The sequence below is a fragment of the Cupriavidus sp. PET2-C1 genome, assembly GCF_054515855.1.
On the sequence record NZ_CM137259.1, the window covers coordinates 4,024,548 to 4,253,181 of the forward strand.

Annotated in this window: 194 protein-coding genes, 8 tRNA genes, 3 rRNA genes, 3 pseudogenes and 2 riboswitches (1 of these 210 running past the window's edge); of the genes and pseudogenes, 76 read left to right on the plus strand and 132 right to left on the minus strand. The window is 65.7% G+C overall.

The genetic code is table 11. The annotated features are described in order from the left end of the window. The 19 genes from recQ to ACX12D_RS18355 form a co-directional block, all read right to left on the minus strand. Positions 1–978, minus strand: the 5' portion of a protein-coding gene (gene recQ, locus ACX12D_RS18265; protein WP_459372192.1) for a DNA helicase RecQ. 888 nt of this gene lie to the left of the window's left edge; only the first 978 of its 1,866 coding nucleotides appear in the window; its start codon is at positions 976–978; its stop codon lies off the left edge, out of view. A gap of 284 nt (positions 979–1,262) precedes the next feature. Beyond that, complete coding sequence (gene rpoC / locus ACX12D_RS18270; RefSeq protein ID WP_043350381.1) at positions 1,263–5,507, minus strand: DNA-directed RNA polymerase subunit beta'; 4,245 nt, start codon at positions 5,505–5,507, stop codon at positions 1,263–1,265. Positions 5,508–5,640: 133 nt separating this feature from the next. Continuing rightward, on the minus strand, positions 5,641–9,747 hold the full coding sequence (gene rpoB, locus ACX12D_RS18275; RefSeq protein ID WP_441641429.1) for a DNA-directed RNA polymerase subunit beta: 4,107 nt from the start codon (positions 9,745–9,747) through the stop codon (positions 5,641–5,643). A 411-nt stretch (positions 9,748–10,158) separates the two neighbouring features. Beyond that, a complete protein-coding gene (gene rplL, locus ACX12D_RS18280; RefSeq protein ID WP_006162333.1) occupies positions 10,159–10,530 on the minus strand; it encodes a 50S ribosomal protein L7/L12 in 372 nt (123 codons plus the stop codon). 76 nt (positions 10,531–10,606) lie between these two features. After that, the gene (gene rplJ, locus ACX12D_RS18285; RefSeq protein WP_017224513.1) at positions 10,607–11,155 is read right to left on the minus strand and encodes a 50S ribosomal protein L10; all 549 of its coding nucleotides are present in this window, start codon (positions 11,153–11,155) and stop codon (positions 10,607–10,609) included. Between the two features lie 431 nt (positions 11,156–11,586). Beyond that, complete coding sequence (gene rplA, locus ACX12D_RS18290; RefSeq protein ID WP_006162337.1) at positions 11,587–12,282, minus strand: 50S ribosomal protein L1; 696 nt, start codon at positions 12,280–12,282, stop codon at positions 11,587–11,589. Further along, on the minus strand, positions 12,283–12,714 hold the full coding sequence (rplK, locus tag ACX12D_RS18295; RefSeq protein WP_006162338.1) for a 50S ribosomal protein L11: 432 nt from the start codon (positions 12,712–12,714) through the stop codon (positions 12,283–12,285). It lies immediately after the preceding gene. Positions 12,715–12,930: 216 nt separating this feature from the next. Continuing rightward, positions 12,931–13,512: a transcription termination/antitermination protein NusG gene (gene nusG / locus ACX12D_RS18300; protein WP_006162340.1), complete on the minus strand. Its 582-nt coding sequence runs from the start codon at positions 13,510–13,512 to the stop codon at positions 12,931–12,933. 10 nt (positions 13,513–13,522) lie between these two features. Continuing rightward, a complete protein-coding gene (gene secE / locus ACX12D_RS18305; RefSeq protein ID WP_006162342.1) occupies positions 13,523–13,903 on the minus strand; it encodes a preprotein translocase subunit SecE in 381 nt (126 codons plus the stop codon). 61 nt (positions 13,904–13,964) lie between these two features. Further along, positions 13,965–14,040 (minus strand) — tRNA-Trp (locus tag ACX12D_RS18310). A gap of 84 nt (positions 14,041–14,124) precedes the next feature. Then, entirely contained in the window at positions 14,125–15,315 is a 1,191-nt protein-coding gene (gene tuf / locus ACX12D_RS18315) for an elongation factor Tu (protein WP_006164373.1), read from the minus strand. Between the two features lie 43 nt (positions 15,316–15,358). Further along, a tRNA-Thr gene (locus ACX12D_RS18320) sits at positions 15,359–15,433 on the minus strand. Positions 15,434–15,478: 45 nt separating this feature from the next. Beyond that, a tRNA-Gly gene (locus ACX12D_RS18325) sits at positions 15,479–15,552 on the minus strand. A 63-nt stretch (positions 15,553–15,615) separates the two neighbouring features. Continuing rightward, positions 15,616–15,701: transfer RNA gene (locus ACX12D_RS18330), tRNA-Tyr, on the minus strand. 339 nt (positions 15,702–16,040) lie between these two features. Further along, positions 16,041–16,153: ribosomal RNA gene (rrf, locus tag ACX12D_RS18335) — 5S ribosomal RNA — on the minus strand. 128 nt (positions 16,154–16,281) lie between these two features. Further along, positions 16,282–19,160: ribosomal RNA gene (locus ACX12D_RS18340) — 23S ribosomal RNA — on the minus strand. Positions 19,161–19,462: 302 nt separating this feature from the next. After that, a tRNA-Ala gene (locus ACX12D_RS18345) sits at positions 19,463–19,538 on the minus strand. A gap of 48 nt (positions 19,539–19,586) precedes the next feature. Next, positions 19,587–19,663, minus strand: a tRNA-Ile gene (locus ACX12D_RS18350). A gap of 61 nt (positions 19,664–19,724) precedes the next feature. Continuing rightward, positions 19,725–21,256: ribosomal RNA gene (locus ACX12D_RS18355) — 16S ribosomal RNA — on the minus strand. The 16S, 23S and 5S rRNA genes sit together here with 5 tRNA genes alongside, the layout of an rRNA operon. A 622-nt stretch (positions 21,257–21,878) precedes the next feature. On the opposite strand from ACX12D_RS18355, the gene ACX12D_RS18360 reads away from it, so the two are divergent. Beyond that, on the plus strand, positions 21,879–22,274 hold the full coding sequence (locus ACX12D_RS18360; RefSeq protein ID WP_459372193.1) for a DUF488 domain-containing protein: 396 nt from the start codon (positions 21,879–21,881) through the stop codon (positions 22,272–22,274). Between the two features lie 9 nt (positions 22,275–22,283). On the opposite strand, the gene ACX12D_RS18365 is transcribed toward ACX12D_RS18360, so the two are convergent. Further along, entirely contained in the window at positions 22,284–22,454 is a 171-nt protein-coding gene (locus ACX12D_RS18365) for a hypothetical protein (RefSeq protein WP_459372195.1), read from the minus strand. Between the two features lie 221 nt (positions 22,455–22,675). Further along, complete coding sequence (locus ACX12D_RS18370; protein WP_441637533.1) at positions 22,676–23,392, minus strand: GntR family transcriptional regulator; 717 nt, start codon at positions 23,390–23,392, stop codon at positions 22,676–22,678. A gap of 304 nt (positions 23,393–23,696) precedes the next feature. Between ACX12D_RS18370 and ACX12D_RS18375 the strand changes: the two genes are divergently transcribed. The 3 genes from ACX12D_RS18375 to ACX12D_RS18385 all read left to right on the plus strand — a co-directional run bounded on the left by ACX12D_RS18375 (position 23,697) and on the right by ACX12D_RS18385 (position 27,966). Next, complete coding sequence (locus ACX12D_RS18375; protein WP_459372196.1) at positions 23,697–24,944, plus strand: nucleoside recognition domain-containing protein; 1,248 nt, start codon at positions 23,697–23,699, stop codon at positions 24,942–24,944. A gap of 552 nt (positions 24,945–25,496) precedes the next feature. After that, positions 25,497–27,596: an FUSC family protein gene (locus tag ACX12D_RS18380; protein ID WP_459372197.1), complete on the plus strand. Its 2,100-nt coding sequence runs from the start codon at positions 25,497–25,499 to the stop codon at positions 27,594–27,596. A gap of 91 nt (positions 27,597–27,687) precedes the next feature. Continuing rightward, a complete protein-coding gene (locus tag ACX12D_RS18385; protein WP_459372198.1) occupies positions 27,688–27,966 on the plus strand; it encodes a DUF1488 family protein in 279 nt (92 codons plus the stop codon). A gap of 4 nt (positions 27,967–27,970) precedes the next feature. On the opposite strand, the gene ACX12D_RS18390 is transcribed toward ACX12D_RS18385, so the two are convergent. Both ACX12D_RS18390 and ACX12D_RS18395 read right to left on the minus strand, forming a co-directional pair. Next, on the minus strand, positions 27,971–28,441 hold the full coding sequence (locus tag ACX12D_RS18390) for a universal stress protein (protein ID WP_459374057.1): 471 nt from the start codon (positions 28,439–28,441) through the stop codon (positions 27,971–27,973). 66 nt (positions 28,442–28,507) lie between these two features. After that, positions 28,508–29,212, minus strand: coding sequence for a L,D-transpeptidase (locus ACX12D_RS18395; protein ID WP_459372199.1), 705 nt, complete (start codon positions 29,210–29,212; stop codon positions 28,508–28,510). Positions 29,213–29,639: 427 nt separating this feature from the next. Between ACX12D_RS18395 and ACX12D_RS18400 the strand changes: the two genes are divergently transcribed. Both ACX12D_RS18400 and ACX12D_RS18405 read left to right on the plus strand, forming a co-directional pair. Further along, positions 29,640–30,434: a DUF1835 domain-containing protein gene (locus tag ACX12D_RS18400; RefSeq protein ID WP_459372200.1), complete on the plus strand. Its 795-nt coding sequence runs from the start codon at positions 29,640–29,642 to the stop codon at positions 30,432–30,434. Between the two features lie 23 nt (positions 30,435–30,457). Further along, on the plus strand, positions 30,458–31,096 hold the full coding sequence (locus ACX12D_RS18405) for a TetR family transcriptional regulator (RefSeq protein WP_459372201.1): 639 nt from the start codon (positions 30,458–30,460) through the stop codon (positions 31,094–31,096). Positions 31,097–31,144: 48 nt separating this feature from the next. Here the strand turns inward: ACX12D_RS18405 and kefC are convergent, their stop codons facing one another. Further along, positions 31,145–32,959: a glutathione-regulated potassium-efflux system protein KefC gene (gene kefC / locus ACX12D_RS18410; protein ID WP_459372202.1), complete on the minus strand. Its 1,815-nt coding sequence runs from the start codon at positions 32,957–32,959 to the stop codon at positions 31,145–31,147. A 10-nt stretch (positions 32,960–32,969) separates the two neighbouring features. Then, positions 32,970–33,551 (minus strand): glutathione-regulated potassium-efflux system oxidoreductase KefF, encoded by a 582-nt coding sequence (gene kefF / locus ACX12D_RS18415; protein WP_459372203.1) that lies wholly within the window; start codon positions 33,549–33,551, stop codon positions 32,970–32,972. Positions 33,552–33,968: 417 nt separating this feature from the next. Here kefF and ACX12D_RS18420 point away from each other — a divergent pair, with 417 nt between their 5' ends. Further along, positions 33,969–34,667, plus strand: a complete 699-nt coding sequence (locus ACX12D_RS18420; protein WP_150991152.1) for a GNAT family N-acetyltransferase — start codon at positions 33,969–33,971, stop codon at positions 34,665–34,667. 81 nt (positions 34,668–34,748) lie between these two features. Here ACX12D_RS18420 and ACX12D_RS18425 read toward each other — a convergent pair whose 3' ends face one another. The 3 genes from ACX12D_RS18425 to ACX12D_RS18435 all read right to left on the minus strand — a co-directional run bounded on the left by ACX12D_RS18425 (position 34,749) and on the right by ACX12D_RS18435 (position 36,983). Continuing rightward, positions 34,749–35,240, minus strand: a complete 492-nt coding sequence (locus ACX12D_RS18425; RefSeq protein ID WP_043352404.1) for an Lrp/AsnC family transcriptional regulator — start codon at positions 35,238–35,240, stop codon at positions 34,749–34,751. 411 nt (positions 35,241–35,651) lie between these two features. Continuing rightward, entirely contained in the window at positions 35,652–36,209 is a 558-nt protein-coding gene (locus ACX12D_RS18430) for an EF-hand domain-containing protein (RefSeq protein WP_441637514.1), read from the minus strand. A gap of 162 nt (positions 36,210–36,371) precedes the next feature. Continuing rightward, entirely contained in the window at positions 36,372–36,983 is a 612-nt protein-coding gene (locus tag ACX12D_RS18435; RefSeq protein ID WP_459372204.1) for a hypothetical protein, read from the minus strand. Positions 36,984–37,256: 273 nt separating this feature from the next. On the opposite strand from ACX12D_RS18435, the gene gspG reads away from it, so the two are divergent. The 11 genes from gspG (at position 37,257) to gspF (ending at position 48,971) form a co-directional block, all read left to right on the plus strand. Further along, entirely contained in the window at positions 37,257–37,724 is a 468-nt protein-coding gene (gspG, locus tag ACX12D_RS18440) for a type II secretion system major pseudopilin GspG (RefSeq protein WP_441637549.1), read from the plus strand. 36 nt (positions 37,725–37,760) lie between these two features. Continuing rightward, positions 37,761–38,255 carry a GspH/FimT family pseudopilin gene (locus ACX12D_RS18445; protein WP_459372205.1) on the plus strand — a complete coding sequence of 165 codons (495 nt, stop codon included), beginning with the start codon at positions 37,761–37,763 and terminating at the stop codon, positions 38,253–38,255. Beyond that, a complete protein-coding gene (gene gspI / locus ACX12D_RS18450; RefSeq protein WP_459372206.1) occupies positions 38,252–38,680 on the plus strand; it encodes a type II secretion system minor pseudopilin GspI in 429 nt (142 codons plus the stop codon). The genes ACX12D_RS18445 and gspI overlap by 4 nt, the downstream gene beginning before the upstream one ends. A gap of 67 nt (positions 38,681–38,747) precedes the next feature. Next, positions 38,748–39,419, plus strand: a complete 672-nt coding sequence (locus tag ACX12D_RS18455; protein ID WP_459372207.1) for a PulJ/GspJ family protein — start codon at positions 38,748–38,750, stop codon at positions 39,417–39,419. Continuing rightward, the gene (gspK, locus tag ACX12D_RS18460; RefSeq protein ID WP_459372208.1) at positions 39,416–40,447 is read left to right on the plus strand and encodes a type II secretion system minor pseudopilin GspK; all 1,032 of its coding nucleotides are present in this window, start codon (positions 39,416–39,418) and stop codon (positions 40,445–40,447) included. Before ACX12D_RS18455 ends, gspK begins: the two co-directional genes overlap by 4 nt. A 391-nt stretch (positions 40,448–40,838) precedes the next feature. Next, on the plus strand, positions 40,839–42,242 hold the full coding sequence (gene gspL / locus ACX12D_RS18465) for a type II secretion system protein GspL (RefSeq protein ID WP_459372209.1): 1,404 nt from the start codon (positions 40,839–40,841) through the stop codon (positions 42,240–42,242). 23 nt (positions 42,243–42,265) lie between these two features. Then, a complete protein-coding gene (locus tag ACX12D_RS18470) occupies positions 42,266–42,883 on the plus strand; it encodes a type II secretion system protein M (protein ID WP_459374058.1) in 618 nt (205 codons plus the stop codon). Continuing rightward, positions 42,883–43,722 (plus strand): type II secretion system protein N, encoded by an 840-nt coding sequence (locus tag ACX12D_RS18475; RefSeq protein WP_459372210.1) that lies wholly within the window; start codon positions 42,883–42,885, stop codon positions 43,720–43,722. Before ACX12D_RS18470 ends, ACX12D_RS18475 begins: the two co-directional genes overlap by 1 nt. A gap of 53 nt (positions 43,723–43,775) precedes the next feature. Then, complete coding sequence (gene gspD / locus ACX12D_RS18480; protein ID WP_459372211.1) at positions 43,776–46,190, plus strand: type II secretion system secretin GspD; 2,415 nt, start codon at positions 43,776–43,778, stop codon at positions 46,188–46,190. Between the two features lie 8 nt (positions 46,191–46,198). After that, the gene (gene gspE, locus ACX12D_RS18485) at positions 46,199–47,737 is read left to right on the plus strand and encodes a type II secretion system ATPase GspE (protein ID WP_459372212.1); all 1,539 of its coding nucleotides are present in this window, start codon (positions 46,199–46,201) and stop codon (positions 47,735–47,737) included. 16 nt (positions 47,738–47,753) lie between these two features. Further along, positions 47,754–48,971: a type II secretion system inner membrane protein GspF gene (gspF, locus tag ACX12D_RS18490; protein ID WP_043350441.1), complete on the plus strand. Its 1,218-nt coding sequence runs from the start codon at positions 47,754–47,756 to the stop codon at positions 48,969–48,971. A 1,200-nt stretch (positions 48,972–50,171) separates the two neighbouring features. On the opposite strand, the pseudogene ACX12D_RS18495 reads toward gspF, so the two are convergent. Continuing rightward, positions 50,172–50,948 (minus strand): annotated as a pseudogene (locus ACX12D_RS18495) (NYN domain-containing protein); the annotation flags it as partial. A gap of 327 nt (positions 50,949–51,275) precedes the next feature. Between ACX12D_RS18495 and ACX12D_RS18500 the strand changes: the two are divergent. Then, entirely contained in the window at positions 51,276–54,869 is a 3,594-nt protein-coding gene (locus ACX12D_RS18500; RefSeq protein WP_459372213.1) for an indolepyruvate ferredoxin oxidoreductase family protein, read from the plus strand. Between the two features lie 745 nt (positions 54,870–55,614). Here ACX12D_RS18500 and ACX12D_RS18505 read toward each other — a convergent pair. The 8 genes from ACX12D_RS18505 to ACX12D_RS18540 form a co-directional block, all read right to left on the minus strand. After that, a complete protein-coding gene (locus tag ACX12D_RS18505; protein ID WP_459372214.1) occupies positions 55,615–56,094 on the minus strand; it encodes a hypothetical protein in 480 nt (159 codons plus the stop codon). Then, complete coding sequence (locus ACX12D_RS18510) at positions 56,091–57,104, minus strand: M35 family metallo-endopeptidase (RefSeq protein ID WP_459372215.1); 1,014 nt, start codon at positions 57,102–57,104, stop codon at positions 56,091–56,093. Before ACX12D_RS18510 ends, ACX12D_RS18505 begins: the two co-directional genes overlap by 4 nt. Before the next feature lie 63 nt (positions 57,105–57,167). Continuing rightward, positions 57,168–57,866, minus strand: a complete 699-nt coding sequence (locus tag ACX12D_RS18515) for a hypothetical protein (RefSeq protein WP_459372216.1) — start codon at positions 57,864–57,866, stop codon at positions 57,168–57,170. Between the two features lie 172 nt (positions 57,867–58,038). Further along, positions 58,039–58,473, minus strand: coding sequence for a hypothetical protein (locus ACX12D_RS18520; RefSeq protein WP_459372217.1), 435 nt, complete (start codon positions 58,471–58,473; stop codon positions 58,039–58,041). Then, positions 58,470–59,093 (minus strand): DUF4166 domain-containing protein, encoded by a 624-nt coding sequence (locus tag ACX12D_RS18525; RefSeq protein WP_459372218.1) that lies wholly within the window; start codon positions 59,091–59,093, stop codon positions 58,470–58,472. The genes ACX12D_RS18520 and ACX12D_RS18525 overlap by 4 nt, the downstream gene beginning before the upstream one ends. Further along, a complete protein-coding gene (locus ACX12D_RS18530; protein WP_459372219.1) occupies positions 59,090–60,601 on the minus strand; it encodes a TIGR01777 family oxidoreductase in 1,512 nt (503 codons plus the stop codon). The genes ACX12D_RS18525 and ACX12D_RS18530 overlap by 4 nt, the downstream gene beginning before the upstream one ends. 93 nt (positions 60,602–60,694) lie before the next feature. Continuing rightward, complete coding sequence (locus ACX12D_RS18535; RefSeq protein WP_150991189.1) at positions 60,695–61,243, minus strand: GbsR/MarR family transcriptional regulator; 549 nt, start codon at positions 61,241–61,243, stop codon at positions 60,695–60,697. A 64-nt stretch (positions 61,244–61,307) separates the two neighbouring features. After that, positions 61,308–61,922, minus strand: a complete 615-nt coding sequence (locus ACX12D_RS18540) for an HD domain-containing protein (protein WP_459372220.1) — start codon at positions 61,920–61,922, stop codon at positions 61,308–61,310. Between the two features lie 150 nt (positions 61,923–62,072). Between ACX12D_RS18540 and ACX12D_RS18545 the strand changes: the two genes are divergently transcribed. From ACX12D_RS18545 to ACX12D_RS18560, 4 genes are all read left to right on the plus strand, one after another. Continuing rightward, positions 62,073–62,492, plus strand: coding sequence for a GNAT family acetyltransferase (locus ACX12D_RS18545; protein WP_459372221.1), 420 nt, complete (start codon positions 62,073–62,075; stop codon positions 62,490–62,492). Between the two features lie 27 nt (positions 62,493–62,519). Then, the gene (locus tag ACX12D_RS18550; protein ID WP_459372222.1) at positions 62,520–62,933 is read left to right on the plus strand and encodes a VOC family protein; all 414 of its coding nucleotides are present in this window, start codon (positions 62,520–62,522) and stop codon (positions 62,931–62,933) included. Positions 62,934–62,968: 35 nt separating this feature from the next. Further along, positions 62,969–64,327 (plus strand): MFS transporter, encoded by a 1,359-nt coding sequence (locus tag ACX12D_RS18555; protein ID WP_459374059.1) that lies wholly within the window; start codon positions 62,969–62,971, stop codon positions 64,325–64,327. Positions 64,328–64,581: 254 nt separating this feature from the next. Continuing rightward, a complete protein-coding gene (locus ACX12D_RS18560; protein ID WP_459374060.1) occupies positions 64,582–65,703 on the plus strand; it encodes an MFS transporter in 1,122 nt (373 codons plus the stop codon). A gap of 17 nt (positions 65,704–65,720) precedes the next feature. On the opposite strand, the gene ACX12D_RS18565 is transcribed toward ACX12D_RS18560, so the two are convergent. Next, entirely contained in the window at positions 65,721–66,623 is a 903-nt protein-coding gene (locus tag ACX12D_RS18565) for a DODA-type extradiol aromatic ring-opening family dioxygenase (protein ID WP_459372223.1), read from the minus strand. Between the two features lie 311 nt (positions 66,624–66,934). Here ACX12D_RS18565 and ACX12D_RS18570 point away from each other — a divergent pair, with 311 nt between their 5' ends. Continuing rightward, entirely contained in the window at positions 66,935–67,288 is a 354-nt protein-coding gene (locus ACX12D_RS18570) for a hypothetical protein (protein ID WP_459372224.1), read from the plus strand. 218 nt (positions 67,289–67,506) lie between these two features. Further along, complete coding sequence (locus tag ACX12D_RS18575; protein ID WP_459372225.1) at positions 67,507–68,823, plus strand: MFS transporter; 1,317 nt, start codon at positions 67,507–67,509, stop codon at positions 68,821–68,823. Positions 68,824–68,886: 63 nt separating this feature from the next. On the opposite strand, the gene ACX12D_RS18580 is transcribed toward ACX12D_RS18575, so the two are convergent. From ACX12D_RS18580 to ACX12D_RS18590, 3 genes are all read right to left on the minus strand, one after another. Continuing rightward, on the minus strand, positions 68,887–70,251 hold the full coding sequence (locus ACX12D_RS18580; protein ID WP_459372226.1) for a DUF3999 domain-containing protein: 1,365 nt from the start codon (positions 70,249–70,251) through the stop codon (positions 68,887–68,889). After that, positions 70,251–73,097, minus strand: a complete 2,847-nt coding sequence (locus ACX12D_RS18585; RefSeq protein ID WP_459372227.1) for a DUF2339 domain-containing protein — start codon at positions 73,095–73,097, stop codon at positions 70,251–70,253. Before ACX12D_RS18585 ends, ACX12D_RS18580 begins: the two co-directional genes overlap by 1 nt. Positions 73,098–73,257: 160 nt before the next feature. After that, positions 73,258–73,611: a DUF2314 domain-containing protein gene (locus tag ACX12D_RS18590; RefSeq protein WP_150991201.1), complete on the minus strand. Its 354-nt coding sequence runs from the start codon at positions 73,609–73,611 to the stop codon at positions 73,258–73,260. Positions 73,612–73,734: 123 nt separating this feature from the next. Here ACX12D_RS18590 and ACX12D_RS18595 point away from each other — a divergent pair, with 123 nt between their 5' ends. Both ACX12D_RS18595 and ACX12D_RS18600 read left to right on the plus strand, forming a co-directional pair. After that, complete coding sequence (locus ACX12D_RS18595) at positions 73,735–74,460, plus strand: DNA-3-methyladenine glycosylase I (RefSeq protein ID WP_459372228.1); 726 nt, start codon at positions 73,735–73,737, stop codon at positions 74,458–74,460. A 674-nt stretch (positions 74,461–75,134) separates the two neighbouring features. After that, a complete protein-coding gene (locus tag ACX12D_RS18600) occupies positions 75,135–75,512 on the plus strand; it encodes a hypothetical protein (RefSeq protein WP_459372229.1) in 378 nt (125 codons plus the stop codon). Positions 75,513–75,662: 150 nt separating this feature from the next. On the opposite strand, the gene ACX12D_RS18605 is transcribed toward ACX12D_RS18600, so the two are convergent. From ACX12D_RS18605 to ACX12D_RS18685, 17 genes are all read right to left on the minus strand, one after another. Beyond that, a tRNA-Ala gene (locus ACX12D_RS18605) sits at positions 75,663–75,738 on the minus strand. A gap of 40 nt (positions 75,739–75,778) precedes the next feature. Continuing rightward, entirely contained in the window at positions 75,779–77,500 is a 1,722-nt protein-coding gene (gene soxB / locus ACX12D_RS18610; RefSeq protein WP_441637464.1) for a thiosulfohydrolase SoxB, read from the minus strand. An 87-nt stretch (positions 77,501–77,587) separates the two neighbouring features. After that, positions 77,588–78,094 carry a TlpA family protein disulfide reductase gene (locus tag ACX12D_RS18615; protein ID WP_459372230.1) on the minus strand — a complete coding sequence of 169 codons (507 nt, stop codon included), beginning with the start codon at positions 78,092–78,094 and terminating at the stop codon, positions 77,588–77,590. Between the two features lie 24 nt (positions 78,095–78,118). Further along, entirely contained in the window at positions 78,119–78,811 is a 693-nt protein-coding gene (gene soxX / locus ACX12D_RS18620; RefSeq protein ID WP_459372231.1) for a sulfur oxidation c-type cytochrome SoxX, read from the minus strand. A gap of 17 nt (positions 78,812–78,828) precedes the next feature. Continuing rightward, complete coding sequence (gene soxA, locus ACX12D_RS18625) at positions 78,829–79,653, minus strand: sulfur oxidation c-type cytochrome SoxA (protein WP_183034016.1); 825 nt, start codon at positions 79,651–79,653, stop codon at positions 78,829–78,831. Positions 79,654–79,819: 166 nt separating this feature from the next. Further along, positions 79,820–80,275, minus strand: a complete 456-nt coding sequence (locus ACX12D_RS18630; protein ID WP_459372232.1) for a DsrE family protein — start codon at positions 80,273–80,275, stop codon at positions 79,820–79,822. A gap of 141 nt (positions 80,276–80,416) precedes the next feature. After that, a complete protein-coding gene (gene soxZ, locus ACX12D_RS18635) occupies positions 80,417–80,728 on the minus strand; it encodes a thiosulfate oxidation carrier complex protein SoxZ (RefSeq protein WP_441637457.1) in 312 nt (103 codons plus the stop codon). Positions 80,729–80,791: 63 nt separating this feature from the next. Next, positions 80,792–81,247: a thiosulfate oxidation carrier protein SoxY gene (gene soxY / locus ACX12D_RS18640; protein WP_043350495.1), complete on the minus strand. Its 456-nt coding sequence runs from the start codon at positions 81,245–81,247 to the stop codon at positions 80,792–80,794. Positions 81,248–81,416: 169 nt separating this feature from the next. Next, complete coding sequence (locus ACX12D_RS18645) at positions 81,417–81,746, minus strand: c-type cytochrome (RefSeq protein WP_150991213.1); 330 nt, start codon at positions 81,744–81,746, stop codon at positions 81,417–81,419. 120 nt (positions 81,747–81,866) lie between these two features. Further along, a complete protein-coding gene (locus ACX12D_RS18650) occupies positions 81,867–82,910 on the minus strand; it encodes a c-type cytochrome (protein WP_459372233.1) in 1,044 nt (347 codons plus the stop codon). Continuing rightward, entirely contained in the window at positions 82,894–84,258 is a 1,365-nt protein-coding gene (gene soxC, locus ACX12D_RS18655) for a sulfite dehydrogenase (protein WP_459372234.1), read from the minus strand. Before soxC ends, ACX12D_RS18650 begins: the two co-directional genes overlap by 17 nt. A gap of 134 nt (positions 84,259–84,392) precedes the next feature. After that, positions 84,393–84,800, minus strand: a complete 408-nt coding sequence (locus tag ACX12D_RS18660; protein ID WP_043350505.1) for an ArsR/SmtB family transcription factor — start codon at positions 84,798–84,800, stop codon at positions 84,393–84,395. Positions 84,801–84,922: 122 nt separating this feature from the next. Next, positions 84,923–86,185 carry an FCSD flavin-binding domain-containing protein gene (locus ACX12D_RS18665; protein ID WP_459372235.1) on the minus strand — a complete coding sequence of 421 codons (1,263 nt, stop codon included), beginning with the start codon at positions 86,183–86,185 and terminating at the stop codon, positions 84,923–84,925. Positions 86,186–86,213: 28 nt separating this feature from the next. Then, positions 86,214–86,558 (minus strand): c-type cytochrome, encoded by a 345-nt coding sequence (locus ACX12D_RS18670; protein WP_459372236.1) that lies wholly within the window; start codon positions 86,556–86,558, stop codon positions 86,214–86,216. 209 nt (positions 86,559–86,767) lie between these two features. After that, entirely contained in the window at positions 86,768–87,607 is an 840-nt protein-coding gene (locus tag ACX12D_RS18675) for a BON domain-containing protein (RefSeq protein WP_459372237.1), read from the minus strand. Between the two features lie 91 nt (positions 87,608–87,698). Further along, positions 87,699–88,286, minus strand: a complete 588-nt coding sequence (locus ACX12D_RS18680) for a phosphoheptose isomerase (protein ID WP_043350515.1) — start codon at positions 88,284–88,286, stop codon at positions 87,699–87,701. A gap of 98 nt (positions 88,287–88,384) precedes the next feature. Then, entirely contained in the window at positions 88,385–88,753 is a 369-nt protein-coding gene (locus ACX12D_RS18685; RefSeq protein ID WP_459374061.1) for a YraN family protein, read from the minus strand. Positions 88,754–88,792: 39 nt separating this feature from the next. On the opposite strand from ACX12D_RS18685, the gene rsmI reads away from it, so the two are divergent. Then, complete coding sequence (gene rsmI / locus ACX12D_RS18690; RefSeq protein WP_459372238.1) at positions 88,793–89,734, plus strand: 16S rRNA (cytidine(1402)-2'-O)-methyltransferase; 942 nt, start codon at positions 88,793–88,795, stop codon at positions 89,732–89,734. A 72-nt stretch (positions 89,735–89,806) separates the two neighbouring features. On the opposite strand, the gene ACX12D_RS18695 is transcribed toward rsmI, so the two are convergent. After that, entirely contained in the window at positions 89,807–90,631 is an 825-nt protein-coding gene (locus tag ACX12D_RS18695) for a septal ring lytic transglycosylase RlpA family protein (protein ID WP_459372239.1), read from the minus strand. A gap of 327 nt (positions 90,632–90,958) precedes the next feature. Between ACX12D_RS18695 and ACX12D_RS18700 the strand changes: the two genes are divergently transcribed. From ACX12D_RS18700 to ACX12D_RS18710, 3 genes are all read left to right on the plus strand, one after another. Continuing rightward, entirely contained in the window at positions 90,959–91,609 is a 651-nt protein-coding gene (locus ACX12D_RS18700; RefSeq protein ID WP_459372240.1) for an MBL fold metallo-hydrolase, read from the plus strand. Between the two features lie 68 nt (positions 91,610–91,677). Further along, positions 91,678–92,325 (plus strand): 3'-5' exonuclease family protein, encoded by a 648-nt coding sequence (locus ACX12D_RS18705; RefSeq protein WP_459372241.1) that lies wholly within the window; start codon positions 91,678–91,680, stop codon positions 92,323–92,325. Between the two features lie 172 nt (positions 92,326–92,497). After that, positions 92,498–92,725, plus strand: coding sequence for a hypothetical protein (locus tag ACX12D_RS18710; RefSeq protein WP_459372242.1), 228 nt, complete (start codon positions 92,498–92,500; stop codon positions 92,723–92,725). Between the two features lie 97 nt (positions 92,726–92,822). On the opposite strand, the gene arsC is transcribed toward ACX12D_RS18710, so the two are convergent. Together arsC and ACX12D_RS18720 are read right to left on the minus strand one after the other, a co-directional pair. Then, complete coding sequence (arsC, locus tag ACX12D_RS18715) at positions 92,823–93,182, minus strand: arsenate reductase (glutaredoxin) (protein WP_150993568.1); 360 nt, start codon at positions 93,180–93,182, stop codon at positions 92,823–92,825. Positions 93,183–93,285: 103 nt separating this feature from the next. After that, entirely contained in the window at positions 93,286–94,191 is a 906-nt protein-coding gene (locus tag ACX12D_RS18720; protein ID WP_459372243.1) for a LysR family transcriptional regulator, read from the minus strand. A 247-nt stretch (positions 94,192–94,438) separates the two neighbouring features. Between ACX12D_RS18720 and ACX12D_RS18725 the strand changes: the two genes are divergently transcribed. Continuing rightward, a complete protein-coding gene (locus tag ACX12D_RS18725) occupies positions 94,439–95,029 on the plus strand; it encodes a GNAT family N-acetyltransferase (RefSeq protein WP_441637539.1) in 591 nt (196 codons plus the stop codon). 195 nt (positions 95,030–95,224) lie between these two features. Here the strand turns inward: ACX12D_RS18725 and ACX12D_RS18730 are convergent, their stop codons facing one another. Continuing rightward, on the minus strand, positions 95,225–96,493 hold the full coding sequence (locus ACX12D_RS18730; protein ID WP_459372244.1) for a M20/M25/M40 family metallo-hydrolase: 1,269 nt from the start codon (positions 96,491–96,493) through the stop codon (positions 95,225–95,227). Between the two features lie 43 nt (positions 96,494–96,536). Continuing rightward, a complete protein-coding gene (locus ACX12D_RS18735) occupies positions 96,537–97,802 on the minus strand; it encodes an allantoate amidohydrolase (RefSeq protein ID WP_459372245.1) in 1,266 nt (421 codons plus the stop codon). 425 nt (positions 97,803–98,227) lie between these two features. On the opposite strand from ACX12D_RS18735, the gene ACX12D_RS18740 reads away from it, so the two are divergent. The 7 genes from ACX12D_RS18740 (at position 98,228) to ACX12D_RS18770 (ending at position 105,199) form a co-directional block, all read left to right on the plus strand. Beyond that, entirely contained in the window at positions 98,228–99,649 is a 1,422-nt protein-coding gene (locus tag ACX12D_RS18740; protein WP_459372246.1) for a C4-dicarboxylate transporter DctA, read from the plus strand. Between the two features lie 45 nt (positions 99,650–99,694). Continuing rightward, positions 99,695–100,384, plus strand: coding sequence for a GntR family transcriptional regulator (locus ACX12D_RS18745; protein WP_043350559.1), 690 nt, complete (start codon positions 99,695–99,697; stop codon positions 100,382–100,384). Positions 100,385–100,678: 294 nt separating this feature from the next. Then, positions 100,679–100,804, plus strand: coding sequence for a hypothetical protein (locus tag ACX12D_RS18750; protein WP_459372247.1), 126 nt, complete (start codon positions 100,679–100,681; stop codon positions 100,802–100,804). Positions 100,805–100,873: 69 nt separating this feature from the next. Continuing rightward, positions 100,874–101,695 (plus strand): SDR family oxidoreductase, encoded by an 822-nt coding sequence (locus ACX12D_RS18755; RefSeq protein ID WP_459372248.1) that lies wholly within the window; start codon positions 100,874–100,876, stop codon positions 101,693–101,695. A 64-nt stretch (positions 101,696–101,759) separates the two neighbouring features. Next, positions 101,760–102,536, plus strand: a complete 777-nt coding sequence (locus tag ACX12D_RS18760) for an enoyl-CoA hydratase-related protein (RefSeq protein WP_459372249.1) — start codon at positions 101,760–101,762, stop codon at positions 102,534–102,536. Between the two features lie 141 nt (positions 102,537–102,677). Beyond that, entirely contained in the window at positions 102,678–104,384 is a 1,707-nt protein-coding gene (locus ACX12D_RS18765) for a long-chain-fatty-acid--CoA ligase (RefSeq protein WP_459372250.1), read from the plus strand. Next, the gene (locus tag ACX12D_RS18770) at positions 104,381–105,199 is read left to right on the plus strand and encodes a crotonase/enoyl-CoA hydratase family protein (RefSeq protein ID WP_459372251.1); all 819 of its coding nucleotides are present in this window, start codon (positions 104,381–104,383) and stop codon (positions 105,197–105,199) included. Before ACX12D_RS18765 ends, ACX12D_RS18770 begins: the two co-directional genes overlap by 4 nt. Positions 105,200–105,261: 62 nt before the next feature. Here ACX12D_RS18770 and ACX12D_RS18775 read toward each other — a convergent pair whose 3' ends face one another. The 3 genes from ACX12D_RS18775 to ACX12D_RS18785 form a co-directional block, all read right to left on the minus strand. Continuing rightward, positions 105,262–105,645, minus strand: coding sequence for a DUF2784 domain-containing protein (locus tag ACX12D_RS18775; protein ID WP_441637412.1), 384 nt, complete (start codon positions 105,643–105,645; stop codon positions 105,262–105,264). Next, positions 105,642–106,559, minus strand: a complete 918-nt coding sequence (locus ACX12D_RS18780) for a LysR family transcriptional regulator (protein WP_441637410.1) — start codon at positions 106,557–106,559, stop codon at positions 105,642–105,644. Before ACX12D_RS18780 ends, ACX12D_RS18775 begins: the two co-directional genes overlap by 4 nt. Positions 106,560–106,754: 195 nt before the next feature. Continuing rightward, on the minus strand, positions 106,755–107,693 hold the full coding sequence (locus tag ACX12D_RS18785; RefSeq protein ID WP_441637408.1) for a LysR family transcriptional regulator: 939 nt from the start codon (positions 107,691–107,693) through the stop codon (positions 106,755–106,757). A 337-nt stretch (positions 107,694–108,030) separates the two neighbouring features. Between ACX12D_RS18785 and ACX12D_RS18790 the strand changes: the two genes are divergently transcribed. Both ACX12D_RS18790 and ACX12D_RS18795 read left to right on the plus strand, forming a co-directional pair. Further along, positions 108,031–109,344 (plus strand): MFS transporter, encoded by a 1,314-nt coding sequence (locus ACX12D_RS18790; RefSeq protein WP_459372252.1) that lies wholly within the window; start codon positions 108,031–108,033, stop codon positions 109,342–109,344. A gap of 54 nt (positions 109,345–109,398) precedes the next feature. Continuing rightward, positions 109,399–110,610, plus strand: coding sequence for a M20 aminoacylase family protein (locus ACX12D_RS18795; RefSeq protein ID WP_459372253.1), 1,212 nt, complete (start codon positions 109,399–109,401; stop codon positions 110,608–110,610). Here the strand turns inward: ACX12D_RS18795 and ACX12D_RS18800 are convergent. Beyond that, a complete protein-coding gene (locus ACX12D_RS18800; RefSeq protein WP_459372254.1) occupies positions 110,595–111,515 on the minus strand; it encodes a hypothetical protein in 921 nt (306 codons plus the stop codon). The two genes, ACX12D_RS18795 and ACX12D_RS18800, sit on opposite strands and share 16 nt — an antisense overlap. A gap of 371 nt (positions 111,516–111,886) precedes the next feature. On the opposite strand from ACX12D_RS18800, the gene gcl reads away from it, so the two are divergent. From gcl to ACX12D_RS18840, 8 genes are all read left to right on the plus strand, one after another. After that, positions 111,887–113,662: a glyoxylate carboligase gene (gene gcl, locus ACX12D_RS18805; RefSeq protein WP_459372255.1), complete on the plus strand. Its 1,776-nt coding sequence runs from the start codon at positions 111,887–111,889 to the stop codon at positions 113,660–113,662. A gap of 131 nt (positions 113,663–113,793) precedes the next feature. Continuing rightward, the gene (gene hyi / locus ACX12D_RS18810) at positions 113,794–114,576 is read left to right on the plus strand and encodes a hydroxypyruvate isomerase (protein ID WP_459372256.1); all 783 of its coding nucleotides are present in this window, start codon (positions 113,794–113,796) and stop codon (positions 114,574–114,576) included. Positions 114,577–114,877: 301 nt separating this feature from the next. Further along, positions 114,878–115,825: a 2-hydroxy-3-oxopropionate reductase gene (gene glxR / locus ACX12D_RS18815; RefSeq protein WP_459374062.1), complete on the plus strand. Its 948-nt coding sequence runs from the start codon at positions 114,878–114,880 to the stop codon at positions 115,823–115,825. Between the two features lie 88 nt (positions 115,826–115,913). Then, a complete protein-coding gene (locus tag ACX12D_RS18820; RefSeq protein ID WP_459372257.1) occupies positions 115,914–117,227 on the plus strand; it encodes a glycerate kinase type-2 family protein in 1,314 nt (437 codons plus the stop codon). Between the two features lie 81 nt (positions 117,228–117,308). Further along, a complete protein-coding gene (gene pyk / locus ACX12D_RS18825; protein ID WP_459372258.1) occupies positions 117,309–118,787 on the plus strand; it encodes a pyruvate kinase in 1,479 nt (492 codons plus the stop codon). A 101-nt stretch (positions 118,788–118,888) separates the two neighbouring features. Continuing rightward, positions 118,889–119,782: a KPN_02809 family neutral zinc metallopeptidase gene (gene ypfJ, locus ACX12D_RS18830; RefSeq protein ID WP_459372259.1), complete on the plus strand. Its 894-nt coding sequence runs from the start codon at positions 118,889–118,891 to the stop codon at positions 119,780–119,782. Between the two features lie 264 nt (positions 119,783–120,046). Next, positions 120,047–120,646 (plus strand): TetR/AcrR family transcriptional regulator, encoded by a 600-nt coding sequence (locus ACX12D_RS18835; protein ID WP_459372260.1) that lies wholly within the window; start codon positions 120,047–120,049, stop codon positions 120,644–120,646. Positions 120,647–120,800: 154 nt separating this feature from the next. Beyond that, positions 120,801–123,899, plus strand: coding sequence for an efflux RND transporter permease subunit (locus tag ACX12D_RS18840; RefSeq protein ID WP_459372261.1), 3,099 nt, complete (start codon positions 120,801–120,803; stop codon positions 123,897–123,899). Between the two features lie 248 nt (positions 123,900–124,147). Here the strand turns inward: ACX12D_RS18840 and ACX12D_RS18845 are convergent, their stop codons facing one another. From ACX12D_RS18845 to ACX12D_RS18880, 8 genes are all read right to left on the minus strand, one after another. Further along, a complete protein-coding gene (locus ACX12D_RS18845; protein WP_174425811.1) occupies positions 124,148–124,501 on the minus strand; it encodes a hypothetical protein in 354 nt (117 codons plus the stop codon). A 445-nt stretch (positions 124,502–124,946) separates the two neighbouring features. Beyond that, positions 124,947–125,366, minus strand: a complete 420-nt coding sequence (rnk, locus tag ACX12D_RS18850) for a nucleoside diphosphate kinase regulator (protein WP_043350617.1) — start codon at positions 125,364–125,366, stop codon at positions 124,947–124,949. Positions 125,367–125,906: 540 nt separating this feature from the next. After that, entirely contained in the window at positions 125,907–126,347 is a 441-nt protein-coding gene (locus ACX12D_RS18855) for a Cd(II)/Pb(II)-responsive transcriptional regulator (protein WP_459372262.1), read from the minus strand. A 100-nt stretch (positions 126,348–126,447) separates the two neighbouring features. Further along, on the minus strand, positions 126,448–126,825 hold the full coding sequence (speD, locus tag ACX12D_RS18860; RefSeq protein WP_459372264.1) for an adenosylmethionine decarboxylase: 378 nt from the start codon (positions 126,823–126,825) through the stop codon (positions 126,448–126,450). Positions 126,826–126,835: 10 nt separating this feature from the next. Next, positions 126,836–127,003: a hypothetical protein gene (locus ACX12D_RS18865; protein WP_459372265.1), complete on the minus strand. Its 168-nt coding sequence runs from the start codon at positions 127,001–127,003 to the stop codon at positions 126,836–126,838. 6 nt (positions 127,004–127,009) lie between these two features. Further along, on the minus strand, positions 127,010–128,530 hold the full coding sequence (locus tag ACX12D_RS18870; protein ID WP_459372266.1) for a DUF4178 domain-containing protein: 1,521 nt from the start codon (positions 128,528–128,530) through the stop codon (positions 127,010–127,012). 21 nt (positions 128,531–128,551) lie between these two features. Then, positions 128,552–129,592: an SPFH domain-containing protein gene (locus tag ACX12D_RS18875; protein WP_459372267.1), complete on the minus strand. Its 1,041-nt coding sequence runs from the start codon at positions 129,590–129,592 to the stop codon at positions 128,552–128,554. A gap of 44 nt (positions 129,593–129,636) precedes the next feature. Further along, complete coding sequence (locus tag ACX12D_RS18880; protein ID WP_043350632.1) at positions 129,637–130,023, minus strand: DUF350 domain-containing protein; 387 nt, start codon at positions 130,021–130,023, stop codon at positions 129,637–129,639. Positions 130,024–130,293: 270 nt separating this feature from the next. Here ACX12D_RS18880 and ACX12D_RS18885 point away from each other — a divergent pair, with 270 nt between their 5' ends. The 4 genes from ACX12D_RS18885 (at position 130,294) to htpX (ending at position 135,108) form a co-directional block, all read left to right on the plus strand. Then, positions 130,294–131,805: a polyamine aminopropyltransferase gene (locus ACX12D_RS18885; RefSeq protein ID WP_459372268.1), complete on the plus strand. Its 1,512-nt coding sequence runs from the start codon at positions 130,294–130,296 to the stop codon at positions 131,803–131,805. Between the two features lie 27 nt (positions 131,806–131,832). After that, the gene (locus ACX12D_RS18890; protein WP_459372269.1) at positions 131,833–133,551 is read left to right on the plus strand and encodes an FAD-dependent oxidoreductase; all 1,719 of its coding nucleotides are present in this window, start codon (positions 131,833–131,835) and stop codon (positions 133,549–133,551) included. 112 nt (positions 133,552–133,663) lie between these two features. Then, positions 133,664–134,053: a hypothetical protein gene (locus tag ACX12D_RS18895; RefSeq protein WP_459372270.1), complete on the plus strand. Its 390-nt coding sequence runs from the start codon at positions 133,664–133,666 to the stop codon at positions 134,051–134,053. Positions 134,054–134,229: 176 nt separating this feature from the next. Further along, positions 134,230–135,108 carry a protease HtpX gene (htpX, locus tag ACX12D_RS18900; protein ID WP_459372271.1) on the plus strand — a complete coding sequence of 293 codons (879 nt, stop codon included), beginning with the start codon at positions 134,230–134,232 and terminating at the stop codon, positions 135,106–135,108. On the opposite strand, the gene ACX12D_RS18905 is transcribed toward htpX, so the two are convergent. The 3 genes from ACX12D_RS18905 to ACX12D_RS18915 all read right to left on the minus strand — a co-directional run bounded on the left by ACX12D_RS18905 (position 135,098) and on the right by ACX12D_RS18915 (position 140,854). Then, positions 135,098–136,138, minus strand: a complete 1,041-nt coding sequence (locus tag ACX12D_RS18905; RefSeq protein WP_459372272.1) for a GlxA family transcriptional regulator — start codon at positions 136,136–136,138, stop codon at positions 135,098–135,100. The genes htpX and ACX12D_RS18905 overlap by 11 nt on opposite strands. Before the next feature lie 69 nt (positions 136,139–136,207). Then, positions 136,208–137,422, minus strand: a complete 1,215-nt coding sequence (locus ACX12D_RS18910) for an MFS transporter (RefSeq protein WP_459372273.1) — start codon at positions 137,420–137,422, stop codon at positions 136,208–136,210. A gap of 108 nt (positions 137,423–137,530) precedes the next feature. Next, complete coding sequence (locus ACX12D_RS18915; RefSeq protein WP_459372275.1) at positions 137,531–140,854, minus strand: bifunctional cytochrome P450/NADPH--P450 reductase; 3,324 nt, start codon at positions 140,852–140,854, stop codon at positions 137,531–137,533. A 283-nt stretch (positions 140,855–141,137) separates the two neighbouring features. Here ACX12D_RS18915 and ACX12D_RS18920 point away from each other — a divergent pair, with 283 nt between their 5' ends. Both ACX12D_RS18920 and ACX12D_RS18925 read left to right on the plus strand, forming a co-directional pair. Beyond that, positions 141,138–141,809, plus strand: coding sequence for a TetR family transcriptional regulator (locus ACX12D_RS18920; RefSeq protein WP_441641446.1), 672 nt, complete (start codon positions 141,138–141,140; stop codon positions 141,807–141,809). Between the two features lie 229 nt (positions 141,810–142,038). Continuing rightward, the gene (locus ACX12D_RS18925) at positions 142,039–143,169 is read left to right on the plus strand and encodes a porin (RefSeq protein WP_459372276.1); all 1,131 of its coding nucleotides are present in this window, start codon (positions 142,039–142,041) and stop codon (positions 143,167–143,169) included. Between the two features lie 504 nt (positions 143,170–143,673). On the opposite strand, the gene ACX12D_RS18930 is transcribed toward ACX12D_RS18925, so the two are convergent. Genes ACX12D_RS18930 through ACX12D_RS18940 form a run of 3 tightly spaced genes read right to left on the minus strand, consistent with a single transcriptional unit; the run spans position 143,674 to position 146,454 of the window. Beyond that, complete coding sequence (locus ACX12D_RS18930) at positions 143,674–144,537, minus strand: ABC transporter permease (RefSeq protein WP_174425798.1); 864 nt, start codon at positions 144,535–144,537, stop codon at positions 143,674–143,676. 35 nt (positions 144,538–144,572) lie between these two features. Beyond that, a complete protein-coding gene (locus ACX12D_RS18935; RefSeq protein WP_459372277.1) occupies positions 144,573–145,370 on the minus strand; it encodes an ABC transporter ATP-binding protein in 798 nt (265 codons plus the stop codon). Positions 145,371–145,428: 58 nt separating this feature from the next. Then, positions 145,429–146,454 carry an ABC transporter substrate-binding protein gene (locus tag ACX12D_RS18940; RefSeq protein ID WP_459372278.1) on the minus strand — a complete coding sequence of 342 codons (1,026 nt, stop codon included), beginning with the start codon at positions 146,452–146,454 and terminating at the stop codon, positions 145,429–145,431. Positions 146,455–146,699: 245 nt separating this feature from the next. On the opposite strand from ACX12D_RS18940, the gene ACX12D_RS18945 reads away from it, so the two are divergent. Then, entirely contained in the window at positions 146,700–147,368 is a 669-nt protein-coding gene (locus tag ACX12D_RS18945) for a response regulator (protein ID WP_459372279.1), read from the plus strand. Then, the gene (locus tag ACX12D_RS18950; RefSeq protein ID WP_441635703.1) at positions 147,365–148,741 is read left to right on the plus strand and encodes a sensor histidine kinase N-terminal domain-containing protein; all 1,377 of its coding nucleotides are present in this window, start codon (positions 147,365–147,367) and stop codon (positions 148,739–148,741) included. Before ACX12D_RS18945 ends, ACX12D_RS18950 begins: the two co-directional genes overlap by 4 nt. Positions 148,742–148,799: 58 nt before the next feature. Here ACX12D_RS18950 and arfB read toward each other — a convergent pair whose 3' ends face one another. The 6 genes from arfB to ACX12D_RS18980 form a co-directional block, all read right to left on the minus strand. Next, positions 148,800–149,213, minus strand: a complete 414-nt coding sequence (gene arfB / locus ACX12D_RS18955; RefSeq protein ID WP_441635705.1) for an alternative ribosome rescue aminoacyl-tRNA hydrolase ArfB — start codon at positions 149,211–149,213, stop codon at positions 148,800–148,802. Between the two features lie 66 nt (positions 149,214–149,279). Continuing rightward, entirely contained in the window at positions 149,280–149,720 is a 441-nt protein-coding gene (locus ACX12D_RS18960) for a lytic transglycosylase domain-containing protein (protein ID WP_459374063.1), read from the minus strand. A 55-nt stretch (positions 149,721–149,775) separates the two neighbouring features. Then, positions 149,776–150,183 carry a hypothetical protein gene (locus ACX12D_RS18965; protein WP_459372280.1) on the minus strand — a complete coding sequence of 136 codons (408 nt, stop codon included), beginning with the start codon at positions 150,181–150,183 and terminating at the stop codon, positions 149,776–149,778. Positions 150,184–150,207: 24 nt separating this feature from the next. Continuing rightward, positions 150,208–150,567: a hypothetical protein gene (locus ACX12D_RS18970; protein WP_459372281.1), complete on the minus strand. Its 360-nt coding sequence runs from the start codon at positions 150,565–150,567 to the stop codon at positions 150,208–150,210. 429 nt (positions 150,568–150,996) lie between these two features. Continuing rightward, positions 150,997–151,905, minus strand: coding sequence for a DMT family transporter (locus ACX12D_RS18975; RefSeq protein ID WP_459372282.1), 909 nt, complete (start codon positions 151,903–151,905; stop codon positions 150,997–150,999). Positions 151,906–151,976: 71 nt separating this feature from the next. After that, on the minus strand, positions 151,977–152,765 hold the full coding sequence (locus tag ACX12D_RS18980) for an AraC family transcriptional regulator (protein WP_459372283.1): 789 nt from the start codon (positions 152,763–152,765) through the stop codon (positions 151,977–151,979). A gap of 96 nt (positions 152,766–152,861) precedes the next feature. Between ACX12D_RS18980 and ACX12D_RS18985 the strand changes: the two genes are divergently transcribed. Together ACX12D_RS18985 and ACX12D_RS18990 are read left to right on the plus strand one after the other, a co-directional pair. Beyond that, complete coding sequence (locus tag ACX12D_RS18985; protein ID WP_459372284.1) at positions 152,862–153,320, plus strand: GNAT family N-acetyltransferase; 459 nt, start codon at positions 152,862–152,864, stop codon at positions 153,318–153,320. Positions 153,321–153,733: 413 nt separating this feature from the next. Then, a complete protein-coding gene (locus tag ACX12D_RS18990; RefSeq protein WP_459372285.1) occupies positions 153,734–154,564 on the plus strand; it encodes a hypothetical protein in 831 nt (276 codons plus the stop codon). A gap of 508 nt (positions 154,565–155,072) precedes the next feature. On the opposite strand, the gene ACX12D_RS18995 is transcribed toward ACX12D_RS18990, so the two are convergent. Then, positions 155,073–156,170, minus strand: coding sequence for a helix-turn-helix domain-containing protein (locus tag ACX12D_RS18995; RefSeq protein WP_459372286.1), 1,098 nt, complete (start codon positions 156,168–156,170; stop codon positions 155,073–155,075). A gap of 10 nt (positions 156,171–156,180) precedes the next feature. Next, complete coding sequence (locus ACX12D_RS19000) at positions 156,181–156,954, minus strand: hypothetical protein (protein ID WP_459372287.1); 774 nt, start codon at positions 156,952–156,954, stop codon at positions 156,181–156,183. 1,071 nt (positions 156,955–158,025) lie between these two features. Here ACX12D_RS19000 and ACX12D_RS19005 point away from each other — a divergent pair. Beyond that, positions 158,026–159,084, plus strand: a complete 1,059-nt coding sequence (locus ACX12D_RS19005) for a ParA family protein (RefSeq protein ID WP_459372288.1) — start codon at positions 158,026–158,028, stop codon at positions 159,082–159,084. Between the two features lie 83 nt (positions 159,085–159,167). On the opposite strand, the gene ACX12D_RS19010 is transcribed toward ACX12D_RS19005, so the two are convergent. Both ACX12D_RS19010 and ACX12D_RS19015 read right to left on the minus strand, forming a co-directional pair. Next, positions 159,168–160,220 (minus strand): phage portal protein, encoded by a 1,053-nt coding sequence (locus ACX12D_RS19010; protein ID WP_459372289.1) that lies wholly within the window; start codon positions 160,218–160,220, stop codon positions 159,168–159,170. Next, positions 160,217–161,518, minus strand: a pseudogene (locus ACX12D_RS19015) (terminase large subunit domain-containing protein); the annotation flags it as partial. The pseudogene ACX12D_RS19015 and the gene ACX12D_RS19010, both read right to left, overlap by 4 nt. Here ACX12D_RS19015 and ACX12D_RS19020 point away from each other — a divergent pair. After that, a pseudogene (locus tag ACX12D_RS19020) lies at positions 161,519–161,842 on the plus strand (tyrosine-type recombinase/integrase); the annotation flags it as partial. Between the two features lie 54 nt (positions 161,843–161,896). Here ACX12D_RS19020 and ACX12D_RS19025 read toward each other — a convergent pair. Then, a tRNA-Arg gene (locus ACX12D_RS19025) sits at positions 161,897–161,972 on the minus strand. Positions 161,973–162,360: 388 nt separating this feature from the next. On the opposite strand from ACX12D_RS19025, the gene ACX12D_RS19030 reads away from it, so the two are divergent. Continuing rightward, positions 162,361–163,242, plus strand: a complete 882-nt coding sequence (locus ACX12D_RS19030; protein WP_459372290.1) for a c-type cytochrome — start codon at positions 162,361–162,363, stop codon at positions 163,240–163,242. A gap of 64 nt (positions 163,243–163,306) precedes the next feature. Here ACX12D_RS19030 and hemN read toward each other — a convergent pair whose 3' ends face one another. After that, positions 163,307–164,908, minus strand: coding sequence for an oxygen-independent coproporphyrinogen III oxidase (gene hemN, locus ACX12D_RS19035; RefSeq protein ID WP_459372291.1), 1,602 nt, complete (start codon positions 164,906–164,908; stop codon positions 163,307–163,309). A gap of 245 nt (positions 164,909–165,153) precedes the next feature. On the opposite strand from hemN, the gene ACX12D_RS19040 reads away from it, so the two are divergent. Continuing rightward, positions 165,154–166,296: an ABC transporter substrate-binding protein gene (locus ACX12D_RS19040; protein WP_459372292.1), complete on the plus strand. Its 1,143-nt coding sequence runs from the start codon at positions 165,154–165,156 to the stop codon at positions 166,294–166,296. Positions 166,297–166,327: 31 nt separating this feature from the next. Here the strand turns inward: ACX12D_RS19040 and ACX12D_RS19045 are convergent, their stop codons facing one another. Continuing rightward, complete coding sequence (locus ACX12D_RS19045; RefSeq protein WP_459372293.1) at positions 166,328–167,509, minus strand: ATP-binding protein; 1,182 nt, start codon at positions 167,507–167,509, stop codon at positions 166,328–166,330. Beyond that, complete coding sequence (locus ACX12D_RS19050; protein ID WP_459372295.1) at positions 167,481–168,212, minus strand: response regulator; 732 nt, start codon at positions 168,210–168,212, stop codon at positions 167,481–167,483. Before ACX12D_RS19050 ends, ACX12D_RS19045 begins: the two co-directional genes overlap by 29 nt. Positions 168,213–168,644: 432 nt before the next feature. Here ACX12D_RS19050 and ACX12D_RS19055 point away from each other — a divergent pair, with 432 nt between their 5' ends. Continuing rightward, on the plus strand, positions 168,645–169,277 hold the full coding sequence (locus ACX12D_RS19055) for a hypothetical protein (protein WP_459372296.1): 633 nt from the start codon (positions 168,645–168,647) through the stop codon (positions 169,275–169,277). Then, a complete protein-coding gene (locus ACX12D_RS19060; RefSeq protein WP_459372297.1) occupies positions 169,267–170,034 on the plus strand; it encodes an intradiol ring-cleavage dioxygenase in 768 nt (255 codons plus the stop codon). Before ACX12D_RS19055 ends, ACX12D_RS19060 begins: the two co-directional genes overlap by 11 nt. Positions 170,035–170,311: 277 nt before the next feature. On the opposite strand, the gene ACX12D_RS19065 is transcribed toward ACX12D_RS19060, so the two are convergent. After that, the gene (locus ACX12D_RS19065) at positions 170,312–172,408 is read right to left on the minus strand and encodes a UvrD-helicase domain-containing protein (RefSeq protein ID WP_441635730.1); all 2,097 of its coding nucleotides are present in this window, start codon (positions 172,406–172,408) and stop codon (positions 170,312–170,314) included. A gap of 228 nt (positions 172,409–172,636) precedes the next feature. Between ACX12D_RS19065 and ACX12D_RS19070 the strand changes: the two genes are divergently transcribed. The 9 genes from ACX12D_RS19070 (at position 172,637) to ACX12D_RS19110 (ending at position 181,796) form a co-directional block, all read left to right on the plus strand. Further along, positions 172,637–172,867, plus strand: a complete 231-nt coding sequence (locus ACX12D_RS19070) for a glycine zipper 2TM domain-containing protein (protein WP_459372298.1) — start codon at positions 172,637–172,639, stop codon at positions 172,865–172,867. Positions 172,868–172,955: 88 nt separating this feature from the next. Further along, positions 172,956–173,043, plus strand: a riboswitch (glycine riboswitch). A 21-nt stretch (positions 173,044–173,064) separates the two neighbouring features. Beyond that, positions 173,065–173,215: riboswitch (glycine riboswitch) on the plus strand. 98 nt (positions 173,216–173,313) lie between these two features. Further along, entirely contained in the window at positions 173,314–174,441 is a 1,128-nt protein-coding gene (gene gcvT, locus ACX12D_RS19075) for a glycine cleavage system aminomethyltransferase GcvT (protein WP_459372299.1), read from the plus strand. 100 nt (positions 174,442–174,541) lie between these two features. Continuing rightward, positions 174,542–174,922: a glycine cleavage system protein GcvH gene (gene gcvH, locus ACX12D_RS19080; RefSeq protein WP_150987481.1), complete on the plus strand. Its 381-nt coding sequence runs from the start codon at positions 174,542–174,544 to the stop codon at positions 174,920–174,922. Between the two features lie 100 nt (positions 174,923–175,022). After that, positions 175,023–177,944 carry an aminomethyl-transferring glycine dehydrogenase gene (gcvP, locus tag ACX12D_RS19085; protein WP_459372300.1) on the plus strand — a complete coding sequence of 974 codons (2,922 nt, stop codon included), beginning with the start codon at positions 175,023–175,025 and terminating at the stop codon, positions 177,942–177,944. Positions 177,945–178,057: 113 nt separating this feature from the next. After that, a complete protein-coding gene (locus ACX12D_RS19090) occupies positions 178,058–178,600 on the plus strand; it encodes a DUF421 domain-containing protein (protein WP_459372301.1) in 543 nt (180 codons plus the stop codon). A gap of 31 nt (positions 178,601–178,631) precedes the next feature. After that, positions 178,632–180,008, plus strand: coding sequence for an L-serine ammonia-lyase (locus ACX12D_RS19095; protein WP_459372302.1), 1,377 nt, complete (start codon positions 178,632–178,634; stop codon positions 180,006–180,008). An 85-nt stretch (positions 180,009–180,093) separates the two neighbouring features. Then, the gene (locus tag ACX12D_RS19100) at positions 180,094–180,417 is read left to right on the plus strand and encodes an EthD family reductase (RefSeq protein WP_459372303.1); all 324 of its coding nucleotides are present in this window, start codon (positions 180,094–180,096) and stop codon (positions 180,415–180,417) included. Between the two features lie 54 nt (positions 180,418–180,471). After that, on the plus strand, positions 180,472–181,209 hold the full coding sequence (locus ACX12D_RS19105; protein WP_441635744.1) for an MBL fold metallo-hydrolase: 738 nt from the start codon (positions 180,472–180,474) through the stop codon (positions 181,207–181,209). Between the two features lie 107 nt (positions 181,210–181,316). Continuing rightward, positions 181,317–181,796: an OsmC family protein gene (locus ACX12D_RS19110; protein WP_459372304.1), complete on the plus strand. Its 480-nt coding sequence runs from the start codon at positions 181,317–181,319 to the stop codon at positions 181,794–181,796. On the opposite strand, the gene ACX12D_RS19115 is transcribed toward ACX12D_RS19110, so the two are convergent. The 3 genes from ACX12D_RS19115 to ACX12D_RS19125 form a co-directional block, all read right to left on the minus strand. Next, a complete protein-coding gene (locus ACX12D_RS19115; protein ID WP_459372305.1) occupies positions 181,797–182,912 on the minus strand; it encodes a YbdK family carboxylate-amine ligase in 1,116 nt (371 codons plus the stop codon). Continuing rightward, entirely contained in the window at positions 182,912–184,126 is a 1,215-nt protein-coding gene (locus ACX12D_RS19120) for a cation:proton antiporter (RefSeq protein WP_459372306.1), read from the minus strand. Before ACX12D_RS19120 ends, ACX12D_RS19115 begins: the two co-directional genes overlap by 1 nt. A 165-nt stretch (positions 184,127–184,291) precedes the next feature. Further along, positions 184,292–186,205 (minus strand): tetratricopeptide repeat protein, encoded by a 1,914-nt coding sequence (locus ACX12D_RS19125; protein WP_459372307.1) that lies wholly within the window; start codon positions 186,203–186,205, stop codon positions 184,292–184,294. 458 nt (positions 186,206–186,663) lie between these two features. Between ACX12D_RS19125 and ACX12D_RS19130 the strand changes: the two genes are divergently transcribed. Then, positions 186,664–187,680: a hypothetical protein gene (locus tag ACX12D_RS19130; protein WP_459372308.1), complete on the plus strand. Its 1,017-nt coding sequence runs from the start codon at positions 186,664–186,666 to the stop codon at positions 187,678–187,680. A gap of 24 nt (positions 187,681–187,704) precedes the next feature. Here the strand turns inward: ACX12D_RS19130 and ACX12D_RS19135 are convergent, their stop codons facing one another. From ACX12D_RS19135 to ACX12D_RS19240, 22 genes are all read right to left on the minus strand, one after another. Next, entirely contained in the window at positions 187,705–188,856 is a 1,152-nt protein-coding gene (locus tag ACX12D_RS19135) for a branched-chain amino acid ABC transporter substrate-binding protein (protein ID WP_174426839.1), read from the minus strand. 145 nt (positions 188,857–189,001) lie between these two features. Next, positions 189,002–193,003 (minus strand): trifunctional transcriptional regulator/proline dehydrogenase/L-glutamate gamma-semialdehyde dehydrogenase, encoded by a 4,002-nt coding sequence (gene putA / locus ACX12D_RS19140; RefSeq protein WP_459372309.1) that lies wholly within the window; start codon positions 193,001–193,003, stop codon positions 189,002–189,004. Between the two features lie 181 nt (positions 193,004–193,184). Beyond that, entirely contained in the window at positions 193,185–195,476 is a 2,292-nt protein-coding gene (locus ACX12D_RS19145) for a primosomal protein N' (protein WP_459374064.1), read from the minus strand. 586 nt (positions 195,477–196,062) lie between these two features. Continuing rightward, positions 196,063–197,160 (minus strand): uroporphyrinogen decarboxylase, encoded by a 1,098-nt coding sequence (hemE, locus tag ACX12D_RS19150; RefSeq protein WP_459372310.1) that lies wholly within the window; start codon positions 197,158–197,160, stop codon positions 196,063–196,065. A 47-nt stretch (positions 197,161–197,207) separates the two neighbouring features. Next, positions 197,208–198,164 (minus strand): alpha/beta hydrolase, encoded by a 957-nt coding sequence (locus tag ACX12D_RS19155; RefSeq protein WP_459372311.1) that lies wholly within the window; start codon positions 198,162–198,164, stop codon positions 197,208–197,210. A gap of 71 nt (positions 198,165–198,235) precedes the next feature. Next, the gene (locus tag ACX12D_RS19160; RefSeq protein ID WP_459372312.1) at positions 198,236–198,658 is read right to left on the minus strand and encodes a CoA-binding protein; all 423 of its coding nucleotides are present in this window, start codon (positions 198,656–198,658) and stop codon (positions 198,236–198,238) included. 5 nt (positions 198,659–198,663) lie between these two features. Next, a complete protein-coding gene (locus ACX12D_RS19165) occupies positions 198,664–199,779 on the minus strand; it encodes an RsiV family protein (protein WP_459372313.1) in 1,116 nt (371 codons plus the stop codon). 665 nt (positions 199,780–200,444) lie between these two features. Further along, positions 200,445–200,861 (minus strand): F0F1 ATP synthase subunit epsilon, encoded by a 417-nt coding sequence (locus ACX12D_RS19170; protein WP_043350759.1) that lies wholly within the window; start codon positions 200,859–200,861, stop codon positions 200,445–200,447. A gap of 141 nt (positions 200,862–201,002) precedes the next feature. Further along, entirely contained in the window at positions 201,003–202,406 is a 1,404-nt protein-coding gene (gene atpD, locus ACX12D_RS19175) for a F0F1 ATP synthase subunit beta (protein WP_150987508.1), read from the minus strand. A gap of 33 nt (positions 202,407–202,439) precedes the next feature. Beyond that, the gene (gene atpG, locus ACX12D_RS19180; RefSeq protein ID WP_416049966.1) at positions 202,440–203,315 is read right to left on the minus strand and encodes a F0F1 ATP synthase subunit gamma; all 876 of its coding nucleotides are present in this window, start codon (positions 203,313–203,315) and stop codon (positions 202,440–202,442) included. 74 nt (positions 203,316–203,389) lie between these two features. Further along, positions 203,390–204,931: a F0F1 ATP synthase subunit alpha gene (gene atpA, locus ACX12D_RS19185; RefSeq protein WP_150987510.1), complete on the minus strand. Its 1,542-nt coding sequence runs from the start codon at positions 204,929–204,931 to the stop codon at positions 203,390–203,392. Positions 204,932–204,980: 49 nt separating this feature from the next. Further along, positions 204,981–205,520 carry a F0F1 ATP synthase subunit delta gene (locus ACX12D_RS19190; RefSeq protein ID WP_441635762.1) on the minus strand — a complete coding sequence of 180 codons (540 nt, stop codon included), beginning with the start codon at positions 205,518–205,520 and terminating at the stop codon, positions 204,981–204,983. Between the two features lie 2 nt (positions 205,521–205,522). Then, a complete protein-coding gene (locus ACX12D_RS19195; protein ID WP_043350775.1) occupies positions 205,523–205,993 on the minus strand; it encodes a F0F1 ATP synthase subunit B in 471 nt (156 codons plus the stop codon). A 99-nt stretch (positions 205,994–206,092) separates the two neighbouring features. Further along, positions 206,093–206,359, minus strand: coding sequence for a F0F1 ATP synthase subunit C (atpE, locus tag ACX12D_RS19200; RefSeq protein WP_006157246.1), 267 nt, complete (start codon positions 206,357–206,359; stop codon positions 206,093–206,095). A gap of 62 nt (positions 206,360–206,421) precedes the next feature. Beyond that, on the minus strand, positions 206,422–207,285 hold the full coding sequence (gene atpB / locus ACX12D_RS19205; protein ID WP_174426833.1) for a F0F1 ATP synthase subunit A: 864 nt from the start codon (positions 207,283–207,285) through the stop codon (positions 206,422–206,424). 245 nt (positions 207,286–207,530) lie between these two features. Continuing rightward, positions 207,531–208,031: an ATP synthase subunit I gene (locus ACX12D_RS19210; protein ID WP_459372314.1), complete on the minus strand. Its 501-nt coding sequence runs from the start codon at positions 208,029–208,031 to the stop codon at positions 207,531–207,533. A gap of 377 nt (positions 208,032–208,408) precedes the next feature. After that, positions 208,409–209,311, minus strand: a complete 903-nt coding sequence (locus ACX12D_RS19215) for a ParB/RepB/Spo0J family partition protein (RefSeq protein ID WP_043350783.1) — start codon at positions 209,309–209,311, stop codon at positions 208,409–208,411. A 52-nt stretch (positions 209,312–209,363) separates the two neighbouring features. Further along, positions 209,364–210,137 carry a ParA family protein gene (locus ACX12D_RS19220; protein WP_043350788.1) on the minus strand — a complete coding sequence of 258 codons (774 nt, stop codon included), beginning with the start codon at positions 210,135–210,137 and terminating at the stop codon, positions 209,364–209,366. A gap of 68 nt (positions 210,138–210,205) precedes the next feature. Next, complete coding sequence (rsmG, locus tag ACX12D_RS19225; protein ID WP_459372315.1) at positions 210,206–210,913, minus strand: 16S rRNA (guanine(527)-N(7))-methyltransferase RsmG; 708 nt, start codon at positions 210,911–210,913, stop codon at positions 210,206–210,208. After that, positions 210,914–212,854 (minus strand): tRNA uridine-5-carboxymethylaminomethyl(34) synthesis enzyme MnmG, encoded by a 1,941-nt coding sequence (mnmG, locus tag ACX12D_RS19230; RefSeq protein WP_459372316.1) that lies wholly within the window; start codon positions 212,852–212,854, stop codon positions 210,914–210,916. A 196-nt stretch (positions 212,855–213,050) separates the two neighbouring features. Further along, a complete protein-coding gene (locus ACX12D_RS19235; RefSeq protein WP_441635772.1) occupies positions 213,051–213,911 on the minus strand; it encodes an N-formylglutamate amidohydrolase in 861 nt (286 codons plus the stop codon). Between the two features lie 5 nt (positions 213,912–213,916). After that, a complete protein-coding gene (locus ACX12D_RS19240) occupies positions 213,917–214,912 on the minus strand; it encodes a Bug family tripartite tricarboxylate transporter substrate binding protein (RefSeq protein WP_441635774.1) in 996 nt (331 codons plus the stop codon). Positions 214,913–215,039: 127 nt separating this feature from the next. On the opposite strand from ACX12D_RS19240, the gene ACX12D_RS19245 reads away from it, so the two are divergent. Next, positions 215,040–215,984 carry a LysR substrate-binding domain-containing protein gene (locus ACX12D_RS19245; protein WP_459372317.1) on the plus strand — a complete coding sequence of 315 codons (945 nt, stop codon included), beginning with the start codon at positions 215,040–215,042 and terminating at the stop codon, positions 215,982–215,984. A 264-nt stretch (positions 215,985–216,248) separates the two neighbouring features. Here ACX12D_RS19245 and ACX12D_RS19250 read toward each other — a convergent pair whose 3' ends face one another. The 11 genes from ACX12D_RS19250 to ACX12D_RS19300 all read right to left on the minus strand — a co-directional run bounded on the left by ACX12D_RS19250 (position 216,249) and on the right by ACX12D_RS19300 (position 228,391). After that, positions 216,249–216,992: an ABC transporter ATP-binding protein gene (locus tag ACX12D_RS19250; RefSeq protein WP_459372318.1), complete on the minus strand. Its 744-nt coding sequence runs from the start codon at positions 216,990–216,992 to the stop codon at positions 216,249–216,251. A 10-nt stretch (positions 216,993–217,002) separates the two neighbouring features. Next, positions 217,003–218,790 carry a branched-chain amino acid ABC transporter ATP-binding protein/permease gene (locus tag ACX12D_RS19255; RefSeq protein ID WP_459372319.1) on the minus strand — a complete coding sequence of 596 codons (1,788 nt, stop codon included), beginning with the start codon at positions 218,788–218,790 and terminating at the stop codon, positions 217,003–217,005. A 10-nt stretch (positions 218,791–218,800) separates the two neighbouring features. Then, complete coding sequence (locus tag ACX12D_RS19260; protein ID WP_459372320.1) at positions 218,801–219,853, minus strand: branched-chain amino acid ABC transporter permease; 1,053 nt, start codon at positions 219,851–219,853, stop codon at positions 218,801–218,803. Positions 219,854–220,255: 402 nt separating this feature from the next. Beyond that, positions 220,256–221,407: an ABC transporter substrate-binding protein gene (locus ACX12D_RS19265; RefSeq protein ID WP_183034091.1), complete on the minus strand. Its 1,152-nt coding sequence runs from the start codon at positions 221,405–221,407 to the stop codon at positions 220,256–220,258. A gap of 408 nt (positions 221,408–221,815) precedes the next feature. Beyond that, positions 221,816–222,574, minus strand: a complete 759-nt coding sequence (locus ACX12D_RS19270) for a sulfite exporter TauE/SafE family protein (RefSeq protein ID WP_459372321.1) — start codon at positions 222,572–222,574, stop codon at positions 221,816–221,818. A gap of 81 nt (positions 222,575–222,655) precedes the next feature. Continuing rightward, on the minus strand, positions 222,656–223,048 hold the full coding sequence (locus ACX12D_RS19275) for a hypothetical protein (RefSeq protein WP_459372322.1): 393 nt from the start codon (positions 223,046–223,048) through the stop codon (positions 222,656–222,658). 435 nt (positions 223,049–223,483) lie between these two features. Further along, on the minus strand, positions 223,484–224,512 hold the full coding sequence (locus ACX12D_RS19280) for a branched-chain amino acid ABC transporter permease (protein WP_459372323.1): 1,029 nt from the start codon (positions 224,510–224,512) through the stop codon (positions 223,484–223,486). Then, a complete protein-coding gene (locus ACX12D_RS19285; RefSeq protein ID WP_043350832.1) occupies positions 224,512–225,396 on the minus strand; it encodes a branched-chain amino acid ABC transporter permease in 885 nt (294 codons plus the stop codon). The genes ACX12D_RS19280 and ACX12D_RS19285 overlap by 1 nt, the downstream gene beginning before the upstream one ends. A 179-nt stretch (positions 225,397–225,575) precedes the next feature. Further along, entirely contained in the window at positions 225,576–226,784 is a 1,209-nt protein-coding gene (locus ACX12D_RS19290; protein WP_459372324.1) for an ABC transporter substrate-binding protein, read from the minus strand. 95 nt (positions 226,785–226,879) lie between these two features. Then, positions 226,880–227,605, minus strand: a complete 726-nt coding sequence (locus ACX12D_RS19295; RefSeq protein WP_043350837.1) for an ABC transporter ATP-binding protein — start codon at positions 227,603–227,605, stop codon at positions 226,880–226,882. A 9-nt stretch (positions 227,606–227,614) separates the two neighbouring features. Continuing rightward, on the minus strand, positions 227,615–228,391 hold the full coding sequence (locus tag ACX12D_RS19300; protein WP_441635796.1) for an ABC transporter ATP-binding protein: 777 nt from the start codon (positions 228,389–228,391) through the stop codon (positions 227,615–227,617). Positions 228,392–228,634: the final 243 nt, after the last annotated feature.

Here is a 228,634-nt window from a genome sequence, read left to right on the forward strand (position 1 = left end):
GCCGGTTTCCTGATAGTAGCCCTCCATGCTCTTGGGCAAGTCCAGGTGCGCCACAAAGCGCACGTCCGGCTTGTCGATGCCCATGCCAAAAGCGATGGTGGCCACCATGATCACGCCCTCTTCCTCGCGGAAACGCGCCTGGTGGTGCTGGCGCACGCCCGCATCCATGCCGGCGTGGTACGCCAGCGCGTTGAGGCCCTGGGCACTGAGGTAGCTGGCGGTGTCCTCCACCTTCTTGCGCGACAGGCAATAGACGATACCGCTGTCGTGCGTGCCGTCGGTGGCCAGGTGCTCGGCCTTGATAAAGGCCAACAGCTGCTGGCGCGCATTGTCCTTCTCGACGATGCGATAGCGGATATTGGGGCGGTCGAAGCTGGAGACGAAGACGCGGGCGTCGTGCAGCGCGAGGCGCTCGACGATTTCCTCGCGCGTGACGGAATCCGCCGTGGCCGTCAGGGCAATGCGCGGCACTTCCGGGAAGCGCTCGTGCAGCACCGAAAGCTGGATGTACTCGGGTCGGAAGTCATGGCCCCACTGCGATACACAGTGCGCCTCGTCGATGGCGAACACGCCGATACGGGTACGCTGGAGCAGGTCTTGGAAGCGTGGCGTCATCAGCCGCTCGGGCGCCACATAGAGGATTTCCAGCCGGCCGGCGAGCAGATCGCGCTCCACCGCAGAAGCCTCGGCCCCGCTGAGCGTCGAGTTCAGCACTGCCGCGCGCACGCCCGCCTCGGACAGCGCCGCGACCTGGTCCTGCATCAGCGCGATCAGCGGCGACACCACGATGCCGGTGCCCTGCCCGGCCCGCTGCCGCAGCAGCGCGGGGATCTGGTAGCACAGCGACTTGCCGCCGCCGGTCGGCATCAGGACCAGGCAATCTCCGCCATCGGCCACATGGTCGATGATTTCCCCCTGCCGGCCGCGGAAGGCGTGGTAGCCAAAAACATCCTTGAGAATCGCCAGGGCGCGCGACATAGCAACAGCTTAAAAAAGGGGTGGGACCGCGAAAGGCGTAACCATACCACCAAGGGCGCGGCTAACTACTTCGGCCTGTGACGAATGTTCCCGGATTTCTTTCGCCTGGCGGCGCATGGTGCACCGGTCCGTGCGCCTGCGGCAAAACATAAGCATGACGAATAAAAGTGGCCGACAAAGATCAAAATAAATAAAACCAGCGGTATAGCTACAGGCGAAAAAAAACCCGGCCACCAGGGCCGGGCTTTCTCATGCAGCTTGCTTGCAGGTTCAGGCAGGCAGTCTTAGACCGCGTCGCCCTCGCCTTCGGTCGTCGCCGGCACCACCGGCGGCTCGATGAAGAGCGATTGCTCTTCATCGGAGATCGCCTGGGCACGTTCGCGCTCGGCCGCCTCGCGCGCCTTGCGGGCACGGTGGTAGGCCAGACCCGTACCAGCGGGGATCAGTCGACCAACGATCACGTTTTCCTTCAGACCACGCAGGTCGTCGGTCTTGCCCATGATCGCGGCTTCCGTCAGCACGCGGGTGGTTTCCTGGAACGATGCCGCCGAGATGAAGCTGTCGGTAGACAGCGACGCCTTGGTGATACCGAGCAGCAGGTTTTCGTACGTGGCCGGACGCTTGCCTTCGGCGATCACGCGATCGTTCTCGTCGAGCAGTTCCGAACGCTCCACCTGTTCACCCGGGATGAACTTGGTGTCGCCCACATCCGCGATCTGCACGCGGCGCAGCATCTGGCGCACGATCACTTCGATGTGCTTGTCGTTGATCTTCACGCCCTGCAGACGGTACACGTCCTGCACTTCGTCGACGATGTAGTGCGCCAGCTCCTCGATGCCCTTCAGGCGCAGGATGTCGTGCGGGTCCGCCGGACCTTCCACGATCATTTCGCCCTTGTTCACCACCTGGCCATCGTGCACCAGGACTTGCTTTTCCTTGGTGATCAGGAACTCGTGGGCGTTGCCGTCCAGGTCCGTAATCACCAGGCGTTGCTTGCCCTTGGTGTCCTTGCCGAACGACGTGGTGCCGGTGACTTCCGCCAGCACGGCGGCATCCTTCGGCGAACGCGCTTCGAACAGCTCGGCCACACGCGGCAGACCCCCGGTAATGTCGCGGGTCTTTTGCGATTCGGTCGGGATACGTGCAAGCACTTCGCCCACGTGCACCTGCTGGCCGTCCTTCACGGTGATCAGCGCGCCGACCTGGAAGCCGATGGTCACGGAGTGGTCCGTGCCCGGGATCTTCACTTCCTGGCCGTTGGCGTCGAGCAGCTTCACCTGCGGGCGCAGGCCCTTGGTGGCAGCCGTACGGCGCTTGGCATCAATCACCACGAGGGTCGACAGGCCGGTGACCTCGTCCATCTGCTTGGCGACAGTCACGCCTTCTTCGACGTTCTCGAACTTGGTCGTGCCGGTGTACTCCGACACGATCGGGCGCGTCAGTGCGTCCCACGTGGCCAGTTGCGTGCCAGCCTTGATGGCCTGGCCGTCCTGCACCAGCAGCGTGGCGCCGTACGGGATCTTGTGGCGCTCGCGCTCGCGGCCGTGGTCGTCGGTGATCAGCGCTTCGCCCGAACGCGAGATGACGATCAGCTCGCCCTTCGCATTGGTGACGTAACGCATGGTCGCCGTGAAACGCACGGTACCGGTTGCCTTCGCTTCCACGCTGGATGCCACGGCCGAACGCGATGCCGCGCCGCCGATGTGGAACGTACGCATGGTCAGCTGGGTGCCCGGCTCGCCAATCGACTGGGCGGCGATCACGCCAACCGCTTCGCCGGAGTTCACCAGCACGCCGCGGCCGAGGTCGCGGCCATAGCACATGCCGCACAGGCCGTAGCGCGTGTCGCACGACAGCGGCGTGCGCACCTTCACTTCGTCCACGCCGATGGCGTCGATCATGTCGACCAGGTCTTCGTCCAGCAGGGTGCCGGCCTCGATCGCGGTTTCCTGGGTTTCAGGGTTCACCACGTCGGACACCGTCACACGGCCGAGAATCCGGTCGCGCAGGGCTTCGATCACTTCACCGCCTTCGACCAGGGCCTTCATGGCCACGCCGTTGGTCGTGCCGCAATCGTCTTCCACCACCACCAGATCCTGCGTCACGTCGACCAGACGACGGGTCAGGTAACCCGAGTTCGCGGTCTTCAGTGCCGTATCCGCCAGGCCCTTACGCGCGCCGTGGGTGGAGATGAAGTACTGCAGAACGTTCAGGCCTTCACGGAAGTTCGCCGTAATCGGCGTTTCAATGATCGAGCCATCCGGCTTGGCCATCAGGCCACGCATGCCAGCCAGCTGACGGATCTGCGCTGCGGAACCGCGCGCGCCCGAGTCGGCCATCATGTAAATCGAGTTGAAGGAGTCTTGCTTCACGGTGTTGCCGTGACGGTCGACCACGTCTTCGTGCTGGAGCTGCTCCATCATCGCCTTGCCCACCTGGTCGCCGGCGGCGCCCCAGATGTCCACGACGTTGTTGTAGCGTTCCTGATCGGTCACCAGACCCGACATGTACTGCTTGTCGTATTCCTTCACCTTGGCAGCCGCGTCGGAAATGATCTTTTCCTTTTGCGGCGGCACCAGCATGTCGTCGATGGCGATCGAGATGCCAGCGCGCGTTGCCAGGCGGAAGCCCGACTGCAGCAGCTTGTCAGCGAAGATCACGGTTTCGCGCAGGCCGCACTTGCGGAACGCGGTGTTGATCAGGCGCGAGATTTCCTTCTTCTTCAGCGGCTTGTTCAGCACCGAGAAAGGCAGGCCCTTCGGCAGGATCTCGGACATGATCGCGCGGCCGACCGTGGTGGCCTGCAGCGTGATCTTGGGCGCAAAGCGGGCGTCGCCCACTGCGTCCTTGTCGACCAGTTCATACTCGGTGATACGCACGTTCACGCGCGAAGCCAGTTCGACTTCCTTGTTCTCGTAGGCGCGGATCACTTCGCTGATGTCGGCGAACGTCAGGCCTTCGCCCTTGCCGTTGATCTTGTCGCGGGTCGTGTAGTACAGACCCAGCACCACGTCTTGCGACGGGACGATCGACGGATCGCCGTTGGCCGGGAACAGCACGTTGTTGGAGGCCAGCATCAGCGTGCGGGCTTCCATCTGCGCTTCCAGCGACAGCGGGACGTGAACAGCCATCTGGTCACCGTCGAAGTCGGCGTTGAACGCCGCGCAGACCAGCGGGTGCAGCTGGATGGCCTTGCCTTCGATCAGCACCGGCTCGAACGCCTGGATGCCCAGGCGGTGCAGCGTCGGCGCGCGGTTCAGCATGACCGGATGCTCGCGGATCACCTCTTCGAGGATGTCCCACACCACCGCGGTCTGGCTTTCCACTTCCTTCTTCGCCGCCTTGATGGTGGTGGCGATGCCCATCGTTTCCAGCTTGTGGAAAATGAAGGGCTTGAACAGCTCGAGCGCCATCAGCTTGGGCAGGCCGCACTGGTGCAGCTTGAGGGTCGGGCCCACCACAATGACCGAACGGCCGGAGTAGTCGACGCGCTTGCCCAGCAAGTTCTGACGGAAACGGCCGCCCTTGCCCTTGATCATTTCGGCCAGCGACTTCAGCGGACGCTTGTTGGCGCCCGTCATGGCCTTGCCGCGACGACCGTTGTCCAGCAGCGAGTCAACCGCTTCCTGCAGCATGCGCTTTTCGTTGCGCACGATGATTTCAGGCGCCTTCAGTTCGAGCAGGCGCTTCAGGCGGTTGTTACGGTTGATGACGCGGCGATACAGGTCGTTCAGGTCCGAGGTGGCGAAACGGCCACCATCCAGCGGGACCAGCGGACGCAGTTCGGGCGGCAGCACCGGCAGCACTTCCAGGATCATCCATTCCGGCTTGATGCCCGAACGCTGGAACGCCTCGAGCACCTTCAGGCGCTTGGCGAACTTCTTGATCTTGGCTTCGGAGCCGGTGGTCTGCAGCTCGGCGCGGATCGTTTCGATCTGCTTTTCGATGTCGATGCCGCGCAGCAATTCACGGATGCCTTCGGCACCCATCATGGCCACGAACTCGCCTTCGCCATACTCTTCGCACTTGGCGATGTAGTCGTCCTCGGACATGATCTGGCTCTTCTTGAGCGGGGTCATGCCGGGTTCGAGCACCACAAATGCTTCGAAGTACAGGACGCGTTCGATATCGCGCAGCGTCATGTCGAGCACCATGCCCAGACGCGACGGCAGCGACTTCAGGAACCAGATGTGCGCGGTCGGCGCAGCCAGTTCGATGTGGCCCATGCGCTCGCGGCGCACCTTGGCCAGCGTCACTTCAACGCCGCACTTCTCGCAGATCACGCCGCGATGCTTCAGGCGCTTGTACTTGCCGCACAGGCACTCGTAGTCCTTGATCGGGCCAAAGATCTTGGCGCAGAACAGACCATCGCGCTCGGGCTTGAACGTCCGATAGTTGATGGTTTCCGGCTTCTTCACTTCACCGTACGACCACGAACGGATCTTCTCTGGCGATGCCAGGCCGATCTTGATCGCGTCGAACTGCTCTTCCTGCTGAACCTGCTTAAAGAGATCGAGCAATGCTTTCATTGCAACTCCTTGTTTCGCCGCCAGCCCGACAGCATGTCGGGCCCGCGGCATTCATCCTGTGGGAAAACCGTAGCGGGCATTCGGCGGCAGGCGGGCCATTTACGGCCGGCCTGCCGCGCACTCTCGATCCGAATCAATAGCGATCGAGGTCGATGTCGATACCCAGCGAACGGATTTCCTTCACCAGCACGTTGAACGATTCCGGCATGCCGGCATCGATCGAGTGCTCGCCCTTGACGATGTTCTCGTAGACCTTGGTCCGGCCGTTCACGTCATCGGACTTGACCGTCAGCATTTCCTGCAGCACGTAGGAGGCGCCATATGCTTCCAGCGCCCACACTTCCATTTCACCGAAACGCTGGCCACCGAACTGCGCCTTACCACCCAGCGGCTGCTGGGTCACCAGCGAGTACGGGCCGGTCGAACGCGCGTGCATCTTGTCGTCGACCAAGTGGTGCAGCTTCAGCATGTGCATCACGCCCAGCGTCACCGGACGCTCGAACGCTTCGCCGGTACGGCCATCGTGCAGCGTGACCTGTTGCTTGGAAGCGGTCAGGCCCATGTCCTTGGCGATCTCTTCCGGGTACGCCAGGTCCAGCATGCGGCGGATTTCGTCTTCGTGCGCACCGTCGAACACCGGCGTGGCGAACGGGACACCCTTCTTCAGGTTGGTCGCCAGTTCCAGCACTTCAGCGTCCGACAGGCTGTCGAGGTCTTCCGGCTTGCCGCTCTCGTTGTAGATCTGGGCGAGCAACGGACGCAGTTCCTGCGCCTTCGCCTGTGCCTTGAGCATGGAGCCGATACGCTGGCCCAGGCCGCGTGCGGCCCAGCCCAGGTGGGTTTCCAGAATCTGGCCCACGTTCATCCGCGACGGCACGCCGAGCGGGTTCAGCACGATGTCGGCGGGCGTGCCGTCGGCCATGTAGGGCATGTCTTCGATCGGAACGATCTTGGACACAACGCCCTTGTTGCCGTGACGGCCTGCCATCTTGTCGCCAGGCTGCAGGCGGCGCTTGACGGCCAGGTACACCTTGACCATCTTGATCACGCCCGGCGGCAGTTCGTCGCCTTGCGTGAGCTTCTTGCGCTTTTCTTCAAAGGCCAGATCGAACTCGTGACGCTTCTGCTCGATGGCTTCCTTGACGGCTTCCAGCTGGGCAGCCACTTCTTCGTCGGCCGGGCGGATGTCGAACCAGTGGTACTTGTCCAGATCGGCCAGGTACTCGCGGGTCAGCTTGGCGCCCTTGGACAGCTTCTTCGGACCGCCATTGACGGTCTTGTCGAGCAGCAGGCGTTCCAGACGCTGGAAGGCATCGCCTTCCACGATACGCAGCTGGTCGTTCAGGTCCAGGCGGTAGCGCTTGAGTTCATCGTCGATGATGGACTGGGCACGCTTGTCGCGGGTCACGCCTTCGCGGGTAAAGACCTGGACGTCGATCACGATACCGCTCATCCCCGAGGGGACGCGCAGCGAGGTGTCCTTCACGTCCGAAGCCTTCTCGCCGAAGATCGCGCGCAGCAGCTTTTCTTCCGGGGTCAGCTGGGTCTCGCCCTTGGGCGTGACCTTGCCGACCAGCACGTCGCCGGCTTCCACTTCGGCACCGATGTAGGTGATGCCGGACTCGTCCAGACGCGCGAGTTGCGCCTCGGCGAGGTTGGAGATGTCGCGGGTGATTTCTTCCGGTCCCAGCTTGGTGTCACGGGCGACGACCGACAGTTCCTCGATGTGGATCGAGGTGTAGCGGTCTTCGGCCACCACGCGTTCGGAGATCAGGATCGAATCTTCGAAGTTGTAGCCGTTCCACGGCATGAACGCCACCAGCATGTTCTGGCCGAGCGCGAGCTCGCCCAGGTCGGTCGATGCGCCGTCGGCGATCACGTCGCCACGGGCGACGAAATCCCCAACCTTGACCATCGGACGCTGGTTGATGTTGGTGTTCTGGTTCGAGCGGGTGTACTTGATCAGGTTGTAGATGTCGACGCCGACTTCACCGGCGACAGCTTCCTCATCGTTCACGCGAATCACGATACGCATGGCGTCGACGTAGTCCACCACGCCGCCACGGGTCGCCTGGACGGCAGTACCCGAGTCGACCGCAACGGTACGCTCGATGCCGGTACCCACCAGCGGCTTGTCCGGACGCAGGCAAGGCACGGCCTGACGCTGCATGTTGGCGCCCATCAGTGCACGGTTCGCATCATCGTGCTCGAGGAACGGCACCAGCGATGCCGCGGCCGAGACGATCTGCGAAGGCGCCACGTCGATGTACTGGACGCGGTCCGGCGTGACCATACGGGTTTCCCGCTCGCTACCTTCACGCGACGACACCAGTTCGTCGATCAGGGTACCGTCGGTGTCAACCGTCGCGTTGGCCTGCGCCACCACGTACTTGCCTTCTTCGATGGCGGACAGGTAGTCGACCTGGTCGGTCAGCTTGCTGTCGACCACCTTGCGGTACGGCGTTTCCAGGAAGCCGTACTCGTTCAGGCGTGCATACAGTGCCAGCGAGTTGATCAGGCCAATGTTCGGGCCTTCCGGCGTTTCGATCGGGCACACGCGGCCGTAGTGGGTCGGGTGCACGTCACGCACTTCAAAGCCTGCGCGTTCACGGGTCAAACCGCCCGGGCCCAGTGCGGAGACGCGACGCTTGTGCGTGATCTCGGACAGCGGGTTGGTCTGGTCCATGAACTGCGACAGCTGCGACGAACCGAAGAACTCGCGGATGGCCGACGAAATCGGCTTCGAGTTGATCAGGTCGTGCGGCATCAGGTTTTCAGTCTCGGCCTGGCCCAGACGTTCCTTGACGGCGCGCTCGACGCGCGACAAGCCGGCACGGAACTGGTTTTCGGCCAGCTCGCCAACGCAGCGGACGCGACGATTGCCCAGGTGATCGATGTCATCGACCTCACCCTTGCCGTTGCGCAGGTTGACCAGGATCTTGATGGTCTCGAGGATGTCCTCGTCCTGCAGCACCATGCTGCCTTCACCGCTCGGGCGGCCCAGGCGGCTGTTGACCTTCATGCGGCCAACGCGCGACAGGTCGTACGACTCTTCGCTGTAGAACAGGCGCTGGAACAGGGCTTCCACCGCGTCTTCGGTCGGCGGCTCGCCGGGACGCATCATGCGGTAGATCGCGATACGCGCAGCGGTCTGGTCCGCGGTGTCGTCCACGCGCAGCGTCTGCGACATGTACGGACCTTGGTCCAGATCGTTGGTGTACAGGGTCTGGATCTGCTTGACACCGGCTTCGCGCAGGTTTTCCAGCACGGTTTCGGTCAGCTCGTCGTTGGCGTTGGCAATCACCTCACCGGTATCCGGGTCGATGATGTTCTTCGCCAGCACGCGGCCGAGCAGGTAGTCTTCCGGCACGCTGATCAGCTTGGTACCGGCGGAATCCAGGTCGCGGATATGCTTTGCGTTGATCCGCTTGTCCTTCTCCACGACGACACGGCCGTCCTTGTCGGCGATGTCGAAGCGCGCGACTTCACCGCGCAGACGTTCGGGCACGAATTCCATCTGCGCGCCTTCCGACTGCAGGGTGAAATTGTCGAACACGAAGAAGTGCGCGAGGATTTGCTCGGGCGTCAGGCCGATCGACTTCAGCAGGATCGTGACCGGCATCTTGCGGCGACGGTCAACGCGGAAGTACAGGATGTCCTTCGGGTCGAACTCGAAATCGAGCCACGAGCCGCGGTAAGGAATAATCCGTGCCGAGAACAGCAGCTTGCCCGAGCTGTGGGTCTTGCCCTTGTCGTGTTCGAAGAACACGCCAGGCGAACGGTGGAGCTGCGAAACGATCACACGCTCGGTACCGTTGATGACGAAGGAGCCGGTCGACGTCATGAGCGGAATTTCGCCCATGTAGACTTCCTGTTCCTTGACTTCCTTGACCTTGCCCGGATTTTCCCGATCGTTGATGATCAGGCGTACCTTGGCGCGCAGCGCCGAATGGAAGGTCAGGCCACGCTGTTGACATTCCTTGACGTCGAACGGCGGGTTGGAGAGGTGGTAGGAGACGAACTCCATACGGGCGAGCCCGTTGTGCGACACAATCGGGAAGATTGCACTGAAAGCCGCTTGCAGGCCCTCGGTTTTGCGACGCGAGGGTGGCGCACCCTCTTGCAGAAACTGAGCGTAGGATTCAATCTGGGTGGCAAGCAGGAAAGGAACCTGATGAACCGTCGCGCGCTTCGCAAAACTTTTGCGAATGCGCTTCTTTTCGGTGAAGCTGTACGCCATGGGATCTCCGAATCATCGCAGGGCTGGCTGGACCTGGCGCAGCACCTGAGGTGTTCAGCGACTGGGAGGGGATTTGGCGGTTGGCCGCTACCAACCTCTGGCTGACGGTGTCCGCACGCTGCGAGCCGGCAGAAACGACGCAATGCGTCATACCGGCCCGGGGGACACCCGACCAAACTTGTCTTCTGCAGTCGGTTCAGAAGACAAACATCAGCAACCACCTAGTGTGCCACTGATGTTTGGCCTCTGCTCAAGCTTAGGCATACACCCAGCTCGCAAGCATCGTTTGCGCCATTTATTCACGCTTCCGAGTGCACAGTAAAACACACATCGCAGAAGCGCAAAAAGGCTGGCGCCGGGAATCTCCCTTTGCCAGCCCCATTCGCGTGCCAAAAGGCACGCGAGTACAGCTTACTTGACTTCGACCTTTGCGCCGGCGTCTTCCAGCTTCTTCTTGGCGTCGGCTGCAGCAGCCTTGTCCACGCCTTCCTTGACAGCCTTCGGTGCGCCGTCAACCAGATCCTTGGCTTCCTTCAGGCCCAGGCCGGTGATTTCGCGAACAGCCTTAATCACGCCAACCTTGTTTGCGCCGATTTCCGACAGGATAACGTTGAACTCGGTTTGCTCTTCAGCGGCAGCAGCGCCTGCGCCCGGGGCAGCAGCCACGGCCATCGAAGCGGCGGACACGCCAAACTTTTCTTCGAACGCCTTGACCAGGTCGTTCAGTTCCATCACGGACATCGAGCCTACGGCTTCGAGGATGTCGTCTTTGCTGATTGCCATTTGGAATACTCCTGCTAAATGTGATTCGGTATCGGTAATGCGATCTTGATGAGCCAGGCTACGAAAGGCTTACGCCTTAAGCAGCTGCGCCTTCGCTCTCGGCGGCGGCAGCAGCGCCTTCGCCTTCGGCAGGGGCGCCTTCGCTCTTCTTGGCGGCCAGTGCAGCCAGCAGACGGGCGAAGCCCGACACCGGTGCCTGCATCACGCCAAGCAGCTGAGCAATCAGTTCGTCACGGCTCGGGATCGAGGCCAGTGCCTTGACGGCAGCAGCATCGAGCACATTGCCGTCGTACGACGCTGCGCGCAGAACCAACTTGTCGTTGGTCTTGGCAAAGTCGTTCAGAACCTTGGCCGACGACACTGCATCTTCGGAAATACCGTAGATCAGCGGACCGGTCATTTGCTCTGCGAGGCCGGCAAACGGCGTGCCTTCCACGGCGCGGCGGGCCAGCGTGTTCTTCAGAACACGCAGGTACACGCCTTGCTCGCGGGCCTTGGCGCGCAGCTTGGTCAGATCGCCAACCGCAATGCCGCGATATTCGGCTACGACGATGGTCTGGGCTTTAGCGACTTGCGCCGAAACCTCAGCAACGACGGCCTTCTTATCTTCAATATTAAGTGGCACGGTTAAGCTCCAAAACGATGCTTGTTCCCCGGATCGTCCGGGGCACGCACATCAGTCCAAACGAACGGCGTCCGATTTGGCCCGAATCACCCGGGTCATTGCCCGGATTCTTCAATCCCTCGGGTGCGCCATCTGCGCTGGTGGGCCGGGAGGCGTCGCGGCAGGCCAAAGCCACGCTGCGTACGTTCCGTCCGATTAAGGCGAGGCAGCCAACCTACGGCCGCGCCCGCCACCAGCGGTCTTTGATAACCAGCGGTGCCTGCTCCGCGCTTGCGCGCCGGCGGGCACCACTGCCCAAAGCCTTGCTCCTTCATCCTGCGGTGTCCTATCGGGCAGCGCCTGACTCGGGAGACGATCCCGGCCTGGGCCGGGATCCTCAATTCTTTACGCCGGGCGACGTTATCGGGTCCGCCCTGCGATTGCCGCCAGCCTTAGGCCGACAGCGAAGCCTGTTCCACGCGAACGCCAACGCCCATGGTGGACGAAACAGCGATCTTGCGCAGGTACACGCCCTTGCTGGTAGCCGGCTTCGACTTCACCAGGGCTTCGATCAGCGCGCTCAGGTTGCGCTTCAGATCGGCGTCCTGGAACGAACGGCGGCCAATGGTGGCGTGGATGATACCGGCCTTGTCGACACGGTATTGCACCTGACCGGCCTTGGCGTTCTTCACGGCCTGGGCGACGTCGGGGGTAACCGTACCGACCTTCGGGTTCGGCATCAGGCCGCGCGGGCCCAGGATCTGGCCCAGCGTACCAACGATACGCATCGTGTCCGGCGAGGCGATCACGACGTCGAAGTTCAGGTTGCCGGCCTTGACTTGTTCAGCCAGGTCTTCCATACCGACGATTTCGGCGCCAGCTGCCTTGGCGGCTTCAGCCTTTTCACCTTGGGCGAACACAGCCACGCGAACCGACTTGCCGGTACCGGCAGGCAGCACGACGGAGCCACGAACCACCTGGTCCGACTTCTTCGCATCGATGCCGAGTTGCACGGCCACGTCGATGGACTCGTCGAACTTGGCCGATGCGCAGCCCTTCACCAGGCCCAGGGCCTCGTCGATCGGGTAGAACTTGGTGCGCTCGATCTTCGCCTTGTTCGCGGCGGTGCGCTTGGAAACCTTAGCCATTTACAGACCCTCCACGGTGATGCCCATCGAGCGAGCCGAACCGGCGATCGTACGGACAGCAGCGTCCAGATCGGCTGCGGTCAGGTCAGCGTTCTTTGCCTTGGCGATTTCTTCAGCCTGGGCACGCGTGATCTTGCCAACCTTGTCGGTGTGCGGCTTGGCCGAACCCTTGGTCAGGCCAGCTGCCTTCTTGATCAGAACGGTCGCCGGGGGCGACTTCATCACGAAGGTGAAGCTCTTGTCGGCGAAGGCGGTAATCACCACCGGCACCGGCAGGCCGGGTTCCATGCCTTGGGTCTGCGCGTTGAACGCCTTGCAGAACTCCATGATGTTCAGACCGCGTTGACCCAGTGCGGGGCCCACGGGCGGGGAGGGATTTGCCTTACCAGCCGGAATTTGCAGCTTGATAAAGCCAATGATCTTCTTGGCCATATTTACTCCAATCCGGACCGCTTCCTGGCGGAATGCGATCCTGTTGAGTCGTAGCGCGCTATCGCTGCAGGAATGGTTCATCCACCCCAGCCAGCCTCACGCTCCTCTTGTGGCCAGCCCCTTTCGAGACTGGCCGCTGCATTTTTCGCTGACCTTGCAGCCAGCATAAAACGCGAAAACCTGAACCGCTAAAACTGCTTAAACCACTCAGACCACTTAGACTTTCTCGACCTGGCCGAACTCGAGCTCGACCGGGGTGGCACGCCCGAAGATGGTGACCGAGACGCGCAAGCGCGATTTCTCGTAGTTCACTTCCTCGACGTTGCCGTTGAAGTCGGTGAAAGGGCCGTCCTTGACGCGAACCATTTCGCCCACTTCGAAGAGCGTCTTGGGACGCGGCTTCTCGACCCCTTCCTGCATCTGGGTCATGATCTTGTCGACTTCCTTCTGGGAAATCGGGCTCGGGCGATTGCGCGCACCGCCGACGAAGCCAGTGACCTTGCTGGTGTTCTTCACCAGGTGCCAGGTCTCGTCGGTCATTTCCATCTCGACCAGCACGTACCCCGGGAAGAAGCGACGCTCGGTGACAGACTTCTGCCCACCCTTGATTTCAACGACTTCTTCGGACGGGACCAGGATGCGGCCAAACTTGTCCTGCATTTCGGCGCGCTCAATGCGTTCCTGCAGCGCGCGCTGCACACTCTTTTCCATGCCGGAATAGGCGTGCACCACATACCAGCGCTTCTTCGACGAAGGCGATTCAGCTGCGGGGACTTCCTGTTGTGCGTTATCCGTCATGTTCTATCCTTCATTTCCAGCCCAGCACGAGCGAAAAGATGACCCACTCGATGAGCTTGTCCGCAGACCACAGGAACACGGCCATGATCACGACAAAGACAAACACCAGGCCCGTCATCTGCCCGGCTTCCTTGCGGGTGGGCCAAACGACCTTGCGGACTTCGCGATACGATTCCTTGGAGAAACCGATGAAATCCTTGCCTGGCGCCGATACCAGCGCGACCACCACGCCCAGCGCAATGCCGCCGAACAGCGCAGCGCCACGCACGTAGGACGGTTGCTGTGCCAGAGCATAGAAACCGATGACGCCGGCAACCACCAGTAGCACCGCGGCGCCAAGCAACCACTTACCACTGGCGGCGTTGACGGTTTCGACGTTGGGATTGGCCATGTTTCGCAAACGAGACTAAGCCGCGTCACGATACTCTCTATCGCGACGCGGCTGATTGAATTGGCAGGGGCAGAGGGAATCGAACCCCCAACCTTCGGTTTTGGAGACCGACGCTCTGCCAGTTGAGCTATACCCCTAAAACAACTGTGGGGTCGGCGATTAGGCCAACCCCTCTGGCAACGAATACGGCCGGTTGGTGCCGTATCCGCTGTTCGACTTTATCAGTCGAGGATCTTTGCCACGACGCCGGCGCCGACGGTACGACCGCCTTCACGGATGGCGAAACGCAGGCCTTCTTCCATGGCGATCGGGGCAATCAGCTTGACCGTGATCGACACGTTGTCACCCGGCATGACCATTTCCTTGTCCTTCGGCAGCTCGATCGAGCCAGTCACGTCGGTCGTACGGAAGTAGAACTGCGGGCGGTAGTTGTTGAAGAACGGGGTGTGACGGCCGCCTTCGTCCTTCGACAAGATGTAGACCTCGCCGGTGAAGTGCGTGTGCGGCTTGATCGAACCCGGCTTGCACAGCACTTGGCCGCGCTCGACGTCTTCGCGCTTCGTGCCGCGCAGCAGCAGACCCACGTTGTCGCCAGCTTGACCTTGGTCCAGCAGCTTGCGGAACATTTCCACGCCAGTGCAGATGGTCTTGACCGTCGGCTTGATACCAACGATTTCGATTTCTTCACCAACCTTGATGATGCCGCGCTCGATACGACCGGTCACAACCGTGCCACGGCCCGAGATCGAGAACACGTCTTCCACCGGCATCAGGAAGGTACCGTCGATGGCACGTTCCGGCGTCGGGATGTAGCTGTCCAGCTGCTCGGCCAGGGCCAGAATGGCTTGCTCGCCCAGTTCGCCCTTGTCGCCTTCCAGTGCCAGCTTGGCCGAACCCTTGATGATCGGGGTGTCGTCGCCGGGGAATTCGTACTTGGACAAGAGCTCGCGCACTTCCATTTCGACCAGCTCGAGCAGCTCGGCGTCGTCGACCATGTCGCACTTGTTCAGGAACACGATGATGTAAGGCACGCCAACCTGGCGGGCCAGCAGGATGTGTTCGCGGGTCTGGGGCATGGGGCCGTCAGCGGCCGAGCACACCAGGATCGCGCCGTCCATCTGCGCAGCGCCCGTGATCATGTTCTTCACATAGTCAGCGTGGCCCGGGCAGTCAACGTGGGCGTAGTGGCGGTTAGCCGTTTCGTACTCGACGTGTGCGGTGTTGATGGTAATACCGCGTGCCTTTTCTTCCGGCGCTGCATCGATTTCGTCGTACTTCTTGGCCGAACCGCCAAACTTGGCTGCCAGCACCGTAGCAATTGCTGCCGTCAGGGTGGTCTTACCATGGTCAACGTGACCGATCGTACCAACGTTCACGTGCGGTTTAGTCCGCGAGAACTTTTCCTTTGCCATTTCGCGACTCCTGTGTCGGTAGCGATATTGCTAGTGCGGTATTTGGTGCCCATGGGCAGGATCGAACTGCCGACCTCTCCCTTACCAAGGGAGTGCTCTACCACTGAGCCACATGGGCGAAACTTGAATGCTGCTTTTTAGAACTGCAAGAACCCGGGCAATCTGGAGCGGGTGAAGGGAATCGAACCCTCGTCGTAAGCTTGGAAGGCTTCTGCTCTACCATTGAGCTACACCCGCCGGGTTACCACGCTTTCTGCTTCACCGACACCTGCCGGGTACTCACTACTGCTTTGCAATTCTTGGTGGAGAGGGTTGGATTCGAACCAACGTAGGCGTAAGCCAACAGATTTACAGTCTGCCCCCTTTAGCCACTCGGGCACCTCTCCGCAGTGAACTTCTGATTATGGTGTAACTCTCCTTGGCTGTCAAGCACTTTCCGTACTATGCAAAGTAGGGAAGGACAGACTTCGGAGCGTTGACCTGGCACCAGCTAGGCTGCCCGATCGCACCATCATCGTCGGCATTCAATAAAGAACACCTTCACCCTATAGGGGCTCGCCAGAGGCTCTAAAACAACTTCTGGCGGCCTCTCGGGCCTTGCTTGAGCGAGGAGCTGGCTCGCCAGGCTGACGAGCCAGCGCGCTGTCGGCAGCGCTGATCGCGCAAACCGCAGCCACAAAAGCAAAACCCCCCAGTACTTTCGTACTGAGGGGTTTCAAGGGAGAGCCTGGCGATTACCTACTTTCACACGGGTATCCGCACTATCATCGGCGTGGAGTCGTTTCACGGTCCTGTTCGGGATGGGAAGGGGTGGTTCCAACTCGCTATGGTCACCAGGCATAAACGGTGGCCGCGCTGAGGGATGCTCAACGCAGCGAATAGGGATGTAGTAGGGGTTGTGCGTATCGGCCTAGCTGCTGGGCAGCGGCACGCGACACTCACACCAGGTAGAAACACACTGGTTATAGGATCAAGCCTTACGGGCAATTAGTACTGGTTAGCTTAACGCATTACTGCGCTTCCACACCCAGCCTATCAACGTCCTGGTCTCGAACGACCCTTCAAGGAGCTCAAGGCTCCAGGGAATCCTCATCTTCAGGCGAGTTTCCCGCTTAGATGCTTTCAGCGGTTATCTCTTCCGTACATAGCTACCCTGCGATGCCTCTGGCGAGACAACAGGTACACCAGCGGTACGTCCACTCCGGTCCTCTCGTACTAGGAGCAGCCCCCGTCAAGATTCCAACGCCCACGGCAGATAGGGACCAAACTGTCTCACGACGTTTTAAACCCAGCTCACGTACCTCTTTAAATGGCGAACAGCCATACCCTTGGGACCGGCTACAGCCCCAGGATGAGATGAGCCGACATCGAGGTGCCAAACACCGCCGTCGATATGAACTCTTGGGCGGTATCAGCCTGTTATCCCCAGAGTACCTTTTATCCGTTGAGCGATGGCCCTTCCATTCAGAACCACCGGATCACTATGTCCTGCTTTCGCACCTGCTCGACTTGTCGGTCTCGCAGTTAAGCACGCTTTTGCCATTGCACTTTAGGTACGATGTCCGACCGTACCAAGCGTACCTTCGAACTCCTCCGTTACACTTTGGGAGGAGACCGCCCCAGTCAAACTGCCTACCATGCACTGTCCCCGATCCGGATTCACGGACCAAGGTTAGAACCTCAAACAAACCAGGGTGGTATTTCAAGGACGGCTCCACGCAGACTAGCGTCCACGCTTCAAAGCCTCCCACCTATCCTACACAGATCGGTTCAAAGTCCAATGCAAAGCTACAGTAAAGGTTCATGGGGTCTTTCCGTCTAGCCGCGGGGAGATTGCATCATCACAAACACTTCAACTTCGCTGAGTCTCGGGAGGAGACAGTGTGGCCATCGTTACGCCATTCGTGCAGGTCGGAACTTACCCGACAAGGAATTTCGCTACCTTAGGACCGTTATAGTTACGGCCGCCGTTTACCGGGACTTCAATCAAGAGCTTGCACCCCATCATTTAATCTTCCGGCACCGGGCAGGCGTCACACCCTATACGTCCACTTTCGTGTTTGCAGAGTGCTGTGTTTTTATTAAACAGTCGCAGCCACCATTTTATTGCAACCCCTTCACCCTCCTGGCGCAGGCCAGTCAAGCTACAAGGGCGTACCTTATCCCGAAGTTACGGTACCAATTTGCCGAGTTCCTTCTCCCGAGTTCTCTCAAGCGCCTTAGAATACTCATCTCGCCCACCTGTGTCGGTTTGCGGTACGGTCTCGTATGACTGAAGCTTAGAGGCTTTTCTTGGAACCACTTCCAATTGCTTCGCAGCACTAGGCCGCTCGCCCCACATCCTTGAATTCCGCGCCCGGATTTGCCTAAGCGCCTTCTCCAATGCAGGGACCGGGACTTCCAACACCCGGACAACCTTCCGCGATCCGTCCCCCCATCGCATCATACGACGGTGCAGGAATATTAACCTGCTTCCCATCAGCTACGCATCTCTGCCTCGCCTTAGGGGCCGACTCACCCTACGCCGATGAACGTTGCGTAGGAAACCTTGGGCTTACGGCGAGGGGGCTTTTCACCCCCTTTATCGCTACTCATGTCAGCATTCGCACTTCTGATACCTCCAGCATCCTTTACAAGACACCTTCACAGGCTTACAGAACGCTCTCCTACCATGCACTTACGTGCATCCGCAGCTTCGGTGACTGGCTTAGCCCCGTTACATCTTCCGCGCAGGACGACTCGATCAGTGAGCTATTACGCTTTCTTTAAAGGATGGCTGCTTCTAAGCCAACCTCCTGACTGTTTTAGCCTTCCCACTTCGTTTCCCACTTAGCCAATCTTAGGGACCTTAGCTGGCGGTCTGGGTTGTTTCCCTCTTGACACCGGACGTTAGCACCCGATGTCTGTCTCCCGTGATTGCACTCTTCGGTATTCGGAGTTTGCTATGGCGGGGTAATCAGCAATAGACCCCCCAACCATGACAGTGCTCTACCCCCGAAGGTGAGACACGAGGCACTACCTAAATAGTTTTCGGAGAGAACCAGCTATTTCCAGACTTGTTTAGCCTTTCACCCCTATCCACAGCTCATCCCCTAACTTTTCAACGTTAGTGGGTTCGGTCCTCCAGTACGTGTTACCGCACCTTCAACCTGGCCATGGATAGATCGTCTGGTTTCGGGTCTACACCCAGCGACTGAACGCCCTATTCGGACTCGCTTTCGCTACGCCTTCCCTAATCGGTTAAGCTTGCCACTGAATGTAAGTCGCTGACCCATTATACAAAAGGTACGCCGTCACCCGTTTCCAGGCTCCGACTGTTTGTATGCATGCGGTTTCAGGATCTATTTCACTCCCCTCCCGGGGTTCTTTTCGCCTTTCCCTCACGGTACTGGTTCACTATCGGTCGATCACGAGTATTTAGCCTTGGAGGATGGTCCCCCCATCTTCAGACAGGATTTCACGTGTCCCGCCCTACTTGTCGTACACCTAGTTCCACAACGCTGTTTTCGCATACAGGGCTATCACCTGCTAGGGCCGGGCTTTCCATCCCGTTCTGCTAACAATGCTGCTAAAGAGTACAAGGCTCTTCCCATTTCGTTCGCCACTACTCTGGGAATCTCGGTTGATTTCTGTTCCTGCAGCTACTTAGATGTTTCAGTTCGCCGCGTTCGCTTCCCTGACCTATGTATTCAGTCAGGGATGACCCATTCGGGCCGGGTTTCCCCATTCGGACATCTCCGGATCAAAGCTTGTTTGCCAGCTCCCCGAAGCTTTTCGCAGGCTACCGCGTCCTTCATCGCCTGTGATCGCCAAGGCATCCACCACATGCACTTGTTCGCTTGACCCTATAACGAGTGTGTCTCAAACTTGCGTTCAAGCCGTGCTCGCTACAGGATGAGTTCTCGCATTTGTGCCGTATTCCAAGTCATCTTTCGATCACTTAAATACATTTCGGTTGATACAATCACAACCCGGTATCGTGTTTTACTGCAGCGTCTCATCAACGCTCACGACACCTTTACTACATCCCATATTGTTAAAGAACAGCCGTGCGAGACTTGGTCTCGCAACGTCTTGGCCAAGGCCAAAGGCAAACGCTCAATCCTAAGCGCTTGCCTTTGACGACCAATCCAAGGTACCAGGTAATTGGTGGAGGATGACGGGATCGAACCGACGACCCCCTGCTTGCAAAGCAGGTGCTCTCCCAGCTGAGCTAATCCCCCAAATACTACTGACGCCGGAAGCTCAACATCGAACCACCGTCTATAACTTGGTGGGTCTGGTAGGACTTGAACCTACGACCCCCGCCTTATCAAGACGGTGCTCTAACCACCTGAGCTACAGACCCTTGGCTGTAACAGCAAACAAACCGATAAGTGTGAACGCTCGACTTAAGATGCACGCTCTTGAAAGGAGGTGATCCAGCCGCACCTTCCGATACGGCTACCTTGTTACGACTTCACCCCAGTCATGAACCCTGCCGTGGTAATCGCCCTCCTTGCGGTTAGGCTAACTACTTCTGGCAAAACCCACTCCCATGGTGTGACGGGCGGTGTGTACAAGACCCGGGAACGTATTCACCGCGGCATGCTGATCCGCGATTACTAGCGATTCCAGCTTCACGTAGTCGAGTTGCAGACTACGATCCGGACTACGATGCGTTTTCTGGGATTAGCTCCCCCTCGCGGGTTGGCAACCCTCTGTACGCACCATTGTATGACGTGTGAAGCCCTACCCATAAGGGCCATGAGGACTTGACGTCATCCCCACCTTCCTCCGGTTTGTCACCGGCAGTCTCTCTAGAGTGCTCTTGCGTAGCAACTAAAGACAAGGGTTGCGCTCGTTGCGGGACTTAACCCAACATCTCACGACACGAGCTGACGACAGCCATGCAGCACCTGTGTCCACTTTCTCTTTCGAGCACCTAATGCATCTCTGCTTCGTTAGTGGCATGTCAAGGGTAGGTAAGGTTTTTCGCGTTGCATCGAATTAATCCACATCATCCACCGCTTGTGCGGGTCCCCGTCAATTCCTTTGAGTTTTAATCTTGCGACCGTACTCCCCAGGCGGTCAACTTCACGCGTTAGCTACGTTACTGAAGAAATGAATCCCCAACAACTAGTTGACATCGTTTAGGGCGTGGACTACCAGGGTATCTAATCCTGTTTGCTCCCCACGCTTTCGTGCATGAGCGTCAGTGACGTCCCAGGGGGCTGCCTTCGCCATCGGTATTCCTCCACATCTCTACGCATTTCACTGCTACACGTGGAATTCTACCCCCCTCTGACATACTCTAGCCTTGCAGTCACAAGCGCCATTCCCAAGTTGAGCTCGGGGATTTCACGCCTGTCTTACAAAACCGCCTGCGCACGCTTTACGCCCAGTAATTCCGATTAACGCTCGCACCCTACGTATTACCGCGGCTGCTGGCACGTAGTTAGCCGGTGCTTATTCTTCCGGTACCGTCATCCCCCCGCCGTATTAGGGCAAGGGATTTCTTTCCGGACAAAAGTGCTTTACAACCCGAAGGCCTTCTTCACACACGCGGCATTGCTGGATCAGGGTTGCCCCCATTGTCCAAAATTCCCCACTGCTGCCTCCCGTAGGAGTCTGGGCCGTGTCTCAGTCCCAGTGTGGCTGATCGTCCTCTCAGACCAGCTACTGATCGTCGCCTTGGTGGGCCTTTACCCCACCAACTAGCTAATCAGACATCGGCCGCTCCTATCGCGCGAGGCCTTGCGGTCCCCCGCTTTCACCCTCAGGTCGTATGCGGTATTAGCTAATCTTTCGACTAGTTATCCCCCACGACAGGGCACGTTCCGATGTATTACTCACCCGTTCGCCACTCGCCACCAGGATTGCTCCCGTGCTGCCGTTCGACTTGCATGTGTAAGGCATGCCGCCAGCGTTCAATCTGAGCCAGGATCAAACTCTTCAGTTTAATACCTGTGTGGTTCCGAAGAACCTCGCTCCTTCGAGCGGTCGCTCACTCTCAGAAAACTGACTGGTTACGTCCGAAGACATAACCAACATGTTTTACTGTGCGAGCACTTTATAACTTGTAAGCTAAAAGACCGAAGTCTTCCGCATCCGCTATCAAGCGCCCACACTTATCGGTTGTTTGTTTGTTAAAGAACTGGCCGCGGTTCGCTTTGCTTACCGCGTCGCTGCGTTTGCTGCAGCAGAGAAACGAGATTATGAAGCGTGATCATCGTTTCGTCAACAGGTTTTTTTCTTCAGCTCGCTGCGCCATCCGCGCCGCCAACCACCCCTGCTGACCCCGCAACCCTTGTCCCGTCTGCTTTGCAGCGGTGTTTCGTGTTGCGAGGGGGCGAATCATAGGCGCCGCCCTCGGCCTTGGCAAGCGTTTTCTGAAATGATTCTGGCATCAACAGAAAAGCGCCGCAAAAGGCTTGTGGAGGCTGACCGGCACCACCAAGCCGCGGCGCTAGCCGGCAGCCATCTGATTACGGCAAACTATGGCCGCCGGCCTAGCCTGGGTGGCACACGATGAAGTCCGCCGCCGCGCCCGCGGGTCACTCTATTTAGAAGGAGGAACTTGCATGACCATCCGCATCGTGAAGCTGGGTTCGCCCCGAGAGCCTGACGAGGGAATCCGCATCGGCACCGTACGCCGGCCGCCCCGGGGCGTGCCGAAAACCGAGTTTGCTAAGCGGGACTACTACGATGTGTGGTTTCCGAACCTCTCGCCCTCCGCCGAACTGGTTGCACAGGCCTTGGACATACAGGCCGGAGGGGACGAAAAGGCATGGCGGGCATTCGAGCGGCACTTTCGTGCGGAAATGGCACGCCCGGAAGCCAGCAGGACACTGGATCTGCTGGCCGCGATGTCACAGCAAACGAATTTCTCGATTGGCTGTTACTGCGAGCACGAGGAAAGATGCCACCGCTCTATATTGCGCGCCCTGCTGGCGGCGCGCGGCGCCGCCTTATCCTAGGCCGTGCGCTCAAACCGCCTTTTGGCCGCGCACGCACTGGCGGCGGACCAAGGAGCGCAGGCTAGGCCAGCGGATAGGCAGGAGCGGGGTGCAATGGCGCACAGCGTCGCGCTCGGCATAGTGGGCCAGCAGTTGCTCGCCAACCGACTGCCGGAAATAGGCGGGCGTCGGGTAGTCCATGGTCAATCCCTATTGTGGTTCATCAGGATTGACAGTATACCGAATTTTGGTGCACCGCGTCATTCCGAGGCTCGCAAACGCCCCATTCCCGGGCATTGGGTAGCTGCGAGAGCGGCCAAAATGCCAATGGAATCAACGAAAAGCAGCGCTACGGCGGCGACAGGTGCTGACTTGACCCGGTGCGGAATCGCTTTCGTATATCGAATACTATCTACCAGCGCTCAAGAACCCGCAGCGCCGGCCTCGGCCACATCTTCGGCTGCCTTGGCAGCGCTGTAGACGTGCCGCGTCGCCAACAGCGCCGCCAGATCCGCATCGCCGGCGATGACGGCCTGCAGGATCTGCGCGTGCTCTTCCCAGTTCTGCCGGGCACGCGTCACGTTGGCCGGCGCGAACAGCAGGCCCGTGCGCTCCCGGAGCGTACGCACCATATCCTGCAGCACGCTATTGGCCGCGATATTGCCCAGCACCTCATGGAAGCGGGTGTTCAATTCGATGAAGCGCTCCGAGCGTCCGCTCGCGGCGGCCTCGGTGCCCTGGCGCAGCACTTCGCTGAGCTCGGCGATCAGGGCAGGATCACGGCGCTGGGCAGCCAGCTTGGCGTTTAGCCCCTCCAGGGTTGCCCGCACTTCGACCATTTCCTTGGCGATGTTCGGCGACAGCGTCGCCACCGAGGCGCCCCGCCGGGGCTCGATGCGCACCAGGCCTTCGGCGGCAAGCGCGCGCAGCGCTTCCCGCACGGGGATGCGCGACACGCCGAGTTCAGTGGAAAGCTTGTTTTCGACCAGGCGCTCGCCTTGGTTGTATTGCCCGCCGAGGATGCGCTCACGCAACGTATCGGTCACCAGGGCAAACAATGGGGAGTGCTGGGCGCCAAGGCTGGCGCCGGCGGAATCCGAACCAGGAAGTGCGTGTTCGGTACCATGGGCGTCGGACATAGGTTCTGGCTTGGTCAGCGAGACACTGTCCTCGGGTGTGGCGCGCGGGCGAGCCATCGCGGACAGGTGTCATAGGGATCAGGGACCGCGGCGCTGGCCCGGAAGGCTGAGGGGCAATGCGACCGCGGCGGTATTGTCCGCATTGTATACCGGCGCACTACGGTTTTTGCGCAACACATTGCCAGTGCCAAGGCTCACGCCGGGGCGCGCCGGCCCTGGCAGCACGCGCCACCCATGTGCCGGGGGCACGGGTCCGGCAGGCTATGATGCGTAGCCTCTCCCAAACCCCGCCTGCGATTCGCCGATGGCTCTTAACCTGGTCTGGCTCTCCTTCTTCCTGCTCGCCTTCGTCGTCGCCTGCATTCGTGTGGCGACAGGCGATACCGCAGTGTTTCCGGCGATGCTCGCAAGCCTGTTCGACAACGCACGCACCGCGTTCGAGATTTCGCTTGGCCTGGCGGGCGTCATGAGCTTGTGGCTGGGCATCATGCGCATTGGCGAACGCGCCGGCGTCGTCGACGTCTTCGCGCGCGCGGTCAATCCGCTTTTGCGCCACTTCTTCCCTGGCGTTCCCCAGGGCCACCCGGCCCAGGGCGCGATGATGATGAATGTATCGGCCAATATGCTGGGGCTCGACAACGCGGCGACGCCGCTCGGCCTCAATGCCATGCGGGAGCTGCAGTCGCTCAATCCGCACGCTGACACGGCCAGCAACGCGCAGATCATGTTCATCGTGCTGAACACGGCTGGCTTGACGTTGATCCCGACTTCGGTGATCGCCATGCGGCAGGCGATCGCGGTCAAGCAAGGCCTGGTCGGGTTCAATGCCGCGGATATCTTCCTTCCAACCCTGCTCGCCACCTGCGCGTCCTGCGTTGCCGGCTTGCTGGCGGTGGCCTGGGCGCAGCGGCTCAACCTGCTCAAGCCTGCCGTGCTGGCCGCCTTCGGGCTGCTGGCGGCGGCTGTCGGCGGACTCTTCCTCTGGCTGCGGCACGCGCCCCCGGAACAGGTGAGCACCGCCACCGCCCTGGCTGGCAGCGGCTTCATCCTCACATTGATCGTGGTCTTCCTGATTTGCGGTGCCGTGCGCGGCATCAATGTCTACGAGGCCTTCGTCGACGGCGCCAAGGAAGGCTTTGGCGTGGCTGTACAGATCATTCCCTATCTGGTGGCAATCCTGGTGGCGATCGGGCTGTTTCGGGTGACCGGCTGCATGGATGTCTTGATGCAGGGCCTGAGCACCGCTTTTGCCTGGCTGGGCCTGGACACCGCCTTCGTCCCCGCGTTGCCGGTCGGGTTGATGAAAATCCTGTCTGGCGCGGGCGCACGCGGGCTGATGATCGACGTCATGAGCACCTATGGCGTCGACTCGTTCCAAGGCAAGCTCGCCGCGATCATCCAGGGCTCGACCGAAACCACCTTCTATGTGCTCGCCGTGTACTTCGGCAGCGTCAACGTCCGCAACACACGGCACGCGCTTGCCTGTGCCTTGTTCGCCGATCTTGTGGGATTGTGCGCCGCGGTCGGCATCGCCTACCTGTTCTTCCGCTGAAACGGGCACGCCGTGCCGCGATAAACCAGACGAATTGCTGACAAACACTCGACGAAAAAAGGGCAAAAGATGAGAAAAAACGAGCTTCCGATGTATTAGGTCGCCACTTTGTTGCTCATATACAACATGTTTGTGAAGCCAGACACGCTTGGCCTATATGCCGCTTGGTGCGACGCAGCAAATCATATATAGTGGAGTCTGTCTCCTCCACCACCTCGGTGGATTCCAGCCCGCGCACGAAACTGCGCGGGTTTTTTTTGCCCGCGTTTTGCCAATCGCCATGGTTTGCCCTTGCTGTGGCGGCTCACGGCACCGGCCGCAGCCGATCCTGCCCAGCGCACCAAAGAAGCTCAGCCGCTGCACCAAGAGAAGGCCAGGCCGCACCGCTCCGGGGTGAAACCTCGAATTTCGCGCAGAATGTTGCGACGCAACATTCGATCCCGTAGAGTCAACCTATCTCTTGCGCCTGGCAGGGCGAATCTCCGCCTCGCAGCGCCCACCCTTCTTGCCGACATGATTTCCGCGCTGCGCCTGCCCCGCCCCGATGCTTCGATGTTGCAAAGAGGCCTGGTCTACGCCTTCTCGTTCCTGGTCCTGGCCGGCACGGGATGGCTTACCGGGGAAGCTGGCTATCTGTGGGCGGCAACGGCTTCTATCTGGACCTGCCTGGCCGATCGCCGCGGCACCGCCGCCGAACGGCTGGCCGCACTGGGCTCCGTCGGCATTGGCGGTGCGGCCGCATGTGCCCTGGGCACCGCTGCAGCGGTGACGCCGTGGACAGCGCTGGCCGTGGTGCTTTTCGCTGGGCTGGCCGCCGGGCTGGCCGAGACCCGCGGCCCCGTGCCCGCGCTGTCGGCCAAGCTGCTCTACGTGGTGCTGATCGCCTCCTGCCTGCAACCGGCGGGCGAGGCCGAGCTGGCTGTGCGTGTGCTGGCCCGCAGCCAGGAATTCCTGCTCGGCGGCATCTTCGCCTGCGTCGTCAGCCTAGCCCTCATCCGATCCGCTCGCGACACGCGGCCGCGCGCCGAGATACTGGCGGTGTTCGATGCGTTGCTGCGTTTTGCTTCCGATCTGGCGGCCGATGCGCCCGTGGGCGATGCGACGGCCATCAAGCGCGACATCCGCGAACGTATCGAGGCTGCGCATCAGGCGATCAACATGCGGCGCAGCCTGAGGGACCCGCTTGGGCTGATGCACTATGCCTATGTGGTGAGCTTGGCCGATGCCATGTTCGCCCTGTTGATCGTTGCCGCCGAATTGCGCAGCCGGGCCGATGACGCAGGCCCCAAAGCCGGTGACACGGGCAGTGCGGAGCACCTGCCGCTGCGCCACTTGCTGCGCTGCGTCACCGATGTCCGGGAGCAGGCCTGCGAAAGTCTGGCCCATCACGCGCCTGACCTGCCGTCGTTATGCGCGGCGCTGGCCGGCGAACTGCGCCGCCTGCATGCACCGCTGGCCAATGCCGGGGCGCCGCCGTTGTACCAGGCTGCGTTGAGCGCACTGGCCCGGTATCCGGCCTTCAGCGACTGGCGCCGCGAGTACCGTTGGCCACGGCGCACCATGCGCCGGACATGGCAACGCTGGCGCGCCGTGGTTGCGGAGCACACCGCCCGCGATGCCCGCGTGGCCCGCCATGCGGTGCGGCTGGCACTGGCTGGCAGCCTGAGCCTGATGCCAGCGCAGTTCTGGAGAGTCGATCACGGATACTGGGTGGCGGTCACCGTCATCATGGTGCTTAGCCCCCAGTTGCAAACCACGCGCAGGATCTCGTTCCTGCGCTTCGCGGGATCCCTGGCCGGCGCGCTGCTCGCCTGTGCCATCGGCCTGGCTCACCCGCCGGCGCCGCTGGCCCTGGCAATCAGCGCGGCCTGCCTGGCGGCCGCCTACACGTGCCGGCTCGCCGGCAGTCCCGGTGCCTTCGCGATGTGCCTGACACCCGCGGTAATCCTGTTCTCGTGGGTCGGGGCCCCAGCGGCGGACAGCAGCCACTTTGCCGCGCTGCGGGGCATCGACACGGCGCTGGGCTGCCTGATCGCCCTGGCCAGCTACTACGTGCTGGCGCCGCGGGCCGAGCTGTCGCGGGTGTATCGCCATAGCCTCGACGCCCTGGTGGCAAACGCAGCGTACCTGCGGGCAGCATTTGCCGGCGCCAGCGCGTTCACTGCCTCGCCCACGCGCTCGCCCGCACCGACGCAGACACGGCTGGAAACCTTGCGCATGGCGGCCGGACGTACTTCCAGCCGGGCGGATCAAACCTTGCAGCAGGGCGCGGCAGAGCTCGCTCCAGAGCTGGCCCGCGAGTACGCCCAGCTGCACCTGGCCTTGCGGCGCATGGCAGCGCTGGCTGGCTTGGTGCGCGCCGGGCTAGAGGGCCAAGCGGGCAAAAGCCAGCCGGAACCGGCCACGCAGGCAGTCCTGCAAGGCCTCGCCGCGCAGCTGTCGGACCTGGCAGCCAACCCCGGCGCAGGCGTGACTTCGCTTGCAAGCGGGTTCCTGCCTGATTCCGCGGCGCCGCTGGACCGGTTTCTGGTTGAACAGGCCGGCTTCGCCTCGGCCCAGCTCAACGCCGCCCACGCAGCCGTGGCCGCCGTGCACCGGCTGGCTGGCAGCCAGCCCAAACCCAACGGCCCGCGTTTGCCATATCCGGGTTGATGACGGTCAAAGCCCAGCACTCCACGTTCATCGCGGATCGGAACGATCTCCTAGAATGGTTCCATCCCTCAGTGACCGGTGTGAGCACGCCATGCCCGAAATATCCTTTCCCCGCAGCGTTCCCACCTACTGTGCGGCTAGCCTGACCCTCTCCTGCCCCGCCACTGTCAACGGGCAACCCACCTTGTATTCGATCACGGCCGAGGCGCTCGAGACCCATTTCGGCGCCCGCTCCCCGCGCGAGGAGGACCTGGTGCGGGCGTTCACCAGCCATCGGCAGCGCATCGAACGCATTGCCGAAGGCCTGTTCGAACTCACCCAGGCCCGGGAAATCCTGTTACGCAGCGGGCACGTCCGATTCGCGGGCTGAAGGCTCAGCCTTCCGCCGCCTGGCCGCGCACCAGGAGCACCGGCACGCTGGCCTGCCGGATCACGGACTCGGCCACGCTGCCCAGGACCAGCCTGCGCACGCCACGCCGGCCGTGGGTGCCGATCACGATAAGGTCTGCACCCCACTCGGCGGCGGCATCGTTTACCGCACTGGCAATGTCCCCCCCCACGGCCTGCTGGGTGACCAGCCGCGTTTCGTGGCGCACGCCCTGCGCGCCGAGGCGTTGCGCGGCAGCCGCCAGCGCGCGTTCGCCGCTGTCAGCCAGCGCTTGCAGCACAGGCGTTGGGTCGTAATACGCAACATCGAACATAAGCTGGCCGTTGTCCACGACATACAAGGCGAGGACTTGCGCGCCCCCGGTGCCCGCGATCCGGATTGCCTCGGCAAGTGCCAGGTCGGAAGTTGCACTGCCGTCCACTGCCACCACAATCTTCTTATAAGCCGCATTCGTCATTGCCATTTTCTCCAGAAAAACAACGGATAGTGGCGGAAGCGGCATCGCATTCCGCCGGATTCGATACTACTCACCCCCGTGCGACGCGGGCGTTGCGTGCGCGCCCGAGTCCACGATCACGAGGTAGCGCCCGGGCCGGGCTACCGGCGCCCGGCCCGGCGCCAGGACCCAAAGCGAGTCACCGCGCTGCGCGGCGGCCAGGTAGTCGGCATCCAGCAGCCCATAGTGGTCAAGGAGGCGATTCAGGGTGGCGGGGATCCGCACGCATCCCTTGGACGCCGGGTGGCCCAGCCGAGATTCAAGCCGGTCCGGATCGGTGGCATGCATCTGCAAGCGCATCTGGCTCTCCCCGCCCTTGCCCCAGCCACGTTGGGCATCGACCCAGCCGAAGTCATAGATGCGCATCCCGCTGACGCCGTAGCCGCGGATGCCTTTTTCGTTGTAGGTACCCTCGGCGCGGAAATCCATGTTGTCCATGCTGTGGCTGAATACACCGGTCGGGGTGATGAAATGATCGAAAGTGCCTGGCTTGCCTGTCGAGACGGGCGCGGCGCCCACCCACTGCCAGGGCGCATCGTCGGCGGGCCGCGCGAACAGCATGGCGGCCTGGACGCGCGGGTTGCGATCGACCAGCACAGCCCAGTCACCCGCATCGGCCTCCCGCCCGTCTGCCTGCAGCGCGGACGCCAGCAAGCCGGCATACCGCACGGCGACGGCCGCCGGGAGGCTGAGATGGCGGGACACCTGTTGCGCAAATGCTTGCCGGACCATGCTGAGCTCATTGGCGGCGGCGAGTGGTGGCTGGAACGCCACCAGCGCGGCTAGCGCCAATGGCGCCAGACGTCTGAAGCGAGCGAGCCAGCGCCGAAACCCTTTGACGCGGGCCCGCCCAAGGCGAGCGCACGGCATGATTGCCTCCTTAAGACAGGCGTTGCGGCTAAACGCCATGGTTGACGTTTAGCCGGCGCGGCGCCTTGCGCAGGATCAAGCTCCACGCATGGAATCGCTCCGACGGCGCCGCCGCCGTCCCGAAACGGTGGACGGTCTACTTATATAGACCGCGAAGGCAACGACTATTTCCGTTGTGTATGCCAGACGCCGCTTCCCGGGGACGAAGGATCGCCAGCGCACCGGGCGTTGCGGCTCAGCCGCCGCGTTTCGTGCCTTACGCAGGTCGCATCCATATACAATCACGCCCATGCAATACATCCATGTCGTCAACGGCGACGTAGCGGGCAACACGCTACGGCAAGCCCTCGCCCAGGCCGCCAGGCCCGACCCGGTCGTCGTGCTTCGCGACGACCTCGCCGTCGGGCCGCTGGCCGACGTCGATAGCAGCGGGCTGATCCGCTCCGGTTTCTGGCAGCGCGTGGCGCCGCACAGCGACATCGACTTCGCCGCCGAAATGCATCAGGCGCTGGACCAGCTGCATGGCCTGCGCAAGGATGAGCTGGAAGTTGCCATCTGGCATGGCCAGAGCGCTTCCGACCAGCTGATGCTGCGCCGGGTGGTGTTTCACCTCTACCAGTCGCCCCAGCGCATCAATGAAGTGGCCATGGACCTGCGCGAGCTGGAAGTGCCCGCGCGCGGCAACCTGGCCGCTATCGGCATGTATCCCGCGGCCCGGCTGGCGCGGCGCTTCTCCACCATCGCCCCGGTCTCGGTCCTGCGCCTGGGCCGCCTGGGCTATGAGTGGCAGCAGAACGTCAAGGAAAACGCCGACGTGCGCCTGTGGAAGGGCAATACGCTGGTGCCAGCGGCCTACCACACGGTCGACGAAGTGATCCTGGAGCGCGCCCCGCTGGAATGGGCACCGGCCGCGCAATTGGTGGGCGGCGTGATGGGCGCCATCGAAGGCCTGCTGGCCAGCGACTGGTTTGTGTTCTGGCGCTGCCGCGAGCTGATCGGCGCCGGCCAGCTGGTGCTGCGCGGCAATGCCGAATCCCTGCAGACCTGCGAGCTGCGCCGCAACCTGTCCGCCGGCGGCGAGTAAAAAGAAAAAAGGCGAAGGTCTCCATGGCCCGTACCAAGGCACCCGATTTCGAGGCGCAGCGCGAGCAGATCCTGGACCTGGCTGCCGCCGCCTTTGCCGCCAGCAGCTACCCCAGCACCTCGATGGCCGACCTGGCTGCCGCCTGCGGCACCTCCAAGGCCCGGCTGTACCACTATTACGAGAGCAAGGAGGCGATCCTGTTCGATCTGCTCGACCGCTACACGCGCCGGCTGATGCTGATCGTGACCGAGGTCGAGGCGGAGGCGGAACGCCAGGGACACAGCGAGCTGGATAGCTTCTCCAACCTGATCCGGGCCTTCCTGGCCGAGTACGAGACCTCGCAGACCCGGCATGTCGCCCTGATCAACGACGTCAAGTTCCTCGCCGAGGAGCAGCGCGACCAGATCCTCAAGCGCGAGCGCGACGTGGTGGCCGCCTTCTCCCGCCAGCTGCGCCGGGCCTATCCCGAGCGCGTCAACCGCGACAACCAGGCCGCGCTGACGATGACGGTGTTCGGCATGATCAACTGGACCTTCACCTGGCTCAAGCCGGGCGGCAAGCTGTCGTACGCGGAGTTCGCCGAGATGGTGATCGACCTGCTGGCGGGCGGATTGCCTGGCGCCCGCGCAGAGCCCGCGGCGCGGCTGCGCGGTGTCGAGTAACACATATTCATAGGCAATGCCGGCGCCATTGCAGCGCCGGCGCGGCACTCAGGACCAGTCTTCCTCTTCCCGCTGGCGGCGCTGATCGCGGTCCTGACGGAACATTTCCTCCAGTTCGTCACGCGCCTGGCGCGCCAGCGAGACCAGCTTCTTCTGGTCCGTGTAATGCGGGTAGAAGCGCTCGATCGCCGCGATGTTATGCCGGCGAAAGCGCAGCGCGACCGAGCGGGCCTGCACGGGATCGTAGCCCAGCCCCTCCAGCACGCGACGGCCCAGCAACAGCGAGCCCTCGAACACTTCGCGCTCGAACAGATGCACGCCGCGGTCCTTGAGCTGGTAGACGTGCGACACATGGCGCGCCCGCGCGTAGATCTGCAGGTGCGGGAAACGCGCTCGCACGCTGTCGATCAGCGCAAGGCTGTCCTCCATGCCATCGATCGCCACCACCAGGATGCGGGCCCGCTCCGCGCCCGCGGATTCAAGCAGGTCCATGCGCGTGGCGTCCCCGTAGAACACCTTGAAATCGTACTGGCGCAGAAACTCGATCTGGTCGGGATCGTGGTCCAGCACGGTCACGCCGATCCCTTGCGCATAGAGCAGGCGGCCGATGATCTGGCCAAAGCGGCCAAAGCCGGCGATCAGCACGGGGTTGTCCTGCGGCGCGATCACGTCGTCCGGGCGCCGCGCCAGGCGGGCCAGCCGGGGCGCCACCAGCCGGTCGAAGGCCAACAGGAGCAGCGGCGTGGCCACCATCGACAGCGCCACCACCAGCACCAGCAGCGCCTCGATGCGCGCCGGCAGCAAGCCGGCGCCGCCCGCCACGCCAAACACCACGAAGGCGAACTCGCCGCCCTGTGAAATCAGCAGCGCAAACAATAACCACTGGCCGCGCGCGATGCCAAAGCGCGGCGCCAGCAGGGCAAGCACCACCGTCTTGAGCAGCACGAAGCCAACCACCAAGGCCGCCACCTGCACTGGCGCCTGCATCAGCACGCCGAAGTCGATCGACATGCCTACCGCCATGAAGAACAAGCCCAGCAACAGGCCCTTGAAGGGCTCAAGGTCGGCTTCCAGCGCATGACGGTACTCCGAGTCCGCCAGCAGCACACCGGCCAAGAAGGTGCCCAGCGCCATCGACAATCCCACCGCGTCCATCATCAGCGCGATGCCCACCACGAGCAGCAGCGCGAAGGCGGTAAACATCTCGCGCATGTCGGTGCGCGCGATAAAGCGCAGCGCGGGGCGGACCAGATAGCGCCCGCCCACCACCACGGCGCCGATCACCCCGACCGCCTTTGCCGCCCCAAGCCAGCCCGCCGCGCCGGACGCGCCGGCGTCGGCGCCACCGGCAGCCAGCAGCGGCAACAGCGCGATCATCGGGATCGCGGCGATGTCCTGGAACAGCAGGATGCCGAAGCTGGCGGCGCCCGCCGGCGTGCCAAAGAGATTGCGTTCGGTCAGCGTGGCCAGCGCGATTGCGGTGGACGACAGCGCCAACCCCAGGCCCGCCACCAGTGCGACCTGCCACGAGGCCCCGACCAGCGCAGCGACGCCGCCGAGCAGGATCGCGCAGGCCGCCATCTGGGCGCCGCCATAGCCGAAGATCACGCGGCGCAGCGCCCACAGCTTCTTGGGCTCGAGTTCCAGGCCGATCACGAACATCATCAGCACCACGCCAAACTCGGAAAAATGCAGGATGGATTCGACGTTGGTCACCAGCCGCAGGGCCCACGGGCCGATCGCCACGCCGGCCAGCAGGTAGCCGAGCACCGCGCCCAGGCCAAAGCGGCGCGCCACCGGCACCGCCACTACCGCGGCCACCAGGAAAACCACCAGGGCCACCAGGAAATCATGTTGTTCCATGGCGCGCTCCTCAGCTTGCGGCGGCGTTGAAGGCAACGCCACGGGCGCCGTCCGCAATGCCGCCCAGCACACCGGTGACCCGGCCGATATGGTCGGCCAGCGCCTGGGCATCAGCCTGGTTGGCATCGTGCAGCACCAGCGGCGAGAGCCAACTCATGCCGCACAGCACGGCGGTCTGCTCCAGCGGCAGCATGTATTCCTCGATGCTGTGGCCGTGCGTGCCGTCGGGCCCGTAGGAGTCGGCGTGGCCACCGGTGCTGGCCACCACGAGCATGGACTTGCCACGCAGCGCCGTACCGCCGGGGCCGTAAGCCCAACCACTCTCCAGCACTTCGTCCACCCACAGCTTGAGCAGCGCCGGCATGCTGTACCACTGCACCGGGAACTGCAGCACCAGCGTGCCGGCCCGCGCGAGGGCGCGCTGCTCAGCGACCACGTCGATGTCGTAGTCGGTATAGCTGGTGTAGAGATCGTGCACGGTCACGCCGGGCAGGCTTTCCAGTGCCGCCGCCAGCGGACGATTGACGCGCGACAGTTGCGGCCTGGGGTGGGCGTAGATAACGAGAATCGGGGGCTCGGCCTTGGGGTCCACGAAAAATCCTGAGAAATCGGCTGCGCAATGGTAGCCGTGAGGCACAAAAAGATGTGCATAAAGCACTTATATCTGTGAATAACTGGGACTGCATCACCGCGAGGCAGGGCCAATCCCGTGCCCCGGCCTGGCGAAAGCTGATATGCGGCGTTGCAGCAAACCCACATCATCGGGCAGAAAGCGCCCTTCAAGCATCACACAACTCATTGATTTATATAGATTTAGTTGGAATTTACAAAATCGAACAAGGTTGATGCGATGCTCACCTTACGTGGAACTGACAAATCCACTACAATACTTTTTGCATTGCAGCAAGATAGTGTTTGCCCTTGTAGCCCGACCCATTTGTCGAAAGTGCATGGCTGAACACCCGCTGAGTGCTATTTTTATACCTGATTACGTCGCAAGGAAAACAAAGTGAATCCGCTCGAACTGAGCAAGGCCGTCGGGGCCGTATCCGACGAAGATCTCCGCCGTGCAGCCGCAGCAGCGCAAGCCTCGCATCGCCCCACCACCTTGGTGCGCGAGCTGGCTGCGCATCATCGCTCGCGCCTGCTGAAGCATTTCCTCGCCCTGGGCGAGGAGGATCGCCTGCTCCGTTTCGGCCAGTCGGTTGGCGATCATGTGATCGAAGCCTACGTCGACAGCATCGATTTCGACCACGACACCGTGTTCGGCGTGTACGACGAGCACCTGGAACTGATCGGCGTGGGCCACTTTGCCAACCTGCGCGACAACACGCAGGGCCGCGTTGCCGAGTTCGGCGTCTCCGTGTCGCAGAGCGCACGTGGCCGCGGCATTGGCAGCTCGCTATTCGAGCGTGCGGCCATGCACGGCCGCAACAGCAATGTGCGCACCCTGTACATGCACTGCCTGTCGCGCAATGCCGCCATGATGCACATTGCCAAGAAGGCCGGCATGAAGGTGCAGTATGCGTACGGCGAGGCCGATGCCTACCTTGAGCTGCCGCCTGCCGATACCGTCAGCCGCCTGACCGAGGCGCTCGACGAGCAGGTTGCCGACCTCGACTACATGCTGCGCCGCAACCTGCGCGATGCGCGCCGTTTCGGCCTGCGCTTCTGGCGCTCGATGGTGCCGCAAAAGCACACCGCCTGAGCGAAGCCTGCCGGCATCGTACCGATGGCGCGCCCGCCCGGCGCGCCATTTTCTTTGGCGCCGGCGATGGCCGCGAGGCCCTCAGCCTCCTGGCACCGGCAAGGCCGTGGTGTCCTTGATGCATTCGAGGGCAAAGCTCGATCGTACGTCGATGACCGCCGGATGGGCCAGCAAGTGGTCCTTCATGAAGCGTGCGAAATGCTCCATGTCTTCCACGTAGACCTTGAGCAGCAGGTCCATCTCCCCGGTCATGGCGTGACAGGCGGCCACTTCCGGCCAGATCTCGATGGCAGCTCGGAACAAGTCCAGCGGCGCCTTGCCTTTGGGCGCGCCCCCGTGCTTCTCGAGCCGTACGTTGATATAGGCCAGCAGCCCCAGCCCGATCCGGCCGGGTTCCAGCAGCGCCGCGTACTGGCGAATCACGCCAACCTCCTCCAGCCGGCGGATGCGCCGCAGGCACGGGCTGGGCGACAGGTTCACGCGCTCGGCCACTTCCAGGTTGGTCAGCCTCCCGTTGGTCTGCAGCACCTCCAGGATCTTCCTGTCGATCTTGTCCAGCTCCACCTTGCTCACGATATTGTTGCTCCGCAATATGTTTGTCGGCAATTTTTTTGCGCAAATTTAGCAAACCGTGCACAAGTACGCAATTTTTTATGGTGACCTGTCTCCTGCGGCGTCCTTTCGCCCTGCGCGATCGCCTTCCGGGTGCAAGATGCCGCCGCGACGTACAGCCATGCACAGGAACGGGGCGTCGGAGACTGCCATGGCAAATGCGACCCGATCGCCCCGGACGTGCCGGCCTTCAGGGGCGTGGACTATCCGCTGACCCGGCAGGTCGAGGGTTCCGAAGGCAAGGATGGTGCCAACGCTGGCCGGTGCCGCCAGCCACGGCGCAAAAAAAAAGCGCGGCCGGCAACGGTCGCGCTTTTTTCATCTGCCCACGGCGCGGCGCGCCGTGGATCCTGCCTCAATCAGTCACCGCGATCAGCCACCGCTGCTCGACGGCGCTGCCGGGTTGGACTGGCTACCGCGGGGCATCCGCTGCATCCGCTGCTCGTGCATCTTCTGCATGCCAGCGTGGATCTCGTCCAGCGTCAGCTTGCCATCGTGGTTGGTGTCGAACTGGTCGAAGTACCTGGCCAGGTGAGGCATCCCGGCTTGCACCTCTGCCTTGGTCAGCGCACCGTCGCCATTCTTGTCGGCCGCCTTGAAGCGGGCATCGAGCTCGGCCCGCATCTCGGCACGGCGCTGCTCCATCATCGTCTTGCGATAAGCAGCCAGCTCGCTCTTGTCGAGCTTGCCGTCGTGATTGGTGTCGATCTTGTTGAACAGCGCGTCGGCCTCCGCCTTGGAGATCGTGCCATCGCCGTCGGTATCGACCGATTTGAACCACATGCCGCCGCCATGCTCCATATGGTGGCGTTCCGGGGCCGGCGCGGCGGGGGCAGTGGTCTGGGCGAAAGCTGCGCCGCCCATCGCCAGGAACACGGCCGAAGCGGCCATGAAATTCCGGATCGAACGTGCCTTGAGATTGCCTTGCATGTCTTTGCTCCTTTTTCGTCTCGGTGGACTGGTAGGGATTAGAGCGCACGCCAGGCTGGAAAGTTGGTCCACCTAATACGTTGTTACGCGGCTCACAGTTAAGCACCGCCGGCGTAAACCACTGAAAGTAAAGTAAACAAGTTGGCGCAGCGCTGTTACAAGTCAGTCTTTGGCAGAGATAGGTTCGCTGCCGCCCTGGGACTGCTGCTGCGGCAAGGACTGCGGCGGGGGTGCGGGGATGGGCGTGGCGGGCACCGGCATCGGCGTGGATAGCGGCGCCGCCGCGCCTGCCGGCAAAGCCGGCTGCGCGGCCGCCGCGGGACCGCGCGTGACGATGGCCGGGACCGGCAGCGCAATTTCCTGGCGCACGCCATTGCGCTCGATCACGACCCCGCGATCGCGGATTTCCGTCAGCCGGAGCTGCGGCGACAGCGCGGTGCCCGCGCGCACCGCCTTGGGCGGGCCGCCATCCAGCGAGACAATGGCCGCCCCGGCACCGCTGCCAATGTCGGCAACCACACCGATCAACTGCACATCGCGCACGCCGGACTGCGCGTTGCCGCCAAACAGCGTGCCGGCCGCGCCGGTCTCCACCGCCTCGGTCTGCGCCACGCGGGCCGCGTTCGGCACGGCAATGGTCTGCATCGCGCTGAAGGTCAGCGCCCAGCGGGTGGCCAGGGCGCATAGCGCGACGAACAGCACGAGCGCGGCCAGTCGCGGCAGCCAGAGGCTGGAGGGGTTGAAGCGAAGGGCGGGCCGCAAGGAGAGTTGCACGGAAGTGGGCTGGTAGACATCAAAACGCCAAGCCTACCAGAGCCGCATGACAGCTGTCTGCCTCCGTCAGGCCCGCGACGCATCGGCACGCCAAGGCAAAACGATGCGTTGCGCGCATCCCGCGCCGTTTCGCCGCGGGTGAACATGCAAGCACTCGCTCGCAAAGTCGTCATGAAGTGGCGGTTATACTGTTTGACCACTGGATCGCCACCACGCGGATGCAACGCGGATGTAAGCAGGCGCTCCGCCAGATATTCCATAAGGCTAACCATGATGCGCAGGAACGTTGCCACCCTTCCCGACTCTTCCCCCCGCCTCGGCCGCCGCCGTGTCCGCGGCTTTACCCTGATCGAAATCATGGTCGTGATCGTGATCCTCGGCGTGCTGGCCGCGCTGGTGGTCCCGAAGATCATGAGCCGCCCGGACGAAGCCCGTATCGTCGCTGCGCGCCAGGACATCTCCTCGATCATGCAGGCGCTCAAGCTGTACCGCCTGGACAACAGCCGCTATCCCACCACGGAGCAAGGCCTCGCGGCACTGGTGGCCAAGCCCACCACCGAGCCCGTGCCCAACAACTGGAAAGGTGGCGGCTACCTGGAAAAGCTGCCCAAGGACCCCTGGGGCCATCCGTACCAGTACCTGAACCCGGGCGTGCGCGGCGAGATCGACGTGTTCAGCTTCGGCGCCGACGGCCAGGCGGGCGGCAGTGGCAACGACGCCGATATCGGCAACTGGGAATAAGGAACCACTGCCATGATCCGGGCCAGGCGCGCAGCCATGAGCACCTGGCCACAGGCAGGGCAAGCTCACGGCCATCGCGGCCGCGGCTTCACCTTGCTGGAACTGCTGGTGGTGATGGTGATTGCCGGCATCGTGATCTCGCTGGTAGCCGTCAATGCCGCGCCCAATGAGCGCGGCCGCGTGCTCGACGACGGACAGCGCATTGCGCGGCTGTTCGAGCTCGCCCAGGAAGAAGCCCAGCTGCGCGCCCGGCCGATCGCCTGGGAGGCCGATACGGTCGGCTGGCGTTTCCTGCAAGCCACGCCGGCCGGCTGGGCCCCGCTCGCCGGGGACGTGTTCGCGCCGACCAAATGGCGCCTGCAGCTCGACAGCGTGGCCGTCACCGAAGGCGGGCGCGGCAACGGCGGCGCGCGCCTGGTGTTCGGGCGCGAGCTGATCGAAGGTCCCCAGCATGTCGTGCTGGTGCGCGGCGGCATCCGTATCGACGTGGCCAGCGACGGTGCCGGCCGCTACTTTGCCAGCACGCCATGACGCGCCACCCAAAATCGCCGCCCTGTGCGCGCAGCGCCCGGTGCATGCCGGTGCGCGGCTTCACCCTGATCGAAGTGCTGGTCGCCCTGACCATCCTGGCCGTGGCGCTGACCGCCGCCATGCGCGCGATGGGATCGATGATCGAGGCGGGCTCGGCCTTGCAGTCCCGCATGCTGGCCGAGTGGAGCGCCGAGAACCACCTCGCCACCCTGCGCCTGTCCAAGACCTGGCCCGAGCCTGGCACGCGCGGCTACGCCTGCCCGCAAGGCGGCGTGGAGCTGTACTGCGAAGAAACCATCTCGGGCACGCCCAACCCCTCTTTCCGCCGCGTCGAGATCGCGGTCTACCCGTCCGGCGCCGACAAATCCGTGCGCCTGGCCTGGCTGGTCACCATCGTTCCCAATGAAACGCGCAACCTGCTTTAAACGCGTTAAGCGCCCTAAGGGCCTCCAGGGCCTTCAGTGCCTTGGGCGGCCACGCCAGGCCGTGGCCATGCGCGGCTTCACGCTGCTGGAAATGCTGGTGGCGATCACCTTGCTGGCGGTGATCGCCGTGATCGCGTGGCGCGGCCTGGACGCGATGACGCGCGGCCGCGAGCGCCTGACCGACCACGACAACCGCCTCAATTCGCTCAAGCTGCTGTACGGCCAGTTCCAGTCCGACTGCGAGCACCTGACCAGCCCGACCCTGCTCCAGGGCAGCCCGGTAGAGCTCGGCAACGGCCAGCTGTTGATGGTGCGCGACCGCCGCGAGGAGGGTCGCCCCAGCCAGTGGCAAGTCGTCGTCTATCGCCTTAACGGCAACACGGTGGTGCGCGCGGCCAGCCCGCCGGCGGACAACCGCAGCGCCGTGCAGGCGGCGATGATCACGCTGCGCCAGGCGGGCGGCGGCGGCAACCTGGCACGGCCGCTGGTTGGCGATGCCGACAGCCTGTCGGCGCGCGTCTGGGTCGAACCCGGCGGCTGGCAGGCCGAGAACGGCCGCGTCGCCGCCGCGCTGCTCAGCGGCAACGCTAGCGCCAGCGCGGTAGCCGCCTCCGGCGTGAGCGCCAGCCTGGGCGTCGCCACCACGGCGGTGCGCGCGATCGAGCTCAACCTCACGGCGCGCATGGGCGACGGCGACACGCCGCGGCGCTTCCAGAAAATCTGCATGACCGGCCTATGAGCAAACGCCCCGCTCCCCTTGTGCCGGCCGGCCGCCGCCAGCGCGGCGCCGCCGTGGTCACGGCCCTGCTGGTGGTCACGCTGGCGGTTGTGGTGGTATCCGGCATGCTCTGGCGCCAGCAGGTGCAGATCCGCTCCATCGAGAACCAGCGCCTGCTGGCCCAGGCCAGCTGGATCGAGCGCGCGGCCGTCGACTGGGCCCGCCTGATCCTGCGCGACGACCAGCGCCGCACCAGCGTGGACCAGCTCGGCGAGCCCTGGGCAGTGCCGATCGCCGAGACCCGTCTGTCGGACTTCCTCGGCGCCGGCCTGCGCACCGACCAGGAAGGCGAAACCTCCTTCCTGTCGGGCCGGATCCTCGACGCCCAGGCCCGCTTCAACCTCTCCAACCTCGTGCTGTGGACAGCCAGCGAGTCCCAAGGCCAGATCGCCACCATCGACGCCCCCAGCCTGGCGATCTATCGCCGCCTGCTGCAGACGCTGGGCCTGAACGCCTCGCTCGCCGAGCCGACTGCCCGCTACCTGGTCAGCGCCGCGGGCGCCAGCAACGCCGGCAGCAGCGACAGGCAGCGCGGGCTGCGCCCGCCCGACGACGTCAACGACCTGCTCGCCATTCCGGGCTACACGCCGGAGATCGTGGCAGTGCTGGCGCCCTTCGTCGACGTGCTGCCCGAGCGCACGCTCGTCAATGCCAATACCGCCGAGGCCGAAGTGCTGGCCGCCGTGATCGACAAGCTGCCGCTGGACCGCGCCCGCGAAGTGGTGCGCCAGCGCGACCGCGCCTATTTCAACAACATTGGCGACCTGCAGACGCAATTGCGCACGCTGGCGCCGCAGGCCGACCCCAATGCGGCCACCAGCACGCTCGACGTACGCACCCACTATTTCCTGATCTACGGGCTGATCCGCCACGAGCGCGCCAGCCGCATGCAGGTCTCGCTGGTCTACCGCGGCGAAGCGCTGGGCAATGCCAACACCACCCGGGTGGTCTGGGTGCGCGATATCGACCGGATGCCGGAGCAGCGCTGATGCGTGCAACCCCTCGTCCGTGTGGCCGTCGTGGCTGGCGGATTTTGGGATCATGCTGTCGGATCGCCCGGGGCGAAGAGGGTTACCGCAGGTGGCCACAAGGGGCAGGCCCGGGCCTCCCAGGCGCCCCGCGAAACGCCTGCCGGCGCCCTTCCCGGACCTTCGGCCAGCAGCATCAGACAGATACGTATTGACGCCAATTCGTCACACAGGCAAGGTATGCTCCGGCCCGGCGGAAGCGGTAGTCCATGGCTCCGGTCGCCCGCCTGTCCTGTGCCGCCGGCAGTATCGCAGCCGGCATCAGCCATGCAAGCAGCGCCGTCCGCTGCATGGGCCGCATGCCCCCGCTATCGTTCATTGACGCCACGATCGGCGCTGTAGCAAGGAAATCTTGAGCACCACCCTGTACGTCCGCCTGCCGCATCGGCCGCACGACCAGCCGCAACCCTGGCACTTCGGTGCCGTGCCGTTTGCCCTGGTCCGCACGGCCGTGGCCGACCGTAGCCACCGGCAAGGCCCCCAGGCGGCAGGGCAGCTGTTGCGCGAAGGCCACGCCACCATCGCCGAACTGCCGCCCGCCGAGCGCCTGGTCCTGATCATGGCCGCCAGCGATGTGCTGCTTACCGGAGCCACGGTGCCGCCGCTCGCGCCGGCGCGGCTCAAGCTGGCGCTGCCGAACCTGGTCGAGGAAGTGCTGGCCACCGATGCCCAGCCTTGCCATATCGCCGTGGGCCCGGCCCTCGACGCGCTGCAGGGCAAGGCGGCTAGCGGCTCGCGCCGGCGCTTGCTGATGGTGACGGACCGCGCCTGGCTGCGCGCCGTGCTGGACGCCTTTGCCGAGCATCGCCACCGCCGCCGCCACGTGTTGCCGGCGCAGTTGTGCCTGCCCCAGCAGCCCGTGGCGCAGCCCGCCGAGCCCGGCGCGGATTCCGCCGCCCCCCCCTTAGCGGCCAGCGCGGCCCTGGCCACGCTGGCGCTCGAAGCCGCGTCGCTGACCAGCGCATCGCCCTTGTTTGAAACGGAAGGCGTACCTGCGCCAGCCGAGCTTTCGCGCTATTGGCAACTGACCGTGCGCAGCAGTGAGTACGCCGGCTACGGCCTGCTGCTAGGCTCCGAGGCGCTCGCCGCCTGGCAGGGACTCGCCCCCGCCGGTGACTGGTACGCATCAAAGGACGCCTTGGCGCAGGTGGCGCCGCCGGGCGCGCACCCGCTGGACTGGCGGGTATGGATCGAAGGGGCGCAGGCCAGCCTGCGCGAGCCCGCGCTCGACCTGGCCCAGTTCGAATTCGCCCAGGGCCGTGCCGACCGCTGGAACCTCAAGGCCTGGCGCCTGCCGCTGGCGCTGGCTGCCGGCCTGGTGCTGGTCCAGTTGATCGGCATGAACGTGCATTGGCTGCTGCTGCGCCAGGAGGCGCAGCGCCTCGCGGCCGGCCAGGAACAGACGTTGCGCAGCGCCTTTCCGCAGATCCCCGTGGTCATCGATCCGCCGCTGCAGATGCGCCGCCAGGTCGAGCAGCTGCGCCTGGCGAGCGGGCGCAGCACGCCAGACGATTTCCTGCCGCTGGCCGACCGCTTCGGCCAGGCCGCGCGCCAGCTTGCGCCGGACGCGCTGCTGGCGCTCGAATACCGCGGGCATACCTTGTTCGCCACGCTCAAGCCTGGCACCGACACCAACGCGCTGCGCAGCGCGGCGCGCCAGTCCGGGCTGGCCATGGAAGCCGACAATAGCCCGCCCGACGCCGCGCGCGCCAACGCACCGGCCGGCACGCGCTGGTCGATCAAGCCCAGCCTGTGAGCGCGGAGCGCCAAGTGAAACCGATGAAAGACACCGCATCCAAGCCCGGCCCCCGCGCCACCCAGCGCAGCCCGGCTGGCCGCGCGCGCGCCGCGGACCGGCTGGCACGCCTGCGCCCGCGCGTGCCGCAGCGCTGGCAGGAACGATTCGACGCCTTCTGGTCGGCGCGCAACCCGCGTGAGCAAGCCATCCTGGCCGGCGGCAGCGCCGTGCTGGCGCTGGTGATCGGCTACACCGTCCTCTGGGAACCCGCCGCCGATGGCCGCGACAAGCTGCTGCGCAGCCTGCCGCAACTGCGCAGCGACTCGGCGGAGATGGAAACGCTGGCGCAGGAAGCGCGCGGCCTGGCGGCCAGCCCGGCCCCGTCGCTGCGCGGCGAGGCGCTCAACCAGGCCTTGCAGGAGAGCCTTGCCCAGCACGGCCTGAAGGCCACCCGCCTCAATGGCACCGGCGACAACAGCGTGCAGGTGCAGCTCGACAAGGTGCCGTTCGGCTCCGTGGCAAGCTGGCTGCAGGACGTGCGCCAGCAACAGCGCCTCAAGGTGATCGATACCCGCATCGTCTACGTGGGCGCCACCGCCATGGTGAACGTCACCGCCACCCTGCAAGGCCCCGCGGCAAATCCGGGCGGGCGCGGCTGATGGCGCGCCTGGAAGCCCTGAGGCTCGCCCGCCGCCGCGTTGCCAGCCCCCGTGGCTGGCAACGCGCGGGCTGGCTGGCGCTTGGCTGCGTCACCGTGGCGCTGACCGTGCTGGCGGCATTTCCCGCGGCATGGATCGCCGATGGCATCGCCAGCCAGAGCCAGCGCCGCGTGCTGCTGGCCGATGCCGATGGCTCGCTGTGGAACGGCAGCGCCACCCTGGCCCTGTCGGCCGGCGCTGGCAGCGAAACCGCCACGGTACTGCCCGGGCGGCTGCAATGGTCGGTGGCCTTCTGGCCGTTGCTGACCGGCACGCTGCGCATGGTGGTCAGCCACACCGAGGCCATGAGCGGCCCGGTCGCCGTGACGGTGACCCCGTTCGGCTGGACCGCCCAGGCCGGCGCGGTCCGCATGCCGGCAGCGCTGCTCGAGGGTGTCGGCGCTCCGTTCAATACCCTGCGCCCCGACGGGCTGATGCGCATTGACTGGTCCGGCCTGCAAGGCCGGTTCTTTGCCCATACCGGCGAGCCGGGCGAACCGGGCAGCGTGGGCGGCATGACCGGCCACCTGACCGTGCGCCTTGACCAAGTATCATCGGCCGTCAGCCGGGTGCGCCCGCTTGGCAGCTACCGCGCCGAGATCGACTGGTCGGGCGCCGACGGCAAGCTGCAACTGACTACCCTCGCCGGGCCACTGCACCTGCAGGGCAGCGGCACCCTAGGCCGCCAGGCGCGCTTCGAGGGCACGGCCGACGCCGACCCCGACGCCGCTACGCAATTGGTAGGCCTGTTGAGCCTGCTGGGACGACGTGAGGACAATGTGACACGGCTGCGCTTCTGATCCCGGCATCGGCGCGAAACCTTCGCGCCGATGCCCGCAGCCCGGAACCGAATATGAAAACCCAAGCCCTTCGACCTTCGCTCAAGACCCGCTGCGCCCGCGCCACCGCGCTGCTTTGCGGCCTCTCCCTGCTGGCACCCGCGCCGCTGTGGGCCCAGCAACCGAGCCAGCCGGCGGCCCAGCCAGGCCAGCCGCCCGACCTGACCCCGCGCAACCGCGACCAGGTCGTGCTCAACTTCGTCAATGCCGACCTGGAATCGGTGGTGAAAGCGGTGGGGCAGGCGACCGGCAAGAACTTCGTCATCGACCCGCGCGTGAAGGGCTCGGTAAACCTGGTGACCGAGCAGCCGGTGTCGCGCTCGCAGGCGCTGGAAACGCTGGGCTCGGTGCTGCGCATGCAAGGCTATGCGATGGTCGAGAGCAACGGCTTCACCAAGGTGGTGCCGGAAGCCGACGCCAAGCTGCAGGGCTCGCCCATCGTGGTCGGCAGCGGCAGGTCCCGCGGCGACCAGGTGGTGACCCAGGTGTTCCGCCTCAACTATGAGTCGGCCAACAACCTGGTGCCGGTGCTGCGCCCGATGATCGCGCCGAACAACACCATCACCGCCTACCCGGCCAACAATACGCTGGTCATTACCGACTACGCCGAGAACCTGCAGCGCCTGGGCCGCATCATCGCCGCCATCGACGCGCCGGCCTCGGGCGAGGTCGAGCTCGTGCCGCTCAAGAATGCCATCGCCAGCGACACCGCGCTGGTGCTGCAAAAGCTGCTGGACCCGGGTTCCGCCGGCGCTGCTGGCGGGGCCGTGGCAGGCGCCGACGCCAGCCTGCGCACCTCGGTGGTGGCGGAGCCGCGCAGCAATTCGCTGATGATCCGTGCCTCCAGCCGGGCACGGCTGCAGCAGGCGCGCCAGTTGATCGAGAAGCTCGACCAGCCCTATGCGCGCCCCGGCAATATCTGGGTGGTGCCCCTGAAGAACGCGGAAGCTACCAAGCTGGCGCAGACGTTGCGCGCCATCGTCGCGGCCGACAGCTCCTTTAACACCAACCAGTCCGGCACGCAGGGCGCAACCGGCGCGGTGGGCGTCGCCGGCGGCACCGGCCTGCTCAACACCTCGACGCCCAACACCGGCCAGTACACGGGCGGCAGCACCGGCAGCACGCGCAGCGGCTCGGGATCCGGCGGCGGCAGTTCGGCCTTCGCGAACTCCTTCGCCACCAACACGCTGCCGACCACCGGGGGCATCATCCAGGCCGACCCGGCCACCAACTCGCTGATCATCACGGCCAGCGAGCCCGTCTACCGCAACCTGCGCGCGGTGATCGAAGACCTCGACATGCGCCGCGCGCAGGTCTATATCGAGTCGATGATCGTGGAAGTGTCTTCCACCCAGACCGGCCAGCTGGGCATCCAGTGGCAGGGCCTGCTCAACTCGCGCAACAGCAACACCAACGCCTTTGCCGGCACCAACTTCGGCACGGGCGGCCAGAACATCATCAACCTGACGGGTGCCGCCGCCGCGATCAACGCGAACGGCGCCGCCGCCATTCCGAGCGTCTCGGGCCTGGTGCCCGACCTGGCCGGTCTGAACCTCGGCATCGTCAACCGGGCGATGGGCCTGGGCGCGCTGCTGCATGCGCTTGGCGCCGACGGCAGCGTCAACCTGCTGTCCACGCCCAACCTGATCACGCTGGAGAACGAGGAAGCCAAGATCCTGATCGGGCAGAACATCCCGGTCACCACCGGCTCCTACGCGCAGACCGGCAGTTCGGCGTCTGTCACGCCATTCCAGACCTTCGACCGCAAGGACGTCGGCATCACGTTGCGGGTCAAGCCGCAGATCACCGATGGCGGCCTGGTGAAGATGCAGATCTACCAGGAATCGTCGTCCGTGGTGCAGGGCACTGCCGCCCTCACCCAGGGCCCGACCACCAATGTGCGCTCGATCGAAACCAACGTGCTGGTGGACGACGGCCAGATCATCGTGCTGGGCGGCCTGATCGAGGACACCTACGGCGACGGCGTGCAGAAGGTGCCGGGACTGGGTGACCTGCCATGGATCGGCGGGCTGTTCCGCTACGAAAACAAGAACCGCGGCAAGACCAACCTGCTGGTGTTCCTGCGCCCGTACGTGATGCGCACCGCCGGCGCCACCGACCGCCTGACGCAGGACCGCTACGACTATATGCGCGGCCTGCAGCAAGGCTTCGCCTCGCCGAACATCATGGTGCGCGACGGCAATACGCCGATCCTGCCGCCGGCGGACGCGCCCATGGCACCGTTCGTCGATCCGCGCTCGCGCGGGCCGGTGCCGGGTCCGCTGCCGCTGGAGCAGACGCTGCCGCAATCGCAGCAGCAACAGCAAAGACAGCCGCAAGCCCAGGCGCCCGCGGCCAACGGCACGCCGCTGCCGCCGGGCGTCAATCTTGGCAACGCCACGGTGGGCGCCGTCCGCCCGGTGAACTGAGACTCGCCATGGCCACAAGCATCGCCCCCGCCGCCGTGCCCGACGAGCCGCTGGAGCCGCCGTCGACCATCGCCGCGCGCCTCGTCACGTACGGCTTCGCGCGCGAGGCCCGCCTGCTGATCGCGCACCAGCGCACCGACGGCCTGGAGGTGTGGGTCAGCCGCGCCACCTCGCCCGCAGCGCTGGCCGAAGTGGCGCGCGTGCACGGGCCGCTGCGCCTGCGCGTGCTGGAGCCCGATGCGCTGGAGCTCGCCATGTCCGAGGCCTACAACCGCCAGGACAGCGGCAGCGCCGCGCAGGTGGTTGGCGAGGTGGAGGGCGAAGTCGATCTGTCGCGGCTGATGCAGGACATTCCCGCCGTGGAAGACCTGCTGGAGTCCGAGGACGACGCCCCCATCATCCGCATGATCAACGCGCTGCTCACCCAGGCCGCGCGCGAAGGCGCCTCCGATATCCACATCGAGCCGTTCGAGTCATCCTCGGTGGTGCGCTTTCGCGTGGACGGCACGCTGCGCGACGTGGTGCGCCCGAAGAAGGCGTTGCACGGCGCGCTGATCTCGCGCATCAAGATCATGGCGCAGCTCGACATCGCGGAAAAACGCCTGCCGCAGGATGGCCGCATCACGCTGCGCGTGGGCGGGCGTCCCGTGGACGTGCGCGTCTCCACGCTGCCCACCGGCCACGGCGAGCGCGCGGTGCTGCGTCTGCTCGACAAGGAGGCCGGCCGACTGGATCTCGCCAAGCTCGGCATGGCGCCGGGCACTCTGGGCGGCTTCGATCACCTGATCCGCCAGCCGCACGGCATCGTGCTGGTGACCGGGCCGACCGGCTCGGGCAAGACCACCACGCTGTACGCCGCGCTGTCGCGGCTCGATTCGCGCACCACCAACATCATGACGGTGGAAGACCCGATCGAGTACGACCTCGACGGCATCGGCCAGACCCAGGTCAACCCGCGCATCGACATGACCTTCGGCAAGGCGCTGCGGGCCATTCTGCGCCAGGATCCGGACGTGGTGATGATCGGCGAAATCCGCGACCTGGAAACCGCGCAGATCGCGGTGCAAGCCTCGCTGACGGGCCACCTTGTGCTGGCCACGCTGCACACCAACGACTCGGCTTCGGCGGTGACGCGGCTGGTCGACATGGGCATCGAGCCCTTCCTGCTGTCGTCGTCGCTGCTCGGCGTGCTGGCGCAGCGGCTGGTACGCCGGCTGTGCCAGCACTGCAAGCGCGAGGAAGTGATCGAAGTCACACCTGACGAAGCCGACGTGCTGCTGGCGCAAGGCAAACCGTTGCAACGCGTGTGGCATGCGGTGGGCTGCGACAAATGCGGCCACTCGGGCTACCAGGGGCGCATGGGCGTGTATGAGCTGCTCAGCGTGGATGACGAGATCCGCACCATGATCCACCGCCAGTCGGCCGAATCCGAGATCAAGAAGCTGGCCCTGGAGCGCGGCATGCACACCATGCGCCGCGATGCGCAGCGCTGGATCGACTCGGGCGCGACCGCGCTGGAAGAAGTCTTGCGCGTCACGCGCGACTAAGGGCGAGCCCAGAGACATGCCAGCCTATCGTTACGAGGCCGTCGACGCCGCCGGCAAGACCGATCGCGGCGTCATCGAAGCCGACAGCCCCAAGCAGGCCCGCGGCCAGTTGCGCGCGCGCGGCCTGACACCGCTCAATGTGGATCCGCTGGCAGGCGTCGGCGGCGTGCAGAAAAGCAGCACCGCTGCCTTCGTGCGCCGGCTCTCCACGCAAGAGCAAGCGCTGTTCACGCGCCAGCTCGCCAGCCTGATCGTGGCTGGCCTGCCGCTGGACGAAGCACTGGCGGCGCTGGCCGATCAGGCCGAGCGCAGCTATGTGCACGAGCTGCTGGCCGGCATCCGCGCGGACGTGGTCGGCGGCAGCTCGCTCTCGGTGGCGCTGTTGCACCATCCGCGCGATTTTCCGGATATCTACCGCGCGCTGGTTTCCGCCGGCGAGCACTCTGGCCACCTCGGCCTGGTGCTGGAAAAGCTGGCGGACTATATCGAGACGCGCAACTCGCTCACCGCCAAGATCCGGCTGGCCTTTACCTACCCCGCCATCGTCACCGTGGTGGCGTTCGCCATCGTGATCTTCCTGCTGTCCTATGTGGTGCCGCAGGTGGTGAGCGTCTTCGCCAACACCAAGCAGAAGCTGCCGACGCTGACCATCATCATGCTGGCGCTGTCGGATTTCGTGCGCAACTGGTGGTGGGCCGCGCTGGCGTTCATCGTGGCGGTGAGCCTGGGAATACGCAGCCTGCTGCGCCAGCCCGGCGTGCGCCTGGAGTGGCACCGCTGGCTGCTGACCGCGCCGCTGGTCGGCAAGCTGATCCGCGGCTATAACACCGCGCGCTTCGCCAGCACGCTCGCCATCCTGGTATCCGCCGGCGTGCCCATCCTGCGCAGCCTGCAGGCAGCCGGGGAAACGCTGACCAACGAGGCGCTCAAAGCCAATGTGGATGACGCCACCACGCGGGTGCGCGAAGGCGCCTCGCTGGCGCGCGCGCTGGCGGCGCAGAACCAGTTTCCTTCCGTGCTGGTGCATTTGATCCGCTCCGGCGAAGCCACCGGCAACCTGCCGATCATGCTGGAGCGCGCGGCGCAGGGCGAAGGCGCGGAGCTGGAGCGCCGCACGCTGTTCCTCACCAGCCTGCTGGAGCCGCTGCTGATCCTCAGCATGGGCGTGGTGGTGCTGCTGATCGTGCTGGCGGTGCTGATGCCAATCATCGAAATCAACCAGTTGGTACGGTAGTCCCGTAGACGCGGTAGTCATGCGGCTGGCGGCCCAAGCCGGCTGGAATGCAAAACGGCGCCTTGCGGCGCCGTTTTGCGTTCTGGCGAGTGCGGCTTATTCGGCAGCCTTCGCCGTCTTCTTCGGTGCGCGCTTGGCCGGTGCGGCGGCGGCTGCCTTCTTGGCTGCGGGCGCAGCCTTTTTGGCGGGAGCGGCAGCCTTCTTGGCCGGCGCAGCAGCCTTCTTGGCGGCTACAGCGGTCTTTTTGGCCGGTGCTTCCGCTTTCTTGGCGGATGCGTCTGCCTTTTTGGCCGGTGCGGCAACCTTCTTGGCGGGTGCGGCGGTCTTCTTCGCACGGGCCGGGGCCTTGGCTTTAGCCTTGACGTCAACCACAGGCTCGACCGGCTCGGCAACCTCGACCACCTCGGCGATTTCCACAACCGGAGCGACTTCGACGACTTCAACGACCTCGGCAACCTCGACCGCTTCCACAACCGGCGCCACCTCGGCAATCTCGATGACTTCAGCGGCTTCGACAACCGCCGCCACCACGGTGGACGACGGCGCCACGAAGATCGAGCTGTCGATCGGCCACGGGATCTCGCTCAGCGTGACCTCAGGCTTGGGCGGCTTGCGGCGGCGGCCACCGTTCGATTCGCCGTTTTCGCCAGCATCGGCGTCGTCCTGCTCGTCCTCGGACTCGGCGCCGTTGTAAGCCTGCTCCACGCGCTCCAGCACGTCCATCGGATCGACCACGAACGTCGGGGCGGTTTCGCTAGCGGGAGCCGGGGCGGCAAATTCGGGGACCGGCGCGGGCTGCACAGGCAGTGCGGCCTGCTGCGCACGCTCCGGCCGTGAGCCTTGTTGCTGCGGGAAAGGCTGGCGATCACCACCACGCCGCTTGTTGCGGCGATTCTCGCGCCGCTCGCGGTTGTCACGGTTCTCGCGGTTCTCAGCCTGAGGGCTTTCTGCCTGGGCGTTCTCGCCCTGACGGTTCTCGGGCTGGCGGTTCTCGCCTTGGCGGATCTCGCTCTGGCGGTTCTCGCCCTGGCGGTTCTCACCTTGGCGGCTCTCGCCCTGACGGTTCTCGCCCTGACGGTTCTCGCCCTGGCGGTTCTCGCCCTGGCGGTTCTCGCCCTGACGGTTCTCGCCCTGACGGTTCTCGGGCTGGCGGCTCTCGGCCTGGCGCTCGTCGCCCTGGCGGGGCTCGGCTTCGCCGGACTTCGAACGGCGCTTCAGGCGCACCCACAGCGTCTTGTTGTTGTTGCCGTTGCGGGTCTCGACTTCGAACAGGCCCGTCGCGGCTACCAGCTCGGAGAGCTTGCCGTAGCCGTAGTTGCGCGAGTCGAACTCGGGTGCCTGCTTGGCGATGTGGTTACCCATGCCGCCGAGCGTGGCCCAGCCTTCTTCGTCGGAGACCGCTTGTGAGGCGCTTTGCAGCAAGCGCACCAGGCGCGAATCCTGGCGCAGCTCACCGCTGTTGCGCTTGCGCGCGGGCGCGGCGGCGCCGTCGCCGTCGGCTTCCGTATCGGTGTCGGTATCGGCATCGCTGCGCAGCACGTCGGCAAAGATGAACTTGTCGCAGGCCGTGACGAAGGGCTTGGGCGTCTTGCGTTCGCCAAAGCCGTACACGGTCAGGCCCTGCTCGCGGATGCGCGAGGCCAGACGGGTGAAGTCGCTATCGCTGGAGACGATGCAGAAGCCGTCGAAGCGGCCCGTGTACAGCAGGTCCATCGCGTCGATGATCATCGCGCTGTCGGTGGCGTTCTTGCCGACCGTGTAGCGGAACTGCTGGATCGGCTGGATGGAGTGCGACAGGAGGCGCTCCTTCCAGCCGGCCAGGTTGGGCTTGGTCCAGTCGCCGTAGATCCGCTTGACGGCGGCTACGCCGTACTTGGCGACTTCGGCCAGCAGGCCTTCGACGATGGCGGGCGCCGCATTGTCGGCGTCGATCAGCACGGCCAGGGTCGCAGTGCCCTGGCGGGAGGAAATAGTCATGTTGGGTCCTGGAGGCCGGTCGGCCTCGGATGGGGCGGGTTGCACCGGGGCACAATCCCTGGAGATATGGCGCACGGTCCGCATCTGCCCGTTTGTTGCGTAAACCTGTTTGCAACGCAGTGTACACGCGAAGCGTGTCCATTCGGGAAAGCACGCCTGTGGCGGGCGCGCTTTTTGCTGCGTCGCAAGGTGCCGCCCCCTTGGGGGCGGTGCTACCATGCTGCAACGAGACACGGCCGTTTTCCGCCTTCACAAGAGGCGGCGTACGGTCGCCCACAACTGAAGTGAGTCGGCGATCCCGACTGCATGCCCCATAGAGGAGCACCTATGAATGCCCCCCTGACCCCTCCGGTCAGCGACGCCATCCGCCGCGCGCTCGCAAACGTTTCCCTGGAAGACAAATACACGCTGGAGCGTGGCCGCGTTTATATCAGCGGCACGCAGGCGCTGGTACGCCTGCCGATGCTGCAGCGCGAGCGCGACCGCGCCGCCGGCCTGAACACGGCCGGCTTTATCTCTGGTTACCGCGGCTCGCCGCTAGGCGCGCTGGACCAGGCGCTATGGAAGGCCAAGCAGCACCTGGCCACGCACGACATCGCGTTCCAGGCGGGATTGAATGAAGACCTGGCTGCCACCTCGGTATGGGGCTCGCAGCAGGTGAATATGTATCCGGACGCCAAGTTCGAGGGCGTGTTCGGCATGTGGTACGGCAAGGGCCCGGGCGTGGACCGCACGAGCGACGTCTTCAAGCACGCCAACTCGGCCGGCTCCTCGAAGCACGGCGGCGTGCTGGTGCTGGCGGGCGACGACCACGCCGCCAAATCGTCCACGCTGGCGCACCAGTCCGAGCATATCTTCAAGGCCTGCGGCCTGCCGGTGCTCTATCCCTCGAACGTGCAGGAGTACCTCGACTACGGCCTGCATGCCTGGGCCATGAGCCGCTACTCCGGCCTGTGGGTGTCGATGAAATGCGTGACCGATGTGGTGGAGTCGTCGGCATCGGTGGAGCTGGATCCGCATCGCGTGGAAATCGTGCTGCCGCAGGATTTCATCCTGCCGCCGGGCGGCCTGAATATCCGCTGGCCCGATCCGCCCCTGGAACAGGAAGCGCGCCTGCTCGACTACAAGTGGTACGCCGGCCTGGCCTATGTGCGCGCCAACAAGATCGACCGCATCGAGATCGATTCGCCGCATGCGCGCTTCGGCATCATGACCGGCGGCAAGGCCTATCTCGACACGCGCCAGGCGCTGGCCAACCTGGGCCTGGACGATGAGACCTGCGCGCGCATCGGCATCCGCCTGTACAAGGTGGGCTGCGTGTGGCCGCTGGAAGCGCATGGCGCGCGCGCCTTTGCCGAAGGCCTGCAGGAGATCCTGGTGGTCGAGGAGAAGCGCCAGATCATGGAGTACGCGCTCAAGGAAGAGCTCTACAACTGGCGCGACGATGTGCGCCCCAAGGTCTACGGCAAGTTCGACGAAAAAGACAACGCAGGCGGCGAATGGTCGATCCCGCAGAGCAACTGGCTGCTGCCGGCGCACTATGAGCTGTCGCCGGCCATCATCGCCCGCGCCATCGCCACGCGGCTCGACAAGTTCGAGCTGCCCGCCGACGTACGCGCGCGCATTGCCGCGCGCATCGCGGTGATCGAGGCCAAGGAAAAAGCCATGGCCGTGCCGCGCGTGGCGGCAGAGCGCAAGCCCTGGTTCTGTTCGGGCTGCCCGCACAACACCTCCACCAACGTGCCCGAAGGCTCGCGCGCGCTGGCCGGCATCGGCTGCCACTACATGACGGTGTGGATGGACCGCAGCACCAGCACCTTCAGCCAGATGGGCGGCGAAGGCGTGGCATGGATCGGGCAAGCGCCTTTCGCCGGTGACAAGCATGTGTTCGCCAACCTGGGCGACGGCACCTACTTCCACTCCGGCCTGCTGGCGATTCGCGCATCGATCGCGGCAGGCGTCAACATCACCTACAAGATCCTTTACAACGACGCAGTCGCCATGACCGGCGGCCAGCCGATCGACGGCAAGCTGTCGGTACAGGACGTGGCCAACCAGGTTGCGGCCGAGGGCGCCAGGAAAATCGTCGTCGTCACAGACGAGCCGGAAAAATACAGCGCCGCCATCAGGCTGCCGCAAGGCGTGGAAGTACACCACCGCGACGAGCTCGACAAGATCCAGCGCGAGCTGCGCGAGGTGCCCGGCGCCACCATCCTGATCTACGACCAGACCTGCGCCACCGAAAAGCGCCGGCGCCGCAAGCGCGGCACCTACCCCGATCCGGCCAAGCGCGCCTTCATCAACGACGCGGTCTGCGAAGGCTGCGGCGACTGCTCGGTGAAGTCGAACTGCCTGTCGGTGGAGCCGCTGGAAACGGAGCTTGGCACCAAGCGGCAGATCAACCAGTCGTCCTGCAACAAGGACTTCTCGTGCGTCAACGGCTTCTGCCCGAGCTTCGTCACGGCCGAAGGCGCGCAGGTGAAGAAGCCCGAGCGCCACGGCGTGTCGATGGACAACCTGCCGGCCTTGCCGCAACCGGCGCTGCCCGGCCTTGAACATCCCTACGGCGTGCTGGTCACGGGCGTGGGCGGCACCGGCGTGGTCACCATCGGCGGCCTGCTCGGCATGGCCGCGCACCTGGAAAACAAGGGCGTGACCGTGCTCGACATGGCCGGCCTGGCGCAAAAGGGCGGCGCGGTGCTCTCGCACGTGCAGATTGCCGCGCACCCGGACCAGCTCCACGCCACCCGCATCGCCATGGGCGAAGCGGATCTGGTGATTGGCTGCGACGCCATCGTCAGCGCCACCGACGATGTCATCTCCAAGACCCAGGTAGGACGCACGCGCGCCATCGTCAACACGGCACAGACGCCCACCGCCGAGTTCATCAAGAATCCCAAGTGGCAATTCCCCGGCCTGTCGGCGGAACAGGATGTGCGCAATGCAGTGGGCGAAGCCTGCGACTTCATCAACGCCAGCGGCCTGGCCGTGGCGCTGATCGGCGACGCCATCTTCACCAACCCGCTGGTGCTGGGCTACGCCTGGCAAAAGGGCTGGCTGCCGCTATCGCTGGACGCGCTGGTGCGCGCCATCGAGCTCAACGGCACGGCGGTGGAAAAGAACAAGGCCGCCTTCGACTGGGGCCGCCACATGGCGCACGACCCCGAGCACGTGCTGTCGCTCACCGGCAAGCTGCGCAACACCGCCGAAGGCGCGGAAGTGGTCAAGCTGCCCACCTCCTCCGGCGCCCTGCTGGAAAAGCTGATCGCGCACCGCGCCGAGCACCTGACTGCCTATCAGGATGCCGCCTACGCGCAGGCCTTCCGCGACGCGGTGAGCCGTGTGCGCGCCGCGGAAAGCGCACTGGTCGGCAGTGGCAAGCCGCTGCCGCTGACCGAAGCGGCGGTGCGCAACTTGTCCAAGCTGATGGCCTACAAGGACGAGTACGAAGTCGCGCGCCTTTATACCGATCCGGTCTTCCTCGACAAGCTGCGCAACCAGTTCGAAGGCGAGCCCGGCCGCGACTACCAGCTCAATTTCTGGCTGGCGCCGCCGCTGATGGCCAAGCGCGACGAAAAGGGCCATCTGGTGAAGCGCCGCTTCGGCCCGTCCACCATGAAGCTCTTCGGCGTGCTGGCCAAGCTCAAAGGCCTGCGCGGCGGCGTGTTCGATGTGTTCGGCAAGACCGCCGAGCGCCGCACCGAGCGCGCGCTGATCGGCGAGTATCGTGCGTTGCTGGAGGAGCTGACGCGTGGTTTGAGCGCAGCCAATCACGCGACTGCGGTCACGCTGGCCAGCCTGCCCGACGACATTCGCGGCTTCGGGCACGTCAAGGACGACAACCTGGCGAAGGTGCGTACGCGCTGGACGGCGTTGCTTGAGCAGTTCCGGCATCCGGAGACGGCGCAGCGGGTGGCTTGAGTTTTAGTTTTAGCTTGAACGGAGCGCCGCCGCGAAGGGGCGCTCCGGTTACTGTCGGACCCCACATTTTTTGGAAATGTGGGGTCCTTTTGTTTCTGGCGTGGTTGCTGTTGTAGCCGCTACCTGCTTCGCACGGCAACATGGCACTACGCATCTCGTTATACGGAACTCAGTGACTCGCATCCCGCAGCGCCTGAATCGCATCGGACGACTTCTTCGTCCGCTGACTGTCAAACTTGGCCCTTATTGGTGGGCGATGCCACCATCCTCTGGCATCGGCAGCCCGGTGAACTTCACCCTATGCGTAGGCATGTCGCAACAGACATGTGGGCACGCAGGAAGAAAATCTACCCCTACCGCGCGACCTGACTCCCCCATTGCGGGATCATCCAGGAACGTTGCCCGTACGCTGGTATGAATCCTTGTGGGATTGAATCCCCGGCTGACAAGAAAGTGACGAACTGTCTCGGCGCGCGCGCTGACAAGTCGCCTCCCACCGGTATCGCCACCGACCAGATATGCCGCAATGAAGAAATAGTCGTAGTTCGGGTAGTGAACCCGCAGGTCCGCGAGCCAAGTCCCAAGCTTGAGTGCCGCACTGGCATTCAGCGTGTGTACATTCTTCGGGAACTGAAGGTCTACTCCCTTCACGCGTGGACTGCAAGCGAAGGCCACGCTATTCGACAGGCACATCGCCAGCATGGCGCATCCGACCCACCGCCGATACGAACTCGCCGATCCTGGTCTATTTCCGTTGGTCATGACTCCCCCGATCAGCTTGTTTCGCATCAATTGGTTGTGGTCCAGGACAGCACGGATGGGGGCAGCGCGGGTTGATGGATATATACGCCGTACTTGCCAGCCTCCGTGCTTCGGCGCTTGGTGGCGCATCGTATCCATAGTTCTTTATTTCTGTATCAAATATATCCGAATCCTCAACACCAAAATTCAATAGCAGAGTCTTCAAATTGCGCAACCGAATCTTCGCCAGATGCACCGATACCCCAACTCGTGGATTCTCCTGAACAGAAATGTAGTATTGACCGCTATTTGGGAACGCCAGTCGAGTCTTGCTCCTCCAATCCGCCATCCGATGTATCTCGCTGGCGGAAAGATTGGTGCGACCAGGCTCATAAATTGGCTCGTACTCAATATATGGAGGATGGCAAGCGAGGACAGGCGAAACAAAGGCAATCAAAGCGAAGCCGAAGATAATTCTCATCATGGTCTCCACACAGGATATTTCCCAGACCAATTCGGGATATTTGACACGTAGTACGCAATGTTATCCGCATTTACGATACAAAATTCATCCCTTGCCGCCGCCCTTTCTTTTGACATCTTCAAGCTAGACCAGTCGTCCACGCTATTCATTGCCAGCGGAAAGTGCGACACTTCATGCATCAGAATGCTGAGTTTTGATTCCTTGTCGAACGGAACACCATGAATACTGTTCGCCTCAGCATCGGTTCGGCAGAATATGTCCCCAATAAAGATTGTATAGGTTCCATCAGGCTTGCAGACGGCTGCAGCCGGGGGCAACTCCCCATCCTTCGCCCGCGGCACGCACCCAGCCCGCGCAAGCCCCTCTACCGTATAACGCTCATAGTTCCTGTCAGTCAGCCCACGCATGATCTCCCGCATCCGAGCCAACCCATCACGCAATGTCTCGCGCGTATCCTCCCTCGCATTGCCGAACCAAAGCCTGACCTTGTCCTGATCCGCCCGATTCCACCGCTCCAGTTCGACCAGTCGGTCACCTAGCAGCCGCACAGCCTTGTCGCGCAACCGGCTCATCGTGGCGTAGAACTCCGCGTTGCTCATGTTCTGGCAGATCAGCGTGGGATCGTTTTCAGACGTTTCCCTGGGCACCCCCGCCACCAGCTTGTTCGATGCCTCCACCGGCGCGCCAGCAGCGCTATCCGCCCGCAAATGCGTGTGACCGCCACGGGTCACCTGAATCGTGAAGGTGTTCTGCGAGGCGATGACGAACGGCCTGGCGGCACACTTGCAGTTGACGCGTGCGCCTTCCACCAGGATCTGCTTGTCCATCAGGTCAAAGGCCGGATAGCAATCGTTGGTGACAACGCCACCGCTCTTGCACACCGGGCAGGTGGCAAAGTCCCCCTCGACGCCGAGCTGCACGCCGTCTTGCGTCATCTCACCGGTGCCGATCAGCACGCCGTTGTTACTGGTGCGGTCTCCATTGCGAAGCGCACATCGAATATCCATCATAGGAAGTCTCCACGTATCGTGTGTTCTTGCGGTGGCTACGGTAATCAACCTGAAGCCGACCGTTCAGGCATTCACCTTTTGGACCGGTTCTCCGAAGAAAACCTCGATGGGCACGAAGTGCCATTGCGCGGCTTCGGGGTCGTAAAGGGCAACCTGGTTGATCTGCGCCCCCACGCAGACCGTTCCCGGCATGCGCTGTATGGCCAGCGCCACGGCCTGATGCCGTTGCTGTTCCGTCCAGGTTTCCAGCAGGCAATGCGAATCCGCGTGCGCGAACAGCCCGGCGTGTTCGCGCAGGCGTTCGTACCTGGCAATGCCTTGCTGGTCGATCTCGAGCTCGATGGCATCGTGCCGCGCTGGCGGGATCTCGTCGGTCTGCATCATGCAAACGCTGGCGAGCGCCCCTTTGCGCCGGACCACGATCCGGCCGTCGCTCGCAGCCCAGCCGCAGTGCAGGTTGATATGGAGCTTTCCGCCGCTATCCCGGATCAACGTGCGGGGATCGAAGGCCGCCGCATGCGCGACGTGATACGGCTTGCCCGGGCTAGACACGAACGCCGCGTTCAGCAGTGCGTCAAAGGGCGAGATATGGACGGCCAGTGCCGAGCCGGCATGGGCATTGCCCTCCTCCACGAATTCGCAAGAGGCGTTGCACCAGTCCGGCTGGCCGTCCCCTGGTGCGTAGTTGATCAGCACGAACAGGGCTGGCCGGGTATGCAGAACAGGCCCGCATGGGCGAAAGGGCGTGTTGGGCAGCGCCATAAAAGTGCACCTCCTATAGGTTACATTCGGGGTGCCTCAACCTATACCCAACACGGTGCGATGAAAGAATAGGAAATTTCTGCTTTTGCCTGGGAATTGCGCGAAGGCAGAACAATGCCGAGCGATGGAAAGGGTTAAGGCATTGCTGACGCAGCTAACTCACACAGCTAACTCAGCGGTCCCGATGCTTCAACGCGAACAGGGTCATCCCCCAGAACGGCACCCACCAGATCAGGTCGCTGCACAGCACGAACAAGCCACTGCGCCATGCGAACACGCCGGTCAGCGCGCCATGCAAGAACCCCAGCGGCCCCAGCGTCTTGCCCACCAGGCCCACCACCACCAGCGGCCAGTAGCGCAGCATGTCCTGCGCCGCGATCCAGTAGCCCAGCGCGTAGACGCCCACCATCATGCCGATGCAGCGGATCATGGCGTCGGGCGTGGCCGGCATGCCCAGCCAGTCGAAGATCTGCGACGGCCACAGGCTCAGCGCAATCGCATAGAGCAGGTTATAGAGCGCTGCCAGCCGCAGTACGGCGGGCATCCACGCCGGTACGCGGGGCAGGCTGACGGACGCATTGCGCCCGATGGTTGGATTGGACTTCATGCCACATTCTCCAGGTTAGGTTCAGACTCAAGTTCAGGTTCAGATTCAGGTTCAAGTTCAGGCTCGCGGATGGTCAGCACGCCGTCATAGCGCAGCAGGTAGCCCAGGCGTGGCGCCCATATGCGTACGTCGCAGCGATAGCTGTGCGCATCCCGTGCGCGTTCACTGGCCAGCACGTGCAGCCACGGCACGGTCAGGCCGAACAGGCTGACGCCGCGGCTGGCCTGCCACAGCCGGCCGGTGCCATCGACACGCGTTGCCAGCACGATTGCCAGCGGCCCCATGCGCTCCGTCACCTGCCCTGCCCGCGCGAGCCGCATGCGGCTCGCCATGATGTGCCCGCCGATGCTGCGGTGCCAGCGCTCGCCGGCGGGCTCCGGCGAGATACTCACAAGGGCCGCCGCCGCCGCCGCGGGCCGGGGCAGCGCCGACAGCCGCATCAGCGCGCGCAGCCAGCGCCGCGCGCTCCAGCGCACTCTTAGCGTGCCGCGCAGGTGCACGCCCTCGGCACGATGCACGCGCTGCAGCACCGGCGGCAGGCTGGCAAGGGCGGCACCCAGCATGGTCCCGTACAGGCTTTGCGGACCAGCATCCGTGCCATACGCGGCTGATGTGTTCATCGACGTGCCCGCCCGTTGCCGAGCAGGTCCTCCAGCGCCAGTTGCAGGGTCGGGAAACGGAAGGCATAGCCCTCCTGCTGCAAGCGCGCGGGCGCCACGCGCAGCCCGTCGAGCAGCAGCGTGGCCTGCTCGCCCAACGCCAGTCGCATCGGCCATGCGGGCGTCGGCATGAAGGCGGGCCGGCGCAGCAGTGCAGCCGCCGCGCGCACAAACCCGGCCTGGCTCGGGGTATCCGGCGCAACCAGGTTATAGATGGCGGCAGCCGCCGGGGCGGCTTGCGCGGCGTCGCCCCGGCAGAGCCAGGCGATCACGCCGAGCACGTCGTGGATGTGTACCCAGCTCTGCGCTTGCCGGCCGCTGCCCATCGGGCCGCCGAAGCCGAGCCACACCGGCATCAGCATGGCGGGCAGCGCGCCTTGATGGCCATAGACCACGCCGAGGCGCAGGATGGCTAGCGGGATGCCGAGCGGCGTCACGGCGCGGGCCGCGTCCTCCCACTGCTGGCACAACTGCGAGGCAAAGATGTCCTGCGGCGCGCTGGCCTCCGTACGCTGGCTCAGGTCGTCGTCACCCTGGATGCCGTAGAAGCCCACCGCCGAGCCGTTGATCATCAGGCGCGGCCGGTGCGCCGCAGCGGCCAGCCACGCCGCCAGCGCGCGCGTGGTGGCCACGCGGCTTTGCACCAGGCTGTGCTTGCGTGCGGCACTCCAGCGCGGGCCGAGGATGGGCGCGCCGGCAAGGTTGATCACCACATCGAAGCGCACAGCCGGATCGATCTGCGCCAGCGAGCCGACGCATGCGGCGCGGCCGTCGAACAACTGCGCCGCCACGCGCGGGTTGCGCGCCCAGATCGTCACGCGATGGCCATCGGCCAGCAGCGAGCGCACCAGCGCCTGCCCGATAAAGCCGGTGCCGCCGGTCAGCAGGAACGATTGCGCGCGCCGGGAGGGATCGGCACCGGCGAAATCGAACGACGGCGTAGCACCGGCGCGGGCCGCCAGCGAGCGGCTGGCGAACGCATCGCGCACGCCCGAGGCGGCCACGCCGAGCGCGAACACGCTCAGCACCCAGCTTTGCCAGCCTTGCGGATTGAGGTGCAGGCCCGATGGCAGGTCCCACCAGGCTTGCGAATGCCAGGCCAGCAGGCCAAAGATCACGCCGCCGTTGATGGCCAGCACGGTATGCGTCACCCGCTCGCTCGGCGGCAGGCTGCGGGTCTGGTCTTCCACCACGAAGTCGCGCAGCGTGAGCAGGATCTCGATGGCGACGATGGCCCATAGCGGCACCAGCCAGGCGCCGCCCCAGGCAAACCACGCCAGGCCGCCAAACAGCACCCCATACAGCACCGCCCGGATCGCGTGCAGGCGCAGCTCCGGCGCGGCGTTGTGCTGCTGCGGCAAGGCGCAGCGCAGTTCGTGATGCCAGACGGTATCGAAGGCACCCATCAATCCCTGCACGATCAGCAGGTTGAGGATGACGGTGTAGAGCGTGCCGCTGGTGGGGTCCATCTCAAGCATCCTTATTTACATTAATTTCTGTCTTAAGAGAAATATCTGGTCAAAAAAAGCGGCCACCACGGCGGCCTGCTTTTCATGCCTGTGCTACTTGCCGGCTTCGCGGGCGCGCTGGTCGCCACGCACCAGCTTCTGGATACGCGCGCCGAGCTTCATCACCTTGACCAGGGTATCGGGCGAGAGGCGCAGCATTTCATCGCCCCAGCTGCCCAGCGTTTCCATCAGCTGCAAGGTGGCGATGATGCGCTTTTGCACTTCCTTGCTCTCCTTGGCGAACGCGGGATTGTTCACGCATTCGTGCAAGGCGTCGATGGTGGGATCGAACTCGCGTTGCTTGCGCTCGCGCACCACGGTGCGGAACAGGTCCCACACATCGGTGATGGTCTCGAAGTGATCGCGCCGGTCGCCCATCATGTGCACGGTGCGGATCAGCTTCCAGTTCTGCAACTCCTTGAGGCTGTTGCTGACGTTGGAGCGTGCGACGTTGAGCGTGTCGGCGATTTCCTCGGCCGGCAGCGGGTGCTCGGCAAGGAACAGCAGGGCGTGAATCTGCGCGACGGTGCGATTGACGCCCCACTTAGAGCCCATTTCGCCCCAGTGCAGGACAAAGCGTTGTGCGACCGGTTGAAGTTCCATGCCTGACAGTTTATCTGTTCGGAAATTTCCGTCAAGACAGAAATTCAACTTCCTGCGGCCGGGTTCAGGCCGGCTGCGCCAGCGTGCTCTCGTTTTCCTTCACGTACATGGAGTTGCGCGGGCGGGCGAACACGCGCCGCACCATCGGCTCGAAGAACGACAGCGGCAAGGTGTCGTAGTCCTGCATGAAGGCCGCGCCGTCGTACTTGGCGCAGAATTCCGCGGTGCGCTCGAACAGCGCGGGCTGGTCGCGGAATTGCTCGCGCAGGTTGCGATCCAGGCCCAGGTGATGAAAGAAGTAGTAGCCCTGGAACACGCCGTGCTTCTCCACCATCCACAGATTCTCCGGGCTGACGAAGGGCTTGAGGATGGCGGCGGCGATGTCGGGATGGTTGAAGCTGCCAAGCGTGTCACCGATATCGTGCAGCAGCGCGCATACCACGTACTCCTCGTCGCGCCCGTCGCGGTGGGCCAGCGTGGCGGTCTGCAGGCAGTGGGTCAGGCGGTCGATGGGAAAGCCGCCGCAGTCGCCGTCGAGCAGCCGGAGGTGATCGAGCACGCGGTCGGCCAGCGCCTGCGCGAAGGGCATGAACTCGGCGGATATCGCCGCCCAGTCATCGCGCGTGCCTTGTTCCATGTGGCTGAAGGTGGCGCGGGCGGGCGTGGTCGTTTCGCTCATTGCGGGGTCTCCGTGCAGGGTGATCCTGCTTGTTTTGTTTGTGATGAACAACGATTGAACAAACATCGAGCAACGATTCTGGCACAGGTTTGGCGGCTACACTGTCAAGGACTTAACATTGCCGCCGCCTGCCGCGGCGCATCGATCCGCATGCAGATCCGCCCTTACCTGGCCGCCGACGAAGCCGCCATCATCGACCTCTGGCAAGCCTGCGGCCTGACCCGGCCATGGAATGACCCGAAGAAAGACATTGCCCGCAAGCTGACCGAGCAGCCCGAGCTGTTCCTGGTGGGCGAAGTGGAGGGCCGCCCGGTGGCATCGGCCATGGTCGGCTTCGACGGCCATCGCGGCTGGGTCTACTACCTGGCGGTGCACCCGGATCACCAGCGCCGCGACCACGGCCGCCGCCTGATGGCGCACGCCGAGCAGTTGCTGATCGAGCGGGGCTGCCCCAAGATCAACCTGCTGGTGCGCAGCGGCAACAGCAAGGTCATCGACTTTTACCGCAGCCTCGGGTACGCGCAGGACGAGGCGGTCAGCCTGGGCAAGCGGCTGATTCCGGATATCTGAGCGCTGGGAGCGCTGGGAGTTTTGGCCATGTTCCGCATCCTCGGCATCGATCACCTCGTCCTGCGTACCGGCAACGTGACAGCGCTCATGCGTTTCTATGTGGACGTGCTTGGCTGCAACGTCGAACGCGTGCAGGCGGAATTCGGCCTGATCCAGTTACGTGCGGGCAGCGGGCTGATCGACCTGGTAGCGCTGGACGGCCCGCTGGGCCGTGCCGGCGGCGCCGGGCCGGGCAGGGAAGGCCGCAATCTCGACCACTTCTGCCTGCGCCTCGATCCGTTCGATGCCGATGCGATCGGCGCCCACTTGCGCGCGCACGGCGTGGAACCGGGTCCTGTGGAGATGCGCTTCGGCGCCGAAGGCAAAGGCCCGTCGATCTACGTGCACGACCCGGACGGCAATATGGTTGAGCTCAAAGGGCCGCCCACGGGTGAGCAATAGCCGCCAGCCCATGTGACTCAAGGTGGGCATTCCGCCTGGATGCCCGCTACAATTCCCGCTCACCCCCTCGCCGCCAAGCGCGCCATCCGCCTCCTCGCGGCGGCCATTGCGCGGCGGTACATACCGCGTCCAGGCGCGCCATGACACGACAAGACGCCCCACCCGGCCCACGCGCCATCTCGCCACGCCAGCTGGTCTGGACCCTTGGCATCACCGAAACGATTTCCTGGGGCACGCTGTATTTCGCCTTCACCGTGTTCATCGGGCCGATGAGCGCGACGCTGGGCTACTCCAAGCCCTTCCTTGCCGGCGGCTATTCGCTCGGGCTGCTGGTCTGGGCGATGTGCTCGTTCGCGGTGGGCCGCCTGCTCGACCGCGTGCCGGCGCGCGCCGTGATGTGCACGGGTTCCGTGCTGGCCGGCTCCGGCCTGCTGCTGTGGGCGTGGAGTCCGAACCAGGCGGCCTTCCTGCTGATGTGGATACCCATCGGGCTGGCCATGGCGACCACGCTGTACGAACCCGCCTTCGTCGTGCTGCGCCAGGCCTTTGGCGATGGCTACCAGAAGTCCATCGTCACCGTGACGCTGATGGCGGGCTTTGCCAGCACCATCTTCGTGCCGCTGGCGCAATGGCTGGTGCTGCACCTGGGCTGGCGCGAGACGCTGCTGTGCTTCGCCGGGCTCAACCTCTTCGTTTGCGCGCCCTTGCACGCCCGCCTGCGCTATGCGGCGCATGCCACCTACGCGGCCGCGCCGGCGCCGGCGCCGGCGCCGCTGGCGGATGCCGCGCAACCGGGCATCGCCGGGATCGCGCTGCGCCAGCCGGTGTTCTGGGCGGTGGTGCTGGCCTTCACCGCGCTGGCGGTGATTGCCTCGCTGCTGGGCGCCCACCTGATCCCGATGCTGACCGAAAAGGGCTTGCCGCTGGGCGAGCAACTGGTGGTGGCGGCGCTGATCGGCCCGGCGCAAGTGGTCGGCCGCCTGGTGATGATGCGTTTTCCCGTGCGCCACCCGCTGCGGCTGTCGCTGCCGGTCTATCTGGTGATGAGCCTGGGCCTGCTGTGCTTTGCGCTCGGCTATGGCAATTGGCTGATGCTGGCGGCGGTGCTGTACGGCTGCGCCAACGGCATCAACACCATGCTGCGCGCCATGGCCATGCCGGAACTGATCTCGCGCCACCATTACGCCACCCTCAACGGCCTGATGATGACGCCGGTGCTGCTGATGCAGGCCGCCGCGCCCTGGCTGGGCGCCTTGCTGTGGCGCGCCGCGGGCGGTTACTGGCTGATGCTGTGGGTGATGGTGGCGCTGGCGCTGACGGCGCTGGCGGCTTTCGGCTTTGCCCTGCACCAGCGCGGGCTGCTGCGCGCGTCCAGCCACGCGGCGGCGGCGTAGCCGGCCACGCTGGCTGGCCGGCTGCGCTGCCGGTCATGCGCCCGACGCACCGATATGCGACGATGCAGGGCTCGATTACCCTGCAGCGCCCGCCAGGGCACCTCCCGCGCCGCCCGGCGCGGCTGGCCGTGCCCGCCGCCAATATGCCTGATTCTGCTTCCCCCGACCTGACCCAGCCGCCCTCCCCCTCCTGCGCAACGCCCGCCGCCGCGCCAGTCAGCGCGCGGCGCGTGGAGCACGCCGCGCGCGCCACCATGGCGCTGTTTTTTGTCAACGGCGCTACCTTTGCCACCTGGGGCGTGCACATCCCGACCATCAAGGCGCGCTTCGGCTTGTCGGATGCGGTGCTGTCGCTGGCCATGCTGGCCGTGGCCGGGGGCGCCATCGCGGCGATGGGTCCGGTAGGGCGCTGGGTGGGGCGCGTGGGCAGCGCGGCCGCTTGCCGGCGCAGCGGGCTGGTCTACGCCCTGGCTACCGTGGCCATCCTGGCCATGCCGGAGTTTGCCTTGCTGATCCTGGCGCTGATCGCCTTCGGCATGGCCAACGCGGCCTTCGACGTGGGCATGAACGCGCAGGCCGCCACCGTTGAGGCCAGCCGCGCGCGGCCCATCATGTCCGCGCTGCACGGCATGTTCAGCCTGGGCGGCATGGCAGGCGCGGCGGTTGGCGGCTTGCTGCTGGGCCTGGGCGTGCCGCCGCTGGCGCACGCACTCGGCATGGCGGTGCTGACCGCTGCGGTCACGGCGGGCGTGGCGCCCTGGCTGCTGGACGACCATCCCGTGGCGGCACCTTCCGCGCATCACCGCGCGCATGCGGTGCGCGCGCTCTGGCTGCTGGGCCTGATGGCGTTCCTGGGCCTGGTTGGCGAGGGTGCGATGTATGACTGGTCCAGCGTCTACATGCGCGAGGTGGCGCTGGCGCCGGACGCCTGGATCAGCGCCGGCTATGCCGCCTTCTCCGGTGGGATGGCCTGCGGCCGCTTTGGCGGCGACCGCCTGCGCGCGCGCTGGTCGGATGCGCGCACGCTCGGCGCCAGCGCCTGGGTAGCGTTCGCGGGGATCCTGCTGGCGCTGTTGTGGCCAGCGCCGGCGGCGTCCCTGGTCGGCTTCGCGCTGATGGGCCTGGGCGCGGCAAACATGGTGCCGATCTTCTTCGTGGCGGCTTCGCGCCTGCCGGGTGTGGCGCCGGCGGAAGCCATCTCGCGCGTGGCGCGCTTTGCCTATATCGGCTTGCTGATGGGGCCGGTGATGATTGGCGGCGTGGCCCATGTCAGCAGCTTGCAATACGGACTGGGGGTGGTTGCCCTCACCATGGGCTGGATCGCCGCGGCGGGCGCGCGCCTGGCGCGCCCTTACCTATTGGCCCGCAAGGCCTGATGCCAAGGGGGGCTGGCTCAGGCAGCCTCGCTCCACGCCGGGGCAGGGTGCGTGCCGGCCCCTTCGAACACGAATGTATCCATCGCCAGTACGCCATAAGTGACCTCATCGGCCACGCGTGCCACGCGCGCCACGCCGGCCGGCGCCTGCTCGGCGGGCACGCCTTCATGCGGGCCCAGCGCCGCGCCCAGCGCCACGAAGAACGGCAGCAAATGCTCGTCGGCGGGATGGGCGCGGCGCGCATAGGGGGCCTGCGCGCGATAGTCCGCTATGCGCGTGGTGTCACCGGTGGCGAGCGCATCGTCCAGTGCCTGGATCATCCAGCCGCGGAATGCCTCCACATAGGGCTCGACGGGCGAGCCGTGCTGCTCGCGCCGGCCCCCGGCACCGAAGACTTCCTGAAGGTTATGGGTAAAGCTGCCCGAGCCGAGCACCAGCACGCCCTCGTCGCGCAGCGGCGCCAGCGCCCGGCCGATCTCGATCTGGGCTGCGGGGGGGAGATAGGGGTTCAAGGCCAGCTGCACCACCGGGATGTCGGCATCCGGGAAGAGATGTCGCATCGGCATCCAGGCGCCGTGGTCCAGCGGGCGCTCATCGTCCTGCAGCACCACCGCGGCGCCGGGGACTTGCGCGGCCTCGACCAGCGCCTTGACGCGAGCGGCCAGCGCCGGCGAGCCCGGGGCGTCGTAGCGCAGTTCGTACAGCGCGCGCGGGAAGCCGCCGAAGTCGTGCCAGGCCTCCTGCCGCTCGCGGGTGCCGACCACCAGGGTGCTGTAGATCCAGTGCGCCGAGACGACCAGCACGGCGCGCGGCTTGCGCGCCCTGAGCACTTGGCCGAGGGCGTCGAAGGCGGCGCCGCTCGGGCCCGGCTCGAGGGCAAGCATGGGCGAACCGTGGGAGATGTAGATGGCGGGAAGCATGATGGCGGCCTTCAAATCCTTTTGATAGCAGTGTTTAGTTTGACAAAACTGCCCTGCCCCAGCGCCACCCATTTGCGGACACCTCCATCAAAAAACTTGAATTCACGCGGCGCCACCGCACTTCCCACCACCGCATGCGCACCCTGCCCACCCCGCGAGCGTGGGGTGCACCACACAACGCTTTAAAGATTCGGACACACGGCGGGCAATCGGCTTATGATTCCAGCACGGGGTCCGGTCCAGCTTTGCGCGGCGCAATGCGTCGTCCGCGCGGGCCCGGGCAAACCCCGCATGACTGGATACGACGCGCCATGAAGCGTGTCAGGCTGGAGAACACCGTGGTCAAGCGCACAGCCCACAGGCCCTTGCTGCCCCATGCGAACTGGTGGCAGCCAGGCGTGTATGCCAGCGGACCGGCTGTGCTCCTATGGATCGCCGCCCGCCTGCCCGCCCCCCTGCTGGTGGATATATTCAACGCGCCTGGCGCCCCGGCGCTGCTCAACCATGTGGGCGATTCCGTCTTCGTGGCCGGGTGGGTCGGCAGCGCCCTGTGGCTCTGGCTCACGCGCCAGCGGCCGGATACGCCAGAACCGCAACAGGAAGCCGGCCCGGGCGAGGTGCCCAACGCCCGCAGCGCGCGCCAGCATCACGCCAGCCAGCCCTGAATCCCCGCCATCGCGCCACCAGGATGCGGGCACGCGCAAGTGTGCTTCACGTGGAACATTCCATGGGGCGCTGGCCGCCCAGCCGGCCATGCGGACCTGACTCCACACGCTGCCATCCTGCTGGCCAATTAAAGAATCGCTTACTATTCTGCCTTTCAGAACGCATGCCCGGTTTCGGGGCAGGCCTCCCGCCGATTTCCCACCGCATCAAACGCCACATGCAAGCCAACGCTGCAATACCTCAAATCCACGAAATATCCAAAGCCCAACGACGAAAGGCCATCCTCGCCGCCACCATCGGCAACGGCCTGGAGTGGTTCGACTTCACCGTCTACAGCTTCTTTGCGCTGATCATTGCCAAGCTGTTCTTCCCCACCGGCAATGACCTCACGTCTTTCCTGCTGACCGTCGCCACCTTCGGCGTGGGTTTCTTCATGCGCCCGGTCGGCGCCATCGTGCTCGGCGTCTACGCCGACCGCGTCGGCCGCAAGGCAGCGCTGACCCTGACCATCCTGATGATGGCGCTCGGCACCGCCATCATCGGCCTGGCGCCCACTTATTCGTCGATCGGCCTGTGGGCACCGGCGCTGATCGTGGTAGCCCGGCTGATCCAGGGCTTCTCGGCCGGCGGCGAGGTTGGCGGCGCCACCGCCTTCCTGATCGAGCACGCCCCCGACGAGGAGCGCGGCGCCTACGCGAGCTGGCAGCAGGCCAGCCAGGGCATTTCCTTCATGCTGGGCGCTGCCATGGGCGCGCTGGTGATCAACGGCCTGGAGCCGGAGCAGATCGACGCCTGGGGCTGGCGCATCCCGTTCCTGTTCGGCCTGCTGATCGGCCCGGTCGGGATGTATATCCGCTCGCACCTGGAAGAGCCGCCTGCCTTTGAAGCCCGCCGCGCCGAACGCGCTGCCAGCAAGGTCAAGTTCTCGCCGCTCACGCAGGTGCTGCGCGACCATCCGCGCGAAGTGCTGGCCGGCCTGGGCGTGACCATCCTGTGGACGGTCTGCACCTATGTGCTGGTGTTCTACATGCCGTCGTACGCCAAGCAGCAGCTCGGCCTGCCGCTGGGCGCCACCTTCCAGTCGACCGCACTGTGCGGCGCCATCATCCTGGTGCTGTGCCCGCTGATGGGCATGCTGTCCGACCGCGTGGGCCGCAAGCGCATGCTGGGCACCGTGGCGCTGATCATCGGCGTGCTGGCTTATCCGCTGTTCCACTGGCTCAACGTCTCGCCGACCACCCAGACCCTGCTGATGGTCCAGGTGATCCTGGGCATCCTGCTGGCGGCCTTCACCGGCCCGGCGCCGGCCGTGCTGGCCGAGCAGTTCCCCACCGAGGTCCGCTCCACCGGCCTGTCGCTGGCCTACAACTTCGCCGTGACCATCTTCGGCGGCTTTGCCCCGCTGATCGTGACCTGGCTGATCGCATCGAGCGGCAGCAAGCTGGCGCCGGCCTACTACGTGATTGCCGCGGCTGCGATCAGCTTTATCGCGCTGCTGTTCATGCACGACCGTACCGGCAAGCCCTTGCAGTAATACCGCCCTACGTCGCATTGGATTGGAAAAGGCCAGCCGCAAGGTTGGCCTTTTTCTTTGCGCTCAGTCCGGCGGCGCCTGCGGCGCGCCCAGTACCCGCAGCAGCCGCCAGGCCATCAAGCCCAGCACGCCGACCGCCAGCAGCAGCGCACCCCACAGGATAAAGCGCCGTTGGCGCTGGGTGTCCGAAGGCACGGCCACCGGCGGCGATGCCGTCATGCCTGCGATCCGGGCGTCGGCGATCACCGGTGCGGGCCCGGCCAGCAGTTCAGCCCGGGCGAGCGCCCCGGGTTCTTGCGCCGCGCCCGCCGGCTCCCCCACCGCCAGCGAAAACGGCCGCGCGCCGCGCGCGACAAAGGTCACCACGGCGGGGCGCCAGCCAAGTGCCAGCACCGGCATGCCGGCGCCAAGCCCACCGGCGCGGGCATCCACGCTCAGGCGCCACAGGCGATCCGTGTTGCGCCCGATCGCCAGCTGCGCGCTTTCCTGCTCGGTGCCCGCCGCCCCGGAAAGACGGTAGAGCTGTGCGCTGCTGACCATGCGCCAGGATGCCTGCGCATCGGGCCGCGACCACAGCGTGGCCTGCACCACCGTGTTGGTCTGCGGCAGGCGAACGCGCACGCGCTCGGCCGGAAAGCGTCCGCCGCTGTCGAACAGGTATTCGCCCCCAGGCTTGGCCTGCGTGGCAACGATGCCATCGCGCCATTGCAGCGCCAGCGGCGAAGGCTGGCTGGCCGCCACTGTTTCCACCTGCACGCGCGCCGGCACGGGCGGCGCGCCCTGCCACTGCAGCCGCAGGTAACGCGCCCGCAGGCGCCCCAGCGTAATGCGGTCCTGGCTCAGCGTGCTGCCCTCGCGGCTCAGCCGCAACAGCTGCGCGCCGCCCGCGGCCTGCCAGTGCTGCAGGTCGTCGCTGCTGGCAACGTCCACCCTGCCCAGGTAATCGCCATCCGGCAGGCCGATCACCACCGCGCTGGCGTCGTCGCGCAACTGGCTCAGGTCGATCAGCCATGCCCCGGCGGTGCCGGCTGCCGGCGGGGCGCTGGCGGCGCGCAGCGCGCCGTCGGTCCCGATCACCACGCCCAGGGGCGCGGACTGCCGCGACTGCGCGGCCGGCAGCGCGAACCACGGCACCTCGCGCAGCGTGCGTACCTCAGCCGCTGGCTCGGGCGGCAGATCCAGCGCGTAAGGCAGCATTTCGCCTGTTGCGTTGCGTACGCGCAGGTCAGCCAGCCCGGGGCGCGTGCTATGGGCGTAGACATCGGCGTCCAGGGTCACGGCGTAGTACGCCGCGTCGCGCTCGGTCGCCAGCGCGAACCGCTCAGCCCGCGCGGGCAGCGGCAGCAACAGCGATGACAGCAGCGATGGCAGCAGCGCGGCCATCAGCATCGGCAGCACCCGCCCGCCTGCGGTTCGGAAAACCGCCATCACGTCGCCTCCTCCTGCTTTGGCGGCAGGGGCGAGAAGTAGCCGATCAACAGCAGCAGCACGCCCACGCCGATAAACGAGATGATCCGCTCGATGCCCTTGACGAAGGACAGGTCGAACAGGAACAGCTTGACCACCGTCACGCCAAGCAGCGCGCCCCCCACAAACCACAGCGCGCGCGAGCCGCGGCGGGTGGCCGCGACCATGGTGATCAGCGCCAGCACGGTCCAGAACATCGACAGCGAGGCCTGTACCAGCGTGGAGCCGCCCAGGCCCTCCAGCGTGTAGGGCACGCCGGCCCAGTGGTGCAGGGTGCGCAGGAGCACGGCGTTTAGCCACAGCAACACCGTGGCGCTCGCGGCGTACCCGAGCACGCGCGGCCGCGTGGCCAGGCCCGCGGCGGCAAGCCGGTGCTGCCACAGCGCCACCGCCAGCATGGCAAGCAGCTGGGCAACATCGAGCGGGTTGAGCAGCGGCAGGTAGGAAAGCGGCGCGGCATCGCCGTCGCTGGACACGCTGGCAATGCTCCACAGCCACAGCAGCGCCACCAGCGGCAGCGCGCCATATAGCAGGTAGGCACGCTGGAAACGCCCCACCGGCCAACGCAGGCGCCAGCCCCAGGCCGAGAGCAGCGCCAGCAGCCCGCCATAGCCATAGGCCCAGGCGCTCCAGCTCCAGGCGCCCTCCGGCACATAGGCGCGCAGCCGCCAGTAAGCCTCGGTGGACAGCAGCACGCACACGGTCCAGAACAACAGGGCATGCATGGGCGCCAGCAAGGCATCGCGCTCATCATCCTGTTGCCGCCACAGCAGCAGCCAGGCCGCGCCAAACACGGCCAGCCAGGCGAGCGCGCCAAAGCCGAGCAAGGGCGACGCCGACTGCACGATGCAGCTAAGCACGGCCAGGACCGCCAGCAGCGGCGCCATGCCCTGCGCCGGCACGCTGGCCAGCGGCCACGCCAGGACGCGCCGCGCCAGGTGCGCCAGCCACGCGCTCAGCACCACGAACAGCGCCAGCATGTCGAGCAGCGCGCGCACTTGCCAGCCCCGCACGCTGTACCAGTGCAGGATTTCGGTCACGCCGCCGCCCAGCCACCAGAGCAGCCCCCACAACGCCGCCCCCTGGCCAAGCGGCGCGCATGGCGCGGACCAGGCACGCGCCTCGAGCCGCCCGTGCAGGCGCCAGCCGCTGAAGACACCGGCCACCGCCAGCAGCAGCGTGCCCACGTAGCGGCTGTTCAGCACCGGCCACGCCAGTTGCGTGGCCTCGAACAAGCTGCCCGCGGCAAACGCCGCACCGGCCGCCAGCTGCAGCAGCAGCCCGCTGGCCAGCGCAAGGCGCCGCTGCTGGCGCACCCCCACCCACACCACGGCAGCGCCTTCCACGGCCCATACGGCGCTTGTGGTGCGCCCGTCGAACGCCAGCGGCACCGCCAGCGACGCAAAGATGACGCCCAGCGCCAGCACGGCTTCAAACAACAGCCCCAGGCGATCGCGGCGCGCCGCTAGCCACGCCGCCAGGCCGAGATAGAACGCCGCGAGCGCCACCGCGCTCCATGCCATGGCAAAAGGAATGTTGCGCACCAGCGCGGCCTGCAGCCCCATGGCCAGCAGCGGCGTGCCAAACACTAGCGTGCCGTCTACGTAGTCCTTCAGGCTGACCTGCCGGCGCAGCGCATAGCGCAGGGCGATGCCCGTATACATCAGGAAAAACAGGATCAGGAACGGCTCCGTGGTGGCGAGCAGTTCGGGCCGGTAGTTCAGCGCGCCCCAGGCCGTGCCAATGCCAAAGGTAAACGCAAAGCCGAGCAGGTTGAGCTGGCGCCAGGCCCGGAACCAGGCGATGGCAAAGATGCCGGCATTGAGCAGCGCGTAGTAGCCAAACAGCATCACATGGCTGCCGCCGCCCGTCGCGATCAGCACCGGGGCAAGGAAGCCGCCGGCGCTGCCGGTAAAGGCCAGCGCCGGGGCGTTCTGCAGCACCGCGAGGCCGCCAGCGAGCGCGCAGATGGCCACCATCAGCGGGAACGCGGCCGCGGCCGGCAGCAGGCCGTAGAGCTTGGTGGCGGCGAAGACGGTGAGATACAGCACGCCCACGCCACCGCCCTGCAACACCAGCGCATAGGCGGCGCGCCGCTCGCGCAGGCGCCAGCCCGCCATCAGCAGCACCACCGCGCCAGCCGCCACGCCAGCCAGCCGGAACTCGACCGGCAGCATGGCGTTGTCGGAGGCGTACTTGAGCAGGAACGCCACGCCAAAGAACAGGATCAGGATGCCCACCCGCACCACGCTGTTGCCGCCAAGCAGCCAGCCGCGCGCGGCGGATATCGCACGCTCGACGAAGTCGGGTTCGCGCGGCCCGAGCGTGGACGAAAGCGGTGGTTCAATGTGGCGCGCGCTTGCCGGTGCGGGAGCAGGCGCCATTGCCGGAGCTGGCGCGGAGATCGGCGCGGGCGCCGCCGCAACCGGGATCGGGATCGCCGCCGGGGGGAACGGCGCTGGCACGGCGGCGCTGGCAGCCGGCTCGAAGGACGGGAATTCGCTGGCTGCCACCGTACCCGGCGCTGCGCCAGGGGCCGATGTGCCCGATGGCGTGTCCACGCTCTCGCCGCGCAGGCTCGCCAGCTCGCGCTTCAGCGTGGACAGCTCCTGCTCGAGCCGCAGCACGCGGGCTTCGAGCGGAGCCGCCGCCGTGCCCTGCACTTCGCCGTCACCAGGAGGCCGGGTGGGCCGGTCGCTGACCATCCAGCCAAAACCGAAGCCCAGGACCGCGCCCGTCAGCGCACCGCCAAACCCGGCCGCCACCATGCCGAGCACCAAGCCAATCACCCCGAATATCCAGCGCATCAGATGAGGTTTCGCCTAAGAAGGTTGGGGAAGGCGGCGGCCGCTGGTGCGGATACTGCGTTTGCCGGCACCAGTAACCGCCTGCACCATGCGCGCCCAGTGTAACGCCAGACCGACATTTCCAGGCGATATGCGCCGGCTGGGCGCTTAGCCGGGGTGGTTATTCTTCTTCGCCCTCTTTATGGATATTGATCACATGCCGCGCCTCGAACCAGAGCGGCATGCCGGGCGCCATTTCCTCTGTGCAATAGGGCTGGTTGTCCAGCTCGCCACTGTAGAGATCGCCCTCGCGGCCGGTCACGATCACCCACATGCGCTCCACATGCTGCTCCTCGCGGTCCTGCTCGTCGGCGGTGACGATGCGAAAGATCAGCTTCACCAGTTGGCCGGCCTGCAGAGCCTGGCGCTCCGCCAGCGCCGGCACCCAGAACGTCTCGGGGTGCGCTTCGCCGATGACCTCGCCGTCGTCGAGCTGCCAGCCGTCTTCTTCGATGGTCGCCAGTCGTTTTTCCATGTCAGTCCTCATCATAAATTCGTCCTTTACGGGCGGCATCGTAGCAAATGCGCCCCGAGGCCGCGCGGCCGCGACATGCCGCGCGAGTCGCTTTAAGATGGCAGATCGAAGGAGAACGCACCCATGGCAGCAGATAGCAACGTGACAAAAAAAGTGGCGACGAAGGTGCCGAAGACGGTGGCGAAGACGACGCCGAAGAAAGCAGCGAAGAAAGCGGCGCCACCGGCGACAAACATCGTGGCGGACACGGAGCGCCAGCGCTGCAGCTGGTGCGGCACGCTGGAAGACTACTGCCACTACCACGACAACGAATGGGGCTTTCCCGTCGACGACGACCGGCGCCTGTTCGAGAAGCTATGCCTGGAAGGCTTCCAGGCCGGCCTGAGCTGGCTCACCATCCTGCGCAAGCGCGAGGCGTTTCGCCGCGCCTTCGCCAACTTCGAGATTGAAAAGGTGGCCCGCTTCGGCGAACGCGATATCCAGCGGCTGTTGGGCGACGCCGGCATCGTGCGGCACCGCGGCAAGATCGAGGCCGCCATCAACAACGCGCAGCGCGCCCGCGAGCTGCTGGAGACGGAGCCGTCGCTGGCCGCGTACTTCTGGCGCTTCGAACCCGATCCGGCCAGCCGCCCCAAGCTGCTGACGCCGGAAGTGCTGCGCACCATGGCCGTCTCGCCGGAATCCACCGCGCTGTCCAAGGACCTGAAGAAGCGCGGCTGGCGCTTTGTCGGCCCCACCACGATGTACGCGCTGATGCAGGCGATGGGCCTGGTCAACGATCACCGGGAGGGCTGCGAGACGCGCGAGGAAGTCTTGCGGGCAAGGAAAGCATTCAAGGTGCCGCGTTGAGCTGAGGTGAGGTAAACGCGGCGGCGGCAGGCGGACGTCAGACGGTCAGATGTATACGTGGCGACCAAAGTTTCAACGCAGATATACGTGCGGGGCGCTGCGCCAAATGCAGGCAACGTATACGTCCGCCGCAATGGTGGCCCTATGTCTTTCTTTATTGTTTACGTATACCAATATAGTAGTAGTAGGTAAACGGCCTCATTTTCCGTGGATAAGCCGGTTTTTCCTTTTCCACTCAATGACTTGCGAATAAGATAAGTCCAAGGGAATACCCTGATCTCGCGGGATATCTGGCGGGCGTATACGTGGCGCGCAAAAACCGCCCGAAAGTTGTTCGTATACGCCCCACAACCCACCCCCAGCCGGGACACAGCTTTCCTGCCTGCTTATCCCCAGGGTTTTGCGTAGTTATCCACAACCGGGCCGGGCATTCGCCCCTCGTCGTCCCTAGCCTTCATCGATCGCATGTTGCCGCCCGACCAACCGCGGCCAGCCTGCGTGTCTGTCGTTCTCCAACAGGTTTACCCGGAAAAGTGGCGACGCATCCGCTAATAGCATCGCCAGGCGGATGGCATGGTCCATGCGGTTAAGGGTTCAGAGCGCGGCGCCGATGCTCGTTTCCTTCCACGTTCCCACCTTCCGACCTGGAGCTATCGCTCCTTTGGAGAACCGTCATGAAGATCAACCGCCATGCACCACGAGAGAGCCGGCCCTGTTCGCGCATGCAGGCAGCGATGCGAACGCTGCGCCGAGGTGTCCTGCTGATGCGCGTGCTCGCGTTGTGCGCGAACAGCATCGCCCATGCCCAGCCCGCCGCACCGGCCCAGTCATTGGTCACGCCCGAGCAGACGTTTGCGCGGGGTTACCTCGAAGCCGTCTCCACCGGCTATGACAACGGCCAGGCGCTGCTGGGATCCGAGGGCATCGCCCCCGTGCGGCTGCCGCACTCGCCTGCCCTGCAGATCAGGCCGTCCCCGGCGCCGTCCGCACCGGCACCCACGGCCGCAAATCCGTCGGTGGTCCCGGTTTCGCAGAAGACGCGCCGCGAGTAACCGCAGTGAGCCGTGAGAACGATGGGCGCGTTGCGCCGTCACGCCGTCATGCCCGCCGCCGCGTCGGCATGCGCATCAGGAAACGCCGTACGCCAAAACAAAAAGCGCACTACGTTGTTAAACGTAGTGCGCTGTCTTGTACTGCGAATCTGGTGGACCGAAGGAGGATCGAACTCCCGACCTCTGCATTGCGAACGCAGCGCTCTCCCAGCTGAGCTATCGGCCCGTGACGAACGATTGTAGCTCAGTTTTTCGCGGCTGTTCAATCACGTTGCCATGCCCGCGTTGCCGGTCATGCCGCGCACCGTCGGCAGATTCAACGGGCGGGCGGTGACCTCGCCGGAGGCGCGCAGCCACTGGGCCATCAGGTCCCAGATCGGCGGGCTGCCGCTCTGGCGGGCTTCTTCCGAGACGGGGGCCCAGCCGGCTACCTTGTAGGTCTTGGCGGCGTCGATGGGCTGGCCCTTGAGGCGCATCTCGGTGATGCGTTTTCCCATCGACGCGGTGGGGTCGATGGTGTATTGCAGGCCGCCCACGCGCACCATGTCGCCGCCTTGCTGGTAGTAGGGATCGGGGTTGAACAGGTTGTCGGCCACGTCTTCGAGGATGGTCTTGATGGTCTCGCCGCTCATCGCGGTGACGGTGGTGTGGGGATACGTGATGGCGGTCTGGTCCATCAGGTGTTCCATGGTGATGGCCTGCCCGGGCAACAGCGTGGTGCCCCAGCGAAAGCCCGGCGAGAAGGCGATCTCGGCGCCCTGCACGTCCATCAGGCCGTCCAGGATCAACTGGTCGAACGTGCCGTTGAAATTGCCGCGGCGATATAGCAGGCCGCTGTTGCGCGCCAGCACTTCGCCGAGTTGCTTCTCATACGGCGCGCGGACCTTGGCGATGAGCGCGTCCATGGCGGGATCGGCGGCGAGGTAGTTGGCAAAGACCGGCAACAGGCGGTAGCGGAAACCGCTGACCTTGCCGCCCTTGACGTCGAAGTCGAGCACGCCGAGGAACTTGCCGTTGGAGCCGGCGTTGGTGACCAGCGTGGTGCCCCCGGCGTTGCTGACCGGCACCGGCGCCGGCATGCCGTCGTGCGTGTGGCCGCCCAGGATAGCGTCGAGCCCGCGCACGCGCGAGGCCAGCTTGAGGTCCACGTCCATGCCGTTGTGCGACAGCAGCACGACCACCTGCGCGCCCTTGCCGCGCGCCTGGTCGATGACCTGCTGCAGGTTTTCTTCCTGGATGCCGAAGGTCCAGTCGGGCGTGAAGTAGCGCGGGTTGGCGATCGGCGTGTAGGGGAAAGCCTGGCCGATGATGGCCACCGGCACGCCGTTCATCTCGCGGATCACATAGGGGTCGAAGACGGGATCGCCGAAGTCGTTGGTCTTGATGTTCTGCGCGAGAAAGGCGACCTTGCCCTTGAAGTCGCGCTCGACGATCTCGGTGACGCGCTCGGCGCCGAGGGTCATTTCCCAGTGCGGCGTCATCACGTCCACGCCCAGCGCCAGCGCGGCGTCGACCATGTCTTGCCCGCGCGTCCACAGCGCGGTGGCGGAGCCCTGCCAGGTGTCGCCGCCGTCGAGCAGCAACGCGCCGGGCCGGCTGGCCTTGAGCTGCTTGACCAGCGTGGCGAGGTGGGCGAAGCCGCCAACCTTGCCATAGCGGCGCGCCGCTTCGGTGAAATCGAGATAGGTGAAGGCGTGGGCCTGCGCGCTGCCGGGGGCGATGCCGTAGTGGCGCAGGAAGGCCTGCCCGACGAGGTGCGGCGGCTTGCCCGCGTAGCCGCCCACGCCGAGGTTGACGTTGGGCTCACGAAAATGCAGCGGGCGCAGCTGTGCGTGGCAATCGGTGAAGTGCAGCAGGTGCACATTGCCGAAGCGTGGCACGTCATAGAGCTTGCCGGCGGCCTGCGCGGCTTGCGCGTCGGTGGCGGGAAAGGTCATGCCGCCGGCGCCGGCGATAGCCAGCACCTGCAGGAACTCGCGTCGGTTCATTGTCTCGTCCTGTGCATGTCATGCGCCGGTGTCTGGCTCTTGCGACCCGGCATCTTGTGGGCCATGTGGCCGGTGTGGCCGATGTGGCTACTTCTGCGTTGGCGTGGCGTACCTGGCCAGCGCCGCGACTTCCTCTTCCAGCATCTCGCCGACCTCCTTCTGCACGACCTTGCCGTGGGCGTCGATCACGTACAGCTCGGGCAGGCCGCGGCGCTTGCCGAGCGCGGCGCGCAGCGCGGGCGTGTCCATCGCGGCCGGGAAGGTGTAGCTGTGCTTGGCGATGTAGGCGGTGGCGTCGCGAGGGTCCTTGTCGAGGCTGACCGCCAGCACCTGCAGCCCGCCGCGCGCGCCGCCGGTGCTCTCAAAGAGTTTTTGCAGGCGCGGGTTCTGCAGTGCGCAGAAGGGACACCACGATGCCCAGACTTCCACCACCAGCGGCCTGCCAGCCAGGTCGGCGGGTGTCAGGACCCGGCCGTCGAGCAACTGCACCGGCGGCAGGCGCACGGTGTCGCCTACCTCCAGCGCGGTGGCCGCGCCGCTCCAGGCCAGTGCGGCAAGCAGCAGCACGCGCGCGCGCCGGAGGGAGCCTGCCATGCGGCTGGGTGTCATCGCGCAGCCTTACTGGTTGACCGGCGAGGCCGGGTCCAGCAGCAGCGCCATCACGTCGCGGATCTGCTGCTCGGTGAGGATGCCCTTGTGCCCGAAGCGCGGCATGTTGGAGCAGGCCGAGAACGCGCTGGAATCCCAGATCTTGCCCCAGGTGTACTTGAGCACCGCCTCGGAGTCGCCGCGCAGCTTGCCGTACTGGTACAGCGACGGGCCGATATTGCCAAACGAGATCTCGGCCTTGGTCATCTGGTGGCAGGCGTAGCAGTTGGCGCCGTTGGGGCTGCCGACTGCGTCGGAGAACTGCATGCCGCGGCCGTTCTGGGCGGTCTTCTCGCCTTCCTTCCAGTCGCCCAGCCATTGCTTGTCGGCGGGGTACTTGATCTGCTTGAATTCGGCGGCCTCGATCTTCCTGGCCACCGCGGCCGGCACCTTGGAGCGGTCCGGATAATCGCTGCATGCCTTCTGCATGGCGTCGCGATCGAGCACGCCTTCGACCGTGGCGGGGCCCTTGGAGGTGAAGGAGCTTTCGATCAGCTTCTTCATGTCGGCGTCGCTGACGGCGGCGACCTTGGCGGTGACGTTCGCAGGCTTTGTGGCCTTGGCCGGCTTGGCGCTGTCCTCCGCGTGAGCCATGCCACCCATGCAGGCCAGCATGGCGAACGCGACCAGCGTGCCTTGTGCGTATTTATGCGCTTGTTTCATCTCTGCTCTCCCTTCGCTCAGCGCTTCATGGCCGGACCGTCATACGTGCCGCCGTTCGCGTTCCTGGCAAGGAACAGGCTCAGCGCGGTGATCACGTCGGAGCCATAGGCGGGTTCGGGAAAGCGCTGCTGGCGCAGGCAGTCGTAGAGGCGGTGCTGCATCGAGCGTACCTCGCCCTGCGAGACGCGATAGGCGGGCCACGTGGTGTAGGCGGCTTGCGCGCCTTGCTTGGTCAGCAGGTTGGGCAATTCTTGCAGTCGGATGCGCTGGCCGTCCACGGCGTGGCAGGTGGCGCAGGCGAAGTCGTAGGCGCCGCCACGGTAGAAGAACATCTTCTGGCCGAGGGCGTACACGCGCTTTTCTTCGGGATGGTTCAGCTCCACGTTCATCTTGACGCCGCGCGACTCGCCGGCCACGAAGGCCACCAGGCGCTCGATGTCGGATGGCTTGCCAGTGGAGGCGAAGGGATTTTTCAGGGCCTCTTCCTGGGTCAGGCCCTGCAGCGTCACGCGGCAGTAGGCCAGGCGTTGCTCCAGGTCCATCACGCGCCCGGTGTCCTTGAACAGGCGCGGCAGCTCGGCGTAGGCACCCTTGGTCACGCCGGGGCCCTTGCCCAGGTCGCATTGCTCGAGCGAGGCGTTCTTGGGGCCGGCGGGTTTTTTCCAGAGTTCTTCGCCGGCGGCCTCCCACAGTTCTGCGGGGTTGCCCTCGGCGAGCATCTGCCGGTACTTGGCGATTTCCTCGGCGGTGCTGCCCTGGGCGTGCACCGCCGCGGCGGCGAGCGCCACGGTGCCGGCCAGCGCCAGCGCGGCGCCGGTGTGGCGGCGTCTGATCGTTTTCATGGGGCTTCTCCTCGGGGCCTCGGGAGCCTGCCGCCGTGTGGCGCCAGGCCGTGCGGGCCCATCTTATGGCTTGTCTTCCCGTTATCGGCGCCCGGTGCGGGCCGGCTCTTGCGCGGGTGCTGCTTACAACCTGTCTGCTTACAACCTGTATTTACGGCTTGCGTATTTACGGCTTGATGTAGGCATAGCCTTCATCGAACTGCAGTTTGGCCACTTCCACCACGCCAGCCTGTACCACCTTGGCTTCCATCAACAGGCTGGACTCGGGAATCTTGCGCGCCATGAGCGTATTGCGGCAAACGCGGAACTCGACGCCGGAACTGGCCAGCGCGCCCACTGCGGCCTCGAAGGTGTTGCCGCGCGCGTCGCGCGCGCCTTCCACGATGAAGTCCACGCCGTAGCCAAACGCCACCACCACGATCTTGGTATCCGGCGCGGCGTTCAAGTGGTTGCGCAGGTTGGCCATGGCGCGCACCGCCTGGTCCGTGCCTTCGGACAGCTGGTAGACCACCTTGACGCGCCCGCCCTTGCCGGCAGCCGCCGGCGCCGCTTGCGCTGACGCCTTGGCGGCCAGGCCGATCGCCGCCAGCGCCGCCGTTGCTCGAATAAATGCTCGCCGCATGATTGCTATCCTTCCGGTCGCGCCCCCGCGCGCACCATGCGCCGGCCCGGGCCCGACATTCGACCTGAACCATAGCAGAGGATGCAGCCGTCCGCTCGCTCAGGCCGGTACCTGCCCATCACTTCACCGGAGCAGGCCGGATCAGGAAATGGTCGCTTCGTCGGTCCGCTTGTCGCCGCGGTTGTCGACCCAGGTCACCGTGACCTTGTCGCCCTTGGCGCCGCCCTTGAACTTGAAGTTCAGGAAGGGATCCTTGGATACCGCCGGGCCGAACTGGGCCTGGAATACGTCCTTGCCTTTGCACTGCGCCGTCACGCTCTGGATATGCCAGGCGGGAATGGTCTTGCCGGACGCATCCTTGCGCTGGCCGGTTTCCATGTCGTGCTTCATCAGGATCTTGACGTCGACCACACCGCCGCTCTCGGCGGCACGTACGCGCATCGGGTCTGCCATGTTCTTTCCTCTTTCAGGTAATGGTGGGGCGGGAAACCCGCCTGGATGAATGAGCGCGTGGCCTCAGCCGCCGCAGCCACCCAGCGTCACCTTGATTTCCTTGGACGCCACATACCATTTGCCGCCGGCCTTGACGGCGGCGTACACCATCGAGGTCTGGCCCATCTTCACCCGCGTGGAGACGAAGGGCTCGGTGCCGGCCGGGATGATGAAATCCGCTGCCAGCGTGTTGGGGTTCTTTTCCACCAGGATGGCGATCTGCTCGGTGCCAGGGATGTTGCTGGTCACGGCGACCGGCACCACGGCGCCGTTCTCGGCGATGTCAGGGGCGGTAAAGACAATGGCGGTGCTCTTCTCGGTGCCGCTGCCGCCAAACGCCTTGATGACGTCGGCCACGCTCTTGCCGTCGAAGGCGGTCTTGTTCCACTCCGCCGCCTGCGCCTTGCTGATCAGGCCGGTGGCGGCCATCAGTGCGAGCACGGAGGTGACCCGCAATACGTCTCGTCGTTTTGAATGCATTGTTTCCTCTTCTCCTGCGTTTTCCGTTCCGGCTTGGTTTTCTGTTGGCCTGCCGCGCCTTTTTCGCGCCGCAGCGGGCGGTGCATTGCCGCCCTCGCACAGGGGCGCCGTCGGCGCCCCTTTGGTCCCGAAGCCGTAACCGGTCCGGGCAGGGCTTGCCCTGGCGTGCTTACTTGGCCGGGGCGCCTGCCAGCACCCACTCCACGACCGTCTTCAGGTCGGCGTCGCTCAACGCGGCATTGGCAGGCATCGGCACCGGGCCCCAGACGCCAGCACCGCCGCTCTTGACCTTCTTGGTCAGCGTTGCCAGCGCGTTCTTGTCGCCCTTGTACTTGGCCGCCACGTCCTTGTAGGCCGGGCCAACCAGCTTCTTGTCGACCTGGTGGCAGCCCATGCAGGCGTTCTTGTTGGCGATTTCCTGGGCCTTGGCGGCATCGACTGCAGCGTTGGCCGAGGCGGCGCAAGCCAGCATCAGCGTTGCGATGACAAACTGCTTCATGGATATGCTCCGAACTTTGAAGAGCCGTGGGGACGGCGAAAAGCCCGCTCGCTGCCAGTGTTGCCTGTCGGCACGGCCGGCGCGGCGGCGCGCTGGCCGCGCCACGGGGCGGCCAGTCCGCTATTTTGCCTCAAGAATCCACCCCACCACGGTGCGCAGGTCGGAATCGGGAATCTGTGCCTGGGGCGGCATCGGCATGCTGCCCCAGGTGCCCTGCCCGCCTGCCCGGATCTTGTGGGCGAGCGCGTCCTGTGCATCCTGCCCCTTGTACTTGCGCGCGACCTCGGCAAAGCTCGGGCCGACCAGCTTGCGATCGGTGGCGTGGCAGGCCATGCACTGGTACTGGCTGGCCAGTTTCGCACCCGCCGTCTCGCCGGGTGTGGCCGGGATTGTGGCCGCGGGTGCGCTGGCGCCGGCAGCCCAGCCGCGCGTAGGCCCCACGGTGCGCTGTTGCGCCGCCAGGTCACCGTGCGCATCGCGGGCATAGGCCGGCATGGTCGACACGATCTTGACCGTAGGCGTGCAATCCTTCATGCACGCCGTATTGCGCGTATCCGCCTGGCCCCGCCCGGGCCACAGGCCGTGCTGCAGGGTCATGCCATTGCGGTTCGGCATTTTTTGCTGCACTTCGGCGATATTGCCATCCGACAGCGTGAAGTCCGCCGGCACGATATCGCCCAGGTTGAGCAGGTAGGCCGTGACTGCGTAGACGTCGTCGGCGGACAAGCTCCGGGGCGCGTTCCATGGCATCGCACGGTGGATGTAGTCCCACAGGGTGCTGACCGTGCTGACCTTCATCAGCGTGGTGCGGTACGGCTGGTTGCCGGTCAGCGAGGCCACCCGGCCACGCTGGATATCCTCGGCGCTGGTGCCGCCGACGATGGGCGAGAACACCTCGTTGGACTCACCGAAGTCGCCATGGCAGGAGGCGCATTTGCCGTCCCAGATTTTTTGTCCCTGCGACACCGTGCCGCTGCCCTTGGGCAGGCCCTGGAAATCGGGGCGCACATCGATATCCCAGGCCTTGACCTCGGCCGGCGTGGCAGTGCGGCCGAGCGCCGCACGCGCGCTGGCGTCCGGCGCGGCGGCCATCGCCGCTTGCCCGCACAGCGCGGCGGCGATGGCGATCAGTGCCGCGCGCCCGGCGCTAGTCAACGTGGACATTGGATACCTCGCCGCCATCGGCCACCTGCCAGCTCTGGATGGCGTTGTTGTGATAGATCGAGCGCGCACCCCGCACCGCGCGCAGTTGCGCCAGGCGTGGCTGCACATAGCCGGTCTCGTCGATGGCGCGGCTCTGCAGGATGGCCGGGGAGCCGTCCCACACCCAGTCCAGGTTGAAGCGCGTCAGGCATTTGGACAGCACCGGCGTTTCCAGCCTTGCGGTGCGCCAGTTGCGCCCGCCGTCGACCGAGACGTCGACGCGCTTCACGCGCCCGCGCCCGGACCACGCCAGGCCGCTGATGTTGTAGAAGCCGCGCCCCACCAGCTGCTGCCCGCCGGAGGGGGTGGTGATGACGGACTTGCACTCCTGGATCGAGGTGTACTGGCGCAGCATGCCGTCGGGCATCATGTCCACGTAGTGCACGGTCTCGTCCTTGGTGTTCCACGGCTGGTCGCCGAGCTCCAGCCGGCGCAGCCACTTGACCCATGACACGCCCTGCACGCCGGGCACCACCAGCCGCAGCGGGTAGCCGTTTTCGGGGCGCAGCATCTCGCCGTTCATGCCCCAGGCGACGATGATCTCGTCGGCCAGCGCCATCGGGATGGTGCGGGTCATGCCTGAACCGTCGCCGCCCTCGGCCAGCAGATAGCGCCCGCGCTTGAAGTCCGCGCCGGCATCATCGAGCAGGACCTTGAGCGGCACGCCGGTGAACTCGCAGCACGACAGCATGCCGTGGGTGTATTGCACCGTGGGCACCGCCACGTTGCCCCATTCCATGCCGGTATTGGCGCCGCACTCGATGAAGTGCATGCGCGACACCGCGGGCAGGCGCATCAGGTCGTCCATGGTGTAGACGCGTGGCGCCTTCACCAGGCCGTTGATCATCAGGCGGTGGCGGGCCGGATCGATGTCCTGCCAGCCTTGATGATGGCGCTCGAAGTGCAGGCCGTTGGGCGTGATGATGCCGAAGAAGCCTTGCAGCGGGGCAAAAGAGACCGAGGCCGCCGATACCCGGGTCAGGCCCGGCGACTCGCGGCGCACCAGGTTTTTCTCGAACGATGACGGCTGGCCGTAGGGATGCGCGGCAACCGGCTGGCCGAGCGTGGTGGCCCAGGGTTGCGGGGTGAGGATGGCGTCGTCGCCGGCAACGCCATCCGCTGCGCGGGCCCGGCTGGCGACGCCAGCGGCCAGCGCGGCTGCGGCGCCCAGGAAGCTCTTGCGCAGGAAGTCGCGGCGAGGGCTGTCGGACGCACCTACGCCATGCTGCGTGATGTCTTGCTGCAGCGAGGCGCTGACGAAATGCTCCGGCGCACGCACGATGCGCCCGGGGCGGCTCTGTTCCGGCACTGCGGTCTCCTCCGGCTCGCGCGCGGTGCCAGCGGCGCCGTCGGCGAACCTGTTGTGGGTCAGCGCCCGCGCAAGCGGACGGCTGCCGTCGAACCTTGGCGCGAGCGCTGCTGCCCTGGCGCCCGGCGCATTGCCTAGCGGCTGCGCCGGCGCGGTGCCGGGGTGGCCTGCGGCATGAAGCGATCGACCATGCTTGCTGGCAAAGCGTTGTCTTCCAGCCGGCTGGCGACCTGCACGCAGACCGTGCGGCACAGCTCGATCACGCTCTCGTCCTCGATGGCGTAGAAGACAAGGTTGGCCTCCTTGCGGCGCGACAGCACGCCCGCGCGGTACATCGCGGTGAGATGGCGCGACACATTGGTCTGCGACGATCCCACCGTCTCCACCACAGTGCCCACCGGCTTCTCGCCATCGCACAGGGCGTGCAGGATCTTCAGCCTGGTGGGCTCTGCCAGCAGGCTGAAATACCCCGACACTTTCTCGAACACGCGATCCATCTCATCCATGCCGTTCAATATATTCGTATATGCGTAATTGCGCATATAGTGTTTACCCCTTTGTGCAGTGCTTCCAGATTCAGGCTGCGCTGCAACCTCGAGGGCATAAGCAAAGCGCACCGTTGCCGCTGCGCGCCGTGACTGCCTTGGACTGCCGCGGACTGCCTTCAGCCCAGCATGTCGGCCCAGATGGCATCCGCCCACGCCTGCGCATAGGTGCCTTCCAGCGCGTTGGGCGCCGCCGACAGCCCGCCCGATCCGGGCACCGTGACCATGGTCTTCTGCGCGGCATCGTAGCGATGCACGCTGGCGATATGGATGGCTTCGCGCTCTGAGGTGAAGCTGTAGCAGGTGTTGTTGTACAGCGGCTCGGGATTGGGCGCGTGGCCCGCTAGCAGCGACACGATGGCGGCGGCCGCCACCTTGCCATGCTGGTTGGCCATATGGCCCGATTTGGGCATCAGCGGCGCAATCTGGATGGCATCGCCCAGCACGTGGATATTGGGCGCGGCCTTGGATTCGAAGGTGAGGAAATCGACCTCGCACCAACGGCCGTTGGCGGTGGCCAGCCCGCTTGCAACGGCGATGGCCCCGGCCCGCTGCGGCGGCAGCAGGTTGAGCACGTCGGCGCGCTCGTCGTCCTGCACCTCGAACTTGAGCGTGCGGGTGACAGGGTCCACATCGACGGCGTTGTACTGCGGCCGGTACTCGACCATGCCCTTGTAGCGCGTGGCCCAGACCTGCTTGAACAGCGCTGCCTTGGAGGTGACGTCGGGATTGGCGTCAAGGATCAGCACCTTGCTGCGCGGCTTGGCCCGGGTGAAGTAGTCTGCGACCAGGCAGGCGCGCTCATAAGGACCGGGCGGGCAGCGATACGGCGCCAGGGGAATGCTGATGGCGAAGGTGCCGCCGTCGCGCATGGCCTCGAGCTGGCGGCGCAGGCCCACCGTTTGCGGCCCGGCCTTCCAGGCGTGCAGGATCTGGTCGCCGCCGGGCTGGGCAAGGCCCGGGATCTCGGCGCAGAGCACGTCCACGCCGGGTGAGAGCACCAGCTTGTCGTAGGCCAGCGTGCCGCCGCCTGCCAGGCGTACCTCGCGGCGCGCGGCGTCGATCGCGCTGACATGGTCGCGCACGACCTTGACGCCGTGGCGCTTTGCCAGCGCATCGTAGGACAAGGTGATGTCGCCGATGCGCTTGCTGCCGGCGAGCACCAGGTTGGATAGCGGGCAGGACACAAAGCTGGCGTTGGGCTCGACCAGCGTGACCTCGATGCCCTGGGCGCTCCATTCGCGCAGGTAGCGCGCGGCGGTGGCGCCGCCATAGCCGCCGCCTACCACCACCACCTTTGCCTTGCGGGTCGCGGCCTGCGCGCCGAGCGTGCCGAACATGGCCGTGCCGGCCAGCGCGCCGAGAAATTCACGTCGTTGCATCTGGAAATCTCCTTGCCGGGTTGCAGGGTTAGCGCACGGCGGCGAACCAGCCCGCGATGGCCTCGATCTGCTGGTCGCTGTAGCCCTTGGCGATCTGCTGCATCACGGTGGCCTCGCGCTTGCCTTGCTTGAAGTCCTGCATCTGGCGGACCAGCTCGGACTGGTCGCGCCCGGCGAGTGCCGGCACCACGCTGCCCGCGGGCGCGCGGCCGGCCGGGCCGTGGCAGCCGGCGCAGGCGGCGGCCCAGTTGCGCGCCTGCTGCGCGGTGGCGTCGGGCGCCTGCGCGCGCGCGCTGGCTGGCAAGGCCAGCAGCGTCAGCGCCATTAGCGCCGTCAGCGCTGTCAGGGCAGCCGGTGTGGGGGTCTGATTCATGGTGTTCGCTCCGGGGTCGCGCCGCGAGGGCGTGCCAACCCTAGCACAGCGCGGCGCGCGCATGTGATGCGAAATCCGCAGATCGAACTGCGCCGGCTGCTGCCAGGCGCGCGCAGCGGCCGGCAGCGTTGGCTGAATCGGGATCGGAGTGAGCGCGGGCGCTGCGCGAAAGGCGGGAGCCTGGCGGGCCGCCTTTCGCGCGTGGCCGGTCAGGGCAGGTTACGGCCGGGCGGCAATGCCACCGGCGAGGCGACGGGCGATGCCACCGGGCTGGTCGTGGCGCCGCTGGTGCCGTTGGGCGCAGCTTGCGCAGGCGCCGACTGCACCGGTGCGGGCGTACCAGATGCAGCGGGCGCTGCGTCCGGCGGCACGGTCCGCCCGGTGGCGGCGGCGTCGAGCCTGCCCGCCTCGGCTTCGGTCACATAGTCGAATGCCTTGACCACCTTGACCACGCCGCTGGCATTGCGCGCCACATCGGTGGCGCGCTCGCCCTCGGGCGGCGTGACCACGCCGAGCAGGTAGACGACGCCCTTCTCGGTGACGATCTTGATCGAGTTCGAGGGCACGCCATCGGCGGTGACCAGCATGGTCTTGACCTTGCTGGTGATGAAGGTGTCCTCGCTCCTGGTGACGAACGACGGCGACGAGATGATCTCGAGCTCGTCGACCACCTCGCGCGCATTGGGCAGGCCCTTTACGTATTGCTCGATCTGCTGCTTGACCGTGTTGTCCTTGGCTTCGCCGGTCAGCAGCACCTTGCGGTTGAAGACCGACACGCTCACGCGGGCCTGGCCGTTGTAGCGCGAGTTCAGCGTGTTCTCGGCTTCGAGCTGCAGGCCGCGGTCGATGGTCTGGGTAGCGGTGGGCCGGCGGTCGGTGGCCATGGTCACGCCGCTGGCCATGCCGGCGGCGATGACCGGAAAGCAGCCGGCGAGCTGCGTGGCGGCGACCGTCAGGGCAGCCACCATGGTGGCGGTGCGGGCCAGGCGCGGCAGGTGCCCGGTCAGCCGGGCGGCGCGGGATTCACGCGGGTTGGGCAGAGTCGTCATGCGGTCCTTGCTGAAAGCGGTGAGGCAAAAATGGGCTGAGATAGCAAAAGGCGGCAGCACCGCGCGCGGCAGGCTCGGGTGGGCACAGGCCTTACCCCTCGCCCAGCAGCGCTTCGTCGATGCCGTCGCACAGGCAATGCAGGGTCAACAGGTGCACTTCCTGGATGCGCGCCGCGCGCTCGCTGGGCACGCACAGGTGGACGTCGAATTCGTCGAGCAGGCCGGCGAGCTCGCCGCCGCCCTGGCCGGTCAGCGCCACCACGCTCATGTCGCGCTGCTTGGCGGCCAGCACCGCGGCGATCACGTTGGCGGCGTTGCCGGAGGCGGACATGGCGAGCAGCACGTCGCCCGGCTGGCCGAGCGCTTCCACCTGCTTGGAGAACACCACGCTGAAATCGTAGTCATTGCCGATGGCGGTGAGGATGGAGCTGTCGGTGGTCAGCGCAATCGCCGCCAGGCCCGGGCGCTCGCGCTCGAAGCGGCCGATCAGGTCGGCCGCGAAATGCTGGGCATCGGCGGCGGAACCGCCGTTGCCGCAGGCCAGGATCTTGTTGCCGCTGGTGAGCGCGCCAACCAGGCGCTCGATCGCCGCGGCGATGTGCGGCGCCATCACCGTGGCGGCCTGGCGCTTGGTCTCCGCGCTGTCGAAGAAATGCTGCTGGATGCTATCGATATGCATGGCTCGATCGGCCTTCTTGTTTTCAAACGCTTTTCAAATACGGCATGCGCCGCAAGATACCGCGCATTATGACGCAGGCGCCTGGGCTGCCTGCCGCTTCATTGCGCCGCGCCGGCATCGAACGCGTCGCGGATCCATTCGAGGCGGCCCGGCTCCAGCGCGACCACATCCAGCCGGCAGCGCGGCTCCAGGCCCTGCCCTGCCTGCGCCGCCAGGTAATGCGCCGCCGCCAGCAGGATGCGCCGCTGCTTGGCCGGCGTGACGCTGGCCGCCGCACCGCCAAAGGCGCGGCTGGCGCGCTGGCGCACCTCGACAAACACCAGCATGCCGTCGGCCGCGCGCATGATCAGGTCGATCTCGCCGCCTTTGCAGCGATAATTGCGAACCACGAGCGCCAGGCCCTGCCTTTCCAGGTAGTCCAGCGCGCGCGACTCGGCCCGTGCTCCCCGCGCCTGCGTCGGCGACATCGTGGATTTGAATGATGGTTTCAACGGAAGTTCTCAAGCATGACTGACTGGATCTCCCTGGCGGCCGGCCAGTCCTACCCGTCCGGCACCCTGTATGTGGTGGCCACCCCGATCGGCAACCTGGCCGATCTCTCGCTGCGGGCGCTGCACGTGCTCGGCCTGGTCGACGCCGTGGCCTGCGAGGACACCCGCAACACCGGGCAACTGCTCACGCGTGTAGGCCTGCACCGCCCGTTGCTGGCGGTGCACGAGCACAACGAGCGCGAAGCGGCCGAGCGCATCAACGCACGGCTGGCGGCCGGAGAGCGCATCGCCTATGTGTCCGATGCGGGTACGCCCGGCATCTCGGATCCGGGCGCGCGGCTGGTGGAAGCGGCGCGCGCCGCGGGCCACGCTGTGGTGCCGCTGCCTGGCCCGAGCGCGACGGTGGCAGCGTTGTCGGTGGCGGGCGCGATGCTCGACAGCGGTGACGGCCGCTTCACCTTTGCCGGTTTCCTGCCGCCCAAGGCGCGTGCGCGCGCCGATGCCATCGCCAAGCTGGCCACGCTGGACCACGCCTGGGTGGTGTATGAGGCGCCGCACCGCATCGCCGACACGCTGGCGGCGCTGGCCGCCGCGCTGCCCCCCGGCCGGCGGCTGCTGATCGGCCGTGAGCTGACCAAGCTGTTCGAGGAAATCAAGGTCCTGCCCGTGAGCGAGGCGCCGGCCTGGCTGGCCGCCGATCCGTCGCGCGCCAAGGGCGAGTTCGTGCTGGTGGTGGAAGGGGCAGCACCCGCGGCGGCGGATGCCGGCCTGCCGGACGCCCGCGCCCAGCAGGTGTTGGGCCTGCTGCTGGCCGAGTTGCCGGCCAAGCGGGCCGCCAAGCTTGCCGCCGCCATTACGGGCGCGCCAACGGATGCGCTGTACCGGCTGGCGCTGGCCCAGCGCGCCGAGGGTGGCGCGGACGGCGCGGACGGTTCGGACGACGAAGCCACGGAGTAAGCCGGAGGAAAGCGCGAGGCGGGCGCCGGCGGTGTCACGGACCTGGCTTGGCTGCATGGTCCGCGCCCTGGCTCAGCGGCTCTTGCGCTTGGTGGTCGCCGGCTTGCGCGTCTTGCGGGCCGTGCGCACTGGCTTGGCGGGATTCTCGGCCATCTCGGAACCGGTGGAGGCATCGTCGCCGCCATCGCCCGCATCGTCATCGCCCGGCGCGATCTGCGGCCCCAGCGCTGCCACCTCGGAGCGCGACAGGCGCCGGATCTCCACCTGGGTCGAGCCGTGTTCGGTAAAGCCGAGACGCTTGGCGGCGCCATAGGAGACATCGAGGACGCGGTTGCTGTGATACGGCCCGCGATCGTTGATGCGAACCACCGCGACCTTGCCGTTGCGCAGGTTGCGTACCAGCACCCAGCTGTCGAGCGGCAGCGAGGGATGCGCGGCGGTCATCGCGCGCATGTCGAAGCGCTCGCCATTGGCGGTCTTGCGGCCATGGAACCCCTTGCCATACCAGGACGCCATGCCGCGCTGCTCAAAGGAGCCCAGATCGGGCCGCAAGCCTTCCAGCGAGCCCTGGCCGACGCCCTCGCCCAGCGCATCGTTGCCGCCGCCCCAGCGGAACAGGCCCCAGCCGTTACCGTTGTCCTTCTGGGCATGATCGGTCGCCTCGCCCCTGGTGGCGTCATCGGCCTTGCCCTTCTTGCCGCCGTTTTTGTCGCCCTTTGCCGTCTTGCCTGGCTTGGCAGTCTTGGCACTTCCCGGGGTGGCGGCAGTGGGCATGCCCTCCTGCGCTTCATCCGCCGGCGGGATCGCACAGGCGGCCAGCGCCAGCGCGCACGTGGCGTGCAGGCACAGGCGGACGATCCGCCCGGGGCGGGAAAAAAAGGGGGGTAACCAAGACATCGCGGGAGTCTAGCACCACGCAGTTACACCTATGGCCTTGATTATGTTACGAAATGTCTGTAACACACGGCAAAAACCGTACCCGATTCGGCGGCGGGCGGGCGCAATGCCAGTCCTGGCAAGGCTTTCACGGTGTGATGCCCGCACGGCTTCATGTCTAGGTCGCGCGGCCGGGTGCAGCACGTTCCAGTGTGCCCGACGCTACAATGCGAGGACGATTCCAATCGCGGGCCGTCCCGGCGGTTGCGCCGGTTGTGGCGCATCAGGCGCCCACGGCTTCCGTGGCCTTCCGTGATATCCCGCGTTCCCCCTCCTGAATTCCGCTCCATGCAAGTCCTATTGATTCCCGTGACGCCCTTCCAGCAGAACTGCGCGCTGCTGATCGACGAGACCACCGGCCGCGCCGCGGTGACCGATCCCGGCGGCGACCTTGACCGCATCCATGCCGCGGTCAAGGAGCACGGCGTGACGCTGGAGAAGATCTTCCTCACCCACGGCCATGTGGACCATTGCGCGGGCGCCGCGTCACTCGCGCGCGAGCTTGGGATCCCGATCGAGGGGCCGCACGAGGACGAGCGCTTCTGGATCGAGCAATTGCCCGAGCAGACGCGCCGCTTCGGCTTTGGCCACGCCGAGATCTTCGAGCCGCAGCGCTGGCTCGACACGGGCGACACCGTGCAGTTCGGCAGCGAGACGCTGGAGGTCTACCACTGCCCGGGCCACACGCCCGGCCACGTGGTGTTTTTCTCGCGCGCCAACCGCCTTGCCATCGTGGGCGATGTGTTGTTCGCCGGCTCGATCGGCCGCACCGACTTTCCGCGCGGCAACCACGCCGACCTGATCCGCTCGATCCGCACCCACCTGTGGCCGCTGGGCGAAGACGTCACCTTCGTGCCCGGCCACGGGCCCGTCTCCACCTTTGGCGAGGAGCGCAAGCACAACCCGTACGTGGCTGACCACCTGATCGATGCGGCCTAGTGGCCTGGCAGGCTAGTGGGCCAAAGCCCGCCGCCCGCTTTTCTCGAACCTCATTCCCAAGGCAGGCCATGGCCAAGCGACAGGCACCCGACACCCGCCCCGAGATCTATGTCAGCACCGACGTGGAGGCCGACGGCCCCATCCCCGGGCCGCACTCCATGCTGTCGTTCGCCTCTGCCGCGATGCTGGCGGACAAGACCGTGGTGAGCACCTTCTCGGCCAACCTGGAAACGCTGCCGGGCGCGGCCGGGCATCCGGCGCAGATGCAGTGGTGGCAAACCCAGCCGGAAGCCTGGGCCGCCTGCCGGCGGGACCTGGAGCCGCCCGAGCGGGCCATGGTGCGCTATGTGGAGTGGGTGGAAAGCCTGCCCGGCAAGCCGGTCTTCGTGGCCTTTCCGGCTGGCTTCGACTTCACCTGGATGTTCTGGTACATGATGCGTTTTGCCGGCCGCTCGCCGTTTGGCTGGGCCGCGCTCGACATCAAGACGCTGGGCTTCGCCATGACCGGGCTGCCCTACCGCAAGACCGTCAAGCCGGCGCTGCCCGCCGAGTGGAAGGACCCACTGCCGCACACCCATGTGGCGCTGGACGATGCGCTGGAGCAAGGCGCGCTGTTCTGCAACATGCTCACCGAGCTGCGCGCGCGCGAGGCCGCGCTGGCCGCCGCGCAAGCCTTGCCCGAAAGCGACGGCGCGCCTCCGGCTCCCACGGCCTGAGCAGGCTGGCCTGCGGATTGCCCGCGCCGTGCGCCGGCCTCGCATCCTGGGCCACGCCAACTATAGTTAAGACGTATATGGCATCCGAACCCACCGCGTTTCAGGGCTGCCGCGGCGCCACGCCATATACGGCTTGCACGGCATCGCGAGCCACGCCCAGGAGGTGTCGCCCATGCGTTTCCATCCCAACCTGCACTTGCGCCATATGGCCGGCCGGTTGCACTGGCCGCACGTGACCTCATCCTCGCGCGAGTCCACCCGCTTGCATTCCCTGGAGGACGACGCCGACGTCGCCAAGGCCACGGTCTACGTGAGCGCGGTGACGCTGGTGATCCTGCTGGTGGTCCTGGCGGCAATCGCTTTCGGCCAGGAGGCCATGCACTGGCTGGGTGTTCCTTAGACGACCCGCCTGAAGCAGTTCAGCCTCCCTGACCGGGCCGGCCCCCACCTAGGTGGGGGCCGGTTTTATTCCGGGGCCAAGGTTTGCCGGCGCCGGCTCAGGCCAGCAAGGGGGCGACGTTCTCGGGCGGGCGGCCGATGGCGGCGCGGCGGTTGCGCACCACCAGCGGGCGTTGCAGCAGGATGGGGTGGTCGGCCACCGCGCCCAGCACCTCGGCATCGGTCAGGCCCGGATCGGCCAGGCCCAGCTCCTTGTAGGGCGCTTCGTTGTCGCGCACCATCTCGCGCACCGGCACGCCCAGCATGGTGTGGAGCTGCTTGAGCGTGGACAACGTGGGCGGCGTCTTCAGGTATTCCACGATCTCCACGGGCTCGCCCAGCCGGCCAGCGGCTGCCTCGACCAGCGCAAGGGTTTCGCGCGACTTCGAGCAACGGGGGTTGTGATAGATGGTGATCATGGTGGCACTCCTGGTTCGACCGATGCCCCGGCGCCGGGGCTGAAACCCGCACTATACAAGCGGCGTTGCCCGCCCGCACGCCCCCGAGAGGTGGCATATCGGCTCAGGCCGGGCTTTGCCTTTCCGGCGCCAGCCGCAGCAGGGCCGCCACGGTGGCGCGCAGCCCGGCGCGCAGCGGCTTGTCGTGGCGCAGCACCAGCGCCAGCGTGCGCGCCAGCGGCGGGGCCAGCGGGCGCACGGCGATCCGCGCGCGCGGCTGGCCCGGCGGCAGCGCCATGCCCGGCAGCACCGAATAGCCTAGCCCGGCACCCACCAGCTCCTTGATCGCCTCGACACTGTCGAGCTCCATCACCGGGCGTGCGCTGATGCCGGCGCGCAGGAACCATTCGTCCACCAGCCGGCGCGTATTGCCACCGGGCGAGAACAGCACCAGCGGCCGGCCGGCCAGGTCGGCGGGCGTCACGGTAGCGGGCAACGGCTCATCGTCGGCGGGGCCAATGGCCACGAACGGGTCTTCCAGCACAGGCGTGATGTCGAACATCCGGCCAGAGGCGGGCAGCGTCACGAAGGCCAGGTCGAGGGCGTTGTCCTCCACCCCTTTGAGCGCCTCGCCGGTGTTCTCCGTGCTGACCACGATCTCCAGCGCCGGCATGGCGCGGCGCAGGTCGCGCAGCACGGCTGGCAGCAGGTAGATGCAGGCGGTGGCGCCGGTGCCCAGCCGCACCCGGCCGACCACCCCACCGGCGTGGCGCGCCATGCTGTCGTCCGCGGCGGCCAGCGCGCCGGCCACGCCGCGCGCGTGCGCCAGCAAGTCTTCGCCGGCAGCGGTGGGCAGCACATGGCGCCCCACCCGTTCGAGCAGGCGCAGGCCATAGCGCTGCTCCAGCTGGCGCACCTGCAGGCTGACGGCCGGCTGGCTCAAGCCGAGGCGCTCGGCCGCCGCCGAAAAGCTGCCGAGATCGCAAACCAGCGAAAAGGCCTGCAGGAAGTCGGGATTGAGATGCCGCATGCCAAAGAATTTCTTATGCGCTGCATAAGTCAGCGAAGCTTCCTTTATAGCATCGGCGCAAGTTAAGGTAGCAGCGTGCCTTGGCCCTGCCACCGCCGGGCAGCTTGCTGCAACACGGCTCTCATCCACGTATCGCTTTTCCTCCGGCATCGACTACGCTCGAACCGGTTCACCCGCCCAGACCGCTCGCCGCGCCAGCATCATGAAAGCCCCTCTCGCCACACTCAGCGCCGCCTCCGCCACGCCGATGGCGGTGGCCAATGCCACCGCCGCCGTCCAGGCCTGCGCCAGCCCGTCGATCCGCGATGCCACCGCTGCCGACATCCCCGCCATCCAGGCTATCTACGCGCACCACGTGCGTCACGGCCGCGCGTCGTTCGAAGAAGTCGAGCCGGGCGTGGACGACATCCGCCTGCGTCACGCCGAGGTGAAACGCCAAGGCCTGCCCTACCTGGTGGCCGAGCGCGGTGGCGAGGTGCTGGGCTATGCCTACGCCAGCGCCTACCGCACGCGCAGTGCTTACCGTTTTGCCATTGAGGATTCGGTCTATATCGACGAGCGCTACCGGGGCCAGGGCCTTGGCCTGGCGCTGCTTGCCGCACTGGTGTCGCGCTGCGAGAGCGGCCCGTGGCGGCAGATGGTGGCGGTGGTGGCCTGCACCGCCAGTGGCGAAGGCGCCGGCTCGCTGGCCTTGCACGAGCGGGTGGGCTTTCGCACCATCGGCCGGCTACAGTCCGTCGGGTTCAAGCACGGGCAGTGGATCGATACGGTGCTGATGCAGCGGTCGCTGGGAGATGGGGACGAAACGCCGCCGCTGGAGCGCGCGGCCAGGCCGTAAGACCTGGCCGGCTCTAAGCCGGCAAACAGCCAATCCTCCTTGAATAATTCCTTCTAGGAATTTTAAGTGGATCTGGCTGGGTGTATATATTCGTCATGCGCATGATCTTGCGATCAAGGCTGACGAGGGGGCGCTGCGAGCGCCTGCCCCTTCTTCTAGTCCCAGGGCTGATATCAGCCCCGGGACCATGACCGATCAGCCGATCAGATCCGACAGCGCCAGCGCCACCACCTTGGTGGCACGGTTCAGGTCGTTCAGGCGCAGGTTCTCGTCCGAGTTGTGGCCGCGCGCTTCCATCAGCGTGCGCGGGCCGGCGCCGTACAGCACCGTGGGGATGCCGTACTTGGTGTAGTGGCGGGCATCGGTGTAGAGCGGCACGCCTTGCACCGGGATATCCACGCCGAACACTTCCTCGGCACGGCCTTTCAGGGCGCCGATCAGCTTTTCCACGCCAGGCAGTTCCGACAGCGGCTCGGCCAGGATGATGCGCTCGACCTTGACCTCGATGCCCGGACGGTCCTTGGCGGCTTTCTCGACCACGGCGCGCAGCTCTCCTTCTGCGTCGAAGCCGATTTCCTCGGGGATCATGCGGCGGTCGACGCGGAAGGTCACCAGGTCAGGCACGACGTTGGTGTTGATGCCGCCCTTGATCAGGCCGACGTTCAGCGTGGCGGTATCGATGCCCAGCGTCTTCGACTTGCGCGTGGCCAGCTCGGCGCGCAGGCCGTAGATGCCTTGCAGGATGTGGGTGGCAGCTTCGATCGCGTCCACGCCGGTGTGCGGCATGGCGGCGTGGCCTTGCTTGCCCTTGACCGTTACTTCCACGTGCAGGCAGCCGTTGTGGGCCGAGGTGATGCCGTAGGAGAAGCCGGCCGAGATGGCGTAGTCGGGCTTGCTCAGGCCTTGGTCGAGCAGGAACTTGGGACCGATGTCGCCGCCGGTTTCCTCGTCGTACGTGAATTGCAGTTCCAGCGTGCCGTTGAGCTTGGCGCCTTGCTTTTCGGCTTCCATCAGCGCCAGCACGGCGTACGTGTAGGTGGCGAAGTCCGACTTGGACACCGCCACGCCGCGGCCGTACATGACCGGGCCGTGCTCGCTGTCGGCGATCTCGCCGCCGTACGGGTCCTTGGTCCAGCCCAGGCCCGGAGGCACCACGTCGCCGTGGGCGTTCATGGCGATGGTGGGGCCGCCCGTGCCGAAGGTCTTGCGCACCAGCAGGTTGGTGGCGCTGATCATGCCAGCGGCCTTGACCAGCTCGTCCGGCACCTTGTGCGCTTCGACCTTGAAGCCCAGGCCTTCGAGCAGCACCTTGGCGCGCGCGCCGTGCGCGTCGCAATCGCCCGGCGGGTTATCCGACGGCACCTTGACCAGTTCGGCGAGGAAGGCCTCCTGCGCGGGACGCTGGGCGTCGATGTAGTTGGTGAGCGTGGTCTGCAGCGGGTTCACGTTGTCTCTTGCGGTCATGTTGATTCTCGAGAAGTCTTTCAGGATGACGGATGCGGGCGCTTTACGGCTGCCGCGCGGAATGCTTGTCGAAATGCTCGACGAAATCGCTGAACACGGCAGCCGCGCTGGCGGCGTCCTCCGCGGTCATGATCTCGGTGGGGTGATGGCTGATGCCACCGTTGCCGCAGCGCACAAACAGCATCGCGACATCGGCAATGGCCGCGATCGCCATGGCGTCGTGGCCGGCGCCGGAAGGCAGGTGCCGCACCGGCAGCCCCTGGCGGGCGATGGCATCCGCCCATTGCTGTTGCAGCCAGGGCGCGCACGGCACGCTGACGGCCTCGTGGGTCTTGCGCAGCTGCACGCGCACATTGCGCCGGGCGCACACGCGCTCGATTTCCGCCAGCACGTCGTTCACGGCCGCCTGGCGGATGGCGTCTTCGCCAGCGCGGATGTCGATGGAGAAGACCGCGCGGCCCGGCACCACATTGGCGGCGCCGTTAGGCACGTTGAACTGGCCGATCGTGCCGACCAGGCCCGGCAGGCCGCCGCAGCGCCGCTCGATATACAGGCCGATCTCGGCGCCGGCCATGGCGGCGTCGCGGCGCATGTCCATCGGCACGGTGCCGGCGTGGCCGGCCAGCCCTTCGAGCTCCACGATAAAGCGGGTGGCGCCGGAGATCGCGGTCACGACACCCAGCGGCAGCCCTTCGTTGAGCAGCACCGGGCCTTGCTCGATATGGACTTCCACGAACGCCAGCACCTGCTCGCGCGCATGCGCGGCGGCGGGCAGGCCGGCGGGATCGAAACCTGCCGCGCGCATCACGTCGCGCATGGTCTTGCCCGAGTCGTCCACGTTGTCGAGCACATTGGTGTCGAAGGTGCCGGCGATGGCGCGGCTGCCCAGCAGCGTGGCCTTGAAGCGCACGCCCTCTTCCTCGGCAAAGCCGACCACCTCGATGGCGAACGGGAAGCGCTTGCCCTGGCGGTTCCACTGCGCCACGCAGGCAACCGGGAGGATCACGCCGAGGTTGCCGTCATAGCGGCCGCCATCGCGCACGGTGTCGAAATGCGAGCCGGTGAGCAGCGCGGGCGCATCGGGCGCGGTGCCTTCGTAGCGGCCGATCACGTTGCCGGCCGCGTCGCGGCGCACCGTCATGCCGGCAGCCTGCATCCACTCGGTGAGCTGTGCGGCGGCGCCGTGGTGAGCCTCGGTGAGATAGGTGCGGGTGAGCATGCCGGGCTGCTCGGTGTGGACGGCCAGGGTATCGGCCCAGGCCATGATGCGCGCCCCGGTTTCGGTAGCGGGCGTGAGGGTTGCTGCCATGCGTGTCTCCTGCTGGTAATGCGCGAATGCGGGTGGCGCCGGATCATGCAAGCCCCGCGCCAGCGGTGCCTCGGGTGCCGGGCCGGCGCCGCCGGACCATCCCGGTGCGCCGTGACTCTCGTGCGAGAGCTCTATTTTGTGCGATTCATGGTAGCACAGTGAATTCAAAAATTGCATACAAAAATGATATGCACTATATTGGCTTCCACGTTCCGACAATTCGCTGCGGACAATCCGTTCCGGACAGCGAGTTGCGTGGATTCCGCTCCAACAAGAGGGCGAGTCCGCGATGCGGCGCAGCCCTCACCCGGCAACGCGCACGGCACGTCAGGCCGGCTGTCCCGCCACGCGGGCGACCGGTAATTCCTGCAGCAATGACAGGATGCGCCAGCCAAAGTCCAGGACGCGTCCGCATGGAGACAACGATGCACCCAGCAGTCCAGCAACGGCCGGATTCCGGCCGCCCGCAAGCCGCCTTCTCCCGCTTCTCTCGCTTTTTCCGATCCCTGTTTGGCCAGGTCCTTGTCGCCCTGGTGCTCGGGACTGCGCTCGGGCTGTTCTTCCCCGAGTTTGCCGCCAAGCTCAAGCCGCTCGGCGACGCCTTTATCAAGCTGATCAAGATGCTGATCGGCCCGATCGTGTTCTGCGTGGTGGTGGCGGGCATCTGCGGCGCCGGCGAGCTCAAGAAAGTGGGCCGGGTCGGCATCAAGGCCGTGCTCTATTTCGAGGTGGTCACCACCATCGCGCTGGCGCTGGGCATCGCGCTGGCCTACATCTTCCACCCGGGCACCGGCATGAACGTGAACCCGGCCACGCTCGACGCCTCGGCCATGTCCGCCTACGTGGACACCGCCGCGAAGGTCAAGAGCGCGGGCATGGTGGACTTCCTGCTCAAGCTGATCCCCAGCACGGTGATGGGCGCGTTCGCCAGCGGCGACGTGCTGCAGGTGCTGCTGGTATCGATCCTGTTCGGTTGCGCGCTGTCGCTGGTGGGTGAGCGCGGCCAGCCGCTGGTGACAATCATCGATACCTTCTCGCATACGCTGTTCAAGATGATGGGCTTCATCATCAAGCTGGCGCCGCTGGGCGTGCTGGGCGCGGTGGCCTTCACCGTGGGCAAGTACGGCATCGGCTCGCTCAAGCAGCTGGGCTACCTGGTGCTGGTGTTCTACGGCGCGGTGGCCTTGTTCGTGATGGTGGTGCTGGGCACGGTGATGCGCCTGTGCGGCTTTTCCGTCTTCAAGCTGATCCGCTACCTGCGCGCCGAACTGCTGGTGGTGCTGGGCACCGCATCGTCCGACAGCGTGCTGCCGCAGGTGATGAAGAAGCTGGAATTCCTCGGCATCAAGAAATCGGTGGTGGGCCTGGTGATCCCCACGGGCTACTCGTTCAACCTGGATGCCTTTTCGATCTACCTGACGCTGGCTGCCGTGTTCATCGCCCAGGCCACCAATACGCCGCTGGCGCTGGGCGACCTGCTCGGCATCCTGGCGGTGGCGCTGGTCACCTCCAAGGGCGCGCACGGCATCCCCGGCTCGGCCATCGTGATCCTGGCGGCCACGCTGTCGGCGCATCCGGCCATTCCCGCCATCGGGCTGGTGCTGGTGCTGTCTGTGGATTGGTTCATCGGCATTGCCCGCGCGGTCGGCAACCTGATCGGCAACTGCGTCGCCACCGTCGTGGTCGCCGCCTGGGAAAAGGATATCGACCGCACGCGCGCCCACGACGTGCTCAACGGCAGGATCGACGCCAGCGACCTCGACGCGGGCTTTGCCCCGGCGCCGCACGAGGCCGCCCTGGCCACCCCCGGGGCATCCCCGCTGCCCGGCACGGCCGCGGGGCGCTAGAATCTCGGGATTCCTCCTACCGAGACGCTGCGCAAGTGCGCAACCATGCCTGAGCATATCGACCCTGCCATGACCGCCGAAGCGATCGCCGAAGACATCGTCGCGGCGATCGTCTCGCACCGCCTGCCGCCTGGCACCAAGCTGCGCGAAGAGGCCCTGGCCAGCGTCTACCGCGTCAGCCGCACCAAGGTGCGCGCCGCGCTGCTGATGCTGTCCAAGGACAAGCTCATCCAGATCGTGCCGGACAAGGGCGCCTTCGTGGCCAAGCCCAGCGCCGAGGAGGCGCGCGAAGTGTTTGCGGTGCGCCGCATCCTGGAGGCGGCCCTGGCGCGTGAATTCGTGGCGCGCGCCACCGCCGCCGACTACAAGCGCATCGACCGGCACCTCGTCGCCGAGAAAAAAGCGCTGGGCGGCAGCGATGCGCATGTGCGCACCCGCCTGCTGAGCGATTTCCACATCATGCTGGCGGACGTGGTGGGCAATGGCGTGCTGACCGGCATGCTGCAGGAGTTGTCGTTGCGCAGCGCGGTGATCACCATGCTCTACCAGTCCCGCCGCGACGCCGCCTGCTCCTCGGACGAGCATCGCGACTTCATCGAGGCCGCCCGCGCGGGCGACACCGAGCGCGCGGTGACGCTGATGGTGGAGCACCTGAACCACGTCGAGGCGGCGCTGCATTTCGAGCAGGTGCCCGCCGCCCGCAGCAAGGACCTGGTGACGGCGCTGCTGGCCTGAGCCCGGCATGCTGCCGCGCGCTTGACCCAGGTCAATGCGCGCCACGCGTCTTTGCAGCATCATCGACCTCGTCATGAAGCTGCGGGGGCGCGCTTCATGACACACTGGCCCGTCCATCGCGGACGGCAGCCCGCACGCCGGCTTGGGTGCGGGCTTTTTCTTTTGCGCGCCGCGCGCGCCGTCATTGCCAGATCCGCGCGTGATCGAATCACGGCTTCGGAGTAGGATGTCGGAGGCCCAAGTCAGAGGCCGCTTAAAAGATAAATGGCAAAAGATAAAAGCCAGGAGACAGACATGATCCGTTCCAGCCGTCCGGTGGCGATGCCCGAGGCATCGCCAGAGCCAGCCCGCGCCATCCTGCCCCCCGATTTGCCGTTCCTGGCGGCCCCGCCATCCATGCGCCCGCGCGGGCGCGGCTGAGCTTCCCGCCCGACTCCCGTGCCGGGCCATCCGCTTTCATCGTCCAACCCATCCTGGTGAGGGAAACCCATGTCCAACGCGTTCAAAGATGACGTCCTGGCCGGCAAGGTCGTGTTTATCGCCGGCGCCTCGTCCGGCATCAACCTGGGCATCGCCCGGCACTTTGCCAAGGCGGGCGCCAGGCTGGCACTGGTCAGCCGCGACCCCGAGCGCATCGCCGCGGCGGCGGCCAGCATCAACGATGCTGGCGGCAGCGCCATCGGCATGGCGGCCGATGTGCGCGACTACGCCGCGGTGGAGGCGGCGCTCGCGCGCACGCGCGACGAGCTTGGCCCGATCGATATCGTGATCTCGGGCGCGGCCGGCAATTTTGTGGCGCCGGCGCTGGGCATGTCCGCCAACGGCTTCAAGACCGTGGTGGACATCGACCTGATCGGCACCTTCAATGTCTTCCGCGCCTGCTTTGCCTTTCTCAATGCGCCGGGCGCCTCGCTGATCGCCATCACCGCGCCGCAGGCGGTCAACGCGATGATGTTCCAGGCCCACGTATGCGCCGCCAAGGCCGGCATCAACATGCTGGTGAAATGCCTGGCCATGGAATGGGGCCCGGCCGGCGTGCGCGTCAACGCCATCTCGCCCGGCCCCATCGCCGGCACCGAGGGCATGGCGCGGCTCGCGCCCACGCCGGAAATGGAGGCGCGCTTCAAGGCACGCCTGGCGCTGCGCGACTACGGCGACAAGGACGATATCGCCAATACCGCGCTGTTCCTGTCCACCGACAACGCTCGCTATATCACCGGCACCATCGTCGACTGCGATGGTGGCAGCAAGCTGGGCGACGCGTCGGCCGACGCACTGCATCCGCCCAAGGCGCCGGGCAAGGCGGCCTGAGCCGCGCGGCGCTCCACACGCTCAAGCATTTGTGCATCAGAACACCTACGACAAGGAGACACCTATGACTTCACCCGTGCTCTATCACGCCGCCGAGGGCGTGGCCACCATCACCCTGAACCGCCCCGACGTGCTCAACGCCCTCAACAGCGCGCTGATGCTCGAGCTGCGCGCCGCCGTCGAGCGCGCCGCGCAGGACGAGGCGGTGCGCGCGGTGGTGCTGACCGCCAATGGCCGCGGCTTTTGCGCGGGCGCCGACCTGGCCGGGCGTGAGCCCGGGCTGCAGGATTCGGGCGCGCTGCTGCGCGAGCGCTATCACCCGATCATCCTGGCGCTGCGCAATATGCCCAAGCCCGTCATCACCTCGGTCAACGGCGTGGCGGCCGGCGCCGGCATGAGCCTGGCGCTGGCCGGCGACGTGGTGCTGGCCGCGCGCTCGGCATCGTTCCTGCAGGCGTTCTCCAAGATCGGGCTGGTGCCGGATGCCGGCAGCACGTACTTCCTTCCCCGCTACGCGGGCGAGATGCGGGCGCGCGCATTGGCGATCCTGGCCGAGAAGATCGATGCCGAGGAAGCGCATCGCATCGGCCTGGTGTGGAAGGTGCATGAGGACGACGCCCTGCCGGCCGAGACCGCCAAGCTGGCCGCCCACCTGGCGCAGATGCCCACCTTTGCCTACGGCCTGATCAAGGAGGCACTCAACGCCAGCCTGGAGAGCGACCTGCCGGCGCAACTCGAACGAGAAGCCACGCTGCAGTCGCGCGCATCGAAGAGCGAGGACTTCAAGGAAGGCGTGGCGGCGTTCCTGGAAAAGCGCAAGCCCGCGTTCAAGGGCCGCTGACCGCCTGGCGCCCCTCTCCTGCTTGTGCGAGAGGGGCCGGGGGAGAGGGCCGGCCCTCACAGAATCGATCCGCCGCCAACCACCGGCAACCACCGCTGACCACGCACCGCACCACCAATTCGAAACCGGGAGACGCGCATCATGCTAGGCCTCATGCAAGACCGTCCGTTGCTGATTTCCTCACTGATCGAGTACGCCGCGCAGTACCACCCGCTGCAGGAGATCGTGTCGCGCACGATCGATGGCGGCACGGTGCGCTCCGACTACGCGGAGGTGCACCGCCGCGCAAAGCGGGTCGCCAGCGCACTCGTCGGCCCTGGCGGACTTGGCGGGCTTGACGGACTTGACATTAAGCAAGGCGACCGCGTCGGCACGCTGGCGTGGAACACACACCGGCACCTGGAGCTGTACTTTGGCGTGTCGGGCGCGGGTGTGGTGCTGCATACCGTCAATCCCCGTTTGTTTCCCGAGCAGATCGACTACATCATCAATCATGCGGAAGACCGCGTGCTCTTCTTCGACCCCTGCTTCGCGCCGCTGGTGGCGCAGCTCGCGCCGCGCCTGTCCAGCGTCGAGCACTACGTGGCAATGACCGATCGCGCCGGCACCGATGCGCTCGGCCTCGCCGGCAAGCTGCCCAGCCTGCTGTGCTATGAAGACCTGGTCGAGGCCGGCAGCGAGGACTATGCATGGCCGCAGTTCGACGAGCGCACCGCGTCGTCGCTTTGCTACACATCGGGCACCACCGGCAACCCTAAAGGCGTGCTGTATTCGCATCGCTCCACCGTGCTGCACAGCCTCAAGGCCTGTGCGTTCGACACCTTTGGCGTGAGCGCGGACAGTGCGATCCTGCTGGTCGTGCCGCTGTTCCACGCCAATGCCTGGGGCATGCCCTACGCATGCGCCATGACGGGCGCCAAGATGGTGCTGCCCGCCCAGCACCTGGACGGCGAAAACGTCTACCGCATGCTGCGCGACGAACGCGTGACCTTTTCCACCGCCGTGCCCACGGTGTGGCTGATGTTGTTCCAGTACCTGGATGCGCATCCCGAGATCGATCCGCGCGCGCTCGGGCTGAAGCTGGCCGGCGTGGGCGGCTCCGCCGCGCCGGCGGCGATGATCGAGCGCTTCGAGCAGCAGTTCGGCGCGCGCTTCGTCCAGGGCTGGGGCATGACGGAGACCAGCCCGATCGGCGTGATCAGCACGCTTTTGCCCAAGCATCAAGCGCTGGGCACGCAGGAGCAATTGAAGATCAAGCTCAAGCAAGGCCGCGCGCTGTGGGGCGTGGACCTGCGCATCGAGGACGACCAGGGCAACGTGCTGCCACACGACGGCCAGGCCTTTGGCCGGCTCAAGGTGCGCGGGCCGTGGATCGCCTCGGCGTACTTCAAGGCAGAGCACGACGCGCTCGACGCCGACGGCTGGTTCGACACCGGCGACGTCGCCAATATCGATGCCGACGGCTATGTGCAGCTGGTGGATCGCGCCAAGGATGTGATCAAGTCCGGCGGCGAGTGGATTTCTTCCATCGACCTGGAGAATGCCACCATGGGCCATCCCGCCGTGGCCGAAGCCGCCGTCGTGGGCGTGCCACATCCCAAGTGGCAAGAGCGCCCGCTGCTGGTGGTGGTGCGCCGCGCGGGCAAGGACGTGAGCGCCGCCGAACTGCTCGAGTTTCTCGCCGCGCGCGTCGCCAGATGGTGGGTGCCCGACGACGTCGCCTTTGTCGACTCGCTGCCCCACACCGCCACGGGCAAGCTGCTCAAGGTAAAGCTGCGCGAACAATTCAAGGACTATGTCCTGCCCACGGCGCAGGCCCCAATTCCAGCAAGGAGCAATGCAATATGAGCACCAGCAGCGAACGCATCATCCTGACCATTGAAGACGGCGTGGCCGAGGTCAGGCTCAACCGGCCCGACAAGATGAACGCGCTCGACCCCGCCATGTTCGAGGCGCTGATCGAGACCGGCCAGCGCCTCGCGCGCGAACCGGACTTGCGCGCCGTTGTGCTGTCGGGCGCAGGCCGCGCGTTTTGCGCCGGGCTCGATATGCAGAGCGTGGCCGGGCTGGGCGATGGCCAGGGCGACGCCATCGCCGCGGGCCGCCTCGCGGCGCGCAGCCATGGCATCGCCAACCGTCCGCAGTTCGCCTGCATGGTGTGGCGCGAACTGCCGGTGCCGGTGATCGCCGCGGTGCACGGCGTGGCGTTCGGCGGCGGCTTGCAGGTCGCGCTCGGCGCGGACCTGCGCTATGTCACCGCGGACACGCGCATGTCGGTGATGGAGATCAAGTGGGGGCTGGTGCCCGACATGGCCGGCATGCTGCTGATGCGCGGCCTGGTGCGCCCCGACCGCCTGCGCGAGCTGATCTACAGCGGCCGCATCGTCACCGGCGAAGAAGCCTGCGCGCTGGGCCTGGCCACCACCGTGGTGGACGACCCGCGCGCCGCCGCGCTAGCCACCGCGCGCGACATCGCCAACCGCAGCCCGGACGCAATTCGCGCCGCCAAGCGCCTGATGCAGGTGAGCGAGGACGGCGACGGCGCCGCCATCCTGCTGGCCGAATCGGTCGAGCAGGACCAGCTGATCGGCGGCGCCAACCAGCGCGAAGCGGTGATCGCCAATATGGAAAAGCGGGCAGCGGTGTTCAAGCCGGCGTCGTAGTGCTGCGTGGCGCCGGCTGCGGTGTTCAGCGATCTGCAATCTGCGATCTGCGATTTGCGCGCTCAGGCGTGCTGACGCGTTCGCTGGCGCCGCATCCGGCGATAGAGCGCCACGTACACCGCCAAGTTGAGCGCCAGCACCACGGCGCCAAGCACCATCTGGATCTCGCGCGTGAGGCCCTCGGGATAGATCAGCGCCAGCACGTAGTGCTGCACGAAATCCCCGCCATAGGCTTGCTGCCCCGCGCGCTGGCGCAGCGCATTTTCCAGCGGCGTGAGCGGGCAGATCCATCCGCTCCACTCCACCACCACGCCCCAGGCCGCTGCCGGCAGATGCAGCCAGGCCATGCGCGGCCAGCGCAGCACCAGCAAACCGCCCAGCATGACGAAGACAATAAAGGCGAGGTGAAAAAGGACGACCGCGTCCGCGAGCCACGCCGCCATCATCGTCCTTGCCGCCCGGTCCAGTAGCCAGGCACCGCGAACGCCGCCTTCAGGTGCTCGATAAAAAAACGGATCTTTGCCGGCACCGGCCGCTGCTGCGGGTACACCGCAAGGATGTCGTAATCGGGCAGCGCGTACTCATCCAGCACCGTGATCAGCTCGCCGCTCTCCAGCTGCGGCAGGATTTCCCAGGTGGAGCGCCAGCCCAGCCCCAGGCTCTCGCCCGTCCAGCGATGCAGCAACTCGCCGTCGTTGCAATCCAGGTTGCCATTGACGCGCACCGTCACCGTCTTGCCGTCCTGCTGGAAATACCAGCCGCGCTGCTGGCCGCCCTGCAGGTTGAACGCCAGGCAGTTGTGCTGCGCCAGGTCGTCCAGCGTCTGCGGCACACCGTGGCGCGCGAAGTAAGCCGGCGTGCCGCACACCACGCGCTTGTTGGTCGCCAGCTTGATCGCGACAAAGTTCGGATCGATGGCCCCGCCGATGCGGATGCCCACGTCATAGCCCTCGCGCACGAGGTCCACCACGCGGTCGGTCAGGTTGAAGGAAATCTGCACCTCGGGGTTCGCCGCCAGGAACGCCGGCGCATGCGGCGCCACATGCTTGCGCCCGAACGCCGCCGGGGCCGACACGATCAGGTGGCCGGTCGCCTTGTGCTTGCCCTCGGCGATCAGCATCTCGGCCCGGTCCAGGTCCGCCAGGGCCTTCTTGCACTGCTCCATGAACGCCGCGCCCTGCTCCGTCACCACGATGCGCCGGGTTGAGCGGTGCAGCAGCTTCACGCCGATGCGCGCTTCCAGCGCATTGATGCGGCGCCCGATCATCACCGGCGTCACCCCCTGCGTCAGCGCGGCGGCGGCCATGCTGCCGTGTTCGATGACGGCGATAAAGGCTTCGATCTGTTTTAGCTTGTCCATGCTGTGTGTCTCCTGGGCATCATTGTGGCGCATTTGACGACGGCGGGCATGTGCTGGGGGCTATGGGGGCGATTTGGGTGGGGGTATGAGGCATAAGGCATGAGGCATGAGGCGGGAGGCCCGGACTTGAGCGCCGCCATCGGGCCATTCGTATCCGATCAAGCGCTCGGGCGCTCGGGCAATGCATCACTGCACTCACCTGCCCGCACGCACCGCGGGCCGTCCTCGCGGCATCGTTTGCGCGCAGCGCCGTACCTCCTTGCTGAATTCGGCGCAGGCGTGAGTCATCAGGTCTTCCGAGCGGTAGACGAGGAACACGCGGAACTCGGGTAGTTCGTCGCTGATCGGCAGGCGAACCAAGGTCGAAGGATCGAGCCGCAGCGGGCCGGTGCCGTCGAAGACGAAGTCGGACCACATGCTGATCAGGTCGGTGCGCGTGGCCAGCTGCAGGCCGAGCAGGTTGGAGGCGCTCTGCACCACGCGCTTGGGCATGTCGAGGCGGTGCAGCCGCATCACGCTGGCGAGCGGGCTGCCGGGGTCGTCGAGCGGGTCGAGGACGAGCCAGTCGGCGTCGAGCAGCGGCCGCAGCCGGCGTACCCGCCGCAGCGGATGGCCAGCGCGCACGGCCAGCGACATTCCGGTGGAAAACAGCGGTTCCCACTGGAAGGCGCCGGTGCCGGGGCCGCTGTTGGTGGAGATCAGGCCGAGGTCGAGCCGGCCTTCGCGCAGGCCTTCGAGGATCTGTTGCGGGCGCAGCTCGGAGCCGCGCAGCGCGACGTTGGGAAAGCCCTTGCGGAACGCGGCCATGGCGTCGGGCAGCGGGCCGCTGGAGGCCACGGCGGTGAAGCCGATGTTGAGCTGCGCGTCGGCGTGGCCGCGGATGGCTTCGATGTCTTCCAGCGCATGCCGCAGTTCCTGCTCCACCAGGCTGGCGCGCTTGACCAGCGCCACGCCGTAGGCGGTCAGGCTGACGCCGCGCACGGAGCGCGACATCAGGGTGACGCCGAGTTCGCGTTCCAGCTCGGCGATGGCTTTGGACAGCGCCGGCTGCGACACATGGAGGCTGCGCGAGGCTTCGTGGATGCTGCCGTGCTGGGCCACTGCCAGCAGGATGCGTAGTTGCTGCAGCTTCATTTTGGCTCTTCCTCCTTTGTGTTTTCCCTGGCGCCCCACAACGGTGCGCGCCGCCCCGCGGCCGTGCGCCGAGCGCCGTTGGCGGCACTACGGCGCGCACCCGGTGCTGCGCCGCGAATGCCCCATGGCACAAGGCTTCTCGGTACTTGTACCGATAGCGGTGCGACGGTGGTTATGACGGCGATGCCATTTGGTTATCAGGATGAAAATATATGATTTTTGGCTTGCCGTGTTTGCCTCAATACTTCATCGCCAGGGAGTCCCCACATTCCCGCGATGGATGCCCGGCAGCCGCCGGCCTCCACGCCCCCCCTCAACCAGTTCGTGGAGATCCGACATGAACGATGCCACCCTGCCTGCGGCGCCCTCGCTGGCCCCTTCCCAGGCCACGCCCGCAAGCCCGGCGCGCCAGAGCCAGTCCCGCCTGATCGCCGCATGCTCGATCGGCAATGCGCTGGAGATGTACGACTTCACCGTCTACAGCTTCTTCGCGCTGCTGATCGGCAAGCTGTTCTTTCCGTCCGATAGCGCATACGGCTCGCTGCTGCTGGCGGTGGCGACCTTCGGCATCGGCTTCGTGATGCGGCCGCTGGGCGGCTTCGTGATCGGCAACTACGCGGACCGCCGTGGCCGCAAGGCGGCGATGACGCTGACCATCGGGCTGATGGTGGTTGGCACGATGTGCCTGGCGTTCGCCCCGACCTACGCGTTCGCTGGCTGGTTCGGGCCGGTGATGATCGTGGCCGGACGCCTGCTGCAGGGCTTTTCGCTGGGCGGCGAGATTGGCGCTTCCACCGCCATGCTGATGGAGTCCGGCGGCGTCAAGGGGCGCGGCTTTCGCGTCAGCTGGCAACTCGGCAGCCAGGGCATCGCGGCGACGCTGGGCGCGCTCACGGCCGCCATTCTTTATGGCGTGCTGCCACAGGCTTCGCTGGAAAGCTGGGGCTGGCGCGTGCCCTTCGTGCTGGGCCTGCTGATTGCGCCCGTGGGGCTGTATATCCGCGCTCACCTGGACGAGACGCACACGGCCGAGGCGCACGCGCCCAGCCCGCTCGGCACGCTGTTCCGCGAGCATGGCGGCATTGTGGTCAAGGGCATCCTGACCATCATCGGCGGCACGGTCGCCACCTATCTGGTGGTGTACTTCATGCCCACCTACATGATCCGCGAACTGCATCTGCCGCCGTCGCTGTCGCTGCTGTCGGGCTGCGTGACGGGTGTGGTTTGCCTGGTGATGTCGCTGGTAGCCGGCACGCTGGCCGACCGCCTGCCGCGACGCAAGCCGCTGGTGCTGGGCTCGATGGCCTTTACGCTGGTGTGCCTCTATCCCGCGTTCTGGCTGATGACCCATTACCCGAGCGTGCCGCTGGTGCTGTCGCTGTCCGCCTTGCTGACCGCCAGCGTCTACCTGGGCTCCACGCCGATGCTGCTGATGATGATGGAACTCCTGCCGGCCCGTGTGCGCGCCAGCGGCCTGTCGGTGATCTATGCGGTTGGCGTGACGGTGTTCGGCGGCTCCTGCCAGTTCATCGTCACCTGGATGCTGGCCAAGACCGGCAACCCGATGGCGCCTGCCTTCTACATGATGGCCTGTGGCGCGGTGACCATCCTCACGGTGCTGACCATCCGCGAAAACGCCCAGGCGCATTGAGCGCTTCGCTCCTCTACCGGCCAGGCTGGCCAACTTGCAGAAAAGGATAAACACATGACCCGCGAACCGACCCTGACGCCCTTCCAGCTGCTGCCGCACCTGCTGCCGGCGATTCAGATCGATGCCGAGACCTTTATCGGCATCCGCCGCCAGATCCACGCCCAGCCTGAGCTCGGCTTCGAGGTTGGCGCCACCAGCAAGCTGGTGGCCACCTTGCTGGAGAGCTGGGGCTACGAGGTACACACGGGCATCGGCAAGAGCGGCGTGGTGGGGCAGTTGAAGCTGGGCAACGGCAAGCGCCGCCTGGGCATTCGCGCCGACATGGATGCGTTGCCGGTCGTCGAGGCCACGGGCCTGCCGTATGCCAGCAAGATCCCGGGCAAGATGCACGCGTGCGGCCACGACGGCCACACCGCCATCCTGCTGGCCGCCGCCAAGGCGCTGGCGGATAGCCGCGATTTCGATGGCACCCTCAACCTGATCTTCCAGCCCGACGAGGAGAACCTCTGCGGCGCGCGCGCGATGATCGAGGATGGCCTGTTCGCGCGTTTCCCGTGCGATGCCGTGTTCGCCTTGCACAATATGCCAGGCGTGCCCGCCGGCACCTTCCGCGTGCTGCCCGGCCCGGTGAGCTTGTCCTCCGACGTGGCCGACGTGACCATCAAGGGCGTGGGCGGGCACGGCGCCATGCCGCACCGCGCGCGTGACCCGATCGCGGCGTCGGCAGCCATCGTCACCGCGCTGCAGACGGTGGTGGCGCGCAATGTGGCGCCGGACGATACGGCCGTGCTATCGGTGGGCTTTATCCGTGGCGGCGCCACGCACAACGTGATTCCGGAATCGGTCACGCTGGGCCTGAACGTGCGCGCGGCGCGCCCGGAGACGCGCGCGCTGGTGGAGCAGCGCATTCGCGAGATCGTCAGCCTGACCGCGCAGGCGCACGGCGTGGAAGCGCACATCGACTATCGCCAGCTCACGCCGCCGATGGTCAACACGGTGGCCGAAACAACGCTGGCGCAGCAGGTTTGCGCCGAACTGGTCGGCACGGACAACGTCGTGACGCAAGCCCCCAAGGGCCTGAACGGCAGCGAGGACTTTGCGTGGATGCTGAACGAGGTGCCGGGCTGCTACCTGATCCTCGGCAACGGCGAAGGCGAGTTTGGCGGCTGCATGGTGCACAACCCGGGCTACGACTTCAACGACCAGGTGCTGCCGCTGGGCGCGGCTTGCTGGGTCCGGCTGGCCCAGACTTACCTGGCGGGCTGAGGCAGTGGAGGCAGCGTGGGCGGACCCGCTGCTGCGTGGTCCGCGGCATCCTCCTCAGGCGAGGTGGCGGCTGCATCCCCGGGCGCGCTTGCCTGGAGGACTTCGGGCGGTACCGGCGCCGGAGATGGGACTGCGGATGCGGGCGCTGCAATGGGTACGGCGGCGGCCACTTCCGGTGCCGCCGGGCGCCGCGCCGGCGCTTTATTGCCCAACTGCGCGCTGATCTCCGCCGCTTCGCCCAGCACGTAGGCAAGCCGGCGCAACGGCCGGCTGACCTGCAATTGCAGGAAGACCGCCAGCGCCGCGCCCGACACGAAGACAAGGCCGTAGAGCGACAGCAGCGGCAGCAGGCTGCCGCCCTTGCGCGGCAGCTCGAACAGGCCCGTGACCAGCACCAGGGCTGCCGGGCTCACCGCGATCAGCAAGCCGATCGTCTTCGCCATGCCCTCCCACATCCGTAACTGCACGTCCACCCGCCGCGCCCTGGCACGCAGCGCCTGGGCCGGGACGCGCGCCAGCGAGCGCAGCAGCGCGCTCTCCGCCTCATCGTGCCGGTCGACCTGATCGGCCAATGCCCCGAGCGGATCGCGCAGTCTGCGCGCGAGCGCCGGCAGGTGCGTGAGCAGCAGCGCCGCCAGCCCCGCCACGCTGCCGCCCAGCAGGCTATAGACCAGCCGCGCCAGCCATGGCGCCGGCGTCTGCTTGATCTGGTACTTGGTGTACAGCACCGCGCCGGCCACTAGCAGCGCAGCCACCGAACAAGCCCAGAACAGCGCCAGCAGGCCCCGTTGCAGCCGCATCAGGTTCATGGCGGCCGCGGGCGAACCGGCGGTATCGGATGCGGCGGGCGGCTTGCGCTTGAGCGCGTCAAGCAGCTCGCGGGTGGGAGGGAGCCTGGTAAGCATGGCAGTCTGGTTGGCAATAGGTGGTTCCCGCGCCATGCCCTGGCACTGATACTGGCACTGGCGCAATACCCGCACATTGTCGCCATTTAGCCGGTGCGCAGGGTGCGCGCCGGGGCCGTCGGGCGGCCTTTTCCCGCAAATTCCCACGTATCGTTGCCGTCACACAACGTCGTTCGATGACACTCGCCAGACCGCGTCGGGCGGCCGTGTTTTCTGCCTCGGGCGTCCTGATTCGATATCACGAGTATCGAATCAACTGATCTCCCTTCCCTTTATCCCAACCCGCTTGCGGGAATAGCATGGGCTCCAACAGTGATTCGCAGCCATCCATAGCCATTCACAAAACATCGCATCAACGATTGGAGACAGACATGCCGAAGATGAGAGCAGTTGACGCGGCCATCGCCGTGCTGGAAAAAGAAGGTATCACCACCGCGTTCGGCGTGCCCGGCGCCGCCATCAACCCGTTCTACTCGGCCATGCGCCGGGCCGGCACCATCGACCATTTCCTGGCGCGCCACGTGGAAGGCGCCTCGCACATGGCCGAAGGCTACACCCGTGCCGAAGCCGGCAATATCGGCGTGTGCATCGGCACCTCGGGCCCCGCCGGCACCGACATGATCACCGGCCTGTACTCGGCCTGGGCTGACTCCATCCCCATCCTCTGCATCACCGGCCAGGCGCCGCGTGCGCGCCTGTACAAGGAAGACTTCCAGGCCGTCGACATCGAATCGATCGCCAAGCCGGTGACCAAGTGGGCGGTGACCGTGCGCGAGCCGGCGCTGGTGCCGCAAGTGTTCCAGCAAGCCTTCCACCTGATGCGCTCGGGCCGCCCGGGCCCGGTGCTGATCGACCTGCCGTTCGACGTGCAGGTTGCCGAGATCGAGTTCGATCCGGAAACCTATCAGCCGCTCGCCCCGTACAAGCCGGTTGCCTCACGCCCGCAGATCGAGAAGGCCATCGCCATGCTCAACGCGGCCGAGCGCCCGCTGATCGTGTGCGGCGGCGGCGTGATCAACGCCGACGCGGCCGAGCTGCTGGTTGAGTTCGCCGAGCTGGTCAACGTGCCGGTAGTCCCCACGCTGATGGGCTGGGGCGTGCTGGCCGACGACCACCCACTGCAAGCCGGCATGGTTGGCCTGCAGACGTCGCACCGCTACGGCAACGCCACGATGCTGGCATCGGACTTCGTGCTTGGCATCGGCAATCGCTGGGCCAACCGCCACACCGGCAGCGTCGAGGTCTACACCAAGGGCCGCAAGTTCGTGCACGTGGATATCGAGCCTACCCAGATCGGCCGCGTGTTTGGCCCGGACCTGGGCATCGTCTCCGACGCCAAGGCCGCGCTGGAACAGTTCGTGGAAGTGGCGCGCGAGATGAAGATGGCCGGCCGCCTGCCGTGCCGCAAGAGCTGGGTGGCGGACGTGCAAAAGCGCCGCCGCACCATGCAGCGCAAGAGCGATTTCGACAACGTGCCGGTCAAGCCGCAGCGTGTGTACCGCGAGATGAACCAGTACTTCCCGCGCGATGTGCGTTACGTGTCCACCATCGGCCTGTCGCAGATCGCCGCCGCGCAGTTCCTGTCGGTCAACGAGCCGCGCCACTGGATCAACTGCGGCCAGGCCGGCCCGCTGGGCTGGACCATTCCTGCCGCGATCGGCGTGAAGGTGGCCTCGCCGGAATCGGACGTGGTGGCCATCTCTGGCGACTACGACTTCCAGTTCATGATCGAAGAACTGGCCGTGGCCGCGCAGTTCAAGGTGCCGTACATCCACCTGGTGGTGAACAACTCCTACCTCGGCCTGATCCGCCAGGCGCAGCGCAATTTCGAGATGGACTACTGCGTGCAGCTGGCCTTCGACAACGTCAACTCGCCTGAGCTCAACGGCTACGGCGTGGACCACGTGAAGGTGGTGGAAGGCCTGGGCTGCAAGGCGATCCGTGTGTTCAAGCCGGAAGACATCGCGCCGGCCTTTGCCGAAGCGCGCGACCTGATGGCCGAATTCTCGGTGCCGGTGGTGGTGGAAGTGATCCTGGAGCGCGTGACCAATATCGCGATGGGCACCGAGATCGACAACATCAACGAGTTCGAGCCGATCGAAGACATCGAGGAAGCCATCCTCAAGGAAGAAGTGGAAACGGCGTAAGCACAGCAGGCTGACAAGCGCGGGCCACGAGCCCGCGCGCAGCGCTGCATCCCCGCTGTATCCCTTGATGCGCCCCCCAATCACCGCATCCGCGCGAGCGGAATCACAAGACAAGTCATCCGGAGACATCCATGCCAAAACTTGCCGCCAACCTGACCATGCTGTTCAACGAAGTGGCCTTTCTCGACCGCTTTGAAGCCGCCGCGCGCGCGGGCTTCCGCGGCGTGGAGTTCCTCTTCCCCTACGCCTTCCACGCCGACCAGATCGCCGACCGGCTCAACCGCTTCCAGCTCGACCTGGTGCTGCACAACCTGCCGGCGGGCAAGTGGGAAGCGGGCGAGCGCGGCATTGCCTGCCACCCGGACCGCGTGAGCGAATTCCAGGACGGCGTGGGCGAGGCAATCAAGTACGCCAAGGTGTTGGGCGTGCGCCAGCTGAACTGCCTGGTCGGCATCCAGCCGCAGAACGTCAAGCAGGATCAGGCACAGGAAACGCTGGTGGAAAACCTGCGCTTCGCGTCGCGTGCGCTCGCCGCCGAGCAGATCGACCTGCTGGTCGAGCCGATCAACACGTTCGACATCCCCGGCTTCTTCCTGTCGCGCACGCAGCAGGCGCTGGACCTGATCGCGCAGGTCAACGCGCCCAACCTCTACGTGCAGTACGACATCTATCACATGCAGCGCATGGAAGGCGAAATCGCCGCCACGCTCAAAGCCAACCTGCCGAAGATCAAGCACGTGCAACTGGCCGACAACCCGGGGCGCAATGAGCCGGGCACCGGCGAGCTGAACTACCACTTCCTGTTCAAGTGGCTGGATGAGATCGGCTACGGCGGCTGGGTCGGCTGCGAGTACAAGCCGCGCACGACCACCGTCGAAGGCCTGGGCTGGCGCACGGAACACGGCGTGCAGTAATTGTTGCTCATGCTGCGAGCGCGCGGCGCAGGTTTGCTCCCCTCTCCCGCGCGGCGGGAGAGGGGCCGGGGGAGAGGGCGGGCGGTTGTTACGACGGCGTGCTGGAAAAAACCATTGGTTTCGGTTCCAGTGGCTCCTAGCTAAGCCACCCCTCTCCCCAACCCTCTCCCCCTGAGGGGAGAGGGAGTAAACACCGTCGTCGGCTCAAGCGGCATTGGCGCATCCTGTCGGCTTCGGCGAGCGCCTCGACTCGCGCAGCGGGACCGAAACGAACCATCGCATCACCAAAACAGATTTCAACATCCCATCAAGGAGACATCACATGGCAAACCAACGCAACGTCGGCTTTATCGGCCTGGGCATCATGGGCGCACCGATGGCGGGCCACCTGCGCGCGGCCGGCCACACGCTGTTCGTGCATGACGTGAACCCCGCACCGCAAGCGCTGGTCGATGCCGGCGTCACGGTCTGCACCAGCGCCGAGGAAGTCGCCAAGCGCGCGGACATCATCGTGATCATGGTGCCGGACACCCCGCACGTGGAAGCCGTGCTGTTCGCCGACAAGGGCGTTGCCGCCGCGCTCAAGGGCGCCGGCAAGGAAGCCGCGCACGGCAAGATCGTGGTCGACATGAGCTCGATCTCGCCGATCGCCACCAAGGACTTCGCTGCCCGCGTCAACAAGCTCGGCGCGGCCTACCTGGATGCACCGGTGTCCGGCGGCGAAGTGGGCGCGAAGGCCGCATCGCTGACCATCATGGTCGGCGGCCCGCAAGAATCGTTCGACGAGGTCAAGCCGCTGTTCGACCTGTTGGGCAAGAACGTGACGCTGGTCGGCGGCAACGGCGACGGCCAGACCACCAAGGTGGCCAACCAGATCATCGTGGCGCTGAACATCCAGGCCGTGTCCGAAGCGCTGCTGTTCGCCTCCAAGGCCGGCGCCGATCCGGCGCGCGTGCGCCAGGCGCTGATGGGCGGCTTCGCGGCTTCGCGCATCCTGGAAGTGCATGGCGAGCGCATGGTCAAGCGTACCTTCGATCCGGGCTTCCGCATCGAGCTGCACCAGAAGGACCTGAACCTCGCGCTGCAAGGCGCGAAGGCGCTGGGCGTGGCACTGCCCAACACCGCCACCGCGCAAGAGCTGTTCAACACCTGCGCCGCCAACGGTCTGGGCAAGCAGGACCACTCTGCCCTGTGCCGCGCCATCGAGATCATGTCCAACCATGAGATCGCCAAGGGCGGCGCCAAGTAAGCCAGCAGCACCATCATGGCCTGCCTCGGCAGGCCAGCATCACTCCCGGCCGCTCGCGGCCGGGAACGCAGCACTTCCGGATCCCGTCATGCTCGCCACCGATTCCTACCCTACCCTGCTGGCGCCCCAGCGCCCTGCCGGCCTCACCGATCCGCGCGCCCTGCTGCGCGACCTGTTCGATACCGCGGTTGCCGCCGTCAGCGCCAGCCATTGCCTGCCGCCCCAACTGCCCACGCCGCCCAAGGGCCGCACGGTGGTGATCGGTGCCGGCAAGGCCGCCGCCGCCATGGCGCAGGCTGTCGAGGCGCACTGGCAAGGCGAGATTTCCGGACTGGTTGTGACCCGCTACGGACATGGCGCGCCGTGCCAGCGCATCGAGGTGGTGGAAGCCGCGCACCCGGTGCCCGACGAGGCCGGCCAGCGCGCCGCGCAGCGCATGGTGGCACTGGTCAAGGACCTGACCGCCGACGACCTGGTGCTGTGCCTGATCTCCGGCGGCGGCTCCGCGCTGCTGGCCGCGCCGGCCGACGGCATCACGCTTGCCGACAAGCAAGCCGTGAACAAGGCGCTGCTAAAGAGCGGCGCCAACATCGGCGAGATGAATTGCGTGCGCAAGCACCTGTCGGCGCTCAAGGGCGGCCGGCTGGCATTGCACTGTGCGCCCGCACGCGTCGAGACCCTGTTGATTTCCGATATTCCCGGTGACGATCCCACGCTGATCGCCAGCGGCCCGACCCTGCCCGACGCCACCACCTGCGCCGACGCGCTGGCGGTGATCGCCAAGTACGGCATCGAAGTGCCCGCCAATGTGCGTGCCCACCTGGAGAGCGGCGCGGGCGAAACACCCAAGCCCGGCGATGCGCGCTTCGACGGCCATCGCAGCGTCACGCTGGCCACCGCGCAGCAATCGCTGGAAGCCGCGGCGGCGCGCGCGCGCGAACTGGGCGTTGAAGCCCACATCCTGTCCGACAGCATCGAGGGCGAATCCCGCGATGTGGCGCTGGTGCATGCCGCCATCGCGCGGCAGGTTGCACAGCATGGCCAGCCGTTCAGCAAGCCCTGCGTGATCCTGTCCGGCGGCGAGACCACGGTGACGGTGCGCGGCAGCGGCCGCGGCGGGCGCAATGCCGAATTCCTGCTCGCGCTCGCGGTCGCACTGGACGGCCTGCCGGGCGTGCATGCCATTGCCTGCGACACCGACGGCATCGATGGTTCCGAAGACAACGCCGGTGCGTTGCTCGCCCCCGATACGCTGACCCGTGCCGAGGCACGCGGGCTGTCCGCGCGCGCGCACCTTGGCAACAACGACGGCTACGGCTTCTTCGCCGGCCTGGACGACCTGATCGTCACCGGCCCGACCCGTACCAATGTGAATGATTTCCGCGCCATCCTGATTGTGTAGGCGAGCAAGCGGGTATGCCACGTGTTTGAACAACGGCGCGCCCATCGCGGCGCGCCGCCCGAGATTGGAAGAGGAGACAAAATGAGACGCCAGCGCAAAGCCAAGATCGTTGCCACGCTCGGACCGGCCAGCACCGACATCGATGTGATCCGCCAGTTGTTCGAAGCCGGGGCGGATGTATTCCGCCTGAACTTCAGCCACGGCTCGCACGACGACCACAAGCGCCGCTACGATGCCGTGCGCCAGGTGGAGGCCGAGACCGGCCGCCCCATCGCGGTGCTGGCCGACCTGCAAGGCCCCAAGCTGCGCATCGGCACCTTCGCCGCGGGCAAGGTGGCGGTCAAGGCCGGCGACGCATTCGTGCTCGACAGCGATCCCAGCCCGGGCGACGCCACTCGCGTGCACCTGCCGCATCCGGAACTGTTCCGGGTGGCCGCGCCGGGCCAGTCGCTGCTGATCGACGACGGCAAGGTGCAGTTGAAGATCGAGGCGGTGGCCAGCGGCAGCATTGCCACGCGCGTGGTCAACCATGGCACGCTGTCCGACCGCAAGGGCGTGAACGTGCCGGACGCCGTGATCCCGATCCCCGCCCTGACCGAGAAGGACCGCAAGGACCTCGACTTCGCACTGGCGCTGGGCGCTGACTGGATCGCGCTGTCGTTCGTGCAGCGCCCGGCCGACATCGTGGAAGCGCGCGAGATCATCGGCACCCGTGCCGGCGTGCTGTCCAAGATCGAGAAGCCCGCCGCGCTGCAGCAGCTCGAAGAAATCGTGCGCGTGTCCGACGCGGTGATGGTGGCGCGCGGCGACCTGGGCGTGGAACTGCCGCCGGAACGCGTGCCGGGCGTGCAGAAGCGCATCTTGCGCATCTGCCGCCAGCACGGCAAACCCATCGTCATCGCCACGCAGATGCTGGAATCGATGATCGATTCGCCGGTGCCCACGCGCGCCGAGGCGTCGGATGTGGCCAGCGCCATCTATGACGGCGCCGATGCGGTGATGCTGTCGGCCGAGTCGGCCAACGGCCGCCACCCCGTGCCGGCGGTGGCCATCATGAACCGCATCATCACCGAGGTCGAGCGCGATCCGCTGTACCGCAACCTGCTGGACGCGGGGCACGAGGCGCCGCTGTCCACCCGCCAGGATGCGATCTGCGCGGCGCTGCGCGAGGTCACGCAGATCATCGGCGCGGTGGCCACCGTGACCTACACCTCGTCGGGCTCCACCGCGCTGCGCGCCGCACGCGAGCGGCCGTGCGCGCCCATCGTCAGCATCACGCCGAACCTGGAAATCGCGCGGCGGCTGGCGCTTGCGTGGGGCGTGCATTCCACCGTGAGCCCGGACGTGCAAAGCGTGGACGAGATGGTGAATGCGGCAACCCGCGCGGCGCTGGCGGAGGGCTATGCCGAACCCGGCGACCAGATCACCATCGCGGCAGGCATGCCGTTTGGCCAGGGCGGCACCACCAACCTGCTGCGCGTGGCCGAAATCGGTGGCGCGGAGCCGGGCAAGGCGCAAGGACAAGCGGCTGCCAGCACGGCACCGGCGGTTACTGCCTGATACACGGCACGCATGCGCTGGCGGCATCGCCGTTGCTATACTGATCGACACGCTGCGGCCACCTTTTTGCCGCGGCGATCAACCAGTAATGCGGAGCCACCATGCGTCTCGACGACGAAGCCGAAAGCCAGAATGTAGAAGACCGCCGGGGTGAAGGCTCCGGCGGTTTCGGCGGCTTTGGCGCGGGGCCCAAGACGCTCGGCATCGGTACCATCCTGGTGGCGCTGGCGGCGTCTTATTTCTTTGGCATCGACCCCTCCGTGATCATGCAGGGCGCCTCGGTGCTGCAGGGCTCGCAGCAGCAAGCGCCGCAACAGCAGCATGTGCCCAGCCATCCCCCCGCCAAGGACCAGATGACGGTCTTCGTGCGCAAGGTGCTCGGTAACACCGAACGCACCTGGTCGCATATTTTCGAGACCGATCTCAACCGCCGCTATGCGCCGCCCACGCTGGTGATCTTCTCGAACGCCACGCCTACCGCCTGCGGCACGGGCCAGTCGGCCATGGGGCCGTTCTACTGCCCGGGCGACCAGAAGGTTTATATCGACCTGGCCTTTTACGATGAATTGCGCCAGCGCTTTGGTGCCGGCGGCGATTTTGCGCAGGCCTACGTGATTGCCCACGAAATCGGCCATCATGTGCAGAACCTGCTCGGCGTGTCGGGCAAGGTCGACGCCGCGCGCCGCCGCATGGGCGAGGCGCAGGCCAACCAGCTGTCGGTGCGCGTGGAACTGCAGGCCGATTGCCTGGCCGGCGTATGGGCCGCCACTGCGGAGCGCATGAACCAGCAGCTGCTGGAGCCCGGCGATATCGAAGAAGGCCTCAAGGCTGCCGCCGCCATCGGCGACGACCGCCTGCAAAAGCAAGCCCAGGGCTATGTGGTGCCGGAGGCGTTCACCCACGGCACCAGCGAGCAGCGCACGCGCTGGCTGCGCCAGGGCCTGACCAGCGGCGACATCCGCAAGTGCGACACCTTCGCGGCCAAGCAACTCTGAGCTACGCATCCGGCTGACTGCGCAGCGCCCGGCCCCCTCCCCCGGGGGCAGAGCCCCCCTCGCTGGTGGGGCTTTTTTTTGTGCTGAATTCGGCATGTAAACGTTGTTTACAAAGTGAGCGGCGTTTATAATCGCGGCCATGTCCGCCACCGCCCACCGCAATCCAGCCTGTCGGCCCCGCCCGTGAACGTGCCCGCCACGCCGGTTGCCGCAGCTGATGCGCCCGTCGCGGGGCCCAGCGGTGCCAAGTTGCGGCGCGAAAGTGTGCGCGAAGCCTTTTTCAATGCTGCCCGCGCGTTGTTTGCCGAGGCGGGATTTGGCGGCGTCACGCTGCGCCGCATCGGCGAGCGCTGCGGCTATAGCGCGGCCGCCATCTACCGGCATTTCGAAGACAAAACCGCACTGCTGTTCGAGCTGTGCGCGCAGGACTGGGTACACCTCGCGGCGGCGCTGGCCGACGCGCGCGCCGCCGCGGGCACACCGGCACTGGCGTTGCCGGCCGTGCTCGATGCCTATGTGGCGTGGGCCCTGGCCAACCGCCACAGCTATCACCTGTTGATGATGATGGGCCTGCCGGCCGACGCCGAGCGCGCGATCGACCTGCGCTGGAGCGAGCGTTTCCCGGAAGACCCGGTGAACGCGGTGATGATGGCCTGTGTGCATGACCAGCAAGCCACCGCGCTGATCAATTCGATGTACGACCCCGGCGATGTCGCCAACGCGCTGTGGACTGCCGTGCACGGGCTGGCCGCGCTCGATATCACGTTCGAGCACCTGCCCCACGAGGACTGGCAACCGCTGGCGCATCGGCAGCAGGTGCTGCTCGCGGCGCTGCTGCGCGGCTTCTCCCGACCGTCCCGCTAGAGCGACGGCCAGACACACTTCCCCCACAGCGTTTCTGCCACGCTGCCCGGCGCGTTTCACCGCTCGCATCTCGCGGTGCCCGCGCGCCGGATCCGTTCCACCGCGCGAGCGCGGCGGCTAGCTGCCGCGCCCTCGCAACACAATCCAATGTGCCATGGCGTCCTTTTTTCTTCGCCGGCCCGCGTTCGCGTGGGTTATTGCCATCCTCACCATGGTGGCGGGCCTGATCGCCCTCACCCGCATTCCCATCGCGCAGTATCCGGCGGTGGCGCCGCCCACCGTGATCGTCTACGCGGACTATGCCGGCGCGTCGGCGCGCACCGTGGAAGATGCGGTGACCGCCGTGCTGGAGCAGCAGATGCACGGCATTCCCGGGCTGCTCTACCTGGATGCCAGCAGCGAGGGCGGCGCCGCCACCATCACGCTGGGCTTCCGCCAGGGCACCGATGCGCAGCTGGCGCAGGTCAACGTGCGCAACCGCGTCATGCAAGCCGAGCCGCTGTTGCCGGAGGCGGTGCGCCGCGGCGGCATCTTCGTCGACCAGGCCGGCAGCAGCCCCTTCATGTATGTCTCGCTGGTGTCGCAGAACAGCCGGCTCGACGAAACCGCGCTTGGCGACTTTGCCGCCGCTTCGGTGCTGCCGATGCTGCGCCGCCTGCCCGGCATCGGCAAGGCGGAGCCCTACGGGGCCGAGTACGCACTGCGCATCTGGTTCGATCCCGACAAGCTCAATGCCTACGGCCTGACAACCGCGGACGTCGAGCAGGCCATCAAGGCGCGCAACGGCCGCGTCACCCCGGGCCAGCTCGGCGGCGCGCCGGCGGTGCCGGGCCAGCCCTACCAGGCACTGGTGCGCCCGCCCCGGCCGCTCGCCGAGCCGGAGGCCTTCGGCCAGATCGTGGTGCGCGCCGGCGGCGACGCCTCGCTGGTACGGCTGCGCGACGTGGCCCGGGTGGAGCTGGGCGCCAGCGACTACCGCTACAGCTCGCGCCACGACGGCCAGGTGGCCGCCTCGATCGGCCTCAAGCTGGCAGACGGCGCCAACGTGCTGGCCACCTCGCGCGCGGTGCGCGCCGCGCTCGACGAAGCCGCGCGCGGCTTCCCCGCAGGCATGCGCTACGAGATCTCATCCGACAACGCGCAGTTCGTCGAACGCTCGATCTGGCGCGTGCTGACCACGCTGGGCGAAGCCACGGCGCTGGTCTTCCTGATCCTCTACCTGTTCCTCGGCAACCTGCGCGCCACGCTGATCCCGGTGATCGTGGTGCCGGTCTCGCTGCTTGGCACGGTGGCCTGCCTGTACGCGTTCGGCCTGTCTCTTAACGTGATCACGCTGTTCGGCGTGGTGCTGGCGATCGGCATCCTGGTCGACGACGCCATCGTGGTGGTAGAGAACGTCGAGCGGATCATGCGCGAAGATGGCGTGGGCGCCATGGAGGCGGCGACCCGCTCGATGCGCGAAGTGTCCGGCGCGCTGGTGGGTGTGACGCTGGTGCTGTGCGCGGTGTTTGTGCCGATGGCGTTCCTGGACAGTGCGGTGGGCGTGATCTATCGGCACTTCGCCATCACGCTGGCGATCTCCATCGCCTTCTCGCTGTTCTTCGCGCTATCGCTGGCGCCGGCCATGTGCGCCAGCCTGCTGCGCCATGCCCCGCACCCGCAGCGCGGCCCGCTGGCCTGGTTCGAGCGCGGCTTCACGGCGCTCACCGCGCGCTATGCCGGCTGGGTACTGGCATTGCAGCGGCGCCGCCTGCGCTGGCTGGGCATTTACCTGGCGCTGGCGGTGGCCGGCGGCGTGCTGATGTGGCAGATCCCCGCCGGCTTCCTGCCGGAGGAGGACACCGGCGAACTGGTGATCGATATGGAGCTGCCCGCGGGCGCCACGCAGGCGCAGACGCGCGCCACCGTGGCGGCGCTGGAGGCGTGGCTGAGGGCAGGCAAGTATCCCGTGCGCTCGACCTTCGCCGTGCTGGGCTGGAGCAATGCCGGCAACGGCGAGCAGCGCGCCAGCATGTACCTGGCGCTGCGGGACTGGTCGGAGCGCGGCGCCGACGAACGCGCGGACGCCGTGCTGGCCAGGCTCCAGGCCGGGCTGGAAGCGTGGCCCGGGCGGGGACAAGCGCAGCTGCACGCGTATAACGGCGCGGCCTTGCCCGAGCTGGGCAGCACCGGCGGGCTCGACATGCGGCTGGTGGCGCAGGCCGGCTCCGGGCGCGAAGCGCTGTTTGCCGCCCGCGACAAGCTGCTTGCCGCTGTCAAGGATGAGCCGTCGCTGGGCGAGGTGCGCGCCACCACCGGCCAGCCGGCGCCGGCGCTGGACCTGCACATCGACTACGAGCGCGCGCGCAGCTTTGGCGTGGAGCCGGAGGCCATCCACCATGCGCTGTCGGCCACGCTGGGCTCGCGCTATATCGACGAAGTGGCGCGCGAAGGCCGAATCCGCCGGGTGATCCTGCAAGCGGATGCGCCTTACCGCATGGACCCGGCCAAGCTGTCCCGCGTGCATGTGCGCAATGCCAGCGGTGGCATGGTGTCGCTGGGTGCCTTCGCCGAACTGGCCTGGGGCAAGGGCGAAGCGACGCTGGAGCGGTTCAACGGGCTTGCCTCGGTGCGCATCAACGCCGAAGTGGCGCCGGGCCACAGCACCGGCACTGCCATGGAACGCCTCACGGCCAGGGTGCGCGAGCTGGGCGGCGCCTACGACGTGCGCTGGACCGGACGCGCCTTCGAGCAGCAGCAAAGCGGCACGCAGGCGCCGTGGCTGTTCGCCTTGTCGATGTTGTTCATCTTCTTGTGCCTGGTGGCGCTCTATGAAAACTGGACCTTGCCGCTGGCAGTGCTGCTGATCGTGCCGGCGGGCCTCGTTGGCGCGCTGGTGGCGATCTGGCTGCGCGGCATGCCGAACGACGTCTACTTCAAGGTGGGCGGCGTGGTGATCATGGGGCTGGCGGCCAAGAACGCCATCCTGGTGGTGGAATACGCCGAGCAGTTGCGCCGCGGCGGCATGGACCTGCTGGAAGCCGCCAGCCAGGCCGCCCGCCAGCGGCTGCGCCCGGTGGTGATGACATCGCTGGCCTTTATCCTGGGCGTGGTGCCACTGGCGATCAGCACCGGCCCGGGTGCGGCCGCGCAGCGCGCGGTGGGCACCGGGGTGCTGGGCGGCATGCTGGGCGCCACTGTGATCGGCTCGCTGGCGGTGCCGCTGCTCTATGTCCTGATCGGGCGCAGGCGTGCCGGGCGCGAACGGGAATGACAAGGCGCGTGCCGGCCAGCGGCGTTCGGGTAGTACGGGGTAGTACGGTGTAGTCGGGGCGGGGATCTTGCGAGGCTGCCGGAGGAAATACGAAAGGCAGCTAGTGCGGGGAGCGGCGGGTAAAAATCACCCACCCGGCGGGAGAGAAAAGGAGGAGGAGGTCAGCCGGGCAGGTGGGAGATAAAACGGGGAGCAAAAGTGTCACCTGCCGGCCACCAGAGTGGCCGCCAGGCAACACGGGGTCGGTTTCAGACCCGGTAGCCGTACAGCGAGCCGTCGCCGCCGCGCGAGTTGTCCAGCGAGCTGGCTGCGATCTCGCCACGGAAAGCGCCGCGGGCGCCGTCGGTGAACGTGTCGAACTTGCCAGCCTTGGCACCGTCGGTGAACGTGTCGAACTTGCCGGCCTTGGCGCCGTCGGTGAACGTATCGAACTTGCCGGCCTTCGCGCCATCGGTGAACGTATCGAACTTGCCGGCGCGCAACGCGTCGGCGTACACGTCGAACTTGCCGACCTTGCTGTTGGCGGGGGCTGCCAGTGCCGCGGCCGACGAGGCCACCATCAGCACGGCGAGAGCGCTGCCAAGGATGCGTTTGGCATTCATTTGGGACTCCTTCAACTGATTGTGTCGTTCTTGTTTTTAATTTGCTGTACTAGCTGCCCCGGCAAATCTATGTTGCGCTGCAGGCACGGACTGAAGATTAGTGGCTAGGCGGGCAAGGAGAAATACCACTGCGACGAATGGTGCGTTGCGAGTCGTGAAACGCTGGAACGTCGGACGAATGGCGCGGATTGGCGGCCCGATGGCGTGACGGGAGGGCTTGCGAGGGGGTGCGGCAGGTGGCCGAAGCGATGCCTGACGGCCCGCCAGCCCAGGCCTGAGGCCGGTCCGCAGGCGAGCAGCCTGCTAGCGGGCTAGCGTTTGGCAGGATGGGCGGCGCCGATTGGCGCGCGCCGGGGCGCCGCGGCCGGCGCCCTGTATTGGCCTTGAATCGGCCTGAAAATGCCTGAAAAGTGCCGAATACGCCGGATGGGTTTTTGACCAGGCCTTAGACGGTGTACTGGCCGTTGGCTTCGGGCTGGAAAGACAACTCCACCACGGTGACGCTTTGCTCACGTCCGTCCGGCAGGCGGTAGCTCACGGTCTGCCCGGCGCGCGCGCCCAGCAGCACACGGCCGATCGGCGACAGCACCGACAGGCGGCCTTCCTCGAAATCGGCGGTATCCGGATAGACCAGCGTCCAGCGGCGCGGCGTGGCCTCGCCCTCCAGCGCGCACAGCAGGCTGGAGTTCATGGTGACCACATCCTTGGGAATCGCCTCGGCTGGCACGATGGCCGCGCGCTCGAGGATGCTGTCGAGCATTTCGGCCAGCGGCGCGGCGCCGGCGCGGCCTGCGATGCGCTCCAGGCGGGTCACGTCAAGCTCGGTCAGGTAAAGGGTCGGTTGTTGTTTGGACGATGCCGTCATGATGAATCCTCGCAAAGTGGCGATGCGGCGACCCGGAACGGGCTGGAGCGATCCGCCGGGGATCGGCTCCTGGCGTTGCCAAGGTCATGAAATAAGGTGGGCCGTTACCGGCGGTCAGTACCGGCGGGAAAACCGCGAACACGAACAGGGAGTGACTCGGCCCGGTTCAGCGTATGCCTGCGTTGGGGGGAACGTCAGGCTGGGAACCGGGCGGGATCAAGCGGTACGCTGATCCGGCGGCAGGCAATCGCCTGTTTGGCTTGTGCGCGCGGCGCCTGGACTGCGCGCGCGGTCGCGCCAGCCTGCCCGATAGGGGCAAGCTCGACAGCAATCGGCGACAGGCAGCAAGGCGTCATTGGGTGCGGCAGCAATTGGAATGGAAAATCGGGAAAGCGCGCCATGCGGCGAAACTGGCGAGAGCAATGGCTCACTCAAAGGCTTCGCCGCGGGCTCGGCCCGCCGCTTTTTCACCAGCTTGGTGCGCGGCAGGTAAAGGGATCGTAGCATAGCCGGCACCTTTCAGGCACCGGGGCGCAACCCTTACGCGTGGCTCTCCGGATGCGGATGGCATTCGCAGGCGGCGCCGGCAGCGGCCTGCTGCAGGTTCTGCAGGATGCCGCATTCGCTGGCCGGATGGGGCTGGTCGCAAGTATGGCGAAGTGCTCGCAACTGCCCTTCCAGCGCCTCCAGCGCCATGCGCTGGGCGTGGATCTGCTCGATCTGGCGATCCAGCAGGCTGTTGATGTCATCGCACGCCAGTGTCGGATCGCGCTCGAAATCGCGCAGCCGGCGCACGTCGGACAGGCTCATGCCGAGGGAGCGGCAGTGGCGCACGAAGTTCAGCTGCAGCAGATGGCCGTCGCCGTAGCGCCGATAGCCGTTGTCCTCGCGCTGGGGCGCGTCGAGCAAGCCTTCGCGCTCGTAATAGCGGATGGTTTCCACGTCGCAACTGCTGTGTTTTGCAAGCTCACCGATACGCATGCCGACTCCTGGTCACTCCCGACCGCACCAAATACCCTGTAGTAATTACGGGGTTAGCCTGCAGTGTAGACCATCGCGGCAAGCCTTGCCAGCTTCGTGCTCAGCCTGGCGCCGGGCCCCGCGCCTGGTCGCGCAGCGTGAGCGTGCGCGGCACGAAGGCCGCGCGCATCACCTCCACCGCCAGTTCGGGCCGGGCGGTGCCGCACATGAACACATCCACGGCGGCAAAGCCGTACTCGGGCCAGGTATGGATGCTGATGTGCGATTCCTTGAGCAGCAGCACCCCGGTCACGCCCAGCCCCGGTCCGAAATGCTGGAAGCGGGCGTCGACCACGGTGGCGCCGGCGGCCTGCGCCGCCTGGTAAAGCACGCGCTCGACCAGTGCGGCATCGGCCAGCAGATCGCTCGCCACGCCTTGCAGGTCGGCAAGCAGGTGGTGGCCGAGCACGGCCGGGCAAGGCAGGGCTGGCGCGTTCATGGCCACCGGCTCATTTGTGGCCGCCGCCGGAGGACCAGCCGCTGGAGCCGGAGGAACCGCCGCTCCAGCCACGCGAGCTCGCGTATCCGGACGAGCCTGAACCGGTGGATTCGCCGAGGTTGAAGAAGGTCGTGCCGAACAGCACGATGATGCCGTAGACGAGATAAAGCAGGCGCACGCTGACTCAATCCTTTCCGGCCCAGCGCTGGACCAGCCAGATCGGCACCCAAAGCAGCAGGAAGCCGATGACGATAGTGAACCAGCCCCGATCGGTGACGAGCGCCACCGGGACGTTGAGGATGGCGAGGAGGATGGCGTAGACCTTGGCGCTCTTGCGGCAAAAGGCGAGGTCAGCGCTATTGCCCGCACCCGAAGCGCGCGCTGCCTGGGGCGCGCGGGCGGCCTCGGCCAGCCCCGGGCTGGACTTGAACCACTGCGCCAGCTGCGCGCGCGCCACGGTGGTGGACAAAGTCCAGACGATCTCCGTGCCGGAGGTCTCGCGCGTAAGCCGGCGCGCCGGCTTGCCGAATTCGGTCAGGCGCGTGGTGTCGCCCACCTTGACGCGCCAGTTGAAGGTGCCGGCCGCGTACAGCACCTCGCTCTCGTAGTCGTAGCCTTGCTGGAAGGTCTGGCCCTGGTAGCTTGCGGCCGTGCCGGAGACCATGCGCGGCCAGGTATCCAGCACCTCGACCCGGTCCCAGCCGCTGTCCTGCTCCACCAGCCACATCAGGCCGCGCTGCTCGTTGAACAGCAGATACTCGACCCAGGTGGAGGCTTCTTCCTCGTCGTTGTCGGTGCACTGCATCAGGCCCAGCACCGTGTACGGCTTGCCGTCGATGTTGCCGATGTCGCCTGGCGCCAGGCTGGTCTTGAGCGCATCGAGCTCACGCTGCTTTTCCAGTACCAGCGCCGTGGAAGTGGAGCAATCGATCTCGCTGTGGCAACTCGGGCAGACCACGAAGCTGGCCACGCCCGCGCGGTAGGCGATCGGGCCGCCGCAGCCCGGGCAGGCCAGCGGCACGGCCTTGCCGCGGTAGCGGTCGGCGGTGCCGGCGATCTGGTCGGCCTCGCGCAGCAGCTGGCATTTGAGCTGGTCAAGCGTGACCGCCTGGCCGGTATAGATGGCAGGCGGATCGCCGTCGGCGTAGTCGAGTGTGAGGAAACGGCCCTCGTCGCGGAAGTCCGCAACCTGCGCGGTCCAGCCGGCGCCCACCGTGAACGGCAGCTCGCCCTGCCCGCCGGTGCAGCGCGCGCTGCGCACGTCGCTGGCCAGGTAGCGATGCTTGTCGAAGTACAGGGGCGTACCGGGCGTGAGCTGGTCGTAGCGCGGCAGCGCCACGCCGTTAAGCTGGGCGGCGGACTGCTCGGCCGTGACGCGCCGGGTCAGCATGTACTGGCCGGAGGCATCCGCCAGCCAGCCGTCGCTGCCGTCGTCGAACAGCACGTACCACTCGTTCCACAGCCCGGAGTCGTAGCGCAGCTGGATGCGGCCGACCAGGGTGAAGCCCTGCCCGTCCCACTGGCCCGAGGTGTGGATCTGCAGCGGCGTGTAGTCTTCCAGCACGGTGGACATCTTGCCGATGTCCTTGACCGTGTCGGCGTCCTTGAGCAGCGTGCTGTGGCAAAACTCGCACACTACCATCACCGCGGCAGACGAGCGGAAGGCCGCCGGCGCGCCGCAGCTTGGACAGTTGATTGCTTGCATGCTTAAGGGATAGGGGCGCGCTCAGCCGATCAGTTTCTTGAGGATCTCGGCCTTGGCGGTGTCGAACTCCGCCTGGGAGATCAGGCTCTTGTCGAGCAGGTCCTTGAGCTTTTGCAGGCGTGCGGCCGGATCGTCGGCGGGCGCGGCCACTGCGGCCGGCGCCGCTGCGGTGGCGGGTGCGGGTGCGGCAGGCTGGACGCCCGCGGCAGCGCCAAGCCCGCCCGCCATCGCCTGGCCCATCACCGCGCCCGCCGCCAGGCTGGCGCCAAGGCCGGCCACGCCGCCCTCGTTCTGCGCGGCCAGCGGGATCGAGGTGGCGACCTGGTACTGCGTGAACTTCGCCATATCGCCCATCATGCCCATGGAGATACGGGTGTCGATGGCTTTTTGCAGTTCTTCCGGCAGCGACACATTGGTCACCGCGAAGTTATCCAGCGCCACGCCATAGCGCTCGAACTCGGGCGCCAGCTTGTCGCGGATGGTCTGCGACATCAGCGCCTGGTTGGCAGCCATGTCCAGGAAGGGCACCGAGGCGCCGCCCAGCGTGGCGGTCATGGTGGCGATCAGCAGGTTGCGCAACTGCTCTTCCACCTCGTCGCGGGTGTACTCGGCGCGCGTGCCGCTGATCTCCGTATAGAACCTGGCGGCGTCGGCCACCTTGTACGAGTACAGGCCGAAGGCGCGCAGCCGCACCATGCCGAAATCGGCGTCGCGGATGGTAATCGGCTGGGCGGTGCCCCACTTGCGGCCGATCTGCAGGCGCGTGCTGAAGAAGTACACATCCGACTTGAAGGGCGACTCGAACAGCTTGTCCCAGTTCTTCAGGTAGGTCAGCACCGGCAGCGTCTGCGTGGTGAGCTTGTGCATGCCGGGCCCGAATACATCGGCGATCTTGCCTTCGTTGACGAACACCGCCATCTGCGACTCGCGCACGGTCAGGCTGCCACCGTACTGGATTTCCATATCCTCCATCGGATAGCGCCAGGCCAGCACGCCGTCCGTGTCCTCCGTCCACTGGAGGATGTCGATAAACTGCTTCTTGATGAACGATCCGATGCTCATGGCAATCCCCAGGTTCTCAGCGTTGTTCCGGCAGGTTCAGGAAGTCAGGACAGGCAGGCGGCATTGATCAAGCCGACCGTCACTGAAATAGCGCCCATCAGGCCGCCCATGCCGATATTGTTCGATTCGATCGCTGCATCCATGTCGGGCAGCGCGCGCGCCAGGCCCGCGTAGGCCAGCGCCTGTACCAGCATCGCCCCCACCGACCACACCAGGAACATCAGGAAGGTGTCGTTGTGCTGGATGCTGGACGACAGCGTAAAGCAGAAACCGATCATCGCCCCCGACAGCGAAAGCGCCGCCGCGAGGTTGCCCTGGCGGATCAGCGCGAACTCGCGAAACGGCGTGATCCTGGTGTAGACTCCGACGAACACCGCCAGCAGGGCAAGGCCGGCCAGCAGGTGCAGCACGTAGGCGTAGATGGCTTGCATCTTGGTTGTTCTCCGGCTGGTTCTACGACGGTGTTCCGGGCTGCGGCAACATGAAGCGAGCCGTGAATCGTGAAGCCATATTGGCGATATCAGCATTGTTGGCAGTTGGCGCCCAAGTATATCCGTTGTCCATTTCGGTTCATCACAACTTTTTGCGGTTTGCCAGGCGTGCGCGCATCGCGCGGCGGCTCGCCTGAGCGTCACGCCTGCCCATTCCGGCTTCCCTCCCGGCCTCCTATCTGATCCCCGATTCTCGATTCCCTAGTCCCGATGCGCGACCGTACCCTTGTTCTTTCGGTGTTGATCGTGGCGTCCTGCGGGCTCGGCTACGAGCTGATCGCCGGCGCCCTGTCCAGCTACCTGCTGGGCGACTCGATCCTCCAGTTCTCCTCCATCATCGGCTGCTACCTGTTCGCCATGGGCGTGGGCTCCTGGCTGTCGCGCTATGTGAAGGACGAGGACGTGCTGGCGCGCTTCATCGATATCGAGATCCTGATCGGCCTGCTCGGCGGCGTCTCCGCGGCGCTGCTGTTCGTGGTGTTCGCCTGGCTGTCGGCGCCTTTTCGCACCGCGCTCTACGCCATGGTGTTCGTGCTCGGCGTGCTGGTGGGCATGGAGATCCCGCTGGTCATGCGCGTGCTCAACACGCGCCGCACCGCCTTCAGCGAGCTGGTCAGCCGTGTGCTGACGTTCGACTATCTTGGCGCGCTGGCCGTCTCGCTGGTGTTCCCGCTGGTGCTGGCGCCGCGCCTGGGACTGTCGCGCACCGGCTTTTTGTTCGGCATGCTCAATGTGGGCGTAGCGCTTGTCACCATCCACATCTTCCGCGATGAACTCAAGCCGGTGATGTCGCGCATGCTGCGCGCCTCGCTGGTGCTGGTGCTGCTGGCGGGCGGCTTCCTGGCCTCGGGGCGGCTGACCCACTGGGCCGAGCGCGGCATGTTCGGCGACGAGATCATCCATAGCGAAAGCACGCCATACCAGCGCCTGGTGATCACGCGCTGGAAGGACGACATGCGCCTCTATATCAACGGCAACCTGCAGTTCTCCTCGCGCGACGAGCACCGCTACCACGAGGCGCTGGTGCATCCCGTGCTGCAGGCGCTGCCGTGGGCGCGCCGCGTGCTGGTGATCGGCGGCGGCGACGGGCTGGCGGTGCGCGAGATCCTGAAGCACAGGCACATCGAGCACGTGACGCTGGTCGACCTCGACCCCGCCATGACCACGCTGTTCTCGCGCAGCGAGCCGCTGGTGGCGCTGAACCAGGGCTCGCTCAAGGACGCGCGCGTGCAGGTGGTCAATGCCGATGCCGCGCAATGGATGGAGCAGCACAACGAGATGTTCGACGCCATCATCGTCGACCTGCCCGACCCGTCCAACTTCGGCCTGGGCAAGCTGTACTCGGTGCCGATGTACAAGCTGATGTCGCACCACCTCGCGGAAAAGGGCTATGCCGTGGTGCAGTCCACCTCGCCATACTTTGCGCCACGCTCGTTCTGGGATATCGACGCCACGCTGCGCGAGGCGGGCCTGCATACCTGGCCCTACCACGCCTACGTGCCGTCCTTTGGCGAGTGGGGCTTCATCCTTGCGGGCAAGCGCGGCGACTACACGCCGCCCACGCGCTACACCGTGCCGCTCAAGTTCCTCGACGCCGACAGCACCGCGCTGATGTTCCGCTTCCCCGCCGACATGGCGCCGCGCGAGGCGCGTGCCAACCGGCTCAACGAGCAGTCGCTGGTGCATGACTTCGAGCAGGACTGGCGCAATGTCATCCGCTGATCTGCATCACCCGCAATCGGAGCTGGCATGGACCGCCGCCGCTTCCTGATCGCCGGCGCTGGCGCGGGCGGCCTGGGCTTGCTGTCCGGCTGCGACCGCCTGGGCGGCGATGCCAGCCGCTTCCTGGCCGGCGTCGGCCTGCGCGAGCCCATGCCTGTCGTGCTGCGCCCCGGCATGGCCGAGGGCCACGCGCTGCGCGATGCCGCCAGCTGGCCGTCGACCGTTTCCGCGCAGGACGAGATTGTGACCGACGTCGCCATCCTCGGCGGTGGCGTGGCCGGGCTCAGCGCCGCGTGGCAGCTGGCGCGTGGCGGCCTCACGGACTTCCTGCTGGTGGACGGGCCGGAGTTCGGCGGCAACGCGGCGGCCGGAAGCTTCGGCGGCGACCTGGCCTTCCCGCGCGGCGCGCACTATCTGCCGCTGCCCTCGCCCGAATCCACGCACATCCGCGAGATGCTGGCCGACACCGGCGTGATCCAGCGCGACCCGTTCGCCGCGCGGCCCGAGTTCGACGAACGCGCGCTGGTGCATGCGCCGGACGAGCGCCTGTTCTTCGACGGCAAGTGGCACGACGGCCTGCTGCCTGGCGACGCAGCGCCGGACCAGGAAGCGGCGCAGCACGCGCGCTTTCTCGCGCGCGTCGAGCAGCTCAAGAGCGCGCGCGGCAGCGACGGCCGCAAGGCCTTTGCCATCCCGCTGGCGCTGGCCTCGCAAGACCCGGCCTGGACCCGGCTTGACCAGCAAAGCATGCGGCAGTGGATGCTGGCCGAAGGCTTTACCGCGCCCACCCTGCACACTTATGTGGACTACTGCTGCCGCGACGACTACGGCGCGGGGCACGACCTGATCTCGGCCTGGGCGGGCTTGTACTACTTCGCCAGCCGCGCGGGCCATGCAAGCGATGCGGCCGATGGCGCCGTGCTGACCTGGCCGGATGGATTGCACGCGCTGGTGACGCGGCTCTCGGCGCGGATCGATGCGCACCGCGGCGCCAAGCCTGGCGCCCTGCCCTGGCGCCGTCCCGGCATGGCGCTGCAAGTGCAGGAGCAGGGCCGTGGGGTGTCGGTGCTGTGCGCCTGGTGGCCGGATGGCGTTGGCGCCCGGCCACCGCGCATCTACCGCATCCGCGCGCGCCGCGTGATCTGCGCCATGCCCCTGCATGTGGCCGCCCGCGTGGCGCCGCTGCGCGAATTCGGCTTCGACCCGGCGCGCCACCTGCCGCCCACCGCGTCCTGGATGGTATCCAGCTTCCGCCTGCAGGGCTTCCCGCCGGAAGCGCCGGGCGTGCCGCTGGCGTGGGACAACGTGGTGCATGGCGGACGCGGGCTGGGTTATGTGGTGAGTACCCATCAACTGATCCGGCAGGCAAAGCCAGCAGCCACGGTCTTTACCGCGTACTGTCCGCTGGACTTGGCGGCCAGCCCCGGCGCGGCACCGCGCTCGCTCACCGACACCCGCCGCTGGCTGGCCGAGGCCAGCGCCGCCGAGCTGATGGACTACGCCACCACCGATCTGCGCACGGTCTACGGGCGCGCCTTCTGGCGCCACGCGGATGCGGTGGAAATCACGGTGCGCGGACACGCCATGGCTTCGCCGCGCACGGGCTTTCTGGGCAATGCCGGCGCCGCGGCCCTGCGCGCGGCCGATGGCCGCATCCTGTTTGCCCATGCGGACCTGTCCGGCGTGTCGGTGTTCGAGGAAGCGGCGTGGTGGGGTACGCGTGCCGCGCGCAATATCCTGGGCTGAGCGCTGTGGAGTGATGCTTTCGCCATAACCTGCCGCAGCGCCGCATCCTGTAGAATTCTTTGCTCGATTTCGTGTCGAACCGCCTGACACGCGATCCCAACCGAAATTTTTTGTGCGCGCAATCCGCTTCCTGCTGCTGCTCCTGATGCTTGCCGTCATGCCCGTCCAAAGCTGGGCAGGCGCACGCACGTGCGCAGTGGGCAACACGGTGCAGGCGGATTCGTGCAGCACCCTGGCACAAGACGCCGCTGCCGCCATGGCAGACGATGCGGCACATGATGCCCCTATCGATGCCGGCGGAGCCCCCGGCGCCGTTGACGTTGGCAGCGCCGGCGACGCCAAGGATCCGTCGCAGCCCGGCGCCGACCTTGCCGAATCCCTGTTGCCGGCCTCGCCCCCGCGCTTTACCGCAGGGCTTGCCCGCAGCGGCGCGCCCGCGCACCGCGCGGGCGCCATGCCCGACCCCGACCTCCCCCTTCAGCAGCGCCCTCCCAGCGCCTGAGTCTCCCCCGCGCGTGCGCTGGTCTTGCGTGCGCTCGTAGTCAGCGTAGTCAGGTTCCCGGTTTTCCTGTCGTTAGTCTCCTGCACGCGGCGCGCCTGGCCTGGCCTGGCGCTGCGCGTGCTTGCGACGCGCGCCCCTGTTTTCACCATGGCATTGATCACTTCCTCACACAAAAAATGAAACGCGTCCTGCTCTTCCTGGCGACCAACCTCGCCGTCATGCTTGTCCTCAGCTTCACCGCCAGCTTGCTGGGCGTGAACCGCTTCCTCACCGGCAACGGCCTCAACCTCGGCATGCTGCTGGCATTCGCCGCGCTGATGGGCTTCGGTGGCTCCTTCATCTCACTGCTGATGTCCAAGACCATCGCCAAGTGGTCGACCGGCGCGCAGGTCATCACCCAGCCCAGCAACGGCACCGAAGTCTGGCTGGTGCAGACCGTGCAGAAGCTGGCCGACCGCGCCGGCTTGCCGATGCCTGAAGTCGCCATCTATGAAGGCGAAGCCAATGCGTTTGCCACCGGCGCCACCAAGAAAAGCTCGCTGGTGGCCGTTTCCACCGGCTTGCTGCAAACCATGTCGCACGACGAAGTGGAGGCCGTGCTCGCGCACGAAGTCGCCCACATCGCCAATGGCGACATGGTCACGCTCACGCTGATCCAGGGGGTGGTCAACACCTTCGTGATCTTCCTGGCGCGGATCGTGGGCTACTTCGTGGATTCGATGCTGCGCAAGAACGATGAGGAATCGAGCGGCCCCGGCATCGGCTACATGATCACGGTGGTGGTGTGCGAGATCGTGTTCGGCATCCTGGCCAGCATCATCGTGGCCACCTTCTCGCGCCATCGCGAATACCGTGCCGATGCCGGCGCGGCCAAGCTGATGGGCAGCCCCACGCCAATGGTGGCGGCGCTGCGCCGGCTGGGCGGCCTGGACGCCGAAGGCCTGCCGCAGAACATGCAGGCGATGGGCATTGCCGGTGGCAAGTCGTGGCTGTCGCTGTTCTCCAGCCACCCGCCGATCGAGCAGCGCATTGCCGCGTTGCAAGCTAAGGCCTGAGGCCCTTGCCGGGCTCCTCTGGCCTCACCCGGAACGCGGCCCGATAGCGTTCCGGCGTGGTCTGTACATGCCGCTGGAAGGCCTGCCGCATCACGTCGGCGTTGGCAAATCCAGTCGCACGGGCGATGCCATCCAGGCGTCGCCCATCTTCTTCCAGCATCCTGCGCACCGCTTCCACACGTAGCCGTTCCACGTAGCGCGCCGGCGTCTCGCCGACCTGCCGCGCGAACACGCGCGCGAAGTTGCGCGGGCTCATCGCCACGCGCTCGGCCAGCACCTGCACCGACAGGTCGCGCGCCAGGTGCTCCGCCATCCAGGCCTGCAATTCACGCAACTCCGGGCTTTGCGCGCTCTGCGCCTGCAGCAGCGTGGAGAACTGCGCCTGGCTGCCGGGACGGCGCAGGAACAACACCAGCTCGCGCGCCACCGCCAGCGAGGCGGCATGGCCGAGATCGTCCTCCACCAAGGCCAGCGCCAGGTCCATGCCGGCGGTCACGCCGGCCGAGGTGTACAGATCGCCCGCGCGGATCCAGATCGGGTCCGGGTCCACCTGCACCAGCGGATGGCGCTCCGCCAGCCGCGCGGCATGGCGCCAGTGCGTGGTGGCGCGATGGCGGTCCAGCAGCCCGGTGCGCGCCAGCACGAACGCGCCGGTGCAGACCGCGCCGAGGCGGCGCACGCGCGGTGCCTGCGCGCGGATCCAGTCGATCAGGCGCGCGTCGCTGGCTGCCGCGGCGTGGCCTGAGCCGCCGGCGATCAACAAGGTATCGATCGGCCCGGGCAGCATGTCGCCGATGCGATGATAAGGCGCGTCGGCCAGCAGCCGGATCCCGCTTTCGGTACACACCAGGCCGTCGTCGCGCACGCTGGCAATGCGGATGTCGTAGGCGGGCGACGCCCGGCCTGGGAGCCGGTTGGCATGGCCGAAGACCGCGCTGGGCCCGGTCACGTCGAGTTCCTGCGCGGGGTCCGGCGCGACGAGCACGACGATGCGCGGCGGATCATTCGGCAAGGGATGGCTGGCAGGCATGGACGGTGACCCAGGGCGAGAGTGTGAGTGCGCGAGTGCGGTTGCCGCCGATCATACTGGCGCCAGCGCCTATCCGGCCAGCACCGCCGCGCGCGGCGTGCTGCGCCGCCAGCCTAGCGTGACCAGCAGCGCCACCGCCAGCGCCGGCAGCACGGCAAGGTTGACCGCCTGCCAGCCATAGCGGTACAGCACCTGCCCGGCAGCGAGCGTGGCCAGCGCGGTCAGCGCGGCGGCGCTGAATTCGGCCAGCGCCTGGGTCCGCGCGCGCTCGGCGGGCCGGTAGCTTTCCGCCAGCAGCGTGGTGCCGCCGACAAACATGAAATTCCAGCCGATGCCAAGGCACAACAAGGCGACATAAAAGGCCGGCAGCGCCGTCGAGGCCAGGGCCACGAGCGAACCCATTGCAGCGAGCGCGATGCCGCACATCAGCATCGGCCCGCGCCCAAAACGCTGCAGCAGCCAGCCGGAGAAAAAGGACGGCGCGTACATGCCCACCAGGTGCCACTCGATGATCTGCGCGCCCTGCGTGATGGTATGGCTGCACGCCACCGCGGCAATCGGCGTGGCGGTCATCACGAACATCATCACCGCATTGCCGATGCCGTTGTTGGCAAACGCCGCCAGGAACACCGGCTGGCGAGCGATCACGGCGAGCGGGCGCGCGGGCAGCGCCGCGGCGCCGTGACCGGCTGCCGCCGCGCCTGCATGCGCCTCTGGCTCGCGGTAGCCAAGCGCCAGCAGCAAGACCGTGGCCATCCCGAACACCGCGACCACCGCATACGAGCCGGCGAAGGGCTGCGCCACCATCAGGTCGCTGCTCCACGCGGCAATGGCGGGCCCGCACACGGCGGCCACCACGCCGCCGGTGAGCACGGTGGAAATGGCGCGCGGCTTATCCACAGGCGCGGCGGCGTCGGCGGCGGCCAGCCGGTAAAAGCGCGCGAACGCCTGGAACACGCCGACCAGCGCCGTGCCCACGCAGAACGCCACGAAGTCATGGTGCGAGATGGCCCACACCGACACCAGCCCGCCCGCGCAGCACGCGAGCCCGCCGAGCGAAAAAGCGATGCGGCGCCCCAGCCGCTCGATCAGGAAGGCGGCCGCGATGGCGGTGAGCGCCGACGCCACCGTGATCAGCGCGAACGGCAGCGTGGCCAGCGCCTTGTCGGGCGCGAGCGTGTAGCCAACCAGCCCGGTCAGGGTCAGGTCGACCGACAGCGCCGAGGTGAACAGGGCCTGGCAGATTGCCAGGACCCGGGCTTGGGACATCGCGGGACGTGCCATCGGGCGCTCCGGTGAGGAAGAGGCGGGGATGGCACTGAGCGTACGGAAAGCGGGACCGTGGCGGCTGACAATGATCCGCAGAATCCTGCCAACCGGCTCCTGGCTGGGTTAGTTGAACACGTCCTGGCGGTAACGTTCCTGCGCGACCATGCCCGCCAGCCAGCCGGAGGCCGCCGCCTCGCTCATGCCGCCCTGCTGCGCCGCGATCTCGATCAACGTGCGCCGCACCGCCGGCGCCATCTGCCGGCCGTCGCCGCACACATAGATCGTGGCGCCGTCCTGCAGCATCGCCCAGATAGCCTGGCGATCGCGCCATAGCAGATGCTGCACATAGCGCTGGTCCGCAGCGGCGGTAGTGGAGTAAGCCGCATGCGCCTGCACCACGCCCTCGGCCTGCCAGCGTGCGACGTCATCGCGGTAGAGCCAGTCGTGCCCGGGATGGCGGCAGCCGTAATAAAACTGGCTGGCGGCTACCGCCTGTCCGGCGGCCTTCTGCGCCGCGCGCTCTTCCAGGAAGCCGCGGAACGGCGCGATGCCTGTGCCGGGCCCGACCAGGATCATCGGCCGCGCCGGATCGGGATCGGGCGCGAAGGCCGGGTTGGGCGTGCGGATCGCCGCCGCCACCACCGCGCCCGGCACGAGTCCTTGCAGCCAGGTGGATGCCACGCCACGGAACATGCCGCGCCCCGAGAGCGCGGGTGACCACACGGTGCCGACCGTGATCGTCGCCACGTCCGGTGAAACCAGGGGCGACGACGCGATGGAATAAAAGCGCGGCCGCATCGGCACCGTGCAAGCCAGCAGGCCCGGCAGCGTGAGCTCGATGGCGGGGTGGCTGACCAGCACATCCACCAGCCCCAGCCGCTGCGAGGCCACGCGTGCCGCGTAGCCCTCTTGCGCGTGGTCCGAGCCGAGCCGCTCCAGCGCCGCGCGCGTGAACGGGCAACGCGTGTATTGCAGCAGCGTGCGCAGCGTCTGGCGCGACACCACATCTTGCAGCTCGATGAAATGCGTCAGCAGTTCGCGCAAGGGCAATGCCTCGTCCAGTGGCAGGCCGCGCGCGGCGCTGGTGGATGCGGCGGACAGCGTCACCATGGCGTCGGGATCGAGATCGAGCCGCTCGCACAGGTCCCGCACGGTGGCGGGATGGTTCTGCGGGTACACCGCAAGGTGATCGCCGGTCGCGTAGCTTGCGCCTTCCGGCAGGCGCAGCCGGATGTCGCGCGTGGAGGTGCGCGGCGCTTCCAGCGCGAAGTCCCACAGGCCCGCCGGATCGTTCACCAGCTCCGTGTTGGCCAGCACCGTGAAGGCTTGCGTCGACGGCGGCAGCGTGCTGGCACGGATGGTGGCGATATCGCGCAGCCGCACTTCGATCTGGCTGGTGCCCGCCGCATCTGGTGCCGCGCCCTGCGCCACGCGCAGCGCCTGCAGCGATTGCCATAGCGCGGCGAGCCACGACTCCGCAGCCTGGTCGAAGTCGCCATTGCCATCCGCCTCGCCGCGCGCGAGCAAAGGCGCCGCGCCAGCCGCGCTGAAGAAGTCGTGCAACCGCTTGGGAAATGCCTGGTACGTGGCCCATTGCGAATTGCCGCAGCCGAGCAACGCAAAGCGCAGGCCTTCTGCGCGGTAGCCGCCAGCATCGCCGCTATCGAGCATCGCTTCGAAGCGTCGCGCTGAATCGGGTGCGCGCCCGTTGTAGGTAGCCGCCACGATCACGGCGAGCCCATCGGTGGGCAACGCGCCCACGGCTTCGTCCAGGTCGCGCAGCGTGGCGGCAAAGCCGGCCGCCAGCGCGCCAGCGTGGATCTGCTCGGCCAGCTCGCGCGCGGTGCCCAGGCTGGAGCCGCACAGCACGGCAAGGGGCTGGCCGTTGCCGCGCACCGCCGGGGGTTGCGACTGCGCGCTGGCAGCGCCGGCCGCAGCCGCGGCGGCGATGCGCTCATGCGCACGGCGCCGCCGCGCGCGCAGCGTGAACGCATCCGGCTTCAGGGTCAGCGTTTCCTTGATGCGGAACTGGTAATCGTGCGGGTCGCTGAACTGGAAGTTGCGCAGCATCAGGGCCAGCGCGAGCTTGGCTTCGGTCAGCGCGAACTGGCGGCCGATGCAGGCGCGCTCGCCATTGCCGAACGGCTTGTAGGCGTGGGGATGGATCCTGGCCTCGTTCTCGGGCAGGAAGCGGTCGATGTCGAAGGTCTCCGGATCGGCCCACACTTTCGGGTCGCGGTGCAGCGCGGTGAGCACCACCGAGACGCGCCGATCCTTGCGGATCAGGTAGCGCCCGCCGATCACCGTGTCCTCGAACGGCGCCACCGCAAAGGCGGGCGCCGTGGGCCACAGGCGCAGCGTTTCCTTGAGCACGCGGTCAATCACCTGCAGCTTCGCCAGGTCGGCATAGACCGGTGGCGCGTCGCCCGGCAGCACTGCGTCCACCTCGGCATAGGCTTGCGCCAGCACGCCGGGATGGCGCAGCAGCTCATACAGCGCGAACGTGAGCAGGCCGCTGGTGGTCTCGTGCCCCGCGATCAGGAAGGTGATGACCTGGTTGCGGATGTTCACGTCGTCCAGGCGCTGGTCGGTGTCGGGGTCGCGCGCCTCCAGCATCAGGTTGAGCAGGTCGTGCGCGGGCGGCTGTCCGGCGTTCTTGCCCGCCGCGGCGCGGCGCTGCCGCACCACGTCATCCACCAGCGCTCGCATGTACTGGATATCGGCGGCGAACTTGCGGTGCGCCTTGTGCATGAACTTGTCCTGCAGCGCAAAGCGCGTGAGCTTGCCCATGGCCTCCTCGAGCGCGCCGACCATGGCGTCGATAAAGGGATGGAGCTGCTCGCGCGAGAACGAATCGAAGTCGTAGCCGAAGCCCGACAGCGCGATGGTGTCCAGCGTGAGCCGGGTCATGTCGTCGGCAATCGGGATGTCGGTGTCGGCGCCCTGGCGGTCCCACTTGTCGACCAGCCGGTTGGCCACGCGCAGCATCACGTCGAAGTAGCCCTTCATGGCGCGCTGGCTAAAGGCCGGCATCAGGATGCGGTGGGCACGGCCCCAGTTCTCTTCCTCGGCGTGCGCGGTGAACAGGCCGTCGCCAGCCAGGTCGCGCAGGTACGACAGCGGCGGCCCGACGATCTTGCGAAAGTGCTGCCCGTCCGACAGCTCGGCCACCAGCGCGGCGTCGCTCACGAATGCCACGTGGCGCCCGGCGAAATCGAGTTCGAAAATGCCATCGAAGGCGCGGCTGCGCGCCAGCAGGTGCTGCCCGACCTTGCCCGGCGTGACCTGCAACAAGTTGCCGACCAGCGGCCAGCCCGGGTCGCGCGGGATGGGTTCGAGCGAGCGTGCGGGCTGCGCCGGCGGATTGATTGCTGCGGTGGCTGCGGTTACTGCGGTTGCCGAGTTCGCGGCCGGAGCGGCGGAGGCGGAAGTGGAGGCGCGCTGCATATTCAGGTCACCAGATGGTAGTCGGCGGGCGAAACGCCGGGGTTGGGCCAAGGGGCTCAGCAGCCACCTTGTGTCTCTTGTTCGTTCTTCTGTTTTCTGCCGGCTGCATGGCGCACATGGCGTACATGGCGTACATGGCTATCCCTGCAAGTCGACGTAGACAACCGTCTACTTTTCCAGCAAAGTAGACGAATGTAGACCGAGTGTCAATTCCAAACCGGATTCGCTGAAGCCGGCGTATTCAAGCCGGCGTATCCCGGCCTTAACTTTTTTGCCTGACACCATGGAAGACATTGCCGGCGGCAAACGCAAACTGATCGACGCGGCGCTGCGCCTGGCCGCAGCCAGGCGCAGCTTCGCCGGCCTCGGCCTGCGCGAGCTGGCGCGCGAAGCGGGGCTGAACCCCAATACCTTCTATCGCCACTTCCGCGACATGGAAGACCTGGCGCTGACTGCCGTGGCCGAGGTCGGCAACGCGCTGCGGCCCATGCTGCGCGCGGTGCGCTGGGCGGTGGCGCAGGACAACCCCGGCGAGGTCGCCAACCGCGCCTGCGACGCCTTCTTCGCCTACGCCGATGCCCATCCCGACGCCTTCTTTGTCGGCGTGTGCGGCAGCACTGGCCCGCAGCCGGCGCTGCGCGAAGCGGTGCGCCAGGTGCTGGCGGATATCGCCGGCGAGATGGCGGAAGACATCGAGAGGCTGGAACTCTGCCCCGGCCTGTCGCGCCCCATCATCGACGACCTCTGCGGCTACGTGGTGTCCTACCTGTTCCACCTGTCGACGGACTATCTCGAAGATAACGCCAAGGGACGCCGCCTGCGCATCCAGCAATCCAAGCAGCTGATCAGCTGGCTGCTGCGCGGCGCTGCCGAACAGCAGCGGGCGCAGGATCAGCCGGCGCCCGTACCCGCACCTGCGCGCAAGCGTAAGCCGACGGAACGCCGGCCGCATTGAGCGCGCCGGTGGCTGCGGCAGCGTTCGCCATGCGGGTGACAAGCGGCTGAACGCCTGCCCCGCCGGGTCTCCTCGGTATTTTCCCTGAGCCAGCCGCGCAACGGCGGGAAAGCTGGATGAAGGCTTGCCATGCCTACGATGCAGGGGCTTCTCTCATGGCCGGGACATGCGTCCCGCCCGCGAGCAGCCGGAATCATCGACAAAACTAGCGAGCCCCGAGGAGATCAACTTGAAAGCCCAAACCAAAATCACAGCCCTCGCGCTGGCAATCGGCGCGGCCTTTGCCGGCCACGCCAACGCGCAATCGAACGTGACGCTGTATGGCCTCATCGACACCACCATCAGCACCATCAGCAACGCCGACGCCAAGGGCGACCGCCTCACCGGCTACCACCAGCCGGCGTGGTTCAGCGGCAACCGCTGGGGCCTGACCGGCGCGGAAGACATCGGTTTCGGCACCAAGGTGATCTTCAAGCTGGAGAGCGAATTCCAGAGCTACAACGGCGCGATGGACACCCCCGGCGTGCTGTTCAACCGCGACGCCTGGGTCGGCATCAACAGCGATGTCTTCGGCAAGCTGACCTTCGGCCGCCAGAATGCGCTCGGGCGCGACCCGATGGCCTCCGGCCTCTACGGCGACCCCTACGGCCCGGCGGCCATCACCACGGAAGAAGGCGGCTACACCAACAACAACAACTTCAAGCAGCTGGTGTTCTACGCGGGCAGCGCCACCGGCACGCGCATGGACAACGGCGTGGTGTGGAAGAAGCTGTTCGATAACGGCCTGACCGCCGGCGCGGGCTACCAGTTCGGCGAAGTGCCGGGCGCGCCGTCGCGCAACACCACGGAAACCGTCACCCTGGGCTACAACGGCGGCAATTTCCACGTCTCGAGCTTCTTCACGCAGGCCAACGTGAATGGCCAGCGCAACCGTACCTATTCGGCTGGCGGCAACTATGTGTGGGGCATCGTGCGCGCCAGCGCGGGCTATTTCCACTACACCGCGGAGCAGGGCGCGCTGGGCCAGCGCAAGGACGACGCCTACACCGTGTCGCTCAAGATCGACCCGGCAGGCGCCTTCGACTATGAGATCGGCTACCAGATGATGAAGGCCGGCCACGCCGCCCTGAATGCCGACGGCTTCACCATCAATGCTTACGGCAACACCGCTAACTCCACGGCGACCGACAGCGGCCGCAAGAACACCGTGTACGGCTCGATCTTCTATCACTTCTCGAAGCGTACCGAGGTCTACCTGGCCGCCGACTACATGTTCCTGCAGCACGGCTATCACGCCGCGCAATCGAACGGCTTCGCGCACCAGAGCGAATTCGCGGTGGGCATGCGCACGCGCTTCTGATCCCGTTGCATCGGCCTGCGCCTGGCGGCGCGGGCCTGGCTCCGAACTTTCCTTGTCCCGGCCACAAGCCGGGTTTTTTTTCGCCTGGCGGCTTCGTTGCGTGCGGCAGGTTTGCTGCCATCGCCCGCTTGTGGGAGATGGATGGGCCGGGGTGAGAGGGTGGGCGCTCGTCCCGCCTGCGTGCTGGGGAACACCACGGGCTTCGCTTCAAGCGGCTCCTAGCTAAGCCACCCCTCTCCCCGGCCCTCTCCCCATGAGGGGCGAGGGAGCGACAGCCGTCGTCATGGCGTGCGGTGCTGGCCCATCCGTCGGCTTCGTTCATTGCCACTGGTCTGCTCCCCTCTCCCACTTGTGGGAGAGGGGCCGGGGGAGAGGGCGGGCGCTCGCACGAAGTCCGGCGAACCAAGCAAAAAGGCCCACGCCGACGGGGAGTCGGGGTGGGCAAGGGAGATGGCTTCCCGGCGCGTGCGTAGCGCTATTGCGCTGTGCCGCCGCGACGTAAGCTCAGGCCAGGTTGCCCGGCTTCCATTTAAGCAGGCGGTTTTCCAGCGTGGTCAGCAGGAAATCGGCGGCAAGCGCCACCACCGCCAGCACGATCATGGCGGCGAACACGCCGCTGGCATTGAAGGCGCCCTGCGCCGTGGCGATCAGCAGGCCGATGCCCTGCTTGGAACCCAGGAACTCGCCCACCACGGCGCCGACCAGCGCGAAGCCGAAGCTGACGTGCAGGCTGGCCAGGATCCAGCTCAACGCCGACGGCACCACCACGGCGAAGGTCAGTTGCCGTTTGGAAGCGCCGAGGATCTGCGCATTGGCGATCAGGTAGCGGTCGGCTTCGCGCACGCCCTGGAAGGCATTGCCGAACACCACGAAGAACACCATCACCACCGCCAGCGCCACCTTGGAGGCCATGCCCAGGCCCAGCGCGATCACGAAGATCGAGCCCAGCACCACGCGTGGAATGGAGTTGGCAATCTGGATGTAGATGCTGAACACATCGGCCAGCAGCTTGTTGCGCCCGAGCACGATGCCGCAGATCACGCCGGCGACCGAGCCGATCAGGAAGCCGAGCCCGGTCTCTTCCAGCGTGACCGCCACCTGCTCCAGCAGCGGGCCCTGCGAGGTGCCGTTGACGAACCAGTCGTAGATCTGCTCCGCAATCAGCGAGGGCATGGAGAAGAAGAACGGGTCGATCCAGTGCAGCCGTCCTGCCAGCTCCCAGCCGCCCAGAGCCACCACCAGCAAGGCGATGCGCAGGGTGATGATCAGTTGGCGGCGCCGGCGCATGGCCAGCCTGGCTTCCCGTTCAAAGACGTCGAGTTCGTCGGCAAGGGCCGTGTTTGCTTCCATATTCATTGGTATTGGCATTGGCGTTGGCATTGGCTACGGTTGGCGGCGCGGCATCAGTCGATGTGGACTTCTTCGCGCAGATCGGCCCAGATCTCGCGCGACAGTTCGACAAAGTGCTTTTCGTAGCGGATCTCCGAAGTCACGCGCGGGCGCGGCAGGTCGATCTCATAGACACGCTTGAGGGTGGCCGGACGCGCGGTCAGCACGAAGACCCGGTCGGCCATGGCGATGGCTTCTTCCAGGTCGTGCGTGACAAACACCACCGAGCCTGCGTTCTGCGACCAGAGCTGCAGCAGCTCGTCCTGCATCAGCGTGCGGGTCTGCATGTCCAGCGCGCTGAATGGCTCGTCCATCAGCAGGATCTGCGGGTTGTTGATGAAGGTCTGCGCCAGCGCCACGCGCTTGCGCATGCCGCCCGACAACTGATGCGGATAGTGGTTGCTGAACTTTGCCAAGCCGACCTTGCGCACCCATTCCTCGGCCAGGCCATAGGCCTGGTCGCGGCCAGCGCCGCGGAACAGCGGCCCGGCCGCCACGTTGTGCAGCACCGAGCGCCACGGGAAGACCGCATCGGCCTGGAACACGAAGCCGATGCGCGGATCGATGCCGGCCACGCGTTTGCCCATCAGGCGCACCTCGCCGGTGCTTGGCTTGAGCAGGCCGGTGATCAGGCTCAGCGTGGTCGATTTGCCGCATCCCGTCGGCCCGACGATGGCGACGAACTCGCCCTTGCCCACGCTCATGGAGAAGTCGCGCAACGCCACGGTGGCAGTGCCATCGGGTGCGATGAAGCGGCAGGAGACGCGCTCGAATTCGATGGCCGGCGCATCTTGCGGCACGGTATTGGTCATGATGTTTCCTTGCAGTGCGCGCGCGCCGGCGGCGCGAACCGGTTGATCGCCTGGTGCCTCACTTGGCGGCGCGGTCGACGAACTCGTTGGTAAAGGTGCGGCCCAGTTCGATGTGCTTGCCCTTGACCGTCGGATCGAACGAGGCAAGCACCTTGAGCACCGTTTCGGGGCCGCCGGCGGGCATCCTGCCGTCGTCCGTGAACATGGGCAGCGAGGCGCCCAGTGCCTTGACGTAGAGCTCGCGGTTATTGCCGTAGTAGTCCTTGGGCATCTTCTGCGCGATCTCTTCGGCGCTGTGGGTCTTGATAAAGCGCATGGTCTTGACGAAGGCGCGCGCCAGCTTCTGCACCTGCTCCTTGTGGCCCTCCACCCAGGCGCGCTGCATGTAAAGGCTGGAGGCCGGATAGAGCCCGCCCAGCGCCTGGGTGGTGCCCTCGGCCGTGCGCATGTCGACCAGCACCTGCGCCTCGCCGGTCTTGAGCAATTGCGAGATGGTGGGCTCGGTGGTCATGCCGGCATCGATGCGGCTCTGGCGGATCGCGGCCATGAAACTGTTATCGGCGCCAACCGGCAGCACCGTGTACTGGCTGGGCGGCACACCCGCCTTGAAGGCCAGGTACTGCGTCAGGAAGTTGGTCGACGAGCCCAGGCCCGTCACGCCGAGCGTCTTGCCTTTCACATCGGCCATGCTCTTGATCTGGCCGGCGGCACGCGTGGCCACCATCTCCACCTCGCCCGGCACCTTGCCGAACACCACCACGGCCTCCACTTCCTTGCCCTTGCTTTGCAGATCGATGGTGTGATCGTAGAAGCCCACCACGCCCTGCACCGCGCCGGCCAGCAGTTCGTTTTCGGCGTCGACCCCGGCCGGTTGCGAGAGGATCTCGACGTCGAGCCCCTCCTCCTTGAAGTAGCCCAGCTGCTCGGTCAGCCTGGCTGGCAGGTAGATGATCTTGGTCGCGCCGCCCACCATGATCGACAGCTTTCCATCGGCCGCCTGCGCCGTGTGCGCAGGCGCAAGTGCTGCAAGTGCCGCAAGTGCTGCGCAGGCCACGGCAAGCGCGCCCTTCCTGTGTGCATTCATCTTTGTCTCCCTTGTTTTGCTGGCGCCAGGTTTTGGTGGCCGGGGCATGATTGGGCTCTGGTTACGGCGTGCCTCCGCGCTCGCCGGGGCCACAGCGCGGGGTTCGAAGCATTCTAGGCAGCGCAAACCTTCACGCAGCTTTCGCCGCGTCTCAGGGAATATCCCGATGCGGTGCTGTGTCTGCGGCGTGGCGGGCAGTGGTAAAAGGAGACCCCGGCAACAGTAGGTCCTCACCAGAGCGGTTCATGAAGGTATTGCTGATCGAAGACAACGCTTCGCTCATCCACTGGCTCGCGAGGCTGCTGAAGGAAGAGCGCTTCATGGTCGACACCGCGCTGGACGGCGAGTACGCCGATCAGTTGCTGCAGACGCAATGCTACGACGTGGTGCTGCTAGACCTGCAGATCCCGCGCCTGGCCGGCAAGAGCGTATTGCGCCGGCTGCGCGCGCGCCGCAACAACGTGCCGGTACTGGTGGTGACCGCAAGCGCGTCGATCGACGAAAAAGTGGAATGCCTGGGCCTGGGCGCCGACGACTACCTCGTCAAGCCCTTCGAGGTGCGGGAACTGGTCGCGCGCATCAAAGCCCTGGCGCGGCGGCAGACCGGGGAGAAGCAAGCCGAGCTGGCTTGCGGCGACCTCACCTACAACACCGACACGCGGCAGTTCTATGTCGCGGGCGAGCTGCTTTCGCTGCGCCTGAAAGAGCACACCGCGCTGGAAATCCTGATGATGCGGCTCGGCAAGACCGTGTCCAAGGCAAGCCTCATGTCGGGCGTGTACTCGCTCGACGAGGAGGCTAGCGAGGATGCCATCGAGATTTATATCCATCGCATCCGCAAGAAGCTCGAGGGCTGCCAGGCCACCATCATGACGCTGCGCGGCCTGGGCTACCTGCTGCAGCAAAAGCAATGATCCACAGCCTGCGCGTACGGTTGCTGCTATGGCTGCTGGTGCCGCTGGCGGGCTTTGTGGGCATCAGCAGCTATGCCGCCTACCTGAGTGCGGCCGATACCGCAAACCGCGTGCAAGACCGCGCGCTGCAAGCTTCGGCCGACGTCATCGCGGGCCACATCGCGTGGGCGGACGGACGCATCACGGTGCAGGTGCCACCGTCGGCGCTGTCCCTGTTCGACTCGCCCTATGGCGACCACGTTTTCTACAACGTGGTCGACGATCGGGGCCGGATCCTGGCCGGCAACCCGCGCTTCGAGCAGCCACCGATGGCGGGCGCCGCCAGCCCCGTGTTCTACTCTTCCCGTTTCCAGTCGCAGCCGGTGCGGGTAGTGCAAGCCACTCGCACGATGTTCGACTCCGGCGAGGCCCGCAAGGTCACCGTCACCGTGGGGCAGACACTGATCGGCAACCACGAACTGGTTCGCAGCCTGCGCATGCCGGCACTGCTGCGCGAAGTGGTGATGCTGGTGCTGGCCGTGGGGCTGGTGATGATCGGGCTCACGGTGGAGCTGAGCCCGCTGCTGCGGGTGAAAGACGAAGTGGCGGGACGCGACCCCATGGATCTGGTACCGGTGAGCGCAATCGACCTGCCGCAGGAATTGCGGCCCATTGTCGAGGCGATCAACCAGTGCATCCAGCGCCTGAATGAATACGTGCGCCAGCAAAAGCGCTTTATTGCCGATGCCGCGCACCAGATCCGCACGCCGCTCGCGGTGCTGGGGGCGCAGCTGGAGTTTGCCGCGCGGGTGGACGATGAAGCCAGGCTGCGCGAGATCCTCGGCTCGATGGAGACCAGCACACAGGCCATGACCAACCTGGCCAACAAGCTGCTGCTGCTGTCGCAGGCCGAAGCCGCGCGCAGTGCCGGCGCCGCGCAACAAGGCGCGGACCTGGTGCCGCTGGTGACCAACGTGCTGGAAGACATGGTGGTGCTGGCGCAGCGCAAGGGCATCGACCTGGGGGCCGAGCTGGCGGTCGACAGTGCACGGGTGAGCGTCAACGAGTGGATGATGGCGGCCGTGGTATCGAACCTGGTCGACAACGCAATCCGCTATACGCCGGCGCAGGGCCAGGTCACCGTGGCCCTGACGCTCGAGGCAAAAAGTGCCGTCCTGGCAGTGAGCGACAACGGCCCCGGCATTCCCGCGGAAGCGCGGCCCAAGATATTCGATCGCTTCTATCGCAACGCGCTGCCGAACCAGGAAGGCAGCGGCCTGGGGCTTGCCATCGTCAAGGAGATCGTGCTGACGGCGCAAGGCCAGGTAAGCCTGAGCCCGGGCATCGGCGGGCGCGGCGTCACGCTGACGGTGCGCCTGCCTCTGGCCGCCTGAGTGTCGCGCCGATGTCAGGTGGCGGCGTGAGACAAAGGTACCAGCGCGCGCGCCGCCCTTAGTCCACCACCTTGCCGCGCTGCGCCTTGACCTGGCTGCGCTGGCTCTTGCCTTCGAGGCGCCGCATCTTCGAGCCGAAGGTAGGCCGCGTGGGGCGGCGCGTTCGTGGCGGCGTAGCCACGCTGCGCACCAGGTCGTGCAGGCGCTGCACTGCCTCCTCCCGATTCATCTCCAGGCTGCGGTGTTGTTGCGCCTTGATCACCACCACGCCATCGCGCGTGATGCGGTGGTCGTGCAGCTGCAGGAGCCGCGCCTTGTGCCCTTCTTCCAGCGACGAGGCGCGGACATCGAAACGCAGGTGGACCGCGTTGGACACCTTGTTGATGTTCTGCCCGCCCGCGCCTTGCGCGCGGATCGCGGTGATCTCGTATTCGGTGTGGAGGATGGTGATGTCGGGCAGCATGGCACGCATGATAGCAAGGGCGGGTGCGGCCCGCTCCCATGCGTTCCTATGCGCTAGCCATGCGCTACCCACGCGCTAGCGGGCCGACGGCAGCTCGCCCCAGGCCACCAGGATCCGCTGGATGCTGCGCGCGTAAGCGTCGCGCTGCCCCGGCGATTCGGAATGGTAGGCGCCAATGGCGCGCCAGGTGTTGCCATGCCTCACCATCTTTTGCTTTAGCAGCCAGGCGGCGACATAGATGTTGACGCACGAGTCGGTCAGCGCGCGGCTCGGCACCCCATGGCGTGCCAGGTCGTTGAAATGCACGGAGTTGATCTGCAACTGCCCAACGTCGATCGACCCGTTCGCATTGCGGTTCAGCGCGGCGGGATCGCCCTTCGACTCGAACCACGCGATGGCACGCAGCACCGAGGGATTGACGCCCTGGTAGGTGCCCGCTTGCTCGAAGCAATCCTGCGCGCGGGCCGCACCGTGGAACAGCAACAGCGACAGCGACAGCAGCAGCGAAGCCGCCAGCGAGCTGCCGGCCTGCCCGCGGTGCTGGCGCAGGCCGGCTGCCTTCGTATGGGCGTTAGCGGACACGACGGGTGCCCTCGCTTGCCAGGCGCTGGCGATGATCTTCAGCCGGCCCGGGCGGGGACGACTGCTGCAGGGCCAGGTCGAGCTGACGTCCGATCGTCTCCAGGTACGCACGCGAGGTGTCGGAAACCACCAGCCGCACCAATGGCGCGAGGCTCTTGCGTTCCGGCGCGGGGGGCGCTTTGATCCTGGCCCTGGCGGTGTGGCCTACGCGCGGCGCGCTGAGCTCGTCACTGCCGCTCGCGGGCGGCAACATGGCCAGGGTAGGCAGCGGTGGATAGACCTTGTCCGCGGCCGGTGCGGCCGCTGGCAAGGCAGGATGGACATCGGCGCCAGGCTCGGCGGCAAGGGCCGGCATGGCCAGCGCCAGGCTGACGGCAAACAGGGTGAGGCGGTGCATCGGCTGCGGCTCCTTGCTGCGGTGCTATTGCGATTGCGCCGTCTTGATGGCGACGCTGTACGGCTGGCTTGCGCCGGCCGTCAGGTTCTCGAGCTGGACTGCGGTGGTGCGCTGTGCCGGTACGCCTTTCCAGATCGCCTGGTTGAGGTAGGGCAAGTCCTGGCCGAGCGCGGTGACGACGATGGTCGCCGGCTGCTTCTGCCGGGCCGCCAGCGCGCCGGCCTTGGCCAGCACGGCCGCGAGCTGCGCATCGCGCGCGCCAAGCGCATCCGGCGGGATCACGAAGCTCGCAATCGTGCTTTGCGGCGCCGGTGCGTTCGCCGTCGCAGGCAGTTGGGCGCAACCCGCCAGCGCGAGCAGGGCTGCCGCGCCGGCCAGCGGCATCGCCAGGCGCTTTGCCCACGCGCCTGGCGGCCGAGAGTAAGCGACAGCCCGGCGCGTCCGTTCGCGGGGCACTTTGTCTGCGATATTGCACATAGAATGGCTTCCCGAGGCGTTGGATGCGCGCCATTTACGCATTGGGCCGATCGGGCGAAAGGGCGCAATTAAGGGGCGAAAATGCTTCTGTTTGCCGATTGACAGTGCCTCCCGCCGGGCAGCCGTAGCGCGCGCAGGCGCGGCTACGCGACGGCCATGACACTTTCCGGAAAGGCACGTGCGCAACAAGCCGCGCGGCGCCAAACCGAAATGCGCCACGCGCCATACCGTGAGCGCCGCCGGAAATCGCCGGCGGCGGTTCCGCCGCAGCCCGAAACCCGCCGAGGCGCGCGCAGCTGTATCAACGGCACAACGCGCACAGCGCCATGAATGCGCTCAAGGACCCTGCACCGCACCCTGGCTTGCCGGCCGCACCAGTAGCAGGCTTGCCACAGCCACGAGCACGCAACCGACCCCGGCCACCTGGGCCAGGCTGACCCGCTCGCCCAACAACACCGCCGCCAGGACGACCGCCGACACCGGCGCAAGCGCGGTAAACAGCGCTGCCTCGCTGCCGCTCGTGCGCGCCGAACCCGCGTACCACAGCAGGAATCCGCCGACCGTCGGCACGATTGCGTAGTAGATCACCGCCCCCACCGCCTGCGCGGAAAACGCCAACGTCCACGGCGCCTCGAACACAGCGAACAACGCAGATGCGACCAACCCGATGCCGCACATGACCGCCGATAGCGCGAGTGGCGCAATCGCCTGGTCCAGCCGCCGGTTGAGCAGGATGAACAGCCCTTCGCACACTACGGCTCCCAGGACGAGCGCGTTACCAAGCAAGGAACGCCCGCTGCCAGCGCCGGACGGAAAGGCAACCATGACAATCCCTGCCGTGGCCAGCCCGATCGCGAGCATCAGGAAACGATGGGGCCGCTCGCCAAGCAGCAGGATCGCGATCACCGCCGACACCACGGGCAGCGTACCAATGATGACGCCGGCATCCGCAGCCGAGGTCAGGCGCAGACCGGAGATCAACAGCGTCGTATAGCCCACGCTGCCCGCCGCGGCCTGCACCACCAGCGTGATCCGGTCGCGCCCGCGCGGCCTTGGCCACGATGTGCCGGTCAGTCGCAATGCGCCCAGCAAGCACGGCAAGGCAATCGCGAACCGCAGCGCGGTGGCCGTGAACGGTGGCAAGCCGGACGCAATGACTTTGCTGGCAATCACGGTGCTGCCAACCAGCACCATCGCAAGGGTCAGATAGAAATACCCCAGATAACTTCCCCGCTTGCCCGGCATGCGCAGCCCCCGCCATGGAAAAACAGCAGGCTAGCCGGGGCGGCGCATCGGGTCTTGAACGAAATTGCAGCTCAGGTCACCACGGCCGCGTAGGCGCGCGGCGACACGCCGTACTGGCGCACGAACATCCGCGTCATGTGGCTCTGGTCGGCGAAGCCGCTGGCGGCTGCCGCATCGGCCAGGGCCTTGCCCTGCGCAATCAGCGCGCGAGCCAGATGGATGCGTCGCTGCAAGAGGTACGCGTGCGGCGTCAGCCCGGTTGCCTTGGAGAACGCGCGCAGCAGCTGGAACCGGCTCAGCCCGGCAACCTCGGCGAGTTCGGCCAGCGAGACGGCCGCGGCCGGATCATCGTCGATCAGGCTGCGCGCCCGATCGATCGCCCCCGCCTGCGCGCCTGTGCTGCGCGCAAGGCCGGGCTCCGCCACCCGCGCCAGCAAAGTGAGCAGCATCGCCTCGCGCTGCAGATCCGAGCCAGCGCCGCCGCCGGCCGTGACGAGCAGATAGAGCTGCTGGAAGCTGGCCGCCACCGCGGCATCGCTGACGACCGGGCTAGGGAATTCGCACTGGCTCGTCCTGCCCTCGCTCAGGTCCAGGCTGGCCCGCGCGATGCATGCGGGATCGAAGTAAAGCATCCGCCACGTGCGCCCGGCGTCGCCGATGGGCATGCCATCGTGCACCTCGCCCGGGTTGACCATGATCATGTCGCCGGGGCCCGCCTCGACCATGCCGCGCCCGCTGTGCGACCTGTGCGCGCCCTGCCAGATCATGCCAATGCCAAATTGCTCGTGGGTATGCCGCGCAAAGGTGTGGCGCGTGCTTGCCTCGACGGCCTCCACGCCAGGCATCTCGCAGCGAAGCATCCTGAACTGTCCTGAGCGCATTCCGTGCTCCCTTTTTGCTCCCTTTGGCGCGACGATATACTCACCCTTCCGCTTTGCGCTACCCCCGGTTCTGACATGGAACACATCCTCTTCCGGTCAGCAGTCTTGGCCGATCTTCCCGCCATCGTGGCATTGCTGGCGGACGATGCGCTTGGCAGCCAGCGGGAGATTGCCGGCACGCCCGTGGACGAAAGGTACGTTACCGCGTTCCACGCCATCGCTGCGGACCCGAATCAGCGTCTCGTGGTAGCCGTGGATGGCGGCACGGTAATCGGCACGCTGCAACTGTCATTCATACCCGGCATCGCCCGCAGAGGTGCATGGCGGGGGCAGATCGAAGCGGTTCGCATCGCGGCGCCGTTTCGCAGCGCAGGGTTCGGCCAGCAGATGTTCGGCTGGGCGATCTCGGAATGCAGGTCACGCGGATGCGCCATCGTGCAACTCACCACCGACAAGGGCCGTCCGGATGCGCACCGGTTCTATGAAAAGCTTGGCTTCGTTGCCAGCCACGAAGGCTACAAGCTGATCCTCTAGGCTTGCTAAAGCCGGGCGGCAAGGCAACGGGGGAAGCTGGGGTGATGCGGCAAGAACTGCCAAGGAGAATCTTGGTGCGCCCGGCTGGGATCGAACCAGCAACCCCTGCCTTCGGAGTTTTGGTGACGAGCCAGGACGCTTTATAAATCAATGCCTTACGCAACTCGCAAATTGCAAAACCAAGGCTAATCAAGGTCAAACAAGGCCGATCCAGCCCGGCCTAGGTGAAATTTAGCTACAGAATGCAAGCGGCAAAATGTCGGTCAAACGGGCCCAGATCGCCGCTCTAGCCCGGTACATCCGACCCTACCGACATTCGAGATCCACTATCCCAAAGCGATTTGTTTACGACATTTCATACACACCTTATAAAAAGGTGTGTATGATTTTGGCGTCATGCAAGGGAGATAGCTATGGACGACAACAAGCACGGGGGGCCAGGTCGGCCTGCAGAGCTCACGGACGGGAAACGCCTGAATGTCTATCTTGACGGTCCTACACTAGAGCTTGCCGCCGCTCTGGGCGGCGGCAACGTTTCGCTAGGAATTCGGCGGGCGCTGGAGGATAGCCCTCCAAATACCCTCGCCGCACGGATTGCGGGGATCTGCAAACGCCACATTCTACTGGCGGCAGATAGGTTTGTAGATGATGTGCAGGAACTCCTTACGGCCGCGCCGTTGAGCTGCTTGAACGACCTCCAACTGGAGCGGGACGTGCTCGAGCAAATCCGAGAGCGCAAGAGTTTCGAGTTCGCTGCGGTGGAAGCTAGGCTGGAACTCTATCCCATCTATGACGAATACATCGTGACAAACTGGGCCGAGGTTAAGGACCACCTCGAATCCATCGGCTGGAAACTGGAGTATGACGGCATCTTTCACATATACGGCTCCGCCGGGGAAGAGTTTGAAGGAGCCGAGTTTGAAGATCTGCTCAAGGAATGGCTCGGCGGCGAGAACGACTTCTATCCAGTTCGCGGCGAGCCCGCTGAAGCATGGGAAGACGCTTGCACCCGGCATTCGCTCACACCCGTTTTACTTAAGCCCGTCCGCTTCTTCATTGTTAGCAATGCGCTCGCCACCGCTCTTTCCGAGGAGGGCGAGATTGTTAGCGATGACATAATGGGATATCGAATCTGGGGCTGCCTGACCGAAGTTCACAACTTTGCTGATGTACCCGTCCTCAAACGAATCGCGCTCGATCGACAAGTTGGAGACAAGCTCCTTGGCTTGCCGAAGAATCCTTAACCGAGGGTCGCGGCTCGGCCCATCAAACATATAAACCCGGCGTAGGCCGGGTTTTTCTTTGACTTTTATCGCTGCACGGATGCGCAGTTCGTCCCCATGTGTGTCTCGGACGGTCATCGCATACTTCGGCGACCGGTTCAGCCGGCCGCAGGATCGACGCTGAACGGTTCCTTATCCAGCCCAGCGCGCCTGCTGCCTGGCCCATCCTGCTGCAGGCAGGCTCCAGATCGAATTCTCGCACCATCGCCGCCCGGTCGGCCGGCAACATCTTCAGCGTGATGAAGTCATTCCGCATCACGCAGGCGCGCAAGCTCCCATCGCAATGCACGCCCCTCCGGGGACGGATTGCGCGTGTAGATGACGTGCGACTCGGCCGCGGTCAGCTGCCAGAAATCAGTTCGGCAACACAAGGATTTTCAAAACGTGCCGCAGATCCGAGGCCCGAGCCAGACACGGCCTTGCGGAAAGTCAGAAAGGGCAAAGCGGCCTGAATCTCGGCACACCCGCATTACTGAACAAGTGTCAAGTTCGGTGCTCGTCGGCCAGTTGACGCTGGGCCGCCCACAGGTGACGAGGTAAGTCCATTGGTGACTAGTCCGAACACCAAACCATCAATTTCTGCTGCACCAACGTGCATCTGCGCTGCTAGGTCAGCTTTGGTTTGACCGTCCTCACGCAGCGATGCAAGTACCCGAGGCCAGATCTGGGAGGTTTCCCTGGTTGGGCTACCGTTAGGCTCAGTTTTTCGATACCCCTGCTTGGAAAGGTCGATACAAAGCGTCCTATGGTGCCAATCCGAAATCATGCCGAGCGCGTGAAGGCGATAGACCAAGGCCGCAAGTGAGACGTTCCAATACTTCTTGAGCTGTATTAGCTGGTTCAGGGTTGCGAATCGAGGTGCGCGCGATACAACACTGCGCCTAGGCATTAGGAGTGCCGAGGCAAATGCATCGGCCTGTATTTCCGCCTCACGACCTTGAGGGCTGGCGTGGCGGTGTAACACAAGGTGGCCAAGCTCGTGTGCCGCATCGAACCGGCTGCGCTCGGCTGATTTTTGTGTGTTCAAGAACACGAACGGCGTCGATTCCTTCCACAGGGAAAAGGCGTCTGTCGCATCTCCCGCAACCGACAATGAGTAGACCCGTACGCCCTTGTGCTCAAGAAGGTGCACCATGTTGGAGATAGGCAGTTCGCCAAGGCCCCAATAATGGCGCAACGCGTACGCTGCAGCTTCCGGTTCTTGGTCTTCGCCCAGATCTGGGAGGTCCAAGCCTGGCAGCGAGAAAGTTTGTGTCAACCAGTCATTAAGAAGAAAGGCCAGCGCCCCTTGCCCTAGAGCAACGTCTCGCTGACTGGCAGTCATTTTGGACATCGCGCGGAAGCTAACGGCGTCCGGCGATGGTTCATCCGCGTCGTCCTGTACGAAGAACGACCCGGGAAAAGCCAAGGCTTGAGCGAGCTTATCGACGCTTTCTTCGCTGGGTAGGAACTCACCGGCTTCATAGCCGGTGATGGTTCGAAGATCCACCCCAACAGCTTGCGCTAGCTTCGTTTTCGTTAGGCCACGCCGCTTGCGAGCCAGCGTCAGCCGGCTCGCGTTAAACATCCCTGCCACTTTAGCCTCGCTTCCTGATATCTACGGGGAACTGATTGCCAGACGGCGAGTTAGGGCCGTCATCAATGAGCGAAACATCCGAGTCGCCATCGAAGGGCAGGTCGCTCAGAATGATGCGCTCCGCCCAGTCATTCACCTTGTTGTCCGTGTCGAGCCCAATTGGCCGAGAAAGCTCCATTCGCACAACAAGGGCGAACTCATCTCGATATACCAGCAGGACCCAGGTTTCGCATCCGTCTACATCCACCGGGACCTCTACTGGCTCAGTGTCCTCGAGGAACTCGAACAAAGACATCTGGCGGTCGCGATTGCTTGCGACAGCGCGGATGGTACGAGGACCTTTACCCGTCTTCGTGGCGGGATTTGCGTTGTGCCTACCGGTGTTCTCATCGCCAGACGACACTGCAATTGCGATTTGGGTCTCAGGATGTAACGCCAACGGCCAGTTTTCATCGTTGACAGGCTCGAAACCCTCGGGTGCCAACTCGTCACGGAGCGTGGCAACAGTTTCAGACCACGCGTGATAGCCGGGAGCCCCTGGTGGGTGATGGGGCGTGCATGCTGCCCAAGCGGCAAATCCTGCAGCAACCGCCGTGCGCAGGTGCGCTTCACTAACGCCGAGGGCGCGGAGCCGGTCTTCGACCTGAGCGGGCGCCTGATGGATGATTGGTTGAATCACGATTTGCAACCCAATTGATGCAGGCCCACGCCCACTTCCGGAAATCTTACCACGATTGAGGTGAAAAAATAGGAAGTGCGCTTTTTGTCGTTCCATCGAGACGCCGAATCTCAATTGGCTACGCGAGACCACATACTGTACAAAAACACAGTATATACGAAGGGGCCACTAAAGTTGGTGGGGCTTCCGGAAAAAGGTAACCAAGGTAACCGGACTGTCGAAATCCCCGGAAAGCCTTGCCAGACAAGGAAATCAGGGTTTCACGCAAAAGGTAACTTCGGGGTAACCGCGAGGTAACCGGTTACCTTTTTGTGGAGTAACTTTCCATTTTTGAAACTATCAATAAAATCAATAACTTGCGAACAAGTTACCTTTTGGGTTACCTCTGGTTACCTTTTGAAGGTAACCAGTTCTTTCCTTATAAATCAACGAGTTAGTATCATTTTTCGGGGGCGGTTACCAAGGTTACCTTTTTCCGGAGGTGCCCCCCCGTACCTTGAGTCTTCTGAGCCATCGGCAGCTCTCACCGCCGACACCGTCTGCCCGCCAGCCGTCTCCGACGGGTCGCGCATAGCCTTAGCTGCATAAATTCGCATAGAGATTTGCAGCCCGCAGGCAGCTCGCGACGCCTACTGGCGGGCCGCTTCCCGGGGTCCATGCACCTGCAAAAAAACCACTCAATGAAGCGCGCGGGCGAGGCGGGGTCCCAACCGCGCGCACGCGGTCTGCATTGCCTTTAATTGTAATTTTTCACAATGTGGGGTCATTCGCGGCTGCCGCTCGCCGCGTGGGATGGGAAGAACTGAACGAACAATCGAGACCGTCATGTTCTTAATGGGTTGCCAAAGGAGTAGGGATTTGGATGACTTGCGGGCCGACGAGGCAATCTGAGGCGATGCCTTGCGTGGGGTCGGCCAGCCTGCAATGCATAGGGATGGATCCGTTGGACCGGACCAGTTTCAGTGGTGCCTTGAGGCTGGGCGTGCCCCCCGAGCAAGAGCACCGCCATCAGTCGCTAAGCGGATCTCCACGAAAGTGCACGATATGCACCTTAGCCATCCGGACTACGGTGCGGGGAGCCTCCCAACCTAGTGCCAATCTACTTTTTTACCAGTAATAGAGCCACATCCAGTAGCATAGCGCCTTAATAGTCTCAGGAGAGCCAACGTGGCTGTATACGCAATCTGGAATAATAAGGGCGGGGTCGGGAAAAGCTACCTGACGTTTCAAATCGCCGCAGAATATGCAAGGCAAAATCAAGACAAGCGTGTGCTCGTCATTGATCTATGCCCTCAAGCGAACTCATCCTCAATGCTTCTGGGTGGAATGATTAATGGTGAGAATGTACTCACTCAGATTCATGCCGCAAATCCGCGGACAACGATATCCGGCTACATTGAGGATAGGATTCGCAGTCCGTATGTTAATCCAAATACCGGTGCAAATTTTATTGCGCAGGTGAGGCAATATAATAATCAAATCCCGGCAAATTTGTATTTGGTCGTCGGGGACGAGCAACTTGAAATACAAGCTTCACGGGTGACATCGGCGACTTCGCCTGGCCCACAGGATGCTTGGCGAATCGTGCACACATGGATCAGCGATTTGATCAATGATGTTGCAAATCGCTGGAATCAAGAAGAATATACGGTTTTTATTGATTGCAACCCCAGTTTCTCCATTTATACTGAACTAGCCCTTGCAGCAGCGGATCGCTTGATCATCCCGTTCTCTGCAGACGGATCGTCGAAGCGCGCTGTGCGTGCGGTTCTTTCCCTCGTTTATGGTTTAACTCGTCAACCTGGTCAGCAGCAATCGGAATACTATTTGAATTCGCAGCGATTCAGAATGACTTTCCCCGAAATATATATGTATGTCGGGAATAGGCTGACGCAAATGAACCAGACATCTGCTGCCGCGTTCAAGACGGTGGTTAATGAGATTGGGGACGAAATCTACGCTGTTTGGCAGCAGAGCGCGAACCTCTTTTGCCTCCACCCGAACGGTGCGCCCACCCCAGTAAATAAGCGGACATTTAAGTCGATGTTCCAGTTTGAAGTCAACGATGCCAACACCGCATCGGTTGTATCCGGCGCATGTGGAATACCGATTTCATCGCTAAATTCTGGCCTGGTGAATGTTGCCGGGCGACGAGTGACGGTTAATCAGTCTCAGCTTGATAAGCAGGTTCCCAATATTATCGGCCTGGTACAAGCTATTGAATGAGGTAGTTGGGTCGGGGCCGGATGGACTGCGGGGGCTCATAGCGGCCATGTCGTTCATGGCATGCTGGAGCCCCCGGCGCGAAGCTATCTTTCGGGTAGCAAGCCAGCACCGAGTGCATAAGGTCCGAATCGAACGATCTCTTCGCCCATCCACTCGTTAACCTCCATCAGCCGGTCCTGCAACGGTTTCACCTCGTTGCACGCAAACACCTCCGCCGCCTTCGCTGCATCCCCGAACCCACCGGTGTTGTGGGGAATAATCCCCATCAACTGCGGCGGCACGCGATGTGCCGACAACTGGTCATCGCGCGTGATGTTCTTCACGTTCCAGAATTCATCCTTGGCCGCCACCTCCGACACCGGCAACAGCTGGATGCCGTCCTTCTTCCCGTTGGGCGCGTACATGAACAGATTCCGGAAATTGCCCGGCCCCTTGCTGTCCTTGAGCGCCTGGCGCAGCGCATCGACGTCCTCCTGCTTCTGTGCGGCGTCCGTCATGTACAGGATGAAGCCGGCGTGGCTACCGTTCTTGTAGTAACGCCGGCGAAACAGCGTGGCGGATTCGTTCAGCCAGGTGGCATTGAGCGCTGAGAGATATTCGGGCAGCCCATACACCTCCTGGTTGATGTCAGGCTCGAGCAAGTGGAAGACGCTGCCCGGCTTGAACTCGTGCGGCTGTTGCCAGTTTTGCACCCACCAGTAGCTGGCCAGGTCAATGCCGCGGCGCATGTACTTCGCCAGCGCAGGCTCCAGGCTGACCGGTCGGCCCAGCACGTTGTCGCGCCGCTCGAGGTACGCGTTGCCGAAGATGAGGAAGTCCAGCACCCAGCGCGCGAACGCCGAGCGTGACAGCAGCTTGTGCGGCACGAAGGTGGACACCAGGATGTTGCGCTTCACATAGATCGGCGAGCTGTGATGCACGGCTGCGCGGAACGACCGCGCGAGGCCATCCCACGACATGGGTGGCTCGTACCATTGCCCCATGCGCTGGCACTCAACATAGTCCAGCAGCTCGCGCCGGTCGAGCACAGCGATGGGATCGCCAAAGCTGAACGCCTCAGCGGAGGCGGCAGCCGCTGCGTGCGCCCCGGCTGGGTTCGTTGCGCGCGCGCCGCGCGGCGACTTTCTTCGACTCATGACAGCTCCATGATGCTGGAATTGGTGGTGGTGACGCCTTCGATGGGTTCGTGCGAAAGCGCATGCATGCAGGCCCACGCGAGATCCGCGTGGCTGGTTTCCTCCGAGCGGCCGGCTTGGTACGTGACCCGGCCGCCGGCGGCGGTGGTGGTCTTCTTGATGGACATGAAGGACGCCGCGAAGTCAGTCCAGCCGGCGTCGTACTCGAGCCGGCCCTTGCTGATGACGTCGTGCGCCTTGAGCACCAGTCCGGTCTTCACGTCGACGGAATAGGTGAAGTCCTTGGCGGCAGGGTGGAACTTCGTCACCAGCTGGAAGACGGAGTCGCCGATGCCGGTCCGGTCAATGCCGATGAACTCCACGTTGTAGCGCTCCGTCACGCGCTTGATGGCGCCGGCCTGCTCTTCGTAGTCGATACCGCGGAACTGGTGCTTTTCCAATACGCGGAACTTGCCGCCGGGCACTAGCGGTGGTGCCACCACCACCAGCGCGGCGCTGTCGCCGCCGCCCCCGTTGGGGTCATAGCCGACCCACACCCGGCGGTTGCCAAATGGCCGCGGCGACCAGTGGCGGAAGTCCTCCCAGACCTCCCAGCTGTCCACCATGCCGCGCATCATCATCGAGAGCGGGAACACCGATTCGTGGTCATCCACGAACTGGCACATCAGCAGGTTCTCGAACTCCAATGCGCTGTACTCGAGCCGCAGCTGGTCGATGTTGAACAGGTTGCAACCACCTCGCGCGGCATCCTCCACGTTGACAATCTGGCGCCACTGGCCGTCGGCGCAACGCTTGCCTTCCCGCAGGCTGGCGTGGCTGATGTCGATCTTGACCTGCTCGGCCTTCGGGCGCCCGCGATTGAAGAGCGCACCGGACCAGAAGGCGTGGCCCTCATGTGCCAGGCTGGACGGCACAGAGAAATAGGTCTGCCGCCAGTTGGCATGGATGGCCATGCCGGACGCTACCTTGCGCAGTTCCTGGAAGCGTGGAATCCAGAAGTACTCATCCAGGTACAGGTTGCCGTGGTAGCTCTGTGCCGTGCGCGAGTTCGTGCCGAGGAAATAGAGCGTGGCGCCGTTGGGCAGCACGATGGGATCGCCCTTCAGCTCTACGCCGGCGGCGTCCTTGGCGAACTGGATGATGTAGTGCTTGAAGACGTGGGCCTGCGCCTTGCTGGCTGGCAGGAAAATCTGGTTGCGCCCGGTCGTGAGCGCATCCATGAACGCCTCGCGTGCGAAGTACCAGGTGGCGCCGATCTGCCGGCTCTTCAGGATGTTGCGAATGCGCTCAGTCAGCCCCGGCTGCTTCCCAAGCAGCGCCAGCCCGGCCACGTGGAAGCCGTTTTCGTCTACCGGGGCAAGCCGGTGCACCAGACGACGACGGCTGCCTGGAAAAAGGCTCTCGACCGTGCCTGCATTCGGGACTTCCGCTGGCATGACCTGCGGCACACTTGGGCGAGCTGGCACGTGCAACGCGGCACGCCCCTGCAGGTGCTCAAGGAGCTGGGGGGCTGGGAAACGATGGAAATGGTACAGCGGTATGCGCACCTGTCGGCCGACCACCTGGCGCAATGGGTGACGCCGCTGACAGAAGTGCCCGCGCCGAAGCTAGCTGCAATTTAGCTACAGTGGACGTTCAAGGTAGTGGGGGGAAGTGCTGCAATCCCTTGTCAGGATTGGTGCGCCCGGCTGGGATCGAACCAGCAACCCCTGCCTTCGGAGGGCAGTACTCTATCCATTGAGCTACGGGCGCACAGGGTATGACGGGGTACAACGCGGGCAGCGTGCGAGTGCCGCTGCCGGAAAGTCGCATAGCATACCGTGTTTGGCGAAAGACGTCCACGCCGGGCTGAAAAGTGCAGCCAGATGACGTCTCTTGGGAGCCGCTTTTGCCTCCATACGGTAGGTCTTTGAGGCTATAATCGCGAGTTATTTGTGTAAAAACGGGGCTGCGCAACGTCCACATCAGGTCCGGGGATGATGGTGCCGCGCCCTGCTGGCTGGCCCGTTTCGGGGCAGTTGGCACCGGATAATAGTCCGATGCGCGCAATTGGCCAGGGGGAATTGGCCACCGAGCAAGCGGCCACATAAGCAGCCGATCGCGAGCGGCCACAGGTTTCCTGCAAAATTGAGAGTTGAGTATGAGCGACGTCCACAACGCACAAGACGAACACGAGTCTCCCATCAAGACCCCCAAGCAGCTGATCGCTGTGGTGATTGCCGCCTTCCTGGTGCCAATCATCGTGATCATCCTGCTAGTCAACTTTGTCGGACACGGTGCCAAGGAAGGCGCGGGTTCTACCGCTACCGTGGAAGCTGTCAATGACCGCATCAAGCCGGTCGCCTCGCTCGAACTGAAGGACCCGAACGCACCGCGCGTCTACAAGACGGGCGAGCAGGTCTATAAGGAAGTCTGCGCTGCCTGCCACGCCACCGGTGCTGCCGGCGCGCCCAAGTACGGCACCGCCGGTGACTGGGCTCCGCGTATCGGCCAGGGCTTTGCCGGCCTGCTGAACTCCGTGCTGCATGGCAAGGGCGCCATGCAAGCCCGCGCCGGCACCACCGCCGACGATTACTCCGATTACGAACTCGGCCGCGCCGTGGTCTACATGGCCGACGCCGGTGGCGCCAAGTTCCCGGAACCCGCCGCGCCCGCCGCCGCTCCGGCTACGGCTGCTGCCTCGGAGGCCGCTGCGCCTGCCGCAGCCGCTGCGCCGGCCGCTCCCGCAGCGGCACCTGCAGCCGCAGCACCGGCTGCTGCTGCAGCAGCAGCGCCGGCTTCCGCCGAAGTGGGCAAGAAGGTCTACGAACAAGTCTGCGCCGCCTGCCACGCAGCCGGTGTTGCCGGTGCGCCGAAGTTCGGCGACAAGGCAGCCTGGGCGCCGCGCCTGAAGGAAGGCATGGACGCCGTGCACGCCTTCGCCCTGAAGGGCAAGGGCGTGATGCCGCCGAAGGGCGGCTACGCCGGCCCCGACGGCGACGTGATGGCCGCAGTGGACTACATGGCCAACGCTTCGAAGTAAGCGCAAGCAGCTCTCAACAAAAAAGCCCGCGGCATGCCGCGGGCTTTTTGCTTTCCGGTGTGGCTCAGACCACGCGCGAGTAGCGCGTTGGCATCGGCAAAGGCGTACCCGCATCAGCGCTCCGGACGGCAGCGGGCTCCGTGCGCCGGGCATCCTCGCGCAGGAAGCCGTCGAACACCATGGCCAGGCGGCGCACCAGCAAACGCCCCAGCGGAGTCACCTCGATGCGGCCAGGCTCACAGCGCACCAGCCCGTCTTCGGCCAGCCTCGCCAGCTCCGCAAGCTCGTGCGCGAAGTGCACGGCAAAATCGATGCCGTGGCGCGCTTCGACCGCCGCCATCTCCAACACGCCATTGCACATCAGCGCGCCAATCACATCGCGCCGCAAGTGATCTTCGTCGCGCATGGCGAAGCCGCGCATCACCGGCAGCACGCCGGCGTCGAGGCCACTGTAGTAGTCATCGAGCGTGCGGGCGTTCTGCACGTAACGGCCCGCCACCGCGCCGATTGACGAAACGCCGAAGCCGAGCTGGTCATGGCCGGCATGGGTGGAATAGCCCTGGAAGTTGCGCTGCAGCCGGCCCTCGCGCTGGGCCACGGCGAGTGCGTCGTCCGGCAGCGCGAAGTGGTCCATGCCAATGTAGACATAGCCCGCGCCGGTCAACTGCTCGATCGTGCCGACCAGGATGTCGAGTTTTTCGGCGGCGGCCGGCAGTGCGCTTTCGTCGATGCGCCGCTGCGGCTTGAACACGTGCGGCAGGTGCGCGTAGCTGTACACCGAGAGCCGGTCCGGGCGCATCGCCAGCACCTGTTCCACGGTGGCGGCAAAACGCGCCGTGGTCTGGTGCGGCAGGCCGTAGATCAGGTCCATGCTGACCGAGCGGAAACCCAGCCGGCGCGCGGCGTCGACGACCGCCTGCGTCTCTGCCAGCGATTGCACGCGGTGGATGGCGCGCTGGACCTCGGCGTCGAAATCCTGCACGCCCAGGCTGATGCGGTTGAAGCCGAGTTCCGCGAGCAGCGCCATCTGCGCGTCGCCGATGCGGCGCGGGTCGATCTCGATCGAGTGCTCGCCCTCGGGCAGCAGGTGAAAGTGCTGGTGCAGCGCGTCCATGACACGGCGCATCTCGGCGGGATCGAGGAAGGTCGGCGTGCCGCCGCCCCAGTGCGACTGCACCACCTCGCGCCGCGTGCCGAGCTGCTGCGCCACCAGTGCCATCTCGCGCGCCAGGTAGTCCACGTAGCGTGCGCTGCGGCGGTGGTCCTTGGTGATGATCTTGTTGCAGCCGCAGTAGTAGCAGATGTTCTCGCAAAACGGCACGTGCACGTACAGCGAGAGCGGCGCGGCGGCTTTGGCCGTGTTGGCGGCGTGGGTGGCGCTTGCAGCGCAATCGGCCAGCGCCTGCTGGTAGTCCCGCGCGCCGAAGCCGCCGTGGAAGCGGTCCGCCGTCGGGTATGAGGTGTAGCGCGGGCCGTTGATATCCATGCGGCCCGCCAGCGCGCGAAAGTCCGACAAGGCATGCCGGTCGGGCGCTGCCGCGCTCCGTCCCGCCGGCTTGCCGGTGCAGGCGGCGCCGCAATTGCCGGAGCAGGTGCGGGATTGGCTCGATACGGCAATGGGGACGGGCATTGCGTCGGGAAACGGGGCGGGGGCAGTCGCAGCCATGGGGCGGCCTTTGTCGTGGATTCGATGGCCCATCGTAGGGCGCGCCGCCCGCGCCCGCGTTGACCGGGGTCAAGCCGCGGCCCATGACATGCTGCGCGCCACGCACCGGAACATGCCCGGCGTCATGCCAGCGTCACCTGGGCCGTATAGGCTGCGCGGCGCTCTCCCCCAATCATGCAATTCCTGCGATTCCTGCGATTCCTGCAATTCCTGCAATTGCTCTGCACCTGGCCTGGCGGATTCCCATGCACGCTTCTTCCCTGATCGCCAACCCCGCACGGCCGCCGCGCCGCCGGGTCCTGGCCGCACTTGGCAGCGCCATGCTGGCGCCCGCCTCCTTGCTGGCGCAGGCGCCGCCGCGTCGCCCGCTGGTGATCGGCCACCTGGTGGACCGGGGCGGCGCCCAGGCCGATCTGGCGCGCGACTACCTGGCGGGGGCCAAAGTGATGTTCGATGCGGCCAACGCCGGCGCGCGCGAACCGCGCGTGGTGCATGTGGTGCGCGAGGTCGAAGCCGATCCGCGCGCGGCCACCGCGCAGGCGCTGTCGCTGGTCGACGGGGAGCGGGCTGAATTGCTGTTCGGCCCCAGCGATGCCCTGCTGCCGGTGCTGGCCGCCTCGCCCGAGCTGGCCCGGCGCGGCGTGCAGATCGTGGCGCCGTTGTCGGGGCTGTCGCTCGCGGCGGATCACGTCTGGTACACGCGGGCCGACTACCGCAGCGAGCTGGATGCGGCCATCCGGCAGTTGCGCAGCTATGGCCTCAAGCAGCTGGTGCTGGCCGTGGTGCCGGATTTCGCGGCCGGCAGCCTGGCCAGCGGCACGCCCTGGCGGCGCCAGGCCGAGCAGGAGGCGGGACTGCAGGCACTCACGCTGGATGCAGGCAGGGGCAGCGACGCCAGCGCGGTGGCGCTACGCATCGCGGCCGCGCGCCCCGCCGCGGTGATCGTGGCGGGCGATACGCTGGCCTACGGCAATCTTGGCCGCGCACTGGCGGCGCGGGGCTGGTATGGCTTCCTGGTGGGCTTGTCGGCGGTCAACTCGCTGGCGGCACGCGAGATTCTTGGCGCCGGCTACACCGGCGGCATCGTGCTGACGCAGATCGCCCCGGGGCCGCAGGACCTGACCCTGCGCGTGGTCAAGGAGCACGTGAGCCGGATGAAGCAGTTCCTGGACGAGCCCCCCTCGCCGGCCACGCTGGCCGGCTATATCGGCGCGGCCTGGCTGGTGCGCACGGCGCTGGCCGCGCCGCGCGGGACCACCCCGGCGGACCTGCGGCGCGCGCTGCAAGCCCGCGTCGACGTGGGCGATTTCGTGCTGGATTTCACGCACGGCTCGCGCGGCTCGCAGTATGTGCAGCTCGCGGCGATGGGTGGCGGCACGGCACGGTAAGCGGCAGCGCTGGCACCGGGCCGCCCGCGGCTCAGGCGCGCGGCAGCACGATGCGCACCCGCAGGCCGCCTTCCGCCCGGTTGGCCAGGCTGAGCTCGCCGCCGTGGCGCGAAACGATATCCGCGGCGATCGACAGGCCCATGCCGACCCCGCCGGTGGCACGGTTGCGCGAGGATTCGAGCCGGTAGAACGGCTCCAGCACGCGTGCCATTTCCTCCGGCGGAATGCCGGGGCCGTCGTCGCACACATCGATCACCACCCGCTCGGCGCTGTCGGACAGTTCGATGCGCGCGCTGCCGCCGTAGCGGTGCGCGTTCTCGACCAGGTTGACCACGGCCCGGCGCAGTTCGGCCGGATAGGCCAGCAGTGGCTCGGCGTCGCCGGACAGGGTGACGTCCTGGCCGATCTCCGTGGCGTCGTCCACCACGGCCTGCAGCAAGGCATGCACATCCACCCGCTGGCGCGGCGCGGCGGCGCCGTCACGCTCGCGCAGGTAATACAGGGTGGCATCGATCAGACCGTTCATCTCCGCCAGGTCCTGGCGCAGGCGATAGCGGACCTGGTTGTCGTCGACGCCTTCGATGCGCAGGCTCATGCGGGTAAGCGGAGTGCGCAAGTCGTGAGACACGGCAGCCAGGAAGCGCGATTGCTGCGCCAGCTGGGTGCGGATGCGCTGCTGCATGTGGTTGAAGGCCTTGGCCGCGGCGCGGGCCTCGGCCGGACCGCTGTCTTCGTCCAGCGGCGGGGCATGCACATCCTGCGCCAGCTGGCCGGCACTGCTGGCCAGGCGCTGGACGGGCCTGGCCAGCAGACGCGCGCCCACCCACGAGGCAGCCACGATGGCAGCGAGCTGGAACAGCAGCCCGAGGCGGGGCGGCCCGAGGCCATGGACCCGGCGCGGGCGGCGTGGCGGCACTGGAGCCTCAGCTGTGCCCTGGCCGTTGTCCGCGCGCGCCTCGGCATCCGGCGGCGGCGGGAACGCGCCCCGCTGCCCCTCTTCACCCGGAGGCGGGGGCGGCGGCATATCGTCGCCGGGGACGAAGGTGAACCCGGTATGCCCCGGGCGCGGGAACACGCTCTCGATGACCGTGACGCCGAGCAGGTGCACGGCCAGCATGATCGCGGCCATCACCAGGAACAGCCGGATGAACATGGAGTCGTGGCGGGCCACCCAGCCCGCGCGCTCAGGCTTCGACGGCGCCGGTGAAGACATAGCCCTCGCCTCGGACGGTACGGATCAGCGTCGGGTCGCGCGGATCGTCGCGCAGCTTCTGGCGCAGGCGCGAAACCAGCAGGTCGATGCTGCGATCGAAGACATCGAGATCGCGGCCGCGCGCCTGGTTGATCAGCAGCTCGCGATCCAGCACGCGGTTCGGATGCTCGATGAACGCCAGCAGCAGCCGGAATTCCGCATTGGACAACGGCACCACGGTTTCCTCGCCATCCACCAGCTGGCGCAGCGTGGTGTTCAGGCGCCAGCTGCCAAAGCGCAGTTCATGGCCGCCCGGCACCGCCGGGCGCTTCACGCCGCCGCCCCGGGCACGGCGCAGCACGGTGTGGATGCGCGCCACCAGCTCGCGCATCTCGAAGGGCTTGGTGACGTAGTCGTCGGCGCCCACCTCCAGCCCGACCACGCGGTCGGCCAGCTCGGTGCGCGCGGTGAGCATGATCACCGGCAGATCGCTGCGCTCGCGGATCTCGCGGCACAGCGTCAGGCCGTTTTCGCCACGCAAGGAGAGGTCGAGCACCACCAGGTCGTAGTCGCGCGTGGCCATGGCGGCGCGCATGGCGGCGCCGCCTTCGGCGCCGTCGGCTTCGATGCCAAAGGTGGATAGGTACTCGGCCAGCATGGAGCGGATCTGCGGATCGTCGTCGACGATCAGCAAATGAAGGGGCGAGGCGGGAGAATGGTCCATCGGGTTTCGTCGTGCTTTGCAGCGGTTCGCCGCGTCGTTCGCGGCAGGTTGGTGCGCCGGCAGGCCGGTATTGCTGCGGATTGGCGGGGCCGATCAGGGCGGCCCGGCAAGCCGCCGCCGCCAGGGATTCACTCTACCAGCCCGGCGCGGCGGCCTGATAGGCAGGGTGTGGCCGCTTTGTACCGGGCTTGATACAAAGCGGCGCGCCCGGCGGCCCGCTTTGTACGGCATTGCTTCCGCGCGCTGACCAAGCGCTCAAGCAACAGCGGGCGGGCCTTTCTACTATGGCATGTCGTTATCCCGCCGCTTTTGTGCGTGCCAGTTCCTGACCGGCAGGCCACGGCAGCCCGGCGCCCCCGCTATGCTTGAAACCATCGGCATCACGTTGGCAATCCCGGGCCTCTCCCCGCATGACCTCCATGGAGAATCCTTGTGACCCAGCCCCAAGCCTTGCTGCCCCGCATCCGCTCCTTGTTGTCCCTTGCCGTGCTGTGCGGCGCCAGCGCCTTGACGCTGCCGGCGCACGCGCTGCAGACCAGCCCGCAGACAATTGCCGGCCACGGCCGCCCGGCGGCACCCGCATCGCTGCGCGAAGCGCTGGCGCTCACGCCCGCCCAGGCCACCCTATGGCAAGCCGCCCTGGACGCGGCGCGGGAAGCGCATGCGCACGCGCTGGAACTGCAGGCGCGCTTTATCCGCGAAGGAGGCGGCCCCGGCCAGCCAGAGGGGCCCGAGTCGTCGCTGCGCGCCCGCGCGGAGCGGGAAGACCGCCTGCACGACGCGCTCGACAAGGATCGCCGCGCTGCGCGCGATCGCTGGATCGCATTTGAAGAAAGCCTGGATGCCGGCCAGCGCAAACGCCTGCGCGACATGCCGGAGGGCCGCCTGGCGGGTGCGCCGCGGGGCGCATTCGGCCCCGGCCCCCACCCTTTCCCCGGTGCCATGGCAGGCGCCATGCCCGGCCGTGGACCGGCGCCCATGCCCTGCGCCTTCGGCGCGAACGGCCCATTCGGCGTACCCGGCGCTGCGGGGCTTCACCAACAAGGAGCGCCAGATGCCCAGTAAGCCCCTCGACCTCGCAGGCCCGATCGCAGCTAGCGGCAGCCGCCGCCGCTTCCTCGGTGGTGTACTGGGAGGATCACTCGGTGCCGGGTTGATCGGGCTGGCGGGCGACGCCGCCGCGCAACCTGCCGCCTGCCTGCTCACGCCGGCCCTGACCGAGGGCCCGTTCTATATCGACCAGGCGCTGGTGCGCAGCGATATCCGCGATGGCCGGCCGGGCCAGTTGCTGCGGCTCCGGCTGCGCGTGGTGGACACCGACCGCGGCTGCACGCCCGTGGCCGGCGCGCTGGCCAGCATCTGGCATTGCGATGCCGGCGGCAGCTACAGCGGCTACGACCAGGGCAGCATGCCGCCGCCACCTGCGGACGGCCCTGGCCCGGGCCCGGACGGCGGCGGCATGCGCGCCCTGCCCGCCAGCCCCGCCCGCTTCCTGCGCGGCGTGCAACCCACCGGCGCCGATGGCGCCGCGCAGTTCCTGACGATCTACCCGGGCTGGTACGCGCCGCGCGCGGTGCATATCCACTTGAAGATCCATCTCGGCAAGACCGAGGTACTGACCAGCCAGCTGTTCTTTGACGATGCGCTCAGCCGCGAGGTGCATCTCCAGCATGCCGCGTATCGCGCGCGAGGCGCTTCGCCCGTGCAAAACGCGCAGGACGGCATTGCCGGCACGCGCCCCAACCTGCTGCGGGTACGCCGCCTGCGGGACGCGGCCGGCACGCTGGAAGGCGAATTCACCCTGGGCATCGCGCGCGCCTGACGGCCACGGGATCTGGCGGATGGATTCCCTAAAAAAACGCCCCCGTACCCAAGTGCGGAGGCGCTGAACAGGGAAGAAGTCGGGCGTGTTGCCCGGCCACGCCGCTCCGAAGGGACGAAACGGCGCGGCGCCTGGTCCATACGTCGGGCCAGGCACTGGCGATGTTAGACAGACATCGGGCGGGGGTCATGTCCCGCTTGTAGGCCAATGTATCGACTTTGTACGATTGGCACCGGGATGGGGCACGGAACGCCCGCCGAGGCCGGTCATGCCGAGGTCATGCCGAGGTCTTGCCGGGCGTTCCCAGCAAGGCCTTGAGCCCGGCCAGGCGGTCCTTGGGGCTCATGGCGGGCGTCTCGTCCTTGATCGCGGGCGCCTCTTCGAGCTTCATCTCGCCGATAAAGCGCGAGGGCTCGCAAGAGTAGGTATCGCGGGCGCGCTTGCGCTTCTTGCACCAGCTCAGGTGCAGGCTGCGCTGCGCACGCGTGATGCCGACATACATCAGGCGGCGCTCTTCCTCGATCTTTTCGTCGCTCATGTCTTCGTCTTCGCGGCAGTGGGGCAGGATGCCCTCTTCCACGCCGACCAGGAACACGTGCGGGTACTCCAGCCCCTTGGAGGCGTGCAGCGTTGACAGGCGCACCGCGTCGGGATCTTCCTCGCGGCCTTCGAGCATGCTCATCAGGGCCACGGTCTGGGTCAGCTCCAGCAGGTTCTTGCCTTCGTCGCCAAAGCCATCGGCGGTGTCGAAGCCGGTGGCCTCCTCGCCCTCGCCCGAGGCCTCGGGCTTGGTGCCCTTGCGCTTGAGCCAGTCGAGGAATTCCAGCGTGTTGGTCCAGCGCGATTGGGCCTGGCGCTCGTCGAAGGTGTCGTACAGGTAGGCCTCGTAGTGGATGCCTTCCATCATGTCGTCGAGCACCTGGGTGGCGGGATCGCTGGCCGCGCGCCCGGCCAGGCGCACCATGGCCTCGCAGAACACCCGCAGCGGCTCCAGCTGGCGCGGCTGGAGCTTGCCTTCGATGCCGCCCATCATGGCGGCCTCGAACAACGACACCTTGGCCTGGCCGGCGAAGGTGCCCAGCACTTCCAGCGTGGTGTTGCCCACGCCGCGCTTGGGCGTGGTGATGGCGCGGATGAAGGCCGGATCGTCGTCCGGGTTGGCGATCAGGCGCAGGTAGGCGCAGATGTCCTTGATCTCGGCCTTATCAAAAAAGCTCTGCCCGCCCGAGAGCACATAGGGAATGCGCTCGCGGCGCAGGATCTGCTCGAACAGGCGCGCCTGGTGGTTGCCGCGATACAGGATGGCGTAGTCGCGGAATTGCGCGCGCCGCTCGAACTTGTGGGCCGACAAGCGGAACACGACCGACTCCGCCTCGTGCTCCTCATCGTTCATCGGGTTGACGGCAATGGGGTCGCCCATGCCGTGCTCGCTCCACAGCTTCTTGTCGAACAGCTTGGGATTGTTGGAGATGACCGCGTTGGCCGCCTCCAGGATGCGCACGGTGGAGCGGTAGTTCTGCTCCAGCTTGACCACCTTCAGGTCGGGGAAATCGGTCTGCAGCAGCTTGAGGTTGTCCAGCGTGGCGCCGCGCCAGCCGTAGATGGCCTGGTCGTCGTCGCCCACCGCGGTGAAGGCCGGCGCGCGCAGGTGCGAGCCGCCGGCGAGCTGCTTGAGCAGTTGGTACTGGCAGGCGTTGGTGTCCTGGTACTCGTCCACCAGGAAGTAGCGCAGCCGGTTCTGCCAGCGCAGGCGCACCTCTTCGTTGCGCGCGAACAGCTCAGCCGGCAGGCGGATCAGGTCGTCGAAGTCCACCGCCTGGTAGGCATGCAGCGTAGCCACGTAGTTGCGGTAGATCAGCGCCGCCTGGTGATCGTCGGGGTTGTCGGCCTGGGCGATGGCGGTCTCGGGATCGACCATGCCGTTCTTCCACAGCGAGATGGTGCTCTGCACGCTGCGGATCAGCTTCTTGTCGGTGGAGGCGAGCTGCTCCTGCACCATGCCGAAGCAATCGTCCGAGTCCATGATGGAGAAGCGCGGCTTCAAGCCCACGTGCTCGGCCTCGGCGCGCAGGATCTGCACGCCCAGCGAGTGGAAGGTGCTCACCGTGATCTGCTTGATGGGGATGCGCTTGCCCTCGCGCGTGGTCTTGCCTTCCATCAGCTTGGCGATCCGCTCCTGCATCTCCTTGGCGGCCTTGTTGGTGAAGGTCACCGCTGCGATGTGCTTGGGCTGGAAACCCTTGTCCTCGATCAGGTGGGCGATCTTCTGCGTGATCACCCGGGTCTTGCCCGAGCCGGCGCCGGCGAGCACCAGGCAGGGGCCGTCGAGGTAGCGAACGGCTTCGGATTGGGCAGGGTTGAGTCCGTGGGTCATGCGTGGCGGGAAGTGACGGATGTGCAGCGTGGAGGCGCGCGCTGGCTGGGCGGAGGGTGGATGCTAACACGCGGCCGAGGCGCCTTTGCGGCAATGAAAGTGGCTCGGCAGGGAGGAGGTAACACTTCGTAAGGTCCGGATCCATGGGCATGCCGGCACCGTCTAACTTACATGTCCGCACGTGTGCGCTCCGTGCCGGATGCATGTCACGATACATTGGAGCGAATCATGAAAACCCTGCAATCCCTGGGCAAGGTCGCCTTGATCGGTATCGCGGTAGCGAGCATGGCCGGCTGTGCCGACATGACTCCCAAGCAACGTAACACCGCGATCGGCGCCGGCGTGGGCGCGGTCGGCGGCGCGGTGCTGACCGGCGGTGATGCACTGGGCACGCTCGGCGGCGCCGCGGTTGGCGGCGTGATCGGTAACGTCACGACCGACAACCCTCGCAGGAGGTAGGCGAGCCGCCCGGCCCTTGCGCCGTTCCGATGGCGCCGGGGTCGGCGCGGACCGCGTTGACAAAGCCTGGGAGCTCCCGTAAATTGCGCGCATCCGACCGGGAGAGCGCGCAGATCTTGCGCCGCCGAAGGGGTATCACCCGAAAACTCTCAGGCACCATGGACTGGTTGGATCGGCTTGCAACATGCACACGATGCACGCCGTACTCTGGAGAGCGGCACCCGCCACTGATCGATCCGTCGACGGCATTGGTGAGCGTGCCCACCGAAGGGGCGCGCAAGGCTAGGGTTTCCAGCAATTGGGATCCCGCCTTGTAATCTCTCAGGTATCGAGGACAGAGGGGTCATCCGCCGCAGCGGATCTGGCAGCGCTATGGCGCGCCGAATCCTGCGGCGGATGGCCCTTTTTCGTTTTCGAACCGAGATTTGCCTTCCCCCGAGGATTCCATGACGCTCCAGGCCACGCCCCTCAACGCCATCCACCGCGCACTCGGCGCCCGCATGGTCGACTTCGGCGGCTGGGACATGCCGGTCAACTACGGCTCCCAGATCGAGGAACACCATGCCGTGCGCAGCGATGCCGGCATGTTCGACGTCTCCCACATGTGCGTGGTCGACCTCAAGGGCGCCAATGTGCGCCCCTTCCTGCGCGGCCTTCTGGCCAACAACGTCGACAAGCTGCAAACGCCGGGCAAGGCGCTGTACTCCTGCATGCTGGATGAGAAGGGCGGCGTCATCGACGACCTGATCGTCTATTTCTTCGCCGAGGACGACTTCCGCCTGGTGGTCAACGCCGGTACGGCCAATGACGACATCCAGTGGATCGCGGCACGCAATGCCGCCACCGGCAGTGGCGTGGCCATCACCCCACGCCGCGGCGACAACGCGCCCGAAGGCGTGGAGCCGCTGGCTATCGTCGCCGTGCAAGGCCCGAACGCCCGCGCCAAGGTCTGGAGCGCCTTCCCCTCCACGCAACCCAGCGAAGCCCTGAAGCCGTTCAATGCGCTGGTCGTGCAGGATCCCGCGCTGGGCGAAGTCATGGTGGCGCGCACCGGTTACACCGGTGAAGACGGTTTCGAACTGGTGGTGCCCGCTGCGAATGTGGCTGGCCTGTGGGAAAAGCTGGTCGCCGAGGGCGTGCGCCCGGCGGGCCTGGGCGCGCGCGACACGCTGCGCCTGGAGGCCGGCATGAACCTGTACGGCCAGGACATGGATATCCACACCTCGCCGCTCAATGCCGGCCTGGCCTGGACCGTGGACCTGCAAAGCGAACGCGACTTCACCGGCAAGGCGGCCCTGGTCGCCGGCGGCCAGGCCCAGCAGTTCGTCGGGCTGATCCTGCGCGAAAAAGGCGGCGTGCTGCGCGCCCATCAGAAGGTCATCACCCCCGCTGGCGAAGGCGAAATCACCAGCGGCACCTTCAGCCCCTCGCTGTCCCAATCCATCGCTTTTGCCCGCCTGCCGCGCGACGTGGCCATCGGCGCCGAAGTGCAGGTCGAGATCCGCGACCGCAAACTCGCCGCGACTGTGGTTAAACTGCCGTTTGTGCGCAATGGCAAGGCACTCGTGAGCTGAACGCTCGCACCGGTCACAGCGCGCCCGCCGGCGGTTACCCCGTCGAACATCGACACCCCCCGGCTGGCGCTGAATAACAAATTGAATCTGGAGCAATCCCATGAATTTCCCCGCCGACCTGAAATACACCGAGTCCCATGAGTGGGTGCGCGTCGAAGCCGACGGCACGCTGACCATCGGCATCACCGACCACGCGCAGGACGCGCTGGGCGACATCGTCTTCCTGGAACTGCCGGAAGTGGGCAAGTCGGTCGGCGCCGGCGACGCGCTGGCCGTGGTGGAATCGGTCAAGGCCGCATCCGACATCTACGCGCCGGTGGCCGGCGAAGTGATCGCCATCAACGACGCCGCCGCCGCCTCGCCGGAAAGCGTCAATGCCGACGCGTTCGACGCCTGGCTGTTCAAGCTCAAGCCGGCCAACAGCGACGACGTGAACGGCCTGATGTCGGCCGACGCCTATAAGGCCAACGTCGGCGCCTGATGCCAAGTCGTCATTCCCGCGCCACGGGAATGACGGATAAAGACTGCCGCGACGCGGACCGGGCCGACCACCCGCCGCACGCTCCCACGAGATTCTTGCCATGAACGCCCCGCTGCCCATGACCGCCGCCCAAGTTGCCCGGCCCACGCTGGCCGAACTGGAGGCGCGCGACGCCTTCGCCTCCCGCCATATCGGCCCCGACGACGCCGAACAACAGCACATGCTCAAGGTGCTGGGCTATGACAGCCGCGCCGCACTGATCGACGCCGTCATCCCCGCCGCCATCCGCCGCCGCGACGGCATGCCGCTGGGCGAGTTCACCGCGCCGCTGACCGAAGAAGCCGCGCTGGCCAAGCTGCGTGGCCTGGCCAGCAAGAACCGCGTGCTCAAGAGCTTTATCGGCCAGGGCTACTACAACACGCTGACCCCGGGCGTGGTGCTGCGCAACATCTTCGAGAACCCGGCCTGGTACACCGCCTACACGCCCTACCAGCCCGAGATCTCCCAAGGCCGCCTGGAAGCCATGCTGAACTTCCAGCAAATGGTGACCGACCTGACCGGCCTGGACATCGCCAATGCGTCGATGCTGGATGAAGGCACGGCGGCTGCCGAAGCCATGACGCTGCTGCAGCGCGTCAACAAGCACGCCTCCACCACCTTCTATGTCGCGGACGACGTGCTGCCGCAAACGCTGGAAGTGGTACGCACCCGCGCGCTGCCGCTGGGCATCGAAGTCAAGGTTGGCCCCGCTGCCGAAGCGGCCGGCGCCCATGCCTTCGGCGTGCTGCTGCAGTACCCCGGCGTGAACGGCGATGTGGCCGACTACCGCGCCATCGCCGATGCGGTGCACGCTGCCGGCGGCCTCGTGGTGGCTGCCGCCGACCTGCTGGCGCTGACCCTGATCGCCGCGCCCGGCGAGTGGGGCGCCGACGTGGCGGTGGGCAACTCGCAACGCTTTGGCGTGCCGCTCGGCTTTGGCGGCCCGCACGCCGGCTACATGGCGGTCAAGGATGCCTTCAAGCGCTCCATGCCCGGCCGCCTGGTGGGCGTGACCATCGACGCGCAAGGCAACAAGGCATACCGCCTGGCCCTGCAAACGCGCGAGCAGCATATCCGCCGCGAGAAAGCGACGTCGAACATCTGCACGGCACAGGTACTGCTGGCTGTGATGGCCTCGATGTACGCCGTGTACCACGGCCCGCAAGGCCTCAAGCGCATCGCCCAGCGCGTGCACCGCCTGACGGCCACGCTGGCCGGCGGCCTGGAGCAACTGGGCTACGCGCGCACCAACGCCACCTTCTTCGATACGCTGACGGTGGAAACCGGCTTCAATACCGAAGCCCTGCATGCTTCGGCAACCGCGCGGGGCATCAACCTGCGCCACGCCGGCGCCACCCGCATCGGCATCTCGCTGGATGAGACCGCCTCGCGCGAGGACGTCATCGCCCTGCTGGAAATCTTCGCCCACGGCAAGCCGGTGCCCGGCTTCGATGCACTCGAAGCCGCCGCGCTAGATGCGTTCCCGGCCGGCCTGGCGCGCCAGAGCACCTACCTGACGCACCCGGTGTTCAACACGCACCACGCCGAGCACGAAATGCTGCGCTACCTGCGCATGCTGGCCGACAAGGACCTGGCGCTGGACCGCACCATGATCCCGCTGGGCTCGTGCACCATGAAGCTCAACGCCACCAGCGAGATGATCCCGGTGACGTGGCCCGAGTTCAGCAAGATCCACCCGTTCGCGCCGCTGGACCAGACGGTCGGCTACCGCGAGATGATCGACCAGCTCGAAGCCATGCTGTGCGCCGCCACCGGCTACGCCGCGGTCAGCCTGCAGCCCAATGCCGGCTCGCAAGGCGAATACGCCGGCCTGCTGATCATCCATGCGTACCACGCCAGCCGTGGCGAAAGCCACCGCGACATCTGCCTGATCCCCTCCTCCGCGCACGGCACCAACCCGGCGTCGGCACAGATGGCCGGCATGAAGGTGGTGGTGGTGGCCTGTGACGAGAACGGCAACGTCGACCTGGCAGACCTGGCGAAAAAGGCCGAGCAGCACAGCAAGAACCTCGCCGCGATCATGATCACCTATCCGTCTACGCACGGCGTATTCGAACAGGGCGTGCAGCAGATCTGCGACATCGTGCACCAGCACGGTGGCCAGGTCTATGTGGACGGCGCCAACATGAACGCCATGGTCGGCACCGCCGCGCCAGGCCAGTTCGGTGGCGACGTGTCCCACCTGAACCTGCACAAGACCTTCTGCATCCCCCACGGCGGTGGCGGCCCGGGCGTTGGCCCGGTGGCGGTCGGCGCGCATCTGGCTGACTTCCTGCCCAACCAGGACAGCGTGGGCTATCGCCGCGACGACCAGGGCATCGGCGGCGTGTCCGCCGCGCCGTTCGGCTCGGCCAGCATCCTGCCGATCTCGTGGATGTACATCGCCATGATGGGCTCGGCCGGCCTGACCGCCGCCACCGAAAACGCCATCCTGGCCGCCAACTACGTGGCGCGCCGCCTGTCGCCGCACTTCCCCGTGCTCTACACCGGCCAGCACGGCCTGGTGGCGCACGAGTGCATCCTGGACGTGCGCGCGCTGCAGAAGACCACCGGCATCTCCAACGAGGACGTGGCCAAGCGCCTGATGGACTACGGCTTCCACGCCCCCACCATGAGCTTCCCGGTGCCGGGCACGCTAATGATCGAGCCGACCGAGAGCGAAGCCCTGCACGAGCTGGACCGCTTTATCGACGCGATGATCGCCATCCGCGCCGAGATCGCCCGCGTGGAAGACGGCACCTTCGACCGCGAGGACAACCCGCTGAAGAACGCGCCGCACACCGCCGCGGTGATCACCGCCGACGTGTGGGAACACAAGTACACGCGCCAGGAAGCCGCCTACCCGGTGGCCGCGCTGCGCACGCAGAAGTACTGGCCGCCCGTTGGCCGTGCGGACAACGTGTACGGCGACCGCAACCTGTTCTGCGCCTGCGTGCCCATGAGCGAGTACGCTGAAGAGTAAGCGGGCATGAGGCCGGGGCCGCCGCGGGTCGCGGCTGCCCCGGCGCATCGCCCTCGCGCTATGCTCTGTGTGGATGCGCGGCCATCCGGCCGTGCCCGGAATGCGGAGCACGCATGTGGAATCTCAGCGCCCCATGGTGGGAATTCGTCCTGCGCGGACTGATCGTCTACGGCAGCCTGCTGGTGCTGCTGCGGCTGTCCGGCAAGCGCCAGATCGGGCAGCTCACCTCGCTCGACCTGGTGCTGCTGCTGGTGCTGTCCAACGCCGTGCAGAATTCCATGAACGCCGGGGACAACTCCGTCACGGCCGGGTTGATCCTGGCGGTGACGCTGGTCGGCGCCAACCTTGTGCTGGCGTGGCTGAGCTGGCGCAGCCGGCGCTTCGAGAACGTCGTCGAGGGGCGCCCGCAGATATTGATTCACGACGGCATGGTTTTCGGTGACGTGATGAAGCGCGCTTTCGTGACCCGCGACGACCTGCACAAGGCACTACGCCATGCAGGGTGCGAGCGCGTTGCCGATGTGCATTTCGCGATCCTCGAGAACGACGGCACCATCAGCGTGCTGGTAAAGAAAGACGCGCCGCCCACGCCGCCCAATGCGGCGGGTTCGCTGTGGCGCGCCCCCATTAATCAGGACATGGACGCGCCGGTCTGATCCCGGCGCTAGCCAACCCCAGGAGCCTACCGTGGCTGTCAGCGTCTTCGATCTGTTCAAGGTGGGCATTGGCCCATCGAGCTCGCACACCGTTGGTCCGATGCGCGCCGCGCTGATGTTCGCGCAGGGCCTGGCGCGCGACGGCCTGTTGCCGCAAGTGGCCAGCGTGCGCGTGGAGCTGTACGGCTCGCTCGGCGCCACCGGCCGCGGCCACGGCACCGACAAGGGCGTGATCCTCGGCTTGCTGGGCGAAGCGCCCGACACCATCGACCCCGACACCATCGACGGGCGGCTGGCCGCGCTGCGCGCCAGCCGCACGCTCTCGCTGCTGGGCACCCATCCCGTGCCCTTCGTGGAGAAGGAGCACATCGTCTTTTACCGCCGCGAGGCCATGGCCGAGCATCCCAACGGCATGAAGTTCCACGCCTTCAATGCTGGCGGCGAGCGCATCCGCGAAGGGCGCTACCTGTCGGTGGGGGGCGGCTTCATCATCTCCGCCGGCGCAGCCAATACGCATATCCTGGAGGCTGACCAGCAGTTGCCGCATCCGTTTCGCAGCGGGCGCGCGATGCTGGAGATGGCAGCCGCCAGCAAGAAGAGCATTGCGCGGCTGATGATGGAAAACGAATGCGTGTGGCGCAGCGAGGCCGAGGTCAACGCCGGCTTGCTGCAGATCTGGGCCGTGATGCAAGCCTGCGTGGCACGCGGCTGCCGCACCGACGGCGAGCTGCCCGGGCCGTTCAAGGTCAAGCGCCGCGCCCACGACCTGTTCCGCAATCTCACCGAGCACGCCGAGCGCTCGCTGGCCGATCCGCTCTCGGTGATCGACTGGGTCAACCTGTACGCGATCGCCGTCAACGAGGAAAACGCGGCCGGCGGCCGTGTGGTCACCGCGCCCACCAACGGCGCCGCCGGCATCATCCCGGCCGTGCTGCATTACTACGACCGCTTCGTGCCCGGCGCCAACCCGCAGGGCGTGATCGACTTCCTGCTGACAGCCGGCGCCATCGGCATGCTCTACAAGCTCAACGCATCGATCTCCGGCGCCGAAGTCGGCTGCCAGGGCGAGGTCGGCGTGGCCTGCTCGATGGCCGCCGGCGCTCTTGCCGCCGTGATGGGCGGCACGCCGGAGCAGGTGGAGAACGCGGCCGAGATCGGCATGGAGCACAACCTCGGGCTGACCTGCGACCCGGTCGGCGGGCTGGTGCAGATTCCTTGCATCGAGCGCAACGCCATGGCCTCGGTGAAGGCCGTGAACGCCGCGCGCATGGCGCTGCGCGGCGACGGCATGCACTATGTCTCGCTCGACTCCGTGATCAAGACCATGCGCGAGACCGGCGCCGACATGAAGACCAAGTACAAGGAAACGGCGCGTGGCGGCTTGGCGGTGAATATCGTGGAGTGCTGAGGCCGCGTCGCCGGCGCAAGCGAATGCGTGCTTTCTGCTACGCTTGCCGGGCATTCCCCCCAATCCCATTCAACTGGAGTCCGGCATGATCAAGGTCAGCTTTCTCTATCCGCACAGCAAGGGCGGCAAGTTCGACATGGATTACTACCTGCAGCGCCACATGCCGCGCGCCGTCGCGCTGTTCGGCGCGCACCCGGGCTATCGCGGCGTGGCGGTGGAACGCGGGCTGGGCGCCGGCGCGCCGGGTTCCGATCCGGCCTTCACGGTGATGTGCCATTTCCTGTTCGAGTCCGTGCCTGACTTCGTGGCCGCCGCCAAGGCAGCCGGCAACGAGCTGCAGCTCGATATCCCCAATTACACGGATGCGGCTCCCGTGATGCAGATCAGCGAAGTGCTGACGATTGGCTGATTGCGCCCGCTGGCGGCGCTATCATGTACGGTTTCCCCACTAGCGGGCATGGCCATGCAGACCTTCCATCAGCTGTTTGACGAGACTTCGTCCACCTACACCTACTTGCTGATCGATGCCGCCACGCGCCAGGCGCTGCTGATCGATCCGGTGGACCACCAGCTGGAGCGCGACATGGCGCTGCTGCAGGCCAGCGGTGTCACGCTGGCGTGGGTGGTCGAAACCCATGCCCACGCGGACCACATCACCTCGGCCGGCCATGTTGCACTGCAAACCGGCGCGCGCACCGCAGCCCCCTCGGGCTGCGACATCCAACCCGCGCAAAAGCAGCTGATCGACGCCGACACGCTGCAGTTCGGCACGCAGACGCTGCGCGCCATCCATACGCCGGGGCACACCGCCGGCAGCATGAGCTACCTGTGGGAGGAGGCCACGCCCGCCGGCCCGGTGCGCCGCGTCTTCACCGGCGACACGCTGCTGATCGACGGTTGCGGCCGCACCGACTTCCAGTCCGGCGACGCCGGCACGCTGTACGACAGCCTCACGCAGAAACTCTTCGCCCTGCCCGACGACACCGTGGTCTACCCGGCCCACGACTACAAGGGCCGCACCGCATCCACCATCGGCTTCGAGCGCGCCAACAACAGCCGTGTGGCCGGGCGCACGCGTACCCAGTTCATCGAGATGATGGGGCAGCTGAACCTGCCCAAGCCGAAGCTGATCGATGTGGCTGTCCCCGCCAACCAGCGGCTCGGGCTGCGGGATGGCGAAAGCGTGCCGCACGGGGCGTGACGCACGCGCGCGTGTGAAACGATAGGCATTCGGCAATCAACCATTAGCAATTAGCAATTGGCAATTGGCAATCGGCCCTGGCAGGCGCCTGAATGGAGAGAGAAGACATGGCCCAGTACACCGCAGAGATCCTCTGGCAACGTGGCGAGCAGGATTTCCTCGGCAACCGCTATAGCCGCAAGCACCTGCTGCGCTTCGACGGCGGCGTGGAAGTACCCGGATCCTCATCGCCCCATGTCGTGCCCTTGCCCATGTCGGACGCCGCCGCCGTCGATCCCGAAGAAGCCTTCGTTGCGTCACTCTCCAGTTGCCACATGCTGTGGTTCCTTTCCATCGCCGCCAAGCACAAGTTCTGCGTCGACCGTTACTTCGATGCAGCGGTCGGCATCATGGCGAAGAACGCGGAAGGCCGGATGGCCATGACGGTGGTCACGCTCAGGCCGGAGGTCACCTTCTCCGGCGAGCGCCAGCCGACCCGGGAGGAACTGGCGCACCTGCATCACACGGCGCACGAGGCCTGCTTCATTGCCAACTCGGTGAAGTCGGAGCTGCGCTGCGAGCCGGTGTACGTGGGCGCGCTGGCGTAGTCAGCCAGCCCAGCTGTCGCAGGTCTGCCGTACCGTTTCGCGCAGGCTGCGCGTGGTGCTTTCGATCTGGCGCACGCGCTCCGCGTCGCCATTGCGGCTTTGCGCCAGCGCGCGGATATTGGCCAGCGCATCGAGCGAGCCCAGCGCTTCGGCATGCGGCACCAGCGCGTCGCAGATCGAGATGATGTGGTCAGCGATCGGCCTCCGGGTCAGCTCGTTGGGGTGCACATACTCGCCTTCCAGCCCGAAGCGGCAAGCCTGGAAGCGGTTGAAGGTGTAGACCAGGTAGTCGTCTTCCTGCGGCATGAAAGGGCGCGACAGCAGCAGGTAGCGCGCGAGCGCCTGGATGTAGGCGGCGATATCGCAGGCGCGCCCGACGGTCAGCGGCGTGTCCATCACGCGGACCTCGATGGTGCCGAACTCCGGCTTGGGGCGGATATCCCAGTAGAAGTCCTTCATGCTCTCGATCACGCCCGTGTTGCGCATCTTGTTGAAGTACGCGGTAAAGGCGTCCCAGGTGAGCAGATACGGCGCGCGCCCGCTCATGGGGAAGGCGGCGACGGAATTCAGCCGTGCCGAGGCGAAGCCGGTGTCCACGCCTTGCACATAGGGCGAGGAGGCGGCCAGCGCGATGAAATGCGGCACGTAGCGGCCGATGGCGTGGAGCAGGAACAGCGACTCATCCGCGCTCGGGCAGCCGATGTGCACGTGCTGGCCAAACACCGTGAACTGCTTGGCCAGGTAGCCATAGAGCTCGGAAATGTACTGGTAGCGCGGCGAATCGGAAATAGTGCGGTCGGCCCATTGCTGGAACGGGTGCGTGCCGCCGCCGCAGATGCCGAGGTTGAGCGAGTGCGAGGCATCGACCATCAGGTCGCGCATGGTGCCCAGCTCGTCCAGCGCCTGTGCATAACTTTTGCAGATGCCGGTGCTGATCTCGATCATCGAGGGGCTGATCTCGGGCTTGATGTCGCCGGCGTGCTGCGCGCCTTTCAGCACACGCAGCAAATCCGGCGCGAACGGCGCCAGGTCGTAGTCATGCCGGTTGACGAGTTGCAGCTCCAGTTCCACGCCAAACGTCAGCGCCTCGGAATGCTTGAACGGTTCGAGTGACATCAGCGCCCTCCTCCATTGCTTCTGACCTCGCCCGCATAGCGAAGTGCCCAGCCCGCCAGCGTGGGCCCGAGCAACTGCTCGACCGCCAGCGTGCACAGGATGATGGCCGCCAGCGGCTCACCCGTGGCGGGGTATAACAGCGCGATATCGTTCATCAGCAAGTACGCGAGGCCCGACATGGGTGCCAGCGCAAGCCCGAGGGCCACGCACTGCTTCATGCTCAGGCCCGAGAACGAACCCAGCGAGACGACGCCCACCAGCTTGGCAATGTGGCGCAGCAGTACCAGCACACAGGCGGCGCCACCACCGATGGCCCAGTCGTGCGCCGTCAGCGGCAGGCCGAGCGAGACCACCATCACGATGATCAGCAAGCTGCCCGCGCTGCCGAAGTGCGCCGGCCACACGCGCGGCTGGCTGTCCTGGTGCTTGAACACCACGCCGGCCAGCATCAGCGTAAGCGGCATCGACAGCTTGAGCACGCGCGTGAGCGCCAGCGTGAACAGAACCAACCCTACCAGCACGAGGAAGCTGTAGTGATCGTCCGTTTCCATGCGCGCATAGATCGCGTGGCCGAGCTTGCCGGCGCCCCAGGCCAGCAGGCAGGAACCCACCAGCAGGTAAAGCGGATGCAGCAGCGCCGCACCCAGGTTGCCGTATTCGGAATGCAGCCAGCCGGTGGCGACCTGGACAATGGCGGCGGCGTAGATACTGTTCAGCGCGGCCATGGCGAGCAGCCGCTCGGTCACCTGCCCTTCGGCGCGCAGCTCGTTCTTGAGCTGCAGCACGATGGTGGGCGAGGTGCTGACGGCAATGCCACCGGCCAGGATGGCGACCGCCGGGCTCACGCCGATCCATTGCAGCACGGCGGAGACCAGGCCCCAGGTCAGCAGGCTTTCAAAGGCGCTGGTGAAGAGCAGCCAGCGATTGGCCCGCAGCCAGGTGAGCGAGAGCCGGTGCCCGAGCTCGAACAGGGCGAGCGCCAGCGCCATGTCGATCAGGATGCGGGTCTGCGCGATCATGTCCTCGTCCACGATGCCGCGGCCGAGCATGCCAGCCGCGAGGCCCGTGGCCGCGTAGCCGACGATGCGGGGCAGCCGCAGGTACATGCGGCATGCCTCGCCCGCCAGGCCGGCGCCCACCAGCGCCAGCCCGACCCAGAAAAGCCCGCCCGGTACCAGGGGCAGGCTTGGAAACAATTGGCTCAGTCCATTCATGGGATATATGGTAGCGGAGCCACATGACATTCCATGTCGGCGTTTGTCCGACAGAGGCACGGAATCTGCCGTCAACGTGACGCGTTCACACGTAAAAAAACGCCATCTTACAGGGATGGCGTTCTTTTATCGTGACCGGGCCGAGGATGCGGCCCGCCTTGCCGGCTACACGCCCCAGAACTTCCACCCCGGACGCGTTGCACGCAGGCCGGTTTCCATGCGGGCATAGAGTGAGCGCGTCTTGCCCTGCGCGGCGCCGCTCGCGCGAGCCTTGTCGAAGTAGCCCAGCGCGGTCTCGCGCTGCTCCAGGCCCAGCGCGGCCTCGACGGCGCCGAGGTAGGCCTCGCCGTCCCAGCGGTCGCGCGCGGCAAATGCCGCCTCGAAATCCGTCAGTGCTTGCGCGTATTGCTTCTCGCCGTTGCGGATCAGCGCGCGCTGCAGGCGCGGGAAGGCCTGGTCCGCAGGATCGTCGGCGGTCAGGGCGATGGCTTGCTCGAACAGCGGCAGCGCGCGCTCCGGCGCGCCCAGGCCGCGCCAGATCATGCCGAACTGGTTGCAAAGCCACGCGTCCTCGATCAGCAGCGCGCGGCGCTGCAGGGCCTCGATCTCGGCCTGCGTGTCGATGCGGTCGTGCTGGTCCATGCTGTCCATGGCATTGCGCAGCAGCCCCGCGAAGTGCGCGCGGGCGTGGGCCAGCGCGTGCGCGGTCTGGCTGCGCTCCTCCACCGGCAAGGCATCGGCGCGCGCATCCATGTGCGCCAGCGCATCACGGGCCGCCGACGTCACTTCCGTGCCGCCGATGGCCTTCCAGGTGCTCATCAGCCGGCTGAAGATCCAGCCCACGTTGGCGGGATCGCGCTCCAGCGGATAGCGGTTGAGCACGTCGCCCGCGACTTCCACGGCTTTACCGTGCTGGCCGGCTGCCTCCAGGCATTCGAGCAGGTCGATCCAGTGCTCGATGAACTCGCTGACCGCGATGCCCTTCTCGTGCAGCGCGATGCGCTCCGCGCGGTTGCCGTCGCCTTCCAGCCGGGTGGCAAGGTTGTGGCACAGCAAGGAGTAGATATGGGGATCGGCGTCGTCGTAGCCGCCCTCGCCGGTGGCGAAGTAGGCTTCGAAGCGCGCCAGGCCAAGGCGATAGGCCTTGATCAGGTGCGGCATCAACGCCGCCTCGGCAGCCGGCACAGCGTCCATGAACTCAGCCAGCGCCACGCCAGCGTTGTAGTAACCGGTCGCATCCGTCGCGCCCTCGACAAAGGCAAAGCGCAGCCAAGGCTCGGCCTCGCCGGACTGGTGGCGCCATTCGAGCTCGCGCACCTGCGCCTTGGGGTCCGGCGCCTTGCGCTGGTAGGTGGCGAAGTCGTCCCAGGCACCCTCGAGCTCGCCCGCGCGGTAGCGCAGCGGCGCGCGGATGCGGCGGGCATGCGGGTGGTCCGGCTGGCTGGCCAGCACGATGGCCGCCTGCTCGGCGGCCAGGGCATCGCCCGCGGCTTCGTCGAGCTCCAACAGGTCGGGGTTGTCAAGGCCGATCCGCGCCAGGCACAGGCGCAGCATCGGCTCGGCCTCGTCGCCGGCGGCATTCACGTGGGCCAGCGCCTGGCCCAGGATGTCTTCGGCGCCAAGATCCGGCGCGCGATAAAGCAGGTCATACCAATAAGCGCCGGCCGCGGCGAAATTGCCCAGCCGGTAATGCACCAGCCCGGCATGCAGGCGGGCGCTCCACTCGCCGGAGGACAAGCCGTTGCGCAGCGCAGCTTCTTCCAGCCAGGGCAACGCCTCGGGCAAGCGCTCCATCCCCATCAGCAGCATGCCGTAGCGGTGCGCGATCACGCCGCGCGAGGACCAGCGGTGCGCCGGGTGCAGCGGCAGCCCGGGCAGCTTGGCCAGCGCCGCATCGAGCACGGCAAAGGCGGCCTGCGCGTCGCCGCGGTCGAAATGCAGGCGTGCCCGCAGGCAATCGAAATCCACCACTTGAGGCTGCGCCTGCGAAAGCTGGTCGAGAATGACCAGCGCTTCATCGTAGCGCTCTGCGTTGGCTAGCTCGATGGCGTGGTCGTAGCTGACTTCCTGCACGGACACGGACTGCTCCTTCGGGGTGGATGTGCGAGTGCGGGATTATGCGCCATCGTGGCCCCCTCCTGCTCGTGAGAAAAAGAGGCGATTCCCGTCGCAGCCGCAACGCTGGACAACGGCTTTGCACCGATGTATGCAGAAACGGCATCGCCGCCTGGAAGCCGCGTCTGCATCGAGCTCTCCAGCCGTCGCGCATCGCTTGGCGCAGCCATCTTGGCCATGCCCCCCCGGAGAGACCGTGTAGAACGCGGGCCAGTTGTGGGCGGGTGCACCAGGGCCAGCGGTCATATTCCCTGTGGATAACCTGCTGTGCACGGCGCGTTGAGAAATTTCCTGCCCTAATTTCAGAAATTGCCGATTGGGGTAACCCAGGCAACTCATCTACTTTGTACACATGGCGCCGATCCCGCCGGCACCGGCCAAGTTCGCGGCAAACGCCCATCAAGCTGTCTGGGGAAGTTTCAATGCGCATATTCGGATATCCGAAAACGCTGCTGCTTGCACTGTTGCCGAGCCTGATCATGGCCGCGGACGTCGCGCCCCCACAGCAAAGTGCTGTCGCGGAGCCAGTGTCAAATCAGGCCGCCCTCGGCGAGGGAGCCGATCTTGAAAGCCTTCAGCGCCATACGCAACGCATCATCTCGGATACAACCCTCACACCCGAGCAAAAATTCGATTGGCTTTGGCATGACTTCGAAGCCACTCGCCACAATCCGACAAGCGCCCAGTATTTGTTGGATACGATGAGATTGCTGCCACTTCCGCCTGGTGCCAGAACGGCGTTGCGGATTGAAGCCAGCTTGTACGGGACTGTCCACGCCGAGCAGGTCAAACGCGCTCTAGTCAACTTGCTGGCATCGCAATATGAAACCGACCTGGCCTTGTCTGCCGCCGAGCAATCTCGCCTCGGGGCTAATCCTCAGGTCGCAGCCATGCTCGCAAAGGCGGCCCGCTCGCCAGACACTGAAATTGCGCATCAGGCGGTCATGCAATATGCGCGACTAGGCTTGTTCCCCGATAGCATTCCCATCTTGAACGCCGCTCTGTCAGGCGGCACCATAAGCCGAGCCGAGTACGCGAAGGAACTGGGTTTCCTCCTACCCTTGATCCAGGAACCCAAGGCTCAGCGTCAGGCACTGCAGGCCATTGGGCATGCAGGTGTACCCAGTGGGCTCCTGGCTGAGGATCTTGCTGCCATGGTCCTGTTGCCGCATGCGCTTTCATCGCTCCACCTGGAGACCCTGCGCCCGCTCCAGGAGCTCCTCACGCAAGGCCAGCCGACCTTCGCCAACGACTCCGGCTTGATTGATTTTCTCGATTTAGCCCGCTACAACGACTGGTTGTCCGCCACCGCCGCGATCGAAGCAAGACTTTCAGGCGGAGGCGCGGCGGATCACATTCCTGACGAGTCCTGGCGAATTCGCCTGCCGCAAAACAAAAAACGCCATCCCACCGGGATGGCGTCAGATGCAGGACGCTAATGGTGCCCTGCCGGGGGCAATGGCTTACTTGCCGCCTACCGTCTCCAGCACGGTCCACTTGCCGCCAACTACCTTGTAGACGGTGATGCCGCCGTCCTTCAGGTCGCCGCGCGCGTCGTAGGCCAGGGTCTTGGTGGTCACGCCTTGCATGTTGGTGGCCGCCAGCACCGGCAGGTAGCGCGCCGGATCGGCCGAGCCCGCCTTGATCATGGCGGTCATCAAGGCGGTGGCGCCGTCATAGGCGTACGGCGAGTAGGTCTGCACCTTGCCGCCGAAGCGCTTCTCGTACTTCTTCTCGTAGGCGGTGCCACCGGGCATCTGCTCCAGCGGCAGGCCGGCCAGCGAGACGACCGTGCCCTCGGCGGCAGGGCCGGCCAGCTTGAGGAAGTTGTCGGTCTTCGACATTTCGCCCGACACCACCGGCGACTTCATGCCGAGTTCCTTGACCTGCTTGGCCATCGGCGCGGATTGCGTCTCGGCGCCGCCAAAGAAGATCACGTCCGGGTTGCTGCGCTTGATGTTGGTCAGCACGGCCTTGAAGTCCACCGCCTTGTCGTTGGTGAACTCGCGGCGCACGATCTTGCCGCCGGCGGCCTTGGCGGCCTTCTCGAACTCGTCGGCCAGGCCTTGGCCGTAGGCGGTGCGGTCGTCGACGATGGCGATGTTCTTGGCGCCCAGCTTCTTCACCACGAAGGCACCGATCACCGAGCCCTGCTGGGTGTCGGAGGTCATCATGCGGAAGGTGGTCTTGAAGCCCTGGCGGGTGTACTCAGGCGCCGTTGCCATGGCGATCTGGGGAATGCCAGCGCGGTTGTAGACCATCGACGCCGGGATGCTGGTGCCCGAGTTGAAGTGGCCCAGCATGCCCTGGATGCCATTGTCGACCAGCTTTTGCGCGACCACCGAGCCGGTCTTGGGGTCTGCCGCGTCGTCTTCAGAGAGCAGTACGAACTTGACGTCCTTGCCGCCGATCTTGGGCTTGGTCGCGTTCATTTCCTCGATGGCGAGGACGACGCCGTTCTGCATGTCCTTGCCGTATTGCGCCTGGCCGCCGGTCATCGGCGCGGCAAAGCCCAGCTTGATTTCCTGCGCCTGGGCGAAGGCGGCCGAGGTGGCGCACAGGCCAGCGACGGACAGGGCAACGGTGAGGGCCGTCTTGTGGAAAGTCGAGTTCATCTGTTCTCCTTGGTAGCTATTCTCTATAGCCTTTGCTGCGTTTTTGGACGCGTCCGGGTGTGGCGCGAAACGCTCCCCGATTTTCAAATACGCGAGGTTTGCGGGATCACCGCTGCCTCGCGTCGCTTCGATCGACGCCCGGCGGTTAGCCGATCGTCATCAAACTCGCATTGCCGCCCGCTGCCGCCGTATTGACGGACAGCGAACGCTCGATCAACAAACGCTCGATGGCGATATTCGGTTCACCATGTGCCAGGCCTTGCACCGAAATAATCGGGCCGGGGCGCGTGGCCAGCTGCTCGCACACAGCGCGCAGCTGGTCGGAATCGCCATGGTGGAGGACCGCGTCGAAGCCGGTGTCGCTGGCCGACCAGTCGGCCACCAGGCTGACGCGCGATTGTACTGCCTTGGGCAGGCGCGCAAACAGGGCCCGGGCCATCGGGCTTTCAACCCACACGGCCTGGCTGCCAGCCGCCAGTACCGCCGCCAGCTGCACGGCCAGGTCGGTCTCCTGCTGGGCCAGGCACAGCACGGCGGCGCGCGGCAGCAGCGTGTAGGTGTTGCGCTCGCCGGTGGGGCCGGGCAGCGTGACCGACAGGCCGGCCGCCGAGGCCGCGGCAAAGCGCTCGCACGCCGCCGCCAGTTCGGGCGGCGCCGCGCTCTCGCGCTGCGCCCATGCCTTGAGCGTACCCAGTGCCTCGGTCAGCGTGCGGCGCACCGGGCCGGTCTCGTCGGCGCCGCCGGCAGTGTCGGAGCCGCGCACCACGCGGGCCACGGCGTCCTGCGGGCAGACCGACAACAGGCGGTGCAGGTACAGCGGGCCGCCCGCCTTGGGGCCGGTGCCGGACAGGCCCTCGCCGCCGAAGGGCTGCACGCCCACCACCGCACCCACGATATTGCGGTTGACGTAGAGGTTGCCCACTTCCGCGCGCTCGACGATGTGCTCGATGGTTTCGTCGATGCGGGTGTGAATGCCCATGGTCAGGCCGTAGCCAGTGCCGTTGATCTGCGCAAGCAGCGTGTCGAGGCCAGCTCGCGGGTAGCGCACCACGTGCAGCACGGGGCCAAAGACTTCGCGCTGCAGCTCTTCGATGCTGTCGAGCTCGATCAGCGTTGGCGACACAAAGGTGCCATTGCGGCAGGCCGCGCTGGCCGCGCCGTTCGGGTCGGCCTGGTGGACGCGGCGGCCCTTGGCGCGCATGGCGTCGATATGGCGCACGATGTTGCCGCGCGCCTCTTCGTCAATGACCGGGCCGACGTCGGTGGACAAACGGTCCGGGTTGCCCATGGTGAGCTCGTCCATGGCGCCCTTGAGCATTTCCAGCACGCGGTCGGCCACGTCTTCCTGCAGGCACAGCACGCGCAGCGCGGAACAGCGCTGGCCGGCCGAGTCGAAGGCGGAGTTGACCACGTCGCCAACCACCTGCTCGGCCAGCGCGGAGGAGTCCACGATCATCGCGTTCTGGCCGCCGGTTTCGGCGATCAGCGGCACCGGGCGGCCAGCCGCGTCCAGCCGGCCGGCCACGCTGCGTTGCAGCAGGCGCGCCACTTCGGTGGAGCCGGTGAACATCACGCCCTTGACGCGAGCGTCGCCTACCAGCGCGGCGCCCACGGTTTCGCCGCGGCCCGGCAACAATTGCACGGCGCCAGCCGGCACGCCAGCCTCGCGCAGCAAGCGCACGGCCTGGGCAGCAATTAGCGGGGTCTGCTCGGCGGGCTTGGCCAGCACGGTGTTGCCGGCGGCCAGCGCGGCCGCGACCTGGCCGGTAAAGATGGCCAGCGGGAAATTCCACGGGCTGATGCAGACCACCGGCCCGAGCGGGCGGTGGGTGTCGCTGGAGAAGGTTTCACGCACTTGCGCGGCGTAATAGCGCAGGAAGTCCACCGCCTCGCGCACTTCGGCGATGGCATTGGAGAACGTCTTGCCGGCCTCGCGCACGATGATGCCCATCAGGGACTGCATCTGCGCTTCCATCAGTTCCGCGGCACGTTCCAGCGCGGCGGCGCGCACATCGGCCGGGGTCGCCTGCCAGATCGGCGCGGCGTTCACCGCGGCCTGCAGCGCGGCTTCCACCTCGGCCATGCTGGCTTCGGTGACATGGCCGACCACGTCGCGCAGGTCGGACGGGTTGCGCACGGGTGCGGGCTGGCCGGCATCCGCGCCAGCGGCGGCTTCCACGCCCAGCAGCGGCACGGCACTGACGGCCTCGCTGGTACCGGCCAGCAGCGCCGAAGACAGCGAAGCCAGGCGATGCTCGTTGGACAGGTCGATACCGGCGGAGTTGGCCCGCGATTCGCCATAAAGGTTGCGTGGCTGCGGAATGCGCGGATGCGGCAGGCCAAGCGCACCTTCCTCGGCGTGCATCTGCTCGACCACGGCCACCGGGTCGGCCACCAGTTCGTCCAGCGAGATGGTGTCGTCGGCGATGCGGTTCACGAAGGACGTATTGGCACCGTTTTCCAGCAGGCGGCGCACCAGGTAGGCGAGCAGCGTCTCATGCGTGCCGACCGGCGCGTAGATCCGGCACGGGCGGTTGAACTTGCCGTCGGCCAGCGGGCCGACCACCTGGTCGTACAGCGGCTCGCCCATGCCGTGCAGGCACTGGAACTCGTACTGGCCGGGGTAGTAGTTGTGGCCGGCGATCTGGTAGATGGCCGCCAGCGTGTGGGCGTTGTGGGTGGCGAACTGCGGGTAGATCACGTCCGGCACCGACAGCAGCTTGCGCGCGCAGGCCACGTAGGACACGTCGGTATAGACCTTGCGCGTGTAGACCGGATAGCCCTCCAGCCCGTCCACCTGGGCACGCTTGATCTCGCTGTCCCAGTATGCGCCCTTGACCAGGCGGATCATCAGGCGGTGGCGGCTGCGGCGGGCCAGGTCGATCAGGTAGTCGATCACGAAGGGGCAGCGCTTCTGGTAGCCCTGCACCACGAAGCCGATGCCGTTCCAGCCGGCCAGCTCGGGCTCGAAGCACAGGCGCTCCAGCAGGTCGAGCGAGATTTCCAGGCGGTCGGCTTCCTCGGCGTCGATGTTGATGCCGATGTCGTACTGGCGGGCAAGCAAGGTCAGCGACTTGAGGCGGCCGTAGAGCTCGCTGATGACGCGCTCATGCTGCGCGCGGCTGTAGCGCGGATGCAGCGCCGAGAGCTTGATCGAGATGCCGGGGCCTTCATAGATGCCGCGCCCGCGCGAAGCCTGGCCGATGGCGTTGATGGCCTGCTCGTAGGAGGCCAGGTAGCGCTGCGCGTCGGCCTCGGTCATGGCCGCTTCGCCCAGCATGTCGTAGGAGTAGCGGAAGCCCTCGGCCTCGTACTTGCGCGCATTGGCCAGCGCCTCGGAAATGGTCTCGCCGGTGACGAACTGTTCGCCCATCAGGCGCATCGCCATGTCCACGCCCTTGCGGATCAGCGGCTCGCCGCCCTTGCCGATGATGCGGGTCAGCGCCTTGGACAGGCCGGCTTCGGTATGCGTGGCCACCAGCTTGCCCGTAAACAGCAGGCCCCAGGTGGCGGCATTGACGAACACCGACGGGCTCTGGCCCAGGTGCGACTGCCAGTTGGCGCCGCTGATCTTGTCGCGGATCAGCGCGTCGCGGGTGGCCTTGTCGGGAATGCGCAGCAGCGCCTCGGCCAGGCACATCAGCGCCACGCCTTCCTGCGAGGACAACGAGAACTCCTGGATCAGGCCCTGCACCAGCCCTTCGCGGCCGGTGCCGACCTTGCGCTCGCGCAGCCGCGTGGCCAGGGTCCGGGCCATGGCGAGAGCGGCTTCGGCCTGCTGATGTGGCAGGCGAGCCTGCTCAAGCAGCACCGGCACGCACTCGGACTCGGGGCGGCGATAGCCAGCGGTGATGGCCGCGCGCAGCACCGATTGCGGCTGCACGCTCTGCGCGAACTCCAGGAACGGCTGCATCGCGCCGTCACCCGCCGCGCCGTCAAAGGCGTCGGCACCGTCCGCCGCACCCTCGCTCCCCGTACCGGCGGCGCTGGTCTCATGCGGGATGTTGCCCCGTTCGACTTGCTCCAGATACGTGAAGATCGCCTGCTTGATCAGCCAGTGCGGTGTGCGGTCGATCGACTGCGCAACGCGCTTGAGGCGCTCGCGGGAGGCGTCGTCGAGTTTGACGCCGAGGGTGGTGGTGGCCATGCGCTTGATTCTCCGTAAGACGCGGACGCCGGTTTCCTGACTGCGGGGAAACCGGCAGATTGGCGCGATCATACTCCCTGGCAAACCAAAGGTGCAACTAGGTACAACCACTCAGATACATCAGGAAAAGTGGTTGCACCGTACCTTGCGCTGCGCGGCCCGTGGCGCAACCGGACCCCACTCAGATGCGCAAGGGATCAATCTCCAACTGCCAGCGCACGCCCTTGGCATCGCCCAGCGCCTCGCCAAAAGTTTGCACCCACTCGCTGATAAATCTTTGCAGTGCAATGCGCGAGGTACTTTCCACCAACATTTGCGCGCGCTCCCGGTTAGCCACCCGCACCATCGACATCGGCACCGGGTCATGGAGTTGCACCTCCGGCGCCATCCGGCACGCATCGGCCCGATTCCGCGCGCTCTGGAGGAAGGCCAGCGCACGCTCCAGTTCGGCATGGTCGGCCGTGACGAGCACCTGGTAGGCAAACGGGGGCAACCCGGCCTGGCGGCGCTCGCGCAACTGGGTAGCCGCGAATCCATCATAGTCATGGCGTACCAATGCCTGCAATGCCGATGCATCGGGATAGCGGGTCTGGATCAGCACCTCGCCCGCCAGCCCTGCCCGCCCGGCCCGTCCGGCCACCTGCATCAGGGAGGCAAACAAATGCTCGGCCGCGCGGAAATCGTGGCTGAACATGGCGGCGTCCGGATGGACGATGCCGACCAGGGTCACGCGCTGGAAGTCGTGCCCCTTGGCCACCATCTGCGTGCCGACCAAGATGTCGACCTCGCCCGCGTGGACCTCATCGAACATGGCCTGCGCGCTGCCCTTGCGACGCGTGGAGTCGGCATCGATGCGGGCGATGCGCGCTTGCGGAAAGCGGGCTGCCAGGGCCTCCTCGATGCGCTGGGTGCCCCTGCCAAGTGGCGCAACATCCACATTACCACAATCCGGGCAATGATGGGGCACCGGGGATTCCAGCCCGCAATGGTGGCAGCGCAGGCGGCGCTCCGGCCGGTGCAGCACCATATAGGCCGAGCAGCGCGGGCATCCGGAGAGCCAGCCGCAGCTATCGCAGGCCAGCACCGGGGCGTAGCCGCGCCGATTCAGGAACAGCAGGCTTTGCTCGCCACGCTGCAGGCGGGCCTCGATGGCGTTTAGCAACGGCACCGACAGCCCTTCGTAGAGGGCGCGCTGGCGCTGGCGTTCCTGGTTGATGTCGATCAGCCGCACCGTGGGCAGCGTGGCATCGGTCTGGGCCCGCTCACGCAGCACCAGCTTGCGATAGGTGCCCTGCTCCGCACGCCACCAGGACTCCATGGACGGCGTGGCGGAGCCCAGCACCACGGCCGTGCCGAGCTGCTTGGCTCGCCATACGGCCAGGTCGCGTGCGGAGTAGCGCAGGCCTTCCTGCTGCTTGTAGGACGTGTCGTGCTCCTCGTCGACCACGATCAGCGCCAGGTGCGGCAGCGAAGCCAGCACCGCCAGCCGCGTGCCCAGCACGATGCGGGCCTCGCCGCGGTGCGCCGCCAGCCATTGCAGCGTGCGCTCCTGGTCGGCCAGGCCGCTATGCAGCACCGCCAGCGGCAGATGGGGAAAGCGCGAGGCAATGCGGCCCTGCAGCTGCGGCGTGAGGTTGATTTCGGGCACCAGCATCAGCACCTGCGCCTGCGTATCGCGCGCCAGCACTTCGGCCATGGCGTGCAGGTAGACTTCGGTCTTGCCGCTGCCGGTGACGCCGTGGAGCAGGAACGGCGCGAATCCCTTGGCCTGCGCGATCGCTTCCACGGCCACGCGCTGCTCTTCGTGCAGCGGCGGCGCGGTGGACGGCTCGGCAGCCGAGGGCGCGCCCAGCAAAGGCTGGTCGGCCCGCTCGGAGATCACCCAGCCGGCCTCGGCCCACTCCACCAGGCGCGAGGGCGCCGCGCTGCAGAGCGCACGCGCCTCGGCGGCGGATACCATCCGCTCTTCCCCGGCGGCAGCCACCAGCGCCCGAGCCAGCGCCAGCACGGTGCGGGCGCGCGGCGGCACCGCCGCCAACAGCGCCTCGCCCTGCCCCGGGGCCACGCGGTAGTGTTCGCTGCGGGCTCGCAGTGCCAGCCGCGCCCAGCCGTCGGCCTCGCGCAGGGCCGGAGGCAGCGCGGGCAGCATGACTTCGCCCAGGCAGCGGTGGTAATAGCGAGCGGCAAAGCCTGCCAGCGCGATCCAGTGGGCGCCAAGCGGTGGCAGCCAGTCCAGGCGCTGTGCGACAGAGCGCAGCTTGTCGGCGGGCACATCGGAGTGCGCGCAACGCGATACGGCCACGCCGACCAGCGTACGGCGGCCGAACGGCACCGTGACCAGTTCGCCGGGCTGGACTTCCGGGCCCGCAAGATAATCGAAGACATCGTCAGCCGGCGTATCGAGCGCCACCCGCACGACGGCCAGCGGTGCGCTGCCGGTAGGCTCCACGGCCAGCGCGGTTTGCTCGGAGATCCCCGGTGACGTCACACCGCGCCTCCCGGGCCGATCATCCAGCGCAGCGGTGGGTACGGTCCAGAATGGGGCGAGAACGCCCAAAGCATGTGCAGGCCGAGGCTGAGCCCCTTTCCAGACAAATTCAGTGTGCGGTGCAACATCAACTTAAAGTAACGCTTCAAATGTGCCCCTAAGTCGATGATAGATGGCTGGTTTTCCCGGCCCCGGGCACCGCCTGTGGATAACTTTGTTGAAAACTCGCCCGGAGTTCCCGCCAAGCCCCGTGAAACAAGGCTCCCACGGGCATTCCAGCCTGTGTGTGACCAGATGCAATGCCTTGTAAATCAAGGACTTGGCGACGTCCCTCAGATGAGTTAGGGACTAACCCGCTCTTGCACTGCGGAAAACCCATTGATGTGCATAAGTCAAGCCTTGACAAGCGCGAACCGGCACCGAAAGGGCGAAATATTGCAAAATAGTTTACTTGACAGCGCTTCGGGCAAGCCTCCCCCGGCACCTGCCCGTCCGGGTGCGGCGCGCGAGGCCGGCTCGCTGCGCCGCACAGGCGGTACCCCCTGAAGGGAGGGAAGACGTGCACCGGCTGTCACCTTGCCGCGGTGCGCAGCTGACGGCTGTAGCGATGCACTTCGTCCACCAGCACCGTCACATTCTCGGGCGGGGTGAACTGGGAGATGCCGTGGCCAAGGTTGAAGACGTGTCCGTCGCAGCCGCCGCCGGCGGCATAGCTGTCGAGCACGCCACGCACCTGCTCGCGAATCGCGGCTTCCGGCGCAAACAGCACATTGGGGTCGATATTGCCCTGCAGTGCCACCTTGCCGCCAGTGCGGCGGCGCGCCTGCGTCAAATTGACCGTCCAGTCCAGACCAAGCGCATCGGCGCCGATCTCGGTGAGCGCTTCCAGCCACAAGCCGCCGCCCTTGGTAAACACGATGGCCGGCACCTGCTCGCCGTTGTGCTCGCGCTTCAGTCCGGCCAGCACCTTGCGCATATAGGCCAGGGAGAACGTCTGGTACATGCCGTCGGCCAACGTGCCGCCCCAGGTGTCGAACAGCATCACGGCTTGCGCCCCTGCCTCGATCTGCGCATTCAGGTAGGCCGACACGGCCTGCGCGTTGATCTCCAGGATGCGGTGCATCAGGTCGGGGCGGCTGTACATCATGGCCTTGACCGTGCGGAAATCGGAGGAGCCCGCACCCTCGACCATGTAGCAGGCCAGCGTCCAGGGGCTGCCCGAGAAGCCGATCAGCGGCACGCGCTGGCGGCCGTCCTGCACCAGCGCCCGGCGGATCTCGCTGACCGCGTCGAACACGTAGGACAGCGAGGCCATGTCCGGCACCGCCAGCTTCTTGACGTCGCCTTCGGTGCGCAACGGGTGGGCAAAGCGCGGCCCCTCACCCTGGGCAAACGACAGCCCGAGGCCCATGGCATCGGGCACGGTCAGGATGTCGGAGAAAAGGATGGCCGCGTCGAGCGGATAGCGCTCGAGGGGCTGCAGGGTAACTTCGGTCGCGTAGGCCGGGTTCTTGGCCAGGCCCAGGAAGCTGCCGGCGCGAGCGCGCGTAGCATTGTATTCGGGCAGGTAGCGCCCCGCCTGACGCATCAGCCACAGCGGGGTGTACTCGGTCGGTTGCCGGCGCAGCGCGCGCAGGAAGGTATCGTTCTGCAATGCGGTCATGGTCATCCTCGTAAGACCGCCATTTTACGGGATGGCCGGCCGCCGCCGACAGCTTAGATATCCGCCGCCAGTTCCTTGAAGGCCTGCGCTGCGCGGCGCATCCATTCGCGCGCGCGCGGGGCATCGGGCTGCAGGCGGGCAAAGCCGTGCGTCATCCCGCTCGCCTCCAGCGTGATCACCGGCGCGCCATAGCGCACCAGGTAGTCAGCGTAGGCCAGGCCGTCGTCGCGCAGCACGTCGTGGGCGGCAACCACCACCACGCTGGCCGGAGGCAGGTGCTGTGGCGCGGCGCCCATCAGGTGGATGCGCGTATCTTCGATGGCGGCGCCGGCGGCAAGGCGCTCGGCGCCGATGAACTCCGTCCAGAACCAGGCCATCTCGTCGCGGGTAAGGCCGGGGCCATCCGCAAAGGCGCGATAGCTTTCGCTGGCCAGCACGGGCGCGGCCACGGGATAGATCAGCAACTGGGCGTTGACCAGGCCGGGGCGCCCATGCGCATTGGCCCAGCGCGCGGCCTGCGCGGCCAGGTGCCCGCCCGCGCTGTCGCCCGCCACGGCCAGGAAGCCTGCGTCCAGGCGCAACCGGACGCGTTGCTCGGCGAACCACAGCACCGCCTGCAGCGCGTCGTCGCACGGCGCGGGGAACGGATGCTCCGGTGCCAGCCGGTAGTCCACGCTGGCCACCGCGCAGCCGGTGTCGGCGGCGAGCAGCGCTGCCACGCTGTGATGCGTGTCATGCGAACCCACCACCCAGCCGCCGCCATGGAAATAGACAATCAGGCGCGGCTCGGCCACGCCTTCCGGGCGGAACAATCGCGCCGCCAGCGTGCGGCCGGGTAGCGCCAGCTCCATGTCGGTGGACTTGATGCCCTCCGGGTCGGGCACGACCGAGGTCGCCGCGATCTCGGCGAAGCGCGCGCGGCGGCCGGCGGCACCGGCCGGCTCGGGCTGCCCGGCGTAGCGTTCGGAGAGCCGGCGGTAGTAGTCGAGAAGCTGGGGATCGATGGCCATGGCTGCTTGAGGCGGGATTGAGGGTGGAATTGGGAACTAGATTCGGAGCTAAGATGACTAGTTTAGCGGGATCAGGCGGCCTGTCGCATCAGCTCGATCTTGCTGCAGCGGTCCTGCACCGACTGCAACCCGGCGGCGGCAGCCCGGGCAAAAGCCGCATCATTGACAATGCCGAGTTGCAGCCAGACGCCGCGGGCGCCGATCGCGATGGTATCCTCGACCACCGGCGGCACATCGGCGGCGCGGCGGAAGATATCGACCCAATCAATGCGCTGCCCGGATTTGGCCAAGGCCGCGGCGGCGTCGGCGAGGCTGGCGTAGCAGGTCTCGCCCAGGATGCGCTCACCCGCATGGCGCGGATTGACGGGGACAATGCGATAGCCGTGGCGCTGCAGGTAGGCGGCTACTTCATGGCTGGGGCGCTCCGGGTGCCCGGACAGGCCGGCCACGGCTACCGTCTTCATCGCCAGCATGCCGCGAATGGCTGTCTGCATCTCGCTCACGTCGATTCCTTCTCGTTGGGTTCCGGGGACTGGTCGCGGCCGGCACCGGCCGGGCGGGCACAACTGCCCAGCCGCGCGAACGGCACCGCTGCCTGGTAGGCGCCCTGCGCAAATGGGCCGACCGCGTAGGGGGCATAGTGCAGCACCACGCCGCCGCGGTACAGGGTAAACGGGACGCGCGATTCCTGCAGCGCTTGTGCATCAAGCGCGCCACGCGCGGGCTCGGCCGCGCCCTGCCGCTTCAGTGCGGCTTGTAGCTCGTCGTTGAGTTTTTGCAGGCAGGCCTCGCCCGGCTGCAGGACATCGGCTAGCCCGACCCGGCGATAGACCGGCTGGGCAGTTGGCGCGGAAGCCATTGCACCCGCCGGGCCGTGACGCCGCCACGTGCCACTCACGAAGTCGAGGCTGCCATGCGCGCCACCGCTGTAGCGCCAGGTGGTGCGCAGCAGGCTGACGTTGCCGGCATCCAGCCGCATGACCTCGATCGCGCTACGGCATTCCTGTTCGCCCTGGCCGCAGCCGCTGACACGCAGTGACGTAATGAGCGCATCCACATGCGGGCGGCCGGTTTCGGGATAGCGTTCGGTAAGACGTGCACCAGCCACATTCACGGTGCGCTCGCGATAGATTGCCTTGCGCGTGAGCGTCAACGCCTGGCGGCGGGACCCGTCGGTATTCATCCATTCCCCACTGACACTCAACCCATCGGAGGAGACGGTGCCCTCAAAACGTGCACCATCGCGGGCTTCGGGATACTCAACAGGCGCCTGGCCGGTGGCACGCTCGCGCACGCTAAGCCGTCCGTCGGATGTCAATTGGCCATCGAGTTGACGCGGTGCGGAGGCAAGCATTGAATCGTAACGGGCCGTGCCGTCGATCCCGCCAGTGCCCGCGCGCGGAAATATCGTCAGCGATACCTGTATGTGGCCGTCGAGCTCGCCTTGCCAGAGCGTACCGGCGGGGGCTTGCAGCTCGGCCGCGCCAACCTGGCCAGCCACCATGAAAGACGTGGCTAGCAACGCCGCCAGCCTATGCTGGACAAGGCCTCTCGCGATATTGGCGGGGGTCAGGGCAAAGCGGTAAAAAGGGGGAAAGGGGAAGGAAAGCGGCATGGCAGTGGATGGCCAGACCGCAAGGCGGATGGCAGGGTCGGCGAAAACTATCGGACCCGCGCCACGTGGTGATGTTCCCGCCGCCTGGCGGCGAGTACGGTGGCACGTGGTCTACCATGCCCATTTATGCCTATTTAGACGCTTATTCAGTTACCGCGCTTTCAACTTCTTGCAAACCGATACATTTTGTTACTGCCATCCCCAAAAGTTTCCCCCACAATGCTTCAACACAATCAGTTTTTGTGAAAGGCGTTCCCTCCCCCAAACAGAAAGGGAGGGCGTCATGGAAGAAAGCCTAAGGAAGCATTCCCACCCAGATTAACCGGATCACAGGCGATGCCTGTGATCGGTGTACCAGGTTGAGATGATGTTGGCGCTTGCCGGTTCCGGCTGGTTGGATCGTCTGAATGCGATCAATACCGCCTGACCGAGTGCTGGACCACCAAGAATGTGGTTAGCGCCTGTTGGTTGACCTGGACCTTACCCGTTCCTTCGAATTGACCCCTCGAAGGGATTTTCCCGTCCGCGCGGAGCCTCCCCGGCCCGCGCGCTTTTTTTTGTCCTGAGCCGACAGAATAGTCGTTGGCATAAAAAAAGGCAGCCTCGCAGCTGCCTTTTTTTTCGCCGCCGCCAAAAAAACAACAGCTGCGGCGGCCCTGCTTTTCTTACCGTTTCCGGCGCAGGCGCGCGATGGCGGCCAGCTGTGCTGCTGCCACGGCAAGCTCGCTCTGGGCACGTGCCAGGTCGAGATCGCTGCTCTGGTTCTGCATCAGCTCTTCGGCGGCGCGCTTGGCTTCCTGCGCCTTGGCTTCGTCGAGATCGCTGCCGCGGATAGCGGTGTCTGCCAGCACGGTGACGTGCTTGGGCTGGACTTCGAGAATCCCGCCGGCCACGAACACGAACTCTTCGCTGCCGTCTTCCTTCTCGATGCGCACCGCGCCCGGCTGGATACGCGTAATCAGCGGCGTATGGCCCGGCAGGATACCCAACTCGCCCGACTCGCCCGGCAGTGCCACGAACTTCGCCTGACCGGAGAAGATCGACGATTCGGCGCTGACGACGTCTACAAGAATGGTTGCCATGTGAATTCCTTTAGTCCCTGAAAGCTTCGGCTTCCCGTTGCCAGGAAGCAAGTATTCCGCTGCCGGGCTGAGCGCGGCCGCCCCGGACATCGCTGTCCGTGGCTAGGCCGCCACTACGGCGCTGGCAGCGAAAGACGCCGCTTACTGGAGCTTCTTGGCCTTCTCGAAGGCTTCGTCGATCGAGCCGACCATGTAGAACGCTTGCTCCGGCAGGTGATCGCACTCGCCGTCCACCAGCATCTTGAAGCCGCGGATGGTTTCCTTCAGCGTGACGTACTTGCCCGGCGAACCCGTGAACACTTCCGCAACGTGGAAGGGCTGCGACAGGAAACGCTGGATCTTACGAGCGCGCGACACCGACTGCTTGTCTTCCGGCGACAGTTCGTCCATGCCCAGAATCGCGATAATGTCGCGCAGTTCCTTGTAGCGTTGCAGCGTTTGCTGCACGCGACGGGCCACGTCGTAGTGCTCTTGACCCACGACTTGCGGGTCCAGCTGACGCGAGGTCGAGTCGAGCGGATCGACTGCCGGGTAGATACCCAGCGCGGCGATGTCACGCGACAGCACGACGGTCGAGTCCAGGTGCAGGAAGGTGGTAGCAGGCGACGGGTCGGTCAAGTCATCCGCAGGCACGTACACGGCCTGGATCGACGTGATCGAGCCAGTCTTGGTCGAGGTGATGCGCTCTTGCAGCTTGCCCATTTCCTCGGCCAGCGTCGGCTGGTAACCCACTGCGGAAGGCATACGGCCCAGCAGTGCGGACACTTCGGTACCGGCCAGCGTGTAGCGGTAGATGTTGTCGACGAAGAACAGGATGTCACGGCCTTCGTCGCGGAACTTCTCGGCCATGGTCAGGCCGGACAGTGCCACGCGCAGACGGTTGCCCGGCGGCTCGTTCATCTGGCCGAACACCATGGCCACCTTGTCGAGAACGTTCGAGTCCTTCATTTCGTGGTAGAAGTCGTTCCCTTCACGGGTACGCTCGCCCACGCCGGCGAACACCGACAAACCGCTGTGCTGCTTGGCGATGTTGTTGATGAGCTCCATCATGTTCACGGTCTTGCCGACGCCGGCGCCACCGAACAGACCCACCTTGCCGCCCTTTGCGAACGGGCACACCAGGTCGATCACCTTGATGCCGGTTTCGAGCAGGTCAACCGAAGGCGACAGTTCGTCGAACTTCGGGGCCTTCTGGTGGATCGAGCGCAGCTCGTCCGAAGCGATCGGGCCGGCTTCGTCGATGGGACGACCCAGCACGTCCATGATGCGGCCCAGCGTGCCGTGACCGACGGGCACCGAGATCGGGGCGCCAGTGCCCTTCACTGCCATGCCGCGGCGCAGGCCGTCCGACGAGCCGAGGGCAATGGTACGCACCACGCCGTCACCCAGCTGCTGCTGCACTTCGAAGGTCAGGCCCTTCTCGGCGAACGAGGCTTCGTTGCTGTCTTCCAGCACGAGCGCTTCGTAGACCTTAGGCAGCGCGTCGCGGGGGAACTCGATGTCCACCACGGCGCCAATACACTGCACAATATTTCCGATACTCATTTCGTATCTCCGATAGCTTGAATACTTGACGCCTTAGACGGCTGCGGCACCGCTGACGATTTCCGACAGTTCCTTGGTAATCGCTGCCTGACGGGTCTTGTTGTAGACCAGTTGCAGTTCGCCGATCACGTTCTTGGCATTGTCGGATGCCGCCTTCATGGCCACCATGCGCGCCGATTGCTCGGACGCCATGTTTTCGGCCACGGCCTGGTACACCAGCGCTTCGACGTAGCGGACCAACAGTTCTTCCACTACGGTCTGTGCGTCGGGCTCGTAGATGTAATCCCACGAGTAGGCGCGCTTTTCATCTTCGGTCTGGGCAAACTTGTCGGCGGGGAGCGGCAGCAGCTGCTCCACCATCGGCTCCTGCTTCATCGTATTGATGAACTTGGTGTAAGCCAGGTACACAGCATCGACTTCACCATTGGTGAAGGCGTCGAGCTGGACCTTGATGGCACCGATCAGTTTTTCCAGATGCGGGGTGTCACCGAGGTGCACCACGTGCGAGAGCACCTTGGCGCCGATGCGGCCCATGAACTGCAAGCCCTTGGAACCAATGGCGGTGCTCTGCACCTCCACGCCGCGGCTTTGCAGCTCACGCAGCTCATTGGTTACCGCACGCAGCACGTTCGTGTTCATGCCGCCGCACAGCCCCTTGTCCGTCGTTACCACGATCATGCCGGCGCGCTTGATGTCGCGTGCCACCATGAAGGGGTGCTTGAACTCGGGGTTGGCCGCAGCCAGGTGCGCCGCGATATTGCGCACTTTCTCAGCATAGGGACGGGCGTTGCGCATCCGTTCCTGCGCCTTGCGCATCTTGGACGCGGCGACCATCTCCATCGCCTTGGTGATCTTGCGCGTGTTTTGCACGCTCTTGATCTTGGTTCGAATTTCTTTCGTTCCGGCCATATCTTCCTCTCCATTCGTGCCGCACCGGCACCGTCATGGCAACGGTGCCGGCGCAGTTTCGTGGAATTGCGCGGTTAGAACGCGGCGGACTTCTTGAAATCCTCGATCGCGGCACGCAGGGTGGCTTCATCTTCCTTCGACAGATCCTTGGAATCTTCGATGCGGTTGACGAGGTCGGCGTACTTGGTCTTCAGATGGTCGTGCAGGCCCTTCTCGAACGGGAGAATGTCCTTCACTTCCACGTTGTCGAGGAAGCCGTTGTTGGCTGCATACAGCGACGCGGCCAGCTGCCACACCTGCAGCGGCAAGTATTGAGCCTGCTTGAGCAGTTCCGTCACGCGGCGGCCGCGCTCCAGCTGCTTGCGGGTGGCATCGTCCAGGTCGGAAGCGAACTGCGCGAACGCAGCCAGTTCACGGTACTGGGCCAGGTCGGTACGGATACCGCCGGACAGCTTCTTGACGACCTTGGTCTGGGCGGCACCACCAACGCGCGACACCGAGATACCGGCGTTGATTGCGGGGCGCACACCTGCGTTGAACAGGTCGGTTTCCAGGAAGATCTGGCCGTCGGTAATCGAGATCACGTTGGTCGGCACGAAAGCGGACACGTCGCCAGCTTGCGTTTCGATCACGGGCAGCGCGGTCAGCGAGCCGGTCTTGCCGGTCACTGCGCCCTTGGTGAACTTCTCGACGTAGTCGGCGTTCACGCGGGCTGCGCGCTCGAGCAGACGCGAGTGCAGGTAGAACACGTCGCCGGGGTAAGCTTCGCGGCCCGGCGGGCGGCGCAGCAGCAGCGACACCTGGCGGTAGGCCCAGGCTTGCTTGGTCAGGTCGTCATAGACGATCAGCGCGTCTTCGCCGCGGTCGCGGAAGTACTCGCCCATCGTGCAACCAGCGTAGGCAGCCAGGTACTGCATGGCGGCGGAGTCCGAAGCCGTAGCAGCAACGACGATGGTGTACTCCATCGCGCCCAGTTCTTCGAGCTTGCGCACCACGTTGTTCACGGTCGAAGCCTTCTGACCGATTGCCACGTAGACGCAGAAAACGCCCTTGCCCTTCTGGTTGATGATCGCGTCGACAGCAACGGCGGTCTTGCCGGTCTGGCGGTCACCAATGATCAGCTCGCGCTGGCCACGGCCGATCGGCACCATCGCGTCGATCGACTTCAGGCCGGTCTGCACCGGCTGGCTGACCGACTGACGTGCGATCACGCCAGGGGCAACCTTTTCGATCACGTCGGTTTCTTTGGCGTTGATCGGGCCCTTGCCATCGATCGGCTGACCCAGCGTGTTGACCACGCGGCCCAGCAGTTCCTTGCCAACCGGCACTTCCAGAATGCGGCCGGTGCACTTGACCGGGTCGCCTTCGGAAATGTGTTCGTAGTCGCCCAGCACCACGGCGCCGACAGAGTCGCGCTCGAGGTTCAGTGCCAGACCGAACGTGTTACCGGGGAATTCCAGCATCTCGCCCTGCATCACGCCAGACAGGCCGTGCACGCGGCAGATACCATCGGTCACGGAAATCACCGTGCCGGTGTTGCGCACTTCAGCGTCGGCGCCAAGACCCGAGATGCGGGACTTGATCAGCTCGCTGATTTCTGAGGGGTTCAGTTGCATCACAATGCTCCTAATTCTTCAATCCGTCGGCTGGTGCGCTTCTCGCGCATCATGCGGTCAGCGCCACTTGCATTGCTGCCAGGCGCGCACGCACGGAGGTGTCGAGCACTTCGTCGCCGACCTTGACGCGCACGCCGCCAATCAGCGACGGGTCCACCGCAACCGAGGGCTGCAGCTTGCGGCCGAACTTGCGTTCGAGCGCGGCGACGAGGTCGGTCAGGCTTGCGCCCTCAATGGGGAAGGCACTCGTGATCTCGACATCAGCCGACCCTTCACGGTCGTTCTTGAGCGCATGGAACTGCTCGGCGATTTCCGGCAATACCGACAGGCGGTGGTTATCCACCAGCAGGCTGACGAAGCGCTTGGCTTCGTCGTTGACCGGAGACTTCAGGGCCGACAGGAACAGTGCACCCAGCTTGTCGCCGTGCACGTTCGGATCGCCAGCCACCGCCTTCATGTCGGGATTGGCGGCAACTTGCCCCATTTCCGACACCAGCTCGGACCATGCATCCAGATTGCCGCTCGATTCGGTCGCGACGCGGAACAGCGCCTCGGCGTAGGGACGGGCAATGGTTGCGGTTTCAGCCATGATTAGAGCTCAGCCTTGAGTTGATTGAGCAGATCCGCGTGGACCTGCGCGTTCACTTCGCGCTTGAGGATCTGCTCGGCACCCTTGACGGCCAGCACGGCGACCTGGTCGCGCAATTGCTCGCGCGCGCGGGTAACTTGCTGTTCGGCTTCGGCCTTGGCCTGGGCAATGATGCGTGCGGCTTCTGCCTGGGCGTTTTGCTTGATCTCGTCAGCGGTCAGCTGAGCGCGCTTCTCGGCGTCAGCGACGCGTTGAGCGCCTTCGGTGCGGGCTTCGGCCAGGGCCTGGTCCACACGCTTGTTGGCGAGTTCGAGCTCAGCCTTGCCTTTTTCGGCGGCGGCGAGGCCATCGGCGATCTTCTTTGCGCGTTCGTCGAGCGCCTTCACCAGCGGCGGCCAAATGAATTTGGCAACTACCCACCACAGGATGAAGAACACGACCATCTGCGCAAAAAACGTTGCGTTCAGATTCATGGTGTGTTCCTTTCGGTAATCAAACTACAGATAAATGCGCAAGGGCGGCCAGGCTAAGTGGCCCGCGCCGCCCGTCAGCATCATGCAGACCGAAAAGAATTACTTGATGACAGCCAGCAGCGGGTTGGCGAATGCGAACAGCATTGCAACGCCCACGCCGATCAGGAATGCTGCGTCGATCAGGCCAGCCAGCAGGAACATCTTGGTTTGCAGCGGGTTCATCAGTTCAGGCTGACGTGCGCACGCTTCGATGTACTTGCCACCCATCAGGGCGATACCCAGGCAGGCGCCGATTGCGCCCAGACCGATGATGATGCCGATACCGATGGCGGTCAGACCCTGGATGTTGGCGAGATATGCTTGCATGACTACTCCTTTAATTGAGAAGAGACTTAGAACCAAAAAACCGAAAAACCGAAAAACTTAAATCAGTGGTGATCGTGTGCCTGGCCGATGTACACCAGCGTCAGCATCATGAAAATGAAAGCCTGGAGCAGAACGATCAGGATGTGGAAGATCGCCCATACCGTACCGGCCAGCACATGACCGACGAAGCCCAGCGCGGAGAGGTCCGCACCGAACGTCCAGATGGAACCCAGCAGCGCGATCAGCAGGAACACCAGTTCGCCGGCGTACATGTTGCCGAACAACCGCATGCCCAGCGAAACCGCCTTGGCCAGGAATTCAATCAGGTTCAGGATCAGGTTGAACGGGGCCAGGTACCACTTGGCGCCGAACGGGGCCGACAGCAGTTCATGGGCGAAGCCGCCCACGCCCTTGATCTTGAAGCTGTAATAGATCATCAGCACCAGCACTGCGCACGACATGCCCAGCGTACCGTTCAGGTCAGCCGTGGCAACCGCGCGGTGGTGCGGCAGATGGATGTGGAAGATGCCCAGCAGGCCATTCAGGCCGGTAACCCAGTCGACCGGGATCAAGTCGACGGCATTCATCACCGTGATCCAGCAGAACACCATCAGTGCCAGCGGCGCGATGAAGGAACGGTCGCCATGGATGATGCCCTTGGCCTGGTCGTCGACCATTTCGACGATCATTTCGACGAAAGCCTGGAAGCGGCCCGGCACGCCAGCGGTCGCGCGGCGCGCGGCGGCGTACAGGAAAATCACGGCGATGGCACCGCACAGCACCGACCAGAACACGGTGTCGTAGTTGAGGACGCTGAAGTCAACGACGGAGGCTTGCTTGCCGCCAACCGTGTTGAGGTTCTGCAAGTGTTCGGCGATATAGCCGGAGGGGGTGAGGGCCTGTTCGGCGCCTTGAGCAGCTGACATGTCGAAACGAACCGTAATATTGCGAAACCAGTTGCCGGCATTTTGCCGGTACGCTTCTTGCACCGCCTTCAGCACACTTTGCTGGTCACCGCGGGCAAGCTCGTTTGAACCTTATCCACGCCGCGCTTCACTGTTGTGACGCGCCACGCAAAAACATCTTGATATTCTGTTTTCGTGCCCCACTTCGACGAGAAGCACACTTATCCGACCTACCGCGCCTGGCCGGCCCACCCTGGGGCACAACCTCAGCGAATCGCCAGCGCGACCCAGTAAGTCTTGAGCACAAGCAGGAACGTGACCAGCATCGGTACCCAGCGCAACTCGCTGTACAGCACCACTACCAGGACAAACAACCCGGCGGTGGCAAACACCTTGATCGCCTCGCCGACCACCAGTCCGCTGATCGAGGGACGTTCGCGCGCCATCCAGAGTCGCAGCGCGAAGAAACCGCTGGGCACGAAACACACCGTGCCACCGAATAGTGCCGACCAACCCGCCGCACCGGCGTTGCCGCCAGCAAAAAGTCGCCAGGCAATGGCCGACAACAAAGTAACCGCAACCTGCGCCAGCACGACCCTGCCGGGCGTCATGCGCGAAGGGCGCAGCGCGCGCTCGCCGAACAGCGTTTCCGCCTCGACGCGCGACAGCGGATCGACCGCCTCTTCTTCGCGTTCTGCCTCGTCATCCCAGGCATCACGCGTCTGCCAGTCGGTTTTCCGGCCGGCATCCTGACGATCTGAAACCACCTGCTATTGCCTTTGCTCGTTGCTGCTTGTTGTTTAATCCGCCCCGGAACTTTTCTGGACCGGCCGGAATTCAAACCGCACGATTTTACGAGGAATGCACCATGCGAGTCAATCTGCTTACAGACGCCTTGCAACAGTCCGCATTTCACTTGCAATCGCCACGAACCCATAGTGCGTGCGCGGCCGACGCCCAACAATAACGCGCCAGGTAATTGAGCTGCGCAGGGCTGGCGGCGCACCATGGTCGTTTATCGGCCTTGCACAGACCTTACACAGGCGCGCGCACGCCGAGCCGGAACCGGCCGGCACCAGATTGCACCAAGCCGCTGCACGGCCGCACCGACCGTTAATCGCGCACTATTTTTGGGAAATCCCGCTCAGGCGGGTGACTGGCTTTCGCCGGGCTCGCGCAGGCGTGTCAGCACACCGTCGAGCGCATCATTGCTGGTGAAGTGAATGGTGAGCTGGCCTTTGCCCCGCACGCCCAGCTTGATCTGCACCGGCAGGCCAAGCACGTCGGATAGTTCTTCCTCAAGGCGTGCCACGTCGCGCGCCGGCGCGCCGTTGTTCGGCTTCTGCAACCTGAGGTCAAAGGGCTTGAGGGTGGAGGCTACCAGCTTTTCGGTCTCGCGCACCGATAAACGTTTGTTAACGATCTGATTGGCGAGCGTGATCTGGTTGGCGCCGTCAGCGGAGAGCAGCGCACGGGCGTGGCCCATGTCGAGGTCACCCGCCATCAGCATGGTCTGCACCGGCTGGGCCAGGTTCAGCAGACGCAGCAGGTTGGACACCGCGCTGCGCGAGCGCCCCACCGATTCCGCTGCCTGCTCGTGGGTGAAATTGAATTCGCGCACCAGGCGCATGATGCCTTGCGCTTCTTCCAGCGGGTTGAGGTCTTCACGCTGGATATTCTCGATGAGCGCCATCGCGGCCGCGGCTTCGTCGGCCACGTCCTTGACCAGTACCGGCACCTCTTCGAGCCCGGCGATCCTGGAGGCACGGAAGCGGCGCTCGCCAGCAATGATCTCGTAGCGGTCCGGCTCGGCAACGCGGCGCACCAGGATCGGCTGCATCAGGCCTTGGGCACGGATGCTCGCGGCCAGCTCCTGCAGCGCGCCTTCGTCCATGCGCGTGCGCGGCTGGTACTTGCCAGGCTGGAGCTGGTCCAGACGGAGCACAGAGGGCGCGCCCTCCTGCTTCACGGCGTCGACGATCTCGGCTGGCCCACCCAGCAGGGCTTCCAGTCCGCGGCCCAGGCCCTTCTTCTTCGCGGTGCTCATCTCGGTATCCTGTATTCGGTGACTCTCAACCCGGTGACTCTCAACCCGGCGTTCAGTCGAGTTGCTTGACGCGCGCGATCATCTCGGCGCCGAAATCGAGGTAGGCCTTGGCCCCCTTGGACGACGGATCGAACGCCACACCCGGCATGCCATAGGACGGTGCCTCTGCCAGCCGCACATTGCGCGGGATGACGGTCTTGAACACCTTCTCGCCAAAATGCGACTCAAGCTGGGCCGACACCTGTTGCTGCAAGGTAACACGTGGATCAAACATCACACGGAGCAAACCAATCACCTTCAGGTCGCGATTGAGGTTGGCATGCACCTGCTTGATGGTATTGACGAGATCGGACAGCCCTTCCAGCGCGAAGTACTCGCACTGCATCGGCACGATCACGCCGTTGGCCGCGCACAGCCCGTTGAGGGTCAGCAGCGACAGCGACGGCGGGCAATCGATCAGCACGAAATCGTATTCGGCGTCGACCTCGGCAATCGCGTTCTTGAGACGTTTCTCGCGCTGGTCCAGTTCGACCAGTTCCACTTCCGCGCCGGCCAGTTCGCGGTTGGCGGGCAGCACATCGTACTTGCCGGATTCGGAATGCTGGCGTGCCTGGCTCACCGTCGACAAGCCAACCAGCACCTGGTAGACGCTGTGCTCGAGCGACTGCTTGTCGATGCCGGAACCCATCGAGGCGTTGCCCTGGGGATCCAGGTCGATCAGCAACACACGCTGGTCCTGTGCCGCCAAGCCGGCGGCAAGGTTCACCGTGGTGGTGGTCTTGCCGACGCCGCCCTTCTGGTTTGCGATCACGAATACCTTGGCCATATGTTCCTGCTGCTCCTGCTTGATTTCTACCTGCCGGGGGTGGGCGCCGGCGACAACCACCGGCCGGGTCAGCGGCGCGACAGCACCACCAGGTGACGTTCTGCGTCCAGTTCCGGCACGGTCAGGCGTGGTATTGCCTCGACCTGCCACTCGGCCATCAAGCCGGCCGCTTCCATGCGATCGAGTTCGGGCTGAGGATAAACGCCCTTCATGGCAATCAGCTTGCCGCCCGGCGCCAGCAGGTGGCCGGCGAGCGATGCGAAATCGCTCAGTTCGGCAAACGCACGAGACGTGATGACTGCATACCCCTTGCCGTCTTCCAGCTTCTCGACCGGGCCCCAGTGGGCGGCGGCGTTGGACAGGCCGAGCTGTGCCCGGCACTGCGTGAGGAAAGCGGTTTTCTTTTGCACGATGTCGACCATCAGCACCGACAGGTCGGGACACGTGATGGCCAGCGGCAGACCAGGCATGCCGCCGCCCGAACCCACGTCCAGCACCCGGCCACGCGCGCCCTCCTCCACCGCCGCGGCGCGAGCCGCTTGGGCCAGCGCCGGCACGGCGGCCAGCGAGTCGAGCATGTGGTGGGTCAACATCTCGTCGGGATGACGGATGGCGGTCAGGTTATAGATGGCGTTCCATTTGCGCAGCAGTGCCAGGTAGGCAAACAACTGATCAATCTGGCTCGCGGAGACCGCCAGGCCGATGGCGGACAAGCCGGCCTCCAGGCGGCGGCGCTGGTCGGCGTCATCCACGGCCGCGTAACGTTGGTTCCTCACTCAGGCGGCCTCTTGGCTGGAGTCGGACTTGGTACGCCCCATGCCCTTCTTTTTCAGATGGACCAGCAGCAGCGAAATCGCAGCCGGCGTCACGCCGGAAATACGCGATGCCTGGCCGAGGGTCTCGGGCCGGTGCTGGTTCAGCTTCTGGCCCACCTCGATGCCAAGCCCGCGCACTTCCGTGTAGTCGAAATCTTCAGGCAGGCGGGTGGATTCGTTGGCTTCGAGCTTGTCCACCTCTGCGGCTTGGCGGGCGATGTAGCCGTGGTACTTGATACCAATCTCGATTTGCTCGCGAATCTGCCCGACCAGCAGCGGGTCGGCATCGAGTGCCTGGGCGGGTGCGAACTTGCCGTCCTGCAGCGCCATCAGCGCTTCGTACGTGACAGCGGGACGGCGCAGCAGATCGGCGAGGTTGTACTCGCGCTCGATCGCTTTGCCCAGCAGCGGCACGGCATCGGCTTCCGGCAGGATGCTCGGATTCACCCAGGTACCCTTCAGCCGCTCTGTTTCACGTGAAACAGCATCGCGTTTCCGGTTAAATGCATCCCAGCGCACATCATCGACCACGCCCAGCTCCCGACCGGCCTCGGTCAGTCGCATATCGGCATTATCTTCCCGCAGGCTCAAACGGAACTCGGCGCGGCTGGTGAACATTCGGTACGGTTCTGAGACCCCACGGGTGATCAGATCATCGACCAGAACCCCAAGATAGGCTTGGTCCCGCCGGGGAGTCCAGGCATCGCGCTCCCGTACGAAGCAGCCGGCATTGATCCCGGCCAGCAGGCCCTGGGCAGCGGCTTCTTCGTAGCCGGTGGTGCCGTTGATTTGCCCGGCGAAGAACAAGCCGCTGATGGCCTTGGACTCCAGCGAGGCCTTGAGGGCACGCGGATCGAAGTAATCGTACTCAATGGCGTAGCCGGGGCGCAGGATGTGCGCGTTTTCCATGCCACGGATCGAATGCACCAGGGCAAGTTGCACGTCGAACGGCAGGCTGGTGGAAATACCGTTGGGGTAGAACTCGTTGGTCGTCAGCCCTTCCGGTTCCAGGAAGATCTGGTGGCTGTCCTTGCTGGCAAAGCGGTGGATCTTGTCCTCGATGCTGGGACAGTACCGCGGCCCTACCCCTTCGATCACGCCGGTGTACATCGGCGAGCGATCCAGGCCGCCACGGATGATGTCGTGGGTCCGGCTATTGGTATGCGTGATCCAGCACGGCAGTTGCTGCGGGTGCTGCTCGGCACGGCCAAGGAAGGAGAACACCGGCACCGGATCGAGATCGCCGGGCTGCTCGTCCATAACTGAGAAGTCGATGGTGCGCCCGTCGATACGCGGCGGCGTACCCGTCTTCAGGCGGCCCTGCGGCAGCTTGAGCTCCTTCAGGCGCGCCGAAAGCGAGACCGAGGCTGGGTCGCCCGCGCGACCGCCGGTGTAGTTATCCAGCCCGACGTGAATCTTCCCATCGAGGAAGGTACCGGCGGTCAGCACCACGGCGCGAGCGCGGAAGGTGATGCCGACCTGCGTGACGGCGCCAACAACACGATCACCCTCCACTACCAGGTCATCCACGGCCTGCTGGAACAGCATCAGGTTGGGCTGATTCTCCAGCCGCGTGCGAATCGCCTTGCGATACAGCACGCGGTCCGCCTGAGCGCGGGTGGCACGTACGGCCGGGCCCTTGCTGGAATTCAGGATGCGGAATTGGATGCCCGACTCATCCGTGGCTGCCGCCATGGCGCCGCCCATTGCATCCACCTCCTTGACGAGATGGCCCTTGCCAATGCCGCCGATGGACGGATTGCAGCTCATCTGACCAAGGGTCTCGATGTTGTGGCTCAGCAGCAGCGTCTGGCAACCCATACGCGCCGCGGCGAGTGCAGCTTCCGTGCCGGCGTGGCCACCACCGACAACAATGACATCGAATTCTTTTGGGTAAAGCATGGAGGCACCTCCTCCGGGAGGCTAGCGGGAATAAATCGGGATGCCGAATTATAACGGCAATCTCCGTGGCGCCCCTGCGCCGCAGCATGTTTCACGTGAAACATGCTCCATGAAGAACTTGGGTGTGTTCCACGTGAAACAAAAAACCGGGCGCAATGGCCCGGTTTCTCATGTGCATGGCGGAAGGCCGCAGCACTTACGGTCTGCGCTGCTCGCTCAGATAAACGCCGATGCGCTCGACAAGTCGGCCAAGATTTGTCCGAAGTTCGTCGAAGCCACTGTTGCGCTCTCGCGTCACTTCATCCATGTACAAGGGCCGGCGGATCTCGATCTGCAAGCTGTTACGCCGTTCGGCCGGACGGCCGATCTGCGCGATCAGTTGCACGCCCTTATACGGATCATTGCGTGCCACGGTATATCCCAGCGCGCGCAACTCCGACGCCACCAGCCCGACAAAGCCAGCCTCGCAGGTGGCGCCATCGCGGTCGCCCAGCACAAAATCCGCCAGCGGATGCGGGCTCTGAATCTTGAGGCGCTCGTACGCATTGTTCGGCATCGAGTGCAGGTTCAGATGCCAGACCGCCCCGAAGCGCCGATAGGTATCCTCCACCGCTTCCGACAGCGCCTGATGGTAGGGGCGATAGTAGCGGTCGATCCGGTCGCGTACCTCTTGCAGCGAGAGCTTACGGTCGTAGATCGGCGTGGCCGCATCCATGTTGCGCCAGATCAGCCCGTAGCCGAGGCGAGTTTTCTCGCCTGGCGCCAGTGGCTCGGGCCAGGTGCCGTCCAGCAAGTCGGGGTCCAGATCATCTAGCGTGCGATTAGGATCGATGTAGACCCGCGGAAAATTGGCCGCGATCAGCGTACCGCCGACGCGCGGCACGGATTCCCAAAGCGCGTCGATGTGCGTGTCCTCGCCGGCACGCAGCCGCTGCGTGGGGATGGCCGCCCGGAAGTCCTGCGGGTAACGGGTGCCACTATGCGGCGAGTCGCACACCAGCGGCAGCGTCTGGGCCGAGGGCGAGAAGCGGACAAAGGGCTCGAAGTTGTCGCTCATCGCCATCAGTCCAGTTTGATATTGGCGGCCTTGGCCACACGTGCATAGCGCGCCATTGCCTGCTGGATCTGCACCTTGAAGCCGTCCGGTGTGGTCGGCACCAGCGTGCCGCCGGACTCCTCCACCTTGCGCTTGAACTCGGGATTCAGCATCGCCTTGTGGATGGCGTCGTTGAGCTTGGCCACAATGGCCGGCGGCGTGCCGGCGGGTGCGACGATGCCGAACCAGCCGCCATCGCCCATCTCCTTATAGCCCAGCTCCGCATAGGTCGGGACATTGGGCAGCTGCGGCGAACGGGCGGAACCGAGCACGGCCAGCGCGCGCAGCCGGCCCGATTTCACGTGGGGCAGCGTGGACGAAAGGTTGTCGGTAATGGCATTGACCTGCCCTGCCACCGCATCGTTGAGCGCCAGGCCCGCGCCCTTGTACGGCACGTGCAGCATGTCGATCTTGGCCAGCATCATGAAATTCTCGATGTTCACATGGCCAAGCGAGCCGGCGCCGGGAGAAGCGAAGCTGTACTTGCCGGGGTTGGCACGGACAAGCGCGACGAACTCCTGCATGGTCTTGGCCGGCACGCTGGGGTGCACAGCGAACACGCTCGGGATGGCCACCACGTTGGTGACTGGCGCGAAATCCTTGATCGGATCGTAGTTCAGCTTCGGATAGACAGCCGGGTTCGAGCCGTGCGTGCTGACCGTCGCCATGCCGATGGTGTAGCCGTCCGGCGCCGCGCGGGCGACTTGCTCCATGCCCAGTGAGCCACCGGCGCCACCCTTGTTCTCCACCACAATGGACTGGCCCAGCTCGCGCCCGCCGAACTCCGCGACCAGGCGTGCCGACAGGTCGGTCGAGCCGCCCGCGGCGAAGGGCACGATCAGGCGGATCGGCTTGTTCGGATAGTTGGCCTGCGCTTGCGCACCGCCGGCTGTGGTCAGGCTGGCGCATGCCGCCAGGCAAGACAAGACAAAATGCCGGCGCGGCAGTTGGGCTCGGATCATGCGGACTTCTCCTTGGATTTCTATGAGTTGACTCGCCAAGTGTCGGGAGTTTACCGAGTCCGCACAAACGACTATATTGCACGGTTGCATTACCAAAGATCATTCTCGGCACACCCACCCCCACCGCATGCGGCTACGCTCGCCCTCGATGTCCGAACTCCATGCCTTTGCCGCCGCCGCGCGGCTGGGCAGCTTCACGCGCGCGGCCGAAGACCTGTGCGTAACCCAGGGTGCGATCAGCCGTGCGATTGCCCGGCTGGAATCCCACTTTGGCCAACCTCTGCTCCAGCGCAACGCACATCGACTGACGCTGACGGATGCTGGCAAGCAGCTGCTGGAGGCCGTGGCCGGTCCGTTGGCAGCCATTGAGAGCGCCAGCGCCGCCCTCCTCGCCCGTGACCGCCAGCACCACCTGACGCTGTCGGCCGTGCCCACGCTGGCCAGCGTATGGCTGGTGCCCAGGCTGCCGGATTTCCACCGCCGCTACCCTGATGTCCGCCTGGACTTCGTGCCCTACCGGCGCGATGAAGACTTTTCAGGCCCCGCGCCCGATGCGGCCATCCTGCCGGGCACGCCGGATCGCTGGCCAGGCCTGCAATCCGACTACGTGATCGGCAGCGAGATGGTGCCCATCTGCCACCCCGACCGCGCTCGCGCCCGCCACGAGGCCGGCCGCTGGTCCGAGCCCGCCGAACTCCTCGATGAGCCCCTGCTCTATCACACCACCGCGCCGGCAAACTGGCAGCACTGGCTGTGCGCCGCCGGCGTACCCAGTGCTGCGCCCACGCTCTCGAAAGGCTTCGACCAGGTCTCGATCCTGGTGCAAGCGGTCAAGGCGGATATGGGCGTGGCGGTGCTGCAGCGCTGCCTGGTACGGGATGAGATCGCTGCGGGGCGCGTGGTGGCGCCGTTCGATTTGCCGATCCGGCTGACGCGCGGCTACTTCCTGTGCGCACCGCGGGAGCGGCGGGACCATCCGGCGTTTGCGCAGTTTCGCGCATGGTTGCTGGGCGTGGCGGCACAGGATCCGGATGTGCTTCAGCTCAATGAAGAAAATTCACCAGAAAAATAGAACTGACCTTCATTTGCCAAATGACATCCATCAGGCGCATATATCTCACCATCTAGCAGCTAGACCATCAGCATAATAAATACAGATATCAAGCTTCAAGATAGATGTATTCATATCGTGAATTTAAAGCGTACCCACTGCTGCGCTATCCAACTGACAATGTCGCCGACAAATCGGCCACATCAAAAAATGCACCACACAAATAATAACGGCGAACAATGTTCGCCGTTATTATTCTAGAGAATTCCAAAAAGCAGAAAAGCGCTAAGCCGCCTTCTTCGCCAACCCCAGATACGTCTCGATCACCTTCGGATTGGCCGCGAGCTCGGCAGCCGGCCCCTCCATCGCCATATCCCCGGTCTCGATCACGTACCCGTAGTCCGCCACCTGCAGCGCCGCCCGCGCGTTCTGCTCGATCAGCAGCGTCGCCACCCCCGTCTTGCGCAGGTCATTGATGATGTGAAAGATCTCCTTGACGATCAGCGGCGCCAGCCCCAGGCTCGGCTCGTCCAGCATCAGCAGTTGCGGCTTGGCCATCAGCGCGCGGCCCACCGCCAGCATCTGGCGCTCGCCCCCGGACAGCGTGCCGGCGTCCTGCTTCGCCCGCTCCTTCAGGCGCGGGAACAGGCCGTAGACCACTTCCATCTGGTCGAGGAAGTTCTTCTCACCCGCACGCTTGCGGCGATAGGCACCCAGCATCAGGTTGTCCGCCACGCTCATCGAGCCAAACAGCTCTCGCTTCTCCGGCACCAGGCACATCCCGCGCGCCACGCGCCCTTCCACCGGCAGCCCGGCGAGGTCGTGGCCGAGGTAGGTCACCGCACCGGTGGACGAACCGCTCACCGGCAGCGCGCCCATGATGGCGTTGAGCATGGTGGACTTGCCCGCGCCATTGGGGCCGATCACCGTGACGATCTTTCCCGCTTCCACTTTCAGGTTCGCGCCGTGCACGGCCTCGACCTTGCCGTAGCGCACGTGCAGGTCCTTCACTTCCAGGATCAGGCTCATTGTCGTTTCCTTACTCCACGCCGCCGAGGTAGGCCTCGAGCACCGCCGGGTCTTTCTGCACGTCCTCAGGCACGCCTTCCGCAATGCGCGTACCAAACTCCATCACCACCAGCCGGTCCGTCAGGTTCATCACGAAGTCCATGTCGTGCTCGACCAGCAGCACGCTCATGCCCTCGCCCTTGAGCTTCTTCAGCAGCTCAGCCAGTGCCTGCTTCTCCTTGTAGCGCAGCCCTGCCGCGGGCTCATCCAACAACAGCAGCGCGGGATCGCAGCACAGCGCGCGCGCGATCTCCAGGATGCGTTGCTGGCCCAGCGCGAGGCTGCCGGCCTCCATGTACATGCACTCGGCCAGGCCCACGCGCTCGAGCTGGCGCGCGGCCTCGTGCAGCAGCTTGGCCTCCTCGTTCTTGTTCATGCGCAGGATCGCTGCCGTCACGCCGCCTTGCGGCGCAAAGTCGCCGCGCAGGTGCGCGCCGATGGCCACGTTCTCCAGCACGGTCATGGTGGGCAGCAGATGCACGTGCTGGAAGGTGCGGCCGATGCCGCGCTTGACGATCTCGCGCGAAGGCAGCCCGGAGATCTGCTCGCCGCGATACAGCACCTCGCCGCGCGTGGCCGGCAGCACGCCGGTGACGAGGTTGAAGGTGGTGGACTTGCCCGCGCCATTAGGGCCGATCAGCCCGATGATCTCGCCGGCTCGGACCTGGAAGCTCACGTCGTTGACCGCCACCAGCCCGCCGAACTCCTTGCGCGCGGCTTTGACATCCAGGATCAGTTCGCCGGCCTGCGGCTTGGCGCGCAACGGCAGCGCGAGCGCTTGCGCCGGTGCCAGCACCGGCGGCCCGTTGGGGAACAGCTTCTTGACGAACGGCCAGATGCCATCGCGCGCGTATTGCAGCAGCAGCACCATCAGCACGCCGAACACGATGGTTTCGAAGTTGCCGTTGGCGCCCAGCAGCTTGGGCAGCACGCCTTGCAGCACGTCCTTCAGGATGGTGAGGATGCCGGCGCCGAGCACCGCGCCCCACACGTGGCCTACGCCGCCGACCACCGCCATGAACAGGTACTCGATGCCGTAGTTCAGCCCGAACGGCGTGGGGTTCACCGCGCGCTGCAGATGCGCATAGAGGAAGCCGGAGATGCAGGCCAGCATCGCCGCCACCACAAAGATCACCACCTTCATCCATGCGGTGTTCACCCCCATCGCCTCGGCCATGGTGCCGCCGCCCTTCAACGCGCGGATGGCGCGGCCCGGGCGCGAGTTGAGCAGGTTCTGCATGGCGATCACCGACACCAGCACCACGGCCCAGATCAGGTAGAACATCGAGCGCCCGGAAGCCAGTTCGATGCCAAGCACGTGCAGCACGGGAATGCCGTTGAGGCCGTCGTACTTGCCGAGGAATTCCAGGTTGCCGAACAGGAAAAACAGCGACAGGCCCCAGGCGATGGTGGCGAGCGGCAGGTAGTGGCCCGACATGCGCATGGTGATCAGGCCGATCACATAGGCCGAGGCCATCGTGATCACCAGCCCGACCAGCAGGCCGAGCCAGGGCGACAGCCCGAACTGCGTGGTGAGGTAGGCGGTGCTGTAAGCGCCGAGCCCGACGAAAGCGGCCTGGCCGAACGAGGTCATGCCGCCCACGCCGGTGAGCAGCACCAGGCCGATGGCGACGATGCTGTACAGGCCGATGTAGTTGCCCAGCGTGATCCAGAATTCGGGCGTGGGCAGCACAGGCAACAGCGCCAGCACTACCGCGAAGGCCAGCAGGAAGATTCGGTTCTTGAGGTTGGTATTCATGGCGTGTCCCTTATTCCTCTTCTTCCACATGCTTGCTGGTGAGCGAGCGCCACAGCAGCACGGGCAGGATCAGGGTGAACACGATGACCTCCTTGAACGCACTGGCCCAGAAGGACGAATACGATTCGAGCAGCCCCACCAGGATGGCACCGGCGGCCGCCACCGGGTAGCTCACCAGACCGCCCACGATGGCGCCGACGAAGCCCTTCAGGCCGATCAGGAAGCCCGACTCGTAGTACACCGTGGTCAGCGGCGCGATCAGGATTCCGCACAGCGCGCCCATTGCCGCTGCCAGCGTGAACGACAGGCGCCCGGCTTGCGTTGTGCCGATGCCGACCAGCCGCGCACCCAGGCGATTGACCGCCGTGGCACGCAGCGCCTTGCCGGCGATGGTGCGTTCGAAGTAGAAATACAGCCCCGCGATCATCAGTGCCGATACGCCGACCACCCAGAGGCTCTGCCCGGAGATCGTCAGGCTGCCCACTTCAAAGCGCGCCTCGGAGAAAGGCGCGGTGCGCGAGCCCTCAGCGCCGAACATCACCAGCCCCAGCCCCACCAGCGCAAAGTGCACGCCCACCGAGACGATCAGCAGCACCAGCGTGCTGGCCTCGGCCAGCGGCTGGTAGGCCAGGCGGTACAGCATGGGCCCGAGCGGAATCACGATCAGCAGCGTCAGCGCGATCTGCGCCAGCATGGGCATCGATTGCCCGTCGAAGTTCTGCGCCAGCAGATGCACGGCCAGCGGGAAGACCAGGTACTTGCCGGCCAGCACGGCGATCCGCCTGGGCGCCGTCCGGCGCAGTTCAGCGCTGCGCAGGACGGTGACCGTCTCGTAGACAAAGGTCAGCACGCCCATGACCAGCAGCAGCCAGCTGCTTTGCGGCGCATGGCCGGACTGGATCGCCGCCAGGGTCAGCGCGCCATAGGCGACGAACTCCCCTTGCGGAATGAAGATGACGCGGGTCACCGAGAACACCAGCACCAGGGCCAGCGCGAGCAGCGCATAGATGGCGCCCGAGGTGATGCCGTCCTGCGCCAGGATGGCGGCGATCGAGAGGTCCATTGTCTCCCCGTCTTGTTGGTGAGTCCGGCCGGCGGAGGGAGGCCGGCTGGCTTGTGAAATTACGAGTTACGAAATATGAAACAACTTACGCATAGCGGAAATCCCGACGAACCCTTAGATTGCGCAGTGCCGCATCGGCAATCTGGCACGGCAGACGGGAAGCTATGCAGATGCCGAGTGCAGCATATCCGCAGCGCACCATGGCCGTCTTGCCGTCTTGCTCGTCCCGGCAAACTTCAAATTCATTAACACGTTAAAGATCTCGCATGGCGGATGCGGTGTCAAGTGCGGGATTGCCAGTAGTCGCGCAATGGCGTGGGCCGGCATGAGCCAGCACCAACAAAAAGGGCGCATGGCTGGCCATGCGCCCTTTTTGCTTCAAATGCAGCCAGTCTTCGCCGCTTACTTGGTCTGCAGCTTCCACTTGCCGTCGACGATCTCCACCATCACGCGCGCGCGCTGGTCCAGGCCAAGGTGGTCGGTCGGCGTCATGTTCATGATGCCGTGGGAAATCGGCAGCTCCTTGGTCTGCTCCATGGCATCGCGCAGCGCCTTGCGGAACTCCTTGGTGCCCGGCTGGCCCTTCTTCAGCGCCTCGGGAATAGCTCGTTGCAGCAGCAGGCCGGCATCCCAGGCATGGCCGCCGAAGGTCGAGACCTGGCCGCCAAATGCCTTCTCGTAAGCCGTCTTGTAGGTGATGGCGGGCTTCTTCACCGGGTTGGTGTCGGGCAGTTGCTCGGCCACCAGCAGCGGGCCGGCCGGCAGGAAGGTGCCTTCGCAATCCTTGCCGCACACGCGCAGGAAGTCGGCGTTGGCCACGCCGTGGGTCTGGTAGATCTTGCCCTTCCAGCCGCGCTCCTTGAGCGCCTTGGCGGGCAGCGCCGCGGGCGTACCCGAGCCTGCGATCAGCACGGCGTCGGGGTTGCTGCCCATCATCTTGAGCACCTGGCCGGTGACCGAGGTGTCGGTGCGCGCAAAGCGTTCGTTGGCCACCACCTTGATCTTGCGCATCTCGCCGACCTTGGCGAACTCTTGCGCCCAGCTATCGCCATAGGCGTCCGCGAAGCCGATAAAGGCAACCGTCTTCACGTTGTGGTTGGTCATGTGCTCGGCAATGGCGGTGGCCATGTGCGAGTCGTTCTGCGGCGTCTTGAAGACCCAGGCGCGCTTGGCATCCATCGGCTCGATGATGCGGGCCGACGCGGCCAGCGTGATCATCGGCGTTTCGTTCTCGGCGACGACATCGACCATGGCCAGCGAGTTGGGCGTCACTGTTGAGCCGACAATCACGTCGACCTTGTCTTCGCTGATCAGCTTGCGCGTATTCTTGACCGCGGTGGTGGTGTCCGACGCATCGTCGAGCACGATGTACTCGATCTTCTTGCCAGCGATCTCCTTGGGCAGCAGCGAGATGGTGTTCTTCTCGGGAATGCCCAGCGAGGCGGCGGGCCCAGTGGCCGACAGCGTTACCCCGACTTTGACCTGTGCGCTGGCGGTGCCGGCGCACAGGCTGGCTGCGGCGAGAGCCAGCAGGCTGGCGCGCTTGAATGTCATCGTGTCTCCTTCCATTGCGGCAAACGGAAGAGGCACCCGTGCCGCCTTGCGGCCAGTCGGATGCCTCAATCTGGTCTTCTGGTCTGATTTGTCCTGGTGGATCTTATTGTGCCGGTGCCCTTTCGTCGCATTTTTTTGGCCCGTATCCAGGCGCAACGCCGGCGCCTGCCTGCTACCCCGGGGCGATGGGCGAATCCGAATCCGCCCTGCCCCATTTCCCGTCCTGCGCGTGATCCCCGGCGGCGCTCGGCAGGGCTCGCCAGGCAATGCCATGGCGCGCCGCGCCGGCCGCTCATTCACCGACCGCTTGGTCGGGAATGCGTAGCGAGTCTAGCAACAGGCATATCGCCGGGCTAGCGGGATTAACCCGCATCGCAGCATGCAAGCGACACGGCCGCAAACCGGCCCTCAGCGGCCGAACGCATCCCAGGCGGTTTTCACGATCAGCGCTGCCACTACCACGATGAACACGCGCCGCACGAAGGCGCTCCCATGCTTGAGCGCGAGGCGGCTGCCAATCTGGCTGCCGCCTACGTTAGCCAGCGCCATGACCAGCCCGAGCTGCCACCAGACGTGCCCCTTCGCCGCCAGCAGCAGCAGGGCCGCCAGGTTGGTGGCGAGGTTGACCACCTTGGTCGATGCCGAGGCGTGCAGGAAATCGTAGCCGAACACGCGCACGAACACGATCATCAGGAAGCTGCCGGTCCCCGGCCCGAACACACCATCGTAGAAGCCGATCACGGCCCCCGCCAGCAACGCCGCGGCGCGCTCCTTGCCGCCGGAGAGCGACGGTGCGTGCTCGGTGCCGAGGCTCTTCTTGGCCACCGTATAGACCAGCAGGGCCACCAGGATAAAGGGCAGCGACTTGCGCAGCGGCGCCGCGGGAATCAGCGTGAGCGCGTAAGCGCCCGCCATCGAGAAGGCAAAGGCCGACAGCATCGTCGGCAAGGTCGCGCCCCAGTAGATGCGCACGCTGCGGCCATAGCGCAGCGCCGCATTGGTGGTACCGGCCAGCGACGCCACCTTGCTGGTGCCGAGCAGCGTGGCCGGCGCCATGTTGGGATAGGCTGAAAACAGCGCGGGGATCTGCACCAGGCCACCACCGCCGGCAACAGCATCGATCAGGCCGGCAAGAAAAGCGGCAACAGCAAGAAACGCGAATTCCATGGACGCGGGGAGACGAAAGAAGAAAAAACGGAGGGAGCGAGGGAAGGAGGCGAACCCAGCGCGGCGGGCGCGCTCGAAGCGTCAGCCCAGCATCTTGGCGGCTGGCGACAAATTGAGATGCCACAGGCCGCTGGCATGCGGCACAAAACCCGCCGGTGCGGCCTGCGCCGCCGCCAGCAGCGCTGGCGCCAGCAACAGATGGCGCACGCCATGCGCGCTGCACCAGCCGGCCAGCAGGCCGCAGCAATCCAGCAGCAAGGCGGCACCCGTGTCCGCCGGCACGTCACCGGCCCACCATTCGGTGGCAAGCGCCGCAAGGCCGGCAAGTTCGAGATGCGGTATCAGCGTAACGGGCAGGCAACCGAGCAGATCCGTGCCGACGCTGGCCTGCGCCACCACGCAGGCCCCGCGCTCGGGCCGGGCAAGCAGGCCCTCCAGCAGCGCCTGCCGGGCGCGCGCCGCCGCTACGGGCAATGCGTGCCGCGATTGCAGCCAGGCGCCCAGGTTTTGCGCATCGCCAGCATCGGCCAGGCGTATCGAGGCCGGGGCATGGCGGATTCAGGCGGGGAAGGAATAAGAGAGGGGGAATCTGACGGCATGGCGGGCCCGATGGCAAGGCCACATTGTCGCATGCGCAATTGGTCGCTTTGACAACGATCCCGCATGGCGAACACATCACGCACCAGGAAGGGGCATTCAACCCGCAAATTAAAAAAGGCGTTGCCGAGGATCACCCAGCAACGCCCTTATCTTATATTGACACTGCAGCCTAGTGACTGCGCGCCTGTCGTCTCCTCGCTTCCGCCTCCATTTAACCTGCGAAAACCGTATATGGAATGTAACGAAGCGGTGCGTTTCGAGCAAGCTAGAAGAAACCCTAGCCCCAAAACCGGGCATGTTGCCCCACGATCACTCCCGGGCCTTCCCAAAGCGGGCAAGAAGCTCGCCCATGATGCCGCGGCGGAACGTCAAAACGCAGATCACGAAGATCACGCCGGTCACCATTGTGACGGATTCGCCCAGTGAGTTGAACCACTCGATACCCGTCGTCGAGGCCAGGAAGCTGCCGATATCGCCAAGCTTGTTTTCCAGCGCCACCACCACGAAAGCCCCGACCAGCGGGCCCGAAAGCGTGCCCAGGCCGCCAACCAGCGTCATCAGGATCACCGAGCCCGACATGGACCAGTGCACGTCGGTCAGGGTGGCAAAGCCCAGCACCAGCGCCTTGATCGAGCCGGCCAGCCCGGAAAGCGCCGCTGACAGCACAAACACCATCAGCTTGAAGCGGTCCGTATCGTAGCCCAGCGAGATGGTGCGCGGCTCGTTTTCCTTGATCGCCTTGAGGATCTGGCCGAACGGCGAATGCACGGTCCGCACGATCAGCGCGAAGGCCGCCACGATGATCGCCAGCGCCACGTAATACAGCGTCAGATCGTTGGCTAGCGACAACACACCGAACAGCTTGCCGCGCGGAATGCCCTGCAAGCCGTCCTCGCCCCCGGTGTACGGCACCTGCAGGCAGAAGAAGAACAGCATCTGCGCCAGCGCCAGCGTGATCATCGAGAAGTAGATGCCCTGCCGGCGAATCGCGATATACCCGACCACGTAGCCGATCAAGGCACCCGCCAGCGTGCCCAGCACCAGCCCGACCTCCGGCGTGACGCCCCACACTTTCATCGCATGCCCGGCCGTATAGGCCGCGCCGCCGAAGAAGGCCGCATGGCCGAACGACAGCAGCCCGGTATAGCCAATCAGCAGGTTGAAGGCGCATGCGAACAGCGCGAAGCACAGCACCTTGAGCACGAACACCGGATACGCCCCGGCCATCGGCGCCAGGACCAGAGCTGCCAGCAACAATCCGTACAACAGTTTCTTCTGCACGCCCCGCCCCTGTCTTGTCTGCCCCGCGGCCACTGCCGCGCCGGTTGGTTGGTTCATCACTTCTCCCTCCCGAACAGCCCGGCCGGGCGCAGCATCAGCACGATCACCATAATGAAGAACACGACCGTGGAGGAGGCCTCGGGATAGAACACCTTGGTCAGGCCCTCGATCACGCCCAGGCCGAGGCCGGTCAGGATCGAGCCCATGATCGAGCCCATCCCGCCGATCACCACCACCGCGAACACGATGATGATCAGGTTCTGCCCCATCAGCGGCGAGATCTGGATCACCGGCGCAGCCAGCACGCCGGCAAACGCCGCCAGCGCCACGCCGAACCCGTAGGTCAGCGTCACCATCAGCGGCACGTTGACGCCAAAGGCTTCAACCAGCTTGGGGTTCTCGGTGCCGGCACGCAAATAGGCGCCCAGCTTGGTCTTCTCGATCAGGTACCAGGTGGAGAAGCACACCACCAGCGAGGCGGCCACCACCCAGGCCCGGTAGTTCGGCAGGATCATGAAGCCGAGATCAGTGGCGCCGCTCAGCGCCTCGGGCGCCGAGTACGGCAGCCCCGACACCCCATAGATCGAGCGGAAAATGCCTTCGATCACCAGCGTGATGCCGAGCGTCAGCAGCAGGCCGTAGATATGGTCGAGCTTGTAGATCCAGCGCAGCATGGTGCGCTCGATCACGATGCCGATCAGCGCCACCGCCAGCGGCGACAGCACCAGCATCACCCAGTAGTTGAGCCCGGCGTACTCCATGCCCATCCAGGCCAGGACCGCGCCGAGCATGAACAGCGCCCCGTGGGCAAAATTGATGACGTTGAGCAGCCCGAAGATGACCGCAAGGCCGAGGCTCAACATCGCATAGAAGGCACCGTTGACCAGTCCCAGCAGTAACTGGGACAGCATGGCGGGCAGAGGAATACCGAAGATGTCCATCGCAGGCGTTACCGTTTGCGCACCAGCCGGGATTCGTCGTTCCCCGCCAGGCAGGCGCTGTCAAAATGAAGCGAAGAAAGACACTGGCCCCCGCTCCCGAACCCGGTCAACTTGCAACGGTCCCGGGCGGGGGCGCCATACCTCAATCAACTCAACGCAACTTAACTCAGTTCAGACGCTTACTTCTTCATCATCGCGCACTTCGATTCCGCCACCGTGGTGAAAGCCTGCTCACCCGGGATCGTGGCCACCACCTTCAGGTAGTCCCACGGCTTCTTCGATTCGGCCGGCGACTTCACCTGCATCAGGTACATGTCGTGGATGCCGCGGCCGTCCTGGCGAATGTAGCCCTTGGTGTAGAAGTCGTTGATCTTCATCTTCTTGAGCTCGGCCATGACCTTGTCCGGATCATCCGTCTTGGCTGCCTCGACCGCCTTCAGGTAGGTATGCGCGGCGGAGTAGTCGGCGGCCTGCAAGCTGCTCGGCATCTTCTTCATCTTGGTGAAGAAGCGCGCGGCGAACTTGCGCGTATCGTCGTTCATGTCCCAGTACCAGCTGTCGGTCATCAGCAGGCCTTCGGTGTTCTTCAAGCCCAGGCTGTGGATGTCGTTGATGAACATCAGCAGGCCGGCGATCTTCATCGTCTTGGTGATGCCGAATTCCTTGGCCGCCTTGATCGAGTTGATGGTGTCGCCGCCGGCATTGGCCAGGCCCAGGATCTGCGCCTTGGACGATTGCGCCTGCAGCAGGAACGACGAGAAGTCGGAGGCCGACAGCGGATGGCGCACCGAGCCCACCACCGTGCCACCGTTGGCCTTCACCACGGCCGCGGTATCGTTTTCCAGCGAGTGGCCGAAGGCGTAGTCGGCGGTCAGGAAGAACCACGACTTGCCACCCTGCTTGACCACCGCGCTGCCGGTACCCTTGGCGAGCGCCACCGTGTCATACGCATAGTGCACGGTGTACGGCGAGCACTCTTCGTTGGTCAGGCGCGCCGAGCCGGCACCGATATTGAAGTAGACCTTCTTCTTCTCCGAGGCCACCTTGTTCATGGCCAGGCCGGTAGCGGAATTGGTGCCGCCGATCAGCACGTCCAGGCCCTGCTGGTCCATCCACTCGCGCGCCTTCGAGGCAGCGATGTCGGCCTTGTTCTGGTGATCGGCCGAGACCAGCTCGATCGGCTTGCCCAGCACCTTGCCACCGTTGTCCTCGATTGCCATCTTGATGGCTTCGAGGCCGCCCGGGCCGTCGATGTCGGCGTACAAGCCGGACATGTCGGTGATGTAGCCGATCTTGACGGTATCGCCCGAGACCTGCGCCGATGCCGAACCCATTGCCACGCCCGTTGCGATAGCCGCCAGAGCGACCGCCAGCCGAGTCATCTTCATTGTCTGTCTCCTTAGTTTCGGCGGCACCTGACGCCACCCGTTCCTGCCCTAAAACAATGCCTGCGATTCATGACAGCGCCGCGCGCCGATTCGAATCAGACCCCAAGCAGCTCGTTCAGCACCGGCATCTTGGCCTGCAGCTCCGCAGCCGCGAAGCGCTCGACGATCGTGCCGTGTTCCATCACATAAAAACGGTCGGCCAGCGGCGCGGCAAAGCGGAAGTTCTGCTCCACCATCACCACCGTGTAGCCCTTTTTCTTGAGCATCAGGATCATGCGCGCCAGCGCTTGCACAATCACGGGCGCAAGGCCCTCCGAGATCTCGTCGAGCAGCAGCAGGTTGGCGCCGGTGCGCAGGATGCGCCCGACGGCAAGCATCTGCTGCTCGCCGCCCGACAGGCGCGTGCCCTGGCTCTGGCGGCGCTCCTTCAGGTTGGGGAACATCTCGTAGATCTCGGCCTCGCTCATGCCGGTGACCGCGCTGGTGCCCTGCCCTTTCAGCAGCGGCGGCAGCATCAGGTTTTCCTCACACGACAAGCTGGCGAAGATGCCCCGCTCTTCCGGGCAATAGCCGATGCCGCAGTGCGCGATCTTGTGCGTCGGCATGCCGATGGTCTCGGTGCCGTTGACGCGGATCGAGCCCTTGCGCTGGCCGGTCAGGCCCATGATGGCGCGCAACGTGGTGGTGCGCCCGGCGCCGTTGCGCCCCAGCAGCGTCACCACCTCGCCGGCATTCACGGTCAGGTCCACGCCATGCAGGATGTGCGATTCGCCGTACCAGGCGTGCAGGTCCTTGATTTCTAGTGCGGGCGTTGTGCTCATCCTGGCTCCTCAGTGCGCGCCCTGCAGTTCAGCCTCGACGGTGCCCATGTAGGCCTCCATCACGCGCGGGTCTTTCGATACCTCGGCGTACGGCCCCTCGGCCAGGATCGCGCCGCGCTGCAATACCGTGATCTTGTCGGCGATCGAGGAGACCACGTTCATGTTGTGCTCCACCATCAGGATGGTGCGCCCCACCGCCACCTTGCGGATCAGCTCGGTGACGCGCGCCACGTCTTCGTGGCCCATGCCCTGGGTCGGCTCGTCCAGCAGCATCATCTCCGGCTCCATCGCCAGCGTGGTGGCGATCTCGAGCGCGCGCTTGCGGCCGTACGGCAGGTTGACCGTTACCGTCTGCGCCACATCGGTCAGCCCGACCTGCTCCAGCAGTTCCATGCCGCGCGCGTTCAGCGCGTCGAGCGTGCCCTCGCTGCGCCAGAAATGATAGGAAGTGCCAAGTTGCCGCTGCAGCCCGATGCGCACGTTCTCCAGCACCGTCAGGTGCGGGAACACGGCAGAGATCTGGAACGACCGGATCACCCCGCGCCGGGCGATCTGCGCCGGCTTCTCGCGGGTGATGTCGATGCCGTTGAACAGGATCGTGCCCGTGGTCGGCTCGAGGAACTTGGTCAGCAGGTTGAAGCAGGTGGTCTTGCCGGCGCCGTTGGGGCCGATCAAGGCATGGATGGAGCCGCGCCGCACCTTGAGGTTGACGTCGCTTACCGCGGTGAACCCCTTGAACTCCTTGGTGAGGTTCCGCGTCTCCAGGATCGTTTCTTGCTGATTCATGGTCTCCTGCCCGCCCTCTTGCTGCGGCGCCGGCTTCTGGTCGGCACCGCCAAATGGTCAGAACTGTGGTGCCAGTCGCACCACCACCGCACAGGTCACGCCAATCCAGTTGCGCTCCCCGTGGCTGTTGCGGCTCTCGCGCCGCTTGGTTTTATTTACCGCTTTTATTGCTGCCTGGATGTCCGCCGCGCGCGCCCGTCCCGGAACGCGCGACGCGCCCTTGTGGGGGCGCGCCAATGTGAG

Coding starts and splice junctions, on each gene's coding strand:
- rpoC (WP_043350381.1), bottom strand. CDS start 5,507: ATGAAAGCATTGCTCGATCTCTTTAAGCAGGTTCAGCAGGAAGAGCAG.
- rpoB (WP_441641429.1), bottom strand. CDS start 9,747: ATGGCGTACAGCTTCACCGAAAAGAAGCGCATTCGCAAAAGTTTTGCG.
- rplL (WP_006162333.1), bottom strand. CDS start 10,530: ATGGCAATCAGCAAAGACGACATCCTCGAAGCCGTAGGCTCGATGTCC.
- rplA (WP_006162337.1), bottom strand. CDS start 12,282: ATGGCTAAGGTTTCCAAGCGCACCGCCGCGAACAAGGCGAAGATCGAG.
- rplK (WP_006162338.1), bottom strand. CDS start 12,714: ATGGCCAAGAAGATCATTGGCTTTATCAAGCTGCAAATTCCGGCTGGT.
- nusG (WP_006162340.1), bottom strand. CDS start 13,512: ATGACGGATAACGCACAACAGGAAGTCCCCGCAGCTGAATCGCCTTCG.
- secE (WP_006162342.1), bottom strand. CDS start 13,903: ATGGCCAATCCCAACGTCGAAACCGTCAACGCCGCCAGTGGTAAGTGG.
- tuf (WP_006164373.1), bottom strand. CDS start 15,315: ATGGCAAAGGAAAAGTTCTCGCGGACTAAACCGCACGTGAACGTTGGT.
- ACX12D_RS18360 (WP_459372193.1), top strand. CDS start 21,879: ATGACCATCCGCATCGTGAAGCTGGGTTCGCCCCGAGAGCCTGACGAG.
- ACX12D_RS18365 (WP_459372195.1), bottom strand. CDS start 22,454: ATGGACTACCCGACGCCCGCCTATTTCCGGCAGTCGGTTGGCGAGCAA.
- ACX12D_RS18370 (WP_441637533.1), bottom strand. CDS start 23,392: ATGTCCGACGCCCATGGTACCGAACACGCACTTCCTGGTTCGGATTCC.
- ACX12D_RS18375 (WP_459372196.1), top strand. CDS start 23,697: ATGGCTCTTAACCTGGTCTGGCTCTCCTTCTTCCTGCTCGCCTTCGTC.
- ACX12D_RS18380 (WP_459372197.1), top strand. CDS start 25,497: ATGTTGCAAAGAGGCCTGGTCTACGCCTTCTCGTTCCTGGTCCTGGCC.
- ACX12D_RS18385 (WP_459372198.1), top strand. CDS start 27,688: ATGCCCGAAATATCCTTTCCCCGCAGCGTTCCCACCTACTGTGCGGCT.
- ACX12D_RS18390 (WP_459374057.1), bottom strand. CDS start 28,441: ATGACGAATGCGGCTTATAAGAAGATTGTGGTGGCAGTGGACGGCAGT.
- ACX12D_RS18395 (WP_459372199.1), bottom strand. CDS start 29,212: ATGGTCCGGCAAGCATTTGCGCAACAGGTGTCCCGCCATCTCAGCCTC.
- ACX12D_RS18400 (WP_459372200.1), top strand. CDS start 29,640: ATGCAATACATCCATGTCGTCAACGGCGACGTAGCGGGCAACACGCTA.
- ACX12D_RS18405 (WP_459372201.1), top strand. CDS start 30,458: ATGGCCCGTACCAAGGCACCCGATTTCGAGGCGCAGCGCGAGCAGATC.
- kefC (WP_459372202.1), bottom strand. CDS start 32,959: ATGGAACAACATGATTTCCTGGTGGCCCTGGTGGTTTTCCTGGTGGCC.
- ACX12D_RS18430 (WP_441637514.1), bottom strand. CDS start 36,209: ATGCAAGGCAATCTCAAGGCACGTTCGATCCGGAATTTCATGGCCGCT.
- gspG (WP_441637549.1), top strand. CDS start 37,257: ATGCGCAGGAACGTTGCCACCCTTCCCGACTCTTCCCCCCGCCTCGGC.
- ACX12D_RS18445 (WP_459372205.1), top strand. CDS start 37,761: ATGAGCACCTGGCCACAGGCAGGGCAAGCTCACGGCCATCGCGGCCGC.
- gspI (WP_459372206.1), top strand. CDS start 38,252: ATGACGCGCCACCCAAAATCGCCGCCCTGTGCGCGCAGCGCCCGGTGC.
- ACX12D_RS18455 (WP_459372207.1), top strand. CDS start 38,748: ATGCGCGGCTTCACGCTGCTGGAAATGCTGGTGGCGATCACCTTGCTG.
- gspK (WP_459372208.1), top strand. CDS start 39,416: ATGAGCAAACGCCCCGCTCCCCTTGTGCCGGCCGGCCGCCGCCAGCGC.
- ACX12D_RS18470 (WP_459374058.1), top strand. CDS start 42,266: ATGAAAGACACCGCATCCAAGCCCGGCCCCCGCGCCACCCAGCGCAGC.
- ACX12D_RS18475 (WP_459372210.1), top strand. CDS start 42,883: ATGGCGCGCCTGGAAGCCCTGAGGCTCGCCCGCCGCCGCGTTGCCAGC.
- gspD (WP_459372211.1), top strand. CDS start 43,776: ATGAAAACCCAAGCCCTTCGACCTTCGCTCAAGACCCGCTGCGCCCGC.
- gspE (WP_459372212.1), top strand. CDS start 46,199: ATGGCCACAAGCATCGCCCCCGCCGCCGTGCCCGACGAGCCGCTGGAG.
- gspF (WP_043350441.1), top strand. CDS start 47,754: ATGCCAGCCTATCGTTACGAGGCCGTCGACGCCGCCGGCAAGACCGAT.
- ACX12D_RS18500 (WP_459372213.1), top strand. CDS start 51,276: ATGAATGCCCCCCTGACCCCTCCGGTCAGCGACGCCATCCGCCGCGCG.
- ACX12D_RS18505 (WP_459372214.1), bottom strand. CDS start 56,094: ATGATGAGAATTATCTTCGGCTTCGCTTTGATTGCCTTTGTTTCGCCT.
- ACX12D_RS18510 (WP_459372215.1), bottom strand. CDS start 57,104: ATGATGGATATTCGATGTGCGCTTCGCAATGGAGACCGCACCAGTAAC.
- ACX12D_RS18515 (WP_459372216.1), bottom strand. CDS start 57,866: ATGGCGCTGCCCAACACGCCCTTTCGCCCATGCGGGCCTGTTCTGCAT.
- ACX12D_RS18520 (WP_459372217.1), bottom strand. CDS start 58,473: ATGAAGTCCAATCCAACCATCGGGCGCAATGCGTCCGTCAGCCTGCCC.
- ACX12D_RS18525 (WP_459372218.1), bottom strand. CDS start 59,093: ATGAACACATCAGCCGCGTATGGCACGGATGCTGGTCCGCAAAGCCTG.
- ACX12D_RS18530 (WP_459372219.1), bottom strand. CDS start 60,601: ATGGACCCCACCAGCGGCACGCTCTACACCGTCATCCTCAACCTGCTG.
- ACX12D_RS18535 (WP_150991189.1), bottom strand. CDS start 61,243: ATGGAACTTCAACCGGTCGCACAACGCTTTGTCCTGCACTGGGGCGAA.
- ACX12D_RS18540 (WP_459372220.1), bottom strand. CDS start 61,922: ATGAGCGAAACGACCACGCCCGCCCGCGCCACCTTCAGCCACATGGAA.
- ACX12D_RS18545 (WP_459372221.1), top strand. CDS start 62,073: ATGCAGATCCGCCCTTACCTGGCCGCCGACGAAGCCGCCATCATCGAC.
- ACX12D_RS18550 (WP_459372222.1), top strand. CDS start 62,520: ATGTTCCGCATCCTCGGCATCGATCACCTCGTCCTGCGTACCGGCAAC.
- ACX12D_RS18560 (WP_459374060.1), top strand. CDS start 64,582: ATGGCGCTGTTTTTTGTCAACGGCGCTACCTTTGCCACCTGGGGCGTG.
- ACX12D_RS18565 (WP_459372223.1), bottom strand. CDS start 66,623: ATGCTTCCCGCCATCTACATCTCCCACGGTTCGCCCATGCTTGCCCTC.
- ACX12D_RS18570 (WP_459372224.1), top strand. CDS start 66,935: ATGAAGCGTGTCAGGCTGGAGAACACCGTGGTCAAGCGCACAGCCCAC.
- ACX12D_RS18575 (WP_459372225.1), top strand. CDS start 67,507: ATGCAAGCCAACGCTGCAATACCTCAAATCCACGAAATATCCAAAGCC.
- ACX12D_RS18580 (WP_459372226.1), bottom strand. CDS start 70,251: ATGGCGGTTTTCCGAACCGCAGGCGGGCGGGTGCTGCCGATGCTGATG.
- ACX12D_RS18585 (WP_459372227.1), bottom strand. CDS start 73,097: ATGCGCTGGATATTCGGGGTGATTGGCTTGGTGCTCGGCATGGTGGCG.
- ACX12D_RS18590 (WP_150991201.1), bottom strand. CDS start 73,611: ATGGAAAAACGACTGGCGACCATCGAAGAAGACGGCTGGCAGCTCGAC.
- ACX12D_RS18595 (WP_459372228.1), top strand. CDS start 73,735: ATGGCAGCAGATAGCAACGTGACAAAAAAAGTGGCGACGAAGGTGCCG.
- ACX12D_RS18600 (WP_459372229.1), top strand. CDS start 75,135: ATGAAGATCAACCGCCATGCACCACGAGAGAGCCGGCCCTGTTCGCGC.
- soxB (WP_441637464.1), bottom strand. CDS start 77,500: ATGAACCGACGCGAGTTCCTGCAGGTGCTGGCTATCGCCGGCGCCGGC.
- ACX12D_RS18615 (WP_459372230.1), bottom strand. CDS start 78,094: ATGGCAGGCTCCCTCCGGCGCGCGCGCGTGCTGCTGCTTGCCGCACTG.
- soxX (WP_459372231.1), bottom strand. CDS start 78,811: ATGAAACAAGCGCATAAATACGCACAAGGCACGCTGGTCGCGTTCGCC.
- soxA (WP_183034016.1), bottom strand. CDS start 79,653: ATGAAAACGATCAGACGCCGCCACACCGGCGCCGCGCTGGCGCTGGCC.
- ACX12D_RS18630 (WP_459372232.1), bottom strand. CDS start 80,275: ATGCGGCGAGCATTTATTCGAGCAACGGCGGCGCTGGCGGCGATCGGC.
- soxZ (WP_441637457.1), bottom strand. CDS start 80,728: ATGGCAGACCCGATGCGCGTACGTGCCGCCGAGAGCGGCGGTGTGGTC.
- soxY (WP_043350495.1), bottom strand. CDS start 81,247: ATGCATTCAAAACGACGAGACGTATTGCGGGTCACCTCCGTGCTCGCA.
- ACX12D_RS18645 (WP_150991213.1), bottom strand. CDS start 81,746: ATGAAGCAGTTTGTCATCGCAACGCTGATGCTGGCTTGCGCCGCCTCG.
- ACX12D_RS18650 (WP_459372233.1), bottom strand. CDS start 82,910: ATGTCCACGTTGACTAGCGCCGGGCGCGCGGCACTGATCGCCATCGCC.
- ACX12D_RS18660 (WP_043350505.1), bottom strand. CDS start 84,800: ATGCGCAATTACGCATATACGAATATATTGAACGGCATGGATGAGATG.
- ACX12D_RS18665 (WP_459372235.1), bottom strand. CDS start 86,185: ATGCAACGACGTGAATTTCTCGGCGCGCTGGCCGGCACGGCCATGTTC.
- ACX12D_RS18670 (WP_459372236.1), bottom strand. CDS start 86,558: ATGAATCAGACCCCCACACCGGCTGCCCTGACAGCGCTGACGGCGCTA.
- ACX12D_RS18675 (WP_459372237.1), bottom strand. CDS start 87,607: ATGACGACTCTGCCCAACCCGCGTGAATCCCGCGCCGCCCGGCTGACC.
- ACX12D_RS18680 (WP_043350515.1), bottom strand. CDS start 88,286: ATGCATATCGATAGCATCCAGCAGCATTTCTTCGACAGCGCGGAGACC.
- ACX12D_RS18685 (WP_459374061.1), bottom strand. CDS start 88,753: ATGTCGCCGACGCAGGCGCGGGGAGCACGGGCCGAGTCGCGCGCGCTG.
- rsmI (WP_459372238.1), top strand. CDS start 88,793: ATGACTGACTGGATCTCCCTGGCGGCCGGCCAGTCCTACCCGTCCGGC.
- ACX12D_RS18695 (WP_459372239.1), bottom strand. CDS start 90,631: ATGTCTTGGTTACCCCCCTTTTTTTCCCGCCCCGGGCGGATCGTCCGC.
- ACX12D_RS18700 (WP_459372240.1), top strand. CDS start 90,959: ATGCAAGTCCTATTGATTCCCGTGACGCCCTTCCAGCAGAACTGCGCG.
- ACX12D_RS18705 (WP_459372241.1), top strand. CDS start 91,678: ATGGCCAAGCGACAGGCACCCGACACCCGCCCCGAGATCTATGTCAGC.
- ACX12D_RS18710 (WP_459372242.1), top strand. CDS start 92,498: ATGCGTTTCCATCCCAACCTGCACTTGCGCCATATGGCCGGCCGGTTG.
- arsC (WP_150993568.1), bottom strand. CDS start 93,182: ATGATCACCATCTATCACAACCCCCGTTGCTCGAAGTCGCGCGAAACC.
- ACX12D_RS18720 (WP_459372243.1), bottom strand. CDS start 94,191: ATGCGGCATCTCAATCCCGACTTCCTGCAGGCCTTTTCGCTGGTTTGC.
- ACX12D_RS18725 (WP_441637539.1), top strand. CDS start 94,439: ATGGCGGTGGCCAATGCCACCGCCGCCGTCCAGGCCTGCGCCAGCCCG.
- ACX12D_RS18730 (WP_459372244.1), bottom strand. CDS start 96,493: ATGACCGCAAGAGACAACGTGAACCCGCTGCAGACCACGCTCACCAAC.
- ACX12D_RS18735 (WP_459372245.1), bottom strand. CDS start 97,802: ATGGCAGCAACCCTCACGCCCGCTACCGAAACCGGGGCGCGCATCATG.
- ACX12D_RS18740 (WP_459372246.1), top strand. CDS start 98,228: ATGCACCCAGCAGTCCAGCAACGGCCGGATTCCGGCCGCCCGCAAGCC.
- ACX12D_RS18745 (WP_043350559.1), top strand. CDS start 99,695: ATGCCTGAGCATATCGACCCTGCCATGACCGCCGAAGCGATCGCCGAA.
- ACX12D_RS18750 (WP_459372247.1), top strand. CDS start 100,679: ATGATCCGTTCCAGCCGTCCGGTGGCGATGCCCGAGGCATCGCCAGAG.
- ACX12D_RS18755 (WP_459372248.1), top strand. CDS start 100,874: ATGTCCAACGCGTTCAAAGATGACGTCCTGGCCGGCAAGGTCGTGTTT.
- ACX12D_RS18760 (WP_459372249.1), top strand. CDS start 101,760: ATGACTTCACCCGTGCTCTATCACGCCGCCGAGGGCGTGGCCACCATC.
- ACX12D_RS18765 (WP_459372250.1), top strand. CDS start 102,678: ATGCTAGGCCTCATGCAAGACCGTCCGTTGCTGATTTCCTCACTGATC.
- ACX12D_RS18770 (WP_459372251.1), top strand. CDS start 104,381: ATGAGCACCAGCAGCGAACGCATCATCCTGACCATTGAAGACGGCGTG.
- ACX12D_RS18775 (WP_441637412.1), bottom strand. CDS start 105,645: ATGATGGCGGCGTGGCTCGCGGACGCGGTCGTCCTTTTTCACCTCGCC.
- ACX12D_RS18780 (WP_441637410.1), bottom strand. CDS start 106,559: ATGGACAAGCTAAAACAGATCGAAGCCTTTATCGCCGTCATCGAACAC.
- ACX12D_RS18785 (WP_441637408.1), bottom strand. CDS start 107,693: ATGAAGCTGCAGCAACTACGCATCCTGCTGGCAGTGGCCCAGCACGGC.
- ACX12D_RS18790 (WP_459372252.1), top strand. CDS start 108,031: ATGAACGATGCCACCCTGCCTGCGGCGCCCTCGCTGGCCCCTTCCCAG.
- ACX12D_RS18795 (WP_459372253.1), top strand. CDS start 109,399: ATGACCCGCGAACCGACCCTGACGCCCTTCCAGCTGCTGCCGCACCTG.
- ACX12D_RS18800 (WP_459372254.1), bottom strand. CDS start 111,515: ATGCTTACCAGGCTCCCTCCCACCCGCGAGCTGCTTGACGCGCTCAAG.
- gcl (WP_459372255.1), top strand. CDS start 111,887: ATGCCGAAGATGAGAGCAGTTGACGCGGCCATCGCCGTGCTGGAAAAA.
- hyi (WP_459372256.1), top strand. CDS start 113,794: ATGCCAAAACTTGCCGCCAACCTGACCATGCTGTTCAACGAAGTGGCC.
- ACX12D_RS18820 (WP_459372257.1), top strand. CDS start 115,914: ATGCTCGCCACCGATTCCTACCCTACCCTGCTGGCGCCCCAGCGCCCT.
- pyk (WP_459372258.1), top strand. CDS start 117,309: ATGAGACGCCAGCGCAAAGCCAAGATCGTTGCCACGCTCGGACCGGCC.
- ypfJ (WP_459372259.1), top strand. CDS start 118,889: ATGCGTCTCGACGACGAAGCCGAAAGCCAGAATGTAGAAGACCGCCGG.
- ACX12D_RS18840 (WP_459372261.1), top strand. CDS start 120,801: ATGGCGTCCTTTTTTCTTCGCCGGCCCGCGTTCGCGTGGGTTATTGCC.
- ACX12D_RS18845 (WP_174425811.1), bottom strand. CDS start 124,501: ATGAATGCCAAACGCATCCTTGGCAGCGCTCTCGCCGTGCTGATGGTG.
- rnk (WP_043350617.1), bottom strand. CDS start 125,366: ATGACGGCATCGTCCAAACAACAACCGACCCTTTACCTGACCGAGCTT.
- ACX12D_RS18855 (WP_459372262.1), bottom strand. CDS start 126,347: ATGCGTATCGGTGAGCTTGCAAAACACAGCAGTTGCGACGTGGAAACC.
- speD (WP_459372264.1), bottom strand. CDS start 126,825: ATGAACGCGCCAGCCCTGCCTTGCCCGGCCGTGCTCGGCCACCACCTG.
- ACX12D_RS18870 (WP_459372266.1), bottom strand. CDS start 128,530: ATGCAAGCAATCAACTGTCCAAGCTGCGGCGCGCCGGCGGCCTTCCGC.
- ACX12D_RS18875 (WP_459372267.1), bottom strand. CDS start 129,592: ATGAGCATCGGATCGTTCATCAAGAAGCAGTTTATCGACATCCTCCAG.
- ACX12D_RS18880 (WP_043350632.1), bottom strand. CDS start 130,023: ATGCAAGCCATCTACGCCTACGTGCTGCACCTGCTGGCCGGCCTTGCC.
- ACX12D_RS18885 (WP_459372268.1), top strand. CDS start 130,294: ATGCGCGACCGTACCCTTGTTCTTTCGGTGTTGATCGTGGCGTCCTGC.
- ACX12D_RS18890 (WP_459372269.1), top strand. CDS start 131,833: ATGGACCGCCGCCGCTTCCTGATCGCCGGCGCTGGCGCGGGCGGCCTG.
- htpX (WP_459372271.1), top strand. CDS start 134,230: ATGAAACGCGTCCTGCTCTTCCTGGCGACCAACCTCGCCGTCATGCTT.
- ACX12D_RS18905 (WP_459372272.1), bottom strand. CDS start 136,138: ATGCCTGCCAGCCATCCCTTGCCGAATGATCCGCCGCGCATCGTCGTG.
- ACX12D_RS18910 (WP_459372273.1), bottom strand. CDS start 137,422: ATGGCACGTCCCGCGATGTCCCAAGCCCGGGTCCTGGCAATCTGCCAG.
- ACX12D_RS18915 (WP_459372275.1), bottom strand. CDS start 140,854: ATGCAGCGCGCCTCCACTTCCGCCTCCGCCGCTCCGGCCGCGAACTCG.
- ACX12D_RS18920 (WP_441641446.1), top strand. CDS start 141,138: ATGGAAGACATTGCCGGCGGCAAACGCAAACTGATCGACGCGGCGCTG.
- ACX12D_RS18930 (WP_174425798.1), bottom strand. CDS start 144,537: ATGCCAATACCAATGAATATGGAAGCAAACACGGCCCTTGCCGACGAA.
- ACX12D_RS18935 (WP_459372277.1), bottom strand. CDS start 145,370: ATGACCAATACCGTGCCGCAAGATGCGCCGGCCATCGAATTCGAGCGC.
- ACX12D_RS18940 (WP_459372278.1), bottom strand. CDS start 146,454: ATGAATGCACACAGGAAGGGCGCGCTTGCCGTGGCCTGCGCAGCACTT.
- ACX12D_RS18945 (WP_459372279.1), top strand. CDS start 146,700: ATGAAGGTATTGCTGATCGAAGACAACGCTTCGCTCATCCACTGGCTC.
- ACX12D_RS18950 (WP_441635703.1), top strand. CDS start 147,365: ATGATCCACAGCCTGCGCGTACGGTTGCTGCTATGGCTGCTGGTGCCG.
- arfB (WP_441635705.1), bottom strand. CDS start 149,213: ATGCGTGCCATGCTGCCCGACATCACCATCCTCCACACCGAATACGAG.
- ACX12D_RS18965 (WP_459372280.1), bottom strand. CDS start 150,183: ATGCACCGCCTCACCCTGTTTGCCGTCAGCCTGGCGCTGGCCATGCCG.
- ACX12D_RS18970 (WP_459372281.1), bottom strand. CDS start 150,567: ATGCCGCTGGCCGGCGCGGCAGCCCTGCTCGCGCTGGCGGGTTGCGCC.
- ACX12D_RS18975 (WP_459372282.1), bottom strand. CDS start 151,905: ATGCCGGGCAAGCGGGGAAGTTATCTGGGGTATTTCTATCTGACCCTT.
- ACX12D_RS18980 (WP_459372283.1), bottom strand. CDS start 152,765: ATGCTTCGCTGCGAGATGCCTGGCGTGGAGGCCGTCGAGGCAAGCACG.
- ACX12D_RS18985 (WP_459372284.1), top strand. CDS start 152,862: ATGGAACACATCCTCTTCCGGTCAGCAGTCTTGGCCGATCTTCCCGCC.
- ACX12D_RS18990 (WP_459372285.1), top strand. CDS start 153,734: ATGGACGACAACAAGCACGGGGGGCCAGGTCGGCCTGCAGAGCTCACG.
- ACX12D_RS18995 (WP_459372286.1), bottom strand. CDS start 156,170: ATGTTTAACGCGAGCCGGCTGACGCTGGCTCGCAAGCGGCGTGGCCTA.
- ACX12D_RS19000 (WP_459372287.1), bottom strand. CDS start 156,954: ATGGAACGACAAAAAGCGCACTTCCTATTTTTTCACCTCAATCGTGGT.
- ACX12D_RS19010 (WP_459372289.1), bottom strand. CDS start 160,220: ATGAGTCGAAGAAAGTCGCCGCGCGGCGCGCGCGCAACGAACCCAGCC.
- ACX12D_RS19030 (WP_459372290.1), top strand. CDS start 162,361: ATGAGCGACGTCCACAACGCACAAGACGAACACGAGTCTCCCATCAAG.
- hemN (WP_459372291.1), bottom strand. CDS start 164,908: ATGGCTGCGACTGCCCCCGCCCCGTTTCCCGACGCAATGCCCGTCCCC.
- ACX12D_RS19040 (WP_459372292.1), top strand. CDS start 165,154: ATGCACGCTTCTTCCCTGATCGCCAACCCCGCACGGCCGCCGCGCCGC.
- ACX12D_RS19045 (WP_459372293.1), bottom strand. CDS start 167,509: ATGTCTTCACCGGCGCCGTCGAAGCCTGAGCGCGCGGGCTGGGTGGCC.
- ACX12D_RS19050 (WP_459372295.1), bottom strand. CDS start 168,212: ATGGACCATTCTCCCGCCTCGCCCCTTCATTTGCTGATCGTCGACGAC.
- ACX12D_RS19060 (WP_459372297.1), top strand. CDS start 169,267: ATGCCCAGTAAGCCCCTCGACCTCGCAGGCCCGATCGCAGCTAGCGGC.
- ACX12D_RS19065 (WP_441635730.1), bottom strand. CDS start 172,408: ATGACCCACGGACTCAACCCTGCCCAATCCGAAGCCGTTCGCTACCTC.
- ACX12D_RS19070 (WP_459372298.1), top strand. CDS start 172,637: ATGAAAACCCTGCAATCCCTGGGCAAGGTCGCCTTGATCGGTATCGCG.
- gcvT (WP_459372299.1), top strand. CDS start 173,314: ATGACGCTCCAGGCCACGCCCCTCAACGCCATCCACCGCGCACTCGGC.
- gcvH (WP_150987481.1), top strand. CDS start 174,542: ATGAATTTCCCCGCCGACCTGAAATACACCGAGTCCCATGAGTGGGTG.
- gcvP (WP_459372300.1), top strand. CDS start 175,023: ATGAACGCCCCGCTGCCCATGACCGCCGCCCAAGTTGCCCGGCCCACG.
- ACX12D_RS19090 (WP_459372301.1), top strand. CDS start 178,058: ATGTGGAATCTCAGCGCCCCATGGTGGGAATTCGTCCTGCGCGGACTG.
- ACX12D_RS19100 (WP_459372303.1), top strand. CDS start 180,094: ATGATCAAGGTCAGCTTTCTCTATCCGCACAGCAAGGGCGGCAAGTTC.
- ACX12D_RS19105 (WP_441635744.1), top strand. CDS start 180,472: ATGCAGACCTTCCATCAGCTGTTTGACGAGACTTCGTCCACCTACACC.
- ACX12D_RS19110 (WP_459372304.1), top strand. CDS start 181,317: ATGGCCCAGTACACCGCAGAGATCCTCTGGCAACGTGGCGAGCAGGAT.
- ACX12D_RS19115 (WP_459372305.1), bottom strand. CDS start 182,912: ATGTCACTCGAACCGTTCAAGCATTCCGAGGCGCTGACGTTTGGCGTG.
- ACX12D_RS19120 (WP_459372306.1), bottom strand. CDS start 184,126: ATGAATGGACTGAGCCAATTGTTTCCAAGCCTGCCCCTGGTACCGGGC.
- ACX12D_RS19130 (WP_459372308.1), top strand. CDS start 186,664: ATGCGCATATTCGGATATCCGAAAACGCTGCTGCTTGCACTGTTGCCG.
- ACX12D_RS19135 (WP_174426839.1), bottom strand. CDS start 188,856: ATGAACTCGACTTTCCACAAGACGGCCCTCACCGTTGCCCTGTCCGTC.
- putA (WP_459372309.1), bottom strand. CDS start 193,003: ATGGCCACCACCACCCTCGGCGTCAAACTCGACGACGCCTCCCGCGAG.
- hemE (WP_459372310.1), bottom strand. CDS start 197,160: ATGACCATGACCGCATTGCAGAACGATACCTTCCTGCGCGCGCTGCGC.
- ACX12D_RS19155 (WP_459372311.1), bottom strand. CDS start 198,164: ATGGCCATCGATCCCCAGCTTCTCGACTACTACCGCCGGCTCTCCGAA.
- ACX12D_RS19160 (WP_459372312.1), bottom strand. CDS start 198,658: ATGCAGACAGCCATTCGCGGCATGCTGGCGATGAAGACGGTAGCCGTG.
- ACX12D_RS19165 (WP_459372313.1), bottom strand. CDS start 199,779: ATGCCGCTTTCCTTCCCCTTTCCCCCTTTTTACCGCTTTGCCCTGACC.
- ACX12D_RS19170 (WP_043350759.1), bottom strand. CDS start 200,861: ATGGCAACCATTCTTGTAGACGTCGTCAGCGCCGAATCGTCGATCTTC.
- atpD (WP_150987508.1), bottom strand. CDS start 202,406: ATGAGTATCGGAAATATTGTGCAGTGTATTGGCGCCGTGGTGGACATC.
- atpG (WP_416049966.1), bottom strand. CDS start 203,315: ATGGCCGGAACGAAAGAAATTCGAACCAAGATCAAGAGCGTGCAAAAC.
- atpA (WP_150987510.1), bottom strand. CDS start 204,931: ATGCAACTGAACCCCTCAGAAATCAGCGAGCTGATCAAGTCCCGCATC.
- ACX12D_RS19190 (WP_441635762.1), bottom strand. CDS start 205,520: ATGGCTGAAACCGCAACCATTGCCCGTCCCTACGCCGAGGCGCTGTTC.
- ACX12D_RS19195 (WP_043350775.1), bottom strand. CDS start 205,993: ATGAATCTGAACGCAACGTTTTTTGCGCAGATGGTCGTGTTCTTCATC.
- atpE (WP_006157246.1), bottom strand. CDS start 206,359: ATGCAAGCATATCTCGCCAACATCCAGGGTCTGACCGCCATCGGTATC.
- atpB (WP_174426833.1), bottom strand. CDS start 207,285: ATGTCAGCTGCTCAAGGCGCCGAACAGGCCCTCACCCCCTCCGGCTAT.
- ACX12D_RS19215 (WP_043350783.1), bottom strand. CDS start 209,311: ATGAGCACCGCGAAGAAGAAGGGCCTGGGCCGCGGACTGGAAGCCCTG.
- ACX12D_RS19220 (WP_043350788.1), bottom strand. CDS start 210,137: ATGGCCAAGGTATTCGTGATCGCAAACCAGAAGGGCGGCGTCGGCAAG.
- mnmG (WP_459372316.1), bottom strand. CDS start 212,854: ATGCTTTACCCAAAAGAATTCGATGTCATTGTTGTCGGTGGTGGCCAC.
- ACX12D_RS19235 (WP_441635772.1), bottom strand. CDS start 213,911: ATGAGCGACAACTTCGAGCCCTTTGTCCGCTTCTCGCCCTCGGCCCAG.
- ACX12D_RS19240 (WP_441635774.1), bottom strand. CDS start 214,912: ATGATCCGAGCCCAACTGCCGCGCCGGCATTTTGTCTTGTCTTGCCTG.
- ACX12D_RS19245 (WP_459372317.1), top strand. CDS start 215,040: ATGCGGCTACGCTCGCCCTCGATGTCCGAACTCCATGCCTTTGCCGCC.
- ACX12D_RS19250 (WP_459372318.1), bottom strand. CDS start 216,992: ATGAGCCTGATCCTGGAAGTGAAGGACCTGCACGTGCGCTACGGCAAG.
- ACX12D_RS19255 (WP_459372319.1), bottom strand. CDS start 218,790: ATGAATACCAACCTCAAGAACCGAATCTTCCTGCTGGCCTTCGCGGTA.
- ACX12D_RS19260 (WP_459372320.1), bottom strand. CDS start 219,853: ATGGACCTCTCGATCGCCGCCATCCTGGCGCAGGACGGCATCACCTCG.
- ACX12D_RS19265 (WP_183034091.1), bottom strand. CDS start 221,407: ATGACATTCAAGCGCGCCAGCCTGCTGGCTCTCGCCGCAGCCAGCCTG.
- ACX12D_RS19270 (WP_459372321.1), bottom strand. CDS start 222,574: ATGGAATTCGCGTTTCTTGCTGTTGCCGCTTTTCTTGCCGGCCTGATC.
- ACX12D_RS19280 (WP_459372323.1), bottom strand. CDS start 224,512: ATGAACCAACCAACCGGCGCGGCAGTGGCCGCGGGGCAGACAAGACAG.
- ACX12D_RS19285 (WP_043350832.1), bottom strand. CDS start 225,396: ATGGACATCTTCGGTATTCCTCTGCCCGCCATGCTGTCCCAGTTACTG.
- ACX12D_RS19290 (WP_459372324.1), bottom strand. CDS start 226,784: ATGAAGATGACTCGGCTGGCGGTCGCTCTGGCGGCTATCGCAACGGGC.
- ACX12D_RS19295 (WP_043350837.1), bottom strand. CDS start 227,605: ATGAGCACAACGCCCGCACTAGAAATCAAGGACCTGCACGCCTGGTAC.
- ACX12D_RS19300 (WP_441635796.1), bottom strand. CDS start 228,391: ATGAATCAGCAAGAAACGATCCTGGAGACGCGGAACCTCACCAAGGAG.